Source organism: Geodermatophilus sp. URMC 62, from assembly GCF_052931475.1.
This window is the reverse complement of sequence record NZ_JBRFHY010000001.1, coordinates 5,203,968-5,434,653: the sequence shown is the minus strand read 5'-3', so window position 1 is coordinate 5,434,653 and position 230,686 is coordinate 5,203,968. Positions and strand designations below refer to the sequence as shown.

At 75.8% G+C, this 230,686-nt stretch carries 217 protein-coding genes, 5 tRNA genes and 1 riboswitch (2 of these 223 only partly in view); of the genes, 160 read left to right on the top strand and 62 right to left on the bottom strand.

The window, feature by feature from the left end:
- A protein-coding gene (locus ACU616_RS26045) for an AMP-dependent synthetase/ligase (RefSeq protein ID WP_446761291.1) crosses the window boundary here: on the bottom strand, positions 1–1,660 show its 5' portion. Its footprint begins 131 nt before the window's first position; the window shows 1,660 of its 1,791 coding nt (coding positions 1–1,660); its start codon is at positions 1,658–1,660; its stop codon lies beyond the left edge, outside the window.
- Between the two features lie 150 nt (positions 1,661–1,810).
- Between ACU616_RS26045 and ACU616_RS26040 the strand changes: the two genes are divergently transcribed.
- From ACU616_RS26040 to ACU616_RS26025, 4 genes are read left to right on the top strand one after another with little or no spacing between them, the layout of a single operon-like run.
- Positions 1,811–2,242 carry an SRPBCC family protein gene (locus ACU616_RS26040; RefSeq protein ID WP_446761290.1) on the top strand — a complete coding sequence of 144 codons (432 nt, stop codon included), beginning with the start codon at positions 1,811–1,813 and terminating at the stop codon, positions 2,240–2,242.
- A 6-nt stretch (positions 2,243–2,248) separates the two neighbouring features.
- Positions 2,249–3,406, top strand: a complete 1,158-nt coding sequence (locus ACU616_RS26035; protein ID WP_446761289.1) for an ion transporter — start codon at positions 2,249–2,251, stop codon at positions 3,404–3,406.
- Positions 3,403–3,789, top strand: a complete 387-nt coding sequence (locus ACU616_RS26030; protein WP_446761288.1) for a hypothetical protein — start codon at positions 3,403–3,405, stop codon at positions 3,787–3,789. Before ACU616_RS26035 ends, ACU616_RS26030 begins: the two co-directional genes overlap by 4 nt.
- Positions 3,790–4,788: an ROK family glucokinase gene (locus tag ACU616_RS26025; protein ID WP_446761287.1), complete on the top strand. Its 999-nt coding sequence runs from the start codon at positions 3,790–3,792 to the stop codon at positions 4,786–4,788.
- A gap of 50 nt (positions 4,789–4,838) precedes the next feature.
- Here the strand turns inward: ACU616_RS26025 and ACU616_RS26020 are convergent, their stop codons facing one another.
- On the bottom strand, positions 4,839–5,534 hold the full coding sequence (locus ACU616_RS26020; protein WP_446761286.1) for a hypothetical protein: 696 nt from the start codon (positions 5,532–5,534) through the stop codon (positions 4,839–4,841).
- 168 nt (positions 5,535–5,702) lie between these two features.
- Here ACU616_RS26020 and ACU616_RS26015 point away from each other — a divergent pair, with 168 nt between their 5' ends.
- Together ACU616_RS26015 and ACU616_RS26010 are read left to right on the top strand one after the other, a co-directional pair.
- A complete protein-coding gene (locus ACU616_RS26015; protein ID WP_446761285.1) occupies positions 5,703–6,467 on the top strand; it encodes a lysophospholipid acyltransferase family protein in 765 nt (254 codons plus the stop codon).
- A gap of 94 nt (positions 6,468–6,561) precedes the next feature.
- Positions 6,562–7,050: a polyadenylate-specific 3'-exoribonuclease AS gene (locus ACU616_RS26010; RefSeq protein WP_446761284.1), complete on the top strand. Its 489-nt coding sequence runs from the start codon at positions 6,562–6,564 to the stop codon at positions 7,048–7,050.
- Positions 7,051–7,189: 139 nt separating this feature from the next.
- Here the strand turns inward: ACU616_RS26010 and ACU616_RS26005 are convergent, their stop codons facing one another.
- Entirely contained in the window at positions 7,190–8,071 is an 882-nt protein-coding gene (locus ACU616_RS26005) for an SDR family oxidoreductase (RefSeq protein ID WP_446761283.1), read from the bottom strand.
- 85 nt (positions 8,072–8,156) lie between these two features.
- On the opposite strand from ACU616_RS26005, the gene ACU616_RS26000 reads away from it, so the two are divergent.
- Genes ACU616_RS26000 through ACU616_RS25990 form a run of 3 tightly spaced genes read left to right on the top strand, consistent with a single transcriptional unit; the run spans position 8,157 to position 11,536 of the window.
- Complete coding sequence (locus ACU616_RS26000; RefSeq protein ID WP_446761282.1) at positions 8,157–9,179, top strand: ATP-dependent 6-phosphofructokinase; 1,023 nt, start codon at positions 8,157–8,159, stop codon at positions 9,177–9,179.
- 22 nt (positions 9,180–9,201) lie between these two features.
- Positions 9,202–10,533 carry a class II 3-deoxy-7-phosphoheptulonate synthase gene (locus ACU616_RS25995; protein WP_446761281.1) on the top strand — a complete coding sequence of 444 codons (1,332 nt, stop codon included), beginning with the start codon at positions 9,202–9,204 and terminating at the stop codon, positions 10,531–10,533.
- Positions 10,526–11,536, top strand: a complete 1,011-nt coding sequence (locus tag ACU616_RS25990; protein WP_446761280.1) for a threonine aldolase family protein — start codon at positions 10,526–10,528, stop codon at positions 11,534–11,536. Before ACU616_RS25995 ends, ACU616_RS25990 begins: the two co-directional genes overlap by 8 nt.
- A gap of 106 nt (positions 11,537–11,642) precedes the next feature.
- On the opposite strand, the gene ACU616_RS25985 is transcribed toward ACU616_RS25990, so the two are convergent.
- From ACU616_RS25985 to ACU616_RS25970, 4 genes are all read right to left on the bottom strand, one after another.
- The gene (locus ACU616_RS25985; RefSeq protein WP_446761279.1) at positions 11,643–12,794 is read right to left on the bottom strand and encodes a S8 family peptidase; all 1,152 of its coding nucleotides are present in this window, start codon (positions 12,792–12,794) and stop codon (positions 11,643–11,645) included.
- A 131-nt stretch (positions 12,795–12,925) separates the two neighbouring features.
- Entirely contained in the window at positions 12,926–13,810 is an 885-nt protein-coding gene (locus ACU616_RS25980; protein WP_446761278.1) for a deoxyribonuclease IV, read from the bottom strand.
- Complete coding sequence (gene pknB / locus ACU616_RS25975; RefSeq protein WP_446761277.1) at positions 13,807–15,804, bottom strand: Stk1 family PASTA domain-containing Ser/Thr kinase; 1,998 nt, start codon at positions 15,802–15,804, stop codon at positions 13,807–13,809. The genes ACU616_RS25980 and pknB overlap by 4 nt, the downstream gene beginning before the upstream one ends.
- A 204-nt stretch (positions 15,805–16,008) precedes the next feature.
- Positions 16,009–17,466, bottom strand: coding sequence for a glycine hydroxymethyltransferase (locus ACU616_RS25970; RefSeq protein WP_446761276.1), 1,458 nt, complete (start codon positions 17,464–17,466; stop codon positions 16,009–16,011).
- A gap of 26 nt (positions 17,467–17,492) precedes the next feature.
- Positions 17,493–17,576, bottom strand: a riboswitch (ZMP/ZTP riboswitch).
- Between the two features lie 52 nt (positions 17,577–17,628).
- Between ACU616_RS25970 and ACU616_RS25965 the strand changes: the two genes are divergently transcribed.
- Complete coding sequence (locus ACU616_RS25965) at positions 17,629–17,979, top strand: Rv2175c family DNA-binding protein (protein ID WP_446761275.1); 351 nt, start codon at positions 17,629–17,631, stop codon at positions 17,977–17,979.
- Positions 17,980–18,040: 61 nt separating this feature from the next.
- On the opposite strand, the gene ACU616_RS25960 is transcribed toward ACU616_RS25965, so the two are convergent.
- From ACU616_RS25960 to ACU616_RS25950, 3 genes are read right to left on the bottom strand one after another with little or no spacing between them, the layout of a single operon-like run.
- Positions 18,041–18,964 (bottom strand): phytoene/squalene synthase family protein, encoded by a 924-nt coding sequence (locus ACU616_RS25960; protein WP_446761274.1) that lies wholly within the window; start codon positions 18,962–18,964, stop codon positions 18,041–18,043.
- A complete protein-coding gene (gene crtI, locus ACU616_RS25955; RefSeq protein ID WP_446761273.1) occupies positions 18,961–20,451 on the bottom strand; it encodes a phytoene desaturase family protein in 1,491 nt (496 codons plus the stop codon). Before crtI ends, ACU616_RS25960 begins: the two co-directional genes overlap by 4 nt.
- 2 nt (positions 20,452–20,453) lie before the next feature.
- Positions 20,454–21,587 carry a polyprenyl synthetase family protein gene (locus ACU616_RS25950; RefSeq protein ID WP_446761272.1) on the bottom strand — a complete coding sequence of 378 codons (1,134 nt, stop codon included), beginning with the start codon at positions 21,585–21,587 and terminating at the stop codon, positions 20,454–20,456.
- Between the two features lie 169 nt (positions 21,588–21,756).
- On the opposite strand from ACU616_RS25950, the gene metF reads away from it, so the two are divergent.
- Entirely contained in the window at positions 21,757–22,689 is a 933-nt protein-coding gene (gene metF / locus ACU616_RS25945; RefSeq protein WP_446761271.1) for a methylenetetrahydrofolate reductase [NAD(P)H], read from the top strand.
- On the opposite strand, the gene ACU616_RS25940 is transcribed toward metF, so the two are convergent.
- From ACU616_RS25940 to ACU616_RS25930, 3 genes are all read right to left on the bottom strand, one after another.
- On the bottom strand, positions 22,686–23,693 hold the full coding sequence (locus ACU616_RS25940; RefSeq protein ID WP_446761270.1) for a hypothetical protein: 1,008 nt from the start codon (positions 23,691–23,693) through the stop codon (positions 22,686–22,688). The two genes, metF and ACU616_RS25940, sit on opposite strands and share 4 nt — an antisense overlap.
- A 26-nt stretch (positions 23,694–23,719) precedes the next feature.
- Positions 23,720–24,616, bottom strand: coding sequence for a hypothetical protein (locus tag ACU616_RS25935; protein WP_446761269.1), 897 nt, complete (start codon positions 24,614–24,616; stop codon positions 23,720–23,722).
- Positions 24,617–24,954: 338 nt separating this feature from the next.
- A complete protein-coding gene (locus ACU616_RS25930; RefSeq protein WP_446761268.1) occupies positions 24,955–25,596 on the bottom strand; it encodes a hypothetical protein in 642 nt (213 codons plus the stop codon).
- A 43-nt stretch (positions 25,597–25,639) separates the two neighbouring features.
- On the opposite strand from ACU616_RS25930, the gene ACU616_RS25925 reads away from it, so the two are divergent.
- From ACU616_RS25925 to ACU616_RS25915, 3 genes are read left to right on the top strand one after another with little or no spacing between them, the layout of a single operon-like run.
- Positions 25,640–26,743 carry a transcriptional regulator gene (locus ACU616_RS25925; RefSeq protein WP_446761267.1) on the top strand — a complete coding sequence of 368 codons (1,104 nt, stop codon included), beginning with the start codon at positions 25,640–25,642 and terminating at the stop codon, positions 26,741–26,743.
- Positions 26,740–27,657 carry an ABC transporter ATP-binding protein gene (locus tag ACU616_RS25920; RefSeq protein WP_446761266.1) on the top strand — a complete coding sequence of 306 codons (918 nt, stop codon included), beginning with the start codon at positions 26,740–26,742 and terminating at the stop codon, positions 27,655–27,657. Before ACU616_RS25925 ends, ACU616_RS25920 begins: the two co-directional genes overlap by 4 nt.
- On the top strand, positions 27,654–28,466 hold the full coding sequence (locus tag ACU616_RS25915) for an ABC transporter permease (RefSeq protein ID WP_446761265.1): 813 nt from the start codon (positions 27,654–27,656) through the stop codon (positions 28,464–28,466). The genes ACU616_RS25920 and ACU616_RS25915 overlap by 4 nt, the downstream gene beginning before the upstream one ends.
- A 45-nt stretch (positions 28,467–28,511) precedes the next feature.
- Here ACU616_RS25915 and ACU616_RS25910 read toward each other — a convergent pair whose 3' ends face one another.
- The gene (locus ACU616_RS25910) at positions 28,512–29,378 is read right to left on the bottom strand and encodes an ArsR/SmtB family transcription factor (protein ID WP_446761264.1); all 867 of its coding nucleotides are present in this window, start codon (positions 29,376–29,378) and stop codon (positions 28,512–28,514) included.
- 160 nt (positions 29,379–29,538) lie between these two features.
- Positions 29,539–30,357 (bottom strand): lipase family alpha/beta hydrolase, encoded by an 819-nt coding sequence (locus ACU616_RS25905; RefSeq protein ID WP_446761263.1) that lies wholly within the window; start codon positions 30,355–30,357, stop codon positions 29,539–29,541.
- Positions 30,358–30,425: 68 nt separating this feature from the next.
- Between ACU616_RS25905 and ACU616_RS25900 the strand changes: the two genes are divergently transcribed.
- Both ACU616_RS25900 and ACU616_RS25895 read left to right on the top strand, forming a co-directional pair.
- Positions 30,426–31,109, top strand: coding sequence for a CDP-alcohol phosphatidyltransferase family protein (locus ACU616_RS25900; protein WP_446761262.1), 684 nt, complete (start codon positions 30,426–30,428; stop codon positions 31,107–31,109).
- Between the two features lie 80 nt (positions 31,110–31,189).
- Positions 31,190–32,167 (top strand): carbohydrate kinase family protein, encoded by a 978-nt coding sequence (locus ACU616_RS25895; protein ID WP_446761261.1) that lies wholly within the window; start codon positions 31,190–31,192, stop codon positions 32,165–32,167.
- Positions 32,168–32,226: 59 nt separating this feature from the next.
- Here the strand turns inward: ACU616_RS25895 and ACU616_RS25890 are convergent, their stop codons facing one another.
- Genes ACU616_RS25890 through ACU616_RS25865 form a run of 6 tightly spaced genes read right to left on the bottom strand, consistent with a single transcriptional unit; the run spans position 32,227 to position 37,672 of the window.
- A complete protein-coding gene (locus ACU616_RS25890) occupies positions 32,227–32,895 on the bottom strand; it encodes a flavin reductase family protein (protein ID WP_446761260.1) in 669 nt (222 codons plus the stop codon).
- Positions 32,896–32,913: 18 nt separating this feature from the next.
- Complete coding sequence (locus ACU616_RS25885; protein WP_446761259.1) at positions 32,914–34,014, bottom strand: glycosyltransferase; 1,101 nt, start codon at positions 34,012–34,014, stop codon at positions 32,914–32,916.
- Positions 34,011–34,829: a carotenoid biosynthesis protein gene (locus ACU616_RS25880; protein ID WP_446761258.1), complete on the bottom strand. Its 819-nt coding sequence runs from the start codon at positions 34,827–34,829 to the stop codon at positions 34,011–34,013. Before ACU616_RS25880 ends, ACU616_RS25885 begins: the two co-directional genes overlap by 4 nt.
- 7 nt (positions 34,830–34,836) lie before the next feature.
- The gene (locus ACU616_RS25875) at positions 34,837–36,477 is read right to left on the bottom strand and encodes a phytoene desaturase family protein (protein ID WP_446761257.1); all 1,641 of its coding nucleotides are present in this window, start codon (positions 36,475–36,477) and stop codon (positions 34,837–34,839) included.
- A 2-nt stretch (positions 36,478–36,479) separates the two neighbouring features.
- Positions 36,480–37,070 (bottom strand): GNAT family N-acetyltransferase, encoded by a 591-nt coding sequence (locus ACU616_RS25870; protein WP_446761256.1) that lies wholly within the window; start codon positions 37,068–37,070, stop codon positions 36,480–36,482.
- Between the two features lie 14 nt (positions 37,071–37,084).
- Positions 37,085–37,672 carry a YbaK/EbsC family protein gene (locus ACU616_RS25865; RefSeq protein ID WP_446761255.1) on the bottom strand — a complete coding sequence of 196 codons (588 nt, stop codon included), beginning with the start codon at positions 37,670–37,672 and terminating at the stop codon, positions 37,085–37,087.
- 239 nt (positions 37,673–37,911) lie between these two features.
- Between ACU616_RS25865 and ACU616_RS25860 the strand changes: the two genes are divergently transcribed.
- From ACU616_RS25860 to ACU616_RS25835, 6 genes are all read left to right on the top strand, one after another.
- Positions 37,912–38,238, top strand: coding sequence for a DUF6504 family protein (locus ACU616_RS25860; RefSeq protein WP_446761254.1), 327 nt, complete (start codon positions 37,912–37,914; stop codon positions 38,236–38,238).
- Positions 38,238–38,717 (top strand): SAV_6107 family HEPN domain-containing protein, encoded by a 480-nt coding sequence (locus ACU616_RS25855; protein WP_446761253.1) that lies wholly within the window; start codon positions 38,238–38,240, stop codon positions 38,715–38,717. Before ACU616_RS25860 ends, ACU616_RS25855 begins: the two co-directional genes overlap by 1 nt.
- A complete protein-coding gene (locus ACU616_RS25850) occupies positions 38,714–42,619 on the top strand; it encodes a DNA polymerase III subunit alpha (RefSeq protein ID WP_446761252.1) in 3,906 nt (1,301 codons plus the stop codon). The genes ACU616_RS25855 and ACU616_RS25850 overlap by 4 nt, the downstream gene beginning before the upstream one ends.
- A 219-nt stretch (positions 42,620–42,838) precedes the next feature.
- Positions 42,839–43,318: a VOC family protein gene (locus tag ACU616_RS25845; protein WP_446761251.1), complete on the top strand. Its 480-nt coding sequence runs from the start codon at positions 42,839–42,841 to the stop codon at positions 43,316–43,318.
- A gap of 66 nt (positions 43,319–43,384) precedes the next feature.
- Positions 43,385–44,134, top strand: coding sequence for a class I SAM-dependent methyltransferase (locus ACU616_RS25840; RefSeq protein WP_446761250.1), 750 nt, complete (start codon positions 43,385–43,387; stop codon positions 44,132–44,134).
- Between the two features lie 44 nt (positions 44,135–44,178).
- Positions 44,179–45,372, top strand: a complete 1,194-nt coding sequence (locus ACU616_RS25835; RefSeq protein WP_446761249.1) for an alkaline phosphatase family protein — start codon at positions 44,179–44,181, stop codon at positions 45,370–45,372.
- On the opposite strand, the gene ACU616_RS25830 is transcribed toward ACU616_RS25835, so the two are convergent.
- From ACU616_RS25830 to ACU616_RS25820, 3 genes are all read right to left on the bottom strand, one after another.
- On the bottom strand, positions 45,369–46,316 hold the full coding sequence (locus ACU616_RS25830) for a sucrase ferredoxin (protein WP_446761248.1): 948 nt from the start codon (positions 46,314–46,316) through the stop codon (positions 45,369–45,371). The genes ACU616_RS25835 and ACU616_RS25830 overlap by 4 nt on opposite strands.
- Before the next feature lie 19 nt (positions 46,317–46,335).
- Positions 46,336–47,457: a cupin domain-containing protein gene (locus ACU616_RS25825; RefSeq protein WP_446761247.1), complete on the bottom strand. Its 1,122-nt coding sequence runs from the start codon at positions 47,455–47,457 to the stop codon at positions 46,336–46,338.
- 314 nt (positions 47,458–47,771) lie between these two features.
- A complete protein-coding gene (locus tag ACU616_RS25820) occupies positions 47,772–48,122 on the bottom strand; it encodes a BatC protein (RefSeq protein WP_446761246.1) in 351 nt (116 codons plus the stop codon).
- A gap of 242 nt (positions 48,123–48,364) precedes the next feature.
- On the opposite strand from ACU616_RS25820, the gene dinB reads away from it, so the two are divergent.
- Positions 48,365–49,555 (top strand): DNA polymerase IV, encoded by a 1,191-nt coding sequence (gene dinB, locus ACU616_RS25815; RefSeq protein ID WP_446761245.1) that lies wholly within the window; start codon positions 48,365–48,367, stop codon positions 49,553–49,555.
- Positions 49,556–49,661: 106 nt separating this feature from the next.
- On the top strand, positions 49,662–50,090 hold the full coding sequence (locus ACU616_RS25810) for a DUF3040 domain-containing protein (protein WP_446761244.1): 429 nt from the start codon (positions 49,662–49,664) through the stop codon (positions 50,088–50,090).
- A 192-nt stretch (positions 50,091–50,282) separates the two neighbouring features.
- Here the strand turns inward: ACU616_RS25810 and ACU616_RS25805 are convergent, their stop codons facing one another.
- The 3 genes from ACU616_RS25805 to ACU616_RS25795 are packed head-to-tail and all read right to left on the bottom strand — an operon-like array spanning position 50,283 to position 55,113.
- Positions 50,283–52,727, bottom strand: a complete 2,445-nt coding sequence (locus ACU616_RS25805) for a transglutaminaseTgpA domain-containing protein (RefSeq protein WP_446761243.1) — start codon at positions 52,725–52,727, stop codon at positions 50,283–50,285.
- Positions 52,724–54,121, bottom strand: coding sequence for a DUF58 domain-containing protein (locus ACU616_RS25800; RefSeq protein WP_446761242.1), 1,398 nt, complete (start codon positions 54,119–54,121; stop codon positions 52,724–52,726). Before ACU616_RS25800 ends, ACU616_RS25805 begins: the two co-directional genes overlap by 4 nt.
- A 5-nt stretch (positions 54,122–54,126) precedes the next feature.
- Positions 54,127–55,113 (bottom strand): AAA family ATPase, encoded by a 987-nt coding sequence (locus ACU616_RS25795; protein ID WP_446761241.1) that lies wholly within the window; start codon positions 55,111–55,113, stop codon positions 54,127–54,129.
- Positions 55,114–55,426: 313 nt separating this feature from the next.
- Here ACU616_RS25795 and mraZ point away from each other — a divergent pair, with 313 nt between their 5' ends.
- The 18 genes from mraZ (at position 55,427) to ACU616_RS25705 (ending at position 75,389) form a co-directional block, all read left to right on the top strand.
- Positions 55,427–55,861, top strand: a complete 435-nt coding sequence (gene mraZ, locus ACU616_RS25790) for a division/cell wall cluster transcriptional repressor MraZ (protein ID WP_446761240.1) — start codon at positions 55,427–55,429, stop codon at positions 55,859–55,861.
- 407 nt (positions 55,862–56,268) lie between these two features.
- Positions 56,269–57,327 carry a 16S rRNA (cytosine(1402)-N(4))-methyltransferase RsmH gene (rsmH, locus tag ACU616_RS25785; protein WP_446761239.1) on the top strand — a complete coding sequence of 353 codons (1,059 nt, stop codon included), beginning with the start codon at positions 56,269–56,271 and terminating at the stop codon, positions 57,325–57,327.
- The gene (locus tag ACU616_RS25780) at positions 57,324–57,917 is read left to right on the top strand and encodes a hypothetical protein (RefSeq protein WP_446761238.1); all 594 of its coding nucleotides are present in this window, start codon (positions 57,324–57,326) and stop codon (positions 57,915–57,917) included. Before rsmH ends, ACU616_RS25780 begins: the two co-directional genes overlap by 4 nt.
- A gap of 14 nt (positions 57,918–57,931) precedes the next feature.
- A complete protein-coding gene (locus tag ACU616_RS25775) occupies positions 57,932–59,968 on the top strand; it encodes a peptidoglycan D,D-transpeptidase FtsI family protein (protein ID WP_446761237.1) in 2,037 nt (678 codons plus the stop codon).
- A gap of 119 nt (positions 59,969–60,087) precedes the next feature.
- Positions 60,088–61,647, top strand: a complete 1,560-nt coding sequence (locus tag ACU616_RS25770; protein ID WP_446761236.1) for a UDP-N-acetylmuramoyl-L-alanyl-D-glutamate--2,6-diaminopimelate ligase — start codon at positions 60,088–60,090, stop codon at positions 61,645–61,647.
- Positions 61,644–63,044 (top strand): UDP-N-acetylmuramoyl-tripeptide--D-alanyl-D-alanine ligase, encoded by a 1,401-nt coding sequence (locus ACU616_RS25765; protein ID WP_446761235.1) that lies wholly within the window; start codon positions 61,644–61,646, stop codon positions 63,042–63,044. The genes ACU616_RS25770 and ACU616_RS25765 overlap by 4 nt, the downstream gene beginning before the upstream one ends.
- Complete coding sequence (gene mraY / locus ACU616_RS25760; RefSeq protein WP_446761234.1) at positions 63,041–64,120, top strand: phospho-N-acetylmuramoyl-pentapeptide-transferase; 1,080 nt, start codon at positions 63,041–63,043, stop codon at positions 64,118–64,120. Before ACU616_RS25765 ends, mraY begins: the two co-directional genes overlap by 4 nt.
- A gap of 203 nt (positions 64,121–64,323) precedes the next feature.
- Entirely contained in the window at positions 64,324–65,727 is a 1,404-nt protein-coding gene (gene ftsW, locus ACU616_RS25755; protein WP_446761233.1) for a putative lipid II flippase FtsW, read from the top strand.
- Positions 65,724–66,833, top strand: coding sequence for an undecaprenyldiphospho-muramoylpentapeptide beta-N-acetylglucosaminyltransferase (gene murG / locus ACU616_RS25750; protein ID WP_446761232.1), 1,110 nt, complete (start codon positions 65,724–65,726; stop codon positions 66,831–66,833). The genes ftsW and murG overlap by 4 nt, the downstream gene beginning before the upstream one ends.
- Complete coding sequence (gene murC / locus ACU616_RS25745) at positions 66,823–68,313, top strand: UDP-N-acetylmuramate--L-alanine ligase (RefSeq protein WP_446761231.1); 1,491 nt, start codon at positions 66,823–66,825, stop codon at positions 68,311–68,313. Before murG ends, murC begins: the two co-directional genes overlap by 11 nt.
- The gene (locus ACU616_RS25740) at positions 68,310–69,098 is read left to right on the top strand and encodes a cell division protein FtsQ/DivIB (protein WP_446761230.1); all 789 of its coding nucleotides are present in this window, start codon (positions 68,310–68,312) and stop codon (positions 69,096–69,098) included. Before murC ends, ACU616_RS25740 begins: the two co-directional genes overlap by 4 nt.
- Before the next feature lie 431 nt (positions 69,099–69,529).
- Positions 69,530–70,786 (top strand): cell division protein FtsZ, encoded by a 1,257-nt coding sequence (gene ftsZ, locus ACU616_RS25735; protein WP_446761229.1) that lies wholly within the window; start codon positions 69,530–69,532, stop codon positions 70,784–70,786.
- A gap of 136 nt (positions 70,787–70,922) precedes the next feature.
- Positions 70,923–71,681 carry a peptidoglycan editing factor PgeF gene (pgeF, locus tag ACU616_RS25730; protein ID WP_446761228.1) on the top strand — a complete coding sequence of 253 codons (759 nt, stop codon included), beginning with the start codon at positions 70,923–70,925 and terminating at the stop codon, positions 71,679–71,681.
- Between the two features lie 45 nt (positions 71,682–71,726).
- The gene (locus ACU616_RS25725) at positions 71,727–72,473 is read left to right on the top strand and encodes a YggS family pyridoxal phosphate-dependent enzyme (protein WP_446761227.1); all 747 of its coding nucleotides are present in this window, start codon (positions 71,727–71,729) and stop codon (positions 72,471–72,473) included.
- On the top strand, positions 72,473–73,423 hold the full coding sequence (locus ACU616_RS25720; protein ID WP_446761226.1) for a cell division protein SepF: 951 nt from the start codon (positions 72,473–72,475) through the stop codon (positions 73,421–73,423). Before ACU616_RS25725 ends, ACU616_RS25720 begins: the two co-directional genes overlap by 1 nt.
- A gap of 64 nt (positions 73,424–73,487) precedes the next feature.
- A complete protein-coding gene (locus ACU616_RS25715; RefSeq protein ID WP_446761225.1) occupies positions 73,488–73,784 on the top strand; it encodes a YggT family protein in 297 nt (98 codons plus the stop codon).
- Positions 73,785–73,857: 73 nt separating this feature from the next.
- Complete coding sequence (locus ACU616_RS25710) at positions 73,858–74,574, top strand: DivIVA domain-containing protein (protein ID WP_446761224.1); 717 nt, start codon at positions 73,858–73,860, stop codon at positions 74,572–74,574.
- 104 nt (positions 74,575–74,678) lie between these two features.
- Positions 74,679–75,389: a hypothetical protein gene (locus ACU616_RS25705; protein ID WP_446761223.1), complete on the top strand. Its 711-nt coding sequence runs from the start codon at positions 74,679–74,681 to the stop codon at positions 75,387–75,389.
- Positions 75,390–75,504: 115 nt separating this feature from the next.
- Here ACU616_RS25705 and ileS read toward each other — a convergent pair whose 3' ends face one another.
- On the bottom strand, positions 75,505–78,684 hold the full coding sequence (gene ileS / locus ACU616_RS25700) for an isoleucine--tRNA ligase (protein WP_446761222.1): 3,180 nt from the start codon (positions 78,682–78,684) through the stop codon (positions 75,505–75,507).
- Positions 78,685–78,771: 87 nt separating this feature from the next.
- On the opposite strand from ileS, the gene ACU616_RS25695 reads away from it, so the two are divergent.
- Positions 78,772–80,283 carry a potassium/proton antiporter gene (locus tag ACU616_RS25695; protein ID WP_446761221.1) on the top strand — a complete coding sequence of 504 codons (1,512 nt, stop codon included), beginning with the start codon at positions 78,772–78,774 and terminating at the stop codon, positions 80,281–80,283.
- 204 nt (positions 80,284–80,487) lie between these two features.
- On the opposite strand, the gene mqo is transcribed toward ACU616_RS25695, so the two are convergent.
- Entirely contained in the window at positions 80,488–81,981 is a 1,494-nt protein-coding gene (mqo, locus tag ACU616_RS25690) for a malate dehydrogenase (quinone) (RefSeq protein ID WP_446761220.1), read from the bottom strand.
- Positions 81,982–82,062: 81 nt separating this feature from the next.
- Between mqo and lspA the strand changes: the two genes are divergently transcribed.
- The 7 genes from lspA to ACU616_RS25655 all read left to right on the top strand — a co-directional run bounded on the left by lspA (position 82,063) and on the right by ACU616_RS25655 (position 90,594).
- Positions 82,063–82,830 (top strand): signal peptidase II, encoded by a 768-nt coding sequence (gene lspA, locus ACU616_RS25685; RefSeq protein ID WP_446761219.1) that lies wholly within the window; start codon positions 82,063–82,065, stop codon positions 82,828–82,830.
- Positions 82,831–82,848: 18 nt separating this feature from the next.
- Positions 82,849–83,793, top strand: a complete 945-nt coding sequence (locus ACU616_RS25680; protein ID WP_446761218.1) for an RluA family pseudouridine synthase — start codon at positions 82,849–82,851, stop codon at positions 83,791–83,793.
- A gap of 34 nt (positions 83,794–83,827) precedes the next feature.
- Positions 83,828–84,649 (top strand): CPBP family intramembrane glutamic endopeptidase, encoded by an 822-nt coding sequence (locus tag ACU616_RS25675; RefSeq protein ID WP_446761217.1) that lies wholly within the window; start codon positions 83,828–83,830, stop codon positions 84,647–84,649.
- The gene (locus tag ACU616_RS25670) at positions 84,646–85,128 is read left to right on the top strand and encodes a GNAT family N-acetyltransferase (RefSeq protein ID WP_446761216.1); all 483 of its coding nucleotides are present in this window, start codon (positions 84,646–84,648) and stop codon (positions 85,126–85,128) included. The genes ACU616_RS25675 and ACU616_RS25670 overlap by 4 nt, the downstream gene beginning before the upstream one ends.
- A 154-nt stretch (positions 85,129–85,282) precedes the next feature.
- A complete protein-coding gene (dnaE, locus tag ACU616_RS25665) occupies positions 85,283–88,858 on the top strand; it encodes a DNA polymerase III subunit alpha (RefSeq protein ID WP_446761215.1) in 3,576 nt (1,191 codons plus the stop codon).
- A 34-nt stretch (positions 88,859–88,892) separates the two neighbouring features.
- Entirely contained in the window at positions 88,893–89,507 is a 615-nt protein-coding gene (locus tag ACU616_RS25660; RefSeq protein WP_446761214.1) for a hypothetical protein, read from the top strand.
- A gap of 172 nt (positions 89,508–89,679) precedes the next feature.
- Positions 89,680–90,594: an IS982 family transposase gene (locus ACU616_RS25655; RefSeq protein WP_446761213.1), complete on the top strand. Its 915-nt coding sequence runs from the start codon at positions 89,680–89,682 to the stop codon at positions 90,592–90,594.
- Between the two features lie 18 nt (positions 90,595–90,612).
- On the opposite strand, the gene ACU616_RS25650 is transcribed toward ACU616_RS25655, so the two are convergent.
- Positions 90,613–91,461 carry an LON peptidase substrate-binding domain-containing protein gene (locus tag ACU616_RS25650; protein ID WP_446761212.1) on the bottom strand — a complete coding sequence of 283 codons (849 nt, stop codon included), beginning with the start codon at positions 91,459–91,461 and terminating at the stop codon, positions 90,613–90,615.
- A gap of 100 nt (positions 91,462–91,561) precedes the next feature.
- Between ACU616_RS25650 and hisD the strand changes: the two genes are divergently transcribed.
- From hisD to ACU616_RS25625, 5 genes are read left to right on the top strand one after another with little or no spacing between them, the layout of a single operon-like run.
- The gene (hisD, locus tag ACU616_RS25645) at positions 91,562–92,866 is read left to right on the top strand and encodes a histidinol dehydrogenase (RefSeq protein WP_446761211.1); all 1,305 of its coding nucleotides are present in this window, start codon (positions 91,562–91,564) and stop codon (positions 92,864–92,866) included.
- Entirely contained in the window at positions 92,863–93,999 is a 1,137-nt protein-coding gene (locus ACU616_RS25640; protein ID WP_446761210.1) for a histidinol-phosphate transaminase, read from the top strand. The genes hisD and ACU616_RS25640 overlap by 4 nt, the downstream gene beginning before the upstream one ends.
- Before the next feature lie 5 nt (positions 94,000–94,004).
- Positions 94,005–94,601, top strand: coding sequence for an imidazoleglycerol-phosphate dehydratase HisB (gene hisB / locus ACU616_RS25635; RefSeq protein WP_446761209.1), 597 nt, complete (start codon positions 94,005–94,007; stop codon positions 94,599–94,601).
- A 27-nt stretch (positions 94,602–94,628) separates the two neighbouring features.
- Entirely contained in the window at positions 94,629–94,805 is a 177-nt protein-coding gene (locus ACU616_RS25630; protein ID WP_446761208.1) for a hypothetical protein, read from the top strand.
- The gene (locus ACU616_RS25625) at positions 94,802–95,374 is read left to right on the top strand and encodes a nucleotidyltransferase family protein (protein ID WP_446761207.1); all 573 of its coding nucleotides are present in this window, start codon (positions 94,802–94,804) and stop codon (positions 95,372–95,374) included. The genes ACU616_RS25630 and ACU616_RS25625 overlap by 4 nt, the downstream gene beginning before the upstream one ends.
- A gap of 7 nt (positions 95,375–95,381) precedes the next feature.
- Here the strand turns inward: ACU616_RS25625 and ACU616_RS25620 are convergent, their stop codons facing one another.
- Positions 95,382–96,467 carry a diguanylate cyclase gene (locus ACU616_RS25620; RefSeq protein ID WP_446761206.1) on the bottom strand — a complete coding sequence of 362 codons (1,086 nt, stop codon included), beginning with the start codon at positions 96,465–96,467 and terminating at the stop codon, positions 95,382–95,384.
- Between the two features lie 178 nt (positions 96,468–96,645).
- Between ACU616_RS25620 and hisH the strand changes: the two genes are divergently transcribed.
- Positions 96,646–97,284, top strand: a complete 639-nt coding sequence (gene hisH, locus ACU616_RS25615; RefSeq protein WP_446761205.1) for an imidazole glycerol phosphate synthase subunit HisH — start codon at positions 96,646–96,648, stop codon at positions 97,282–97,284.
- Between the two features lie 22 nt (positions 97,285–97,306).
- Here hisH and ACU616_RS25610 read toward each other — a convergent pair whose 3' ends face one another.
- A complete protein-coding gene (locus tag ACU616_RS25610; protein WP_446761204.1) occupies positions 97,307–98,341 on the bottom strand; it encodes a molybdopterin-dependent oxidoreductase in 1,035 nt (344 codons plus the stop codon).
- A gap of 63 nt (positions 98,342–98,404) precedes the next feature.
- Here ACU616_RS25610 and ACU616_RS25605 point away from each other — a divergent pair, with 63 nt between their 5' ends.
- A complete protein-coding gene (locus tag ACU616_RS25605) occupies positions 98,405–100,711 on the top strand; it encodes a M20/M25/M40 family metallo-hydrolase (RefSeq protein ID WP_446761203.1) in 2,307 nt (768 codons plus the stop codon).
- A gap of 318 nt (positions 100,712–101,029) precedes the next feature.
- The gene (locus tag ACU616_RS25600; protein ID WP_446761202.1) at positions 101,030–101,683 is read left to right on the top strand and encodes a DUF4352 domain-containing protein; all 654 of its coding nucleotides are present in this window, start codon (positions 101,030–101,032) and stop codon (positions 101,681–101,683) included.
- Here ACU616_RS25600 and ACU616_RS25595 read toward each other — a convergent pair.
- Complete coding sequence (locus ACU616_RS25595; protein ID WP_446761201.1) at positions 101,670–102,059, bottom strand: hypothetical protein; 390 nt, start codon at positions 102,057–102,059, stop codon at positions 101,670–101,672. The two genes, ACU616_RS25600 and ACU616_RS25595, sit on opposite strands and share 14 nt — an antisense overlap.
- Positions 102,060–102,240: 181 nt before the next feature.
- Between ACU616_RS25595 and ACU616_RS25590 the strand changes: the two genes are divergently transcribed.
- From ACU616_RS25590 to ACU616_RS25575, 4 genes are all read left to right on the top strand, one after another.
- A complete protein-coding gene (locus tag ACU616_RS25590; RefSeq protein WP_446761200.1) occupies positions 102,241–103,758 on the top strand; it encodes a DUF222 domain-containing protein in 1,518 nt (505 codons plus the stop codon).
- Between the two features lie 95 nt (positions 103,759–103,853).
- Positions 103,854–104,240, top strand: coding sequence for a hypothetical protein (locus tag ACU616_RS25585; RefSeq protein WP_446761199.1), 387 nt, complete (start codon positions 103,854–103,856; stop codon positions 104,238–104,240).
- Positions 104,230–105,744 (top strand): sensor histidine kinase, encoded by a 1,515-nt coding sequence (locus ACU616_RS25580; RefSeq protein WP_446761198.1) that lies wholly within the window; start codon positions 104,230–104,232, stop codon positions 105,742–105,744. Before ACU616_RS25585 ends, ACU616_RS25580 begins: the two co-directional genes overlap by 11 nt.
- Positions 105,741–106,403, top strand: coding sequence for a response regulator transcription factor (locus ACU616_RS25575; protein WP_446761197.1), 663 nt, complete (start codon positions 105,741–105,743; stop codon positions 106,401–106,403). Before ACU616_RS25580 ends, ACU616_RS25575 begins: the two co-directional genes overlap by 4 nt.
- Positions 106,404–106,428: 25 nt before the next feature.
- On the opposite strand, the gene ACU616_RS25570 is transcribed toward ACU616_RS25575, so the two are convergent.
- Both ACU616_RS25570 and ACU616_RS25565 read right to left on the bottom strand, forming a co-directional pair.
- Positions 106,429–107,184, bottom strand: coding sequence for an SDR family NAD(P)-dependent oxidoreductase (locus tag ACU616_RS25570; protein WP_446761196.1), 756 nt, complete (start codon positions 107,182–107,184; stop codon positions 106,429–106,431).
- A gap of 10 nt (positions 107,185–107,194) precedes the next feature.
- Positions 107,195–107,818, bottom strand: coding sequence for a nitroreductase family protein (locus tag ACU616_RS25565; protein ID WP_446761195.1), 624 nt, complete (start codon positions 107,816–107,818; stop codon positions 107,195–107,197).
- Positions 107,819–107,878: 60 nt separating this feature from the next.
- On the opposite strand from ACU616_RS25565, the gene priA reads away from it, so the two are divergent.
- The 3 genes from priA to hisF are packed head-to-tail and all read left to right on the top strand — an operon-like array spanning position 107,879 to position 109,787.
- Positions 107,879–108,613 (top strand): bifunctional 1-(5-phosphoribosyl)-5-((5-phosphoribosylamino)methylideneamino)imidazole-4-carboxamide isomerase/phosphoribosylanthranilate isomerase PriA, encoded by a 735-nt coding sequence (priA, locus tag ACU616_RS25560; RefSeq protein WP_446761194.1) that lies wholly within the window; start codon positions 107,879–107,881, stop codon positions 108,611–108,613.
- Positions 108,610–108,996 (top strand): RidA family protein, encoded by a 387-nt coding sequence (locus tag ACU616_RS25555; RefSeq protein ID WP_446761193.1) that lies wholly within the window; start codon positions 108,610–108,612, stop codon positions 108,994–108,996. The genes priA and ACU616_RS25555 overlap by 4 nt, the downstream gene beginning before the upstream one ends.
- Entirely contained in the window at positions 108,993–109,787 is a 795-nt protein-coding gene (gene hisF, locus ACU616_RS25550; RefSeq protein ID WP_446761192.1) for an imidazole glycerol phosphate synthase subunit HisF, read from the top strand. The genes ACU616_RS25555 and hisF overlap by 4 nt, the downstream gene beginning before the upstream one ends.
- A gap of 10 nt (positions 109,788–109,797) precedes the next feature.
- Here the strand turns inward: hisF and ACU616_RS25545 are convergent, their stop codons facing one another.
- Entirely contained in the window at positions 109,798–109,923 is a 126-nt protein-coding gene (locus tag ACU616_RS25545) for a hypothetical protein (protein WP_446761191.1), read from the bottom strand.
- A gap of 21 nt (positions 109,924–109,944) precedes the next feature.
- Positions 109,945–110,586 carry a TIGR03085 family metal-binding protein gene (locus ACU616_RS25540; RefSeq protein ID WP_446761190.1) on the bottom strand — a complete coding sequence of 214 codons (642 nt, stop codon included), beginning with the start codon at positions 110,584–110,586 and terminating at the stop codon, positions 109,945–109,947.
- Between the two features lie 132 nt (positions 110,587–110,718).
- Here ACU616_RS25540 and ACU616_RS25535 point away from each other — a divergent pair, with 132 nt between their 5' ends.
- From ACU616_RS25535 to ACU616_RS25445, 19 genes are all read left to right on the top strand, one after another.
- The gene (locus ACU616_RS25535; RefSeq protein WP_446761189.1) at positions 110,719–112,491 is read left to right on the top strand and encodes an ABC transporter ATP-binding protein; all 1,773 of its coding nucleotides are present in this window, start codon (positions 110,719–110,721) and stop codon (positions 112,489–112,491) included.
- The gene (locus ACU616_RS25530) at positions 112,488–114,299 is read left to right on the top strand and encodes an ABC transporter ATP-binding protein (protein ID WP_446761188.1); all 1,812 of its coding nucleotides are present in this window, start codon (positions 112,488–112,490) and stop codon (positions 114,297–114,299) included. Before ACU616_RS25535 ends, ACU616_RS25530 begins: the two co-directional genes overlap by 4 nt.
- Positions 114,300–114,383: 84 nt before the next feature.
- The gene (locus ACU616_RS25525) at positions 114,384–114,833 is read left to right on the top strand and encodes a hypothetical protein (protein ID WP_446761187.1); all 450 of its coding nucleotides are present in this window, start codon (positions 114,384–114,386) and stop codon (positions 114,831–114,833) included.
- A gap of 111 nt (positions 114,834–114,944) precedes the next feature.
- Positions 114,945–115,475 (top strand): hypothetical protein, encoded by a 531-nt coding sequence (locus ACU616_RS25520; protein WP_446761186.1) that lies wholly within the window; start codon positions 114,945–114,947, stop codon positions 115,473–115,475.
- Positions 115,476–115,563: 88 nt separating this feature from the next.
- Positions 115,564–117,216 carry an FAD-binding dehydrogenase gene (locus ACU616_RS25515; RefSeq protein ID WP_446761185.1) on the top strand — a complete coding sequence of 551 codons (1,653 nt, stop codon included), beginning with the start codon at positions 115,564–115,566 and terminating at the stop codon, positions 117,214–117,216.
- On the top strand, positions 117,213–117,941 hold the full coding sequence (locus ACU616_RS25510) for a hypothetical protein (RefSeq protein ID WP_446761184.1): 729 nt from the start codon (positions 117,213–117,215) through the stop codon (positions 117,939–117,941). The genes ACU616_RS25515 and ACU616_RS25510 overlap by 4 nt, the downstream gene beginning before the upstream one ends.
- A gap of 65 nt (positions 117,942–118,006) precedes the next feature.
- Positions 118,007–118,381, top strand: a complete 375-nt coding sequence (hisI, locus tag ACU616_RS25505; RefSeq protein ID WP_446761183.1) for a phosphoribosyl-AMP cyclohydrolase — start codon at positions 118,007–118,009, stop codon at positions 118,379–118,381.
- Complete coding sequence (locus tag ACU616_RS25500; RefSeq protein ID WP_446761182.1) at positions 118,368–119,876, top strand: anthranilate synthase component I; 1,509 nt, start codon at positions 118,368–118,370, stop codon at positions 119,874–119,876. The genes hisI and ACU616_RS25500 overlap by 14 nt, the downstream gene beginning before the upstream one ends.
- The gene (locus ACU616_RS25495) at positions 119,873–120,523 is read left to right on the top strand and encodes a Trp biosynthesis-associated membrane protein (RefSeq protein WP_446761181.1); all 651 of its coding nucleotides are present in this window, start codon (positions 119,873–119,875) and stop codon (positions 120,521–120,523) included. The genes ACU616_RS25500 and ACU616_RS25495 overlap by 4 nt, the downstream gene beginning before the upstream one ends.
- Before the next feature lie 90 nt (positions 120,524–120,613).
- The gene (trpC, locus tag ACU616_RS25490) at positions 120,614–121,423 is read left to right on the top strand and encodes an indole-3-glycerol phosphate synthase TrpC (protein WP_446761180.1); all 810 of its coding nucleotides are present in this window, start codon (positions 120,614–120,616) and stop codon (positions 121,421–121,423) included.
- A gap of 186 nt (positions 121,424–121,609) precedes the next feature.
- Positions 121,610–121,846, top strand: a complete 237-nt coding sequence (locus tag ACU616_RS25485; protein WP_446761179.1) for a hypothetical protein — start codon at positions 121,610–121,612, stop codon at positions 121,844–121,846.
- Positions 121,847–121,848: 2 nt separating this feature from the next.
- Positions 121,849–122,229, top strand: a complete 381-nt coding sequence (locus ACU616_RS25480; RefSeq protein WP_446761178.1) for a type II toxin-antitoxin system VapC family toxin — start codon at positions 121,849–121,851, stop codon at positions 122,227–122,229.
- 214 nt (positions 122,230–122,443) lie between these two features.
- The gene (gene trpB, locus ACU616_RS25475; protein ID WP_446761177.1) at positions 122,444–123,793 is read left to right on the top strand and encodes a tryptophan synthase subunit beta; all 1,350 of its coding nucleotides are present in this window, start codon (positions 122,444–122,446) and stop codon (positions 123,791–123,793) included.
- Positions 123,790–124,593: a tryptophan synthase subunit alpha gene (gene trpA, locus ACU616_RS25470; RefSeq protein WP_446761176.1), complete on the top strand. Its 804-nt coding sequence runs from the start codon at positions 123,790–123,792 to the stop codon at positions 124,591–124,593. Before trpB ends, trpA begins: the two co-directional genes overlap by 4 nt.
- Positions 124,590–125,576, top strand: coding sequence for a prolipoprotein diacylglyceryl transferase (lgt, locus tag ACU616_RS25465; protein ID WP_446761175.1), 987 nt, complete (start codon positions 124,590–124,592; stop codon positions 125,574–125,576). The genes trpA and lgt overlap by 4 nt, the downstream gene beginning before the upstream one ends.
- 333 nt (positions 125,577–125,909) lie before the next feature.
- Positions 125,910–130,589: a glutamate synthase large subunit gene (gene gltB, locus ACU616_RS25460; protein ID WP_446761174.1), complete on the top strand. Its 4,680-nt coding sequence runs from the start codon at positions 125,910–125,912 to the stop codon at positions 130,587–130,589.
- Positions 130,582–132,069 (top strand): glutamate synthase subunit beta, encoded by a 1,488-nt coding sequence (locus ACU616_RS25455; RefSeq protein WP_446761173.1) that lies wholly within the window; start codon positions 130,582–130,584, stop codon positions 132,067–132,069. Before gltB ends, ACU616_RS25455 begins: the two co-directional genes overlap by 8 nt.
- A gap of 79 nt (positions 132,070–132,148) precedes the next feature.
- The gene (pyk, locus tag ACU616_RS25450) at positions 132,149–133,564 is read left to right on the top strand and encodes a pyruvate kinase (RefSeq protein ID WP_446761172.1); all 1,416 of its coding nucleotides are present in this window, start codon (positions 132,149–132,151) and stop codon (positions 133,562–133,564) included.
- On the top strand, positions 133,561–134,436 hold the full coding sequence (locus ACU616_RS25445; protein WP_446761171.1) for an acyl-CoA thioesterase: 876 nt from the start codon (positions 133,561–133,563) through the stop codon (positions 134,434–134,436). The genes pyk and ACU616_RS25445 overlap by 4 nt, the downstream gene beginning before the upstream one ends.
- On the opposite strand, the gene ACU616_RS25440 is transcribed toward ACU616_RS25445, so the two are convergent.
- Entirely contained in the window at positions 134,414–136,081 is a 1,668-nt protein-coding gene (locus ACU616_RS25440; RefSeq protein ID WP_446761170.1) for an aminotransferase class I/II-fold pyridoxal phosphate-dependent enzyme, read from the bottom strand. The two genes, ACU616_RS25445 and ACU616_RS25440, sit on opposite strands and share 23 nt — an antisense overlap.
- A gap of 279 nt (positions 136,082–136,360) precedes the next feature.
- A tRNA-Leu gene (locus tag ACU616_RS25435) sits at positions 136,361–136,434 on the bottom strand.
- Between the two features lie 79 nt (positions 136,435–136,513).
- On the opposite strand from ACU616_RS25435, the gene ACU616_RS25430 reads away from it, so the two are divergent.
- Together ACU616_RS25430 and ACU616_RS25425 are read left to right on the top strand one after the other, a co-directional pair.
- On the top strand, positions 136,514–137,119 hold the full coding sequence (locus tag ACU616_RS25430; protein WP_446761169.1) for an ANTAR domain-containing response regulator: 606 nt from the start codon (positions 136,514–136,516) through the stop codon (positions 137,117–137,119).
- Between the two features lie 159 nt (positions 137,120–137,278).
- On the top strand, positions 137,279–138,619 hold the full coding sequence (locus ACU616_RS25425) for an ABC transporter substrate-binding protein (RefSeq protein WP_446761168.1): 1,341 nt from the start codon (positions 137,279–137,281) through the stop codon (positions 138,617–138,619).
- Positions 138,620–139,017: 398 nt separating this feature from the next.
- On the opposite strand, the gene ACU616_RS25420 is transcribed toward ACU616_RS25425, so the two are convergent.
- Genes ACU616_RS25420 through ACU616_RS25405 form a run of 4 tightly spaced genes read right to left on the bottom strand, consistent with a single transcriptional unit; the run spans position 139,018 to position 143,241 of the window.
- Positions 139,018–139,875, bottom strand: coding sequence for an ABC transporter ATP-binding protein (locus ACU616_RS25420; RefSeq protein ID WP_446761167.1), 858 nt, complete (start codon positions 139,873–139,875; stop codon positions 139,018–139,020).
- On the bottom strand, positions 139,872–140,912 hold the full coding sequence (locus tag ACU616_RS25415; RefSeq protein ID WP_446761166.1) for an ABC transporter ATP-binding protein: 1,041 nt from the start codon (positions 140,910–140,912) through the stop codon (positions 139,872–139,874). The genes ACU616_RS25420 and ACU616_RS25415 overlap by 4 nt, the downstream gene beginning before the upstream one ends.
- Positions 140,902–141,900, bottom strand: a complete 999-nt coding sequence (locus tag ACU616_RS25410) for a branched-chain amino acid ABC transporter permease (protein WP_446761165.1) — start codon at positions 141,898–141,900, stop codon at positions 140,902–140,904. The genes ACU616_RS25415 and ACU616_RS25410 overlap by 11 nt, the downstream gene beginning before the upstream one ends.
- Before the next feature lie 3 nt (positions 141,901–141,903).
- A complete protein-coding gene (locus tag ACU616_RS25405; RefSeq protein ID WP_446761164.1) occupies positions 141,904–143,241 on the bottom strand; it encodes a branched-chain amino acid ABC transporter permease in 1,338 nt (445 codons plus the stop codon).
- Between the two features lie 191 nt (positions 143,242–143,432).
- Here ACU616_RS25405 and ACU616_RS25400 point away from each other — a divergent pair, with 191 nt between their 5' ends.
- Complete coding sequence (locus tag ACU616_RS25400) at positions 143,433–144,077, top strand: GNAT family N-acetyltransferase (RefSeq protein WP_446761163.1); 645 nt, start codon at positions 143,433–143,435, stop codon at positions 144,075–144,077.
- 61 nt (positions 144,078–144,138) lie between these two features.
- Here ACU616_RS25400 and ACU616_RS25395 read toward each other — a convergent pair whose 3' ends face one another.
- Entirely contained in the window at positions 144,139–144,543 is a 405-nt protein-coding gene (locus tag ACU616_RS25395) for a PaaI family thioesterase (RefSeq protein WP_446761162.1), read from the bottom strand.
- A 112-nt stretch (positions 144,544–144,655) separates the two neighbouring features.
- Between ACU616_RS25395 and polA the strand changes: the two genes are divergently transcribed.
- Positions 144,656–147,409 (top strand): DNA polymerase I, encoded by a 2,754-nt coding sequence (gene polA / locus ACU616_RS25390; RefSeq protein ID WP_446761161.1) that lies wholly within the window; start codon positions 144,656–144,658, stop codon positions 147,407–147,409.
- Positions 147,410–147,554: 145 nt separating this feature from the next.
- Here the strand turns inward: polA and ACU616_RS25385 are convergent, their stop codons facing one another.
- Positions 147,555–148,400: a class I SAM-dependent methyltransferase gene (locus ACU616_RS25385; protein ID WP_446761160.1), complete on the bottom strand. Its 846-nt coding sequence runs from the start codon at positions 148,398–148,400 to the stop codon at positions 147,555–147,557.
- Positions 148,401–148,613: 213 nt separating this feature from the next.
- Between ACU616_RS25385 and rpsA the strand changes: the two genes are divergently transcribed.
- A complete protein-coding gene (gene rpsA, locus ACU616_RS25380; protein ID WP_446761159.1) occupies positions 148,614–150,077 on the top strand; it encodes a 30S ribosomal protein S1 in 1,464 nt (487 codons plus the stop codon).
- Between the two features lie 199 nt (positions 150,078–150,276).
- On the opposite strand, the gene ACU616_RS25375 is transcribed toward rpsA, so the two are convergent.
- Positions 150,277–150,546 carry a hypothetical protein gene (locus ACU616_RS25375; RefSeq protein WP_446761158.1) on the bottom strand — a complete coding sequence of 90 codons (270 nt, stop codon included), beginning with the start codon at positions 150,544–150,546 and terminating at the stop codon, positions 150,277–150,279.
- A 154-nt stretch (positions 150,547–150,700) separates the two neighbouring features.
- Here ACU616_RS25375 and coaE point away from each other — a divergent pair, with 154 nt between their 5' ends.
- A complete protein-coding gene (gene coaE, locus ACU616_RS25370) occupies positions 150,701–151,327 on the top strand; it encodes a dephospho-CoA kinase (RefSeq protein WP_446761157.1) in 627 nt (208 codons plus the stop codon).
- 51 nt (positions 151,328–151,378) lie between these two features.
- Here the strand turns inward: coaE and ACU616_RS25365 are convergent.
- The 4 genes from ACU616_RS25365 to ACU616_RS25350 all read right to left on the bottom strand — a co-directional run bounded on the left by ACU616_RS25365 (position 151,379) and on the right by ACU616_RS25350 (position 152,197).
- A tRNA-Val gene (locus tag ACU616_RS25365) sits at positions 151,379–151,450 on the bottom strand.
- 43 nt (positions 151,451–151,493) lie between these two features.
- Positions 151,494–151,564 (bottom strand) — tRNA-Cys (locus ACU616_RS25360).
- Positions 151,565–151,607: 43 nt separating this feature from the next.
- A tRNA-Gly gene (locus tag ACU616_RS25355) sits at positions 151,608–151,680 on the bottom strand.
- A 67-nt stretch (positions 151,681–151,747) separates the two neighbouring features.
- Positions 151,748–152,197: an SsgA family sporulation/cell division regulator gene (locus ACU616_RS25350; RefSeq protein WP_446761156.1), complete on the bottom strand. Its 450-nt coding sequence runs from the start codon at positions 152,195–152,197 to the stop codon at positions 151,748–151,750.
- A 198-nt stretch (positions 152,198–152,395) separates the two neighbouring features.
- Between ACU616_RS25350 and ACU616_RS25345 the strand changes: the two genes are divergently transcribed.
- From ACU616_RS25345 to ACU616_RS25330, 4 genes are all read left to right on the top strand, one after another.
- Complete coding sequence (locus tag ACU616_RS25345) at positions 152,396–152,986, top strand: sigma-70 family RNA polymerase sigma factor (protein WP_446761155.1); 591 nt, start codon at positions 152,396–152,398, stop codon at positions 152,984–152,986.
- Positions 152,983–153,897, top strand: a complete 915-nt coding sequence (locus ACU616_RS25340) for an anti-sigma factor domain-containing protein (RefSeq protein ID WP_446761154.1) — start codon at positions 152,983–152,985, stop codon at positions 153,895–153,897. The genes ACU616_RS25345 and ACU616_RS25340 overlap by 4 nt, the downstream gene beginning before the upstream one ends.
- A gap of 14 nt (positions 153,898–153,911) precedes the next feature.
- Positions 153,912–154,373, top strand: a complete 462-nt coding sequence (locus ACU616_RS25335; protein WP_446761153.1) for a TIGR02611 family protein — start codon at positions 153,912–153,914, stop codon at positions 154,371–154,373.
- A 26-nt stretch (positions 154,374–154,399) separates the two neighbouring features.
- Positions 154,400–154,471: transfer RNA gene (locus ACU616_RS25330), tRNA-Val, on the top strand.
- A gap of 50 nt (positions 154,472–154,521) precedes the next feature.
- Here ACU616_RS25330 and ACU616_RS25325 read toward each other — a convergent pair.
- On the bottom strand, positions 154,522–155,070 hold the full coding sequence (locus ACU616_RS25325; protein ID WP_446761152.1) for a dihydrofolate reductase family protein: 549 nt from the start codon (positions 155,068–155,070) through the stop codon (positions 154,522–154,524).
- Positions 155,071–155,268: 198 nt separating this feature from the next.
- On the opposite strand from ACU616_RS25325, the gene ACU616_RS25320 reads away from it, so the two are divergent.
- From ACU616_RS25320 to ACU616_RS25220, 21 genes are all read left to right on the top strand, one after another.
- Positions 155,269–155,481, top strand: coding sequence for a hypothetical protein (locus ACU616_RS25320; RefSeq protein ID WP_446761151.1), 213 nt, complete (start codon positions 155,269–155,271; stop codon positions 155,479–155,481).
- 55 nt (positions 155,482–155,536) lie between these two features.
- Entirely contained in the window at positions 155,537–155,839 is a 303-nt protein-coding gene (locus ACU616_RS25315; protein WP_446761150.1) for a DUF1905 domain-containing protein, read from the top strand.
- An 83-nt stretch (positions 155,840–155,922) separates the two neighbouring features.
- Positions 155,923–156,303: an HNH endonuclease gene (locus ACU616_RS25310; protein WP_446761149.1), complete on the top strand. Its 381-nt coding sequence runs from the start codon at positions 155,923–155,925 to the stop codon at positions 156,301–156,303.
- Positions 156,304–156,355: 52 nt separating this feature from the next.
- Positions 156,356–156,907 (top strand): MOSC N-terminal beta barrel domain-containing protein, encoded by a 552-nt coding sequence (locus ACU616_RS25305; protein ID WP_446761148.1) that lies wholly within the window; start codon positions 156,356–156,358, stop codon positions 156,905–156,907.
- Between the two features lie 101 nt (positions 156,908–157,008).
- Complete coding sequence (gene thrS, locus ACU616_RS25300) at positions 157,009–159,066, top strand: threonine--tRNA ligase (RefSeq protein WP_446761147.1); 2,058 nt, start codon at positions 157,009–157,011, stop codon at positions 159,064–159,066.
- Between the two features lie 14 nt (positions 159,067–159,080).
- A complete protein-coding gene (locus ACU616_RS25295; protein WP_446761146.1) occupies positions 159,081–159,641 on the top strand; it encodes an HIT family protein in 561 nt (186 codons plus the stop codon).
- Positions 159,641–160,276 carry a phosphatidylinositol phosphate synthase gene (gene pgsA, locus ACU616_RS25290; protein WP_446761145.1) on the top strand — a complete coding sequence of 212 codons (636 nt, stop codon included), beginning with the start codon at positions 159,641–159,643 and terminating at the stop codon, positions 160,274–160,276. The genes ACU616_RS25295 and pgsA overlap by 1 nt, the downstream gene beginning before the upstream one ends.
- Complete coding sequence (locus ACU616_RS25285; protein WP_446761144.1) at positions 160,273–161,250, top strand: phosphatidylinositol mannoside acyltransferase; 978 nt, start codon at positions 160,273–160,275, stop codon at positions 161,248–161,250. Before pgsA ends, ACU616_RS25285 begins: the two co-directional genes overlap by 4 nt.
- Complete coding sequence (locus tag ACU616_RS25280) at positions 161,250–162,482, top strand: glycosyltransferase family 4 protein (protein ID WP_446761143.1); 1,233 nt, start codon at positions 161,250–161,252, stop codon at positions 162,480–162,482. Before ACU616_RS25285 ends, ACU616_RS25280 begins: the two co-directional genes overlap by 1 nt.
- 11 nt (positions 162,483–162,493) lie before the next feature.
- On the top strand, positions 162,494–163,030 hold the full coding sequence (locus ACU616_RS25275) for a hypothetical protein (RefSeq protein WP_446761142.1): 537 nt from the start codon (positions 162,494–162,496) through the stop codon (positions 163,028–163,030).
- A gap of 65 nt (positions 163,031–163,095) precedes the next feature.
- Positions 163,096–164,019: a pyridoxal 5'-phosphate synthase lyase subunit PdxS gene (gene pdxS, locus ACU616_RS25270; RefSeq protein ID WP_446761141.1), complete on the top strand. Its 924-nt coding sequence runs from the start codon at positions 163,096–163,098 to the stop codon at positions 164,017–164,019.
- Complete coding sequence (pdxT, locus tag ACU616_RS25265; RefSeq protein ID WP_446761140.1) at positions 164,016–164,690, top strand: pyridoxal 5'-phosphate synthase glutaminase subunit PdxT; 675 nt, start codon at positions 164,016–164,018, stop codon at positions 164,688–164,690. The genes pdxS and pdxT overlap by 4 nt, the downstream gene beginning before the upstream one ends.
- A complete protein-coding gene (locus ACU616_RS25260; protein WP_446761139.1) occupies positions 164,687–165,439 on the top strand; it encodes a YebC/PmpR family DNA-binding transcriptional regulator in 753 nt (250 codons plus the stop codon). Before pdxT ends, ACU616_RS25260 begins: the two co-directional genes overlap by 4 nt.
- A 158-nt stretch (positions 165,440–165,597) precedes the next feature.
- A complete protein-coding gene (gene ruvC, locus ACU616_RS25255; protein ID WP_446761138.1) occupies positions 165,598–166,179 on the top strand; it encodes a crossover junction endodeoxyribonuclease RuvC in 582 nt (193 codons plus the stop codon).
- Entirely contained in the window at positions 166,176–166,820 is a 645-nt protein-coding gene (ruvA, locus tag ACU616_RS25250; RefSeq protein ID WP_446761137.1) for a Holliday junction branch migration protein RuvA, read from the top strand. Before ruvC ends, ruvA begins: the two co-directional genes overlap by 4 nt.
- The gene (gene ruvB / locus ACU616_RS25245) at positions 166,817–167,941 is read left to right on the top strand and encodes a Holliday junction branch migration DNA helicase RuvB (protein WP_446761136.1); all 1,125 of its coding nucleotides are present in this window, start codon (positions 166,817–166,819) and stop codon (positions 167,939–167,941) included. Before ruvA ends, ruvB begins: the two co-directional genes overlap by 4 nt.
- 174 nt (positions 167,942–168,115) lie before the next feature.
- Positions 168,116–168,481: a preprotein translocase subunit YajC gene (gene yajC / locus ACU616_RS25240; RefSeq protein ID WP_446761135.1), complete on the top strand. Its 366-nt coding sequence runs from the start codon at positions 168,116–168,118 to the stop codon at positions 168,479–168,481.
- An 11-nt stretch (positions 168,482–168,492) separates the two neighbouring features.
- Complete coding sequence (gene secD, locus ACU616_RS25235; RefSeq protein ID WP_446761134.1) at positions 168,493–170,226, top strand: protein translocase subunit SecD; 1,734 nt, start codon at positions 168,493–168,495, stop codon at positions 170,224–170,226.
- Positions 170,223–171,656, top strand: coding sequence for a protein translocase subunit SecF (gene secF / locus ACU616_RS25230; RefSeq protein ID WP_446761133.1), 1,434 nt, complete (start codon positions 170,223–170,225; stop codon positions 171,654–171,656). Before secD ends, secF begins: the two co-directional genes overlap by 4 nt.
- Positions 171,653–172,249, top strand: coding sequence for an adenine phosphoribosyltransferase (locus tag ACU616_RS25225; RefSeq protein WP_446761132.1), 597 nt, complete (start codon positions 171,653–171,655; stop codon positions 172,247–172,249). Before secF ends, ACU616_RS25225 begins: the two co-directional genes overlap by 4 nt.
- A gap of 78 nt (positions 172,250–172,327) precedes the next feature.
- Positions 172,328–174,760 carry a RelA/SpoT family protein gene (locus ACU616_RS25220; RefSeq protein WP_446761131.1) on the top strand — a complete coding sequence of 811 codons (2,433 nt, stop codon included), beginning with the start codon at positions 172,328–172,330 and terminating at the stop codon, positions 174,758–174,760.
- A gap of 107 nt (positions 174,761–174,867) precedes the next feature.
- Here the strand turns inward: ACU616_RS25220 and ACU616_RS25215 are convergent, their stop codons facing one another.
- The 5 genes from ACU616_RS25215 to ACU616_RS25195 are packed head-to-tail and all read right to left on the bottom strand — an operon-like array spanning position 174,868 to position 177,379.
- Complete coding sequence (locus ACU616_RS25215) at positions 174,868–175,200, bottom strand: hypothetical protein (protein ID WP_446761130.1); 333 nt, start codon at positions 175,198–175,200, stop codon at positions 174,868–174,870.
- Positions 175,201–175,246: 46 nt separating this feature from the next.
- Complete coding sequence (locus tag ACU616_RS25210; RefSeq protein ID WP_446761129.1) at positions 175,247–175,894, bottom strand: class I SAM-dependent methyltransferase; 648 nt, start codon at positions 175,892–175,894, stop codon at positions 175,247–175,249.
- On the bottom strand, positions 175,891–176,331 hold the full coding sequence (locus tag ACU616_RS25205) for a peptidylprolyl isomerase (protein WP_446761128.1): 441 nt from the start codon (positions 176,329–176,331) through the stop codon (positions 175,891–175,893). The genes ACU616_RS25210 and ACU616_RS25205 overlap by 4 nt, the downstream gene beginning before the upstream one ends.
- 29 nt (positions 176,332–176,360) lie before the next feature.
- Positions 176,361–176,546, bottom strand: coding sequence for a hypothetical protein (locus ACU616_RS25200; RefSeq protein WP_446761127.1), 186 nt, complete (start codon positions 176,544–176,546; stop codon positions 176,361–176,363).
- Positions 176,543–177,379 carry a peptidylprolyl isomerase gene (locus tag ACU616_RS25195; RefSeq protein ID WP_446761126.1) on the bottom strand — a complete coding sequence of 279 codons (837 nt, stop codon included), beginning with the start codon at positions 177,377–177,379 and terminating at the stop codon, positions 176,543–176,545. The genes ACU616_RS25200 and ACU616_RS25195 overlap by 4 nt, the downstream gene beginning before the upstream one ends.
- A gap of 170 nt (positions 177,380–177,549) precedes the next feature.
- On the opposite strand from ACU616_RS25195, the gene ACU616_RS25190 reads away from it, so the two are divergent.
- The 4 genes from ACU616_RS25190 to aspS are packed head-to-tail and all read left to right on the top strand — an operon-like array spanning position 177,550 to position 182,294.
- On the top strand, positions 177,550–178,233 hold the full coding sequence (locus ACU616_RS25190) for an MBL fold metallo-hydrolase (RefSeq protein WP_446761125.1): 684 nt from the start codon (positions 177,550–177,552) through the stop codon (positions 178,231–178,233).
- Positions 178,230–179,510 carry a histidine--tRNA ligase gene (gene hisS, locus ACU616_RS25185; RefSeq protein WP_446761124.1) on the top strand — a complete coding sequence of 427 codons (1,281 nt, stop codon included), beginning with the start codon at positions 178,230–178,232 and terminating at the stop codon, positions 179,508–179,510. The genes ACU616_RS25190 and hisS overlap by 4 nt, the downstream gene beginning before the upstream one ends.
- Before the next feature lie 35 nt (positions 179,511–179,545).
- Complete coding sequence (locus tag ACU616_RS25180; protein WP_446761123.1) at positions 179,546–180,490, top strand: aldo/keto reductase; 945 nt, start codon at positions 179,546–179,548, stop codon at positions 180,488–180,490.
- 28 nt (positions 180,491–180,518) lie between these two features.
- Positions 180,519–182,294 carry an aspartate--tRNA ligase gene (gene aspS, locus ACU616_RS25175; protein WP_446761122.1) on the top strand — a complete coding sequence of 592 codons (1,776 nt, stop codon included), beginning with the start codon at positions 180,519–180,521 and terminating at the stop codon, positions 182,292–182,294.
- Between the two features lie 89 nt (positions 182,295–182,383).
- Here aspS and ACU616_RS25170 read toward each other — a convergent pair whose 3' ends face one another.
- Both ACU616_RS25170 and ACU616_RS25165 read right to left on the bottom strand, forming a co-directional pair.
- Complete coding sequence (locus tag ACU616_RS25170; protein ID WP_446761121.1) at positions 182,384–183,253, bottom strand: hypothetical protein; 870 nt, start codon at positions 183,251–183,253, stop codon at positions 182,384–182,386.
- 165 nt (positions 183,254–183,418) lie between these two features.
- Positions 183,419–184,273 carry an aldo/keto reductase gene (locus ACU616_RS25165; RefSeq protein WP_446761120.1) on the bottom strand — a complete coding sequence of 285 codons (855 nt, stop codon included), beginning with the start codon at positions 184,271–184,273 and terminating at the stop codon, positions 183,419–183,421.
- A gap of 36 nt (positions 184,274–184,309) precedes the next feature.
- On the opposite strand from ACU616_RS25165, the gene ACU616_RS25160 reads away from it, so the two are divergent.
- The 15 genes from ACU616_RS25160 to nusB all read left to right on the top strand — a co-directional run bounded on the left by ACU616_RS25160 (position 184,310) and on the right by nusB (position 198,901).
- A complete protein-coding gene (locus ACU616_RS25160) occupies positions 184,310–185,644 on the top strand; it encodes a replication-associated recombination protein A (RefSeq protein WP_446761119.1) in 1,335 nt (444 codons plus the stop codon).
- 89 nt (positions 185,645–185,733) lie between these two features.
- Entirely contained in the window at positions 185,734–186,159 is a 426-nt protein-coding gene (locus ACU616_RS25155) for a DUF948 domain-containing protein (RefSeq protein WP_446761118.1), read from the top strand.
- Positions 186,159–186,455: a hypothetical protein gene (locus ACU616_RS25150; protein ID WP_446761117.1), complete on the top strand. Its 297-nt coding sequence runs from the start codon at positions 186,159–186,161 to the stop codon at positions 186,453–186,455. Before ACU616_RS25155 ends, ACU616_RS25150 begins: the two co-directional genes overlap by 1 nt.
- Positions 186,456–186,516: 61 nt before the next feature.
- Positions 186,517–189,210 carry an alanine--tRNA ligase gene (gene alaS / locus ACU616_RS25145; RefSeq protein ID WP_446761116.1) on the top strand — a complete coding sequence of 898 codons (2,694 nt, stop codon included), beginning with the start codon at positions 186,517–186,519 and terminating at the stop codon, positions 189,208–189,210.
- A 5-nt stretch (positions 189,211–189,215) separates the two neighbouring features.
- Positions 189,216–189,875, top strand: a complete 660-nt coding sequence (gene ruvX / locus ACU616_RS25140) for a Holliday junction resolvase RuvX (protein ID WP_446761115.1) — start codon at positions 189,216–189,218, stop codon at positions 189,873–189,875.
- 73 nt (positions 189,876–189,948) lie between these two features.
- A complete protein-coding gene (gene mltG / locus ACU616_RS25135) occupies positions 189,949–191,928 on the top strand; it encodes an endolytic transglycosylase MltG (protein ID WP_446761114.1) in 1,980 nt (659 codons plus the stop codon).
- Positions 191,921–192,787, top strand: a complete 867-nt coding sequence (locus ACU616_RS25130; RefSeq protein ID WP_446761113.1) for a shikimate dehydrogenase — start codon at positions 191,921–191,923, stop codon at positions 192,785–192,787. Before mltG ends, ACU616_RS25130 begins: the two co-directional genes overlap by 8 nt.
- Positions 192,784–193,449 (top strand): prepilin peptidase, encoded by a 666-nt coding sequence (locus ACU616_RS25125; protein ID WP_446761112.1) that lies wholly within the window; start codon positions 192,784–192,786, stop codon positions 193,447–193,449. Before ACU616_RS25130 ends, ACU616_RS25125 begins: the two co-directional genes overlap by 4 nt.
- Before the next feature lie 170 nt (positions 193,450–193,619).
- Positions 193,620–194,798: a chorismate synthase gene (gene aroC, locus ACU616_RS25120; RefSeq protein ID WP_446761111.1), complete on the top strand. Its 1,179-nt coding sequence runs from the start codon at positions 193,620–193,622 to the stop codon at positions 194,796–194,798.
- Entirely contained in the window at positions 194,795–195,328 is a 534-nt protein-coding gene (locus tag ACU616_RS25115) for a shikimate kinase (RefSeq protein ID WP_446761110.1), read from the top strand. The genes aroC and ACU616_RS25115 overlap by 4 nt, the downstream gene beginning before the upstream one ends.
- Positions 195,325–196,383 carry a 3-dehydroquinate synthase gene (gene aroB / locus ACU616_RS25110; protein ID WP_446761109.1) on the top strand — a complete coding sequence of 353 codons (1,059 nt, stop codon included), beginning with the start codon at positions 195,325–195,327 and terminating at the stop codon, positions 196,381–196,383. The genes ACU616_RS25115 and aroB overlap by 4 nt, the downstream gene beginning before the upstream one ends.
- Positions 196,380–196,814, top strand: a complete 435-nt coding sequence (aroQ, locus tag ACU616_RS25105) for a type II 3-dehydroquinate dehydratase (RefSeq protein ID WP_446761108.1) — start codon at positions 196,380–196,382, stop codon at positions 196,812–196,814. Before aroB ends, aroQ begins: the two co-directional genes overlap by 4 nt.
- A complete protein-coding gene (locus ACU616_RS25100; RefSeq protein ID WP_446761107.1) occupies positions 196,811–197,911 on the top strand; it encodes a M24 family metallopeptidase in 1,101 nt (366 codons plus the stop codon). The genes aroQ and ACU616_RS25100 overlap by 4 nt, the downstream gene beginning before the upstream one ends.
- Positions 197,912–198,472 (top strand): elongation factor P, encoded by a 561-nt coding sequence (gene efp / locus ACU616_RS25095; RefSeq protein ID WP_446761106.1) that lies wholly within the window; start codon positions 197,912–197,914, stop codon positions 198,470–198,472.
- A 21-nt stretch (positions 198,473–198,493) separates the two neighbouring features.
- Positions 198,494–198,901 carry a transcription antitermination factor NusB gene (nusB, locus tag ACU616_RS25090; protein ID WP_446761105.1) on the top strand — a complete coding sequence of 136 codons (408 nt, stop codon included), beginning with the start codon at positions 198,494–198,496 and terminating at the stop codon, positions 198,899–198,901.
- A 33-nt stretch (positions 198,902–198,934) separates the two neighbouring features.
- Here the strand turns inward: nusB and ACU616_RS25085 are convergent, their stop codons facing one another.
- On the bottom strand, positions 198,935–199,327 hold the full coding sequence (locus tag ACU616_RS25085; protein WP_446761104.1) for a hypothetical protein: 393 nt from the start codon (positions 199,325–199,327) through the stop codon (positions 198,935–198,937).
- A 167-nt stretch (positions 199,328–199,494) separates the two neighbouring features.
- Positions 199,495–200,343, bottom strand: coding sequence for a glutaminyl-peptide cyclotransferase (locus ACU616_RS25080; RefSeq protein ID WP_446761103.1), 849 nt, complete (start codon positions 200,341–200,343; stop codon positions 199,495–199,497).
- Positions 200,344–200,779: 436 nt separating this feature from the next.
- Here ACU616_RS25080 and ACU616_RS25075 point away from each other — a divergent pair, with 436 nt between their 5' ends.
- From ACU616_RS25075 to ACU616_RS25050, 6 genes are all read left to right on the top strand, one after another.
- Positions 200,780–200,965 carry a hypothetical protein gene (locus ACU616_RS25075; RefSeq protein WP_446761102.1) on the top strand — a complete coding sequence of 62 codons (186 nt, stop codon included), beginning with the start codon at positions 200,780–200,782 and terminating at the stop codon, positions 200,963–200,965.
- A gap of 378 nt (positions 200,966–201,343) precedes the next feature.
- Entirely contained in the window at positions 201,344–201,532 is a 189-nt protein-coding gene (locus tag ACU616_RS25070; RefSeq protein WP_446761101.1) for a hypothetical protein, read from the top strand.
- 415 nt (positions 201,533–201,947) lie between these two features.
- A complete protein-coding gene (locus ACU616_RS25065; RefSeq protein WP_446761100.1) occupies positions 201,948–202,148 on the top strand; it encodes a hypothetical protein in 201 nt (66 codons plus the stop codon).
- A 114-nt stretch (positions 202,149–202,262) separates the two neighbouring features.
- The gene (locus tag ACU616_RS25060) at positions 202,263–204,971 is read left to right on the top strand and encodes a hypothetical protein (protein ID WP_446761099.1); all 2,709 of its coding nucleotides are present in this window, start codon (positions 202,263–202,265) and stop codon (positions 204,969–204,971) included.
- Between the two features lie 244 nt (positions 204,972–205,215).
- Positions 205,216–205,869 carry an ATP-binding protein gene (locus ACU616_RS25055; protein WP_446761098.1) on the top strand — a complete coding sequence of 218 codons (654 nt, stop codon included), beginning with the start codon at positions 205,216–205,218 and terminating at the stop codon, positions 205,867–205,869.
- A 35-nt stretch (positions 205,870–205,904) separates the two neighbouring features.
- On the top strand, positions 205,905–207,731 hold the full coding sequence (locus ACU616_RS25050; RefSeq protein ID WP_446761531.1) for a LuxR C-terminal-related transcriptional regulator: 1,827 nt from the start codon (positions 205,905–205,907) through the stop codon (positions 207,729–207,731).
- A gap of 24 nt (positions 207,732–207,755) precedes the next feature.
- Here the strand turns inward: ACU616_RS25050 and ACU616_RS25045 are convergent, their stop codons facing one another.
- Together ACU616_RS25045 and bldD are read right to left on the bottom strand one after the other, a co-directional pair.
- Positions 207,756–207,905 (bottom strand): hypothetical protein, encoded by a 150-nt coding sequence (locus ACU616_RS25045; protein ID WP_446761097.1) that lies wholly within the window; start codon positions 207,903–207,905, stop codon positions 207,756–207,758.
- 336 nt (positions 207,906–208,241) lie between these two features.
- Positions 208,242–208,781, bottom strand: a complete 540-nt coding sequence (bldD, locus tag ACU616_RS25040) for a transcriptional regulator BldD (RefSeq protein ID WP_446761096.1) — start codon at positions 208,779–208,781, stop codon at positions 208,242–208,244.
- Positions 208,782–209,008: 227 nt separating this feature from the next.
- On the opposite strand from bldD, the gene pyrR reads away from it, so the two are divergent.
- The 20 genes from pyrR to ribD all read left to right on the top strand — a co-directional run.
- The gene (gene pyrR, locus ACU616_RS25035) at positions 209,009–209,584 is read left to right on the top strand and encodes a bifunctional pyr operon transcriptional regulator/uracil phosphoribosyltransferase PyrR (RefSeq protein ID WP_446761095.1); all 576 of its coding nucleotides are present in this window, start codon (positions 209,009–209,011) and stop codon (positions 209,582–209,584) included.
- Positions 209,581–210,501, top strand: a complete 921-nt coding sequence (locus tag ACU616_RS25030) for an aspartate carbamoyltransferase catalytic subunit (protein WP_446761094.1) — start codon at positions 209,581–209,583, stop codon at positions 210,499–210,501. Before pyrR ends, ACU616_RS25030 begins: the two co-directional genes overlap by 4 nt.
- On the top strand, positions 210,498–211,784 hold the full coding sequence (locus ACU616_RS25025; RefSeq protein ID WP_446761093.1) for a dihydroorotase: 1,287 nt from the start codon (positions 210,498–210,500) through the stop codon (positions 211,782–211,784). The genes ACU616_RS25030 and ACU616_RS25025 overlap by 4 nt, the downstream gene beginning before the upstream one ends.
- A 97-nt stretch (positions 211,785–211,881) precedes the next feature.
- Complete coding sequence (carA, locus tag ACU616_RS25020; RefSeq protein WP_446761092.1) at positions 211,882–213,048, top strand: glutamine-hydrolyzing carbamoyl-phosphate synthase small subunit; 1,167 nt, start codon at positions 211,882–211,884, stop codon at positions 213,046–213,048.
- Positions 213,048–216,353: a carbamoyl-phosphate synthase large subunit gene (gene carB / locus ACU616_RS25015; RefSeq protein ID WP_446761091.1), complete on the top strand. Its 3,306-nt coding sequence runs from the start codon at positions 213,048–213,050 to the stop codon at positions 216,351–216,353. Before carA ends, carB begins: the two co-directional genes overlap by 1 nt.
- Complete coding sequence (locus ACU616_RS25010) at positions 216,350–217,681, top strand: dihydroorotate oxidase (RefSeq protein ID WP_446761090.1); 1,332 nt, start codon at positions 216,350–216,352, stop codon at positions 217,679–217,681. The genes carB and ACU616_RS25010 overlap by 4 nt, the downstream gene beginning before the upstream one ends.
- A complete protein-coding gene (gene pyrF / locus ACU616_RS25005) occupies positions 217,678–218,556 on the top strand; it encodes an orotidine-5'-phosphate decarboxylase (RefSeq protein ID WP_446761089.1) in 879 nt (292 codons plus the stop codon). Before ACU616_RS25010 ends, pyrF begins: the two co-directional genes overlap by 4 nt.
- 394 nt (positions 218,557–218,950) lie before the next feature.
- On the top strand, positions 218,951–219,307 hold the full coding sequence (mihF, locus tag ACU616_RS25000) for an integration host factor, actinobacterial type (protein ID WP_204690438.1): 357 nt from the start codon (positions 218,951–218,953) through the stop codon (positions 219,305–219,307).
- A 49-nt stretch (positions 219,308–219,356) separates the two neighbouring features.
- On the top strand, positions 219,357–219,962 hold the full coding sequence (gene gmk, locus ACU616_RS24995) for a guanylate kinase (RefSeq protein ID WP_446761088.1): 606 nt from the start codon (positions 219,357–219,359) through the stop codon (positions 219,960–219,962).
- 51 nt (positions 219,963–220,013) lie between these two features.
- Positions 220,014–220,277, top strand: a complete 264-nt coding sequence (rpoZ, locus tag ACU616_RS24990; protein ID WP_012949163.1) for a DNA-directed RNA polymerase subunit omega — start codon at positions 220,014–220,016, stop codon at positions 220,275–220,277.
- A gap of 128 nt (positions 220,278–220,405) precedes the next feature.
- The gene (gene coaBC / locus ACU616_RS24985; protein WP_446761087.1) at positions 220,406–221,620 is read left to right on the top strand and encodes a bifunctional phosphopantothenoylcysteine decarboxylase/phosphopantothenate--cysteine ligase CoaBC; all 1,215 of its coding nucleotides are present in this window, start codon (positions 220,406–220,408) and stop codon (positions 221,618–221,620) included.
- 120 nt (positions 221,621–221,740) lie between these two features.
- The gene (gene metK / locus ACU616_RS24980) at positions 221,741–222,937 is read left to right on the top strand and encodes a methionine adenosyltransferase (RefSeq protein WP_446761086.1); all 1,197 of its coding nucleotides are present in this window, start codon (positions 221,741–221,743) and stop codon (positions 222,935–222,937) included.
- A gap of 119 nt (positions 222,938–223,056) precedes the next feature.
- Positions 223,057–223,437 (top strand): hypothetical protein, encoded by a 381-nt coding sequence (locus ACU616_RS24975; protein WP_446761085.1) that lies wholly within the window; start codon positions 223,057–223,059, stop codon positions 223,435–223,437.
- On the top strand, positions 223,434–224,072 hold the full coding sequence (locus tag ACU616_RS24970) for a hypothetical protein (protein ID WP_446761084.1): 639 nt from the start codon (positions 223,434–223,436) through the stop codon (positions 224,070–224,072). The genes ACU616_RS24975 and ACU616_RS24970 overlap by 4 nt, the downstream gene beginning before the upstream one ends.
- A 41-nt stretch (positions 224,073–224,113) precedes the next feature.
- Positions 224,114–226,105 carry a primosomal protein N' gene (locus ACU616_RS24965; RefSeq protein ID WP_446761083.1) on the top strand — a complete coding sequence of 664 codons (1,992 nt, stop codon included), beginning with the start codon at positions 224,114–224,116 and terminating at the stop codon, positions 226,103–226,105.
- Positions 226,106–226,195: 90 nt separating this feature from the next.
- On the top strand, positions 226,196–226,729 hold the full coding sequence (gene def / locus ACU616_RS24960) for a peptide deformylase (protein WP_446761082.1): 534 nt from the start codon (positions 226,196–226,198) through the stop codon (positions 226,727–226,729).
- A complete protein-coding gene (gene fmt / locus ACU616_RS24955; RefSeq protein ID WP_446761081.1) occupies positions 226,678–227,655 on the top strand; it encodes a methionyl-tRNA formyltransferase in 978 nt (325 codons plus the stop codon). Before def ends, fmt begins: the two co-directional genes overlap by 52 nt.
- Positions 227,652–229,046, top strand: a complete 1,395-nt coding sequence (locus ACU616_RS24950; RefSeq protein ID WP_446761080.1) for an RsmB/NOP family class I SAM-dependent RNA methyltransferase — start codon at positions 227,652–227,654, stop codon at positions 229,044–229,046. The genes fmt and ACU616_RS24950 overlap by 4 nt, the downstream gene beginning before the upstream one ends.
- A gap of 139 nt (positions 229,047–229,185) precedes the next feature.
- Positions 229,186–229,860, top strand: a complete 675-nt coding sequence (gene rpe, locus ACU616_RS24945) for a ribulose-phosphate 3-epimerase (RefSeq protein WP_446761079.1) — start codon at positions 229,186–229,188, stop codon at positions 229,858–229,860.
- Positions 229,860–230,686 carry the 5' portion of a bifunctional diaminohydroxyphosphoribosylaminopyrimidine deaminase/5-amino-6-(5-phosphoribosylamino)uracil reductase RibD gene (gene ribD / locus ACU616_RS24940; protein WP_446761078.1) on the top strand. Its footprint extends 232 nt past the window's final position, so only the first 827 of its 1,059 coding nucleotides appear in the window; its start codon is at positions 229,860–229,862; the stop codon falls past the right edge of the window. The genes rpe and ribD overlap by 1 nt, the downstream gene beginning before the upstream one ends.

The window sequence follows — 230,686 nt, the reverse complement described above, 5'->3', positions numbered from 1 at the left end:
CCTCGGCGTGGGAGACGGCCTTGTTGGCCTCGGCGACGGCGGCGTCCAGCTCGGCGTGCAGGCCCGGGTCGTCGACCAGCTCGGCGACGGGCGTGTCGGCCGGCCTGCCCGTGGCCTCCAGCCACTGCGGCAGGGCCTCGGCGTCGAGCGTGACCAGCGCCGCGATGAAGGGCCGCTGGTCGCCGACGACGATGCACTGGCTGACCAGCCGGTGCGCGCGCAGCCGGTCCTCCAGGACGGCGGGGGCGACGTTCTTGCCGCCGGCGGTCACCAGGATCTCCTTCTTGCGCCCGGTGATCCGGATGAAGCCGTCGGTGTCGATCTCGCCGAGGTCTCCGGTGTGGAACCAGCCCTCGCCGTCGACGGCCTCGGCGGTGGCCTGCGCGTTGGCCCAGTAGCCGCGCATGACGACGCCGCCGCGCAGCAGGATCTCGCCGTCGTCGGCGATGCGGGCGGCGACGCCGGGCAGCGGGCGGCCGACGGTGCCGATGCGCAGGGCGCCGTCGTGGTTGACCGACGCGGCCGCCGTGGTCTCGGTGAGGCCGTAGCCCTCGAACACGGTGACGCCGACACCCCGGAAGAAGTGGCCCAGCCGCTCGCCGAGCGGCGCGCCGCCGGAGATCGCGCCGGCGCACCGCCCGCCGAGCGCGGCCCGCAGCCGGCCGTAGACGAGCCGGTCGAACAGCGCGTGCTGTGCGCGCAGGGCCAGGCCGGGTCCGCCGGTGTCCTGGGCGCGGGACCAGTCGACGGCCACCTGGGCGGCCCGGTCGAAGATCCTCCCCTTGCCCTCGGCGTCGGCCCTGGCCTTCGCGGAGTTGTAGACCTTCTCGAACACCCGCGGGACGGCGAGGACGAACGTCGGCCGGAACGCGCCGAGGTCCTCCAGCAGGTTCTTCACGTCCGGGGTGTGGCCGGTGACGGTGCGGGTCCGGACCGCGCCGACCTGCAGGACGCGGGCGAGCACGTGCGCCAGCGGGATGAACAGCAGCAGCGAGCCGTCCTCCCCGAGGTAGCGGTCGAGCAGGGTGATCCCGTTGTCGATCTCGAACAGGAAGTTGCCGTGGGTCAGCTCGCAGCCCTTGGGCCGGCCGGTGGTGCCGGAGGTGTAGATGAGCGTGGCCAGGCTGTCGGCGCCGAGCGTCGCCCGCCGGGCGGCGAGCTCGCTGTCGGGCACGTCGGCGCCGGCGGCGGTGAGCGTGCCGACCGCGTCGTCCTCGATGACGTAGAGCGGGCCGAGGTCGGGGGCCTGGTCGCGCACCGAGTCGACGGCGGCGGCGTGCTCGGCCCGCTCCACGACCGCGGCCGTGGCGCCGGAGTCGGCGAGGATCCAGGCGACCTGGTCGGGGCTGGAGGTCTCGTAGACGGGGACGGTGACCGCGCCGGCGGTCCAGATGGCGAAGTCGAGGACGGGCCACTCGTAGCGGGTCTTGGCCTGCAGGGCGACCCGGTCACCGGCCTGCACACCGGCCGCGACGAGCCCCTTGGCGACGCCGGCGACCTGCTCGCCGAACTCCCGCCACGTGACGTCCTCCCACCGGCCGTCGCGCTGGACGCGCAGACCGACCTCGTCGCCGTGCTCGGCGACGTTGTCGGCCAGCATGTCGGTGAGTGCCTGGCCGGGGGCCACCTCGGTGATCGCGGGGACGCTGTACTCGCGCACGCCTCGTCCTTCCTCCCCGCTCGGCCGGGGCGCCGGTGCCGCCGGTCCGTGCGGGACACGTCCCGCCGAATCTACCGGGGCGTCCCTACCGGCGAGTAGCGACCGAACGGGCGGACCTGCGGCCCGACGGGCAGCGGTTAGCCTCTCCGCATGGCCGAGCAGTCCACCCAGTCGATCGTCGTCTCGGCTCCGCCGACCGACGTCATGGCGGTGATCGCCGACTTCCCGGCCTATCCGCAGTGGGTGCAGGCGGCCAAGACCGTCGAGGTGCTCGAGACCGGCCCCGAGGGGCGGGCCCGGCGGGTGCGCTTCGTCATCGACGCCACCGTCCTCAGCGACGACTACGTCCTCGACTACACGTGGGACGACGACCGGCAGGTCTCCTGGACCCTGGTCAGCAGCAGGCTGATGAAGCGCCAGGACGGCTCCTACACGCTGCGCGAGGCCGGCGGTGGCACCGAGGTGACCTACCGGCTGACCGTCGACATGGCGATCCCGATGATCGGGCTGCTCAAGCGCCGGGCGGAGAAGGTCGTCCTCGACACCGCGCTCAAGGAGCTCAAGAAGCGCGTCGAGGGCTGAGCCGGCGTGCCGATCCTGCTGTTCACCGGTCCCGGCGGAGCCGGCACCACGACCCTCGCCGCGGCCGCCGCCGTGCGCGCCGCCCGCGCCGGGCGCCGCGCCGTGCTCGTCACCCGGCAGGACCCGCCGTCCGGGACGGCGGCGCAGCCGGGCCTCGACGTCGTCCGGCCCGGTCCGCAGGACGGGCTGGAGGCGCTGTGGGCCGGCTGGGCCGCCGAGCTCGCGGCCGCCGTCCCCGACCTCGTCCTGCCGCCGGCCACGTCGGTGGTGCCGGTGCCCGGCGCCGGTGAGCTCGCGCTGCTCGCGGCCCTCGGCCGCGTCGCCGGGGGCGGGAGCCCGGCCGACCTCGTCGTCCTCGACGCCGGGCCACTGGAGGCGGCGGCGGGGCTGGTCGCTCTGCCCGGCGCGCTGCGCTGGTGGCTGGAGCAGGCGGTGCCCACCCGGGTGCGGGTGCTGGGCGCCGTCCGGTCCGCCGCCGTCCGTGCCGGCACGCTGCGCCGCGGCGCGGCCGACGTCGCCCTCGGCGCGGTGTCGGCGCTGGAGGCGCTGCTGGACCGACTGACCCTGACCGACCCCGCGCGGACCGCCGTCTGGCTGGTGGCCCCGCCGCGGCCGGCCGCCGTCACGGCCGTGCGCACCGCGACGACGGCGCTCGCCGTGCACGGCCAGCGCCCCGTCGGCGTCCTGGCCCGCGTCCTCCCCGGGGGCGGGGCCGGGCCGTGGTGGGCTGCGCGGGCCGCTGACCAGGAGGCGGCGCTGGACGCGCTCGCCGGCGTCGCCCCGCTGCGGACGGTGCCCGAGTCGGCGCGGGCCCCCGAGGACGCCGACGCGCTGGCCGCGCTGCTGGAGGACCTGCCCGGCCCGGCCGGGACCGCCGCGTCCCTGGCGCCCGAGCGCGTCGACGGCGGCTGGCGGCTGGCCCTGCCGCTGCCCTTCGCCGAGCGGGCGGAGGTGGCGCTGACCCGCTGGGCGGACGACCTGGTGGTGACCGCGGCCGGCACCCGCCGCTCGATCCGCCTGGACCCGCTGCTGCGCCGGTGCGTGGTGACCTCGGGCAGCCTCGCCGACCCGGGTACCGCCGCGGCGCGACTGGACGTGGGGTTCGCGGCGGACCCGCAGCTGTGGCCGGCCGACCTGCTGGCGGCCGAGGGGAGGACGCGGTGAGCGAGGGAACCGACTGGCTCGACCAGGCGCGGCGGCTCGTGGCCGGTCTGGGGCAGACCTGGACCGAGGCCTGGGCCGAGGTGCGGACCGAGGCCCGCGAGGGGAGCGGCGCCGGGCAGGGCGGCCACGTGCCCGGCGGCGACTGCCGCTGGTGCCCGGTCTGCCAGCTGGCCGTCGTGGCCCGCCGGCCGGAGGTGTCCGCGGCACTGGCCGACGTCCTCACGACCGCCGCTGCCGCGCTGCGGGCCGTCGCCGACGCGGAACCGGACCCGGGACCGGGGGCGCCGACGGGGCCGGACGCCGGTCAGGACCGCGGTCCGGGTGCCGACACCCCGGCCGCGGCGCCGCCGGCCGCGCCCGTCCAGCACATCGAGATCGGCTGAGTGGCCACCGGTAGCGACCCCGCCGGGCTGCCCGCCCTCGGGGTCGACATCGGCGGGACCAAGGTGGCCGGTGGCGTCGTCGCGCCCGACGGCACCGTGCTCGCCACCGCCCGCCGGTCCACCCCGACCACCTCGGTGGTCGAGACCGAGGCCGCCATCGCCGAGGTGGTGGCCGAGCTCGCCGACGGGCACGGCGGGCCGATGGCCGCGGTGGGCGTCGGCGCGGCGGGGTGGTTCGACCGCACCGGGGACGTCGTGCTGTTCAGCCCCCACCTGGCGTGGCGGCACAGCTCGCTGCGGCGCGACCTCGTCACGCGGCTGCAGCGGCCGGTATGGGTGGGCAACGACGCCGACGCCGCGGCCTGGGCCGAGTACCGCTTCGGCGCGGCCCGCGGTGCCGAGCTCGCGCTGTGCGTCACGCTCGGCACGGGGATCGGTGGCGGCATCGTGGCCGGTGGGCGGCTGCAGCGCGGCGCGCACGGCGTCGCGGGGGAGTGGGGCCACATGCGCGTGGTCCCCGACGGCCGGCTGTGCCCGTGCGGCAACCGCGGCTGCTGGGAGCAGTACGCCAGCGGCAGCGCCCTCGCCACCACCGCCCGCGAGGTGGCCACCCGGTCACCGGCCGCGGCGGCCCGGCTGCTCGACCGGGTCGACGGCGACGCCGCCCGCCTCACCGGTGAGGACGTCGCCCGGGCCGCGGCCGAGGGCGACCCGGTCGCGCTGAGCCTGGTCAGCGACGTCGGGGAGTGGCTCGGGCAGGGCATCGCCGACCTGGCCGCGGTCCTCGACCCCGACGTCGTGGTCATCGGGGGCGGGGTCAGCGTGCTGGGGGAGATGGTGCTGCGGCCCGCGCGCGAGCGCCTCGACCGGGCGCTGCCCGGCCGGGGCTTCCGGCCGGGCCCGCGGGTCGTGGGTGCCGTGCTCGGGGCCCAGGCCGGCCTGGTCGGCGCCGCGGACCTGGCGCGCGCCGCGGCCTGCGCCGGGCGCGACGGCAGCTGACGCAGGCGCCCTCGGCCGGCCGGGGAGCGCGGCCGGGAACGGTCCTCACATCAGACGACGGCGCCGTCGTCGCCGTCGTCGGTGGACCGCTCGCGCATCCGCGAGAGGAACAGCCCCGCGCTGCCCACCAGGGCGGCGACGCCGAGCACCAGGCCCGTGTCGGTCGTCAGGCCCAGGACCCCCGGCGCGCCGACCAGCACCGCGCCGGCGGCGGCGAGCAGGACCGCGTACAGCGTCGAGGGGGAGGGCAGCGGCACCGGGGGCGGTGGCGGGGGCTCGTAGTGCTCCTCGCCGGCCGGTTCCTCCTCCGGCGCCGCGGCCGCGGCGGGGGCCGGTGTCGGCGTCTCGACGACGGTGCGTCCGTGCTCGGCCTCGTACGCCGCGACGATGCGCGCCCACTCGGCGTCCTCGTCGAGGTCCCGGCGGACGGTGCGCCGCTCGGCCGCCGGGCCGCGCACCGCCTCGGCCGGGGCGTGCTCGTCGGCGTGCCGGTCGACCAGGGACCGGCCCTCGCCCACCCGCGCCCGGTCGACGAAGAGCCGGTCGGCCGGCGGGCTGGGGAGGGACACGCTGCGGGTGTAGGGCTCGACGTCGGCGGCCGGCTCCAGGTAGGCGGCGATCCCGGCCTCGCGCAGCACGTCGAGCAGGTGCTCGCCCACCCGGGGGTCGACGTCGCGCAGCGGTGACCACAGCGCGGCGTCCAGGCCGTTGTCGCGGCGGCCCCGGCCGCGCCGCGGGCCGGTCACGAACGCGTCCCGGTGGCGGGCAGCCGCCGCCCGGTCGGCCGGTCTCCAGCCACGGTGGTCCTCCTCGGCGTCCGGCGGCGGTGCCGCCCGGCGGGCTGGGGAAACGCGCCCGGGTCCGATTGTCGGCTGGGCACCCGGCTCCCTAGTCTGGCAGTTCCACAGGGAGGCGTGTTGTTCTACTGGTTCCTCAAGTACGTGGCGATCGGCCCGGTCGCGAAGCTGGTCTTCCGGCCCCGGGCGGAGGGCCGTGAGCACGTGCCGGCGACCGGCGCGGCGATCCTCGCGGGCAACCACCTGTCGGCGGCCGACTGGGTCTTCATGCCGCTGTCGCTGCGGCGCCGGGTCACCTTCCTCGCCAAGGCCGAGTACTTCACCGGGACCGGCGTCACGGGCCTCCTGCGGCGGGCCTTCTTCACCGGCGCCGGGCAGGTGCCGATCGACCGCTCCAGCGCCACCGCCGCCGAGGGCGCCATCCGCACCGGCATCGAGATGCTGCGCCAGGGCCGGCTGCTGGGCATCTACCCGGAGGGCACGCGCTCGCCGGACGGCCGGCTGTTCCGCGGGAAGACCGGCGTGGCGCGGATGGCGCTGGAGACCGGCGTCCCGGTCGTCCCGCTGGCGATGACCTACACCCCGCGCCGCGGGCCGCTCGGGCGCCGGCTGTTCCGGGTCTCGGTGCGCTTCGGCGAGCCGCTCGACTTCTCCCGCTACGAGGGCCTGGCCGGGGACCGCTACGTCGAGCGGTCGATCACCGACGAGATCATGTACGAGATCATGACGCTGTCGGGCCAGGAGTACGTCGACGTCTACGGCGCGACGGTGAAGAAGACCATGGACGCCACCGGGGCCAGCGCCGCCGACGTCGTCGGCCGGCTGCAGCCCCCGGCCGACGAGGCCGGGGACCGCCGTCCCCCGGAGTCACTGGCCGGCTGAGGAAGGGCCCCGTCCTCCTCGTTCCTCGCGAGCTCGGTGCGGGACCCTGCAGGGGGCCGTTCCAGCACGTCACGAGGCACCTACGGTGGGCCGCGTGCGGCGGTACTTCTACGACACCGAGTTCATCGAGGACGGTACGACGATCGACCTCGTCTCCATCGGCGTCGTCGACGAGACCGGCCGGGAGTTCTACGCGGTCAGCACCGAGTTCGACGAGCGGCGGGCCATCCCGTGGGTGCGCCGCAACGTGCTCGACCAGCTGCCGCCGCCGGCCGACCGGGCGTGGCGCAGCCGGCAGCGCATCCGCGACGACCTGCTGGCCTTCCTCACCGGTCCCGGCGAGGAGGTGGAGCTGTGGGCGTGGTTCGCCGCCTACGACCACGTGGCGCTGGCCCAGCTGTGGGGGCCGATGACCGCGCTGCCCCGGGCGGTGCCCCGGTTCACCCGTGAGCTGCGGCAGCGGTGGGACGACGTCGGCCGGCCCGGGCTGCCGCCCAAGCCGGCGGGCACGCACGACGCGCTGGTCGACGCGCGGTACAACCTCGCGCGGTGGCGGGTGATGGAGGCCGTCCGGGACCGCTGAGCGGCGGTCCCGGACGGCCTCCGGATCGTGGCTGCACCGGTTGTCTGCGGACTCCCCGGGCCCGATCGGACCGGCACGGCACGGATCGGCCCGGCGGAGCCGCCGGGCGGGACGGCGCGACGCCCTCCCCCGAGGGGGATCAGCCGACCAGCGGCGCCCAGTCCTCCGGGTGCGCCCGGAGGTGCTCGGCCACCGTGCGGGCGCGGTGCCCGGTCAGCCGCGGCACCGCGTCGGTCACGGCCGCCATCTCGCCGGCGGCGATGGCCAGGTAGCTGCTCACCCAGCCCTCGACCTCCCAGTCGGGGTGCCCGGACGGGCGGCGGGTGGCCCACGCCTCCTCGACGCTCTGCTGCCGGTACTGGGCCGGCAGCCCGGTGACCTCGGTGAGGACGGCGGCGGCCTCGGTCAGGGACAGCGCCGCGGGGCCGGTGACGTCCAGCGCCCGTCCGTCGAGGTCGCCGGAGTCGTCGAGCAGGACGGCGGCGGCGACGTCGGCCAGGTCGTCGCGGGAGACGAAGGACGCCCGTCCGTCGCCGGCCGGGGCGGCGATCACCGCGCGGCCGTCCTCGACGGTGGCGAGGAAGGGCACGAAGTCGGCGTACATGCCGTGTCGCAGGGCGGTCCACCGGGCGCCGGTGGCCGCGATCGCCCGCTCGGTGGCCGCGTGGTGGCGGGCCAGGGTGAAGACGGCGTCGTCGGCGGCGCCGGTGAAGGAGGTGTAGACGATCCGCGACACCCCGGCGTCCGCGGCGGCGGAGACGGCGGTGAGGTGCTGCTGCACGCGGTCCTCGGCCTCGGCCGCGGAGACGAGGTAGAGCGTGTGCACGCCGTCCAGCGCCGCGGCCAGGCCGGCCCGGTCGCGGTAGCCGCCGGGGTTCTCCACGACCTCCGAGCCGGGGAGGAACCGGGCGCGGCCGGCGTCGCGCACCACCAGCCGCAGGTCGACGTCGGCCCCCGCGCCGGCCACCCGCTCGGCCACCCTGCGCCCCAGCACGCCGGTGGCCCCCGTGACGGCGATCACCCGGTGCACGCGACGCGTTCCTCCACCTGCGGCATCATGACGCCGACCAACGACCCAACAGACCGGGATCTTCCTGGAGGCAGCCATGCGGATCGGCATCCTGACCGGCGGAGGTGACTGCCCCGGCCTCAACGCCGTCATCCGCGCCGTCGTCCGCAGGAGCACCGAGTGCGGGGACGAGGTGGTCGGCTTCCGCGACGGGTGGCGCGGCGTCCTCGAGGACGACGCCGTCCTCCTCGACCTCGCCGCCGTCCGCGGACTGCTGCCGCGGGGCGGCACCGTGCTGGGGACCTCGCGCACCAACCCCTACGCGCTCGAGGGTGGTCCCGACCGGGTGCGGGCCACCCTGGCCCGACGCGGCATCGACGCGCTCGTGCCGGTGGGGGGCGAGGACACCCTCGGCGTCGCGGCCCGGCTGGCCGACGGCGGCCTGCGGGTGGTGGGCGTGCCCAAGACGATCGACAACGACCTCGACGCCACCGACTACACGTTCGGGTTCGACACCGCCGTCGGCGTCGCGATGGAGGCCATCGACCGGCTGCACACCACCGGCGACAGCCACCACCGCACGCTCGTGGTCGAGGTGATGGGCCGGCACGCCGGGTGGATCGCGCTGCACGCGGGGATGGCCGGCGGCGCGAACGTCGTGCTGATCCCCGAGCGCCCGTTCGACGTCGACGCGGTGGTGGCGCACTGCCTGCACCGCTTCGAGTCCGGCTACTCGCCGATCGTCGTCGTCTCCGAGGGCGCCCGGCCCGCCGACGGCGACCTGGTCACCTCCACCGGCCAGACCGACGCCTTCGGGCACGTCCGGCTCGGCGGCGTCGGCGCCGCGCTGGCCGCCGTCCTGGAGGAGCGCACCGGTCGGGAGGCGCGCGCGGTCGTGCTCGGGCACGTCCAGCGCGGGGGCACGCCCTCGGCCTTCGACCGGGTGCTGGCCACCCGCTTCGGCCTGGCCGCCGTCGAGGCGGTCCGCGCCGGGCAGTCGGGGGTCATGGTGGCGCTGCGGGGCACCGACGTCGTCCCGGTCCCGATCGCCGAGGCCACCGCCCGGCTGAAGCTCGTCCCCGTGGAGCGGTACGCGGAGGCGGAGGTCTTCTTCGGCTGAGGGCCCCCCGTACCCTCGGGGCGTGAACGATCCCGCGCAGCCGACCCCCGGTCTCGACCGGTGGCGGGAGCTCCCCGCCGCCCAGCAGCCGAGCTGGCCCGACCGCGGCGCCCTCGACGCCGTCCTGTCCACGCTGTCGAGCGTGCCGCCCATCGTGGCGCCCAGCGAGGTCGACGAGCTGCGCGGGCGGCTGGCCGAGGTCGCGCAGGGCAGGGCCTTCCTGCTGCAGGGCGGCGACTGCGCCGAGACCTTCGACCTCAACACCGAGCCGCACCTGCAGAGCACCACCCGCACGCTGCTGCAGATGGCCGTCGTCCTCACCTACGGCGCGAGCGTGCCGGTGGTCAAGGTCGGCCGGGTGGCCGGGCAGTACGCCAAGCCGCGCTCGTCGGACACCGACGCCCTGGGCCTGCCCTCCTACCGCGGCGACATGGTCAACTCGCTGGAGCCGGTGCTCGACAAGCGCATCCCCGACCCCAACCGGCTGGTGCGCGCCTACGCCAACTCCGCGGCGGCGATGAACATGATCCGCGCCTACGCCCGCGGCGGGCTGGCCGACCTGCACGCCGTCCACGACTGGAACAAGGACTTCGTCGCCAACTCCCCGGCCGGCGTCCGCTACGAGGTCATCGCCCGCGAGATCGACCGCGCGCTGGCGTTCATGAAGGCCTGCGGCGTCGACGACACCGCGCTGCGCGGCGTCGAGCTCTACAACAGCCACGAGGCGCTGATCCTCGACTACGAGCAGGCGCTGCTGCGGGTGCACGAGGGCCGGCCCTACGCCTCCTCGGCGCACTTCGTCTGGATCGGCGAGCGCACCCGCCAGCTCGACGGCGCGCACGTGGAGTTCATGTCGCGGATCGCCAACCCCATCGGCGTCAAGATCGGGCCCTCCACCACCCCGGAGCAGGCCTCCGAGCTCGTCGAGCGGCTCGACCCCGACGGCGTCCCCGGCCGGCTCACCCTGATCAGCCGGATGGGCAACGGGAAGATCCGCGACGTCCTGCCCGGCATCGTGGAGAAGGTCACCGCCGGCGGCCACCGGGTCGTGTGGCAGTGCGACCCGATGCACGGCAACACGCACGAGTCGCCGACCGGCTACAAGACCCGCCACTTCGACCGCGTCGTCGACGAGGTCCTCGGCTTCTTCGACGTCCACCGGGCGCTGGGCACCTGGCCCGGCGGCATCCACGTCGAGCTGACCGGCGAGGACGTCACCGAGTGCCTCGGCGGGGCCATGGAGATCAGCGACGCCGACCTCGACAGCCGGTACGAGACCGCCTGCGACCCGCGGCTGAACACCGGGCAGTCCCTGGAGCTGGCGTTCCTCGTCGCGGAGATGCTGCGTGGCTGACGTGATCGACCTGCGGTCGGACACCGTCACCCGGCCGACGCCGGGCGTGCGCCGGGCCATGGCCGAGGCCGAGGTGGGCGACGACGTCTACGGCGAGGACCCGTCGATCCGGGCGCTGGAGGAGCGGGTCGCCGACCTGTTCGGCCACGAGGCCGCGCTGTTCGTGCCCTCGGGGACGATGGGCAACCAGATCGGCATGCGGCTGGTCTGCGAGCCCGGCCAGGAGGTGCTCTGCGACGCCGAGGCGCACGTGGTCACCTACGAGATGGGTGCCGCGGCCGCCGTCTTCGGCATCTCCACCCGCACCGTCGTGTCCGACGGCGGGCTGCTCGACGCCGACGCGCTCCTCGCGCAGGTCCGGCCGAGCGACGACTGGCACCTGACCGCGACCGCCGCCGTCGCCGTGGAGAACACGCACAACCGCGGCGGTGGCCGGGTGCAGCCCCTCGGCCAGCTGCAGCGGCTGTGGGACGCCTCCCGGGAACGCGGGTTCGCCGTGCACCTCGACGGCGCGCGGATCTGGAACGCCGCGGCCGCCTCCGGCGAGGACCTGGCCACCTACGGCCGGCTGGCCGACACCGCGTCGGTGTGCCTGTCCAAGGGCCTGGGTGCGCCGGTCGGCTCGGTCCTGGTGGCCTCCGCCGAGCGGATCGCCGCCGGCCGGCTGTGGCGCAAGCGGCTCGGCGGCGGCATGCGTCAGGCCGGCGTGCTGGCGGCGGCCGGGCTGTACGCCCTCGAGCACCACCTGCCGCGGCTGGCCGAGGACCACGAGCACGCCCAGGTGCTGGCCAAGCGGCTCGGCGTCGACCCGGCCACGGTGGAGACCAACATGGTCGTGCTCGACGACGTCGCCGCGCCCGTCGTCGCCGAGGCCGCCAAGGCACGGGGCGTGCTGGTGTCGCAGGTGAGCGCACACCGGATCCGGCTGGTCACCTCCCTCGAGGTGGACCGGGCCGCGGTCGACCGCGCCGGCGACGTCCTGGCGGCTCTGCTCGACCGCTAGGCCGTACACGCCGCCCGGCTGCGGCTGCTGCACGGCGACGGTGTGCGCTGGTGGGCAGTGCGGTCCGCGAGGACCGTGCACCAGCACGCACCGTCGCCCGCGGGGATCAGTACGTGCTGTGCAGCAGCAGGTCCGGCGTGTTCGCGGGCTCGCCGGTGATCCGGCCCGCGGTCGCGCCGCCGGTGACGGCCGCCGCGACGGTCGCCGGGGAGGCCGTCGGGGCGCCCTGCAGGTGGAGGGCGGCGACGCCGGCCACGTGCGGGGTGGCCATCGAGGTCCCGCTGATGGTGTTGGTCGCCGTGTTGCTCGTGTACCAGGCGCTGGTGATGCCGACGCCGGGCGCGTACAGGTCGACGCAGGCCCCGTGGTTGGTGAAGGAGGCCGAGGCGTCGGCCCGGTCGCTCGCGGCCACGGTGAGCGCCGCCGGCACGTCCGCCGGGGAGCTGGTGCACGCGTTGACGCCGTCGTTGCCGGCGGCGACGGCGTAGGTGACCCCGTCGGCGATCGAGGCCTTGACCGCGTTGTCGATGGCCGTGCTCAGGCCGCCGCCCAGGCTCATGTTGGCCACGGCCGGGGCGCCGGCGGCGTGGTCGCGGGTCACCCAGTCGATGCCGGCGACCACGCCCGAGGTGGTGCCGCTGCCGGTGCAGCCCAGCACCCGGACGGGCACCAGCGTGACGTCCTTCGCCACCCCGTAGGTGGTCCCGCCGATGGTGCCGGCGACGTGGGTGCCGTGGCCGTTGCAGTCCTCGGTGGTGTTCTTGCCGCCGACCGCGTTGTAGCCGGCCCGGACGCTGTTCGCGACCTCGGTGTGGGTCGAGCGGATCCCGGTGTCGATGACGTAGGCGGTCACCCCGGCGCCGGTGGCGGTGGCGGAGTACGTGGTGCTGAGAGGCAGGTCGGGCTGGTCGATGCGGTCGAGGCCCCAGGTGGCACCGGACTGCGTGGCCTCGGTGGCGAACACCTGGTCGCGCTCGACGGCGACGACTCCGGGGAGGGCCGACAGCCGCGGTGCGGCGGCCTCGGGCAGGTCCACGGCGAAGCCGGTGAGCGCCGCGGTGTAGACGTGCCGGACCTCGCCGCCGAGGCCGCGGGCCCGCTCGGCGGCCCGTGCCGGGAGGGTGGAGCGGTCGACGGTCACGACGTAGGTGGCGCGGGGTCCGTCGGCGGGTGCGGCGGAGGCGGGGCCGGCGGTGAGGCCGAGGCCGACGGTCGCCAGCGCGACGACGCCGACGGCCAGGGGGCGACGAGTGGGCAAGGACGGCTCCTCGGAGGGACGCTCCGCGGCCGGACGACCGCGGTGGGGTGCGAGCCAACGCGGCGTCAGAGCTCACCTCAAGTGAACGCGCGGAGCCGCAGGGTCACGACCGCGTATCGGCTCCGGGGGGATCAGGCGGCGGAGGGGACCTCGGAGGCGCGGCGGCCGTCGCGCAGCGCGCACAGCAGCGCGATGTCGCGGGCGTGGCCGCCGTCGGCGCTCGGCGTCTCCACGACCACCGGCACCCCGGCCACCGCCGGGTGGGCCAGCAGCTCGGCGAACGCGCCGGCCCCGATGGTGCCCTCGCCGATGGTGGTGTGCCGGTCGCGCCGGGAGCCGCGCTCGTCCAGGGAGTCGTTGGCGTGCACCAGCCCGAGCCGGCCGGGACCCACGGCGGCCTCGAGGGCGTCCAGGGTCGCCGTCGTCCCGCCGGGGGTGGCCAGGTCGTGCCCGGCGGCCCAGGCGTGGCAGGTGTCGAGGCAGACGCCGACCCTCGGGTGCATGTCGAGTGCCGCGAGGTAGGGGCCGAGGTCCTCCACGGTGGCCGCCAGCGACCGGCCACCGCCGGCGGTCGGCTCGACGAGCAGCCGCGGGCCGTCGTCGGGCAGGGCGTCGAGCACCGGCAGCAGCCGCTCGCGCAGCTGCCGCAGCGCCGCCTCGTAGCGGTCCTCGTCGACGGCGGACCCCGCGTGGACGACGACGCCGTGGACGCCGAGCTGCACGCCGCGGGCGAGGTCGGCGGCGATGGTCTCGACGGAGCGGTCGACGGTGGCCGGGGTGGGGGAGCCGACGTTGACCAGGAACGGCGTGTGCACGAAGGCCGGCACGCCGCGCTCGGCCAGCCCCTCGACGAAGGCGGCGTCCTGGCGGGGGTCACCGGCGCTGCGCCGCCAGCCGCGCGGGTTGCCGACGAAGACCTGCACCGCCCGCGCGCCGATCTCGTCGGTGTGGCGCAGCCCGCTGGTGGCCAGGCCACCGGCCACCTGGACGTGCGCGCCGATGGGGGAGGCGCTCACCCGAAGCTCAGCAGCAGGCTGACCTCGGTGCGGATGTCGACGACGGTGCCCGCGCCCGGGCTCTGCCGGTACACGCGGTCGCCGGTGATGAAGGTCGAGGTGCTGTAGGTGAGGCCGGCGGACTCCAGCGCCGCGGCCGCCTCGCGGGCGCTCATGCCGGTCACGTCCGGCACGGTGACCTGCGGCAGGCCGACCGAGACCTGGATGGTCACCTCGCTGCCGAAGGGCGCCTTCTGCCCCGGCGTGGGGCTCACGGCCATGACCTGGCCGGTGCCGACGTCGCCGCTGCGGCCCTCGGTGCGGGTGACGGTGAACCCCTGGGCCTCGAGGTTGTCCCGCGCGGCGTCCGGGCTCTGCCCGACCACGTCGGGCACCTGGACCGGGGCGCGGCCCCGGCTGACGACCACGGTGACCGGCTGGTCGCGGCGCAGCGCGGTGCCGGCCTCGGGGTCGAACCCGCTCACCGACCCGGCCGGGACGTCCTCGTCGTAGGCCTGCTGCACGGTGACCTGCGCGGGCACGTTCTCGGCGAGCCAGGCCTGCACCTCCTCCAGCGGCCGGCCGACCAGCTCGGGGTCGACGGTGAACCGCTCGGGCCCCTTGGACACGACCAGCTCGACGTCGCTGCCGCGGATGGCCTCACCGCCGTCGGGGTCGGCGGAGATGACGGTGCCCTCCGCGACGCTCTCGCTGAACTGGTCGTCGGCGAAGACCGGGTCCAGCCCCGCGCCCTGCAGCAGGTCGACGGCGGCCGCGCGGTCGGCGCCCTCCAGCGAGGGCACCGTCGTCCAGCGGCCCGAGCCCTGCCACCAGCCGATCGCGCCGACGGTGACGGCGAGCAGCAGCACGACGGCCACCGCCAGCCGGGCGCGGCGCCGCCGGACGTGCTGCGGGACGCCGGGCCGCTTCGGCGCCAGGCCCGGGCGGCGTCCGGCGACGTCGGTGGTGGGGCCGGTGCCCGTGCCGGGCAGCATGCTGGTGCCGCGCCCGCGCGAGGACCGGCCCGCGCCGAGCACCTCGGTGCCGGGGTCGCCGCCCGGGCCGGGGTCGCTCGGGTGCCGCGGGCGGGTGGGCCGGTTGGTCGGCCGGATCGTGTCGGGGCCGGCGGAGCTGCGGCCGGTGGGCACCGGCACGCGGGCCAGGCCCAGGTCGGAGCGCACGTCCTCGAGGTCGGCGAGGAAGGCGCCGGCGTCGAGCGGCCGGACGGCGGGCTCGCGGCGTGTGGTGCGCGTGACCAGCTCGTCGACCTGCCACGGCACGCCGGGCACCTCCGCCGACGGCGCGGGGACGTCGTGGTGCACGTGCTGGTAGGCCACCGCGAGCGGGGTGTCGCCGCCGTAGGGCGGGTGCCCGGTGAGCACCTCGAACAGCACCAGGCCGGCGGCGTACACGTCGCTGCGGGCGTCGGCGCGGGCCCGCTCCAGTTGCTCGGGGGAGAGGTAGGCGACCGTGCCGATGAGCACGCCGCCGGTGTGGCTGGTCTGCCCGGTGCCGGTGAGCGCGCGGGCCAGGCCGAAGTCGGCGACCTTGACCGTGCCGTCGTGGCCGATGAGCACGTTCTCGGGCTTGACGTCGCGGTGGACGATGCCGGCGCGGTGGGCGGCGGTCAGCCCGGCGAGCACCGGCTCCAGGACGGCGAAGGCCTCGGCGACGGTGAGCCGGCCGCGGGCCTGCAGCAGGTCGCGCAGCGTGCGGCCGCGGACCAGCTCCATGACCAGGAAGACCAGGCCCTGGTCGCTGCCCTGGTCGCTGACCGACACGACGTTGGGGTGGCTGAGCATCGCCGCGGCCCGCGCCTCGCGGGTGAACCGGTCGACGAACGTCGGGTCGTGGGCCAGGTGCTCGGCCATCACCTTGACCGCGACCGTGCGGTGCAGGCGCAGGTCGGTGGCCGCGTACACGGTGGACATCCCGCCACGCGCCAGCCGCTCCTCGAGGCGGTAGCGCCCCTCGAGGACCAGGCCGACCACGGGGTCGGTCACGGCGGTGTCCACGGAGCCGAGTGTAGGAAGCGCAGGCCCGCGCGCCGACCCGTACACGCGGGCCGCCCAGACCCCGCCCAGACCCCTCGCACCCTCCCGTCACACCGGTCACGGGAGGACGGCGACGATCAGGGAACCTGATCGTGGAGCGTCCTCCCTCACCGTGGGACGTGAGGGAGGACGCACGATGATCAGGTCACCTGATCATCGCGGCGGTCACGCGAGGTCGAGGCCCGGGTAGAGCGGGTGGGCGGCCACGAGCTCGGCGGCCGCGGCGCGGGTCTTGTCGGCCAGGCCGCCGTCGACGACGTACTTCGCCTTGGACGTCGACCCGTCCCGCGTCGTCGCGGGGCTGGTGTTCGACAGCACCTCGACGATGAGCTCGGCGGTGCGGTCGAACTCGGCGGCGCCGAAGCCGCGGGTGGTCAGCGCCGGGGTGCCCAGCCGGACGCCGGAGGTGTACCAGGCGCCGTTGGGGTCGGCCGGGATCGCGTTGCGGTTGGTGACGATGCCGGCGTCCAGCAGCGCGGACTCCGCCTGCCGGCCGGTCAGCCCGAAGCCGGAGACGTCGAGCAGCACGATGTGGTTCTCGGTGCCGCCGGTGACCAGCCGTGCGCCGCGACGGGAGAGTCCCTCGGCCAGGGAGACGGCGTTGTCGACGACGGCCTGCGCGTACGTGGCGAACTGCGGACGGCGCGCCTCGGCGAAGGCGACCGCCTTGGCGGCCATGACGTGCGGCAGCGGCCCGCCGAGCACCATCGGGCAGCCGCGGTCGACGGCGTCGGCGTACTCCGGCTGGCTGAGCACGAACCCACCGCGGGGGCCGCGCAGCGACTTGTGGCTGGTGCTGGTGACGACGTGCGCGTGCGGGACCGGGTCGAAGTCGCCGGTGAAGACCTTCCCGGCGACCAGGCCGGCGAAGTGGCTCATGTCGACGACGAGCGTGGCGCCCACCTCGTCGGCGATCTCCCGCATCCGCGCGAAGTCGACCTTGCGCGGGTAGGCGGAGTAGCCGGCCATCAGGACCAGCGGGCGGAACTCGCGGGCGCGGGCGGCGACGGCGTCGTAGTCGAGCAGCCCGCTCTCCGGGTCGGTGCCGTAGGAGGACTGGGCGAACATCTTGCCGCTGATGTTCGGGCGGAAGCCGTGGGTGAGGTGGCCGCCGGCGTCCAGGCTCATGCCGAGCATCCGCTGGTCGCCGAGCGCGTGCCGCAGCGTCGCCCAGTCCTCGTCGGTGAGCTCGTTGACGTGCCGGACGCCGGCCTGCTCCAGCGCCGGGGCCTCCACCCGCTGGGCCAGCACGGCCCAGAAGGCGACGAGGTTGGCGTCGATGCCCGAGTGCGGCTGCACGTAGGCGTGCGGGGCGCCGAACAGCTCGCGGGCGTGCTCGGCGGCCAGCGCCTCGACGGTGTCGACGTTCTGGCAGCCGGCGTAGAAGCGGTGCCCGACGGTGCCCTCGGCGTACTTGTCGCTGAACCAGTTGCCCATGGTCAGCAGCACCGCGGGGCTGGCGTAGTTCTCGCTGGCGATGAGCTTGAGCGAGTCGCGCTGGTCGGCCAGCTCGGCGCCGATGGCGTCGGCGACGCGGGGCTCGACCTCGGCGATCACCTGCAGCGCGCTGCGGTAGGCGGTCGAGGCGGCGGCGCCGTCGAAGGAGGGGGTCACGTCGGTCATGGGTGGGCTCCTGCGCGGTCGGTGGTCGGCTCTGCCCAGGCGCCCGGCGGGGGAGTGCAGGCCGCTCCCCGGTGGTGCCCCACCTCGATGCGCCAGTCACGGCCCGCGCCGATCCTAGCCCGCTCCGGCAGGCATCCCGGCGGTCGACCTAGGCTCGGATCCATGGACGCCGACGTCACCAGCGACGCCATGCAGACCCTCACGCCCGCCGAGGTGGCCGCGGCCCTCGGGGTGTCGCCGAACAAGGTCCGGCAGCTCGTCCGCGAGCGCAAGCTCCTCGCCGTCCCGGGCAGCGGCAACAGCCGCATCCCGGCCGACTTCCTGCAGGACGGCGCCGTCCTGCGGCACCTGCCCGGGCTGATCACCGTGCTCCGGGACGGCGGGTTCAGCGACGCCGAGGTCTTCGAGTGGCTGTTCCGCGCCGACGAGTCGCTGCCCGGCACGCCGGTCGAGGCGCTGCGCAACGACCGGCACACCGAGGTCACCCGCCGCGCCCAGGCCCTCGCCTTCTGACCCCCCGGAGGCACGGGAGGCGATCCGCACGTCCCGGGCCCCGGGACGTGCGTTCAGCTCCCTATGCCAGGCGGGTACGGAGGCGCACCGCCTGGGCGCTGGCCAGGCGGCGGGCGAAGATGCCCAGCCGGCGTGGCTTGGACACCGTCACCCGCCGGTCGAGCACCCGGTAGTCGGCGCGCTCGATCTCGGTGAGGATGCCGCCGTAGAGCGCGCTCGCCGCGCGCACGCAGTCGCGGGACTCCGGCGCCAGCATCGGCGTCCCCGGCTCGGCGTCGTCGTAGCGGCGCCGCACGATCGCGACCATCTCCTGCATGAGCGCGCGGAACCGGGCGTCGTACCGCTTCTCCTGCAGCTGCTCGCGGGTGACGCCGTGCGCGGCCATCACGTCGGCGGGCAGGTAAACCCGGCCGCGGTCGGCGTCCTCGGCGACGTCGCGCAGGAAGTTGGTCAGCTGGAACGCCTCGCCCAGCGCGATCGCGTGCGGCGCGGCCTCCTCGCGGGCGACACCGGGCGCGGTGCCGAGCACGGGGAGCACCTGCAGCCCGATCACCGACGCCGAGCCCCACATGTACCGGTCCAGCGCCGCCATGTCGGCGTAGCCGGTGACGGTGAGGTCGCTGGTCATCGCGGCGAGGAAGTCGACGAGGTGCTCGACCGGGATCCGGTACCGGCGGTAGGTGTGCACCGTGGCCAGCCGCACCGGGTCGTCGGACCAGCCGGCCTCCAGCTCGGCGAGCAGCGCCCGCGACCAGTCGGCCAGGTCGGCCTCGGGGTCGGCGCCGGGGTGGTCGACCAGGTCGTCGGCGGTGCGCGCGGCGGCGTAGAGCGCGTGGACCGCCGGACGGCGGTCGGCGGTGAGCAGCCGGGTGGCCAGGTGGTAGCTCTTGCCGTGCTCGGCGTTGACCGCCGCGCAGTACCGGTAGGCGGCGTCGAGCCGCTCCTGGCGCTGCGCCTGCGTCAGCGGCCGCTCGGTCGCCGTCACCGCCGGGGACCCGTGATCCGCTCGGCGGCCAGCCGGCCGCTGATGACCACCATCGGCACGCCGACGCCGGGCTGCACCGACGAGCCGGCCAGCACGACGTTCTCCGGGCCGCGGCGGGGCAGCGTCGGCGTCCGGAACGGGCCGGTCTGGCCGAAGGTGTGCGCCAGGCCGAAGGGCGTGCCGGCGGCCATGCCCTGCCGGGCCCAGGTCCGTGGGGTGTCCACGTGTTCCACCTCGATCGCGTCGGTCAGTCCGGTCCAGCCGCGGGCCTCCAGCGTGCGCAGCACCTCCGCGCGGTAGCGGGGCAGCAGCGTGTCCCAGTCGATGGTGGGGTTGCCGCCGCTGTGCGGGTCGAGGTTCGGCGTCGGCGCCACCACGCTGAGCACCTGCCCGCCGGCGGGGGCCAGTGACCGGTCGGTCACCGAGGGCGTGCTCACCAGCAGGCTGGGGTCGCTCATCGGCCGGCCGTCGCGGGTGAGCTCGTCGAACACCTGCCGCCAGGCCGCGCCGAAGCTGATCGTGTGGTGCGCCTGGCCGGGCAGCTCGTTCCGCACGCCGAGGTGCAGGGTCACGCAGGACGGCGAGTACACCGGCCGGCGGCGGCGCGCGAAGCCGGGCACCAGCTCCTCGGGCCGGTCGACGGTGACGACGACGGCGTCGGCGGCCAGCCGCTCGCCACCGGCCAGGCACACGCCGGTGACCCGCCGGCCGCGCAGCTCCAGCTGCTCGACGGCGGCCCCGTAGCGGAACGCCACCCCGGCGTCCTCGGCCGCGGCGGCCATCGCCCGCGGCACCGCGCCGATCCCGCCGACCGGGTGCCAGACGCCGGCGCCGATGTCGAGCTGGGCGATGACGGCGTAGGCGGCGATGGCCCGGTAGGGGCTGACCCCGGCGTAGAGCGCCTGGAAGCTGAACAGCCGCCGCAGCCGGTCGTCGGTGAAGAACCGGGCGACGTGGCTCGACAGCCGGCCGAACCCGCCGCGGCGGGCCAGCGCGACCAGCTCCGGGCCGAGCAGGTCCAACGGGGTGTCGAGGTTGCGGTCGATGAAGGTCGCCATCTGCAGCCGGTACAGCTCGGCGAGGTCGGCCAGGTAGCGGCGCAGCGCGGCGGCCTCGGCCGGGCCGGCCAGCGCCTCGACCTCGGCGGCGAACGCGTCGACGTCGGCGTGCACGTCGAGGTGGGAGCCGTCGGCGAACTGCGCCCGATAGGTGGTCTCCAGCGGCACCAGCTCGAGCCGGTCCTCCAGCCGCTCGCCGACGGCGGCCAGCGTGTCGGCCACCAGCTCCGGCGCGGTGAACACCGACGGCCCGGTGTCGAGCACGTAGCCGTCGCGGGCGACGACGCCGGCGCGGCCGCCGGGGCCGTCGCCGCGCTCGACGACGGTCACCTCGCGGCCGGCGCCGCGCAGCCGCAGCGCCGTCGCCAGGCCGGCGAGGCCGGCGCCGACGACGACGACGCGGTCGGTGGGTCCGGGGACGGTGCGCACGCTCAGGCGGTGCGCGCGGTGGCGGCGACGGCGAGCGCGTCGAGGGCGGCGCGGGCCTCCTCGGCGATCGGCGCGTCGGCGATCGCGGCGCGGGCGGTGGCGGTGCGCTCGGCGATCCGCTCCTCGACGCGGGCGCGGGCGCCGGTGTGCTCGATGAGGTCGCGCAGCGCGTCCAGCTCGTCGACGCCGCAGTCGGGGTCGCCCAGGCGCGTGCGCAGGAGCGCCCGCCCCTCCTCGTCGGCCTCCTCCTCGGCCAGCGCGATGAGCAGCGTCTGCTTGCCCTCGCGCAGGTCGTCGTCGGCGGACTTGCCGGTGACCGCCGGGTCGCCGAAGACGCCGAGGACGTCGTCGCGCAGCTGGAAGGCCTCGCCCAGCGGCAGGCCGATCGCGGTGTAGGCGTCGGCGGCGCGCGGGCCGGCGCCGGCGATCGCCGCGCCCAGCTGCAGCGGCCGCTGCACGGTGTAGCCGGCGCTCTTGTACCGGGCGACGGTGAGCGCGCCCTGGGCGCCGGGCAGGCCGCCGGCGGCGCGCAGCAGGTCGAGGTACTGCCCGGCGGTGACCTCGGTGCGCATGGTGTCCCACACCGAGCGGGCGCGGGCCAGGGCGGGGGCGCTGATGCCCGAGCGGCGCAGCAGCTCGTCGGACCACACCAGCGCGAGGTCGCCGACGAGGATGGCCGCGCCCACGCCGAAGGCGTCGCCGTCGCCGGTCAGGCCGCCGTCGCCGTGGTGGGCGGCGAACCCGACGTGGGTGGCCGGCCGGCCGCGGCGGGTCAGCGCGCCGTCCATGACGTCGTCGTGGACGAGGGCGCTGGCGTGCACGAACTCCAGGGCGGCGACGGCGCGCAGCACGGCGGCGTCGTCCTCCAGGGGGCCGGGGACGTCCTCGGTGACCCCGCGCCAGCCCCAGTAGGCGAAGGACGGGCGCAGCCGCTTGCCGCCGTCGGCCAGCGCGCACACCTCGTCGACGACCCGGGTGAGCGCCGGGTCCATCGCGGCCAGCGTGCTGCGCTGCTCTTCGAGGAACCCGGTGAGCGCGGCCGAGACCGCGCCGCGGACACGCCCCAGGTCGGCCGCCGCCAGCGACGGGGCGAGGGGGCGGACCACGGACTCGCGCTGCGCCGTCCCGTTGATCACGGGACCAGTATCGCCCCACCGAGTCGTGCGCGGCCTGCTCAGGGGGTGGGAGTGGGTGCTCAACGGGCCTCCTGCCGCTCGACTGCCGTCCCGGGTCGTCCTGCCCGGAGCGCCCGCTGCGGATGCGGGCGCGGGGGAGCGGGCGGTGTCGCACGTACCCTCGGACCCCGTGACCCCAAGCGTCCGCGAGCTGCTCGCCTCGTCGCGGCCCACCTGGTCCTTCGAGTTCTTCCCGCCGAAGACGCCCGAGGGCGAGGAGCAGCTGTGGACGGCGCTGCGGCAGCTGGAGCGGCTGCGCCCGTCGTTCGTGTCGGTCACCTACGGCGCCGGCGGCTCCACCCGCGAGGGCACCGTGGCGGTCACCGAGCGGATCGCCACCGAGACGACCATGACGCCGCTGGCGCACCTGACCGCCGTCGACCACAGCGTCGCGGAGCTGCGGCACGTGGTCAGCCGGCTGGCCGCCGCCGGGGTGCGCAACCTGCTCGCGCTGCGCGGCGACCCGCCGGGCGCCGACCCGCAGGCGGAGTGGGTCAAGCACCCCCAGGGGCTGGAGTACGCCGCCGAGCTGGTCGGGCTGATCCGCTCGATGGGCGACTTCTCCGTCGGCGTCGCCGCCTTCCCCGAGCGGCACCCGCGCTCGCCGGACTTCGACACCGACGTCGAGATGTTCGTGCGCAAGTGCCGCGCCGGCGCGGACTTCGCGATCACCCAGATGTTCTTCCGCGTCGAGGACTACCTGCGCCTGCGCGACCGGGTGGCCGCCCGCGGCTGTGACGTGCCGGTCATCGCCGGCGTCATGCCGGTCACCAACGCCCGGCAGATCAGCCGGATCGTGCAGCTGTCGGGGCAGGCCTTCCCCGAGGAGCTGGCCGCCCGCTTCGCCGAGCTCGACGGCGACTTCCCCGAGGCGCGCGCGGCGGTGCGGGCCTACGGCGTCGAGGTGGCGACGGCGATGTGCCGGCGGCTGCTCGACGAGGGCGTGCCCGGCATCCACTTCATCACCATGAACCGGTCGACGGCGACGCGTGAGGTGTTCACCAACCTCACCGACGCCGGGACCGGGACGTCGGTGCCCTCGACGCTGGCCGCCACCTCCTAGCGACCCGACAGCAGGGCTCCCCAGCGGAACCGTGCTCCCGGGGCGTAGGCGGCGTCCGGAGGGATCACCAGCCCGTCGCGACCGAGTTGGTCGAGCGTCCTGACCGGTATCGACCTCTGGCGCATGCTGGCGGAGAAGACGTCCAGCACGTGCTCGTACGCGGCGAGCGGCCGGTCGCCCGTGTGGAACGCGTACCACCACTGACCGTTCAGGTACTTCGGCAGGTCGTCTGCGAGTGAGGTGGGGTCGAGCCCGGTGGCGCCGGCCACCGCGTCGGCGATGCCCAGCGTCTCGATGGCGTGGTGGAGGACCTGCCGCGCCGACATGCCGGGCAGCACGCGCCTGCTGGCGGCTACCGCGGAGAAGGCGATGGGGGAGTCGAGCTCCGGGGAGATCCACACGCGCTCGTTGGCGACGTACGCCAGAGGCGTCACCGGACCGTCGACACCCTCGACCCGGACCCCGGGGACGGCGGCCAGTGAGTACATGCCGGAGGTGAGGCCCTCGCTGTCGTGCATCGCCCGGAGCTGGTCGTCGTCGAGCAGGAGCACGAACACGTCCACGGTGGTGTCCCGGACACGGTCACGCGCCAGCAGCAGTTCCCCGTACAGGTAGCCCTGCCCGTGCAGCCCGCAGGCGACCACGTCAGCCCCTGCCAACCTCCCCCTCAGGGCGGGTACGGGGCCGCCGGCGCCGTAGTTCCGCAGCTTGACGTGCACCGTCGCGGGGTTGCGATTGGCTCCGTAGGCGACCACCGGCGTGCGCGTCGAGAGGTCGCACGCCCCGTCCGCCCGCAGCACGTCCGCCACGGGGCGCCGACCACCCGTGGCGACGTGGTGGGTCGAGGACGAGCCGTCGACCACCAGCGGGAGCACGTGGTCGTCACGCAGGAGGTACGAGAAGGCCGGGCAGTCCCCCGGATAGCTCTGGGGGAAGAGCCGGGCCGGTCGCCATGACGCCACCGGGACCTCGCCGGGGAACTCCAGGTCCGCCTCGTCCCGCACTGACACCACCCGCCCCGCTCCGTGCGTCAGGACGTGCCCGCTCGCGTACCTGCGGGGTCACGGGGAGCGGTCGCGCCGGCTGCAGGCTGCCAGTCCCACCGCAGCCGGTACTTCGCCCGGTGCGGCAGGGGTTCGGCGTCGTCCCGGAACACCCGCCAGTACAGACACTGACCGTCATCGAGTATGACGGGGCGGTTGTCCTCCACGCGCGCCCAGTGCTCACGAACGGTGTTCTCCTCGCCGACGGCGCTGACGCACGGATAGGACGGTGAGAACAGGACGACGAACGTCAAGGACACGGTCGATCGGTCGATGTGCGTCTCGAACGACTCGTGGTCCGCCTGGTCGAACGCCCCCCGGTAGACGATCTCGTTCGTCACTCGTGCCACGTGGTCCACGGACAGGGAGTCGAGGTCCACACCGAGCCCGTGGCACTTCGCCTCGAGTCCCTTCTTCAGCGGGGAGTGGGGTTGCAGTTCGTCCCACTTCCACACGTGGTGCTTGCTCGTCACGCCCTCGAAGTCGCCGCTCGTGGCGTAGCAGAACACCACACCGTTCCCCGAGGCCCTCTCCCGCACGATCAGGTGCGAGTCCGTGAGGACTGCGCGGCCCCCGCCGTCGCGCCCGCTCACGTCCGGGGCGTCGCGGAGGTCGAGCACCTTGAGCACGTCCAGGGCCGAGAAGGAGTCCTTCTCGGCGATGCCTCGGACATCGAGGTCGTTCCCCTTGATCTTGCTGCGTCGGAGATCGTCCCGCTTCTTTCCCTGGTACCTGGCCGTGATGTAGGCCGACGCGAGTGTGGCGAGCGCTCCGAGGGCGCCAACGCCGATGGTGACCCAGTCCGGATCGGGCGCCTCCTCGTTGGCGGCCGCGACGAGTGTCACCGCGCCGATCAGCGTGTCGATCAGGCCCTCGACCCCCATGCGGAGTCCCCCCTACGGATGTGCCCCGTTCGAGCAGGCGCCGCACCGGGCCCCTGGGTGACGTGTCGCCGCCAGGTGGCAGGAGCGGCGGATCCTGCTCCGATGGAGGGCTGCTCGGACCGTCCTGATACCGGACGGGTACGACGTCAGTGGGTCACGTCACCACGGCGTCACGAGGACCACCGGCGGCCCGACCCACCCGCGCCGTCGAGGGGCTCGGCAGCCAGCGCGTCCCCGCCCTGCGCACCGACCGGCGCGACCGAGTCCTGCCGGCACCACCGCCGCTGCGGCCGGACGCACCCGACCGTGCTCGCCCGCCGCGGCCGCCCGGACGGTCTCTAGACGGTCACCGGGCCACCGGTCTCCAGCAGCTCCGTGGTGCGCCGGGCGGCCTTGCGCAGCGCCTCCCGCTCGGCGGCGTAGCCGCCCAGGACGCCGACCAGCGGCAGGTTGGCCAGCGCGCGGGCGCCGAGCCGGCCCTTGGGACGGGCGTCGAGGGCCTCGTCGATGCGGCCGAGCAGCCGCGCGGCCCGCCAGACGGTGCGCGCGGCACCACCCAGCCCCGCCCGCTCGTCGCGGGCGCCGAGCGCGGCCTCGGTGTAGGTACCGCGAACCCGCTCGAGCAGCGGGCGCACCCGCTCGGCCGGCAGGTCACGGGCGAGCAGCACCCGGGCCAGCAGCGACACCCGCTCGGCCGGGTCGGTGACGCCGTGCTCGCCGGCCACCCCCAGCACGACCAGCGACTGCACCGCCGTCCCCACCGTGTTCTGCAGCGGCAGGACGTCGGCGAGCCGCCCGACCAGCCGCGGCAGACCGCTCGCGACCGCGGCCACGCGGGACGCCCGGTCGGCCCACCAGGCGTCGCGGTCGGCGGGCGGCAGCTCCGGCGGGCGGCCCAGCCGCTGCACGAGGGGACCGGTCAGCCGGTCCAGCCGGCGCAGGACGTCAACGACGACGGCGTCGCTCAGGGGAGGGGCCATGGGAGCGGGCTACCCGTGGCGGGGCGCTCGTACCGTGGCGCGCATGTCGGGACACGGGCGCGCCCGCCGGTGGGCGGTCGTCGTCGCGCTGCTCGCCGTCCTGGCCGCGCTGCCGGCGGTGGTCGGCGCGCTGCCCGCCGACGACGCCGACCTGTCCGCACCCGACCTGCGCGACGCCGTCCTGGCCAGCGCCGGCGTCGGCTTCTCCGGCTACGCCGTGTCGGCCGGCGGGCTGAGCCTGCCGGTCAGCGACCAGCTGCCCGCCGTCGCGGACCTGCTCAGCGACCGCGCCACGATGCGGGTGTGGTGGCGGGGGCCCGACGAGCACCGGGTGGACGTCGTCAGCGCCGCGGGGGAGACCGGCGTGCACGTCGACCCCGCCGGCACCTGGTCCTGGGAGTACGAGTCGGCCACCGCCCGCCGCAGCGACCCGGCTGCGCTGGCGCTGCCGGCCCCGCCCGACCTGGTGCCCGCCGCGCTCGGCCGCCGGCTGCTGTCGGAGGCCACCGACGACGAGCTCACGCGGATCGGCGCCCGCCGGGTGACCGGCCGCGACGCGCTGGGCCTGCGGCTGGTGCCGGCCGCCCCCGCGGCGTCGGTGGCGCGCGTCGACGTCTGGGCCGACGCCGCGACCGGTCTGCCGCTGGCCGTGGAGGTGGTCGCCGACGGCGCGGCCGTGCCCGCGCTTGGCACCCGCTTCCTCGACCTGGACCTGGGTGCCCCGCCGGCCGCCGTCGTCGCCTTCACCCCGCCGGCCGGCGCGCGGGTGCTGCCCGGCGAGGACACCGGGGGCCTGCTGCGCGAAGCCGCCGACCGGGAGCTGTCCCCGGTCCGGCTCCCCGCCGAGCTGGCCGGCCTCCCCCGGCGCGAGGTGGCCGGGGCCCCGGCCACGGTGGGCCTCTACGGCAGCGGCGTGACCCTGCTGGCGGTCGCCCCGCTGCCCGGCCGCCTCGCCGCGGGCCTGCGCTCGACGCTGGCCGCAGCGCCGGACGCGGTCCGCGACGGGTCCAGCACCCGCATCGCCGCCGGCCCGCTCGGGCTGGTGCTGGTCGAGCCCCCGCGCAGCGGCGCCTACCTGCTCGTCGGCACGGTCACCCTCGACGCCCTCGCCCACGCCGCGGGGGCCCTGACCGGGGCGCCGTCGTGACCTCGGTGATCGTCACCCGCGGGCTGGTCAAGCAGTTCGGCCGGGTGCGCGCGGTCGACGGCATCGACCTCGACGTCCGCGCCGGCGATGTCTACGGCTTCCTCGGCGCCAACGGCTCGGGCAAGACGACGACGGTGCGCGTGCTGCTCGGCCTGGTGCTGCCCACCCGCGGCGAGGTCGAGCTGCTCGGCGGGCCGATGCCGCGGGCCGGCCGGCGGGTGCTGCCCCGGGTGGGTGCGCTGATCGAGGGCCCGGCGCACCACCGGCACCTCTCCGGGGCGGCCAACCTGGCGCTGCTGGACGCCGCCGGCCCCGGCGGGTCCCGCCGCACCCGGCGGCGGCGGATCGCCGAGGTGCTCGACCAGGTGGGCCTCGGCGGGGTCGGCCGCCGTCCGGTCGGCGCCTACTCGCTCGGCATGCGCCAGCGGCTGGGCCTGGCCGGCGCGCTGCTGCGCCGGCCGGAGCTGCTCGTCCTCGACGAGCCGACCAACGGCCTGGACCCGCAGGGCATCCACGAGATCCGCGAGCTGCTGCTCGAGCTGCACCGCGCGGGGACGACGGTGTTCCTGTCCAGCCACCTGCTGGCCGAGGTCGAGCAGCTGTGCACCCGGGTGGGCGTGCTCGACCGCGGCCGGCTGGTGCTGCAGGAGGACATGGCCCGGCTCACCGCCCCGACCGGCGCCACCGTCGTCGACACCCCGGCGCCCGAGCGGGTGCGGGCGCTCCTGGACGGGCGGGTGCTCGCCGCCGACGGCGGCCGCCTCGTCGTCCGCGGGGCCGACCCGGCCGAGGTGAACGCGCTGCTGGTGGGCGCGGGGGTGCCGGTGACCGGGCTGGCGCTGCAGCGGCCAACGCTGGAGGAGGTCGTGCTGGCCGCCGCCGGCACCAGCGCCGACCGGGTGGAGCGGTCGTGATCGGCGTCGAGCTGCGCAAGACCTTCGGCCGGCCGCGGACGTGGACGACCATCGCCGTCCTCAACGCGCTGCCGGTGCTGGTGGCCGTGCTGCTGCGGCTCACCGACCTCGCGCCGCGGCCGGGCGAGGGGCCGCCGTTCCTGTCGGCGGTGCTCACCAACGGCGCGCTGTACCCGCTGGCCGCCCTGGCGATCGTGCTGCCGCTGTTCCTGCCGATCGCCGTCGCGGTGGTCAGCGGGGACGCCGTCGCCGGGGAGGCCCAGGCCGGCACGCTGCGCTACCTGCTGGCCCGACCGGCCGGGCGCACCCGGCTGCTGGTGGCCAAGCTGGTCGCGGTGCTGGCGTTCGTCGTCGTGACCGTCGTGGTCGTCGCCGCGGTCGGCTACCTGGTCGGCCAGCTGCTGTTCGACGCGCAGCCGGTCGCGGGCGGGACGTCGGTGTCGGGCACCTCCCTGACGGCCGAGGAGCTGGCCGGGCGGACGCTGCTGGCCATCGGCTACGTCGCGGTGTCGATGCTCGGCGTCGCGGCCTTCGGGCTGTTCTTCTCCACGCTCACCGACTCGCCGCTGGCCGCCGCGCTCGGCGCGCTCGCGGTGCTGGTGACCTCCTCGCTGCTGTTCACCCTGGACGCCGCCTCGCCGATCGCGCCCTACCTGCCCACCCGCTACTGGCTGGCCTTCGTCGACCTGTTCCGCGACCCGATCCTGTGGCGCGACGTCGTCCGCGGGCTGGCGCTGCAGGGCGTCTACGTGGGCGTACTGCTCACCGCGGCGTGGGCGAACTTCACCACCAAGGACATCACCAGCTGACCGTCCGCGCCGCCGGTCGCCGGCCGAGGAGGGCCACGTCGCCGGTCACGCCCGCACCGGCATGTCCCAGGGGGCCTGCGGCAGCACCTCGCCAGTCTCCAGCAGCGACTTGAGGTTGGCGAGGACCGCCGGCCAGCCGTGCGAGATCTCGCGCAGCGCCGTGGCGTCGGCCAGGTTCTCGTGGGTCACGGTGAGCCGGACGATGCCGCCCTGCTCCTCGAGGAGGAAGGTCACCACCGAGTCGCCGCCCGGCGGCCGGTCGCCGTCGGCCGCGCCGAAGGTCATGACCAGCCGCCGCGGCGGATCGCTCTCCAGCACCCGGCCGCCGGCGTCGGCCGCGCCGGACCCGTCGGTGCGCCGGTGCTCCCACCGGCTGCCGGGCTGCCAGTCCGAGACGTTGGCGTGGCCCCAGTAGCGGGCGGTCAGGTCGGCGTCGGTGAGGGCCTGCCAGACCTGCTCGGCGTCGGCGCGGACGTAGGTGACGTAGACGTAGGTGGGGACCGGTCCTGCCACGGCGTGCTCTGTCATGGCGTGCCCTGTCATGGCGTGCCCTGTCATGGCGTGCCTTGTCATGGCGTGCCCTGTCATGGCGTGCTCCTCTGCTGCGTCGCGGATGGCGGCCAGCGCCTGCAGGCGCGGCCGGTCGAACACCGAGATCCAGCGCTCGCCGATCTCGGAGACGGCGGCCGGGTTGAGGAAGTGGAGCCGTTCGCGGCCGCGGCGGACGACGGTGACCAGGCCGGCCCGGACGAGGACGTCGAGGTGCTGGGTGGCCGACTGCCGGGCCATGCCGGTGCGGGCGCAGAGCTCGCCCAGCGTCTGCCCGTCCTGCTCGCGCAGCCGGTCGAGGAACAGCCGGCGGGTGCGGTCGGCGAGCGCCTTGAACACCGCGTCGGGGTCCGGTGGAGCCACGAGCAGCATCGTGCAGGCATTTGCCTGCATGTGTCAACGGGCGCCGTCGTCGTCCTCCCGCACGGCAGCGCGTCCTCCCGTACCGCAGCGCGTCCTCCCGCACCGCCCACCGTGGGGGAGGACGCGCGACGATCAGGTTCCCTGATCATCGCGCGGCAGGTCAGCCGCCGAGGCGGGCGCAGTCGGCGGGCCCGAGCTCAACCGGGGCGCCCGGCGCCAGCTCGGCCAGCACGATCGCCTGCACCAGCGGGGCGCGCGGGAGGTCGCCGTGGGCCACTCGCGCCGAGGGGCACACCGACTGGACCTCGAGGTTCAGCGCGCCGTCGAGGCGGGCGGAGTCCGGCGGGGTCACCGTCTGGTCCTGCGCCGTCCAGACGGACACCCAGGTCGGCCCGGCCGGCGTCTCGTCCCCGGCGTTGAGGTCGGTTAGCAGGGGGCTGTCGGTCGCCAGCTGCCGGCACGCCTCGGGGCACTGGCCGGGCAGGACGTCGCCGGCGAGGTCGGCCAGGGTGGTGCCGTGGTGCGGCGCGCCGAGGGTGAGCACGCGCCGGGCGACGTCGGCCCCGCCGTCGGCGGCCCACAGCCGCGCCACCACCCCGCCGGCGGAGAACCCCACGACGTCGACGCTGCCGGCGCCGGTGCGCTCCCGTGCCGCCTCGACCGCGGCGTCCAGGGCGGCGGCCGAGGCGGTGAGGTCGCCGGTGCCGCCGCCGGGGACGTCGACCACCGTGGCGTCGCGCCCCTCGGCGGCCAGCCGGTCGGCCAGCGGCGTCAGCAGCCGGCCGTTGCCGCCGTAGCCGGGCACCAGCAGCACGGGCCCGGGCTCGTCCTGCGAGACCGGCGCGGCCGGCCCGCCCGGTGCCGGGCCGTCCGCGCGGCCGGCCAGGACCAGCGCCGTCGCGGCGACGGCGGCGACGACCACCAGCGCGAGCAGCGCGAGCAGCAGCCTGCGGCGAGCAGGGGACAGGCCGGCGAGCACCGTTCCACTCTCCCCGCTCTCGCCCCGGGGCGGCCGGGCTGGTGGACTGCGCCGGTGGGAGCCCGGCCGTGCTGAGCCGCGAGGAGTACCTCGCCGAGTGGTCGCGCTGGCACGGCGGCACCGACCCGGCGGACAGCCGGCTGGTGCACGGCTGGCTGTCGCTGGCCTACGCGCTGGCCCGGTCGGTGGCGTGGCTGCCGCCGCTGGCCGCCACCCTGCTGGGCCTGCTGGTGGCGCTGGCCGCGATCGGCCCGGCGGCCGCCCGCGGCGCGTGGCTGGTCGCGGCGGGACTGCTGGTCGGGCTGTCGGGGCTGCTGGACTCCCTCGACGGGGCCCTGGCGCTCGCCGGCGGCCGGGCCTCGCGGCGCGGGTACGTCCTCGACTCCGCGGTCGACCGGCTCACCGAGGCCGCCTACGCGCTCGCCCTCTGGGTCGCCGGGGCGCCCGGCTGGCTGGCCGCGCTGTTCGGGGCGCTGTGCTGGCTGCCCGACTACCTGCGCGCCCGCGCCGGTCAGGCGGGCGTGGCCGAGACCGGGTCGATCTCGGTGTGGGAGCGGCCCACCCGGGTGGTGATGACCGCGCTCACCCTGGGCGGGGCGGGGATCGTCGCCGCCACCGGGCTGGGGGAGCTCGCCGGCGTCCCCGACGCCCCCGCCGGCGTGGTGACCGCCGGTGCCGCCGTGGGCGCCGTCCTCGGGGGAGTGGGCACCGCCCAGCTGGGGTTCTCGCTGCGCCGGGCGCTCGGGGAGTGAGCGACGCCGGGGCGCGCACCGGCCCCGCCGCCTTCTAGGGTTGCCCTGCTCGCGTCCCCGCCTGCTCCCGAGGAGCCCTCGTGCCCGTCGTCGTCACCGGCTCCATCGCCACCGACCACCTGATGACCTTCCCGGGCCGGTTCACCGACCAGTTCGTCGAGGGGCAGATGGAGAACGTGTCCCTGTCCTTCCTCGTCGACGACCTCATCCAGCACCGCGGGGGCGCCGGGGCAAACATGGCCTACGGGCTGGGGCTGCTCGGTCTGGCCCCGGTGCTGGTCGGCTCGGTGGGTAGCGACTTCGCCGACTACGACGCCTGGCTGACCCGCCACGGCGTCGACACCCGGGACGTGCGCTGGTCGGAGCTCAAGCACACCGCCCGCTTCGTGTGCACCACCGACGCGGTCAACAACCAGATCGCGTCGTTCTACTCGGGGGCGATGAGCGAGGCCGGCCAGATCGAGCTGGCGCCGGTGTGCGCGCGCGTCGGCGCCCCCGACCTGGTGGTCATCGGCCCCAACGACCCCACGGCGATGGTGCGGCACACCCGAGAGTGCCGGGAGCGCGGCTACGCCTTCGCCGCCGACCCCAGCCAGCAGCTGGCCTGGGCCGACGGAGCGATGATCCGCGACCTGGTCGACGGCGCCGACCTGCTGTTCACCAACGAGTACGAGTCGGCACTGCTCATGCAGAAGACCGGCTGGGACGGCGGCGAGATCCTCGCCCGCGTCGGCACCTGGGTCACCACGCGGGCGGCCAACGGCGTGCTGGTGCGCGCGGCGGGGGCCGACCCGATCGAGGTCATCGCCGTCCCCGAGACCAAGCCGGTGGAGCCGACCGGCGGCGGCGACGCGCTGCGGGCCGGGTTCATCGCCGGCCGCACGTGGGGGCTGGGCCTGGAGCGGGCCACCCAGCTCGGCTCGGCGGTGGCCACCGAGGCCGTCGAGGTGGTCGGGACGCAGGAGTACGAACTGCGCCGCGAGCCCTTCCTCGAGCGCTTCGCCGAGGCCTTCGGCGACGAGGCCGCCGCCGAGGTCGCCGCGCACCTGCCGGCCTGACCTGCGAGGCGGAGAGGCGATCCCCGCGTCCGCGGTGCCCCGGACGCGGGGATCGCCTGCTATGCCTCGTTGCGGACCTGCGCGCCGATCGAGGGGTCCTCCGCCCACGCCCGGTAGGGGATGCGCGGGATGGTCAGCACCTCGCCGATCGTCGACCACTCGTTGCCGCCGAGGCGGGCCAGCGGGCGCAGCTCCTCGATGCGCGGCCGGCCGTCGCGGACGGCGCTCTCCCAGACGCTGATCCACTCCACCCGCCCGAAGACGACGGTGCTGTCACCCAGCCGCAGCGTGGAGTGCAGCGTGCACTCGATGCTCACCGGCGACTGCGCCACGCGCATGGCGGCGACCCGCTCGCCGGGCTCGAGCCGGACGCCGGCCTGCTCGGCCTCGCTCTGGTCGGGCGGGAAGTCGGTGCCCGTGGCGTTGGCCTGCTCGAACAAGGGCTCCGGGACGAGGTTGACGGTGAAGTCGCCGGTGGCCTCGACGTTGTTCAGCGAGTCCTTGCGGCCCACCGAGGTGAACTGCACGATCGGCGGCTGCACACAGGCGACCGTGTAGAAGGAGTGCGGTGCCAGGTTGTGCACGCCCTCGGCCGAGCGGCTGCACACCCACGCGATCGGCCGGGGGACGACGACGGAGTTGACCACCCGGTAGATGTCGCGCGGGGCCATCGCCACGGGGTCGAACGCCGTGCGGGGGCGGGAGTCGGGGGAGCCGGCCGAGGTCACGCCCCATCCTGGCCCGTGTCAGACCACGGCGCGCCCGCGCCAGGTGAGGGTACCCCGCCGGTGGCCGGCCACCGACCCCACCAGCAGCGCGTCGAGGGCCAGCAGCGACACCGGGTGGGCCAGGGCGTCGGGCCAGACCCGCCCGCCGGTGACCGCAGCAGCCACCGCCCGCCCGGCCACCCCGGCCAGCCAGCCGGCCAGCCCGGCGCGGGAGCCGCGCAGCGCGGCCAGCGGCGGCACCACCCCAACGGCGGTGAGCACCGCGGCCGCGGCCAGCCCGGCGGCCGGCGACCCGCCGACGGAGGCCCACAGCGACTTGCCGTACCCCTCGCGCATCGCCGCCCAGCCGTCGTACATCCGGCACTGCGCGAGGGTGGTGCCGGCGGCGGGGACGGCCCGCCCGCCCGCGCGCTTCACCGCACGGGCCAGCGCGACGTCCTCGACCACCTCGTCGCGCACCGCCGCGTGCCCGCGGGCGCGCAGGTAGCCGCGGCGGGTCAGCGCGAGGAACTGGCCGTTGGCCGCGGTCAGCGACGGCCGCGGGGAGCGCTCGGCCACTCGCAGCGGCAGCGTGGTCAGCCACAGCCACGGCGACAGCGGCTGCACCAGCCGCTCGGCCGCGGTGCCGGCCACCGGACGCGGCCAGGGCGAGACCAGGTCCAGGCCGTGCGCGTCGAGCAGCCACACCGCGGCGGCCACCGCGTCGGGGGCCAGGCGGACGTCGGCGTCGACGAAGACGAGGTACCCGTCGTCCTGCGCCGTCCGCGCGCCCACCCAGCACGCGTGCGGCTTGCCCAGCCAGCCCGCCGGCGGGGGTGGGGCGGTGACCAGCCGCACCCGGGGGTCGGCGACGGACCGGACGACGTCGGCGGTGCCGTCGGTGGAGCCGTCGTCGACGACGACCACCCGCAGCCGCGGCACGCCGCGCGAGGCCAGGACCGCGGCCAGGCAGCCGCCCACCTGCGCCGCCTCGTCCCGCACCGGGACGACGACGGTGACCGGCCGGGCGACCTCGGGCGGGTCGGCCGGCGCGCGGCGCAGCAGGCCGGCGTTGACCGCGGCGTGCGCCGCGCCGGCGACCGCCAGGCCGGACAGCACCCGGACGACCGGGCCGCTCACCGGCGGCGGGCCTGCACCGCGAGCACCGCCAGCACGACCGCCGTCAGCGCCGCCCCCCAGGCCGCCGAGCCCGGCAGGCCGAGCCAGACGGCGTGGGCCAGCGCGCCGCCGGCCACCATCCAGGCGATGACCAGCAGCGGTGCGGCGTCGACGACGTCGGTGCGCCGCCCGCCGGGCCGCGCGGTGCGGGCGACGGCGAGGTCGAGCAGCGTCATGAGCACCAGCCCGGCCAGCAGCCACCCCGCCAGGTTGGTCAGCGGCACGGTGTCGATGCCGGGGAGCCCGGGCCGCGGCTGCGCCCAGGTCCAGTAGCCGGCCTGCACGAGCTGCGGGTCGAGGACGACGTCCCACCCGGCGAACACCGCCGCGGCGACGACGACCCGCGCGGCACGCCGTCGCCCGGGCCGGACCCGGCGGGTGAGCACGGCCGCGAGGACCCGGCTCGGCCAGGCCATCATCAGCCAGGCGAGCGGCACGAGGAACGGGACGCCGAGCAGCGTGGGCCCCAGCGCGCCGCTGTAGCCGTAGGGCCCGTAGGGGAACCCGGTGGCCAGCCCGACCGCCTCGAAGACGACCGCGGTGACCGCCACCAGCGCGAGCAGCGCCACCCCGGTCCGTGCGCCGTGGGCCGCGGCCGCCGACGTCACCGACACCGCCGACCCCAGCAGCACGATGGTCCAGGAGACGGCGTCGCGGCCGCCCCCGTCGGTGAGCGGGTAGGCGATGGCGGCCAGCACGAGCGCCACGGCGAGGACCAGCGGCAGCCGCGCGGCCGGTGCCGGCGCCCACCGCGCCGCCGCCGTCGCCGAGGTCACCGGGTGCTCACCGCGAGCGGGCCGCGCGGACCGCCCGGCCCGCCGCGGCGCGTGCCCGGGCCAGCGGGCGCCGGTCGGCGAGCACCGCGCGCGCCGCCGTCCGGCCGGAGTTGCCCGACACCCCGCCGCCGGGGTGGGTGGAGGCACCGGCCAGGTAGAGACCGGCGAGGCCGGGCACCCGGTAGCCCGCCAGCGCCGGCGTCGGCCGGAAGGCGAACATGCTGGCCAGCCCCATCTCCACGTGCATGACGTTGCCACGCAGCAGCGACAGTTCCCGTTCCAGCAGCAGCGGCGTCTGCACGTACACCCGCTGCACCGAGTCGGCGAAGCCGGGCGCGAAGCGGTCGACGGCGTCGACCAGCCGTCTCGCCTCGGCCTCGGCGAGGTCGTCCCAGTCGCCGCCGCCGGCGAGGGCGTAGGGGTACCACTGCCCCCACACGGTGACCACGTGCTGCCCGGGCGGGGCGAGGCTGTCGTCGCTGGCGGAGAACGACATCGCCAGCGGCACCGGCTCGCGCGGCAGCCGGCCGGCCAGCCAGTCGCCGTGCGCGGCGGCCAGCTGCGCCCGGTCGGTGCACAGCAGCTGCAGGCCCTGCGCCGACACGGCCGGGTCGACGCCGGGGTAGGCCGGCAGGGCGTCGGTGAGGCAGCGCAGCACCAGCCCGAAGCCGTTGCCCACCGGCGGCGCGGCGTCGGCCAGCGCGGGCGGGGCGGACTCCCCGGCGAGGTCGCGGGTGGCCAGCACGTGGCAGGCGGCGACGACGACCGGGGCGGTGAGCCGCCGTCCGGAGACCGTCTCGACGCCGGTGACCTGCCCGTCCTCGACCAGCAGCCGCGCGGCGCCGTCGCCGAGGACGACCCGCCCGCCGTCGGACTCCAGCCGGCGGCGCAGCGCCGCGGTCAGCCCGCCCGAGCCACCCACCGGGTGCCCCGGCGGGACGTCGTGCAGCAGGGCGACCCAGGCGACCATCGCCGCGGTGCCCGGCTCGCTCATCGGCGGCCCGGACTGGGCGCCGAACCAGGCCAGCGCCGCCTTGAGCCGCTCGCTGGCGAACCAGCGGTCGAGCAGCGCGTCGCCGGAGCCGAGGAAGTCCACGGCGAGGTCGCCGCCGGGCGTGCGCGGGGCGTCGCCGGTGGGCGCCCCGAGCGGCCAGAACGCGCGGGCCAGCCCGAGCGGCGTGGGGCGGCGGCCGAAGGAGTCGACGACGGCGCGGCTGCGCGGCCCCCAGACGCCGACGAACCGGCGGTAGGCGGCCGCGTCGTCCTCGCCGCAGGCGGCGGCGATCGAGGCGCACGTGGCGTCGAGGTCGACGGAGAAGACCAGCGGCCGGCCGTCGGGACCGGGGTCGCCGGGGACCGGCGCGGGCGCGAACCCCCACGGGTCGCAGTCGAGGTAGCGCAGCCCGGCTGCTGCGAGGTCGAGCTCCTCGACGACGCCGCTGTGCCGGACGATGACGTGCGCGCTCGAGCCGCGGTCGACCCGGACGCCCGGCCAGCGCTCCACCGTGGACACCGCCCCGCCGAGGACGTCGTCGCGCTCGACCACCTCGACGGCGAGCCCCGCGCGGGCCAGGTAGCAGGCGGCGACCAGCCCGTTGTGCCCCGCGCCGACGACGACGGCGTCGACGGCCCGGTCCGGCTCCCGCACGCTCAGGAGCCGGGGACCGGCCGCAGGGGCAGCCGGGCGCCGAGGATGGCGAAGGGGCGGGAGTCGCCGGGGAAGTGGTGTCCGCGGGCGAGGTCGACGAACCCGTCGGCGTGGTACAGCCGGAAGGCCTTGGTGTCGGCGTCGGGCGTGGACAGCAGCGCGGCCGGCGCCGGGACGCCCTCGACCAGCGCGTGCAGCAGCCGGCGGCCCAGCCCGCGGCTCTGCGCCTGGGGGTGGACGTGCAGCTCGCACACCTCGAAGGCGCCGGGCAGCCAGCGCTTGGCGGTGCGCCGGTCCAGCGCCGCGCGCACCTGGTCGTGCCACCACTGCCCGGGGGCGACGAGGTAGCCGTACCCGAAGCCGACGAGCTGCTCGCCGGACGGCGCGTCCGTGGTGGGTGCGGCCGCGAAGGCGCCGACGGCGCGGAACCCCGGGCGCTCGGTGTGCTGGACGGCGTAGCCGTAGCGGCCGGCCACCACCGAGGCGTCGTAGCCCATCGCCTCGCCGTAGATGGACAGCGCCTCGTGCATGTGGTCGCGCAGCCAGCCGACGGGGAGCTCGGTCACCCGCGTCGCGGGTGTCGTGCCGGTCACGGTTCTCTCCTCGCTCACGGAGCCACCGCGACGGCGGGGCCGGGGGTGGTCTCGGTGCGGGTGGTCTCGGTGGCCACGAGCCCGGTGCTCCCGGCGTCCTCCGCCCGGGCGGCCTGGGTCGGGCCGTCGCCGACCTCGGCGGCGGTGCCGGCGGTCAGCCGCAGCAGCTCGTCGTAGGTGGTGGGGAACACCGCGGACGGGTGCCCGGCCGCGGCCCAGACGCGCTCGTGGCGGGCCAGCTCGACGTCGACCAGCGTGCCGATCGGCGCAGGGTGCCCGAGGGGGGACACCCCGCCGATGGGCTGGCCGGTGTGCTCGCGGACGAAGTCGGCCGAGGCGCGCGCGACCCGGGGGACGCCCAGCAGCGCGGCGACCCTGGCGACGTCGACCCGGTGGGCACCGCTGGTGAGCACCAGCAGCGGCGCGCCGCCGACGTCGAACACCAGGCTGTTGGCGATCGCCCCCACGGGGACGCCCAGCGCCGCGGCGGCCTCGGCGGCGGTGTGGGCGCCGGACGGGAGCTCGTGGACCCGCCCGCCGGCGCCCGCCTCGGCGAGGAGGTCGGCGAACACGGCCACCCGGGGGTGGGTGGGGCGGCTCATGGGGCCGATCCTGCCACCGCTGTCGGTGCCTCGCCGTACCGTCCCGCGCGCACGGAGGGGCGCGGAGGGGGAGGCGGCGGGGCGGTCCTCCTCCCGGGCGGGTCCGGCTTGACGCGACGGGCGGGGTCGGGTGTACTCGACTTGTTCGAACACGCGTTCGAACGGTCGTCACCGCTCTCGGGACCTTCCCCGCCCGGGGCGGTGGCGACCGATCAGGGGCACGGGGTGGGGAGTCGGGCATGAGCCGGGTGCTGGGTGAGGTCGGCGAGCGGGTCGGCGAGGAGGTGCTGGTCGAGCGGGGTCCGCTCGGCCCCGCGCAGTTCTGGCGCGGCCAGGGGCGCTACGTCGTCGGCGAGCTGCTCGACTCGTGGGTGGAGACCGCGCCCTGGTGGCAGCGGCCCGCCGGCATCCCCGGCGGCGCCTCGGCCGACCTGGTCGCGGCCCGCGAGGTCTTCCGGGTGGAGGCGGTGCGGGCCGGGCGGTCGCGGATGAGCTTCGCCGGCGTCTACGACCTGTCCTGGGACGCCGCCGACAACCGGTGGTCGCTCGTGCGGGTGCACGACTGATGGGCGCCGCGCACGCCATGGCCGACCAGCTGCCGCTCCCCCCGCCGCTGCCGGCGGCCGCGGCGCAGCTGCTCGGCCAGGCCACCCGGGCGCTGGGCGAGGCCGCCCGCGCCACCGACGCGCGCGATCGCTACGCCACCGCCCACCTGGGTGCGCTGCGGGCGGCTGCCGCGGTGCTCGCCGCCCGCACCCGGCCGGAGGGTGGCCGTCGCCGGCCGCGCAGTGCCTGGGTGCTGCTCGGTCAGGTCGCTCCCGAGCTGGGGGAGTGGGCCACCTTCTTCGCCGCCGGCGCGGGCAAGCGGGCCGCCGCCGAGGCCGGGTTGTCCCGCGCGGTGACCGAGCGGGAGGCCGACGACCTGGTCCGTGACGTCGGCTCCTTCCTCGCCGTGGTCGAGGACCTGCTCGCGGGCACGCCCGAGCCCGCTCCGCGACCCCGCGTGGTCGGGGGCACCGCCCACCGTCCCGCGCGCGGGCGGTGACCGGGGACCCCTTCGTCCACCTGCACGTCGCCTCCGGGTACTCCCTGCGGTACGGGGCCAACCACCCCGTCGACCTGGTGGCGCGCGCCGCCGAGCACGGCATGACGGCGCTGGCGCTGACCGATCGTGACGGCCTCTACGGCGCGGTGAAGTTCGCGCTGGCCTGCCGCTCGGCGGGGCTGCGGCCGCTGTTCGGGGTCGACCTCGCGGTCGCCCCGTCGGTGGACACGGCCGTGCCGCCGGCCCGGGCGCACGTGCTGGGTGAGGACGACGAGCTGTCCGCGCGCAGGGCGGGCCGCCCGGGCGCGGCGGGACGGAGTGCGGCGGGACCTGGTGCGGCGGGGCGTGGCGCGGCGGGACGGAGCGCGGCGGGACGGAGCGCGGCGGGGCAGGGTGCTCCTGCGGGGTCCCCGGCCCGGCGCAGCCCGGTGCGCGGTGGGGCGAGCGTCGACCCGCGGCTGCCGCGGGTCACCTTCCTCGCCCGCGACGGCGCCGGCTGGCGGTCGCTGTGCCGGCTGACCAGCGCCACCCACCTGCGCGGCACCCGCGGCGAGCCGGTGGCCTCCCTGGCGATGGCCGCCGAGCACACCCCCGGGCTGGTCGCGGTGCTCGGGCCGGACTCGCCGGTGGGCCGGGCGCTCGCGGCCGGGCGCGCCGACGTCGCCGCCGCCCGGCTGTCCGCGTGGCGCTCGGTGTTCGGCCCCGGCTCGCTGGTGGTCGAGCTGGTGCACCACCGCGGCCAGGGCGACCGCTCCCGCGCGCAGCGGCTCCTGCGCTTCGCCACCGAGGAGGGCGTGCCGGTGGTGCTCACCAACGCCGTCCGGTACGTCGACGCCCTCGACGCGCCCACCGCCGACGTCCTCGACGCCTCCCGGCGGCTGGTCGCCCTCGACACCCGGCACGTCGACCGTCGCACCGCCGAGGGGTACCTGAAGTCGGGCAAGGAGATGGCCGAGGTCGCCGCGGACCTCACGGGCCCCGACCGCGACGCCGCGCTGCGGCTGCTCGAGCGCACCGCCCGGCTGGCCGAGCAGTGCGCCGTCGACGTCACCGGCGACCTGGGCGTGGGCTCGGTGCGCTACCCCGAGCTCGACGTGGTCACCGCGCCCGGCGAGCGGGGGATGAGCCCCTCGCAGGTGCTGCGCGCCCGCTGCGAGGCGGGGCTGGGCCGGCGCGGGACGGCACCGACGGAGCAGGTGCGGCGGCGGCTGGACGACGAGCTCGCCGTCATCGACTCCCTCGGCTACCCGTCCTACTTCCTCACCGTGGCCGACGTGGTCGACCTCATCAGGAGCCTGCGGGTGCGCGCCGCCGCCCGGGGGTCGGGTGCCGGCAGCCTGGTCACCTACCTGCTGGGCATCTCCGACGTCGACCCGATCCGCTACGGCCTGCTGATGGAGCGGTTCCTCTCCCCGCTGCGCCACCAGCTGCCCGACGTCGACATCGACGTGGAGTCCGCCCGGCGGATGGAGGTCTACGACGCCGTCATCGACCGCTTCGGCGCCCACCGGGTCAGCTGCATCTCGATGATGGACACCTACCGGGTGCGGCACGCCATCCGCGACGTCGGCGCCGCGCTCGGCCTGCCGCCGGCCGAGGTCGACGCCGTCGCCAAGGCGTTCCCGCACGTCCGGGCCGACCAGGTGCACGCGGCGCTGCGCGACCTGCCGGAGCTGCGGGCCAGCCGGCTGGGCTCGCGGCGTGGCGGCGGCACCGGCGACCTCGACCTGCTCTTCGACCTCGTCGCCCGGCTCGACGGGCTGCCCCGGCACATCGCGCTGCACCCGTGCGGGGTGCTGCTGTCCGACGCCACGCTGCTCGACCGCACGCCGGTGGAGAGCAGCTACCTCGGCTACCCGATGAGCCAGTTCGACAAGGACGACGTCGAGGAGCTCGGGCTGCTCAAGCTCGACCTGCTGGGCATCCGGATGCAGTCGGCGATCGCGCACGCCCTCGACGAGGTGGCCCGGGTCGACGGCGAGACCGTCGACGTCGACGCGATCCCGCGCGACGACCCGACGACCTTCGAGCTGATCCGCAGCACCCGGACCCTCGGCATGTTCCAGATCGAGTCGCCGGGGCAGCGCGAGCTGGTCGGCAAGTTCGGGCCCGAGACGTTCGAGGACATCGTCGTCGACATCTCGCTGTTCCGGCCGGGCCCGGTCAAGAGCGACATGGTGACGCCGTTCCTGCTGGCCCGGAACGGCTGGCGCGACCCGGTCTACCCGCACCCCGACCTCGAGCCGTTCCTGCGCGAGACCGCCGGCGTCGTGGTCTTCCACGAGCAGGTGCTGCAGATCGTGGCGCGGATGACGGGCTGTGACCTGGCCCAGGCCGACGAGGCGCGGCGGGCGCTGGGCGACCGGGAGCTGCACCCGGAGGTGCGGGCCTGGTTCGTGCCCGAGGCGCTGCGGCACTACCCGGTCGAGGTGGTCGAGAGGGTGTGGGAGGTGCTGGTCGCCTTCGGCTCGTTCGGCTTCTGCAAGGCCCACGCCGCGGCGTTCGCGCTGCCCACCTACCAGTCGGCGTGGCTCAAGACCCACCACCCGGCGGCCTTCCTGGCCGGGGTGCTCACCCACGACCCGGGCATGTACCCCAAGCGGCTGATCCTCGACGACGCCCGCAACTTCGGCGTCCGGGTGCTGGGCCTCGACGTCAACACCTCGGCCGGCAGCTACCGGGTGGAGCGGCTGGCCGCGGCCGACCGGCGGACCGACTGGCGGCGGCCGGAGTGGATGCCGGCGGCCATGCCCGACCCCTCCGGCTACGGCATCCGGCTGGCGCTCTCCGACGTCAAGGGCATCTCCGACGACGAGGTGGCGCGGGTCGTCGCCGGGCAGCCGTACCGGTCGCTCGCCGACTTCTGGGCGCGGGCGGCGGTGTCGCGTTCGGTGGTCGAGCGGCTGGTGCTGGCCGGTGGGTTCGACTCCCTCTACGGCTTCGGGGTGCGCGACCGGGAGGCCGGCCGGCCCACCCGCGCCCGCGGGTCGGTGACCCGCCGCGACCTGCTGCTGCAGATCAGCGAGCTCGACCGGTGGAGCCGCAGCGGGGCGCGGGCCGGCTCGGTGGGGCAGCTCAGCCTCGACCTGCTCGGCCTCGAGCTGCCCGGTGACGACACCCGTGACGAGGGTGGCCCGGACCAGGCCGGTGACGAGGGCGGCCCGGGCGAGGGCGGTGAGGAGGGCGGTCCGGAGACGACGCTGTCCTGGGGCACGGGGTCGGGGCTGCCCGAGTTCACCGACGCCGAGCTGGTGCGCGCCGAGCTGGAGGTGCTCGGGCTGGACGCCAGCCGGCACGTCGTCGACTTCTACCGGCCCTTCCTCGCAGCATTGGGCGCGGTGCCGGCCGGCGAGCTGCTCGGCAGCCGCAGCGGCGCCGAGGTGCTGGTCGCCGGGGTCAAGGTGGCCACGCAGACGCCGCCGATCCGGTCGGGGCGCCGGGTGGTGTTCGTGACCCTCGACGACGGCACCGGCTGCACCGACTCGACCTTCTTCGAGGACGTGCAAGGCCCCTACGCCGGGACGGTGTTCCACTCCTGGCTGCTGGTGATCCGCGGGGTGCTGCGGCGCACCGGTCCGCGCGGGGTGTCGATCCGGGCGACCGGGGCGTGGGAGCTGCCGGCGCTGCACGAGGCGTGGGAGACCGGCGGCCCGGCCGCGGTGGCCGAGCACATGGCCGCGCCGGGGGAGTACACCGAGCAGGCCATCGCCGGGGCGGCGGCCTCGCACGGTGCCCGGCCGGTGGTGGTCCGGCCGGTGCTCGTGCACCCCACCGGCTTCCGGATGTCGCCCTACGCCGACGTCAAGCCGGCCGGGGACGACGCCGCGACCGCCGCCCGCCGCGCCGCGGCCGCCGCGCCCCGCAAGCTGTGGCACTCCAGCCCCGGCAGCTCCGGCCACTGACGTGCCGGCCCCGCTGCCCCCGCCGTCTCGGCGCTCACGGGGCCGCGGGGGGCGACACGCCGGTCGCCGTCGGGGTGCCGCCGCTGCCGCGCCGTGATCGGCCCGCCCGGGCGCGGGCGACCGCCGGACGGCGTCCCGGAGGCCGATGACTCCGGCCGCGCCGCGCGGTCTACTCCTCGACGCCGGCACCACGCCGGCCCCGGAGGAGGAGCACCAGCCATGCCGAAGCAGATCCCGTGCCTGTGGTTCGACGGCCGCGCCGAGGAGGCCGCGGAGCACTACACGTCGGTCTTCCCGAACTCCTCGATCACCCAGGTCACCCGCTACGGCCCCGACATGCCGATGCCCGAGGGCACCGCCATGACCGTGAGCTTCACCCTCGACGGGCACGACTACGTCGGCCTCAACGGCGGCCCGGAGTTCACCTTCACCGAGGCGATCTCCTTCCAGATCATGTGCGCCGACCAGGACGAGGTCGACCACTACTGGTCACGGCTGACCGACGGCGGCGAGGAGAGCCAGTGCGGCTGGCTCAAGGACCGCTTCGGCGTCTCCTGGCAGGTGATCCCCGTCGAGCTGTTCACCCTGGTCGGCGACCCCGACCCCGGCCGGGCCCAGCGCGCCACCCAGGCGATGCTGCGGATGCGCAAGATCGTCGTCGAGGACCTGCGCGAGGCCGCCGACCGCGTCCCGGCCTGATCGGCCCCTCGGCAGGGCCCGGCGTGCGCCCGGTGGGTCCGCCCACCCGCCAGTAGGGTCGGCGGGGTGAGCGCCCCCGCCCCGTCCACCGGCGAGCAGCTGCCCGTCCGGACCGCCGCGGTGTGGGCCGCGCTCGACCCGCTCGTCGGCGCCGGCGGCACGCTGCGGGTGCTCGACGTCGGCGGCGGCAGCGGTGTCTTCGCCGTCCCGCTCGCCCGCCTCGGCCACCAGGTCACCGTGGTCGACCCCAGCGCCGACGCCCTGGCCACCCTCCGGCGGCGCGCACAGACCGCCGGTGTCGGCGACCGCGTCCGCGGCCTGCAGGGCGACGGCGACCTGCTGCACGAGCTGCCCCTCGACGACCACGCGGGGGACGACGGGTACGACCTCGCCCTCTGCCACTCGGTGCTCGAGGTCGTCGACGACCCCTCGGCCACCCTCCGCGAGATCACCCGCGCGCTGCGCCCCGGCGGCCAGGTGAGCATCGCCACCGCCAACCGTGCCGGCGCCGTCCTCGCCCGCGCCCTCGGCGGGCACCCCAAGGAGGCCCTCGCGCTGCTCGAGGACCGCGACCCCGCCCCCGGCCGCACCCGCCCGGCCCGCCGCCGCTTCGGCCCCGACGACCTGCTCGCCCTCGTCACCGACGCCGGCCTGCAGCCGGGCCCCTGGCGCGGGGTCGCCGTCGTCACCGACCTGCTCGACGCCGCCTCCGGCGCCGACCCCGAGGCCGTCCGCCGCCTCGAGCTCGCGCTGGCCGGCACCTCGCCCTACCGCGACGTCGCCACGGGCCTGCATGTGCTGGCGACCCGCCCCTGATGTCGAGTCCGAGTCGGCCTCGTCCCGGGGGCCGCCCTGAGCTCGTGAAGGGTGGGGAGGACGGGGTCCGTCCGCTGCCACCCGGCCTCACCCGCCCCGCCTACGGCGCGGCCACCCTCGCCGACGTCCTGCCCGGCGTGGCCGCGGCCCTCGGCGTCCCCGTCGACCGCGGCGACCTGCCGCCCGACCCGCTCGGTCTCACCGCGGCCCTGGCCGGCGCCCGCCGGGTCGCGGTCCTGCTCGTCGACGGGCTCGGCGCGCACCTGCTGCGCGCGCACGCCGCGCTCGCCCCGGTGCTCGCCGGCCTGGCCACCCCCGCCGGCGACCTGGCCGCCCCCTGCCCGAGCACCACCCCGGTCAGCCTCACCACCCTGGGCACCGGCGTCCCCCCGGGCGGGCACGGCGTCCTGGGTTTCGTCACCGCCGTCCCCGGCGAGGACCGCACCCTCAACCACGTGCAGTGGGCCGACGACCCCGACCCCGCGGTGTGGCAGGCCCGGCCGACGGTCTTCGAGCAGCTCGCCGCGGCCGGCGTCCCGGTCACCGCCGTCGCGCCCTACGCCTACCGCGGCTCGGGCCTGAGCACGGCGGCCTACCGCGGCGCCGGCTACTCGGGCACAGTCGGCGCCGGCGACCTGGCCGCGGTGGTCCTGCAGTCCCTGGCCGCGGCGCCGGCCGGCCTGGTCTACGGCTACACGCCCGAGCTCGACCTGACCGGGCACGTCCGCGGGCTGGACTCCCAGAGCTGGCGGCTGCAGCTCGCGCTGGTCGACCGGCTGGTGGAGCAGGTGGTCGCCGGCCTGCCCGACGACGCCGCCCTGCTGGTGACCGCCGACCACGGCATGCTCGACGTCCCCCCGCACACCCGCGTCGACCTCGACGAGGAGCCCGTGCTCCTCGACGGCGTCGCCCTGCTGGCCGGCGAGCCCCGCGCCCGCTACGTGCACGCCGTCCCCGGCGCGGCCGGCGACGTCCTCGACGCCTGGCGCGGCGTCCTCGGTGACCGCGCCTGGGTCACCAGCCGCGAGGAGGCGGTGGCCAGCGGCGTCTTCGGCCCCGTCGACGGCGGGCTGGCCGCCCGCATCGGCGACGTCGTCGCGCTGGCCCGCGGCCCGTGGGCGATGACCGCCGGCACCACCGAGCCCGGCCCCAGCCGGCTGGTCGGCTACCACGGCTCGCTCACCGACGCCGAGCTGGCGATCCCCCTGCTGCTCGCCCGCGGGCCCGGCCTGCACTAGCCGGCCGGCGACACCGACAGGGCCGTCCAGGTCCGGGAGTGCGCCGGGTGCAGCGCCCGGCAGGTCAGCTGCGCCGCCTCCTCGGAGGGCCGGCTCTCCACGCGGACGACGACGTCGCCGTCCGGGCCGGCCAGCACCACCTCGAAGCGCTCGACACCGGCGGCCTCCTCGGCGGCGGACCCGGGCAGCTTGCGGGAGGAGCGCAGGGGCAGGTCGTCGACCCCGAGCAGCCCGAGCTCCGCGCGCGCGGCCGCCTGCGCCGCCTGCGCCGGCATGGGCAGCCCCGACCGGCCGCGCAGCCACGGCAGCGCCACCTGGCCGCGCGCGTGGGCGGCGACGAGGTCGGCACCGTCGCCGGACACCTGCCCGTAGGCGAACCCGTGCGGCAGCACGAGCACGTTGCCCGCGAACCGGCAGCCGCCGAGGTGGCTGCACTCCCACACGTCGGCCGGGCCGGGGGCGGGCAGCGCGCGGGCCAGCGGCCGGCCGCGCAGCGCGCAGCAGGCGTCGTGCTGGCCGTGCGTGCACACCAGGTAGGTGGGGCGCTGCGTCCGCTCGCCCACCGACCCGTCCCACGGGGCGTCGAGCAGGTCGGCGTCGCCGTCGCGCACCGACCACCACAGCCCCTCGGAGCCCGGCCGGGCGTCGACGTAGGCCCAGCGGCGGCCGGAGTCGGCCAGGCGGTCGCCGGGGCGGCGGACCAGCAGCACCCGCACGCCCTCGGCCCGGGCGCGGGCGGTCAGGCCGGCGGCCACCCCCCGGTCGAACCGGGACTGGGTCAGCGCGTCGCGCCCCCACGGCCCCGGCTGCTCGATGAGCAGCCAGCGCTGCGCCGGCCCGGCCGTGCCCGCGGGGGAGTCGCCCCGCGCCTCGGCGGTCACCGAGCAGCGGGTCGGGTCGATCCGGCCGCGGGGGGAGGGAGCGGCGGCCGTCGGGGCGCTCACCCGGAGCTGGGCTGCGGGCTCACGACCCGGTCCCGAGGGCGTCGGCACGCTCCCCATCGTCCCCGCCGGCGTCCGGCGCGGGGGCACCGGGACCGTGCGGGCCCGGCTCCGGGGCGGTGGCGGGGACGCCGTCGACGGCCCCGCCGGTCCGGGCGGCGTCGGCCCCGCCGGGGAGGGCGGCGTCGGCCACCACCGCGATCGACTCGGTGACCAGCCGCCGGGCGAGGACGAGCCGGTCGTCGGCGTCGAGCCCGGGCAGGTCGGCGACCTTGAGCTCCCCGGCGGCCAGCAGTTCGGCCAGCGCGGGCCGGGTGGCGGCGGGGAACTGGTGCCGGCGCCGCCCACCGAGCAGGACGACCCGGTCGTCCCCGGCCCGGCCGTCGGAGGCGGGGCGCAGGCTGCAGCGCAGCCGGCGGCGCAGCCGCAGCACGGTGTCGGGCGTGAGGGCCGCGGCCGCGGTCGCCTGGGCCAGCGGCGCGACCGGCTCGGGGCGCACCTGGTCCCACGTGCGCGCCCGCAGCCGGTCGGCCACCTCGTCGGGGTCGATCCGGTCCAGCCAGTCCCGCAGCGCGGCGAGGACCGTGGTGACGTCCTCGCGCACGGTCGCCGGGTCGGCGAGGTCCAGGCCCACCGGCAGCGAGCGGCGCAGCTCGCGGTCGTCGGCGGCCAGCGCCCGCACCAGATCCAGCGCCGACTCCGCGGCCGCCCAGCGGGTGACCGGGTGCACCCCGATGGTCAGGTGCGCGCTGGTCTGCCCGAGCGCCACCGCCGAGTGCAGGTAGCCGCGGGGCAGGTAGAGGGCGTCGCCGGGGCGCAGGACGGCGTCGATCACCGGCTCGCGTTCCGCGGCGGCGGCGACGTCGGCCGCGCGGTCGTTCCACGGCTGGGTGCGCAGCGGGTCGGGCAGCACCGGCTCGTGGATGCGCCAGTGCTTCTCGCCGGCCACCTGCAGCACGAACACGTCGTGGACGTCGTAGTGCGGGCTGAACCCGCGCGAGGACGGCGGGGTGACGTAGGCGTTGACCTGCGTCGGGTGCCCCAGGTCGGCGGCGAGGGAGTCGGCGAACTCGATCAGCGGCGGCCAGAGCCGGTGCAGGCCCTGCAGGACGACGGTGCTGCCGTCGGCGAACAGCCGCAGCACGGCGTCGGAGGAGACCTGGTCGGCGACCTCGGCACCGGCGCCCCCGGAGGTGGTGAACCGCTTCGGGTCGACGACGGCGCCGTCCTTGGCGATGCGGAGGAACGGGGTGCGCAGGCCGCGACGGGACAGCAGCTCGTCGACGTCGGCCAGGGTCAGCAGGTCGGCGAAGGACTCACCGGTGTCCTCGGCGCGGGCGAGCAGGGGGCGGCGGGACCAGTGCCGCTCGGCGAAGACCTCCGGGTCGAGGTGCGTGCACCGGCGCAGGGCCGGGCGGAGGTCGCCTCCGCCCGGCCCCGTGCCTGTCGGGTCCTGGCTCAGGCCGAACCGTCCGCGCCACCGTCGGCACCGCCGTCGGCGCCGCCGTCCGAACCGCCACCGGCCGCACCGCCGTCGGCCGGGCCGTGACCGGCGCCGCCGTCCGCGCCGCCGTCCGCGCCGCCGTCCGCACCGCCGTCGGCACCGCCGTCGGCGCCACCGTCCGCACCACCGTCGGCCGGGCCGTGACCGGCGCCGCCGTCGGCGCCACCGTCCGCGCCGCCGTCGTGGCCCGCGCCGCCGTCGGCACCGCCGTCGGCACCGCCGTCGTGCTGGCCTGGCGTGCCCTCGCCGGCACCGCTGTCGGCCGGGCCCTCCGTGCTGGTCATGTCGTCGTCGTCGAGCGCCATCGGGCTCCTCCGGGATCCGGGTCGGGACCGTCCGCCGGCCGGCGGTCGGTCGCGTCCCACCTAACCCGTTCCGCGCCTCGCCACACATGGCCCGACCAGCCGTTTCCCGACACGCGACGACACTCCGGACGAGGGCGCACCCCGCCCGGACGGGCCGCTACCCTCCTCGCGTCGGTGCGAACAGGTGTTCGAGGGGAGGGGTGTCCGTGGCGCCGTCGCGGGGGCGGGCGGAGGGGTGCACCGTGCTGCACGTCGACATGGACGCCTTCTTCGCCAGCGTCGAGGTGCGCCGGCACCCCGAGCTGGCCGGCACGCCGGTGATCGTGGGCGGGGCCGGCAACCGCGGGGTGGTCACCTCGGCGACCTACGAGGCGCGGGCGTACGGGGTGCACGCCGCCATGCCCACCGCCCGGGCGCTGCGGCTGTGCCCCACCGCCACCGTGCTGCCCGGCGACGTGGCGCTCTACGCCGAGGTCTCCCGGTCGGTCATGGCGCTGTTCCGCTCGATCACCCCGCTGGTGGAGCCGCTGAGCCTGGACGAGGCGTTCCTCGACGTCTCCGGGGCCGGCCGCCGGCTCGGTGACGCCGCGGAGATCGGCGAGTACCTGCGCGCCCGGGTCTACGACGAGCAGGGCATCACCTGCTCGGTCGGCGTGGCCGGCACCAAGTTCGTGGCCAAGCTCGCCTCCACCCGCGCCAAGCCCGACGGGCTGCTCGTCGTCCGCCCGGCCGAGGTCATCGACTTCCTGCACCCGCTGCCGGTCGGCGCGCTGTGGGGCGTCGGCGCGAAGACCGAGGAGGTGCTGCTGCGGCTGGGGCTGCGGACGGTGGGCGACCTCGCGCACGTGCCCGCGCGCACCCTGCAGCGGGCGGTGGGGCAGGCCGCGGGCAGCCACCTGCACGAGCTGGCGTGGGGCCGCGACCCGCGCCGGGTGGTCCCCGACGAGCCGGAGCGGTCGGCCGGCCACGAGGAGACCTTCGGCACGGACGTCGACGACCCCGCCGTCGTCCACCAGGAGCTGCTGCGGCTGGCCGAGCGGACGGCGGGCCGGCTGCGCGCGGGCGGCTGGCTGGCCCGGACGGTGAGCGTCAAGGTCCGGTTCGCCGACTTCACGACGATCACCCGCAGCCGCACCCTCGGCGTCCCCACCGACGTCGGGCAGGAGCTGTACGAGACCGCTCGCGCCCTCTTCGACGCCCTCGGCCTGGACCGCGCCCGGATCCGGCTGGTCGGGGTGCGGGCCGAGCGGCTGGTGCCGGCCGGGTCGGCGCCCCGCCAGCTCGAGCTCGGCGCCCGCCAGCACGGCCGCCGCGACGCCGAGATCGCCGCCGACCGGGCGGCCCGCCGGTTCGGTGCCGGCGCCGTCCGCCCGGCCACGCTGCTGCGCCGCGACGGCGACCGGCGGGTGCGCGACGGCCACCCCCGGGAGTGATCGTGAGGACCCGGCAGCGGTCTCCCGGCGGGTCGCCACGCACTCGCCTTTCGCACCCCGCAATCGGCTCGTATCCTCGGTGTCACCCCCGGGTAGACACCCGGGGGTGTCCGGCTCCGCCCACATGGAGGTCTCGGTGCCGCTCTCCGAGCACGAGCAGCGACTGCTGGAGCAGATCGAGCGCGCCCTCGTCGACGACGATCCCAAGTTCGCCTCCTCCGTCCGCACGGGTGACCGCAGGCTCAAGGCCCGGCGGAAGCTGCAACTCGGTGCGCTGCTGGTGCTGGTGGGTCTGGCCGTCCTCGTCGGAGGCGCTGTCGCCCCGTCCGTCCCGCTGGGGGTGCTCGGCTTCCTGGTGATGTTCGGCGGTGCCGCCCTCGGCGTCCTCAACTACCGCTCCGCCACCGGCGCCGTCGAGACCGGCCCGGCCGGCCAGCGCGGCGGGAGCACGGCGCGCGGCCGCGGGGGCCGGCCCCGTCGTCAGCCGCTGAAGAACCGCCTCGAGGAGCGCTTCCGCCGCCGCTACGACCAGTAGCCCGCCTCGGACCCGCAGCCCCACCTCCAGCGCCGACGGCCGCCGTCCCCTCCGGGACGGCGGCCGTCGGCGTTCCCGGGGTCCCCGCCGGCCGCGCGCGGGCGGCGAGGGTGCGCTCGCCGGACGCACCGGTCTCCTCCCTGCCCCCGGGACGGCCGGACGCCGCCGCGGGCGACGGGGTCCTCCTCCGGGTCAGGCGGGCCGGCGGCGGCGCGGGAGCCGGGAGGTGACCGCGGCGGAGACGGCGTCGCCCAGCGAGGCCGGCCACAGCAGGGCCCGCAGCCGGACCCGCAGCGGCACCGCCGCCGCCAGCCCCCGCCGGGCGGTGCCCAGCGCCGCGGGAAGCGCCGGGTCGCCGGCCGCGCCCGGGCGGCCGTAGCTGGCCGCCTCCTCGGCGCGGGCCAGCCGCTCGACCGCGTCGCCGGCGCCCTGGCCACCGGCCCGGTGCGCGCCGCTGCCCCCGGGCGACCCGAGCGTGCGGCCCAGCGACGCGGCCTGCTGCCGCGGGGTGTGCGCCGGGTCCCAGGGCAGGCCGAGGTCGCGGGCGGTGGCGGCCAGCTCGTCCCACAGCGCGGCCGGGTCCCCGTCGGCCAGCCGGCGCCGCCGCTGCAGCGCGCGGGCGGCGGCGGGGGCGGCCAGCAGCGCGCCCAGCCCGAGCAGGACGCCGGCGGCCACCAGCACCGGGCGGGCCGCCGAGGTGTCCCGGGCGGCGGCCCGGCCCTGCGGCGCGGCGTCGGGCGCCCGGTCGACCTGCGGGACGGGGACGATCGGCGCCGGGGTCGGTGCGGTCGGCACGTCGGTCGGGCGCTCGAGGACCTCCTGGTCGGCCGGCCGCGGCGCCCAGGGCAGCTCGACGGCCCGCTCGGTGTCGATCGGTGTCGGGTCGAACGGGACCCAGCCCAGGTCGTCGAACCAGACCTCCACCCAGGCGTGCGCGTCGTCGCTGGTCACCAGCCGCCCGCCGCCGGGCTGCACGCGGCCGGGCGTGTAGCCCAGGGCGACCCGGGCGGGGATCCCGGCGGCGCGGACCATCGCGGCCATCGCGCCGGCGTACTGCTCGCAGTAGCCCTGCTTGAGGCGCAGGAAGTCGGCGAGGTCGTCGCCGCCGGTGCCCGGCGCGGTGGAGAGGCTGTAGACGAAGCCGTTCTCCCGGGAGAACGAGTCGTGGATGGCGCGCACCGCGTCGTACGGCGTGGCCGCCCCGGCGGTGAGCGTGGCCACCAGGTCGGTGACGCTCGGGTCCAGGACCGGCAGGGCGGTGTCGCGCTCGAGCACCGGGTCGCCCGCCGGCAGCGGTGCCGACGCGCGCAGCTCCTCCTCGGTGGGCTGTGGCTCGACGGCGGTGACGCGGTAGCTGCGGCCGGCGGTGGTGACGTCGCGGCCGAAGACCGTGCCGGTGGCCGGGTCGAACCGCCACGCCCCGGGGTCGTCGATGGCCACCGACAGGGGGGAGGCGAGCACCGGCAGGAACCGGTCGTCGTGGCCGACGGCGGTGATCGTCGCCTCCACCACCCGTCCCTCGCGGTGGCCCGGCAGCGGTGCGAGGTCCTCGCGCTGGGCCACCGACGCCTCGCCGTCGAGGTTGCCGACCGTCCAGCCGTCCTCGGCGTCGTAGACGTCGAGCGTCACCACCCGCAGGTAGCCCGGCTCCAGGACCGAGCTGTCCACGCGCAGCAGGTCGATCGGCTCGGGCAGCGTCAGCTGGCCCTGCAGCGCCGCGGCCGGGTCGAGCGCGGTGCCGGTGGACCCGCCGCCCCCACCCGGGCCGAAGCCGGCGGCCAGCCGGCCCTCGGGCAGCGTCGGGACGAGGCTGCCGAGCACGACCGCGGCCACGAGCGCCAGCGCGGCGGTGCCGGTGGCGGCGAGCGTCCCCGCGCCGCGGCGCGTCCCGGTCCCCCCGGAGCGGGCGGCCAGCCGCCGGGACTGGTCGGTCCACAGCAGCAGCGCCAGCCCGGCCGCCGGGGCGGCCAGCGCGGGCAGCCCCACGCTGCCGGTCACCGTGCTGACCGGCACGCAGAACAGGACCAGCAGGCCCAGCCCGGCCAGCGCCGGCTGCCGGCCGCCGACGGCGACCAGGTCGACGGTCACCGCGACCAGGCCCACGAGCAGCACGGTGAGCGCGAGCAGCCCGGTGAGCGGCAGGGCCGGCGTCGACTGCTCGCGGATCTCGGCGGAGCCGTCGAGCAGCACCGTGCCGAGGGCGTCGAGGGAGGCGGGCGTGGGCAGCCAGCCGCCGAGGGCCCGGCCGGGGGCGAACTGCGCGGTCATCAGGCAGGTCAGCAGCGCCAGCTGGCCGAGCGGGACGAGGGGGACCGCGGCGGCGGCGACCCGGGACGGCACCGCGCGGCCCCCGGAGGCCCAGTCCCACAGCGCCGTCCCCGCCGCGCGCAGCACGAGCCCCCCGGCGGCGACGACGGCGACGGCCGACAGCGCTGGCAGCACCCAGGCGGGGCGGACGAAGACCGGCAGCAGCGAGCAGGCGCCCAGGGCGGTCGCCACCGCGGCGGCCAGCGCGGTGCCGCCCTCGCGGCGCAGCGTGTCCGGCGGTCGCGGGCCGGGCGGCGGCGCGACGGCCGGCGCGACGGCGGCCGGTGCGGGCGCGCCGGTGCGGACCGGCGGCGGAGCGAGCGTCGTCACGCCGGCACCCCCTGCGCGCTGCGCGTCCCCGACCCGCGGGTGTGCGCCAGCTCGGTCCACACGGCCTCCACCGTGCGGTCGGCGGAGGCGACGACGACCTGCCAGCCGGCGCCGCGCAGCAGCGACGCCGACCGCTCCAGCTGGCCGGAGAGCGTCCCGCGCGCGGACGCCGACAGCGCCCGCCGGCCGCGGCCGGCCTCGGCCCAGCTGCCCACGTCGAGCAGGACGGCGACGTCGGAGGCCGGGCCCGAGCGGGTCGCGACCAGCTCGGCGAGGTCCTCGGGGCCGACGGCACCGAGCAGCGCCACCACCGGGCCGTCACCGGCCACCCGGCCGAGCAGCTCCACCGCCGGGCCCAGGCGCGTGCCGCGGGAGGGCGCCAGCCCGGCCAGCCGGTCGAGCAGCTCGCCGGGACCCAGGCCGCCGCGGCCGTGGCCGCCGTGCCCGTCGGTCGGGTCCAGCTCCCCGGCGTCGGTGACCACCCGCAGCTCCGCGCCGCGGCGGGCCAGGTGCGTGCCGATGCTCGCCGCGGCCTCCACCAGCCACTCGAGGCTGTCCGGCGGCGGCGCCGGGTCGCCGGGCGGCCCCGGGACGGCGGTCCCGGCGGCCGCGCCGGGCACGGCGGCCCGGCTGAGCAGGTGGGCGCGGGCGCGGGTGTCCAGCAGCAGCGCCGCCTGGGCGCGCCACGGCCGCTCCTCCATCCGCACCATGAGCTCGCCGGTCCGGGCGGTGGCCCGCCAGTGCACCTTGCGCAGGTCGTCGCCGTGCCGGTACGCGCGGGTGCTGACGTCGTCCTCCCCGTGCACCGCGAGGGAGCGGCGGGCGCCGTCGCCGCCCCCGCCGTGCCCGCCGCCCGGGCCGCCCGGACCCAGCGGCCGCACCCGGGGCACCACGAGCAGGGGGGCGTCGTCGGTGCCGCTGCTGGTGCGCTGCACCAGCCCGAAGGGGTCGACCAGCCGCAGCCGCAGCGGACCGAGCCGGAAGCGGCCGCGGCGCCTGCCGTGCACGCGGTAGCGCAGCGCAGCGGTGCCGCCGCCGGCCAGCCGCGCGACGACGAAGCGGGGGGAGCGGCCGAGCTCGGCGGGCAGCGCCTCGGTCAGCAGCCACAGCCGGCCGGCGCGCCGCTCGGGATTGGTGACCTCGAGCAGCACCTCCGCGTCCTCCCCGCGCGGCACCCGCGCCGGTGCCACGGTGCGGCGGGCGGCGACACGGGCGCGCTGCCGGGCCACGGCCAGCGCCGACAGCAGCGGCAGGGCCAGCACGAAGACGGCGAGCTGGACCAGCGGCTGCTCACCGAGCAGCGCGCCGAGCCCCAGGAGCGTGGCCCCGGCGGCCACCAGGCAGCGGCCGCGCAGGGTGAGCGACGTCAGCGCGGTCCGCAGCGGGCCGGTCACGGGGCTCAGCGCCCCCGCAGGACGGGGACGGAGGACAGCAGCCCGGCCACCACCTGCTCGGGCGTGCGCCGGGCGGCGGCCGCGTCGGCGGTCAGCAGCAGGCGGTGGGCGAGCACCGGCGTGGCCATCGCCTGGACGTCGTCGGGCAGGACGTGGTCGCGGCCGGCCAGCGCGGCGGCGGCGCGGGCGGTGCGCAGCAGCTGCAGACCCGCCCGCGGCGAGGCGCCCAGGCGCAGCTCGGGGGAGCGGCGGCTGGCCTCCACCAGGGCGACGACGTAGCGGCGGACGGCGTCGGAGACGTGCAGCCCCTGCACCGCCTCGACCATCGCGCGCACCGCGGCGGCGTCGGCGACCGGGCCCAGCGTGGCCAGCGGGTCGGTGGTGCCGCGGTCGTCGAGCATGGCGACCTCGGCCTCCCGGTCGGGGTAGCCCATCGAGACCCGGGCGGTGAAGCGGTCGCGCTGGGCCTCGGGGAGGGGATAGGTGCCCTCCATCTCCACCGGGTTCTGCGTGGCGACGACGAGGAAGGGCCGGGCGAGCTCGTAGCTGACGCCGTCGACGGTGACCTGCCGCTCCTCCATGCACTCCAGCAACGCCGACTGCGTCTTGGGCGAGGCGCGGTTGATCTCGTCGGCGACGACGACGTTGGCGAAGACCGCGCCCGGCTTGAACTCGAAGGCGCGGCTCTCCTGGTCGTAGACCGACACGCCGGTCACGTCGCTGGGGAGCAGGTCGGGGGTGAACTGGATGCGGCGCACGCTGGCGTCGATCGACGCGGCGAGGGCCTTGGCCAGCGTCGTCTTGCCCACCCCGGGGACGTCCTCGACGAGCAGGTGGCCCTCGGCCAGCAGCACGACCAGCGCCAGGTGCACGACGCCGGGCTTGCCCTGGACGACGCGGGAGACGTTGGCCGCGATGCGCGCGCCCTCCGTGGCGACGTCGACCGGGGGTCCGGCCCTCCCGTCCGCCGCCGCACGCATGGTGTCGGTCACCCGGCCCACGGTACGTGGCACGCGGCCCCTCGGGAGGGCTCCGCGGACCCGCTCCCGACCCCACCGCGGGCCTACCTCACGGCGCCGGCGGCCTCCCCGACCCCACCGGCCGCCCCACCCGGCCCCACCCCGTTCCCCGGGTGCGCCGCCCCGCCCCTGACCTGCACGGCAGGCGGTGGGAGCCGTCGGTCACGACATGGTGTCGAGTGGTGTTCGGTGGGGCGTAGTGGGTTAGGGTGTGGCGCGGTGGGGAGCCAGGGCCCGTCCCGGGTCCGCGGACGGACACAGGAGGACCGATGCGGGAGGTGATCCGGTGTTCGTCGGGAGCTACACGCTGCGTCTCGACGAGAAGGGCCGGGTCGCGCTCCCGGTCCGCTTCCGCGAGCAGGTGGCCGACGGCATGGTGATCAAGAAGGGCCAGGAGCGCTGCATCTACGGCCTCACCATGGGCCGGGTCGCCGAGCAGAGCCGCGCCGCCGCGTCGATGGCTCCCGCCGACACCGCCGAGGCCCGCATGCGGGCGCGCATGAGCTTCGGCTCGATGGTCGAGGTCGAGCCGGACAAGACCGGCCGCATCACCATCCCGGCGAACCTTCGGCAGTACGCCCACCTCGACCGGGACGTGGTCGTGGTCGGCGTCGACACGCGTTTCGAGATCTGGGACCAGGCCACGTGGGACACCTACGTGGAGGAGCAGGAGGCGGCCTTCGCCGCCATGGAGAGCGAGGGGATGCCCACGCTGTCCTGATCCCGTCCCGCCGGTCGCCCCGACCGCCGCGCACCCCGACTGCGAGCCGTCTTCCCCGCGGCTCGACCGGGTGCGGCCCGAACCGCCTTCCCCGCGGCTCGGTCCTGGCGCGAGGCGGCGCACCCGCGCCGCCGGTCGGACCGGCCACCGGCACCGGGCACCCCCGCCCCTCGCGGTCCTCCTGACGCACTTCCCCGGCGCCAGGCGGAGCCGCGGGGGGTGGGGGTCCCACCCCATCCCGGTCCCGGCTGCGCCCCGCCGGTGACGGCTCCCCTCCCGACGCGCCCGTCCACCGCGCCCCACCCGTCGCGCGGCACGCCCGCCGAGCTCCCCCTGCCGACCCGCTGCCCGCGCCACCATGGGGACGCCCTCCCCGCGCGGGGAGCCCGATCCCGAGGAGAGCGACGATGGACAGCCCCGAGGCCCTGCGGCCGCCGGCGCAGGACTCGGCGCGGTCGGGTTCGGCGCAGGGCTCGGCGCGGTCGGGTTCGGCGCAGGACTCGGCGCGGTCGGGGCCCGTGCACGTGCCCGTCCTCCTCTCCCGGGTCACCGAGCTGCTCGGCCCGGCCTGCGCCGCCGACGGCGCCGTGCTCCTCGACGCCACCCTGGGCCTGGCCGGCCACGCACTGGCCCTCCTCGACGCCCACCCCGGCCTGCGCCTGGTGGGCCTGGACCGCGACCCCGAGGCCCGCGCCGAGGCCGCCGCCCGCATCGCCGCCGCCGGCCACGCCGACCGCGCCACCCTCGTGCCGGCCGTGTTCGACGAGCTGTCCGGCGTGCTCGACCGCCTGGGCCTGGCCGAGGTGTCGGCGGTGCTGTTCGACCTCGGTGTCTCCTCGCTGCAGCTGGACCGCCCCGAGCGCGGCTTCAGCTACGCCGGCGACGGGCCCCTGGACATGCGGATGGACCCCGGCGCGCCCCGCAGCGCCGCCGACGTCGTCAACACCTACCCGGCCGCCGACCTCGCCCGGGTGCTGCGCGTGTACGGCGAGGAGCGCTTCGCCTCCCGGATCGCGGCCGCCATCGTCCGGGAGCGGGCCCGGGCGCCGTTCACGCACACGGAGCGGCTGGCCCACCTGGTGCGCGACTCGATCCCCGCGGCCACCCGCCGCACCGGCGGCCACCCCGCCAAGCGGACGTTCCAGGCGCTGCGCATCGAGGTCAACGACGAGCTCGGCGCCCTGCAGCGGGCGCTGCCGGCGGCGCTGGACGCGCTCGCCGTCGGCGGCCGCATCGCCGTCATCACCTTCCACTCCCTCGAGGACCGGATCGTGAAGCAGACCCTCGCCGCCGGCGCCACCGACCGCACGCCGCCGGAGCTGCCCGTCCGGCTGCCCGAGTACGGGCCGGTCCTGCGGCTGCTCACCCGCGGCGGCGAGGCGCCGTCGGAGGCCGAGGTGGCCGCCAACCCGCGCGCCGCCTCGGCGCGGGTCCGGGCGGCCGAGCGCACCCGGCGGGCCGCGTGAGCGCCGCCGCCCGCGCGCCGCGCGACACCGCGCCCGGCGCCGCACGCGACGCCGCCCCCGCGGCGGAGCGCACCGTCCACGCCGTCCCGTCCCGGCCCGTGCGGGCGCTGCCCGCACGCCCCCTGCGCGCGGTCCCGTCCCGGCCGGTCCGCACCCGCACGACCGGGCCCGCGCCGCGCGTCGGGTCCGCCCCCGCGCTGCGGCTGATCACCGGCGGGGACGCCGGGCGGGCACGGCGGACGGCGGACGGCCGGCGCCGGGCGCCGTTCGTGCTGCTGGTCGTCGCGCTGCTCGTGGTCACGACGCTGAGCCTGCTCGTGCTCAACACCACGATCGCGGTGAACTCCCTCAAGGCCAGCGACCTGCGCTCCGCCAACGCGGAGAAGGCCGAGGACGTGCAGCGGCTCGAGCAGCAGGTGGTCGACGGCAGCACCCCCGTCCGGCTCGCCGCGGCCGCCGTCGCCGCCGGCCTGGTGCCCGCGGGCACGGTGGGTCACCTCGTCGTCGCCCCCGACGGCAGCGCGACGCTGCGCGGCACCCCGGAGCCCGCGCCGGCGCCGGGACCGCCCGCCCCGGGGACCGGGGGCTGAGCGGAGGTGTCCCGATGACGCTGCCTCCCCGCGGCCCCGAACCCGGCCGCCGCACCGCTCCGCGCGCCGTCGGGCGCGGTGCCCGCCCGGGCGCTCCGCTGCGGCCCGGTGCGCCGCTGCGCCCGGCCGCGCCCCGCGCCGCCGCCCCGCGCGGCGGTGATCCCCGCGGCGGTGACCCCCGCGGCGGTGATCCCCGCGGCGGTGCCTCCCGCGGCGGCGGCCCCTACGGCGGCCCGCCCCGCTCCGGGGCCTTCGCGCCGCGTCGCGCCCCGGGCAGCCGGCGGGGCGGGCGGCCGCTGACCTCGGGTCCGCGCCGACTGTGGTGGGGCCTGGTGCTCGTCGTCGTCCCGCTGCTGGTGATCACCGGCAAGCTCGTGCTGCTGCAGGGCGTCGACGGCGCCGACTACGCCTACGCCGCCGAGCAGGACCGGCTGGCGAGCTACCCGATCGCGGCCCTGCGCGGGGCGATCGTCGACCACGACGGCAACCCCCTCGCCTACACCGTCGAGGCCTCCCGGGTGGTCGCCGACCCCACCGTCGTCGACGACCCCGAGCGCACCGCCCTGGCGTTGACCGCCCTGCTCGACGTGCCGGTCGACGAGCTCACCGACCAGCTGAGCGAGGCCGGCCGCTACGTCGTCCTCGCCCGGCAGGTGCCGCCGGAGACCACCGACGCCATCGACGAGCTCGGCCTGGCCGGCGTCTCCTTCGAGGACGACCCGGTGCGGCTGTACCCGGCCGGCACCGTCGCCGGGCAGGTCGTCGGCTTCGTGGGCCGCGACGGCGAGGGCCTCGGCGGCGTCGAGCTGCGCTTCCAGGACACCCTGGCCGGCACCGACGGGCAGCGGCGGGTCGAGGTCGGCAGCGGCGGGCACCCGATCCCCTCGGGCATCGACGAGTCCACCCCGGCCACCGACGGCAGCACCGTCGAGCTCACCGTCGACCAGGACGTCCAGTTCACGATGGAGCAGCGGCTGGCGCAGGCCTGCGCCGACGGCGCCACCACCCGCGCCTCGGCGGTCGTGCTCGACGTGCACACCGGCGAGGTGGTCGCCATGGGCTCCTGCCCGGGCTACGACCCCGCCCAGGCCGGCAGCACCGACCCGGAACTGCTGGGCAACCCGGTGGTCTCCGACGTCTTCGAGCCCGGGTCGGTGATGAAGGCGGTCACCATGGCCGCCGCCGTCCAGGAGGGCAAGGCCACCCCCGACACGGTGCTGAACGTGAACGGCCACATCCAGGCCGGCGACGTCGTCGTCACCGACGCGCACGACCACGCGCCGGTCGACTGGACGGTGACCGGCATCCTCGCCAAGTCCAGCAACGTCGGCACGATCATGCTGGCCCGCGAGGTCGGCGACGAGACGCTCGAGCGGTACCTGCGGGCCTTCGGCGTGGGGGAGCAGACCGGCATCGAGCTGCCCGGCGAGAGCGCCGGCATCCTCGAGGGCTCCGCGGACTGGACCGAGAGCCGCGCGGCCAACGTGCCCATCGGCCAGGGCGTGTCGGTGACGACGCTGCAGATGGCCTCGGTCTACCAGGCCATCGCCAACGGCGGGGTCCGCATCCCGCCGCGGCTGGTCGAGTCGGTCACCGCCCCCGACGGGACGACGTCGACCCCCGACGCCCCCGAGGCCAGCCGCGTGATCAGCGAGGACACCGCCGACGACCTCGCCTACATGCTCGAGGCCGTCGTCGGCCCGGGCGGCACCGCGCCGCTGGGGCAGGTCGACGGCTACCGGGTGGCCGGCAAGACCGGCACGGCGCAGCGGGCCAACCCCGAGTGCGGCTGCTACGACGGCGGTGGCTACGTCACGACCTTCGTCGGGTTCGCCCCGGCCGACGACCCGCAGTACGTGGTCGCCGTCGACCTCGAGCGGCCCACGAGCTCCGCCGAGGGCGGCCAGGTCGCCGCGCCGGTGTTCGCCGACGTCATGCGCTACGTGCTCACCCACGAGGCGGTGGTGCCCTCCGGCACCGAGCGGCCGGACTTCGCGCTGACCGGCGAGCAGCTCGCCGCGGCCGGCCGCACCCCACCGGCGGGGAACTGAACGAAGGACCTCCCCGCCCCTGCGGTGGGCCGCCGCGGACCCCCGCAGCGGGCCGGGGCGGACGCCGCGCCAGCGCGGGTGCGCGGAACGCGACCGGCCCGCCGGTAGATTGGCCCGACGTGAGCCCGACCGGACCCGGGTCGGTGCCCCGGCCAGCGGGGAACCACCCGCTCGCCCTCCGCGCGCTGGCCGACCTCGTCGGCGCCCCCGTGCAGGGCGACCCCGCCACCGCCGTCCGCGGCGTCACCCTCGCCTCCACCGAGGTGCGCCCCGGTGACCTCTACGCGGCGCTGCCCGGCGCCCGCACCCACGGCGCCCGCTTCGCCGCCGACGCCGCCGCCCGCGGCGCCGTCGCCGTCCTCACCGACCCGGCCGGGCGCGAGCAGGCGGCGGCCACCGGGCTGCCGGTCTGCGTGACCGGCGACCCCCGCGGCGTCCTCGGCGCCGTCGCCGCCCGCGTCTACGGCGAGCCCGCCGCCCGGCTGCCGGTCATCGGGATCACCGGCACCAACGGCAAGACGACGACGGCCTACCTGGTCGAGGCCGGCCTCGCCGCCGCCGGGCGCGCCACCGGCCTGATCGGCACCGTGCAGACCCGCACCCGCGCGCGGGGGACCGAGACCGCCTTCCCCAGCGTGCGGACCACCCCGGAGGCGCCGGTCCTGCACGCGCTGCTGGCGACGATGGCCGAGTCCGGCGTCGACGGCGTGGTCATGGAGGTCTCCAGCCACGCGCTGGTGCAGGGGCGGGTCGGCGGGGTGCCCTTCGCCGCGGCCGGCTTCACCAACCTCAGCCAGGACCACCTCGACTTCCACGGCACCCTCGAGGACTACTTCCGGGCCAAGGCGCTGCTCTTCGACGGCCGCGCCGCCCGCGAGGTCGTCGTCGTCGACGACGAGCACGGCCGGCGCCTCGCCGGGATGCGCGGCGGGCACGCGGTCACCGCGTCGGCGGAGGGCGCCCCGGCGGACTGGACGGCGACCGACGTCACCCAGACCCCCGACGGCGGCTCGGCCTTCACCCTGACCGGTCCCGGCGGCACCTGGCCGGCGCGGGTGCGGCTGCCCGGGCGCTTCAACGTCACCAACGCCGTCCTCGCCGCCGCGCTGCTCGACGCGGTGGGCGTGCCGGTCGACGCCGCGCTCGAGGGCATCGCCGCCACCGTCGTCCCGGGCCGCATGGAGCCGGTCGACGCCGGCCAGCCGTTCACCGCCGTCGTCGACTACGCACACACCCCCGACGCCGTCGCCACCGCCCTCGCCGCGCTGCGCGGCGCCACCCGGGGCAGGCTGATCACCGTGCTCGGCTGTGGCGGTGACCGTGACCCCGGCAAGCGACCGGCGATGGGGGCCGCCGCGGCGGCCGGCAGCGACCTGCTCGTCGTCACCGACGACAACCCGCGCTCGGAGGACCCGGCGGCCATCCGCGCCGCGATGCTCTCCGGGGTGCCGGCCGACCGGCGCGGCAGCGTCGAGGAGGTCGGCGACCGCCGGGCGGCGATCGCCCGCGCGGTGGCGCTGGCCCGGCCCGGCGACACGGTCCTGGTCGCGGGCAAGGGACACGAGACCGGTCAGGAGGTCGCCGGCACCGTGACGCCGTTCGACGACCGCGCCGTACTGCGCGAGGTCATCAGCGGGGTCGTCGCCGGGCCGGCGCGCGCCGGGGCGGCCCGCCGGTGATCGCCCTCTCCCTCGCCGAGGTCGCCCGGGCCGTCGGCGCCGCGGTCCCCGACGGCGCCGAGGTCACCGTGACCGGCGTGACGCTCGACTCGCGCACCGCCGCCGCCGGCGACCTGTTCGTCGCCGTCGCCGGCGAGCGCGTCGACGGGCACGACCACCTCGACGACGCGGCGGCGGCCGGGGCGGTCGCCGCCCTGACCACCCGTCCCGGTGGCCCGCTGCCGGCACTGGTGGTCGAGGACACCGTCGTCGCCCTCGGCCGGCTCGCCGGGCTCGTGCACGGGCGGCTGGCCGCCGCCGGGCTCCTGACGGTGGGCATCACCGGCTCCTCGGGCAAGACCTCGACCAAGGACCTGCTCGGCCAGGTGCTGACCGCCGCCGGGCCCACGGTCAGCCCGCCCGGCTCCTACAACAACGACATCGGCCTGCCGCTCACCGTGCTGTCGGCCGACGCGGACACCCGGTACCTGGTGCTGGAGATGGGCGCCCGGGGCCTGGGCCACATCGCCCGGCTGTGCGCGGTGGCCCGGCCCGACGTCGGCGTGGTGCTCAACGTCGGCTCGGCGCACCTCGGCGAGTTCGGCTCGGCCGACGTCATCGCGCAGGCCAAGGGCGAGCTGGTCGAGGCGCTGCCGGAGTCGGGCACCGCCGTCCTCAACGCCGACGACCCGCGGGTGGCCGCCATGGCGCCGCGCACCCGCGCCCGGGTGGTCACCACCGGCCGCTCGCCCGGCGCCGACGTCCGGGCCGACGACGTGACGCTCGACGACGCCGCGCGCGCCCGGTTCACCCTCGTCGCCGGCGGCGAGCGGCACCCGGTGGCGCTGCGGGTGGTGGGGGAGCACCAGGTGGCCAACGCCCTGTCCGCCGCCGCCGCGGCGATCGCCGCCGGCGTGGGCCCCGACGCCGTCGCGGCCGCGCTCTCGGCGGCCGAGCCGCGCAGCCGCTGGCGCATGGAGGTCACCCGCCGCCCCGACGGCGTCACGGTGGTCAACGACGCCTACAACGCCAACCCCGAGTCGATGCGCGCCGCCCTCGCCGCCCTCGCGGGGATGCCCGCCGCCCACCGGGTCGCCGTCCTGGGCGGCATGGCCGAGCTCGGTCCCGGCGCCACCGGCGAGCACGAGCGGCTCGGCCGCGACGCCGTCGCCGCCGGGGTGGACCTGCTCGTGGCCGTCGGACCCGACGCGGCGGGGATGGTGACGGGTGCCCGCGCCGCCGGTGCCCGCGACGGGCAGGGCGCGACCGGCGCCGTGTCCGTGCCCGACCGGGCGGCCGCCCGCGAACTGCTGTCGGAGGTGCTGGTGCCCGGTGACGTCGTGCTGGTGAAGGCCAGCCGGTCCCACGGGCTGGAGCTGCTCGCCGCCGACCTGCTCACCGCCGGGGCAGGCGCGTGAAGTCCGTCCTCGTCGCCGCGTCCCTCGGGCTGATCATCTCGATCCTGTGCACGCCGCTGGCCGTGCGCGCCTTCCGGCGCCGCGGCTTCGGCCAGGAGATCCGCGACGACGGCCCCGAGTCGCACCTGTCGAAGAAGGGCACGCCCACCATGGGCGGCACCGTCATCGTCGGGGCGACCGTCGGCGGCTACCTGATCGCCCACCTGTTCCTCATCGGCCAGCCCGGCCGCGGGGTCACCGCCACCGGCCTGCTGCTGCTGTTCCTCATGGTGGGGCTGGGCACCGTCGGCTTCCTCGACGACTACCTCAAGATCCGCCACCGGCGCAGCCTGGGCCTCAACAAGACGGCGAAGCTGGTCGGCCAGCTGGTCGTCGGGCTGACCTTCGCCGTCCTGGGGCTGAACTTCCCCGACGAGGGCGGGATCACGCCGGCGTCGGACTTCGTCTCCTACGTCCGCGACATCGCGCCGCTGGGCCTCGGGGCGATCGGCTTCGTGGTCCTGGCCTACCTGTTCATCGCCGGGTTCTCCAACGCCGTCAACCTCACCGACGGCCTCGACGGGCTGGCGGCGGGCTGCTCGGCGATGGTGTTCGGCGCCTACGTCGTCATGAGCTTCTGGCAGTTCACCCACGACTGCGTCGCCGCCGCGGTCGACGGCTGCTACCAGGTGCGCGACCCGCTCGACGTCACCCTGGTCGCCGCCGCGGCCATGGGCGCCTGCCTGGGCTTCCTGTGGTGGAACACCAGCCCGGCGCGGATCTTCATGGGCGACACCGGCTCGCTGGCCCTCGGTGGCCTCATGGCCGGCATCGCGATCGTCACCCGCACCGAGCTGCTGCTCGTCGTCCTCGGCGGCCTGTTCGTCGCCGTCACGCTGTCGGTGGTCATCCAGGTGGCGTTCTTCCGGGCCACCCGGCGCCGGGTGTTCCGCATGGCGCCCCTGCACCACCACTTCGAGCTGGCCGGGTGGGCGGAGAACACGGTGATCGTGCGGTTCTGGCTCGTCACCGGCATGGCCGTGGCCTTCGGCCTGGGGCTGTTCTACGCCGACTGGCTCTCCGTCACCGGTCTGTGAGCGGCCCTCCCCGCGTCCGCCCGGCGCGACACGCCCCGCCGCTGACCCGACGGGGCGGCGACAGCGGTCACGATGACGGGATGGACAGCCGGACCGCTCCGTCCCGAGGCGGCACCCGACGCACGCCCGGGCGGGCGTCGTCGCGATCGGGGGAGCCGGGCGCGGGTGCGGGGCCGTCGAGACCGGCCTGGATCGACGGCCCGATGACCAGCTGCCACCTGGTCATCGGCGCGGCCGGCCTGCTGCTGGCCATCGGGCTGGTCATGGTCTTCTCCGCGTCGGCCATCGAGGCGGCCCTGGACGACGAGCCGGTGTGGCGGCCCGGCCTGGACCAGCTGGTCTTCGCCGCGCTCGGCCTGGTCGCGCTCGTCGTCGCGGTGCGGCTGCCGGTCGGGCTGGTCCGGCGCTGGTCGTTCGCGGCGCTGGTCGTCGTCACCGTCCTGCTGGTCGCCGTCCTCGTGCCCGGCGTCGGCACCGCCTACAACGGCTCGCGGGCCTGGATCGACCTCGGGTTCACCGACTTCCAGCCCTCCGAGCTGTCCAAGCTCGTCGTCGCCCTGTGGGGCGCCCACGTGCTCGCCACGCGCAGCCGGCACCTGACGGTCAGGACGCTGCTGCTCCCGCTGCTGCCGGTGTTCGCCCTGCTGTGCGGGCTGCTCATGAGCGAGCCCGACTTCGGCGCGGTCGTCAGCCTCCTGCTCGTGGTCGTGGGCCTGCTGTGGGCCGGCGGCCTGCCCGGGCGGCTGTGGGGGATCGGGATCGCGCTCGCGGCCACCCTCGGCGTGCTGCTCGTGGGCACCTCGGAGTACCGGATGGAGCGGATCACCTCCTTCCTGCACCCCTTCGACGACCCGACCAACACCGGGTTCCAGGCCATCCGCGGCTTCTACGCCCTGGCCACCGGCGGCCTGTGGGGCGTGGGCCTGGGCAACAGCGCCATGAAGTGGAACCTGCTGCCCGAGGCCGAGTCGGACTACATCTTCGCGATCATCGGCGAGGAGCTCGGCTTCCTCGGCTGCCTGGTCGTGGTCACCCTCTACGCGGTGCTGGCCTACGCCGGCTTCCGCATCGCCCGGCGCTCGGCCGACCCGTTCATCCGCCTGGCCAGCGTGGCGATCACCCTCTGGCTGGTCGGGCAGGCCGCCATGAACATGGGCTACGTCGTCGGCCTGCTCCCGGTCACCGGGGTCACGCTGCCGCTGGTCTCGGCCGGTGGCACCTCGCTGGTGCTCACCCTCTTCATCGTGGGGATCCTCATCCGCTTCGCCCGCTCCGAGCCCGAGGCCATCGAGCACGCGCGCCGCGCCGAGCGGGGCCGGCTGGCCCGCTGGCTGCTGCCGGTGCCCGCGCACGCCGTCGACCCGGTCCGGCCCCGCCGGGAGCGCGCCGGCTCGCGCGGGGTGGCGCGCGCCGGGTCGCGGCTGGCCGCGCAGCTGGACCCGCAGCCGGCCCGCTCGGGCCCGCTGCCCCGCCGCCCGGTCGAGGCCCACCCCGTCCGCCGGCCCGCCGACGGGCCGCGGCCCGACCGGCGCGGCGCACCGTCGGCCGGCCGGCGTCCCGAGCGGGTCCCCGCCCGCCCGGCCGACCGCCCGGGGCGGTCCCGGTGACCGCCGCGCGGCCGGCCGGCGTCGTCCTGGCCGGCGGCGGCACCGGGGGGCACATCGAGCCGATGCTGGCGCTGGCCGACGCGCTGCGCCGCCGCGACCCGGCCCTGCGGATCACCTGCCTGGGCACCGCCCGCGGCATGGAGACCCGGCTGGTGCCCGCGCGCGGCTACGACCTGCGGCTCATCCCGCCGGTGCCGCTGCCGCGCCGGCCCACGCTGGACCTGCTGCGCGTCCCCGGCCGGGTGCGCCGGTCGGTCGCCGAGACCCGCGCGCTGCTCGACGAGGTCGGCGCCGACGTCGTCGTCGGGTTCGGCGGCTACGTCGCGCTGCCGGCCTACCTGGCCGCGCGCCGGGCGGGGGTGCCGGTCGTCGTCCACGAGCAGAACGCCCTGCCGGGCCTGGCCAACCGGGTCGGCGCCCGGCTGGCCGCCCGGGTGGCGGTGACCGTGCCGGGCACGCCGCTGCACCGCGGCGAGCACGTCGGGATGCCGCTGCGCTCGGCGATCACCACCCTCGACCGCGCCGCCCGCCGGGCCGAGGCCCGGGCCACCTTCGGCCTGGACGCCGACCGGCCCACGCTGCTGGTCTTCGGCGGCTCGCAGGGCGCGGCCTCGCTGAACCGGGCCGCGGTGGCCGCGGCCGACGCGCTGACCGCCGCCGGGATCCAGGTGCTGCACGCCCGGGGACCCAAGAACACCGACGTGACGGTGCCGCCCCGCCCGGCCGGGTCCGCGCCCTACGTGGTCGTCGACTACCTCGAGCGCATGGACCTCGCCTACGCCGCTGCCGACCTGGCGCTGTGCCGGTCGGGGGCGGTGACGGTCGCGGAGCTGTCGGCGGTCGGGCTGCCCGCGGCCTTCGTGCCGCTGCCCATCGGCAACGGTGAGCAGCGGCGCAACGCGCTGCCGGTCGTGGAGGCCGGCGGCGGGTTCCTGGTCGACGACGCCGACCTGTCCGCCACCTGGATCGCGGCGACGCTGGTGCCCCTGCTCACCGACCCCGCTGCGCTGTCCGGGTACGCCGCCCACGCCGCCGCGGCCGGGGTCCCCGACGCCGACGAGCGGCTGGCCGACATCGTCCTGGAGGTGGCAGCCGGTGACCGCTGACGCGACCGCCGCGTGGACCGCGCCGGTGCCCGCGCTGGAGGAGCTCGGCGCGGTGCACTTCATCGGCATCGGCGGCGCCGGCATGAGCGGCATCGCCCGCATCCTGCTGGCCCGCGGGGTGACCGTCTCCGGCAGCGACCGGCGCGACACCCCCACCCTGCTCGCGCTGCGCGCCCTGGGCGCCCGCGTCGCGCTCGGGCACGACGCGGGCAACCTCGGCGACGCGGACTCGGTGGTGGTCTCCTCGGCCATCCGCGAGGACAACCCCGAGCTCGCCGGGGCCCGCGCCCGAGGCCTGCGGGTCCTGCCGCGCGCGGTGGCGCTCGCCGCGGTGATGGCCGGGCGCCGCAGCGTCGCCGTCGCCGGCACCCACGGCAAGACCTCGACCACCTCGATGCTCACCGTCGCGGTGCAGGCCTGCGGCGTCGACCCGTCGTTCGCCATCGGCGGCGACCTCAACGAGTCGGGCAGCAACGCGCACGCGGGGGAGGGCGACGTCTTCGTCGCCGAGGCCGACGAGAGCGACCGCTCCTTCCTGCTGCTCGCGCCGTACGGGGCGATCGTGACCAACGTCGAGGCCGACCACCTGGACAACTACGGCGACCTGGCCGCCGTGGAGGCCGCCTTCGACCGGTTCCTCGGCACGGTGGCGCCGGAGGGCTTCGTCGTCCTCTGCGCCGACGACCCGGGCTCCGCGCGGCTGCGCGGCGTCCCCACCCCCGCGCGGGTGCGCACCTACGGCACCGACGCCGGCGCCGACCTGCGGCTGGCCGACCTCGACGTCGGCCGCGAGGCGACCAGCTGGACCGCCGTCCTGGACGGCACCGAGATCGGGCGGGTCCGCATCCGGGTGCCCGGGGAGCACATGGCCCGCAACAGCGCCGCGGCGCTGCTGGCCGGCCTCGAGCTCGGCCTGCCCGCCGAGGGGCTGGTCGCCGGGCTCGAGCGCTTCGGCGGGGTGCACCGCCGCTTCGAGCTCAAGGGCACCGCCGCGGGCGTGCGCGTCTACGACGACTACGCCCATCACCCGACCGAGGTGACCGCCCAGCTGCGCGCCGCCCGCGCGGTGGCGGGGGAGGGCCGCGTCGTGGTGGCCTTCCAGCCCCACCTCTACAGCCGGACCCGCGAGTTCGCGGCCGCCTTCGGCGAGGCGCTGGGCCTGGCCGACGAGGTCGTGGTCATGGACGTCTACGGCGCCCGCGAGGACCCCGTGCCCGGGGTGACCGGTGCGATGGTCGCCGACGCCGTCCCGCTGCCCGGCGACCGGGTGCACTTCGAGCCCTCGTGGTCGGCGGCCGCCCCGGCGCTGGCCTCCCGCGCCCGCCCCGGCGACCTGGTGATCACCATGGGCGCCGGCAACGTGTCGATGGTGGGGCCGGAGGTGCTCGCCGTCCTGACCGGCGGTGTGACCGGCGGTGTGACCGGCGGCGGTGCGACGGCAGGCGGCACCGGGGGCGGCGGCGCGGACGCCGCGCGGTGAGCCGCTCCGGTCTGACGACCGCCGACCGGGAGCGCGGCGTCCCGGCCGAGGTTGCCCGGCCGGCCCGCCGCCGGAAGCGGCCCGACACCCCGGCCCAGCGCCGCCGGCGCCGGGTCCTGCGCGCGGCCCTGGCCCTCGCCGTGGTGGTCGCCGCCTGGTGGGCCCTCTGGTACAGCCCGCTGCTGGCCGTGCGGACGGTCCGGGTCGACGGCGCCGCGACGCTGACCCCCGACCAGGTGCGCACCGCCGCCGGGGTCCCCGCGGGCACGCCGCTGTTGCGCGTCGACGTCGACGCGGCCGCGGCCCGCGTGGCCCGGCTGCCGCAGGTGGCCGACGTCGAGGTCACCCGCGGCTGGCCGCGCAGCGTCGTCGTCACCGTGGTCGAGCGGCGGCCGGTCGCCGTCGTCGAGCGGGCCGGCACCCGCGCGCTGGTCGACGCCGACGGCGTGCTCTTCGACACCGTCACCGGCGAGCCGCCGGCCGGCGTCGTCCCCCTCGACGTGGCCACCCCCGGCGCCGACGACCCGGCCACCCGCGCGGCGCTCGGCGCGCTGCTCTCGCTGCCGCGCGAGGTCCGCACCGAGGTGACCGGCGCGCGGGCGAGCGGCGCCGAGGACGTGACGCTGACCCTGACCGACGGCAGGACCGTCGTGTGGGGCGGACCCGAGGAGGCCGCGGACAAGGCCGCCGCGCTGGTCGCCCTGCTCGGCCAGGTGGCCTCCGGTGCGCTGGACCCGGCCGCGACGATCGACGTCAGCGCGCCCGGCGCCGTCGTCCTCCGGTAGCCGGCGGCCGGACCCGCGCCACCCCGGAGCCGGACGCCGACCCGGCGCACCACCGTCGTCCCTGTACGAGGGACGGCGCTCGCCCTCCGTGTCCTCCTGCGCGCGCACCGCTGTGACGGCGCCGCCGGCCGACACGCCCACCGCCGCGACACGCCCGACACGGGAAACGAGTTGTGCGGTTCCCGCCGCCGACCGCCGGAGCGGGTCTCGACCCCGACCTGAGGTTCCGGGCGGGCGGGTCGTCACCGACGGTGGTGCAGATGTGACCAGCGGGTCGCCGGGGATCGGTGAGGTCCGGCTCCTGCGACACGCCGGGCCGGGGAGGGTGCTTGTAGGCCCCATGAACGCCCACCTAACTTCGTGCGCGTCGACCCAGTTGACATAACTATAAGGCTTTACCTGAGGATGAGGGTCGAGGTCGGGAGTCCCACATGACACCTCCGCACAACTACCTCGCGGTCATCAAGGTCGTCGGCATCGGCGGCGGCGGTGTGAACGCGGTCAACCGGATGATCGAGGTCGGTCTGAAGGGGGTGGAGTTCATCGCCATCAACACCGACGCGCAGGCGCTGTTGATGAGCGACGCCGACGTCAAGCTCGACGTCGGCCGGGAGCTGACCCGCGGCCTCGGCGCCGGCGCCCAGCCCGACGTCGGCCGGCAGGCCGCCGAGGACCACCGCGAGGAGATCGAGGAGGTGCTCAAGGGCGCCGACATGGTCTTCGTGACCGCCGGCGAGGGTGGCGGCACCGGCACCGGCGGCGCGCCGGTGGTGGCCTCGATCGCCCGCAAGCTCGGCGCGCTGACCATCGGTGTGGTCACCCGGCCCTTCTCCTTCGAGGGCAAGCGCCGCGCCGTGCAGGCCGAGTCGGGGATCGAGGAGCTGCGCAACGAGTGCGACACGCTCATCGTCATCCCCAACGACCGGCTGCTGCAGCTGGGCGACCGCAACGTCAGCGTCATGGACGCCTTCCGCACCGCCGACCAGGTGCTGCTCTCCGGTGTCCAGGGCATCACCGACCTGATCACCACCCCCGGCCTGATCAACCTGGACTTCGCCGACGTCAAGTCGGTCATGTCCGGCGCCGGGTCGGCGCTCATGGGCATCGGCAGCGCGCGCGGCGACAACCGCGCGCTGCTGGCCGCCGAGCAGGCCATCGCCAGCCCGCTGCTGGAGGCCTCGATGGAAGGTGCCCACGGCGTCCTGCTGTCGATCTCCGGTGGCTCCGACCTCGGCCTGTTCGAGATCAACGAGGCCGCCTCGCTGGTGTCGGACGCCGCGCACGCCGACGCCAACATCATCTTCGGTGCGGTCATCGACGACGCCCTCGGTGACGAGGTGCGGGTGACCGTCATCGCCGCCGGCTTCGACGGCGGACGTCCCTCGGCGCGCAAGGACGGCGGCGTCGCCGCGGTCCCCGCCGCCCCGGCGACCCCGCCGCCGGCCCTGCCCCGGGTCAGCCCGCCGCCGGCCGCCCCGCGGGCCACCGGTGAGCGGCTGGTCGGCCAGGTGCCCCCGGCACCGGTCGCGCCGGCGCCGGCCCGCCCGGCTCCGCAGGCCGGCGGGGGCATCACCGTGCCGCCGCTGCCGCCGGTCCAGAACGCGGCCCCCGCCGCCGCGGGGCGCCGTCCGCTGGGCAACGAGGACTTCGAGGAGGAGCTCGACATCCCGGAGTTCCTCCGTCAGTGAAAGGACCCCCTCGCCCCCCACGCCTCGCTCCGCTCGGCGCGGGCCCCTGCGAGGGGGCCGTTCCAGCACGTCACCTGCTCGTGGCGCGCCCCTGCGAGGGGGCCGACCGCGTGACCTCCCGCTCCCGGGGCGCGCGGTGAGCCCGACCCCGGCCGCCCCGCCGGCGGTGCGCCCGCGACGGGTGGTCACCGACCGGCGGGGCGGCCGCTCGCGTCCGCCCTACGACACGTTCGACCTCGGCGACCACGTCGGCGACGACCCCGCCGACGTCGCCGCCAACCGCGCCCGGCTCGCCCGCGAGCTCGCCGTGCCCGGCGACCGGCTGGTGTGGATGCAGCAGGTGCACGGCACCGGCGTCGCCGTCGTCGACGGCCCGGTCGAGGCCCCGCTGCCGGCGACCGACGCCCTCGTCACCCGCACACCCGGCCTGGTGCTGTGCGTCCTGGTCGCCGACTGCGTGCCGGTGCTCCTGGCCGACCCCGTGGCCGGGGTGGTCGCCGCCGTCCACGCCGGCCGGGAGGGCGTGCGGCAGGGCGTCGTCCCCGCCACCCTCGCGGCCATGGCCCGGCTGGGCAGCCGCCCGGCCGACACCACCGCGCTGCTCGGTCCGGCCGTCTGCGGCGCCTGCTACGAGGTGCCGCGGGCGATGCAGGCCGAGGTCGCCCGCGTGGCGCCCGCGGCCGCCGTGCGCACCCGCACGGGGACACCGGGGCTGGACCTGCGCGCCGGGCTCGCCGAGCTGATGACCCGCGCCGGCCTGGCCCAGGTCGTGCACGACCCGCGCTGCACCGTCGAGGACCGCCGGCTGTTCAGCCACCGCCGCGACGGCGTCACCGGGCGCCAGGCCGGCGTCACCTGGCTCGGCTGCCCCCTCCCCACGACCACGGCGCCGTGACCACCCGGCACCCCGCCGCGATGGTGCGCGCGCCATGATCGCGGGGTGACCTCCCCGGCCGACCGGCTCCGCGCCGTCCGGAACCGCATCGCCGCGGCCGCGCGGGCCGCCGGGCGCGACCCGTCGTCGGTCGCGCTGCTGGCGGTGAGCAAGACCTGGCCGGCCGACGACGTCCGCGCCCTGGCCGCGCTCGGGCAGACGGCGTTTGGGGAGAACCGCGCCCAGGAGCTCATCACCAAGGCGGCCGCGCTCGCCGACCTGCCCCTCGAGTGGCACTTCGTCGGCCAGCTGCAGCGCAACAAGGCCGCCGCCGTCGCCCGCACCGGCGCCGTCGTCCACTCCGTCGACCGGCTGCCGCTGGCGCGGGCGCTGTCCCGGACGGGGGAGGAGGCCGGCCGCCCGGTCGACGTCTTCCTCCAGGTCGACCTCGGCGGCGCGGCGGGGGAGCTGGCCGAGCGGGGCGGCGCCGCGCCCGCCGACGTCCCCGGCCTCGCCGACGACGTCGCCGTGCTCCCCGGGGTGCGGCTGCGCGGGCTCATGGCGGTCGCGCCGCGCGGAGAGGAACCCGCGCCCGCCTTCGCGCGCCTCGCCGCACTCTCCCAGCGGCTGCGTGCCGACCACCCCGAGGCAGCGGACCTGTCGGCCGGCATGAGCGGCGACCTCGAGGAGGCGATCGCGGCCGGCGCCACGCTCGTGCGTGTCGGAACCGCGCTCTTCGGCTCCCGGCCTCTAGCCTCGCCCCGAGTCACACCAGTCACAGGAGCCCCACCGGGGGCACCGGAGGAGGTCTGATGGCCGGGGCCATGCGGAAGATGGGCATCTACCTCGGGCTCGTCGAGGACGACGACGCGCGCGCCTACGGGCGCTACGACGCCCGTCAGGCCGACCCGGCCGGGCACTACGAGGCCGACCGGTACGACGCGGACCGCTTCGACGGTGACCGGTACGACGGCGACCGGTACGACGAACGGCGCTCCGACCGCTACGAGGGCCGGTACGAGGGGCGCTACGAGGACCGCTACGCCTCCGAGCCGCACGGCTCCTTCGACTCCTACGGCGGCGAGTACGACCGCTACGACGACCGGCGCGACGACCGGCGCTACGACGACGAGCGCGCCGACCCGGTGCGCGGCGGCGAGCGCGGCACCGGGCGCGGCATCGAGCTCGCGCCCGACCCCGAGCCGGTCGCGCTGCGCCGCGGCGGGGCCACCCGCCTGGGCCTGGCCCAGCCACCCGCCTCCGGCGCCGGCACCGCGGGCACCTCCGCCCCGGTGGCCGCCGGACCCTCCCGGCTGGGCGCCGTCGGCGGCGGCCTGGGCGGGGGCGTCGCCGGCGGTCTCGGCGGGGGTGTTGCCGGGGGTGTCGGTGGTGGCGCCGGTGTCGCGAGCGCCGCGGCCGCGGGCCTGGCCGCCCGCGAGCAGGTCGCCGTCGCGCCGGAGCCGGCGCCCGCCCCGGTGCGGGAGCCCTACCGGATCACCACGCTGCACCCCAAGACGTACAACGAGGCCCGCGCCATCGGCGAGGCGTTCCGGGACGGCAGCCCGGTCATCATGAACCTCACCGAGCTCGACCACGCCGACGCGCGACGGCTCGTCGACTTCGCTGCAGGCCTCATCTTCGGCCTGCGCGGTAGCATCGAGCCGGTCACGGCCAAGGTGTTCCTGCTCAGTCCGCAGGACGTCGACGTGACGGCCGAGGACAAGGCCAAGATCCGCGAGGGCGGGTTCTTCGACCAGTCCTGAGGTCGTCCGGCCGGGGCAGACAGGCTGGCACGGCACCGCGGGTGCCCCGGGACGAGCGAGGACAGTGACTCTCTTCTGGCAGATCGTGTCATCGATCCTGCTCGTCTTCCTCATCCTGTTGTTCGCGCGCTTCGTCGTGGACTGGGTGATGGTGCTGGCGCGCAGCTGGCGCCCGTCCGGGCTGGTGGCCGCAGGTCTCGAGGTCGTCTACGCGACGACCGACCCGCCGCTCAAGGCGATCCGGAAGGTGATCCCACCGTTGAACCTGGGGTCCATCAGGCTGGACCTCGCGTTTATGGTGCTCCTGATCGCCGTCTACATCCTCCGGGGCATCACCCGGTCGCTGGCCATCGCCGCGTGACCCACGGTCCGCACGAGGGACCGAGCGCTGCCCCGACCGACCCCCACCCGCCGTCCCACCCGAGGTGAGCCCCTTGCCACTCACGCCAGCCGACGTGCACAACGTCGTCTTCAAGAAGCCGCCGATCGGGAAGCGTGGCTATGACGAGGACGAGGTCGACGCGTTCCTCGACGTGGTGGAGGCCGAGCTCGCCCGGCTGATCGAGGAGAACAACGAGCTGCGCGCGGGCTCGAGCACCGGCCGGGTCACCGCCCAGCCCGTCGCCGCCGAGCCGGCCCCGGCGCCCGCGCCGCCGCCGCAGCCCGCCATCCGCGAGGACGACACCACCCGTGCCTCGCGCATGCTGGCGCTGGCGTCGGAGACCGCCGACCGCTACGTCAACGAGGCCAAGGCCCAGGCCGACCAGATGGTCGCCTCGGCCAAGACCAACAGCGATCGGATGCTCACCGAGGCGCGCGCGAAGAGCGAGCAGCTGGTCAGCGAGGCGAAGATGCGCGCCGACTCGATGATCAACGACGCCCGTACCCGCGCCGACGCGATGGAGCGCGAGGCCCGTGCCAAGGCCGCGGCCCTCGACCAGGACGCCGAGCGCCGGCACCGCGAGGTGATGGGCCCCCTGGAGGAGAAGCGCGCCGGCCTCGAGCGCAAGATCGAGGAGCTGCGGACCTTCGAGCGCGAGTACCGCACCCGCTTCCGCTCCTACCTCGAGTCGCACCTGCGCGACCTCGACAGCCGCGGCTCCGCCGAGCCGTCGTCGGCCAGCCGGCAGAACCAGCACGCCCCGGCCTGACCTCCCCGATCGGCGTCGCAGGGCCCCCGGACACCTCGTCCGGGGGCCCTGCTGCGTCCCGGCAGCGCGCGCCCGGCCGCCGGGGCCGCGGTTAGAGTCGCCGCGTGGTCGTGGTCGCCGGTCTCCTCGTGCTCGCGGGCCTCGCCCTCTTCGTCACCGGGATCCTGACCGACGTCACCGCCTGGTACTGGGCCTGCGTGGGTGTGTGCGGCATCGCCGCGGTGCTGCTGGTCATCGCCCGTCTCCGGACGACGGACCACGACCGGACACCCGTCCCCTCCGACCTGCCGCGCGAGCACGGCCCGACGACGACCGGCCCGACGACCGGTGCGACGAGGGCCGGTGTGACGGAGGCCGGCCCGACCGGGTGGCAGGACGCGGCGCCACCGGCAGGGGTCCCGGAGGCGACGGCGCCGGGCGCGGAGCCACCGGCCCGCAGCCGGCACGGCCGGCACGAGGCCCCCGACGAGGACGGGCCGACGGCGGCTCCGCCGGTCCGGGGGCCGGGCACCGCGCCGTCCCCCGCAGCGGCCGCGGCGCCGGTACCGGCCCACGACCCCGCTGCTGACCCGGCCGAGGAGGACGTGGAGGTCACCGACCTGCTGCTGGTGGTCGACCTGGCCGACGAGGTCCTCGTCGTCGACGAGCACCCGCGCTACCACCTCGCCGACTGCCGCTGGCTGGCCGGCCGCGCGACCGTCCGGCTGCCGGTGGGCGAGGCACGCAGCGACGGGTTCACCCCCTGTGCGGTGTGTGGTCCCGACCGGCACCTCGCCGCGGTGGAGCGCGCCCGCCGGGCCGCCCGCAGGGGCTGACCCGCCCGTCGCGATGATCAGGTGACCTGATCGTGCAGCGTCCTACCCGACGGTGGGACGTGAGGGAGGACGCGCTGGGACCAGGTCACCTGATCATCGCGCGGGGCTGCCGTGATCAGGCGCGGGTGATCGTGAAGCGCAGGCCGCCGGGCCCCTCGAACACCGCGCCGTCCTCGGCCCTGTCCTCCTCCACCGTGGTCTCCCGCACCGTGGTCTCCCGCACCGTGGTCGCCAGCACCTCGCGGGCCAGCTGGTCGGCGTTCTCCTGCAGCGCCGTCCGCATCGGCTCCTCCGCGGCCCACGACAGGCCGATCCGGTCGCTGACCTCCAGGCCGCTGCTCTTGCGCGCCTCCTGCACCAGCCGCACCGCCTCGCGGAACAGCCCGGCCCGCTCCAGCTCCGGCGTGAGCTCCAGGTCCAGGGCCACGGTCAGGCCGCCGCCGCTGGCCACGGTCCACCCCTCGCGCGGGGTCTCGGTGACCACCAGGTCGCCGTCCTCGAGGGGCACCGTGGCGCCGTCGACCTCCACCGACGCCGTCCCGGCGCGGTAGGCCGCGACCAGCGCGGGCGCGTCGGCCGCGGCGACGGCCCCCGCCACTGCCTGCACCTGCCCGCCCAGCCGCCGGCCGACGGCGCGGAAGTCGACCTTGACGCTGACGTCGACCAGGTCGCCGCCCACCGCCGAGAGGTCGGCCAGCTCGGCGACGTTGAGCTCGTCGGCCACCTCGGCCACCAGGTCGCGGGGCAGCGCGGCGAACCCGGGCGCGGCGACGACGGCGCGCCCCAGCGGCTGCCGGGTGCGCACCCTCGCCGACGTCCGCGCCGAGCGGCCCAGCTCGACCAGCCGGCGGACCAGGTCGACCTGCGCCACCAGCTGCGGGTCGCGGGCGGCCTCGTCGACGGCGGGCCAGGACGCCAGGTGCACCGAGTCGGGCGCGTCGGCCAGCCCCGGCGCGACCACCGTCGTCCAGACCTCGTCGGTGACGAACGGGACGAAGGGGGCCATGAGCCGGGTCAGCCCGTCGAGCACCTCGTGCAGCGTGCCCAGCGCCGCCGGGTCGCCGTCCCAGAAGCGGCGCCGGGAGCGGCGCACGTACCAGTTGGACAGGTCGTCGACGAACTGCGCGAGCAGCCGCCCGGCGCCCTGGGTGTCGAAGGCCTCCAGCGCGTCGGTGACGCCCTCGGTCACCGCGGCCAGCTGCGCCAGCGCCCAGCGGTCCAGCAGCGGCCGCTCGGCGCGCGGCGGCGGCGGCGTCGCGGCGGGGTCCCAGTCGTTGGTGGCGGCGTAGAGGGTGAGGAAGCTGGCGGTGTTCCAGTAGGTCAGCAGGACCTTGCGGACCACCTCCGACAGCGTCTCGTGCCCCACCCGGCGCGCCGACCACGGCGAGCCGCCGGCGAGCATGAACCAGCGGACGGCGTCGGCGCCGTGCCGGTCCATGAGCGGGATGGGCTCGAGGATGTTGCCCAGGTGCTTGCTCATCTTGCGGCCGTCCTCGGCGAGGATGTGGCCCAGACACAGCACGTTCTCGTAGGAGCTCCTGCCGAACACCAGCGTGCCGACGGCCATGAGCGTGTAGAACCAGCCGCGGGTCTGGTCGATCGCCTCGCAGATGAACTGCGCGGGATAGGCGGCCTCGAACTGCTCCCGGTTGCGGTGCGGGGCGCCCCACTGGGCGAAGGGCATCGAGCCCGAGTCGTACCAGGCGTCGATCACCGGCCGCACCCGCCGGTAGGTGCCCTCCTCCCCGGGGCGGGTGAAGGTCACCTCGTCGATGAAGGGCCGGTGCGGGTCGAGGTCGGACAGGTCGCGGCCGGTCAGCTCCGAGAGCTCGGCCAGCGAGCCGACCGCCACCATCCGGGACGGGTCGGCGTCGTTGCGCCAGATGGGCAGCGGGGTGCCCCAGTACCGGTCACGGGACAGCGCCCAGTCGACGTTGTTGTTCAGCCAGTCGCCGTAGCGGCCCCACTGGATGGTCTCGGGGTGCCAGTGGGTCTTCTCGTTCTCGGCGAGCAGCTGGTCCTTGACCGCGCTGGTGCGGATGTACCAGGACGGCTGCGCGTAGTACATGAGCGGCGTGTGGCAGCGCCAGCAGTGCGGGTAGCTGTGCTCGTAGCGCTGCTCGCGCCACAGGACGCCGCGCTGCTGCAGGTCGACGACGAGGGCGTCGTCGGCGGCCTTGAAGAAGTGCCCACCCACCAGCGGGACCTCGGGCAGGAAGTGGCCGGAGGCGTCGATCGGGTTGACCACCGGCAGGCCGTAGGAGCGGCAGACGGCGAGGTCGTCGGCGCCGAAGGCGGGGGACTGGTGCACCAGCCCGGTGCCGTCGTCGGTGGTGACGTAGTCGGCCAGGACGACGAAGTGGGCGTCCTCCCCCTCGGGGAAGTCGACCAGCTCGAACGGGCGCCGGTAGTGCACCCGCTCCCAGTCGCTGCCGGGGGTGCGGGCCAGCACCTCGACGTCGTCGAGGTCGCCGAAGACGGCGCCCAGCAGCGGCTCGGCGACGACCAGGGTGTCCGCCCCGCGCCTCGCCACCACGTAGGTCACGTCGGGGTTGACCGCGACGGCGGTGTTGCTGGGCAGCGTCCACGGCGTCGTCGTCCAGACCAGCAGGTCGGCCGTCCCCGCCCACGGCCCGTCGGTGACCGGCAGCCGGACGTACACCGAGGGGTCGGTGATCGACTCGTAGCCCTGGGCGACCTCGTGGTCGGACAGCCCGGTGCCGCAGCGCGGGCAGTAGGGGGCGACGCGGTGGTCCTCGACGAGCAGGCCCTCGTCGAAGACCTGCTTGAGCGACCACCAGACGCTCTCGATGTAGTGCGGGTCCATCGTCCAGTAGGCGGTGGACATGTCGACCCAGTAGCCCATGCGGCGGGTGAGGTCGCTGAAGGCGTCGACGTGCCGCATGACCGACTCACGGCAGCGGGCGTTGAACTCCGCGATGCCGTAGCGCTCGATGTCGGGCTTGCCGGCGAACCCGAGCTCCTGCTCGACGGCGATCTCCACCGGCAGGCCGTGGCAGTCCCAGCCGGCGCGGCGGGGCACGTGCCAGCCCTGCATCGTCTTGAAGCGCGGGAAGACGTCCTTGAAGGCGCGCGCCTCGATGTGGTGGGTCCCGGGGCGGCCGTTGGCGGTGGGCGGACCCTCGTAGAACACCCACTGCGGCCGGCCCTCGGTCGCGGCCAGGGACCGGGCGAACACGCCGCGGTCCTCCCAGCGCCGCAGCACGTCCTGCTCGATCGCGGGCAGGTCGACCTGGGGCGGCAGCGCACGGAAGGGAGAGCTCACGCACGCCATTGTCCCCGAGGCGTCGAGCGCCTCCGGGCGCCGGGGCGAGGGCCCGGCGACGGGGGTACGGGAGGATGCGCCCATGGGCGCGGCGCGGTGAACACCACGGTCACCGTCGCCCTCGCGGTCGGGGCGCTCGTCGTCCTGGTCTCGGCCGTCGCGTTGCGGCTGGCCGACCGGCTGGGCCTGCCCAGCCTGCTGCTCTACCTGGCCCTGGGCGTCGCGCTGGGGGAGAGCGGAGCGGGCATCGAGTTCGAGGACGTCGCGCTCACCCAGACCCTCGGGGTCGCCGCGCTGGTCGTCATCCTCGCCGAGGGCGGCCTGACCACCCGCTGGAACGACGTCCGCCGGGCGATCGGCCCCGGACTGGCGCTGTCGACGATCGGCGTCGTGGTGAGCGTGGTGACGACGGCGGCCGTCGGGGTGTGGCTGCTGGACCTGGCCTGGCCCCTCGCGCTGCTGCTCGGGGCCGTCGTCAGCTCGACCGACGCGGCCGCGGTGTTCGCCTCGCTGCGCCGGCTGCCGCTGCCGCGCCGGATGGCCGCCGCCCTGGAGGCCGAGAGCGGCCTCAACGACGCGCCGGTGATCCTGCTGGTCGTCGCCCTGTCCGACACCCTCACCGGCGAGAGGACCCACGCCTGGTGGGTGACCGCGCTCGAGGTGGTCGCCGAACTCGCCGGCGGGGCGGTCATCGGCGTCGCGCTGGGCGCCGGCGGGGCGTGGCTGCTGCGCCGCTCGGCGCTGCCGCTGTCGGGCTTCTACCCGCTGGCCACCCTGGCGCTGTGCGTGCTCGCCTTCGCCTCGGCGTCGCTGGCGCACACGTCGGGCTTCGTCGCGGTCTACCTGTGCGGGCTCGTCCTGGGGAACGCGGCACTGCCGCACCGGGCGGCGTCCATCGGTTTCGCCGAGGGGATGGCGTCGCTGGCCCAGATCGGGTTGTTCGTGCTGCTGGGACTGCTGGTCTCGCCGGGCCGGCTGCCCGAGGCGATCGGTCCGGCGCTGCTGGTCGGCGGAGCGCTGCTGCTGGTGGCGCGGCCGCTGTCGGTGGCCGCCAGCCTGGTGTGGTTCCGCATGCCGTGGGCGCAGCAGGTGTTCATCTCGTGGGCCGGGCTGCGCGGCGCGGTGCCGATCGTGCTGGCCACCTTCCCGCTCACCGCCGACGTGCCCGACGCCGCCCTGGTCTTCGACACCGTGTTCGTGCTGGTCGTCGTCTTCACCCTGATCCAGGGCTGGTCGCTGCCCTGGGTGGCCCGGCGGCTGGGCATCGCGACGCCGCTGACCCCGCGCGACGTCGAGGTGGAGTCCGCGCCGCTGGAGGAGCTCGACGCCGAGCTGATGCAGATGCGGGTGCCCGCGGGTTCCCGGCTGCACGGCGTCTACCTGCCCGAGCTGCGGCTGCCCGAGGACGCCGCGGTGGTGCTCATCGTCCGCGACGGCCGCTCGTTCGTCCCCGACCACACCACCCGGCTGATGCGCGGCGACCAGGCGCTGCTGGTGTCGGCCCGCCGCTCCCGGCCCGAGGCCGAGCGGCGGCTCCGGGCGGTCAGCCGCGCCGGCCGGCTGGCCACCTGGCGCGGCGAGCAGGGCACCGCCACCGAGGTCGACTGAGGAAGGACCCCCTCGCCCCCCACCGCTCGCGAGCTCGCGGCGGGGCCCTGCGAGGGGGCCGTGGCGACGACCCGTGAGCAGCCCTTCCGGCGGCACGCCGACGGCGCGCCCCGAGCAGGAGGGCCGTGGCGACGACACGGCAGTGGCCCCCTCCGGCGGGGCGGAGGGGGCCACTGGCGTGCGGTCGTCCGGGGTGCCCCGGCGTCAGCCGTTGAGCTCGAGGGTCTGCATCGTCTCCTCGCGGACGGCGGCCAGCAGGGCCGGGTCGGCGGAGAGGTCGCGGCCGTAGGAGGGGATGGCCTCCTCCAGCGCGCTCCGGCGGGCGGCGACCCGGTCGGGGAAGCAGCGCTCGACGAGCGTGAGCATCGCCGACACGGCGGTCGAGGCACCCGGGGAGGCGCCGAGCAGCCCCGCGATGGAACCGTCGGAGCCGACGACGAGCTCGGTGCCGAACTGCAGCACGCCCCTGCCGGTCGTCGGGTCCTGCTTGATGACCTGCACCCGCTGACCGGCGGCGATCATCTCCCAGTCGGCCTGCTCGGCGCGGGGCACGAACGCGGTCAGCGTGCGGTGCCGGGCGCCGCGCGACTGGAGCAGCTCGGTGACCAGGTACCTCGTCAGGGCCAGCTCGGTGCGGGCGACGCCGAGCATCGAGCCGAGGTTGTTCGGCTTGACGCTGAGGGGCAGGTCGAAGATCGAGCCGGCCTTGAGGAACTTCGGCGAGAAGCCGGCGTAGGGGCCGAACAGCAGCGAGTACTCGCCGTCGACCAGGCGCAGGTCCAGGTGCGGCACCGACATCGGCGGGGCGCCCACGGCGGCCTGGCCGTAGACCTTGGCCTGGTGCTGGGCGACCAGCTCGGGGGAGCGGGTGCGGAGGAACAGGCCGCTGACCGGGAAGCCGCCGAAGCCGCGGATCTCGGGGATCGCGGCCCGCTGCAGCAGCGGCAGCGCCCCGCCGCCGGCGCCGACGAAGACGAAGCGGGTGCGCACCGAGCGCTCCTCGCCGGTCCGCCGGTCGGTGACGGTGACCCGCCAGCGGCCGTCGTCGAGCCGCTCGAGGCCGGTGACCCGCTGGGAGGTGTGCACCTGCACACCGCGGGCCTCGCCCTGGGCGAGCAGCAGCCGGGTGAGCGTGCCGAAGTTGACGTCGGTTCCGGCGACCGAGCGGGTCGCGGCGACGGCCTGGGCGGGGTCGCGGCCGTCCATCACCAGGGGTACCCAGCCGGCGAGCTCGCCCGGGTCGTCGGTGTACTCCAGGCCGGCGAACAGCGGCTCCGCCGACAGCGCGGCGTGCCGGTTGCGCATGTAGGTGCGCCCGTCCTGACCGGTGACGAAGCTGACGTGCGGCACCGGGGTGATGAAGTCCTTGGGCGAGCCGGTCAGGCCGGTGCGCACCAGGTGCGACCAGAACTGGCGCGAGACCTGGAACTGCTCGTTGATCGTGCGGGCCTTGGTCGTGTCCACCCGGCCGTCGGGCCCGGCGGGGGTGTAGTTGAGCTCGCAGAGCGCGGCGTGGCCGGTGCCGGCGTTGTTCCACGCGTCCGAGCTCTCCCCGGCGACGTCGGCCGCGGACTCGAAGACGGTGACGCTCCACTCGGGGGCGAGGACACCGAGCAGCGACGCCAGGGTCGCGCTCATGATGCCGCCGCCGACGAGCACCACGTCGGGGTCGGTGGCTGAACCGATGTCGGTGGACACGACTGCCTTCCTGCCGTGGAGGTGTTCTCCTCCTGACAATCGGCCGACCGGGCGGTGAACACGCACTCCGAGCGGTGTGAGATGCCCCCGTTCCGGTATGACCTTCCTCACCCGCCACTCGAGTGGCGGGGACGGCGGCCCTCTGGCAGGTGCGTCACGGGGGAGGATGGCCGGTCGCGGCTATCGTCGGGGCGAGCCCGCACCAGCCCCGATCGCCAGGAGTCCGCGCTGACCGACCAGCCCGAGCAGGCCCGCGCCGCGACGCCGGGGGACGCGCCTCCCGGGGACGAGGCGCCGGCCCGCCGTCCCCGCACCCGGCTGCTGCTCCTGCTCGCCGCGCTGGTGTTCCTCGCCGACCTGGGCACCAAGCTGCTCGTCGTCGCCACGATCGACCGCGGCGAGGACGTCCGCGTGCTCGGCGGGCTGCTGTACCTGACCCACGCCCGCAACACCGGCGCGGCGTTCTCCTTCGCCGAGGGCTTCACCGTGGTCTTCACCCTGATCGCCGTGGCCGTCGCGGTGGTGATCGTGCGGACGGCGCGGCGGCTGGCCTCGCTGGGCTGGGCGGTGTCGCTGGGACTGGTGCTCGGCGGTGCCCTGGGCAACCTGGCCGACCGGGTGTTCCGCGAGCCGGGGTTCCTGCGCGGCGGTGTCGTCGACTTCCTCTCCGTCTTCGCGCCCGACGGCGAGGTCTACCCGATCTTCAACCTGGCCGACTCGGCGATCGTGTGCGGCGGCCTGCTCGGCGCGGTCCTCGCGCTGCGCGGCATCGAGTTCGACGGCAGCCGCGGCCGCGACCGTGACGCGGACGGCCACGGGGACGGCAGTGGCGCCGTCTCCCGCGGCTGACCGCGGCCACCTGGGACGATGGCGGGCGTGACCTCTCCCGGCCTGCACCGCGCACTGCCGGTGCCCGACGGCCTGGAGGGCCAGCGGGTCGACCAGGCGCTGACCCGGCTGTTCGGGCTGTCGCGGGCGGTGGCCGCCGAGCTGGCCGACGCCGACAAGGTGTGGGTCGACGGCCGGGCCCGCGGCAAGGGCGACCGGCTCTCCGGCGGCAGCTGGCTGGAGGTCGAGCTGCCGCCGCCGCCCGGCGAGCCGCCCGCGCCCGAGCCGGTGCCGGGCCTGACGGTCGTCCACGACGACGACGACGTCGTGGTCGTCGACAAGCCGGTGGGCGTCGCCGCCCACCCCAGCCCCGGCTGGGACGGCCCGACCGTCGTCGGCGGGCTGGCCGCGGCCGGCTACCGCGTCGCCACCTCCGGCGCTCCCGAGCGGCAGGGGGTGGTGCACCGGCTGGACGCGGCGACGACGGGGCTGATGGTCGTGGCCAAGAGCGAGCGGGCCTACAGCGTGCTCAAGGCGGCGTTCAAGGAGCGGACGGTCGACAAGGGCTACCACGCGCTCGTGCAGGGCCACCCCGACCCGTCCCGCGGCACCATCGACGCACCGATCGACCGGCACCCCCGGCACGACTGGAGGTTCGCCGTGGTCAGCGGTGGGCGGCCGTCGGTGACGCACTACGAGGTCCTCGAGGCCTTCCCCGCGGCCAGCCTGGTCGACATCCACCTGGAGACCGGGCGCACCCACCAGATCCGCGTGCACTTCTCGGCGATGCGCCACCCCTGCGTCGGCGACACGACCTACGGCGCGGACCCGACGCTGGCCGCGCGGCTCGGCGTCGACCGCCAGTGGCTGCACGCGGTCCGGCTCGGCTTCGCCCACCCGGCCGACGGGCGCTGGGTGGAGTTCACCAGCGCCTACCCGCCCGACCTCGCCGGCGCCCTGGCGATCCTGCGCGCCGAGTCCTGAGGCCGTGCTCCCCTAGACCGTGCTGCCGTAGACCGTGACCGAGCTGCCCGCCTCCCTCGCCGCCTTCGGGCCGGCGACGCTCTCGGTCGTCGTCGTGGCCGTCTACCTCGTGCTGGGCGAGCCCGTCGTCGGGCACGTGCTGCACCGCCGGTTCGAGGGCCGGCTGCGCGCCGACCCGCAGGCCCGGCGCTCGTTCTACCGGCGGCTGCTGGTGCTCGAGTGGGGGCTGGCGGTGCTCGCCGCCGTGCTGTGGCTGGCCTCGCCCGGCGTGGACGCCGCCGCCGTCGGGCTGGCCTGGCCCTCCGGCTGGCCCGGCCCGGTCACGGGGACGGCGGCCGTGCTGGTGCTGGTGCTCTCGCTGGTCTCGGTGCGGGCCCTGCGCGGCGGTGCGCTGGCGGGGGCGGCGGCGCCCCGCCGGCCGGGGTCCGCCGCGCCGGCCCACGGGCGGCACGCCGAGCCCGAGGGGCACGCCACGCTGGCGCTGCTGCCCCGCACGCCCGCGGAGCGCCGGCTGTTCAGCGTCGTCGGCGTGACCGCCGGCGTGTGCGAGGAGTGGCTCTACCGGGGGTTCTTCCTCGCCGTGGTGGCCGCGGTCGGCGGGGGCCTGCCGGTGCCGGTTCTCGTGCTCGCCGGGGCGGTCGCCTTCGGCCTGGCCCACGCCTACCAGGGCCTGCACGGCGTCGTGCTCACCGGTGTCCTCGGCGGGGTGTTCGCGGCGCTGTACCTCGACACCGGGTCGCTGCTGCTGCCGGTGCTGCTGCACGCCGCGGTGGACCTGCGGTTCCTCCTCGTGCCGGCGTCGGCGCTGCCCGAGGTGCTCCCCGCCCCGCGGCCGGCCGGGGGAGCGGCCGCGTGACCCGTCCCGCCGCGCGGGTGGCCACCGCCGCCGACTGGCCGGAGGTCGTGGCGCTGCGCACCCGCGTCTTCGTCGAGGAGCAGGGCGTGCCGCCGGAGGTCGAGCAGGACGCCGCCGACGCCACCGCCGTCCACGCGGTCGGCCGGGACGACCGGGGGCGGGTGGTCGCCACGGGGCGGCTGCTCGAGCGCGGCGGGCGGGCGGTGATCGGCCGGATGGCGGTCGAGGCGGACGCCCGGGGAGGCGGCCACGGGGCCGCGGTGCTGGCCGAGCTGCACCGGCAGGCGGTGCTGCGCGGGCTGACCGAGGTCGAGCTGCACGCGCAGGTGACCGCCCGCGGCTTCTACGAGCGGGCCGGCTACACCGCCGTGGGCGGTGAGTACACCGAGGCCGGCATCCGGCACGTCACCATGCGGCGCCGGCTGGAACGACCCGTGTCCCGGCCCGCCGAGACACGTCCTGTCAGACCCTCGGCGTAGACACTCGCCAGTGCGAGGATCGCAAGGGCCGGCCCGGGCCCGCGTCGGTTCCTCGCACCGAGGAGCACCGCACCGCCCCGGTCTTCCCCGCCGGTCGCCCGCCGGAGCACCCACCGGCCGGGCCAGCACGACCTGTGAGGAGCGCCGCACCGCCGTGAGCAGTCCGACCCGAGGCTCAGGGACCGACTCGTTCGTGCACCTGCACGTGCACACCGAGTACTCGATGCTCGACGGGGCGGCCAAGCTGCCCGAGGTCACGAAGGCCGCCGCCGAGTACGGCATGCCGGCCCTGGCGATGACCGACCACGGCAACGTCTTCGGCGCCTACGACTTCTACAAGCAGGCCAACGCCGCCGGCGTGAAGCCGATCATCGGCATGGAGGGCTACTACACGCCCGGCTCGCGCTTCGACCGCGCGCCCTTCGACTTCGGCGACAACCTCATCGACGAGGACGGCGAGGGCGGCTCCTCGCGCGGCAAGGCGGCCTACACGCACATGACGCTGCTGGCGCGCACCACCGAGGGGATGCACAACCTCTTCCGCATCTCCTCCATGGCCAGCCTCGAGGGCCAGTACCGCAAGCCGCGCTTCGACCGCGACCTGCTCGAGCGCCACGGCACGGGGCTGATCGCCACCACCGGCTGCCCGTCGGGTGAGGTCAACATGTGGCTGCGCGCGGGCAAGGTCGACCGCGCCCGCCAGGCCGCCGCGGACTTCCAGGACATCTTCGGGAAGGAGAACTTCTACGCCGAGCTGATGGACCACGGCCTGTCCATCGAGCAGAGGACCCGCCCGGCGCTGATGGAGATCGCCAAGGACCTCGGCATCCCGCTGCTGGCCACCAACGACCTGCACTACACGCACCGCGACGACGCCGAGGCCCACGACGCCCTGCTGTGCATCCAGACCGGGTCGCGGCTGAACGAGACCAACCGCTTCAAGTTCAACGGCGACGGCTACTACCTCAAGAGCGCCGCGGAGATGCGCGCGCTGTTCACCGGTGACCTGGCCGCGGCCTGCGACAACACGCTGCTGGTCGCCGAGCAGTGCGAGGTCAGCTTCACCGAGGGCGCCGACCTCATGCCGCGCTTCCCGCTCCCGCCGGGGGAGGACGAGACCTCCTGGTTCGTCAAGGAGGTCGAGCGCGGCCTGCACAAGCGGTACCCGAACGGCATCCCCGCCCACGTGCGCAAGCAGGCCGACTACGAGGTCGGGATCATCACCCAGATGGGCTTCCCGGGGTACTTCCTCGTGGTCGCCGACTTCATCAACTGGGCCAAGGACAACGGCATCCGCGTGGGTCCCGGCCGCGGCTCGGCGGCGGGCTCGCTGGCCGCCTACGCGATGGGCATCACCGACCTCGACCCGCTGGCGCACGGGCTGATCTTCGAGCGGTTCCTCAACCCCGAGCGCGTCTCCATGCCCGACGTCGACATCGACTTCGACGACCGCCGCCGCGGCGAGGTCATCCAGTACGTCTCGCAGAAGTACGGCGAGGAGCGGGTCAGCCAGATCGTCACCTACGGCACCATCAAGGCCAAGGCCGCGATCAAGGACGCCGCCCGCGTGCTCGACCGCCCCTACTCGGTGGGCGACGAGCTGACCAAGCTGATGCCCCCGGACGTGATGGGCAAGGGCATCCCGCTGTCGGGGGTGTTCGACCCCGCCCACCCCCGCTACAAGGAGGCCGCGGAGTTCCGTGCCCGCTACGAGTCCGACCCCGGCGCGGCCGAGGTCGTCGACCAGGCGCGCAAGCTCGAGGGCCTCAAGCGGCAGTGGGGCGTGCACGCCGCCGGGGTCATCATCGGCCGCTACCCGTTGATCGACTCGATCCCGATCATGCGGCGCGAGGCCGACGGCGCGATCATCACGCAGTTCGACTACCCGACCTGCGAGACGCTCGGCCTGCTGAAGATGGACTTCCTGGGCCTGCGCAACCTCACCGTCATCGACGACGCGCTGCGCAACATCGTCGCGAACGGCAAGGACCCGATCGACCTCGACGAGATCAGCAAGGACCTCACCGACCCGGCCACCTACGCGCTGCTGGCCCGCGGTGACACCCTCGGCGTCTTCCAGTTCGACGGCGGGCCGATGCGCTCCCTGCTGCGGCTGATGCGCCCGGACAACTTCGAGGACATCTCCGCCGTCGGCGCGCTCTACCGGCCCGGCCCGATGGGCGCGAACTCGCACACCAACTACGCGCTGCGCAAGAACGGCCAGCAGGAGATCACGCCGATCCACCCCGAGCTGGCCGAGCCGCTCGAGGAGATCCTCGGCACGACCTACGGCCTGATCGTCTACCAGGAGCAGGTCATGGCGATCGCGCAGAAGGTCGCCGGGTACTCCCTCGGCAAGGCCGACCTGCTGCGCCGCGCGATGGGCAAGAAGAAGAAGTCGGTCCTCGACGCGGAGTTCGTCGGCTTCGAGGCGGGCATGAAGGAGCGCGGCTACTCCGCCGCGGCGGTCAAGACGCTGTGGGACATCCTCGTCCCCTTCGCCGACTACGCGTTCAACAAGGCCCACTCGGCCGCCTACGGCCTGGTGTCCTACTGGACCGCCTACCTCAAGGCCAACTACCCGGCCGAGTACATGGCCGGCCTGCTCACCAGCGTCGGCGACGACAAGGACCGCCGCCCGATCTACCTGGCCGAGTGCCGGCGGATGGGCATCAAGGTGCTCCCGCCGGACGTCAACGAGTCGGCCTGGGACTTCACCGCCGTCGGCACCGACATCCGCTTCGGCCTGGCCTCGGTCCGCAACGTCGGGCACAACGTCGTCGACTCGATCCGCCGGGCCCGCGAGGAGAAGGGGGCCTTCAAGGACTTCGCCGACTTCATGCGCAAGATCGACACGGTCGCGTGCAACAAGAAGGTCATCGAGTCCCTGGCCAAGGCCGGGGCGTTCGACTCCCTAGGCCACTCGCGGCAGGGCATCGTCGCGGTGCACGCCCAGGCCGTCGACTCCGCGATGGCGCTCAAGCGCAAGGAGGCCGAGGGCCAGTTCGACCTGTTCGGCAGCTTCGGCGAGGGCGGGGGAGGGGACGACCCGTTCGGCGGGGCGCTGGACGTCGTCGTCCCGACGGCGGACTGGTCGAAGTCCGAGCGGCTGGTGTTCGAGCGCGACATGCTCGGCCTCTACGTCTCCGACCACCCGCTGCACGGCGTCGAGCACGTGCTCGCGGCGAACGCCGACACCCCGATCGCCGAGATCAACGCCGGCGGGGTGGAGGACGGCGCGAACGTGACGATCGCCGGCATCCTCACGGCGGTCTCCCCGCGCACGAACAAGCAGGGCGCGCCCTGGGCCATCGCCACGCTGGAGGACCTCGAGTCCGGCATCGAGGTGCTCTTCTTCCCGAAGACGTGGGCGGAGGTGTCGGAGAAGATCGTCCGCGACCAGATCGTCGCGGTGAAGGGGCGGATCAGCCGGCGCGACGACCAGCCCTCGCTGTTCGGCTCCGAGGTGACCATCCCCGAGCTCAGCGAGGGCCCCCGCGGGCCGGTGCTGGTGTCGATGGCGGCCGCCCGGTGCACCCCGCCGGTGGTGGAGCGGCTGCGCGAGGTCCTCGGCAGCCACCCCGGGACCACCGAGGTGCAGCTGAAGCTGATCAACGGCGGCCGGGAGACGGTGCTGCGCCTGGACCAGGGGCTGCGGGTGCGCCCGAGCACCGCGCTGATGGGCGACATCAAGGCGCTGCTGGGCCCCACCAGCGTCGCCCTGCTCTGAGCGCGCGGCCGACCGGACGGGTTCACTGGGCGTCGTGAGCAGCTCCTCCCCGGTCCCCGGCAGCCCGGCGGCGCCCGGGCGCCCGGTCGTCCCCGGCGCTCCGGTCGTGCCCGCGGTCGCCGCGGCGGTCCGCCCGGCCGGCTGGCGGGCGCTGCCCGAGCTGCGGTCGGACCTGCGCGGTGCCGTCGTCTGGGCCGGCCTGCTCGGCCTGTCCGGCCTGGCGGTGGGCCTGGTGTGGGTCTGGCTCGCCCCGCGCGCGCGGTTCGAGGTGGTCGACGGCGGCGCGGTCCCCCTGGGCCGCCCGTCGGCCGAGCTGCTGGTCGCCGACGACGCCGTCCTCGTGCTCCTGCTCGCCGGTCTCGGCCTGCTCGCCGGGGCCGGGGCATGGGCGGTGCGCCGGCGCCGGGGCGTGACGTGGATGGTCGCCACCGCGCTCGGCACCGGCGTCGCCGGTGTGCTGGCCTGGCAGCTGGGCGAGGCGCTGGCGCCCGGGCCCACCGCCGCGCAGCTCCGCGACGTCGGCGCGCGGGTGACCACCGGGCTGGAGCTGTCCTCACCCCCGGCGCTGGCCGTGGGCCCCTTCGTCGCGCTGCTGGTCTACGTCGTCGTGGCGCTCTTCGCCGCCTCGGACGACCTCGGCCGCGGGTGACGTGCGGGCACGGCCCCTCCGCAGAGCCCGGCCGCGAGCCTGCGAACGGTGGGGCAGGGGGTCCTCCGACTAGATGACTGATTCCAAGGGGTTCGGGCTGAAACCGGTGTGATCACGGGCGAGGGTGTTCAGGCTTGGCGTTGCTAACCCAACGTCGAGCCGGGAGGCCCTCGTGGACGCCGACCTGGACACCCTCGCCACGGCACTGTATGCCCGCACCGATGACCTGCTGAAGGCCGCGCCGCAGCGGCTCCCGTGGCGCCCGGCGGTGGGCATCGCTCCCCGGCTCAGCGATGCCGAGCTGGTGACCCTGGCGGTGTTGCAGGCGCTGCTGGGGTTCACCAGCGAGGCCCGCTGGCTGCGGTTCGCCGGCCAGCAGCTGCGCCCGCTGTTTCCCTACCTGCCGCACCAGCCCGGCTACAACAAGCGGCTGCGCCGCCTCGCCGGCACCGTGATCTGGCTGATCCGGGCCCTGGCGACCGACACCAGCCTGTGGGCCGATGACGTGTGGGTCATCGACTCCACGCCGATCGAATGCGCCCGCTCCCGGGAAGCGGTCCGCCGCTCGGAGCTGGCCGGCTGGGCCGAGTACGGCTACTGCGCCAGCCACACCCGCTACTTCTGGGGGCTGCGGCTGCACCTGATCGCCACCCTGCACGGACTGCCGGTCGCCTTCGCCCTCTCCGGCGCCACAGCCGACGAACGCCAGGTGCTGCTCGACCTGCTCGGCGCCGACCCCGCCCTCGTCTCGAGCCATCCCGGACAGATCCTCATCACCGACAAGCACGACTACGGCCGCCGCTTCGAAGCCGAGCTGGCCGACGCCGGGCTGAGGCTGCTGCGCCGCCCCCGCCGCGGAGAACCCGACCGGCCCGGCGCATCGGTGTTCAAACCGCTGCGCCAGACCATCGAGTCGGTCTTCGACACCCTCAAAGGCCAGCTCGACCTCGAACTGCACGGCGGCCACACCCCAGCCGGCGTCCTGATCCGGGTGCTGCAGCGCCTGCTGGCCCTGACCGCGGTCATCTGGCACAACGACCACACCGGCCAATCCGTCCGCAGATCGCTACTCGCCTACGACCACTGACCCCTTGGAATCAGTCATCTAGTTCAGGGCGAGCGGCCCGGCGAAGTGGTGCAGCGGTGCGGGCACCGCGCCGACGGCCTCCAGCAGCGTCAGCTCGCGGCGCAGCAGCCGGGTCTCGGCCACCAGCCGGCGCCGGGTCGCCGACTCGGCCAGCAGCGCCTGCCGGTCCTCGGTGGTGAGCAGCGCGGCCGAGGCCACGAGCCAGGACAGGGCGCGCGGGTCGTCGGCCACCGCCCGCAGCAGCCCGGCGGCGCCGGTCGGGTCCTCGCCGTCCCCGGCCAGCTCGGCCGCCGCCTCGCTCGCCTCGTCCTGCGCCAGGCCGGCCTGCAGCCCGGCGACGGCGGTGACGTAGCGGGAGAACAGGTTGCCGACCCCGCGCTGCAGCACGCCGAGCGAGCCGCTGGCCACCTCCTCCACCAGCCCCTCGTCCAGGCCCGACCCGCCGGCCGCGGGGGAGCCCAGGACCTGCTCCTGGTCCCCGGCGGCCTCCTCGGCGGCCTCCTCCTCGCTCAGCCAGTCGACCTCGGCGCGCAGGTAGGGCGGGTCCTCGCCGACGACGACGTCGAGCAGCCGGAAGCGGTCCCCGCCGACGGTGACGACCTGGAACCCGCCGTCGGGCTGGGGCCGCACCGTCTGCAGCACCGCGCTGCAGCCGACGTCGTAGAGCGCCTCGGCCGGGGCTACCCGCTCGACCTCCCAGCCCTGGCGGATCGCGACCACGCCGAAGAAGCGCCGGCCGCTGCCCTCCGGCAGGGCCTGCAGGTCGCGCACCAGCGCCCGGTAGCGGGGCTCGAACACGTGCAGCGGCAGGACGATCCCGGGGAACAGCGGCGACCCGAGCGGGAACAGCGGGATGAGGTCGCCCACGTCGGCGAGCCTACGGGCGGGCGCTGGCGGCAGCCCGCTCCGCCGTCCCGACTACCCTCGGAGACCGCCGCCCCACGCCCGTGACCCCCGGAGGCTCCCCGTGCTCGCCCGCATCGACCTGCGCGGTTCCGCGCTGCCCGGGGTCCGCGACCTGGCCGGCCTGCTGCCCCGCGCCGCCACCGACATCGACTCGGTCCTCGCCACCGTCCGCCCGCTGTGCGAGGACGTCCGCATCCGCGGCGCCCAGGCGGTCCGGGAGATCACCGCCCGCCTCGACGGCGTCGACGCCGAGGACTTCACCGTCCCCCCCGCGGCGCTGCAGGCCGCCCTCGACGGCCTGGACCCGGCCGTGCGCGCCGCCCTGGAGGAGTCGATCGCCCGGGTGCGCCGGGTGCACGCCGACCAGGCCCGCACCGACGTCACCACGCAGGTCGTCCGCGGCGGCACGGTCACCGAGCGCTGGCTGCCGGTGCGCCGCGTGGGTCTCTACGTGCCCGGCGGGCTGGCGCCGCTGCTGTCGAGCGTGGTCATGAACGTCGTCCCGGCGCAGATCGCCGGGGTCGAGTCGATCGCGGTCGCCTCCCCGCCGCAGCGGGACAACGGCGGCCTGCCCGACCCCGGCGTCCTGGCCGCGTGCGCGCTGCTCGGCGTTCGCGAGGTGCACGCGGTCGGCGGGGCGCAGGCCATCGCCGTCTTCGGCTACGGCGCGGGCTCCTGCGAGCCGGTCGACCTGGTCACCGGTCCCGGCAACGTCTACGTCACCGCGGCCAAGCGGCTGCTGCGCGGCCTGATCGGCATCGACTCCGAGGCCGGCCCCACCGAGGTCGCGATCCTCGCCGACGACACCGCCGACCCGGTGCACGTCGCCGCCGACCTGATCAGCCAGGCCGAACACGACCCGCTGGCCGGCGCGGTCCTGGTGACCACGAGTGAGGCGCTGGCCGACGCCGTCGTCGACCTCGTGCCCGCCCAGGTCGCGGCCACCAAGCACTCCGACCGGATCACCAGGGCGCTCGACGGCAGCCAGTCGGGCGTCGTCCTGGTCGACGACCTCGACGCCGGCCTCGCGGTGGTCGACGCCTACGCCGCCGAGCACCTGGAGATCCAGACCCGCGACGCGCGCGCGGTGGCCATGCGGGTGCGCAACGCCGGCGCGGTGTTCGTCGGCGCGTGGTCGCCGGTGTCGCTGGGTGACTACATCGCCGGGTCCAACCACGTGCTGCCCACCGGCGGCTGCGCGCGGCACTCCAGCGGGTTGAGCGTGCAGACGTTCCTGCGCGGCATCCACGTCGTCGAGTACGACGAGCAGGCGCTGGCCGAGGTGGCCGAGCACGTCGACGCCCTGGCCCACGCCGAGGACCTGCCCGCGCACGCGGCCGCCGTCCGGGCCCGGCAGACGCCGTGACGACCACCCCCGGGACGTCGATCGACGAGCTCCCACTGCGGCCGGAGCTGCGCGGCCGCACGCCCTACGGCGCCCCGCAGCTGCAGGTGCGCCACCGGCTCAACACCAACGAGAACCCGCACCCGCTGCCCGCCGAGCTGCTGGCCACCCTCGGCGAGGCGCTCGGCCACGCGGCGGTGGAGCTCAACCGCTACCCCGACCGCGACGCGACCGCGCTGCGCGCCGACCTGGCCGCCTACCTCTCCCGCGGCGGGGAGCGCATCGAGCCGGCGCAGGTGTGGGCGGCCAACGGCAGCAACGAGGTGCTCCAGCAGCTGCTGCAGGCCTTCGGCGGCGCCGGGCGGACGGCGCTGGGCTTCACCCCGTCCTACTCGATGCACCCGATCCTCTCCGCGGGCACCGGCACCCCATGGGTCGACGGGCACCGGCGCGAGGACTTCACGATCGACGCCGCGCAGGCGGTCGCCCAGGTGCGCGAGGTCCGCCCGGACGTCGTCTTCGTGACCAGCCCGAACAACCCCACCGGCACCGCGGTGGCGCTGGAGACGATCGAGCAGCTCCACGACGCCAGCTCGTACGGCCACGGGCGCGCCGGCATGGTCGTGGTGGACGAGGCCTACGCGGAGTTCGCCCGCGCCGGCACGCCGTCGGCGCTGACCCTGCTGCCCGGCCGGCCCCGGCTGGTCGTGAGCCGCACGATGAGCAAGGCCTTCGGCATGGCGGGGCTGCGGCTGGGCTACCTGGCCGCCGATCCCGCCGTCGTCGAGGCGGTGCAGCTGGTCCGGCTGCCCTACCACCTGTCCTCCCTCACCCAGGCCGCCGCGCGGGCCGCGCTGGCGCACACCGACGCGCTGCTGGCCAGCGTCGATGCGGTCAAGGACCAGCGCGACCGGATCGTCGCGGCGCTGCCGGGGATGGGCCTGACCAGCGTGCCCAGCGACGCGAACTTCGTGCTCTTCGGCCGGTTCGCCGACTCCTCCGCCGCGTGGCGGGCGCTGCTGGAGAACGACGTCCTCGTCCGCGACAACGGCCTGCCCGGCTGGCTGCGGGTCACCGCCGGCACGCCCGCGGAGACCGACGCGTTCCTCACCGCCCTCGCCGCGATCGCCCCCGACCACCGCCTGGGAGACTGAGACCCATGAGCCGTACTGCACGCGTCGAGCGGGCGACCAGCGAGACCAAGCTCGTCGTCGAGGTCGACCTCGACGGCACCGGGAAGAGCTCGATCAGCACCGGTGTCGGCTTCTACGACCACATGCTCACCGCGCTGTCGAAGCACAGCGGCATCGACCTCACCGTGCAGGCCGACGGTGACCTGCACATCGACGCGCACCACACCGTCGAGGACGTCGCCATCGCGCTCGGCCAGGCCTTCGCCGAGGCGCTCGGGGACAAGCGCGGCATCACCCGCTACGGCGACGCCACGATCCCCATGGACGAGGTGCTCGTGCAGGCCGCCGTCGACCTCTCGGGCCGGCCGTACCTCGTGCACGCCGAGCCCGAGACGATGACGCCGACGATCGGGCCGGACTACCCCACGTCGCTGACCAGGCACGTGCTCGAGTCCTTCGCGTTCAACGCGCGGATCACCCTGCACGTGCGGGTGCTCGACGCCGGCCGTGACGCCCACCACATCGTCGAGGGCCAGTTCAAGGCGCTGGCCCGCGCGCTGCGCACCGCTGTCGCGATCGACCCGCGGGTCGCCGACGTCCCGTCCACCAAGGGCGCGCTGTAGCTCCGTGGCCTCCCTCCGGTTCCTCGCATGAGCTTCGGCGCCGTCCTCGTCGTCGTCGGCGGTTTCCTGCTGGGCGGGGCGTGGAGCATTTGGAAGGCCGACCACGACACCAAGGGCCGCACCGGCCCGCAGATCGCCTTCGCCGCCATCCTGCTGGTGGCGGCGCTGCTGGCGACGGCGTCGGGGATCCTGCGCCTGGTGTGAGCGAGGACCGCTTCCTCGAACTGGTCCTCGCCGACCCGACCGTGGCCGCGGTGCTGGACCGGGCGCCGTCCCTCGGCGTCGGCGACTGGTGGCTCACCGCCGGCGTGCTGTTCCAGACCGTGTGGAACGCCCTCACCGGGCGCCCTCCCGGCACCGGGATCCGCGACGCCGACCTCTTCTACTGGGACGACGACCCCTCCTGGGACGCCGAGGACGCCGTCATCCGCCGCGGCGCGGAGCTGTTCGCCGGCCTGCCGGTGCCGGTCGAGATCCGCAACCAGGCGCGGGTGCACCTCTGGTACGCCGGCCACTTCGGCACGACCGCGCCCGCGCCGTTCCGCGACTGCCGGGACGCGGTCGACGCCTTCGCCGCGGTCTGCTGCGCGGTCGCCGTGACGGTCGGCGACGACGGCCCGCGGCTGTACGCGCCGTACGGCCTCGACGACCTGGTCGGCCTGGTCGTGCGCCCCAACCCGCGCAGCCCCGCGCCGCGCGCGGTCCACGAGGCCAAGGCCGCCCGCTGGCAGGCGGTGTGGCCCGAGCTGACCGTCCTGCCCTGGGCCCGCTGAGCGCGGGTCAGGAGGCGGGGACCGGCACCGCGGCGTCCGCGACGACCTCGTCGGTGGTGTCGTCGGCGGTCACCACGCGGTCACGGCCGCCGCGCTTGGCGCGGTAGGCCGCCGCGTCGGCAGCGGCCTGCAGGGCGGTCGCGTCGGGGACGGTGGCCGTGGCCACGCCGACGCTGAGGGTCGCGCCGAGCGCGGCGTCGTCGGCGCGGACCCGCGCACGCAGCCGTTCGGCGATGGCGGCGGCCTCCGGCAGCGCGGTGTCGGGCAGCAGCAGCGCGAACTCGTCGCCGCCGAGGCGGCCGGCGACGTCGCCGGGGCGGGTCAGGTCGGTGAGGGCGGCGCCCACCAGCTGCAGGACGCCGTCGCCGGCGGGGTGGCCGAAGGTGTCGTTGACGGTCTTGAAGGAGTCGACGTCGACGATGAGCAGGCTGACCGGGGAGTCGGCCGCGGCCCGGCGCACGTGGTCGCCGAGCCGCTCGTGGAAGGCGCGGTGGTTGAGCGTGCCGGTGAGCCCGTCGCGGCGGGCCAGCGCGGCGATCTCCTGCGCGTAGGCCGCGGTGCGCTCGTAGGCGCGGACGTGGTTCGCCGAGGCGAAGGCGCAGGTGCCGGTGGCCACGGACAGCGCCAGCACGCCGACGATCAGGTCCGACGGGCGCAGGCTGCCGTCGACCAGCCCCATCGTCAGGTAGCCGGCGACGATGGTCGTCCCCGCCAGCGCCACCCCGATCGGCGGGTAGGCCAGCGCGGCGTGCGCCAGCAGGACGAACAGGAACAGCACGTAGGGGCTCGTCGTCCCCCCGTCCAGCAGGCACAACACGATCACCACCGCGATGCCGGCGGCCTCCCAGGTGTCGTAGAACAGCCGCCCGCGCGGGTGGCGCACCAGTCGCTCGACCGGCAGCAGGAGCAGCAGCGGCGCCGGGACGGCGACCGCCAGGGCGAGGGGCACGATCACGGCGGCGTTGGGCACGCCGACGGTGATCCAGGTGCGCAGGAGCACGATGGCGGGCAACACCACGCACAGAACGACACCGCCGATCGTGTGCCGGCGCCAGAAGGCGACGCGCTCCTCGTCCTGTGCCAGTGGTCGCATGCCCGGGACATCGCCCGGTCGCCGGGGCGCCTTGAGCCGGGCCGTCCGGCTCTCACCCCCGGGGGTGACCGCGTCCCCGGGACGCGCCGGGACGCGACCGGAGGGGGCCGGAAACACCGCCGGAGGGCGGCCGGGAACACCGCCGGGGGAGCCGGCGCTGCTCGGTACCGTGGCAGCCGTGAAGAAGAGGGTGACGGTCCTCGACTACGGGTCGGGGAACCTCCGCTCCGCCGAGCGGGCGCTGGCCCGGGTCGGCGCCGACGTCACCGTGACCGCCGACCGCGACGCCGCGCTGGACGCCGACGGTCTCGTCGTCCCCGGCGTCGGCGCCTTCGCGCACTGCATGCGGGAGCTGCGCGCCGTCGACGGGCCGCGCACTATCGGCCGACGGCTGGCCGGCGGGCGCCCGGTGCTGGGCATCTGCGTGGGCATGCAGGTCCTGTTCGAGCGCGGCGTGGAGCACGGCCACGACGCCGAGGGCTGCGGCGAGTGGCCCGGCACGGTGGAGCAGCTCGAGGCGCCGGTGCTGCCGCACATGGGCTGGAACACCGTCTCGGCACCCGCGGACACGGTGCTGTTCGCCGGGCTGGCCGACGAGCGCTTCTACTTCGTGCACTCCTACGGCGTGCGCGAGTTCACCCTCGGCCAGGACGGCCCGCCCAGCCGCCTGGCGCCGCCGAAGGTGACCTGGGCCGAGCACGGCGACCGGTTCGTGGCCGGGGTGGAGAACGGCGCGTTGTCGGCCACCCAGTTCCACCCGGAGAAGAGCGGCGACGCCGGCGCCCAGCTGCTGACCAACTGGCTCGCCACGCTCTGAGCCACTGCAGGGGGGCTCTGAGCTACTGCAGGGGGACGGGCGGCTGCAGCCACCACGGCCCGTCGACCACCTCCACCCGGCGCACCCACTTCACCCACCAGAAGCCCCGCCGGCCCGGCGCCACCAGCCGCACCGGCGCCCCGTGCCCGGCCGACAGCGGCCGTCCCGCGCAGTGCGTGGCCAGCAGCAGCGACGAGGCGTCGGCCAGGGGCAGCCGCCGCCGGTAGCCGGTGACGCTGACGACGTCGAGGCTGCCGCCCTCGGGCAGCCGCGTCCCGGCCAGCAGGCGGTCCAGCCGCACCCCGCGCCACTCCTGCTCGGCGTACCAGCCGCCGGTGCAGTCCAGAACGGCGGTCACGGTGTCGCCGCGGTCGAGCCCGGCGGCGCGCAGCCGCGTGGTGCGGCCGCCGGCGACCACCTCGAGGACGTCGTCCCCGCCGTCGGGCACCGCGTCGGTGAACCACTGGGTGACCGGCATGGCGGCCGGCTCGCCGCTGCCGCGCTCGTGCGAGCCGGTCCCGCGCCGCCGTCCACCCGGTGCCCCCGTGAGGCGCAGGCCGCCCTCCACCGCGCCCCAGAGCGCGGCCGCGCCCACCGCCAGCCCCCCGGCGCGCAGCAGCGCCCGCCGGGAGACGTCGGTCCGACGGAGCCGCTGCCGGCTGCCGACGGCGTGCACGACCAGCAGCGCGCCGGTGCCGACGCCGGCGGCCACGTGCACCTGCAGCAGGCCGACGCCGCCCACCGTGGCACCCGTCGCGCTGTGCACGACCCCGGTGACCACGGTGAGCGCCAGGAGGGCGGCCAGCGCCCAGGCGGCGACGGGGTCGCGACGGCCGGCCGTGCGCGCCCGCGACCGCCGGACGACGACGGTCTTCCACGGTCCGAGCAGCAGCAGGCCCAGCCCCGCGGCCCCGTGCACGGCGGTGACCAGCCGCGAGGGCAGCGGCGTGCCGACGCCGAAGGCCAGCACCCCGGTGCCGCCGGCGAGCAGCAGGAGGGCGAGCAGGCCGAGGTTGGTCCGGCGCCCGGCGCGGCGGGGGAGCGGAACGGCCGGCATCCCCGGAGTGTCCTCCCGCCGCACCTAGGGTGACCCGGTCCCGGCCCGGTCGAGGAGGACCCGTTGCCCGCATCGCGCCCGCCCGCCCCGGCCCGGGGTCTGCTCGCACCGCTGGCCGCGCTGGTGCTGCTGGCCGGGCTCGCGGTGGGGAGCGTGCTGGCCCTGCAGCCGCCGGCGCCGGCGCCGGCCGACGCCCCGGCGACGTCCTTCAGCGCCGAGCGGGCCTTCGCGCACGTGGAGGACGTCGCCGCGGAGACGCACGTGACCGGCAGCGAGGCGCACGCCCGCGTCGTCGACCGGCTGGTCGCCGGCCTGACCGGCCTGGGGCTCGACACCCGCGTGCAGAACGCCGTCGGCACGTGGCAGTCCTCGCCCGGGGGAGCCGAGATGGCGCGGGTGCGCAACGTCGTCGCCGTCCTGCCGGGTACCGAGTCCACCGGGCGGCTGTTCCTCGTCGCGCACACCGACTCGGTGGAGACCGGCCCGGGCGCCAGCGACGACGCCGCCGGGGTGGCCACCCTGCTGGAGACGGTGCGCGCCCTCCGGGAGGGCGAGCCGCTGCGCAACGAGGTCGTCGTGGTGCTCACCGACGCCGAGGAGGCGTGCCTGTGCGGCGCCGAGGCGTTCGCGGCCAGTCACCCGCTGGCCCCGCAGGGCGGCGTCGTGCTCAACCTGGAGGCCCGCGGCACCGCCGGGCCGCCGATCACGTTCGAGACGTCACGGGGCAACGCCGGCCTGGCCGAGCGGTACGCCGCCGCGGTGCCGCACCCGGTGGCCACCAGCTTCGCCGTCGAGGTCTACCGGGCGCTGCCCAACGACACCGACTTCAGCGTGCTGCTCGCCCGCGGCTTCACCGGCCTCAACACCGCCTTCATCGACGGCAACGCCGCCTACCACACCCCGCAGGACACCCCGTCGCGGCTGGACCGGGGCACCCTGCAGGCGTTGGGGGACAACACGCTGGCCCTGACCCGGGAGCTCGGCGAGGCCGACCTGACCGACCTCGCCCGGCCCGGGGACGCCGACGCCACCTACTTCCCGGTGCTGTCGGGGCTGGCGCGCTACCCCGGGTGGCTGGTGTGGCCGCTGGCCGGTGCGGCGGTGCTCGGCGTCGCCCTGCTGGCGGTCGTGGACCGGCGGCGCGGGTCGCCGCTGTCACGGACCCTGCTCGGGATCCTGGCGGCGGTCGTGCCGCTGGTGCTGGCACCGCTGGCGGTGGTCGGGCTGTGGCGGCTGCTCGTGCTGGTGCGGCCGGGCTACGCGGGGGTGCTCGACCCCTGGCGGCCGGGCTTCCTCCGGCTGGCGGCCGTGGCCGTCGTCCTCGCGGTGGTCCTGGCCTGGCACGCGCTGCTGCGGCGGCGGGTCGGGCCCGCGGGGCTGCGGACGGGAGCGCTCGCGCTGCTGGCGGTGCTCGCCGTCGTCCTGGCGGCGCTGGCGCCGGGTGGGTCCTACCTGGCGGCGCTGCCGGCGCTGGCGGGGGTGCTGGCCGGGCTGCTGCCGGAGCGGCTGCGGCTCGCGGGCGGGCTGGTGGCCGGGGCGGTCGCCGTCGTCGTGCTGGCACCCACCGTGGCGCTGTTCCTCCCGGCGCTCGGGCTGGCCGGCGGTGCCGCGCCGGCGGCGGTGGCGACCCTGCTCGGGCTGGCGCTGCTGCCGGTGGTCGAGGAGCTGTTCACGCCGCCGTCCGTGCCGGGAGGGCGGCGGTCGGTCGCGGTGCCCGCGGTCGCGGGAGCGCTGGCGGTGGCGCTGACCGCCGTGGGGCTCGCCGTCGACCGGTTCGACCAGCAGCACCCGGTGCCCAGCCAGCTGGTCTACGCGCTGGAGGCCGACACCGGCGAGGCGTGGTGGGCGAGCACCGAGGCCGACCCCGGCGAGTACACGGCCCGGTACGTGGACGGCCGCCGGGAGCTGCCGCACGACTACCCGTACCTCGCCGGCCGCCCGGTCGCCGCCGGGCCGGCGGAGGTGGCCGGTCTGCCGGCCTCGACGGTGCAGGTGCTCGACGACCGCACCGCCGAGGGGCGCCGGACGGTGACCGTGCGGGTGACGCCGCAGCGCGACGTGCGGCTGGTCGTGCTCGACCTCCGCACCGACGGCGGGTCGGTGGTGGGTGCGCGGGTCGAGGCGCGGGACGTGCCCGACGACGCCTTCGGGGAGGACCGGCTGTGGCTGACCTTCCACGCGCCGCCGCGCCAGGGCGTCGAGGCGACGTTCACCGTCGAGGGCGGCGGGCCACTGACCCTGCGGGTGGTCGACGGCAGCGACGGGCTGTCCGGGCTGCCGGGCTTCGAGCCGCGGCCGGCGGGCGTCGACGCGGCCGGCACGCACAGCTCCGACCTGGTGGTCGTGGGCGCGACGACGGATCTCGGGTGATGCTCGGCCCGTCCTGCCGATCGGTGCGCTGCCGACTGCTGTTGGTTTCCTCGAGCGGCGTACTCGGGGACGCGCAGGACTTCCGGCCCGGCGGCTGACCCCCTCGGGTCGACCGCTCGACGGGTGGTGATCGTGGCCGCACGCCCTGGCAACACGTGCCATCCCGTACACGGGACGTTGTCGGAAGCGGTTCGTGACCTGAGAGGTCCTGCAATGCACTCTGACGGAACATCCAGTCAGGCCGCGGATGATCTGCTGGGCAGCGGGCTCGCACGATCGAAATCCGCGCCGAGCGAATTCATCGACGGAGGATCCTCCATGTCTCAGCCCACTCTCCCTCCTCCGCCTCCTCAGTTCGCGGACCCCAGGAGTGCGAAGGCCCAGGCCAAGGCCGAGAAGGCATACCGCAAGGCCAGCCGGCCCTTCTACAAGAAGAAGCGCTTCATCCTTCTCGCGGTCATCGCTCTCGTCGTCATCATCGTCATCGCCACCAGTGGCGGCAGTGACAGCGGTTCGTCCTCGTCGTCGTCTGACGGAGGCTCGTCCTCGACCGGAGGTGGCCCGTCGGAGAACGCAGTAGGCCTCAACCAGGCCGTTCAGGACGGCAAGTTCGAGTTCACCGTCACCGGCGTGGACTGCTCCAAGAACACCCTCGGAGCCGACCCCGTGTCCACCCAGGCGGCCGGTGTCTTCTGCCTCGTCGACGTGAGCGTGGCGAACATCGGCAACGAGGCCCAGACCCTCGACTCGACCAGCCAGTACGGCTACGACGCCGCGGGCAAGAAGTACTCCACGGACACCGAGGCCGCGTTCTACCTGCAGAACGCTGGCGACACGCTGTTCGAGCAGTTGAACCCTGGTACGTCCGTGGACGGTGTGCTGGTCTTCGACGTGCCTGCCGGAACGCAGCTGACCACGCTGGAGCTGCACGACTCGATGTTCTCCGGGGGTGTGACGGTCAACCTCGGCTGACAGCTCGAACGACGTACGCAGCCCCCGCCCCGGTCAGCCGGGGCGGGGGCTTCGTCATCCCGATCCGCCTTCTCGCGAGGCCAGCCAGGGACAGGATGGTCTGGTGGGTTCCGAGGAGCCGCCTCGAGGGATTCGAGGAGTGGCGTACCCGAGCCCGCCTGGCGACCCCCTGACCGATGCGGACCAGCACCGCCGGAGCGCACAGCCGCTCGACGTACGGGCGCTCCTGCTCGGCGAGCGACCCGAGCCGGCCGAGCGCGGCCTCGGCAGCCCGCATCAGGCCGGTGTCGGCTGGACCGAGCCGGCGGCCGGCGAGGACGGTCTGGACGCAGTGGGCCACGCCGGCGTCCAGGACGATGAGGTCGAGGCCGTCCACGTCGGCGTCCCGGAGGCGGGCGGGAACGGGTTGCGCCGGTGCTCCTCACACGGCGCGACTGGCGCGACGGTCCGGACGGCGTGGGACGAGCGTGCCAGTCGGCGGTCGCGGATCTGTGGACAGCCTCCTGACCGGGGGATTCGTCGAGCGGCACTCGCGTTGATCGAATACGATCGAACACGTGTACGAATACGCTGCAGTCCACTCCGACGGGACGGTGCGGTCCCTCGGCTGCTGCGCCGACGACGGCACCCCGGTGTCCCGCGAGGAGCTGCCTGCGGCGATCGGGCCGCTGCCGTCCACCGACGAGTTCATGGCGCGGATGTGCCCGCCAGGCAGCGCCGAGCGCGCCGCCTTGCCCGACCACTGGGTGGCCCGGCTCCTCCAGCTCGCAGAGCGCCGGGCCGCGGCACTGGCCGCCGAGCGGGTGGAGCTGGTGAGCCAGTTGGCCGACCAGCGCTCGGCCGACGGCGGCCGCCCGGTACCCGAGGTGATGGACGTCAGCGAGTGGCTGCCCTGCGAGCTCGCGCTGGTCCACCCGTACGGCGAACGACGCGCGAGCCGCGTCATCCGCACGGCGCTGGCCCTGACGTCGCGCTTCCCGGCGACGCTGCGCCTGCTGGCCCGGGGCGACATCGACGAAGCGCGCGCCGAGGCGGTCGTCGACCTGCTCGAGCCGCTCGAGGACGACCTGGCCGCCCGGGTCGAGGCCCAGGTGCTGCTGCGGGCCGGGGAGCAGACGCCGACCGACCTGAGGGCGAGCATCCGCCGCTGCATCGACCGGATGGACCCCGAGTCCCGGGAGCGGCGGCACCGTCAGGCCCGAGCCGATGCGGACGTGCGCTGGTGGGCCACCGAGGACGGGATGGCCCGCCTGGCCACCGATCTCCCGCTCGCAGCCGCGGCCGCCTGCGGGAAGGCCGTCGACGGCCTGGCCCGGCAGCTGCGGGCCGACGGCGACGAGCACCCGATCGGCCAGCTGCGTGCCGAGGTGTTCCAGGACCTGGTGCTGCGCCCGTGGCTCGCGCACCCCGGGATCGCCGTCTCCCTGGTCGTGCACGCGAACCTGTCCACGCTGCAGGGCGGGGACGAGCCGGCCGAGGTCGACGGCCACCCGGTGAGCGCCGCGGAGTGCCGGGAGCTGCTCGCCCAGGTGGGGGCGCTGGAGCTGCACCGGCCCGACGGCGGCACGCTGGCGTTCGCGCTGCACGACCACACCGGCGAGCTGGTGACGGCCGTGACCCCGCGTGCGCTGCACCGCGGAGCCCGAGGGACGGGGCTCCGGCGCCCGCCACCGGCCCGTCGGTACCGGCCCACGCGGAGGCAGCGCCGGGTGACGCACGTCCGCGACCGGCGTTGCCGGCACCCGCACTGCACCCGGCCGGTGGGCCGGGTCGACGCCGACCACGTCGTGCCCTGGCCGCGGGGTCACACCGACTGCGACAACCTCTGCTGCCTGTGCCGCAGGCACCACCGGCTCAAGACCCACGCCCGCGGCTGGCGCTTCCGGCTGCTGCCCGGTGGACGGCTCGAGGTGACCACGCCCTCCGGGATCACCCGGGTCACCGACCCGCCACGGGTGCTGCCCGACACCCCAGCGACCGCGACGGCGCCGCGCCCCGGCGGCGGACCGTCCCCCGGGGGCGATCCGCCGCCGGGGGACGACGCGCTGCCGGACGTCACCTGCTGCCCCTTCTGAGCAGTGCGGTGCCGGAAGCGGGGTGGCCGCGTCCGTGAGAGCCCTCTCATGCGGATCTCACGGGTCCGTCACCGGCGCGGCCGAGGCTCGGCGGCGTGCGCTCCCGTCCGCTGCTCGCCGTGCTCGCCGGACTGGCCGCCGTGCTGCTCGCCGGCGCGACGACCTGGGCGCTGCTGGGCGGCTCCGGCAGCGGCGGTGCGGGGCGGGCGCCGGTCCCGCCGCCGATCGACGTCCCGTCCCACGACGCGCCCGCCGACACCCCGGCCGACGGTCCCGCCGCTCCTCCGGCCGACACCGGTGCGCCCGCGCCCGCGCCCGCGCCGCAGCCCACCGACGTCGTCCCCCCACCGCCGCTGCCGGGCGACGACGACAGCGACGACGACAGCGATGACGACAGCGACGACGATGGTGACCACGATGGCGGCGATGACGACGGGCCCGCGAACACCGCCGCCGACGGCGTCGGCGGCGGTGCCGACTGAGCAGCCGCCGCCGGCCGGACGGCGCGGCCGCGCCCGGCGACGGCTCGCGCCTCGCGCCGCCCGCACGCGGATCATCGGCTGGGTCCTGCTCCTCGTCCTGCTCGCGCTCGCGATCGTCACGCTGGTCACCTGGCGGCTGCTCGTGCGTGCCACGGACGAGCGCATGGACGTCGCGCTGCAGGCCGAGGTCGGCGAGTTCCGGCGGATCATCGAGGGCGACGTCGACCCCCGCACCGGGCAGCCGTTCGCCGGCGTCGCCGACGTCCTGCAGACGATGATCACCTACAACCTCGCCCGGCCGAACGAGGAGTTCCTCGGCTACGTCGACGGGGAGTACCGCTTCCAGAGCCGCATCGAGGCGCCCGTGCTGCTCAGCGAGGACGCCGCGTTCACCGCACTCGTCGGCTCGGTCGAGGACACCACGTGGGGCCGCTACGCCAGCGCGGCGGGGGAGGTGCGCTACCTCGCCGTGCCGGTGACGCTGGACGGCGATCCCTCCCGCGGGGTGGCCGTGGTCGCCTACTTCGCCGACCAGGAGCGCCAGGCCGCCGACGACACCGCGACGCTCATGCTCGGCGTCGGCGCGGTGACCCTGCTGCTGGCCGCGGCCGGCGCGTGGGTGGTCGCCGGGCGGGTCCTGGCGCCGGTCCGGGCCGTCGCCGCCACCGCCCAGGGCATCACCGAGACCGACCTGTCAGGGCGCATCCCGGTGGCCGACCGGCCGCACGACGAGCTCACCGACCTGGCCGCCGCGGTCAACGCGATGCTCGACCGGGTCGAGGGCGGGGTGGCCGCCCAGCGGCGGTTCCTCGACGACGCCGGACACGAGCTGCGCACGCCGATCACCATCGTCCGCGGGCACCTGGAGGTGCTCGACCCGGCCGACCCGGACGACGTCCGGCAGACCGTCGCCCTCGTCGACGACGAGCTCGAGCGGATGAACCGCATGGTCTCCGAGCTCCTGCTGCTGGCCCGCGCCGAGCAGCCGCAGTTCGTCCGCCCGCAGCCGGTCGACGTCGCCGAGCTGACCGCCGAGGTCTTCGGCAAGGTGCGCCGGCTCGGCGACCGCGACTGGCGGCTGGACGACGTCGCCCGGGCCGACCTCCTGCTCGACCCGCAGCGCCTCACCCAGGCCGTGGTCGCGCTGGCCGACAACGCCGTCCGCCACACCGGGCCCGGCGGCCGCGTCGTCCTCGGCAGCCGGCTGACCGGCGGGCAGCTGCTCGTCCGGGTCCAGGACGACGGCCCGGGCATCCCCGAGTCCGACCAGACCCGCGTGTTCGAGCGCTTCGCCCGCGGCAGCTCCGGCGCCCGGCGCGGGGACGGCGCCGGGCTGGGCCTGTCCATCGTGCAGGCCATCGCCGCCGCGCACGGTGGCCGCGTCGAGCTGCGCAGCCGCCCCGGCGAGGGCGCGACGTTCACCCTCGTCCTGCCCGCCCGCCCGGCGCCGCCCCCCGCCCGGGACGCGACCGAGGTGGCGGCGACCGAGGGAGGAGCCCGGTGAGCCGGGTGCTGATCGCCGAGGACGAGCCGCGCATCGCCGCGTTCCTCGAGAAGGGGCTGCGGGCGCACGGCTTCACCACCGCCGTGGTCGGCGACGGGCTCACCGCTCTCGACCGCGCCCGCAGCGGCGAGTTCGACCTGGTCCTCCTCGACCTCGGGCTGCCCCGCCTCGACGGCTTCGCCGTCCTCCGCACCCTGCGTGCCGAGCGCTGCGACGTGCCGGTCATCGTGCTGACCGCCCGCGACGGCGTCCAGGACACCGTGGCCGGCCTCGAGGGCGGCGCGGACGACTACGTGCCCAAGCCCTTCCGCTTCGAGGAGCTGCTCGCGCGGGTGCGGCTGCGGCTGGCCGGTGCCCGCCAGACCGAGGTCACCGTGCTCACCGTCGGCGACCTCTCCCTGGACCTGCGCACCCGCCGGGCCAGCGTCCGCGGCCGCACCGTCGACCTCTCGGCCCGCGAGTTCGCCCTCGCCGAGACCTTCCTGCGCCACCCCGGGCAGGTGCTGGCCCGCGAGCAGCTGCTCAGCCGCGTCTGGGGCTACGACTTCGACCCGGGCTCCAACGTCGTCGACGTCTACGTCCGGTACCTGCGCAGGAAGCTCGGCGCCGACCGCATCGAGACGGTGCGCGGCATGGGCTACCGGCTGCCCGCCGGCTGAGCGACTCCGGGCCGTCCGGCGCGGCTCAGCTGCGCAGGTAGGAGGCCCCGTTCACGTCCACGATCGTCCCCGTGCTGAACCGCGCCTCCGGCGATGCCAGCCACACCACCGCCGAGGCCACCTCCTCCGGCCGGGCGACCCGACCCAGCGGCGACTGCGCGCGCACGGCGTCCCCACCGGGACCGTCGAGCGTCTCCCGCGCCATCTCGGTCTGCACGAAGCCCGGCGCCACGCAGGTCACCGAGATCCCCAGCGGCGCCAGCGCGAGCGCCATCGACTGGGCGAAGGCGTTCATCCCCGCCTTGGACGCGCCGTAGGCGGGGTTCTGCGGCTCCCCGCGGAAGGCCCCGCGGCTGGACACGTTCACCACCGCACCCCCGCCGGCGGCCCGCAGGTGCGGAACCGCGCGGAAGGTGGCGTTCGCTGCCCCGACCAGGTTCACCGCGAGCGTCCGCGCCCAGACCTCCTGCCACTCCGCGTAGGAGGCGGTCAGCGGGGGCGAGGCCACGAAGACGCCGGCGTTGTTGACCAGCACGTCCAGCCCGCCGAGGGCGTCGGCGGCGGAGTCGACCATCGCGCCGACCGAGTCGGCGTCGGCCACGTCGGCCTGCACCAGCACGTGGCCGGACCCGGGCAGCTCGGCGAGGACGGCCTCGGCGCGCTCCCGGGAGGCGCCCCAGTGCACGGCCACCCGGTCCCCGCGCTCGGCGAAGGCCCGGGCGATCGCGCGGCCGATGCCGCGGGAGCCGCCGGTGACGAGGACGGCGCGCGAGGAGGTCACGGGCGGGCAGTCAACCAGGCGCTCCCCAGCGTCCGCGGTGGACGACCTCGTCAAGCCCGCGCCGGCCGCGGCGCAGGGACGGCGAGCGCCGGTCGCCCCCACCCGGGTAGCCGACGGACACGACGCCGACCGGCCGGTGCGACGGCGGGACGCCGAAGGCCGCCCGGAAGGCGTCCAGGCGCTCGGCCGGGATGCCGAACAGGCAGGCGCCCAGGCCCTCGTCGACGGCGGTCAGCAGGATCATGAGTGCCGCCATGCCGGCGTCGACGTCCCAGTACGGGACCGGCCAGCGGGCGGCGACGCTGGCGGGGTCGCGGTCGGTCCAGCCCTTGTCCGGTTCGGCGTAGCGGTCGAGGTAGGCGTCCTTGGACGACAGCGGCACCACCAGCAACGGGGCCCGGCGCATCCGGGTCAGCCACCCGTCCGGGGCACCGTCGCCGGCGGTCGCCGACCAGAACAGCTCCCGCTCCTCGGCCGACTCCAGCACCAGGAACGCCCAGCCCTGGGTGAAGCCGGCCGACGGCGCCCGCGTGGCGTGGTCGAGCAGCCGCTCCACCACCTCGGGCGGCACCGGCCGGTCCGGGTCGTAGTCGCGCACCATGCGGCGCCTGCGGACGACGTCGGCGAACTCCACGGACCGCAGCCTGCCCCGGGTGGGGCACGACACAGCGACCCGGTCCCTAGGCTGGTCGCCGTGCCGACCCTGCAGCTGCTCCCCGCCGTCGACGTCGCCGACGGCCAGGCCGTCCGACTCGTCCAGGGGGAGGCCGGCAGTGAGACCTCCTACGGCGACCCGCTCGACGCGGCCCTGCAGTGGCAGCGCGACGGCGCCGAGTGGGTGCACCTGGTCGACCTCGACGCCGCCTTCGGCCGCGGCAGCAACCGCGAGCTGCTGGCCCGCGTCGTCGGCGAGCTCGACGTCGACGTCGAGCTCTCCGGCGGCATCCGCGACGACGAGACCCTCACCGCGGCCCTGGCCACCGGCTGCCGGCGGGTCAACCTCGGCACCGCGGCACTGGAGTCGCCCGAGTGGTGCGCCCGCGCGATCGCCGAGCACGGCGACCGGATCGCCGTCGGCCTCGACGTCCGCGGCACCCGGCTGGCCGCCCGCGGCTGGACCCGCGAGGGCGGCGAGCTCTACGAGACCCTCGCCCGCCTCGACGCCGAGGGCTGCGCCCGCTACGTGGTCACCGACATCACCAAGGACGGCACCCTGCGCGGGCCCAACCTCGAGCTGCTGCGCGAGGTCTGCGCCGCCACCCCGCGCCCGGTGGTCGCCTCCGGCGGCGTGAGCTCGCTCGACGACGTCCGCGCGCTGGCCGGGCTGACCACGGTCGGCGTCGAGGGCGCCATCGTCGGCAAGGCCCTCTACGCCGGCGCCTTCACCCTGCCCGAGGCGCTGGCGGTCACCCGCGAGGCGTCGTCGTGACCGTGCGGCGGATCGGCTCCGGCGGGCCGTGGGAGGACGTCGTCGGCTACAGCCGGGTCGTCGCCGCGGGGGACTCCGCGTGGGTCAGCGGCTGCACCGCCACCGTCGACGGCGAGGTCGTGCACCCCGGCGACGCCGGCGCGCAGGCCCGCGTCGCCTTCGGCGTGCTGGTCGAGGCGCTCGACTCGGCCGGGTTCACCCCCGCCGACGTCGTCCGCACCCGCATGTACGTCACCGACACCTCCCGCTGGGAGGAGGTGGGCCGCGTGCACGGCGAGGTGTTCGGCGCCGTCCGGCCGGCCACCGCCATGATCGGCGTCGCCTCGCTGCTGCACCCCGACATGCTGGTCGAGGTCGAGGCCGACGCGGTGCGGGTCCGATGAGCCTGGCCGTCCGCGTCATCCCGTGCCTGGACGTCGACGCCGGCCGGGTGGTCAAGGGCGTCAACTTCGTCGGCCTGCGCGACGCCGGCGACCCGGTGGAGATGGCCCGCGTCTACGACGCCGAGGGCGCCGACGAGCTCACCTTCCTCGACATCACCGCCAGCTCCGGTGACCGCGAGACGACCTACGACGTCGTCCGCCGCACCGCCGAGAGCGTGTTCATCCCGCTCACCGTCGGCGGCGGCGTGCGCAGCCCCGACGACGTCGACCGGCTGCTGCGGGCCGGCGCGGACAAGGTCGCGGTGAACACCGCCGCCGTCGCCCGGCCGGAGCTGATCAGCGAGATCGCCGACCGCTTCGGCAACCAGGTGCTCGTGCTCTCCCTCGACGCCCGCCGCGTGCGCGACGGCGCGACCACCGACTCCGGCTTCGAGATCACCACCCACGGCGGGCGCCGGGGCACCGGGCGCGACGCCGTCGAGTGGGTGGTGCAGGCCGCCGCGCTCGGCGTGGGCGAGGTGCTGCTCAACTCCATGGACGCCGACGGCACCCGCGCCGGCTTCGACACCGAGCTCATCCGCGCCGTCCGCCGGGAGGTGGGCGTGCCGGTGATCGCCAGCGGGGGAGCGGGGGCCGTCGAGCACTTCCCGCCCGCGGTCGAGGCCGGCGCCGACGCGGTGCTCGCCGCCAGCGTCTTCCACTTCGGCGCGCTGCGCATCGGCGAGGTGAAGGCCGCGCTCGCCGCCGCCGGCGTCCCCGTCCGGCACGAGCGGGACACCCCGTTGCGCTGAGCGGAGCCCCTCAGGTGGTGCCGCGGCCAGGGCGCGCCGCGTGGCGTGTCGCTGCCCGGGCGAGCGCGACCACGGCGCCGACGATCGTGGCCACCGCCGCGAGGTCGACCGGCAGCTGCCCCAGCGGGTGGGCCACGGCGCGGCCCCGGTCCCCACATCAGGTGGCCGGCGCGCCGCCCCGCACGACCACCCGGGCGACGTCGCGGCGGCCGCTGGCCCAGAGCAGCACCTCCAGCGGCTCACCCTCGACCGTGGTGGGGGAGGACCCCGCGCGGATCCGCCTCGGCGGCCCCGGGACGTCGCTGCGCTGCAGCACCAGCCCGCCGGGGAACCCCGACGCGGCGCGGCGCGCGAAGAACGACGCGGCACCCCACAGCTGGTCGGCGTCGGCCAGGGTCAGGTGCCGCGGCTCCCAGCCGGGCTGCGCCCGGCGGGCGTCCTCGTGGTGGACGGCGAACTCGACCCCGTTGACGAGGTCGCCGAGCCCCGGCCACCCCATCGGCAGCCACCGGGGCGGCCCCTGCCGCACCCGCGCCACGAGCTCGGGGTACGGCGTCGAGGTGCGCAGCCGGTCCTCGACGCGGGCGGAGTGCGCGTGCAGCGGCTGCCCGACCGGCGTCGTCTCCAGGACGTAGCCAGGTCCCGCGTCCGGCCGCCGGTCGCGCGTGACCAGGTGGGCGGCCAGGTGCGCCGTCGTCCAGCCCTCGCAGCAGGTGGGCGCGTCCGGGCCGAGCTCGTCGAGCAGGTCGGCGAGGGCCGCCCGCTCGCGCGCGGCGAGGGGGCGGGAAGAAGGAGTCACCCCCGCGGGTTACCGACGGAGCCCCGCCCGGAAACCGTCGCGGACCAGAACCCACGCGCCCCCCGGCCGCCAGGTGGTTAGCCTGACCGACGAGCGGTGCACCGCCGTCGCCGCACCACCCCGAGGAGATCCGTGCCCCGCCGAGACGCCGTGGTCCGGCGCGGACTGCGCCACGTCGGCCTCTCCGTCCGCGAGCAGCCGGGCATGTTCACCCTCGCGGTGCTCGCCAGCAGCCTCTACGGCGCGATGACCGTGGCCAGCGCCTACGTGATCGGCGGGATCACCGACCGGGTGGTGCTGCCGGCCTTCGCCGACGGCGACACGACGGCGGGGGCGCTCACCCTGGCCGTCGCCGTCGTCCTCGGGGTCGCCGTCCTGAAGATCCTCGGCATCCTCGGCCGGCGGCTGTTCGCCGGGATCATGGCCTACCGGCTGCAGGCCGACTACCGGCGCCGGGTCACCGGCCAGTACCTGCGGCTGCCGCTGTCCTGGCACCAGCGCCACCCCACCGGTCAGCTGCTGAGCAACGCCAACTCCGACGTCGAGGCCGCCTGGTTCTTCGTCTCGCCGCTGCCCTTCGCCTGCGGCGCCCTGGTCATGATCGCGATCACCGTCGTCGCGCTGCTGGTCACCGACCCGCTGCTCGCGGTCGTCGGCCTGGTCGTGTTCCCGCTGGTCTTCACCGTCAACGTCGTCTACTCCCAGGTGATGAGCCCGCGGATGCAGCGGGCCCAGCAGCTGCGCGCCGAGGTCAGCGAGATCGCCCACGAGAGCTTCGACGCCGGCCTGGTGGTCAAGACCTTGGGCCGGGAGGACGTCGAGAGCGCCCGCTTCACCGAGCGGGCGCAGGAGCTGCGGGACGGCCTGGTCGCCGTCGGCCGGGTGCGCGGCCTGTTCGACCCGATGATGGAGGCGCTGCCCAACCTGGGCACGCTCGCGGTGCTGCTGGTCGGCGCCGGCCGGGTGGCCTCGGGCGGCACCGACCCCGGCGCCCTGGTCAGCACCGCCTACCTCTTCACCCTGCTCGCGCTGCCCATCCGCGCGATCGGCTGGGTGCTCGCCGACCTCCCGCGCGCGCTGGCCGGCTTCGACCGGGTCACCCCGGTCCTCGACGCCACCGGGGAGACGCCGCACGGCCCGGAGACGGCGGCCGGCAGCACCGGCGGGGCCGGACTGGGCCTGCGCGCGGTCGACCACGTCTTCGACGGCTCGACCCGGGCGACGCTGTCCGGGGTCACCTTCGACGTCGCCGCCGGCAGCACGGTCGCCGTCGTCGGGCCGACCGGCTCGGGCAAGTCCACGCTGGCCGGGCTGCTGGTGCGGCTGGTCGACCCCGCGAGCGGCGAGGTGCTGCTCGACGGGGTCGACGTGCGCCGGCTGCGCGAGGGCGAGGTCAGCGCTCAGGCCGCCTTCGTCCCCCAGGGCACGTTCCTCTTCGACGACACCGTCCGCGGCAACGTGACCCTCGGCGGCGACTTCCCCGACGAGGAGGTCCGCGCCGCGCTGCGGGTCGCCGCCGCCGAGGACTTCGTCGACCGCCTGCCCGAGGGCCTCGACACCCGCGTCGGGGAGCGCGGCGCCACCCTGTCGGGCGGGCAGCGGCAGCGCGTCGCCCTGGCCCGCGCCGTCGTCCGCCGGCCCCGGCTGCTGGTCCTCGACGACGCCACCAGCGCCGTCGACCCCGCCGTCGAGGCGCGCATCCTCGACGCGCTGCGCTCGGCGGAGCGGCCCTCCACCGTGGTCGTCGTCGCCTACCGGCAGGCCACCATCGCGCTGGCCGACGAGGTGGTCTGGCTCGAGGACGGCCGGGTCACCGCCCGCGGCAGCCACGACGAGCTGCTCGCCACCGTCCCCGGCTACGCCGCGCTGGTGCGCGCCTACTCCGAGGCGGAGGTGGCGGCGTGAGCGGGCAGCCCCGCGAGGGCGCCGTCGCCACCCTGCGCCGCGGCCTGCACGCCATGCCCGAGTTCCGCCGCGGGCTGCCGGCCACCTTCGCCCTCGCCCTGGTGGCCACGGCCGGCCGCGTGGTCGTGCCGATCGCCGTCCAGCAGGTCATCGACCGCGGCCTGCTCGGCCCCGGCGGTCCCGACCTGGGCCTGGTGCGCACGCTCGTGCTCGTCTGCGCCGCGGTCGTGCTGCTCACCGGCGTCGCGGTGTACCGGATGAACGTCCGGCTCTTCCGCACCACCGAGACGGCGCTGGCCGGGCTGCGCTCGCGCGCCTTCCGGCACGTGCACGACCTGTCGGTGCTGCACCAGCAGGGCCAGCGCCGCGGCTCGCTGGTCTCCCGGGTCACCAGCGACGTCGACCAGCTGTCGACCTTCATGCAGTGGGGCGGCGTCCTGGGCGTCGTCAGCCTGGGCCAGCTGGTCGTGGCCACCGTGGTCATGTTCGTCTACTCCTGGCAGCTGACCCTGCTCGTGCTCGCCTGCTTCGTGCCGCTCGCGGTGGCGGTGCGCTTCTTCGCCCGCCGGCTGGCCGTCGTCTACGGCGTGGTCCGCGAGCGGGTCGGCGACGTGCTGGCCGCGGTCTCGGAGTCCGTCGTCGGCGCGCCGACGGTGCGGGCCTACGGCATCCGCGAGCGGACGGCGGCCCGCCTCGACCGCGCCATCGACCGGCACTACCGCGCCCAGGTCGACGCGCAGAAGGTCACCGCCGCGGTGTTCGTCAGCGGCGAGTTCGTGGCCGCGGTGGCCAACGCCGCCGTCGTCGTGGTCGGCGTCCTGCTGGGGCTGGCCGGCCACGTCACCGCCGGCACGCTGGTGGCCTTCCTCTTCCTCGTCACGCTGTTCGTCGCGCCGGTGCAGACCGCCAGCGAGGTGCTCAACGAGGCGCAGAACGCCCTCGCCGGGTTCCGCCGGGTGCTCGACGTCCTCGACACCGAGCCCGACGTCCGCGACCCCGCGGCCACCGGCGCCGCCCGCGACCTGCCGCCCGGGCCGCTCGGCGTGCGGCTCGAGCACGTCGGCTTCCGCTACGCGCCCGGCGCCCGCCCGGCCCTGGAGGACGTCGACCTGACCCTGGCGCCGCGCCGCCGCGTGGCCGTCGTCGGCGAGACCGGGTCGGGCAAGACGACGTTCGCCAAGCTGGTCACCCGGCTGATGGACCCCACCGAGGGACGCGTGCTGCTCGGCTCGGACGCCACCGGCTGGGTGCCGCTGACCGAGGTCGCGTTCTCCTCGCTGCGCCGCCGGGTCGGGATGGTGCCGCAGGACGGCTTCCTGTTCGACGCCACCGTCGCCGACAACGTCCGCTACGGCCGGCCCGACCTGACCGACGAGCAGGTCGCCGCGGCGTTCGAGGAGCTGGGCCTGGGCGACTGGGTGCGCGGCCTGGCCGACGGCGTCGCCACCTCGGTCGGCCAGCGCGGCGAGTCGATGTCGGCCGGCGAGCGGCAGCTGGTCGCCATCGCCCGCGCGCACGTCGCCGCCCCCGACCTGCTGGTGCTCGACGAGGCCACCAGCGCCGTCGACCCGGCCACCGAGCGGCGGCTCACCCACGCCCTCGAGCGGCTCACCGAGGGCCGGACGACGCTGACCATCGCGCACCGGCTCTCGACCGCCGAGCGCGCCGACGAGGTGCTCGTCGTCGACGCCGGCCGCGTGGTGCAGCGCGGCACGCACGCCGAGCTGGTCGACGTCGTCGGCCCCTACGCCCGTCTGCACGCGTCCTGGCGGCGCTCCTCGGCCGGGGAGCCCGAGCGGGTCGCCTGAGGCGCCGGGACGGCCCTCCTGCCGGGGCCCGTGGCGGGCCCGCGAGCCGGAGCGCAGGAGGGTCCGTCACCTAGGCTGCCGGGCGTGACGAGGCCGTCCCCGCTGCCGTTCCCGACGCCGTCCCGGATCCCCGGCCTGGCGATCGCCGCCGCCGCGGTCGGCGCCCTCGGCGTGCTCCCGCTCGCGCTCGTCGCCGTCCTGGCCTTCGCGCTGGGCGGGGTGCAGGGCGACAGCTCCGGTGGCCGGGACTGGTGGACCTTCGCCCTGCTGCTCCTGCCACTGCTGCAGCTGTTCGGCGTCTCCTGGCTGGTGGTCCGCCGGGGCCGGTGGCCGCTGGTCCTCAGCGCCGCGGCCGCGCTGGCCTTCGCCGGGCTGGTCCTCGGGACGGCCGCCTCCGTCGGCCAGGACGTGGGGGCCGGGCCGCTCCTCGTGGCCGTCTGCCCGGTGATCGCCGCAGGATTGGCGTTCAGCCCCCAGGTGGGCGCCTGGCTGGCCGGGCACCCCCGCCGGGTGCGGGGCGAGCGGACCGCCTGACCCGCGCCGCACCCGCTGACCCGCGCCCGGTTGAGCGGCCCCCGTGCAGGGTCCCGCCACGAGCGTGCGAGTGGCGGGGGGCAACGGGGTCCTTCTCCTACGCTGCCGGCCATGCCGTCGTCGCACCCGCGCCGGACGACGACCCGCCGCTCACCGCGGGCGGCGGTGTCCTCCGGCAGCCGCCGCACCACCCCGCCGGCACCGCCCGGGCGCCCGCTCACCGCGCCGTTCACGGCGGTCTTCGGCCTGCTCGTGGCCGTCGAGGCCGTCGTCCTCGCCTGGCTGCTCGAGCCGCCCGGGCCCGGCTGGCAGGTCGACCGCCTCGTCGCCGGCGCGCTCGCCCTGGCGGTCGTGGCCCTCACCGGCGCCGTCCTGGTGCTGCTCGGCCGCGGCCGGGGATGGCTGGTCCTCGCGCTGGCCGCCGCGGTCACCGCCCTGCTGGTGCTCGCGGCCACCGTGCTGTTCGCCGCCGGCCTGGCCAGCGGCGAGCTGGCCGGCTGGGCGCTGCTCCTGCTGCCCGCCCCGCTCGGTGCGCTGGTGCTGTCGGGAAGCCGCCCGATCCGGGACTGGACGCGGCCCGGGCGGGGGACACCGCGGCGCCGACCGGCCGGGACGGGCCGTGCGAGGTCTCCCGGCCGCTAGCGTGCGGCAGGTGACCGAGCCCGCGAGGTCACGCGTGAGCAGGGCACCACCGAGCACACCGGCGCCGGGCGCCGGCGAGGAGAACTGCGTGACCGACACAGACGTCGTCGTGGTGGGGTCCGGCCTGGCCGGGCTGGTGGCCACCGCCGAGCTGGCCGACGCCGGCCGGCGGGTGGTCCTGCTCGAGCAGGAGCCGGAGGCGTCCTTCGGCGGGCAGGCGTGGTGGTCGTTCGGAGGCCTGTTCCTCGTCGACTCGCCCGAGCAGCGCCGGCTGCGGGTCCGCGACTCCCTGGAGCTGGCGCGCCAGGACTGGTTCGGCACCGCCGCCTTCGACCGCGACGAGGACCACTGGCCGCGCCGGTGGGCCGAGGCCTACCTGGACTTCGCCGCGGGGGAGAAGCGCGCCTGGCTGCGCGAGCAGGGCGTCGGGTTCTTCCCCGTCGTGGGGTGGGCCGAGCGCGGCGGCTACACCGCCACCGGGCACGGCAACTCGGTGCCGCGCTTCCACATCGTCTGGGGCACCGGACCGGGCATCGTCGAACCGTTCGCCCGCCGGGTGCGCGCCGCCGTCGACCGCGGGCTGGTCGACCTGCGCTTCCGCCACCGGGTCACCGGGCTCGTCGTCACCGGCGGCGCGGTCACCGGCGTCCGCGGGACGGTGCTGGCGCCCAGCGACGCCGCCCGCGGCGAGGCCAGCTCCCGCGAGGAGCGGGCGCCGTTCGAGATCGCCGCGCAGGCCGTCGTCGTCACCTCCGGCGGCATCGGCGGCAACCACGAGCTGGTCCGCCGCAACTGGCCGGCCCGGCTGGGCCCCGCACCGCGCCGGCTGCTCTCCGGCGTCCCCGCGCACGTCGACGGGCTGATGCTCGAGGCCACCGAGGCCGCCGGCGCGCACGTGGTCAACCGCGACCGGATGTGGCACTACACCGAGGGCATCGCCAACCACTCGCCGGTCTGGGCGCGGCACGGCATCCGCATCCTGCCGGGGCCCTCCTCGCTGTGGCTCGACGCCGCCGGCAACCGGCTGCCGGTGCCGCTGTTCCCCGGCTTCGACACCCTCGGCACGCTGGCCCACATCGGGTCGACCGGCCACGAGCACACCTGGTTCGTCGCCACCAGGAAGATCGTCGAGAAGGAGTTCGCGCTCTCGGGGTCGGAGCAGAACCCCGACCTGACCGGCAGGGACCTCAGACTGCTGCTGAACCGGGTCAGGGCCGGGGTGTCCGGGCCGGTGCAGGCCTTCCTCGACCGCGGCGAGGACTTCGTGACGGCGACGACGCTGCCCGAGCTCGTGGCCGGGATGAACCGGGTCACCGGCGGCGCCCCGGAGGTGGCGCTGGAGACTGTCGAGCGGGAGGTGCTCGCCCGCGACCGCGAGGTGGCCAACGCCTTCACCAAGGACCTGCAGCTGACCGCCGTCCGCGGCGCGCGCAGCTACCTCGGCGACAAGCTCATCCGGGTCGCCCCGCCGCACCGGCTGCTCGACCCGGAGGCCGGCCCGCTGATCGCCGTCCGGCTCACCCTGCTCACCCGCAAGACCCTGGGCGGCCTGGAGACCGACCTCTCCGGCCGCGTGCTGCGGCCCGGCGGCGAGGTCTTCGACGGGCTGTACGCCGCCGGTGAGGTGGCCGGCTTCGGCGGGGGCGGCATGCACGGCTACCGGTCGCTGGAGGGCACCTTCCTCGGCGGCTGCCTGTTCTCCGGCCGCGTCGCCGGCCGGGCGCTGGCGGCGGCGCTGTGACGCCCGGCGGCGCCGGGGGCAGCCCCTGGTCGGACCCGGCGCGCCAGACCGACCCGCTCGCGTACGCCGGGCCCCCGGTCACCGCGCCGGCGCCGTGGCCGGGGCACGGCGTGCCCGGCCACGGCGTGCCCGGGTACGGCGTCCCCGGGTGGGGCGTCCCCGGGTACGGCTCGCCCTGGTACGGCGCGCCGGGCCACGACGTCCCGGTCTGGGGGCCGCCGGTGCCCTCCCGGCCCCGCCGGCCCGGTCCGGTCGTGGCCGCCGCGGTCCTGGCGTTCGCGCAGGCCGGCGTCGTGGCCGTCGCGTCGGCCTACGTGCTGCTGCTGGCCAGCACCTTCGGCTTCCTGGCGACCGTGCCCGGTGCGACCGACGCGGAAGAGGCGGGCGCGCTCGTCACCGAGGCCACCGTGCTGACCGTCGTCCAGCTGCTCGCGGCGATCGCGCTCGTGGTCGGCGGCGTCCTGGTCCTCAACCGGCCCGGCCGGTCGTCCTGGCTGACCCTGCTGGCCGGCTTCGCGGCGCAGCTCGCGCTCGCCCTCTACTGGCTGGTGCGGCTGCTCACCCTCGGCGGTCTGGTCGACGGCGCCGTCGGCTCCGACCCGGCCGGGGTCCTCGTCGTCGGGGTGCTGTTCTTCGCCGCCGCGCCCGCGGTGGGCGCCGGCCTGCTGCTCCTCGGCGCGGTCCGGCGCTGGGCCGCCGGCGGCGACGCCGCGGACCCCCGCTGACGCCGGCGGGGGCGGCCCGGGGCCGCTGACCGGGACCGTCGCGGTCCGGTGGGACGATCGGGGGCATGTCCGCCGTCCCCGCCGCCGAGTCCGCCCTGGACCCCGCGGTCGCCGCCGCGCTGCGCCGCGACCCCGCCGGGCTGGTCGCCGCCGTCGTCCAGCAGCACGACACCGGTGAGGTGCTCATGGTCGCCTGGATGGACGACGAGGCGCTGCGCCGCACGCTGACCACCGGCCGGGCCACCTACTGGTCGCGCAGCCGCGGCGAGTACTGGGTGAAGGGGGAGACCTCCGGTCACCGCCAGTGGGTCCGCGACGTGCGCCTGGACTGCGACGGCGACGCGCTGCTGGTGCTCGTCGACCAGGAGGGGCCGGCCTGCCACACCGGCGAGCGCAGCTGCTTCCACCGGCCGCTGGAGGCCTCCCGTGCGGCTCGGTGAGACCTCGCCCTCGCGGGAGGAGTGCGCCGCGCTCGACCAGCCCGTGGTGCCGGTGACCCGGCGGCTGCTGGCCGACGGCGAGACCGCCGTCGGCGTCTACCGCAAGCTCGCCGGCAACCGGCCCGGCACGGTGCTGCTGGAGTCGGCCGAGCAGGGCAAGCGGTGGTCGCGCTACAGCTTCGTCGGCGTCCGCGCCGCCGGCGTCCTCACCGAGCGCGACGGCGCCACCGTCTGGCTCGGCGACCCGCTGCCCGGGCTGACCGACGAGCTGCCCGCCGACCCGCTCGCCGCCGTCCGCACGCTGGCCCGCCGGTTGCGCTCGCCGCGCCGGCCCGACCTGCCCCGGCTCACCGGCGGCCTGGTCGGCTACCTCGGCTACGACGTCGTGCGGCGGCTCGAGCGGCTGCCGGACACGGCCACCGACGACCTCGGCATGCCCGAGCTCGCCCTCATGCTGGTCACCGACCTGGCCGTGCTCGACCACACCGACGGCACGGTGCTGCTCATCGCCAACGCCCTCGCCGGCTCCGGCGACCGCGGTGCCGCCTGGGACGACGCCGTCGCCCGGCTCGACGCCATGGCCGCCGACCTGACCGAGGCCGTGCCGCCGGGCGTGGCCACGTTCACCCCCGCCGAGCCCCCGCCGGTGCGCAGCACCATGGCGCCGGGGGCCTTCGAGGCCGGGGTGGAGACCGTCCGCGAGCACATCCGCGCCGGCGACGCGTTCCAGGTCGTGCTCGCCCAGCGCTTCGAGACCCGGACCGGTGTGGAGGCCCTGGACCTCTACCGGGTGCTGCGGGCGACCAACCCCTCGCCGTACATGTACCTGCTGCGCTTCGCCGGCCGGGAGTCGCCGTTCGACGTCGTCGGGTCCTCGCCGGAGGCGCTGGTGACGGTCACCGGGGACCAGGCCGTGGTGCACCCGCCGGCCGGCACCCGCCCGCGCGGGGCCACCGAGGAGGAGGACCTGCGGCTGGCCGAGGGCCTGCTTGCCGACCCCAAGGAGCGCGCCGAGCACGTGATGCTCGTCGACCTGGCCCGCAACGACCTCGGCCGGGTGTGCGTGCCGGGCACGGTCGAGGTCCCCGACTTCATGCGGGTCGAGTACTACAGCCACGTCATGCACCTGGTCTCCACGGTGTCCGGCGAGGTCGCCCCCGGCCGCGACGCGCTCGACGTCTTCGACGCGACCTTCCCCGCCGGCACCGTCTCCGGCGCCCCCAAGCCGCGGGCGATGGAGATCATCGAGTCGCTCGAGCCCACCCGCCGGGCCCTGTACGCGGGCACCGTCGGCTACCTCGACGCGAGTGGCGACATGGACATGGCCATCGCCATCCGCACCGCCGTCCTGCACCGGGGCCGGGCCTACGTGCAGGCCGGCGCCGGCGTGGTCGCCGACAGCGACCCCGCCACCGAGGAGGCCGAGACCCGGCACAAGGCGCGGGCGGTGCTCTCGGCGATCGCGACCGCGGAGGGCATGCGGGAGGTCCGGTGAGCGCGGTCCGCCGGGAGCTGGGGGCCGCCGTCGCCGGGTGCGCGCTGGCCGGCGGGCTCGCGCTGTCGGCCGGCGGGCAGACGTGGGCGAGGGTCACCGTCACCCGCCCCGCACCGCTGCCGCCGGTCGGCGAGGCGCTCACCGGGGCCACCGTCGCGCCGCTCGTGGCGGCCTGCGGTCTGGTGCTGCTGGCCGCCGCGGTCGCCGTCCTCGCCGTCCGCGGTGCCGGCCGGGCCGCCGTCGGGGCGCTGGTGGTGGCCTCCGGGCTGGTGCTCGGCTGGTCGGCGGTCCGGTCGCTCGTCTCCGGCCCGGGGCCCGGGCCGCTCGCGCCGGGGGAGACGGCCGCGGTCGACGTCGCCGCCGGCTGGCCGGTGCTGTGCCTGATCGCCGCCGTCCTCGCCGCGGCTGCCGGGCTGCTGGTCGTCGTCCGCGGACGGCGGTGGCCCGGCATGGGACGCCGCTACGAGCGGACCCCGGGCGCCGCCGCTGCGGCCCCGGCCCGCGCCCGCACCGACGAGGACCGGGCGCTGGACGCCTGGCGGGCCCTGGACCGCGGCGACGACCCGACCGACGACCCGACCGACGACCCGACCGACGGCTCCGGCGACGACGACCCGGCGACCAGGGCGCCCGGCCGCTCCTTCTAGAGTGGGTCCACCGGTCCGGCGGCCTCCAGGCCGGCCTCGACCACTACCCGGTCCCGCCCGGGACGAACCGACCAGCAGCGAGGAGGCGGAGTGACCGTCCTCGACGAGATCGTCGCCGGCGTCCGCGAGGACGTCGCGGCGCGCGAGGTGGCCACCCCGCTGGCCGAGGTGCGGGCCGCCGCCCGCGACGCCCGGCCGGCGCTGGACGCCCTGGCGGCCCTGCGCGAGCCGGGCGTCGGCGTCATCGCCGAGGTCAAGCGGCGCAGCCCCAGCAAGGGCGACCTTGCCGACATCCCCGACCCCGCGGTGCTCGCCGCCCAGTACGCCGCCGGGGGCGCCCGGGTCATCAGCGTGCTCACCGAGCGCCGCCGCTTCGGCGGCTCGCACGCCGACCTGGCCGCCGTCCGCGCCGCCGTCGACGTCCCGGTGCTGTGCAAGGACTTCGTGGTCAGCAGCTACCAGGTGCACGAGGCCCGCGCGCACGGTGCCGACGTCGTCCTGCTCATCGTCGCCGCCCTCGAGCAGAACGTGCTGACCGGCCTGCTCGAGCGGGTCGAGTCCCTGGGCATGACCGCGCTGGTCGAGGTGCACACCGAGGCCGAGGCCGACCGCGCGCTGGCGGCCGGGGCCTCGGTCATCGGCGTCAACGCCCGCGACCTCACCACCCTCGCCGTCGACCGCTCCACCTTCGAGCGGATCGCCCCCGGCCTGCCCTCGGAGGTCGTGAAGGTCGCCGAGTCCGGCGTCCGCGGCCCGCACGACCTCATCGCCTACGCCGGTGCTGGCGCCGACGCGGTGCTCGTCGGCGAGGGCCTGGTCACCGCCGGGGACGCCCGCCAGGCCGTCGCCGACCTGGTCACCGCCGGCTCGCACCCGGCCACCCCGCGCACCACCCGCTGACGAGGGGCCCTCCTGCCCCCACCGCTCGCACGCTCGCGGCGGGCCCCTGCCGGAGGGCCACGACCGCCACGGGACCGGGGTCGACGGCGCATCCCGAGCGCCGGGAGCCCGTCTCCCGCATCGGTGATGCACCGCATCGGCTGGTGATGCACTGGGCGGGTGCCGACGACTCGTCCCCGTCACGTCGTGACGGAGTCCGATGACCTGAGGACGGCCCTCGACGCCGCCGCGGTCCGCTGGCCCGGCCTCAGTCGGTCCCAGGTGCTCGTGCAGCTCGCCCTGGAGGGTCACCGCGTCGGTGAAGCCGCGCACCGGCTGCGGCGGGAGGAGCGGCTGGCTGCCATCGAGCGGCACGGTGGGGCGCTCACCGGCGCGTTCGGCCCGGGCTACCTCGACCAGCTCCGGAACGAGTGGCCGAGGTGATGGTGCTGGACACGAGTGTCCTCATCGCGTTCCTCGACGGCGGTGACGCCCACCACGACGCGGCGTGGGCCTTGCTCGCGGCGCACGTCGACGACGACCTCGCCGTCCACCCCCTGGACCTGGCGGAGACGCTCGTCGGCCCTGCGCGCCAGGGGCGGGTGGACATCGTCCTCCGGGCGCTGCGCGACCTCGAGGTGACCGCGCTGTCCTTCCCGGCGGACTCGGCACTCCGCCTCGCTGAGCTCCGCGCGCACACGAACCTGAGGACGCCCGACTGCTGTGTCCTGCTCGCCGCCGAGCAGGTCGGGGCGACGGTGGCGAGCTTCGACGGCCGGCTCAACGCCGCCGCCCGGCACCGAGGACTCGCCGCCCTCCCGCACTGAGGCGTGACGGCGGCCTCGACCTGGGTGCCGCGCTCGGCCAGCACCGCCCAGACGCCGGCGTGCCCGCCCGACCTGCGGAAGGCCCGCAGCACGGCCTGACCGGCGGGTCCGGTCCCGCCGCCGACGGTGGGGGAGGTCGCACCCGTCCGGGTCCGCGCACGACCCGCCGACCCCTCCGCCACCTGCGCGCCCGCCTGCGAGGGACACTGGGCGCATGACGACCAGTGCCGTGCACCCTCCCGAGCAGCGACTCGAGTCGGCGCACCCCGCCTGGCCCGACGCCACCGGCCACTTCGGCGTCTTCGGCGGGCGCTTCGTCCCCGAGGCGCTGATCGCGGCGCTCGACGACCTCACCGAGGCGTTCGAGGCCATGCGGGTCGACCCGGCCTTCGTCGAGGAGTTCGCCGCGCTGCAGCGCGACTACACCGGCCGGCCCAGTCCGGTCACCGAGGTGCCCCGCTTCGCCGAGCACTGCGGCGGGGCGCGGGTGCTGCTCAAGCGCGAGGACCTCAACCACACCGGATCACACAAGATCAACAACGTGCTCGGCCAGGCGCTGCTGACCCGCCGCATCGGCAAGCAGCGGGTCATCGCCGAGACCGGCGCCGGCCAGCACGGCGTCGCCACCGCCACCGCCGCGGCCCTGCTGGGCCTGTCGTGCACCGTCTACATGGGCGAGGAGGACACCCGCCGCCAGGCGCTCAACGTCGCCCGCATGCGGCTGCTCGGTGCCGAGGTGGTCCCGGTGACCACCGGCTCGCGCACCCTCAAGGACGCCATCAACGAGGCCTTCCGCGACTGGGTGACCAACGTCGAGACGACGAACTACGTGTTCGGCACCGTCGCCGGCCCGCACCCCTTCCCGCTCATGGTCCGCGAGTTCCAGCGGGTCATCGGCGACGAGGCCCGCGCCCAGGTCCTCGAGCGGGAGGGCCGGCTGCCCGACGCCGTCCTGGCCTGCGTGGGCGGCGGGTCCAACGCGATCGGGATCTTCACCGCCTTCGTCCCCGACGAGGGCGTGCGGCTGCTGGGCCTGGAGGCCGCCGGCGACGGCGTCGAGACCGGCCGGCACGCGGCCACGATCACCGGCGGCTCGCCGGGCGTGCTGCACGGCGCCCGCTCCTACCTGCTGCAGGACGACAACGGCCAGACCATCGAGTCGCACTCGATCAGTGCCGGCCTGGACTACCCGGGCGTGGGCCCCGAGCACTCCCACCTGCACGACACCGGCCGCGCCGAGTACCGCCCGGTCACCGACGCCGAGGCCATGGAGGCCTTCGCGCTGCTGTCGCGCACCGAGGGGATCATCCCGGCCATCGAGTCCGCGCACGCCCTGGCCGGCGCGATGCGGCTGGGCCGCGAGCTGGGCCCGGACGCCCTGCTGCTGGTGAACCTCTCCGGGCGCGGGGACAAGGACGTCGAGACGGCGTCGCGCTGGTTCGGGCTCGGCGACCGCACCGAGGTCGACCCCGGCCCGGGCATGGACACCGACCAGCGGCCCACCGAGGGCGCGGTCAGCAACGACGAGGCCGTGTCCGGCCAGGACGCGGGGGAGTCGGCGTGAGCGCGCTCGAGGACCGGATCGCACAGGCACGGGCCGAGGGGCGGGCCGCGCTGATCGGCTACCTGCCGGTCGGCTACCCCGACGTACCGCGCTCGATCGAGGCCATGGTCGCGCTGGTCGAGGGCGGGGCGGACGCCGTGGAGATCGGCGTCCCGTACTCCGACCCCGGGATGGAGGGCCCGGTCATCCAGGAGGCGATGGACGTCGCCGTCCGGGCCGGCGTGGGGCTGTCCGACGTGTTCGGTGCGGTCCGCGCGATCGCCGACGCGGGGGCGGTGCCCGTGGTCATGAGCTACTGGAACCCCATCGAGCACTACGGCGTCGACCGGTTCGCCGACGACCTGGCCGCCGCCGGGGGTGCCGGCGCGATCACCCCCGACCTGATCCCCGACGAGGCCGGGCCCTGGCTGGCCGCCACCGACCGCACCGGCCTCGACCGGGTCTTCCTGGTCGCGCCGTCGTCCACCGACGCCCGGCTGGCCGCCACCGTCGCCGCCTGCCGCGGCTTCGTGTACGCCGCCTCCACGATGGGCGTCACCGGCGTCCGGGCCGCGGTGAGTGACGCGGCCGAGCGGCTGGTCACCCGCACCCGCGCCGTGGCCGGCGAGCTGCCGGTGTGCGTGGGCCTGGGCGTCTCGACCGGCGACCAGGCCGCCGAGGTGGCCGGCTTCGCCGACGGCGTGATCGTCGGCTCGGCCTACGTCCGGCAGGTGCTCGACGGCCACGGCCCGGAGGGCACCCGCGCGCTGTCGGCCGAGCTGGCCGAGGGCGTCCGCCGCCGCGCGGGCGTGACGGCGTGAGCGCGCTCGCGGTCATCCCCAGCCCCACCCAGGGGGTCTGGGAGCTCGGCCCCTTCCCGATCCGGGCCTACGCGCTGTGCATCATCGCCGGGATCGTGGCCGCCTGCTGGATCGCCGAGAAACGCTGGGTGGCCCGCGGCGGCCGGCCCGGTGAGGTGCTCGACATCGCCGTCTGGGCGGTGCCCTTCGGCATCCTCGGCGGCCGGCTGTACCACGTGGTCACGACGCCGCAGCCCTACTTCGGCGAGGGCGGCGACCCGCTGCGGGCCTTCGCCATCTGGGAGGGCGGCCTGGGCATCTGGGGGGCCATCGCCCTCGGGGGCGTCGGTGCGTGGATCGCCTGCCGCCGCCGCGGCATCCCGCTGCCGGCCTTCGGTGACGCCATCGCCCCCGGCCTGCTCGTCGCCCAGGCGATCGGCCGGCTGGGCAACTGGTTCAACAACGAGCTCTACGGCGGCCCGACCGACCTGCCGTGGGCGCTGCGGATCCACGAGTGGGACGGCGGGCGCGCCGTCATCGGGGCCGACGGGCAGCCGGTGGTGCTCGGCACCTTCCACCCGACGTTCCTCTACGAGCTGCTGTGGAACCTGGCCGCCGCGGCCGTCGTCGTCTGGGCCGACCGGCGCTTCCGGCTCTCCCACGGCCGCGCGTTCGCCCTCTACGTCGCGCTGTACTGCGCCGGCCGCCTGTGGATCGAGCTGCTGCGCATCGACCCGGCCAACACCTTCTTCGGCATCCGGCTCAACGTCTTCACCGCCGTCGTGGTGGGCCTGCTCGCCGTCGCCTACCTCGTCTGGCAGCGCGGCCGCCCGCGCGAGGTGATCCACCCGGAGGACCGGGAGGCCGGCGGCGCTGCCGGACGTGACGACGACGACACCCCGGTGCGGGCCGGCGACCCCGCGGACGAGGTCCCGACCAGCGCGGACGCCCCCGCCGCCCGGCGGGCCGGTGACCGTTCTCACGACACGCCCGGGACGGCCTGACCGGACGCGCCGCACACGTCGTCCGGGCGGGTCGGCCGGCCGTCCCGGCTGTGTACCCTTCCTCCAGACCCCCAGTGATCCTGGTGGGTCGCACGTGTCGGACCGGGCCAGCGCTGCCCCGCGGACGACGACCCCGCGGCACCACCCGTGGGGCCGCTGACCCCAGCCGGCCCGGGCACACCGTGCTCCAGCCGGTCGCGGCTCGACCGCAGTCCTGCGTCTGCACCCCCCCGCCGTACCTCCCCGCTCCGCCCCCTTGACCACCGGCCGGGCTCCGCGCCCCCACGCCGCCCTCCCCGGAGGACGGCGCGGCAGCCGACGACGGGAGTGATCATGCTCGGGTCTCCCACCCCCGCCCCCCAGGCCGCGCGCACCCCCTCCGCGCCCACCTCGGCCGTCCCCTTCTCCGCGGTGCCGCCCGCCAGCGGTCTCTACGACCCGGCGAACGACTCCGACGCCTGCGGTGTCGCCTTCGTGGCCGACGCCCGGGGCCGCCGCTCGCGGAAGATCGTCGCCGCCGGGCTGACCGCGCTGCACAACCTCGACCACCGCGGGGCCGCCGGTTCCGAGCCCAACTCCGGTGACGGCGCGGGCATCCTCACCCAGGTCCCCGACGAGCTGCTGCGAGCCAGCGTCGACTTCGACCTGCCCCCGGTCGGCGAGTACTCCGTCGGCATCGCCTTCCTGCCCGTCGACGAGACGGAGCGGGCGGACCGCCGGGCCGACGTCGCCCGCATCGCCGCCGAGGAGGGCCTGACCGTCCTCGGCTGGCGTGACGTGCCGGTCGACCCCGACGGCGCCGACCTCGGCCCCACCGCCCGCGCGGTCATGCCGCACTTCGCCCAGGTGTTCGTCGCCGAGACCATGGGCGCCCGCGCCGACGCCGCCGCGTTCGGCGGCCCGCGTGTGTGCAACGGCGTCACCCGGCTGGAGCGGCGCTCCTTCGTGCTGCGCAAGCGCGCCGAGCGCGAGGCCCGCGAGGCCGGCAGCTCCCTCTACGTCGTCTCGCTGTCGTGCCGGACGCTGACCTACAAGGGCATGCTGACCACCGACCAGCTGCCGGCGTTCTTCCCCGACCTGCGCGACGAGCGCTACCAGTCGGCCATCGCCCTGGTGCACAGCCGGTTCTCCACCAACACCTTCCCGAGCTGGCCGCTGGCCCACCCGTTCCGGTTCATCGCCCACAACGGCGAGATCAACACGATCAAGGGCAACCGCAACCGGATGCGCGCCCGCGAGGCCAAGCTCGAGACCGAGCTGTTCGACGGCCCCGCCGGCCCGGCCGCCGAGCTCGGCCTGGAGCGGATCTTCCCGGTCACCGCCAGCGACTTCAGCGACTCGGCCACCTTCGACGAGGTCCTCGAGCTGCTGCACCTGTCGGGCCGCTCGCTGCCGCACGCGGTGCTCATGATGATCCCGGAGGCGTGGGAGAACCACGACGAGATGGACCCGGCCCGCCGGGCCTTCTACCGGTTCCACTCCTCGATCATGGAGCCCTGGGACGGGCCGGCCTGCGTGGCCTTCACCGACGGCACCGTCATCGGCGCCGTCCTCGACCGCAACGGCCTGCGCCCGGGCCGCTGGTGGCGGACGCGCGACGACCTCGTCGTCCTGGCCAGCGAGGCCGGCGTCCTGGAGATCCCGGCCGGCGACGTCGTGGCGAAGGGCCGGCTGCAGCCGGGCCGGATGTTCCTCGTCGACACCACCTCCGGGCGGATCGTCTCCGACGAGGAGGTCAAGGGCGCCCTGGCCGGGGAGCACCCCTACGACGACTGGCTGCACGCCGGCCTGGTGCACCTGCCGCAGCTGCCCGAGCGGCGGCGGGCGCGGCCCAGCCACGAGTCGGTCGTGCGCCGGCAGCTGCTGTTCGGCTACACCGAGGAGGACCTGCGCGTCCTGCTCACCCCGATGGCCTCCAGCGGCGCCGAGCCGATCGGCTCCATGGGCACCGACACCCCGATCGCGGCGCTGTCGGACCGCTCCCGGCTGCTCTACGACTACTTCGGGCAGCTGTTCGCGCAGGTGACCAACCCCCCGCTGGACGCCATCCGCGAGGAGCTGGTGACCAGCCTGGGCCGCACCTTCGGCCCCGAGCAGAACCTGCTGCGGGCCACCCCGGCGTCCTGCCGCCAGGTGTTCCTGCCCTACCCGGTCATCGACAACGACGAGCTGGCCAAGATCCTGCACATCGACGACGACGGCGACCTGCCCGGCTTCGCCGCCGTCCGGATCACCGGCCACTTCGACGTCACCGGCGGCGGCCCGGCGCTGGTGCAGGCCGTCGAGGAGCTGCGGACCAAGGTCAGCAAGGCCATCGCGGCCGGCGCCCGGGTCATCGTGCTCTCCGACCGCGACTGCGACGAGAAGCGCGCGCCGATCCCGTCGCTGCTGATGACCGCCGCGGTCCACCACCACCTGGTGCGCGAGCGGACCCGCATGGAGGTCGGCCTCGTCGTCGAGTCCGGCGACTGCCGCGAGGTGCACCACGTCGCGCTGCTGCTCGGCTACGGCGCGGCCGCGGTCAACCCCTACCTGGCCTTCGAGTCGATCGAGGACCTCATCCGCGACGGCTCGCTCACCGGCGTCCAGGCGGCGCAGGCCGTGCGCAACGTGGTGAAGGCGCTGGGCAAGGGCGTCCTCAAGGTCATGAGCAAGATGGGCATCAGCACCGTCGGCTCGTACACGATGGCGCAGATCTTCGAGGCGGTCGGCCTGTCGAAGGAGGTCGTCGACGAGTACTTCACCGGCACCTCCGCGCCCCTGGGCGGGGTGGGCGTCGACGTGCTCGCCGAGGAGGTCGCCATGCGGCACCGGCGCGCCTACCCGGAGAACCCGACCGAGCGGGCGCACCGCCGGCTGGAGACCGGTGGGGAGTACCAGTGGCGCCGCGAGGGGGAGGTGCACCTGTTCAACCCCGAGACGGTGTTCCTGCTCCAGCACTCCACCCGCTCGCGGCAGTACGAGGTCTTCGAGCGCTACACGAAGACGGTCGACCAGCTGTCGGAGGACGCGGCCACCCTGCGCGGCCTGTTCTCGATCCGGCAGGGTGTGCGGCCGCCGGTGCCGCTGGAGGAGGTCGAGCCGGCCGGCGAGATCGTCAAGCGGTTCCAGACCGGCGCGATGAGCTACGGCTCCATCTCCCAGGAGGCGCACGAGACCCTCGCCATCGCCATGAACCGCCTCGGCGGGCGGTCCAACACCGGCGAGGGCGGCGAGGACCCCGACCGGTTCGTGCCCGACCCCAACGGCGACCTGCGCCGCTCGGCGATCAAGCAGGTGGCCAGCGGCCGCTTCGGCGTGACCAGCGACTACCTGGTCAACTCCGACGACATCCAGATCAAGATGGCGCAGGGCGCCAAGCCCGGCGAGGGCGGCCAGCTGCCCGGCGGCAAGGTGTACCCGTGGGTGGCCCGCACCCGGCACTCGACGCCGGGCGTCGGCCTGATCAGCCCGCCGCCGCACCACGACATCTACTCGATCGAGGACCTCAAGCAGCTCATCCACGACCTGAAGAACGCCAACGACCAGGCGCGGGTCAACGTCAAGCTGGTCGCCGAGGTCGGCGTCGGCACGGTCGCGGCCGGGGTCAGCAAGGCCCACGCCGACGTGGTGCTCATCTCCGGGCACGACGGCGGCACCGGCGCCGCCCCGCTGACCTCGCTCAAGCACGCCGGCTCGCCGTGGGAGCTCGGCCTGGCCGAGACGCAGCAGACGCTGCTGGCCAACGGCCTGCGCGACCGGATCGTCGTGCAGGTCGACGGGCAGATGAAGACCGGCCGCGACGTGATCGTGGCGATGCTGCTCGGTGCGGAGGAGTACGGCTTCGCCACCGCTCCGCTGGTGGTCTCGGGCTGCATCATGATGCGGGTCTGCCACCTCGACACCTGCCCGGTCGGCGTCGCCACCCAGAACCCGGAGCTGCGCAAGCGGTTCACCGGGCGGCCGGAGTTCGTGGTCACCTTCTTCGAGTTCCTCGCCGAGCAGGTGCGCGCGTACCTCGCCGAGCTGGGCTTCCGCAGCGTCGAGGAGGCCGTCGGCCACGTCGAGCTGCTCGACACCCGCGAGGCGGTCGACCACTGGAAGGCCCGCGGGCTGGACCTGTCGAAGATGCTCGCGCTGCCCGAGCTGCCCGAGGGCACCCCGCGGCACGCCGTCCGCACCCAGGACCACGGCCTCGACGTCGCGCTGGACCAGACGCTGATCCAGCTGTGCGAGGGCGCGCTGCTCGACGCGCGGCCGGTGAGCCTGGAGCTGCCGGTGCGCAACGTCAACCGCACCGTCGGCACGATGCTCGGCTCGATGGTCACCCGCCGCTTCGGCGGCGAGGGCCTGCCCGACGGCACGATCGACCTGACCTTCACCGGGTCGGCCGGCCAGTCCTTCGGCGCCTTCGTGCCGCGCGGGATCACCATGCGGCTGTTCGGCGACGCCAACGACTACGTCGGCAAGGGCCTCTCCGGCGGGCGGATCGTCGTGCGGCCGGCGCGGGAGGCGACCTTCCCCGCCGAGGACAACGTCATCGCCGGCAACGTCATCGGCTACGGCGCCACCGGCGGGGAGGTCTTCCTGCGCGGGCGGGTCGGCGAGCGCTTCTGCGTCCGCAACTCCGGCGCCCTGGCCGTCGTCGAGGGCGTCGGCGACCACGCGCTGGAGTACATGACCGGCGGGCGCGCGGTGATCCTGGGGCCCACCGGCCGCAACGTGGCGGCGGGCATGTCCGGCGGCATCGGCTACGTCCTCGACCTGGCCCGGCACCGGGTCAACGGCGAGATGGTCGACATCGAGCCGCTGGACGGGGAGTCCGCGCAGTGGCTGCGGGAGGTGCTGGTCCGGTACCAGGCCGAGACCGAGTCCCCCGTGGCCGCGGCGCTGCTGGCCGACTGGGGCCGCTGGTCCGAGCAGTTCAGCGTGATCATGCCGCGCGACTACCGACGCGCGCTGGAGGCCCGGCGCGCCGCCGAGGCCGCCGGGACCGATGTCGACCGAGCAGTGATGGAGGCCGCACGTGGCTGACTCCACGGGGTTCCTGAAGTACGAGCGGGCGATGCCGCCGCGGCGGCCCGTCGACGTCCGCATCCTGGACTGGAAGGACGTCTACCTCTCCCGGCAGAGCGGTGAGGACGCCGTCTACCCGGTGACGGCGCTGCGCCAGCAGGCCGCCCGGTGCATGGACTGCGGCATCCCCTTCTGCCACCACGGGTGCCCGCTGGGCAACCTCATCCCGGAGTGGAACGACCTGGCCCGCCGCGACGACTGGCGCGAGGCGATCGAGCGCCTGCACGCGACCAACAACTTCCCGGAGTTCACCGGGAAGCTGTGCCCCGCCCCGTGCGAGGGCGCCTGCGTGCTGAACCTGCAGGACTCCCCGGTCACGATCAAGCAGATCGAGTGGGAGATCATCGACCAGGCCTTCGAGCGCGGCCACGTCGGTCCGCAGGCCCCGGCCGAGCGGACCGGCAAGAAGGTCGCCGTCGTCGGGTCGGGCCCGGCCGGGCTGGCCGCCGCCCAGCAGCTGACCCGCGCCGGCCACGACGTCACCGTCTACGAGCGGGCTGACCGGGTCGGCGGGCTGCTGCGCTACGGCATCCCCGAGTTCAAGATGGAGAAGGCCGTCCTCGACCGGCGGCTGGACCAGATGCGCGCCGAGGGCACCCGCTTCGTCACCGGCGTCGAGGTCGGCGGCAGCGGCGAGGCCGACCTGTCCGCCGAGCAGCTGCGCGCGGAGCACGACGCCGTCGTCCTGGCCGCCGGCGCCACCGTCGGCCGCGACCTGCCCGCGCCCGGGCGGGAGCTGGCGGGCATCCACCTGGCCATGGAGTTCCTGCCCTTCGGCAACCGGCAGGCGCTCGGCGAGCTCGACGACCCGCCGATCTCCGCGAAGGGCAAGGACGTCGTCATCATCGGTGGCGGTGACACCGGCGCGGACTGCCTGGGGACCTCGCACCGGCAGGGCGCCCGCTCGGTGACCCAGCTGGAGATCATGCCGGCACCGCCGGACACGCGGGCGGAGGGCAACCCCTGGCCCACCTACCCGATGATCATGCGGATCTCCTCGGCCCACGAGGAGGGCGGCGAGCGGCTGTACTCGGTCAACACCGAGCGCTTCCTCGGCGACGACGAGGGCCACGTGCGCGCGCTGGTCATCCACGAGGTCGAGCGGGTCGACGGCCGCTTCCAGAAGGTCGAGGGCACCGAGCGGGAGCTGCCGGCCCAGCTGGTGCTGCTGGCCATGGGCTTCACCGGCGCCCAGCGCGAGGGCCTGGTGGAGACCCTCGGCCTGGAGCTCGACGCCCGCGGCAACGTCGCCCGCGACGGGGAGTTCATGTCGACCGTGCCGGGCGTGTTCGTCGCCGGTGACGTCGGTCGCGGACAGTCGCTCATCGTCTGGGCGATCGCCGAGGGCCGCGCCGCCGCCGGCGCCGCCGACACGTGGCTGACCGGCAGCTCCATGCTGCCGCGCCCGGTCACCCCGACGGCGGTCGCGCTCCGCTGACGGTCCCCCCGGCCCCCGACCACTCGCGGACCCGCGCGTGGTCGGGGGGCGGGAGGGACCTTCTACTAGCGTCTACGACATGAGCCGTCGCGCGAAGATCGTCTGCACCCTGGGCCCGGCCACGAGCTCCCTCGAGCAGATCACCGCCCTCGTCGAGTCGGGGATGGACGTCGCCCGGCTCAACTTCAGCCACGGCTCGCACGCCGACCACGAGGCCGCCTACCTCAAGGTGCGCCAGGCGTCGGACAGGACCGGTCACGCCGTCGCCGTCCTGGCCGACCTGCAGGGCCCCAAGATCCGCCTCGGCACCTTCGCCGACGGGCCGGTCACCTGGGACACCGGCAGCCGGGTCTGCATCACCGTCGACGACGTCCAGGGCACCGCCGAGCGCGTCTCCACGACCTACAAGGGCCTGGCCGCCGACGCCCGCGTCGGCGACCGCCTGCTGGTCGACGACGGCAAGCTGGCGCTGTCGGTGGTCTCCGTCGACGGCCCGGACGTGTGGTGCCTGGTCGTCGAGGGCGGCCAGGTCTCCAACAACAAGGGCCTGTCCCTGCCCGGCGTGGCAGTGAGCGTCCCGGCGCTGTCGGAGAAGGACGAGGAGGACCTGCGCTTCGCCCTGCACCTGTCGGTGGACTTCATCGCGCTGTCGTTCGTCCGCTCGCCGGCCGACGCCGAGCTGGTGCGCGACATCATGCGCCAGGAGGACATCTCGGTCCCGGTCATCGCCAAGCTGGAGAAGCCCGAGGCGGTGGAGAACCTCGAGGCCATCGTCGAGGCCTTCGACGGGATCATGGTCGCCCGCGGCGACCTCGGCGTGGAGCTGGCGCTGGAGACGGTGCCGCTGGTGCAGAAGCGCGCCGTCCAGGCCGCCCGCGAGCGCAACAAGCCGGTCATCGTGGCCACCCAGATGCTCGAGTCGATGATCGAGAACTCCCGCCCGACCCGCGCCGAGGCCTCCGACGTCGCCAACGCCGTCCTCGACGGCGCCGACGCGGTGATGCTCTCCGGGGAGACGTCGGTGGGCCGTTACGCGATCGGCGCGGTGCGCACGATGGAGCGGATCATCGACGCGGTCGAGAGCGACGAGGCGTGGGTGCCCGACCTGCACCGCAAGTCGCGCTCCCGCTCGGGGGCGATCGTGCGCGCGGCCCGCGACATCGCCGAGGCGATGGACGTCAAGGCGCTCGCGACGTTCACGCAGACCGGCGACAGCGCCCGCCGGTTGGCCGCGCTGCACCCGCGGCAGCCGCTGCTGGCCTTCACCGTCGACGGGCGGGTCCGCAGCCAGCTGGCGCTGTCCTGGGGCGTGGAGACCTTCCTCGTGCCCTCCGTGCAGCACACCGACGACATGGTCCGCCAGGTCGACTTCTCGCTGCTGTCCATCGGCCGGCTCCGGGAGGGCGACCGCGTCGTCGTCGTGGCCGGCAGCCCGCCGAACACCCCCGGGTCGACGAACCTGATCCGCGTGCACGAGGTCGGGACCGACTCGTGAGCGGCGGCGGGTCCCAGGCCGCCGCCCTCATGACCGTCCTCGACCTCGAGGAGCGCGAGACCGACGTCTTCGTCGGCCAGACGCCCACCACCCGGCTGCAGCGGATCTTCGGCGGCCAGGTGGCCGGGCAGGCGCTCATGGCCGCCGGGCGGACGGTGGGGAGCGGGCGGGGCGTGCACTCGCTGCACTCCTACTTCCTGCGGCCCGGCGACCCGCACGAGGAGCTGCGCTACACCGTCGAGCGCATCCGGGACGGCCGGTCCTTCTCCTCCCGCCGCGTCATCGCCTGCCAGCGGCGCCGCGGGGAGGACGTCGCGGTCTTCGCGCTGACGGCGGACTTCCACGCCGGCGAGCAGGCCGTCGTGGCGCACGCCCGGCCGATGCCCGACGTCCCGCGGCCCGACGAGCTGCCCTCACTGGCCGAGTACGCGGCCGGGCACGGCGAGCTCGCCTCACCGGCGCTGGAGATCAGCCGGGCGGTGGAGCAGCGCCCGCTGGCCGACCCCTTCGCGCCCGAGCCCAAGGCCCTGCCGCGCACCCAGAGCCACGCCTGGTTCCGCGTCGCCGGCCGGCTGCCCGACGACGCCGCCGTGCACGCCGCCGCCCTGACCTTCGTCACCGACCTCACGCTGCTCTCGGCCGGGCTGGCGCGCATCGGCGGCGGCTGGGGCGGCCGCTACGTCGGCGCGAGCCTCGACCACGCCGTGTGGTTCCACGCGCCGGTGCGCGCCGACGAGTGGTTCCTCTACGAGACCGACAGCCCGGCCGCCTCGGCCGGGCGGGCGCTGTGCTTCGGCAGCATCTGGTCCGCCGACGGCACCCACGTGGCCACCGTCGCGCAGGAGGGGCTCATCCGGACACTGGGGGAGTGACGGCGGCGGGCTCGCCCGCCGGTGCCCCGGCCTCCTCGCGGCCGGCCTCCTCTGGTCCCGCCTCCGCGCTGCGCGTGCCCGCGTCGGTGGCCGCGGCGGCCTCGGCCCGGCGCTCTGCCTCGGCTCGGCGCTCTGCCTCGGCTCGGCGCTCCGCCTCGGCCCGTGCCCGCTCGGCGGCCTGCTCGGCGAAGTCGTCGGCCAGCCAGTCGTGACCCCCGCACAGCAGCGCCCAGGCGCGCTCGACGTGCGCCCGCGTCGTCGTCGGGGCGCCGACGGCCACCCGCAGCACCACCTGCCCGCGGACCGTGGTGTGGGTCAGGAAGACCTCCCCGCCGTCGTTGAGCCGCTCCAGCAGCGTCATGGTGGCCACGTCGGCGTCGACGTCGGCCGGCCAGCGCGGCCGCAGGCACACCAGCGACAGCGGGTGCGACGCGACGACGTCGAAGCGGTCGTCGGCGTCGGCCCAGCCGGCCAGCTCCTGCGCCAGCGCCACGCCGGACCGCACGTGCGCCCGCAGCCCCTCCGCGCCGTACCAGCGCAGCACCGCCCACAGCTTGAGCGCCCGGAACCGGCGGCCCAGCTCGATCTGCCAGTCGCGGTAGTCGACGACGGCGCCGGCGTCCGTGGCGGCGTTGCGCAGGTACTCCGGCAGGATCGCCAGCGCCCCGGTGAGCGCGGCCCGGTCGGCGACCCAGAACAGGGTGGCGTCGAAGCCGGTGAGCAGCCACTTGTGCGCGTCGGTGGTGTAGCTGTCGGCCTCGTCCACGCCGGCCTGCAGCGGCCGCAGCTCCGGCGCCACGGCGCTCACCCCGGCGTAGGCGGCGTCCACGTGCAGCCACGCGCCGTACCGGCGGCAGATCGGCCCCAGCTCGGCCAGCGGGTCCACGGCGGTGGTCGACGTCGTCCCGACGGTGGCGCAGACGAGCACCGGGCGCAGACCGCGGGCGGTGTCGCGCTCCAGCCGCGCGGCCAGGGCCGCCGGGCGCATCGCCAGGTCGCCGTCGACCTCCACCAGTCGGACGGCGTCGGTGCCGAGCCCGGCGATCCGCACCGCCTTCTCCATCGACGAGTGCGTCTCGGAGGAGACGTAGACCGTGTACTCGTCGGGCAGCACGCCGTGCCGGACGGTGGCCCCGCCGCTGGCCCGGTGCAGCGCGGCGAGCAGTGCCACCAGGTTGGCCCCGGAGCTGGAGTCCTGGACGACGCCGCCGCCGCTGCCGGTGGACCGGAACGCCGCCGGCAGGCCCAGCAGGTCGGCCAGCCAGTCGAGGACGTGCTGCTCGAGCTCAGTGGCCGCCGGGCTGGTCACCCACGACATGCCCTGCACGCCGAGGCCCGCGGAGAGCAGGTCGCCGAGCACGGAGGGTCCGGAGGTGTTGGCCGGGAAGTAGGCGAGGAAGCCGGGGTGCTGCCAGTGGGTGATCCCCGGCAGGACGACGCGCTCGAGGTCGGCCAGGACCGCGGAGAACGGCTCGCCGTGCTCGGGTGCCGACGGCGGGAGGGCGGCCCGCACGTCGCCGGGCGAGACCCTCGACCGGACTGGGAAGGACTCCAGCCGCGACCAGTAGTCGGCGATCCAGTCGACCACCTCGTGACCGTGCTGCCGGAACTGCTCGGGGGTCATGTGGGGCACGGGCTCGCTCACCCCGCCACCGTATGCGGTGCCCCCGGCGGCCCTCGGGACGAGGACGCCGGGACGGACGCCGTCCTGCGGGGTGGTGCGAGGAGCGGGGCCCGGAGGGTCCCCGAGGAGGACTCGACTGCACGGCTCCACGGTGGCCGGGGACGGCTCGTGGCCGCGGTGCGGTCCGACGAGCGGGGCCCGGAGGGTCCCCGAGGAGGACTCGACTGCACGGCTCCACGGTGGCCGGGGACGGCTCGTGGCCGCGGTGCGGTCCGGAGGACCGCGATGAGCAGAGCAGGGTGCCCCCGGTGCGACTCGAACGCACACTGCGCGGGTTTTGAGTCCGCTCCCTCTGCCGATTGGGGTACGGGGGCCCGGTGCCGCGACCGAGGTCACGGCGGGTGCAGCCTAGCCGGGCAGCCAAGACGCCCCGTCGTCGCTAGGCTCCCCGCCGTGAGCAGCGAGCCGACCCGGGTCCTCATCGCCGAGGACGAGGCGCTGATCCGCCTCGACCTCAAGGAGATGCTGGAGGAGGAGGGGTACGTCGTCGTGGCCGAGGCCGGCGACGGCCAGACCGCCGTCGACCGCGCCCGCGAGCTGACACCCGACCTGGTCATCCTCGACATCCAGATGCCCGTCCTCGACGGGCTGGCGGCCGCCGAGCAGATCGCCTCGACCCGGATCGCGCCGGTCATCGTGCTGACCGCCTTCAGCCAGCGCGAGCTGGTCGAGCGGGCCCGGGACGCCGGCGCGATGGCCTACCTGGTCAAGCCGTTCTCCAAGAACGACCTCGTCCCGGCCATCGAGGTCGCCCGCGCCCGGTTCACCGAGATCTCCGCCCTCGACGGCGAGGTGCGCTCCCTCGAGGAGCGCCTGGAGGCGCGCAAGGTCGTCGAGAAGGCCAAGGGCGTCCTGATGAGCCAGCAGGGCATGACCGAGGCCGAGGCCTTCCGCTTCATCCAGCGCACCGCCATGAACGAGCGCACGTCGATGAAGGCGCTCGCCGAGCGGATCCTGGCCCCCGACACGCCGGTCCCGGCGGACGGTGCACCCTCCTGAGCGACGGCGTCACCCCACCGGATAACGCCAGATCACGACACCGTATCGGTGTCCTCCCGGCCGGCTCGATCTCCCAGCACAGCAGTTAGGTTCGGCGGGCTGACGGGGCGGGCGCTCCCGCCTGCCCCGTACCGACGTACGACAACTGGGAGTTGCTGGATGCGCACGCGTACCTACGCCCGCAGCATCGCCGTCACCTCGGCTGCGCTCGTCGCCCTGACCGCCTGTGGTGGCGGCGGCGACGACGGTGGCAGCGGTTCGGGCGGCGACGCCTCGGGTGGCGGCGAGAAGCAGGTCAACGTCTACGGCACCGACGGCAACACGGGGTCCCCCCTCGGGGAGGACTTCGAGGAGCAGGGTGCCCTCGCCGGGATGAAGGGCACGCTGCCCCTCACCGAGCTGGCCGGCGACTTCACCGACCGGCTGCTGACGGTCGACCCCAACCTGGGCAACACCTTCAACTACGCCGGTGAGACCTACGACGCCGTCGTCCTCACCGCACTGGCCGCGCAACTGGCCGGCACCAACGACGCCAACGTCTTCAAGGCCTACGTCAACGGTGTCACCACCGGCGGCGAGAAGTGCGACTCGTTCCAGGCCTGCATCGACATCGTCAACGCCGGGGGCAACCCCGACTACGACGGCGTCAGCGGCCCGCTGGCCTTCGTGGACGCCGGGGAGCCGGCCGCGGCGAGCTTCGGCATCCAGCAGTTCGGCGACGACAACAAGATCGACGACTCGGCCACCCGGTACGTGCTGGCCGGCGACGAGGCCAACGCCACCACCGACGAGGGCCCGGCCCCGGCGGCTCCCGGCACCACCGGCGAGCAGCTGGTCATCGGCACCCTGCTGCCGCTGACCGGTGACCTCGCCTTCCTCGGCCCCCCGGAGGTCGCCGGCGCCAAGCTGGCCGTGCAGGAGGTCAACGCCGCCGGCGGCGTCCTCGGCCAGGACGTCCGCCTGGAGGAGGGTGACTCGGGCGACGCCACCACCGACACCGCGACGCAGACCGTCGACCGCCTGCTGCAGGCCGGCGTCAATGCCATCGTCGGCGCCGCGTCCTCGACGGTGAGCCTCAACGTGATCGACCGGATCACGTCGGCCGGCGTCATGCAGATCAGCCCGGCCAACACGTCGGACCAGTTCACCGACTACGCCGACAACGGCCTGTACTTCCGCACCGCCCCGCCGGACGTCCTGCAGGCGCGTGCCCTGGCCGACCTGATCGCGGAGGACGGCAACAACACCGTGGGCATCCTGGCCCGCAACGACGCCTACGGCACCGGTCTCGCGGAGAACACCCGCAACAACCTGCTGTCCGGCGGTCTGTCCGAGGACCAGGTCGTGAGCGTCATCTACGACCCGAACGCCGCGAACTTCGACTCCGAGGTCCAGCAGATGGTGGACCTCAACCCCGACGGCATCGTCGTCATCGGGTTCGAGGAGTCCTCGCGGATCATCCAGGGGCTCAACGAGAACGGCATCGGCCCGCAGCGCTGAGCTCGCGGGGCGCTGTGACCGCACAGCGCTGATGTGGTCCTCTCCCTCCGGCCGCGGCCGGTACCCCTCACGGGGTGCCGGGCCGCTGTCGTGCGGTCGGCGCTGCAGCCGCTGCCCCTCGGGCGCCCGGCCGGCCGGTCACGGTGGTCGAAGCCCGGGGTGGCTCTCGTCAGGCGGGCGGGAGCGGCGTGCGCCAGCACGCGGGAGAACCCGCCGGCGGTCAGCGCCCGGCAGGAGTCCACGCCGTTCGTGCCACCGGCGGAGGCGCGCAGCAGGAGGACCCCGGTGCCCGCTGCGCCTCGCAGGCCCGGGCGGAGGGCCCCTGCGCCGGGGCCAGGACCGAGGAGGCCGGCGCCCCCGGGGTGGGGACGCCGGCCTCCTCGGCGGCGTTCAGGGGCTCACTGCGCCTTGGCGAGGGTCCCCAGGTAGAGCTCGATGACCTTGGGATCGGTCATCAGCGAGCGGCCGGTGTCGGTGTAGGCGTTGCGGCCCTGGTCGAGCACGTAGCCGCGGTCGCAGATCTGCAGGCAGCGCCGGGCGTTCTGCTCGACCATGATGATCGAGACCCCGGTGGCGTTGATCCGCCGGCAGCGGATGAACACCTCGTCCTGGTAGGCGGGCGACAGGCCCGCGGACGGCTCGTCGAGCAGGAGCACCGACGGGTCCATCATCAGCGCCCGGCCCATGGCGACCATCTGCCGCTCGCCGCCCGAGAGCGAGCCGGCCTTGCCCTTGCGCCGCTCGCCGAGCAGCGGGAACAGGTCGACGACGTAGTCGAAGCGCTCCTTGAACGTCTTCGACCGCAGGTAGACCCCCATCTGCATGTTCTCCTCGATGGTGAGCGAGGGGAACACGTTGTTGTTCTGCGGCACGTAACCCACGCCCAGGGACACCAGCCGGTGCGCCGGGGCCGAGGTGATGTCCTCGCCGCGCAGCGTCACGTTCCCGGACCGGACGGGGATCAGCCCGAACAGGGTCTTGAGCAGCGTCGACTTGCCGGCCCCGTTGGGGCCGATGATGCCGACGAGCTCGCCCTCCTGCAGGTAGAAGTCGCAGCCGCGCAGGATGTTGACGCCGGGCACGTACCCCGCGACCAGGTCGTCGGCGCGCACCAGGGCGCCCTCGGCCAGCCGCAGGTGCTCCTCGCGGGTGGCGGCCTTCTCCGCGGGGGAGAGCTCGGTGGCGCCGGCGGCGGCCTCGTCGGCGCGGGTGACGTCCTCGCCGGACTCGTCGACCTCGAACAGCGGCTCGCTCATCGGCCGGCCCCCCCGGGAGTGTCGGAGCCGAGGACCCGGCCGCCCCCGTGCTCCTCGGCGGCGATCTGCTGCTCGGCCTGCGCGAGCACCCGGTCCTCCTCCTCGACGGTCAGCGGCGCGTCGTGGTGGGCGCCGAGGTAGGCGTCGACGACGGCCTGGTTCTGGCTGATGGACTCGGGCGGCCCCTCGGCGATCACCCGGCCGGCGGCCATGACGACCACCCAGTCGCTGATGTCGCGGACGACGTCCATGTCGTGCTCGACGAAGATCACCGTCATGCCCTCCTCGCGGAGGTCCTTGACGTGCCCGAGCAGGCTCTGGGTGAGCGCGGGGTTCACCCCGGCCATCGGCTCGTCGAGCATGACCACCTGCGGGTCGCTCATCAGCGCCCGCGCCATCTCCAGCAGCTTGCGCTGGCCACCGGAGAGGGTGCCGGCGAACTCGTCCTTCTTGGCGTCGAGCTTGAACCGCCGCAGCAGGTCCATCGCCTTGTCGGTGTTCGCCGTCTCCTGCCTGCGCCAGGTCCCCGGGACCAGGGCCCGCAGGAAGCTCTCGCCCTTCTGCCCCTGCGCGCCGAGCAGCATGTTCTGCAGGACGGTGAGCCGGGACAGCGCCTTGGTCAGCTGGAAGGTGCGCACGACGCCGAGCCGGGCGACCTGGTGCGGCGCGAGCTTGCCCAGCGAGCGGCCGTCGAAGCTCCACGTGCCGGTGTCGGGCTGGTCGAACCCGGTGAGCAGGTTGAACAGCGTCGTCTTGCCGGCGCCGTTGGGCCCGATCAGGCCGGTGATGCCGCCGCGCTGGACCTCCAGGTGGTCGACCGACACCGCGGTCAGGCCACCGAAGGTGCGGGTGACGTTCTCGACGACGACCACCGGGTCGGGCTTGGCGACGCCGACCTCCCACGGGATGTCGCGCAGCGCCGCCTGCGCCAGCCGCTGCGGGGTGCGGCCGGCGGCGGGCGAGCCCTGCTGCCGGGAGGCCGCCGTCGCGCCGGTGGCCTGGTCGCCGCCGGCCGGGCCGGTGTTCTCAGCGGGCATCGAGCATCACCTCTCGTCGGTCGCCGAAGATGCCCTGCGGCCGGAAGACGAGCAGCAGCATCAGGCCCAGCCCCACCAGGACGAACCGGATCTGCGCCACGTCGGTGGCCGACAGCAACCCCTCCGGGATGACGCCGTTGTCGATCAGTGCCCGCAGACCGGTGTCGGCGAACTGGATGACGAACAGCAGGATGACCGCGCCCGCCACCGGGCCGAGCACGCGCGCGGCCCCGCCGAGGATGAGCACGGTGTAGGCCAGGAACGTGTTGGCGTTCTGGAACTGGTCGGGGTTGGCAGCGCCGGTGGCCACCACGTAAACCATGCCACCGAGGGCGCCCATCACGCCGCCGAGCACCAGCGACTGCATCTTGTAGAGGTAGACGTTCTTGCCCAGCGCGCGGACGGCGTCCTCGTCCTCGCGGATGGCCTTGAGCACCCGGCCCCACGGGCTGCGCATGAGCAGCCACACGAGCAGGCACAGCAGCGCGACGAGGACCCAGCCGACGAGGGCCACCCACAGCTCCCCGCCGCTCCAGCGGGTGCCGAGGACGGGGTAGCGCCGGCTGGTGTCCCACGGGGCCAGCGAGATGAAGTCGCCGTTGAAGCCGGCCAGGCCGCGGGTGCCGCCGGTGACGGGGCTGGCCGACACCGACCGGAAGAGCAACCGCAGCCCCTCGGCCGCGGCGATGGTCGCGATGGCCAGGTAGTCCGTCCGCAGCCGCAGGGTCGGCAGACCGAGCAGCAGCGCGAGGAAGACCGCGGCGGCCAGGCCGACGACGACACCGACCCAGAAGTTCAGGCCCCACTGGGTCACCGAGATCGCGATGCCGAAGCCGCCGAGCAGGGCGAAGCCGATCTGGCCGAAGTTCAGCAGGCCCGTGTAGCCGAAGTGGACGTTGAGGCCGATGGCCAGCAGCGCGAAGAACACCGCCTGGAAGCCGAGCGCCGACTTGCCCGCGACGGCCAGTGCGTTGAGGAGGTCGCCCATGGCTCAGCCGATCCGTGCGCGGCTGCCCAGGATCCCCTGGGGCCGGATGACGAGGATGACGATGAGCAGCACCAGCCCGCCGACGTACTTGACGTCGCTCGGGATGACCAGCGTCGACATCTGGACGAAGACGCCGACGATGACGCTGCCCACCAGGGCGCCGTAGGCGGTGCCGAGGCCGCCGAGGGTGACGCCGGCGAACATCAGCAGCAGCAGCTGGAAGCCCATGTCCCAGCGGACCTGGTCGGACAGGCCGAGCAGGACGCCGCCGAGCGCGGCCAGCGCCCCGCCCATCATCCAGACGACCAGGATGACGCGGTTGACGTTGATGCCGGAGGACGCGGCGAGGTCCCGGTTGTCGGCCACCGCCCGCATCGCCTTGCCGATCTTGGTGCGCTGCAGCATGAGCGCGACCAGCACCAGGACCGCGATCGAGATGACGATCGAGATCAGCGACTGGTTGGTCAGGCGGAAGAGCCCGTAGTCGACCGCCCGGGAGGTGCCCAGGCCGGAGTACGGGTTGGAGAACCCGCCGTAGACGATCTGGATGAGGTAGCGCAGCAGCAGCGACAGGCCGATCGAGACGACCAGCGCGGCCACCAGGCCGGTGCCGCGGCGGCGCAGCGGGCGCCACAGGCCGAGCTCGTTGAGCGCGCCGAACGCCGCGCCGCCGATCATCGCGATGATCGCCGCCGGGATGATCGGCACACCGAGTCCGGTGTTGACCCACCAGGCGAACAGGGCGCCGATGGTGACCAGCTCCCCGTGGGCGAAGTTGGTCAGGCCGGTGGTACCGAAGATCAGCGACAGTCCGACCGCGCACATCGCGATGAGCAGGCCGAAGCGCAGGCCGTCGACGAGCAGCTGGATGGCCTCCACGTTGCCGCCGCCCGAGCCCTGGGTGCCGTCGTCCAGGCCGAACTGGACCGGCTGGCGGCGACCGGGGTCGACGGTGACGGTGCGGCTGTCCTCACCGGTGATGACGACGCCGTCGGGCAGCGAGTCGGCGTCGATGCTGACGGTGTACTGGCCGGGGCCGGGGACCTCGACGGCGAACCGGCCGTCCTCGTCGGTCTCGACGCTGTCGACCTCGTCGCCGGCGGCGGTGGTGACCGTGACCTCGATGCCCTCGATCGGACCGCTGCGGCCGGTCTGCAGGGTGCCCACGACCGTCTCGCCCTGGGCGCTCGCGGTGCCGGGTACCAGCACGGCCAGGCCGGTCGCGGCGACGAGGACCAGCAGGATGCGCAGCAGCACCCCGTGGGCGGCCGTCCCGGGGCCGGAGCGGACCGTGCTCCCGGCGGCCCCGGTCCGCCCGGAGCGGGCTGACGGGTGCGTCACACAACCTCCCAGGTCGTGGCAGTGGAGCCCGGACGGTAACCCAGGCGTGTCGCGTCGCCGTTCCCCGTCGCCGAGCTGTGACCGAAGAGCGACACGCCCGTGTGGTCACTCCCGTCCCACGACCGGCGCGTCTGCCCGGTCCCGGGGCGGCGCGGGTGCAGTCTCCTCCCACCGTCCAGGGGAGGACTCCCGTGTCAGGAACCGGTCAGCGGTCCCGCGTGGTGACGCGCACGGCGCGTCCCGACGACCTGCCCGCCGTCCTCGCGCTGGTGCGCCAGCACCGCGTCGAGGCGCACGCCGAGGGGGTCCTCACCGGGCAGACACCCGGCGCCGCGGCCGCCGCGGGGTTCCGCCGGCTGCTGGCCGACCCCGGTCACCGGGTCGTCCTCGCGGTCCTCCCGGGAGCGTGCGCGCCCCACCCCGGCGCGGGCTCCGCCGGCGAGGTGGTCGTCGGGCTGGCCGTCCTGGGGCTCGACCCGCTGTCGGCGCTGCTCGGCGTCCCGCAGGTCACCGTGGACAACCTCGTCGTCCACCGCGACCACCGGCGCCGCGGCGCGGGGGCCGCGCTGCTGGCCGCGGCCGCGGATCACGCCGAGAGCGTGGGCGCCGACCACGTCGTGGCCGCCGTCGGCGGGCACGAGGCCGAGCGGCAGCGCTTCTTCGCCCGCATGGGCTTCGCGCCGCTCACCACCCGCCGGATCGTCCCCCGCGAGACGCTCGTCCGGTCGCTGGCCGTCTGGCAGCGCGGGGGCGTCCCGGTGCCGCGCCGCCCGGTGCCGCGCCGTCGCCCCCTGCCGCGGGTGCTGCCGGGCCTCGAGGCGGCCGCGGAGGCCTAGCCGCCCTGCTGCAGGGGCCCGCCGCGAGCCCGCGGGTGGTGGGGGACAGCAGGATCCTTCCTCAGCCGGGCGAGATGACGCAGGTGAGGCGGGCGCTGGCGGTGGTCCGCCCCTGGTCGTCGGAGACCTCGATGACGAAGGTCGACAGGGTCCGGCCGCGGCGCACCGGCGTGCAGACGGCGGTGACGGAGCCCGTCGTGGCCGCCCGCAGGTAGCTGGCGTTGAGCTCGACGCCCACGACCCGCCGTCCGGGGCCGGCGCCGATGACCGCCGCCCACGAGCCGAGTGACTCCACGAGCGCGCAGGTGGCCCCGCCGTGCAGCAGACCGTAGGGCTGCTCGTTGCCCGCCACGGGCATGGTCGCGACCAGCCGGTCGGGGGAGTAGTCGACGATCTCGATCCCGAGCTTGTCGTCGAGCGGGCTGCGCGGCGCGTCCGACAGCCAGTCCGGGAGAGAGGTCGTCACGCCCGGCACGGTAACGACCGCCGGCAGTGACCTCCGGCGCGGCCCCGCAGGGAGTCCCGGCCCGGGCTCGCGGGGGTCGGCGGGCACCCGGGTCCTTCTAGGATCGGCGGCGATGTCCGCTCCGGTGACCGCCACAGAGTCCGCCAGCACCGCGCCCGCCGCCCCGCCGACCCCCGGGACGCGGCCGCGGCTGCTGCTCCTCGACGGGCACTCGCTGGCCTACCGCGCCTTCTTCGCCCTGCCGGTGGAGAACTTCTCCACGACGACGGGCCAGCCGACCAACGCCGTCTACGGCTTCACGTCGATGCTGATCAACGTGCTGCGCGACGAGCAGCCCACGCACCTGGCGGTGGCCTTCGACGTCGGCCGCAAGACCTTCCGCAGCGAGATCTACACGGAGTACAAGGCCAACCGCACCGAGAGCCCGACCGACTTCCGCGGCCAGGTCAGCCTCATCCAGGAGGTGCTGGGGGCGCTGCACGTCCCGGTGATCACCGCCGAGGGCTTCGAGGCCGACGACGTCATCGCCACGCTCACCGTGCAGGCCGTGGAGCAGGGCATGGACGTGCTCATCTGCACCGGCGACCGCGACGCTCTGCAGCTGGTGAGCGAGCACGTCACCGTGCTGTACCCGCGCAAGGGCGTCTCGGACCTGACCCGGTTCACGCCGGAGGAGGTCGAGGCCAAGTACGGGCTGACGCCGCGGCAGTACCCCGACTTCGCCGCGCTCCGGGGCGACCCCAGCGACAACCTGCCCAGCATCCCGAGCGTCGGGGAGAAGACCGCGGCCAAGTGGGTGCGCGAGTACGGCTCCCTCGACGAGCTCGTCGACCGGGTCGACACGGTGAAGGGCAAGGTCGGGGAGAAGCTGCGCGAGCACCTGTCCTCGGTGCTGCAGAACCGCCGGCTGACCGAGCTGGACCGCTCGGTGGCCCTCGAGGTCGGCCCGCAGGACCTCGCCGTGCGCCCCTGGGACCGCAACGAGGTGCACACCCTCTTCGACAACCTGCAGTTCCGGGTGCTGCGCGACCGGCTGTTCGCCACGCTGAGCAGCGCCGAGCCCGAGGTGGAGGGCGGCTTCGAGGTCACCGCCGACGACGTGCCGGCCGGCGGGCTGTCGGCCTGGCTCGACGCGCACGCCCGTACGGGGCGCACCGGCGTCGTCCTCCGCGGCAGCTGGGGGCGGGGGACGGGCGAGCTGACCGGCCTGGCGCTGGCCGCCGGCGACGACCACGCCGTCTTCGTCGACGTCGGCCCCGACCTCGACGCCGACGACGAGCGGGCGCTGGCCGACTGGCTGGCCGACCCGGGCGCCGAGAAGGTGGCGCACGACGTCAAGGGCCCGCTGCTGGCGGTGTGGGCGCGCGGCTGGGACCTGCAGGGCCTGGTGAGCGACACCGCGCTGGCCGCCTACCTGGCCACGCCGGGGCAGCGCTCGTTCGACCTCGGCGACCTGTCGGTGCGCTACCTCAAGCGCGCGCTCGAGGACGCCGCCGAGCCCGAGTCCCAGATGACCCTCGATGGGCTGGGGCCGAGCGAGGCCGACCTCGCCGCCGAGGCCGCGCACGTCGACGTCGTCAAGGCCGTCGCGGTCAACGACCTCTCCGACGCCCTGGAGCAGGTGCTCGGCCAGAAGGGCGGCGACCACCTGCTCGAGGGGATGGAGCTGCCGCTGACCCGCGTGCTGGCGCGGATGGAGCAGCGCGGCATCGCCGTCGACGTGGACCTGCTCACCGAGCTGCAGCGCGAGTTCGCCGAGGGGGTGGCCGCCGCGGCCGCCGAGGCCTACGCCGTCATCGGCAGGGAGATCAACCTCGGCTCGCCCAAGCAGCTGCAGGCGGTGCTGTTCGACGAGCTCGGACTCCCCAAGACCAAGAAGATCAAGTCCGGGTACACCACCGACGCCGACGCGCTGACCAGCCTGCTGGCCTCGACCGGGCACCCGTTCCTCGAGCACCTGCTGCGCCACCGCGACGTGACCCGGCTGCGCACCGTCATCGACGGGCTCATCCCGATGGTCGACGACGGCGGCCGCATCCACACGACGTTCCAGCAGACCATCGCGGCCACCGGTCGGCTCTCCTCGATCGACCCGAACCTGCAGAACATCCCGATCCGCTCGGCCGAGGGGCGGCGGATCCGGCAGGCGTTCGTCGTCGGCCCCGGCCACGAGTCGCTGATGACGGCCGACTACAGCCAGATCGAGATGCGGATCATGGCCCACCTCTCCGGCGACGAGGGCCTCATCGAGGCGTTCACCTCGGGGGAGGACCTGCACTCCTTCGTCGCGTCGCGGGCCTACGGGATCCCCATCGGGGACGTCGACCCCGAGATGCGCCGCCGGATCAAGGCGATGAGCTACGGCCTGGCCTACGGGCTGTCGGCCTACGGCCTGGCCCAGCAGCTGCGGATCTCCCCGGAGGAGGCGCGCGAGCAGATGCACGCCTACTTCGAGCGCTTCGGCGGGATCCGCGAGTACCTCGACGGCGTCGTCGACCACGCCCGGCAGACCGGCTACACCGAGACGACGCTCGGCCGCCGCCGCTACCTGCCCGACCTCACCAGCGACAACCACCAGCGGCGGCAGATGGCCGAGCGGATGGCGCTCAACGCCCCGATCCAGGGGTCGGCCGCCGACGTCATCAAGGTGGCGATGCTCGGTGTCGAGCGCGCGATCGCAGCCGAGGGCCTGTCCTCGCGGATGCTGCTGCAGGTGCACGACGAGCTGGTGCTCGAGGTGGCGCCGGGGGAGCGGGAGGCCCTCGAGGCGCTGGTGCGCCGGGAGATGTCCGGCGCCGCGCAGCTCTCGGTCCCGCTCGAGGTCTCCGTCGGCAGCGGCCGCAGCTGGGACGCCGCCGCGCACTGAGCCACCGGCGCGCCCCGGACGTCGCGGGCCGCGCCGCCCGGAGCGCGACGGTGTGCGGGCCCGCGGCGTGGTCGCCGTCCGGTTGCGCGGCGCCCGGGCTGCCGACCGCCAGCTCGCCGTCCCGGGCCGAGCCTGGGCCTCGACCTCAGGTCGAGGGCCGGTGGGCGACCAGGACCAGCGTGCCCGGGACCAGGGCGCCGCGGGCCGGCGACCACTGGCCCCACTCCTGGGTGCGGCCCGGCGTCCACTCGGGCTCGACCAGGTCGTCGAGCACCAGCCCGGCGCCGACGACGGCGCGCACCCAGTCGCCGACCGTGCGGTGGTGCTCGACGTAGACCGTGCGCCCCTCGCCGTCGGTCTCGACGTAGGGCCGGCGGTCGAAGTAGGAGGAGACGACGCGGAGGTCGTCGGGGTCGGGGGAGTCGGGCAGCGGCCAGCGGAAGGGGTGGTTGACCGACGCGGCGAAGCGCCCGCCCGGCCGCAGCACCCGCGCCACCTCGGCCAGCGCCCCCTCGACGTCGGCGACGAACGGCAGCCCCCCGAACGCCGAGCAGACGACGTCGACCGAGGCGTCGGCCAGCGGCAGCGCGCCGGCGTCGGCCTGCAGCAGGGGGACCTCGACCCCGGTGGCGCGGCCGAGGTCCGCCGCCCGGGCGAGCATCCCGCCGGACACGTCGAGGGCGACGACGTCGGCGCCGGCCCGCCGCAGCCAGCGCGCGCAGGGCGCCGAACCGCAGCCGACCTCCAGCACCCGCCGCCCGGTGACGTCGCCGAGCAGGTGCGCGTCGGCCTCGCGCAGCCCCTCGGGGCACCACAGGAAGTCGACGTCGCCGAGGTCGGCGCCGTGCTCGGCGAGGTAGGCCGGCGCCGCGGCGTCCCACCAGCCGCGGTTGGCCCGCACCGACTCGGCCGCGCCGGCGCTGCGGCGCTCGACGCCGCCGGCGGCGGGGTAGCCGTCGGGGCCCAGGGGGAGGGCGGTCGGACGGATCATGACACGCCGATCGTGACACGCCGCGGGGAACCGGGCGGAGGTCGCCACCCAGGTGGACCCGCACGCGCCCGCGTCCGTACCATGGGGGAGCGCCAGAGGTCTGTCAGTGCTGTACCCGCAAGGGATCGGCGCGCGCCGGCTCTCCCCGCTCCCGCGGTCACCCGGCCGCGGTACCCCGTCCCTACGCACCCCCCGTCCGGAGCACTCGACCACATGACCTCCACCCAGGTCCGTCCTGACAGCACCCCCCAGATCGCGGTGAACGACATCGGCACCGCCGAGGACTTCCTCGCCGCGATCGACCAGACGATCAAGTACTTCAACGACGGCGACATCGTCGAAGGCGTCATCGTCAAGGTCGACCGGGACGAGGTGCTGCTGGACATCGGCTACAAGACCGAGGGCGTCATCCCCTCGCGCGAGCTGTCCATCAAGCACGACGTCGACCCCAACGAGGTCGTCAAGGTCGGCGACGAGGTGGAAGCCCTCGTCCTCCAGAAGGAGGACAAGGAAGGCCGCCTGATCCTGTCCAAGAAGCGCGCCCAGTACGAGCGCGCCTGGGGCACGATCGAGGCGAAGAAGGAAGCCGACGAGGTCGTCACCGGCACCGTCATCGAGGTCGTCAAGGGTGGCCTCATCCTCGACATCGGCCTGCGCGGGTTCCTCCCCGCCTCCCTGGTCGAGATGCGCCGCGTCCGCGACCTGCAGCCCTACGTGGGCCGCGAGCTCGAGGCGAAGATCATCGAGCTGGACAAGAACCGCAACAACGTCGTCCTGTCCCGCCGGCAGTGGCTGGAGCAGACGCAGTCCGAGGTCCGCAGCGAGTTCCTCAACAAGCTCGCCCGCGGCCAGGTCCGCACCGGCGTCGTCTCCTCGATCGTCAACTTCGGCGCGTTCGTCGACCTGGGCGGCGTGGACGGCCTCGTGCACGTGTCCGAGCTGTCCTGGAAGCACATCGACCACCCCTCCGAGGTCGTCGAGGTGGGCCAGGAGGTCACCGTCGAGGTCCTCGACGTCGACCTCGACCGCGAGCGGGTCTCCCTGTCGCTGAAGGCGACGCAGGAGGACCCGTGGCGTCAGTTCGCCCGCACGCACCAGATCGGCCAGGTCGTGCCCGGCAAGGTCACCAAGCTGGTGCCCTTCGGCGCGTTCGTCCGGGTCGACGAGGGCATCGAGGGCCTGGTGCACATCTCCGAGCTGGCCGAGCGCCACGTGGAGATCCCCGAGCAGGTCGTGCAGGTCGGCGACGAGATCCTGGTCAAGGTCATCGACATCGACCTCGACCGGCGCCGCATCTCGCTGTCGCTCAAGCAGGCCAACGAGGGCGTCGTCGGCGACGAGGAGCAGTTCGACCCCGCCGCCTACGGCATGTCCGCGACCTACGACGAGCAGGGCAACTACATCTACCCCGAGGGCTTCGACCCGGAGACCGGGGAGTGGCTCGAGGGCTACGACGAGGCCCGCGAGACGTGGGAGCGGCAGTACGCCGAGGCCCAGGCCCGCTTCGAGGCGCACCGCAAGCAGATCGCGGCGGCCCGCGAGGCCGACGCCGAGGCCGCGGCCGGGGGCAACTACTCCTCCGGTGGCGACACGGCCAGCACCGACACCTCCGGTGGCACGCTGGCCAGCGACGAGGCGCTCGCCGCGCTGCGGGCCAAGCTCGCCGGCGGGGAGTGACCGGCTGACCGCCTGCTGACGGTCTGACCGCACGACAGAGGCCCAGGACCCGCGGAGGGTCCTGGGCCTCTGTCGTGTCCCCGGCCGCGCCGCGCGACGCGGCGGCGGGGGACGGCCCGTCCGGCTTCCCCGACCGGACGGGCGGGCTCGCCCTCCTGCGTGAGCAGGAGGTGGCCCTCCTGCACGAGCAGGAGGGTCCTCAGAGGCTGAGGATGATCGCGAAGGCCGACCGCGGGCGGCCACCGGCCGCGGCCAGGGCCTGCCAGGTGTGGCGGCCGGCGGGAGCGGCGTCGAGCAGCCAGCGGAGGAAGGCGTTGCGGCGCGACGGCGTGGCCCCGCGCATCGCCAGCCGCTCCCGGACGGCGGGCAGGTCGGTCACCCGGACGCCACCCGTGCGCTCGATCCGGTGCCGGCCCGCGGCGCGGGGGCCGGCGACGACCGACGGGGTGGCGGTGCGGGTCTGCGACATCGGTGTGCCTGCCTCTCTCGGCTGCTGTCCGGCGGGGGATCGCCGTGGCGGACGTTATGAGCTGTGACTGGTGTGACTGCTGCGACGCGCCGGACGGGGCGGACGGGCGTTACCCGTCCGTGACCGGCGACCGGGTGCTGGCTACCGTCCGTGCATGCTGAGGATCGGGTTGACCGGCGGGATCGGGTCGGGCAAGAGCACGGTGGCCGCGCTGCTCGCGGCCCGCGGCGCGGTGGTCGTCGACGCCGACCGCATCGCCCGCGAGGTCGTCGAGCCCGGCACCTCCGGGCTCGCCGCCGTCGTCGGCGCCTTCGGTCCGGGCGTGCTCGCCGACGACGGCTCGCTGGACCGGGCCGCGCTCGCCGCCATCGTCTTCGCCGACCCCGAGGCCCGCGCGCGGCTGGACGGCATCGTGCACCCCCTCGTGCGGGCGCGGGCGCGGGAGGTCATCGACCGGGCGGCGCCGGACGCCGTCGTCGTCCAGGACGTGCCGCTGCTGGTCGAGACCGGCCAGGCCGGCATCCACGACCTGGTGCTCGTCGTGGAGACGGACCTGGAGACGCGGGTGGCCCGGCTGCTGCAGCGGGGCCTGTCCGAGGAGGACGCCCGTGCCCGGATCGCGGCGCAGGCCACCGACGAGCAGCGCCGGGCGGTGGCCGACGTCGTCCTGGACAACAGCGGTGGGCCGGAGGCACTGGCCGAGCAGGTGGACCGGTTCTGGGCCGAGCGCGTCCTGCCGCGGACCGGGGGCGCGGCCGGTGCGGTCCCCGGCGGCGCCTGACCGCGGAACGGAGCAGGGCCCCGGGTCGACGACCTGGGGCCCTGCTGGGGGTGGGCGATACTGGGTTCGAACCAGTGACCTCTACCGTGTCAAGGTAGCGCTCTACCACTGAGCCAATCGCCCGGATCCGATCTGCCGACCGGCCCGCTCCACCGGCGCGGAGGCGAGGTGGAGACGGGATTTGAACCCGTGTAGACGGCTTTGCAGGCCGTTGCCTCGCCTCTCGGCCACTCCACCGCACACACGGGCGCCGGTCTCGCGACCAGCGCCCGAGGTCCCGAGCGGACGACGGGATTCGAACCCGCGACCCTCACCTTGGCAAGGTGATGCTCTACCAACTGAGCCACGTCCGCGCTGCTGTCGTACGGGGAGAACCATACCCGACCCCGGCAGAGGGATCCCACAGGGGGTCCCGGGAGGTCAGCGGGCTCCCGGGTCGGCGCCACCGTTGGACAGCAGGGCCGCCAGCTGCTCGTCGACGTCGAGGGCGGCCGTCTCCTGGCCGGGAGGCACCAGCGCCTCGGTCTGCAGGAGGAAGGCCGCGACCGTCGCCCGCGACAGCTCGAACAGCGCCTCGCCCGAGGGTGCGCGCAGGTGCAGGTAGAGGACGTCGCCGCTGGTGCGCGCCGGCCACAGCCGCACGTCGCCGTCCCCGGCGGGGCGCTCGAGGCCGGCGGTCAGCAGCTCGCGGGCCAGCAGCCAGGTGATGCCGTCGTCGGCGGACCCCGCGGTGTCCCCGAAGCCGATGCTGACCGCGAAGGGGTCGCGGACCTCGTAGGAGAGGACGGCGGGGACCTCGGTCCAGGTCGTGGGACCGACCAGGTGCATCGTCAGGGGGACGGCGTGCCCGCGGGAAGCTCGGTGGGCCATGACGGGTAGAACGACCGGCGGGGCCGGATGTTGCGTGCTGCTCTCCCCGGGCGTGTCGCCCGGACGGGTGGTGCCCGGCGGCTCCGCCGCAGCGTGGTGAACCGCGCCGGGCCCGGTGCGCGAAGGCGACGTGTGACGATGGGAGCCGTGACGCGTCCGGCACGACGTCCGGAGGGGGACTCCGGAGACGCGGACCTCGTGGCCCGCGTGCGCGCCGGCGACCGGGGTGCCGTCGACGACCTCTACGACCGGTTCCGGCGGCCGGCCTTCGCCCTCGCCCGCCGCATCCTGGCCGACGACACCCTGGCCGAGGACGTCGTCCAGGACGTGTTCCTCAGCGTGTGGCGCGACCCGCACGCCTACGACCGCGCGCGCGGCAGCTTCTCCTCGTGGCTGATGGCGATGGTGCACCACAAGGCGGTCGACGCGGTCCGCCGCGAGGAGTCCCACCGGCGCCGCCGGTCCCGCGCCGAGGACGACCTGGCGCTCACCGCCCCGACCAGCGGGCACGACGTCGAGGACGAGGCGTGGAGCCGCGTGGTCTCCGAGCGGGTGCGCACCGCGCTGGGGGCGCTGCCCGACGCCCAGCGCGAGGCCCTGACGCTGGCCTACTACGGCGGCTACACCCAGCGGGAGGTCGCCGCCCTCACCCGGGCACCGCTGGGCACGGTGAAGACGCGCATGCTCGCCGGCATGCGCCGCCTCAAGGAGGAGCTCGGCACGGTGGCCGGTGCCACGGCCGGGGGCGCGCTCAGCGGCCCCACGGCAGTCGACGGAGGCGCGCGGTGAGCGCGGCCCCCGGGTCCCACGAGCCCTTCGACGAACTCGCCGTCGGCTGGGCGCTGCACGCGCTCGAGCCGGAGGACGAGGCCGTCTTCGGCGCCCACCTGCCGCAGTGCCCCCGCTGCGCGCGCACGGTCGCCGAGACCTCGGAGGTGATGTCCGCCCTGGCGTCCGACCTCCCGCCGGCCGAGCCCTCCCCGGACCTGCGCGACCGGCTGCGGGCCGCCGTCGAGCGCACCGAGCAGCTGCCGCCGCCGGCCGGGGCCGGCTCCCAGGACCCCGCCGCGGGCCCGGCGCGGGCCCCGCTGCCGGCCGGGCCGGCCGTCCCCGCGCCGCCCGGCCCGCCCGGCGGACGACGGCGCACCGACCGTCCCGCGCCCACCGGCTCCACCGCCTACCGGTCACCGGCCGAGGAGGTCGGGCGGTCGGCGTGGCGGCGGGTACTGCCCAACGCGCTGGTGGCCGCCGCGGTGGCGGCGATCCTGGCGCTGGGCACCTGGAACGTCGTCCTCGGGTCCGCCCGCGACGAGGCGCAGGCCGTCGCCGCCGAGCAGGCCGAGGTGATGGAGGCGCTGCTGCAGCCGGGCCGGGCGACCATCGCCCCGGTGTCCGACACCGACGGCCACTCGGTGGCCACGGTCGTGGCCCGCGACGGCCAGGTGCAGGTCGTCACGCACGGCCTGCGGGTCAACGACAGGAGCGACAGCACGTACGTGGTGTGGGGCGTGCCGGAGGGGGACACCGCCGTGGCGCTCGGCACCTTCGACGTCGTGTCCGCACGAACCGACCTCCGGACCGTAGGCTCCGCATCGACCGGTCTCGACGACTTCGAGACGTACGCGATCAGCATCGAGCCCGGTCGTCGGGCTCCGTCGGCTCCGACGGACGTGGTGGCGAACGGGCAGGTGACCAGCTGAGCGGACAGGACACCGTGCCGCCGCCCCCGCGGGGGCGGCCGGCCGCGGAGCAGCGGCGGGAGCGGGGCGCGCAGGACGGGCACAGCCTCCGGGAGCGGGTCGCCGGGAGCCAGTGGCGCAGGCGGGTGGCCGCCCGCAGGTCGCTGGACTCCTTCTACCGGATCGGCGTCGGCATCGTCGGCGCGCTGGTGGTGGCCGTCGGCCTGGTCACCATCCCGCTGCCCGGGCCGGGGTGGCTCACGGTGATCGCGGGGCTGTTCGTGCTGGGCACCGAGTTCACCTGGGCCGAGCGGCTGCTGGAGTTCACCAAGCGCAACGTCCGGGCCTGGACCGACTGGCTCGGCCGCCAGCCGGTCTGGGTGCGGCTGGGCGTCGGAGCACTGACGGCGGCGTTCGTCTACGGGGTGCTGGTCGTCACCCTGCACCTGGCCGGGGTGCCGGGGTGGGTGCCGGGGTGGGTGCCCCTGTGGCGGTGACCGTCTGGCATCATGGACGCCGCAGCGGGCGATTGGCTCAGTGGTAGAGCGCTTCGTTCACACCGAAGAGGTCACTGGTTCGAACCCAGTATCGCCCACGCGCACGAGAGGGCCGGACTCCCCGAGGGGGTCCGGCCCTCTCGCCGTCTCAGGCCGGACCGTAGGTCAGGTGTGCCACCCCGTTGCTCAGCGCCTCGACGCCGAGCAGCGACAACTTCTGCGAGGTGCCCTCGGGGAACAGCCGGATGCCGGTGCCCACGGCCAGCGGGTAGACGTAGAGGTGCAGCTCGTCGAGCAGGCCGTCGGCGACCAGCGCCCGCACGAGGGTGGCGCTGCCGCTGACGTAGAGGTCGCCGGACTCGCGCTCCTTGAGCTCCCGGATCCGGTCGGCGTCGTAGCCGCCGAGTACCTCGGAGTTGCGCCACACCGACCCCGCGTCGGTGAGCGTCGAGGAGACGACGTACTTGGTCGTGTCGTTGAAGAACGGCGCGCCCGGGTCGTCCTCCACGGTCCGGGTGGACCAGGCCGGGGCGAACATCTCGAAGGTCGTGCGCCCGAGCAGGATCCCGGACGAGGCGGCGGTCATGGCCCCGATGGAGGCGGAGAGGTCGTCGGGGAAGCCGTAGTCGACCGTCCACATCGGGACGTCGACGACGCCGTCGACGGTGGTGAACTCGTGCACCTTGATCGCGCCCATGGTGTGCTCCTCGCTGCTGGCCCGGCCGCTCGTCCCGGCCGGGGTGGTCGGTGTCGTCGGGGAGACCCTGGCCGACGCGGTTTCTCATCGGTACCGGGCGCGCCGTCCTGCCGGCAGCCGCCGTGGCCGGCGCCGGACAGGGGCGTCGGTCCTGACGGCGCCACCGCCCTGCGCGCCGACGACCGGCTGGCCGGCCGGGTGCTCGACCGACTGCTGGCGCGGGTGCACGAGGACGAGACGACGCCGGACCCGCCCGGCGACGAGCACGGCCGGTACGCGTACCCGCCCGGGGTGAGCCCGGGGCGCGCGCAGTTCCGCCGCTCCGTGCGCCGCCGCCGGCAGACCGCCCGCCCGGCCGTGGTGCTGCCGCGCCGGTACCGCGTCGCCGGCCGCCGTCCCCGGGACCGATGAGTCCCGGCCGCCCCGCCGGTCCGCCCTGCTGGCAGCCCGTCCCGGAGGAGGACCCATGAGCACCGACCGCCCGTCCGCGCAGCCCGGCGCGCTCGACGCCGAGTTCACCGCGTCCCTGGTGCAGAGCCCCGGCGAGGGCGGCTGGACCTACGTGCTGATGCCCGGGTCCGCCGAGTACTTCGGCACCCGCGGCCTGGTCAAGGTCCGCGGGACGGTCGACGGCGTGCCGTTCCGCAGCTCGTTCATGGCCCTCGGTGACGGGACGCACAAGCTGCCGGTGAAGGCCGACCTGCGCCGAGCCATCGGCAAGGCCGCGGGCGACCAGGTCACCGTCCGGCTGGAGGAGCGGCTGACCTGACGTCACTGCCGCCGTCCGCCCCGCCGTCCGCCCCCGCCGTCCGCCCCGCCGTCTGCCCCCGGATCGGGCGCACCATGGGGGAGATGGCACTGGACAGGGCCGCGCGCCTGGAGGCGGCCGTGGAACGGGACGGCGGCACCTGCATCTGGTGCGGCCGCACGCTCTCCGGGCAGGTGACCCCGACGACCGAGCACGTCGTCCCCCGGGTCAAGGGCGGCCCGTCGTGGCTGGAGAACGAGGTCGCGGCCTGCAGCCGCTGCAACGGCGCGCGCGGGCACACCGCGCCGGTCGAGTGGCTCGAGGAGTGCCTGCGGCGCGGCTGGCCGGCCGACGAGGAGCGGCTGGGCCGGGTCCTCGCCGGGCTCGCCGAGGCGATCGCCGTCCGCGGCGGCCAGCGGCGGGCCCGGCCCTACCTCGACGCGCAGCTGCGCCGGCTGCGCCGCCGCAGCGGGCAGGCAGCCTGAGCGCGGCCGGTCACCGGGGTGCGGTCGCTGCAGCCGCCGTACCGTGGCCGCCGTGAGCGCGGGCACGGTGGTGGCGGTCTCGGTCTACCCGGTGCGCGGCTGCGCGGGGACGGCGCTGTCGCGGGCCGAGGTCGGCCCGGCCGGCCTGGCCGGCGACCGCGCGTGGGCGGTCGTCACCGGGTCCGGGCGCCGGCTGCGCGGCAAGGACGCGCCCGCGCTGGCCACGGTCCCCGCCACCGGTGACCCCGACGCCGACGCGGCCGCCGTCACCGCCGCGCTCGGCGAGCCCGTGCGCCTCGAGCCGCTGGACACCCGGCCCGACGGCGGGGCGGCGGTGCACCTGGTCTCCCGCCAGGCGCTCGACCGCGCCGCGGCGGGCATCCTGCCGGCCGGCTGCGGCGCGGAGGACCCGCGCGCCAACCTGCTGCTCGACCTGCCCGGCGACCCGCCCGACGAGCTGGAGCGCGGCTGGGTGGGCCGGCGGCTGTTCCTAGGCTCGACCGTGCTGGAGGTCACCCGTCTGCCCCGGCACTGCCTCGGCGTCTACGCCGAGGTGGTGCAGCCGGGCACGGTCGCCGTCGGCGACGACGTCGTCCCGGCGTAGTCGGGTCTCCGGGCCGGGGGCGGGCGCTCGATACGCTGACCGGTGCCCGCCCGGTCCGGACGGACGCCGACCCGCACCCCGAGCGACCCCCAGGAGACCCCGTGTCCGCCGCGCCCACCCCCGCCGCCACCGCCCCGATCCGGGTGCCGGCCGGGACCACGGCCGAGCAGGCGCTCAAGGGCGCGGGGGTCGCGCTCAAGGGCCCCGACGGCGCCGTCGTCGTCCGTGACCTGGCCACCGGCGACCTGCGCGACCTCGCCTGGAGCCCCGCGGCCGACGCCGACGTCGAGCCGGTGCCGGCCGCCAGCCCCGAGGGCCGCGCGGTCATCCGGCACTCGACCGCGCACGTGCTCGCGCAGGCGGTGCAGGACCTGTTCCCCGGTACCCGCCTGGGCATCGGCCCGCCGGTCGAGAACGGCTTCTACTACGACTTCGACCCCGAGAAGCCCTTCACCCCGGAGGACCTGCAGGCGCTGGAGAAGCGCATGCAGCAGATCGTCAAGGCCGGCCAGCGCTTCTCCCGCCGCGAGATCGCCGACGACGACGCCCGCGCCGAGCTCGCGCACGAGCCCTACAAGCTCGAGCTGATCGGGCTCAAGGGCGGTGCCGACGACACCGAGGGCGCTGACGTCGAGGTCGGCGGCGCGCAGCTGACCATGTACGACAACCTCGACGCCCGCACCGGCGAGCGGGTGTGGACCGACCTGTGCCGCGGCCCGCACCTGCCGCGCACCTCGGGCATCCCGGCGTTCAGCCTGACCCGGTCGGCGGCGGCCTACTGGCGGGGCAGCGAGAAGAACCCGCAGCTGCAGCGCGTGTACGGCACCGCGTGGGAGAGCCGCGAGGCGCACAAGGCCCACCTGGAGCAGGTGGCCGAGGCCGAGCGCCGCGACCACCGCCGGCTGGGTGCCGAGCTGGACCTGTTCAGCTTCCCCGACGAGATCGGCTCGGGCCTGGCGGTGTTCCACCCCAAGGGCGGCGTCGTCCGCCGCGAGCTGGAGGCCTACAGCCGGCAGCGGCACGAGGAGGCCGGGTACTCCTTCGTCAACACCCCGCACATCACCAAGGGCCGGCTGTTCGAGATCTCCGGCCACCTCGACTGGTACGCCGAGGGCATGTACCCGCCCATGCAGCTCGACGAGGAGCGCGACGCCGACGGCGCCGTGCGCCGGCAGGGGCAGGACTACTACCTCAAGCCGATGAACTGCCCGATGCACAACCTGGTGTTCGGGTCGCGCGGCCGGTCCTACCGGGAGCTGCCGCTGCGGCTGTTCGAGTTCGGCACCGTCTACCGGTACGAGAAGTCCGGCGTGATCCACGGGCTGACCCGCGCCCGCGGCTTCACCCAGGACGACGCGCACATCTACTGCACCCCCGAGCAGATGCCCGGGGAGCTGCGCGGCCTGCTGGACTTCGTGCTCGGCCTGCTCGCCGACTACGGCCTGTCCGACTTCTACCTGGAGCTCTCGACCCGGAACCCGGACAAGTCGGTCGGCTCCGACGAGAGCTGGGAGGTGGCCACCGAGGCGCTGCGCCGGGCGGCGCTGGACTCCGGCCTCGAGCTGGTGCCCGACCCGGGCGGCGCGGCGTTCTACGGCCCGAAGATCTCCGTGCAGGCGCGCGACGCGATCGGCCGCAGCTGGCAGATGTCGACCATCCAGGTCGACTTCAACCTGCCGGAGCGCTTCGGCCTGGAGTACACCGCCGCCGACGGGTCGCGGCAGCGGCCGGTCATGCTGCACCGCGCCCTGTTCGGCTCGATCGAGCGCTTCTTCGCCGTCCTCACCGAGCACTACGCGGGCGCGTTCCCGGCGTGGCTGGCGCCGGTGCAGGTGGTCGGCATCCCGGTCACCGACGACCAGGTCGGCTACCTGACCGACGTGGCGCTGCGGCTGCGGGAGCGCGGCATCCGGGTCGAGGTCGACGACTCCGACGACCGCATGCAGAAGAAGATCCGCACCGCCGCCAAGCAGAAGGTGCCCTTCGTGCTCATCGCCGGGGCCACCGACGCCGAGGCCGGTGCGGTCTCCTTCCGCTTCCGCGACGGCAGCCAGCGCAACGGGGTGCCGGTGGAGCAGGCCGTCGACGCCGTCGCCGCGTGGGTGGCCGCCCGCCACAACGCCGACCCCACCGCCGAGAGCCCGTTGGGGCCGGCGTGAGCACCGGCCCGGAGGTGAGCTTCTCGGTCCCCGTCTCCAGCGACGACGGCGGCCCGGCGGCCGTCTTCGAGCACCTGTGGACGCCGTACCGGATGGCCTACATCCGCGGGTCGGGCAAGCCGACCGGCGAGCACGACTGCCCGTTCTGCCTCATCCCGGCCATGACCGACGAGGACGGGCTGGTCGTCGCCCGGGGCGAGACCGTCTTCGCCGTCCTCAACCTCTACCCGTACAACGCCGGACACCTCATGGTGGTCCCGTACCGGCACGTGCCCGACTACACCGACCTCACCGACGCCGAGGTCGCCGAGCTGGGCGCGTTCACGCAGACGGCGATGCGGGTGGTGCGGCAGGTGACCGGCGCGCACGGCTTCAACATCGGGATGAACCAGGGGGCGGTGGCCGGCGCCGGCATCGCCGACCACCTGCACCAGCACGCGGTGCCGCGCTGGGGCGGCGACACCAACTTCATGCCGGTCATCGGCCTGACGCGGGTATTGCCGCAGGTGCTGGCCGAGACCCGCGCGCTGCTGGCCCAGAGCTGGCCGGCGGCCGCCGCGCCGCGGGGGGCCTGATGCTGGGCTCGGGTGCCCGCGCCGCCGTCGGCCGGTTCTGGGCGCCGGTGGTCACCCGGCTGGCCCGGGCCGGGGTGACCCCGGACATGGTCACCCTCACCGGCACCCTCGGCGCGATCGCCGGCGCGGTGCTGCTCGTCGCGCACGGGCAGCTGTTCTGGGGCGCGTTCACCGTCACGGTCTTCGTGCTGCTCGACATGCTCGACGGCGCCCTCGCCCGCGCCCGCGGCGGCGGCTCGGCGTTCGGCGCGGTGCTGGACTCCACCTGCGACCGGGCCGTCGACGCCGCCGTCTTCGGTGGTCTGGTGTGGTGGTACACCGGCGACGGCGGGAACCGGCTGCTCGCCCTGCTCGCCCTCGTCGGGCTCGTCCTCGGCGTGCTGACCAGCTACACCAAGGCCCGCGCCGAGGGTGTCGGCATCCCCTGCGACGTCGGGCTGGTGGAGCGCACCGAGCGGCTGATCCTGGTGCTCGCCGGCACGGGTCTGACCGGCCTCGGCCTGCCCTACGCCGTCGACGTCGGCCTGTGGCTGCTCGTCGTCGGCGGGGCGGTGACGGTGGTGCAGCGGGTGGTCGCCGTCCACCGCGGTGCCCGGGGGAAGGCGGCGCCGGCGGCGTCGACGCCGGCGCGGTGAGCGGCGAGCGCGCCGGCACCACCGCCCCCGGCCGTGCCGGTGCCCGGGTCGCCGCCCGGGTCGCCGACCGGCTCACCGACCTCGGGTACGCGGCCGGCTGGCAGGCCGTGCAGCGGCTGCCCGAGCCGCTGGCGCGCGGCGCCTTCGACGCCGGCGGCCGGTGGGCGGCCGGCCGCGACGGCCGCGGCGTGCGCCAGCTGCGGGCCAACCTGCGGGTGGCCACCGGGGGGCGGCTCGCCGACGACGAGCTCGCCGAGCTCACCGTCCGCGCGCTGCGCTCCTACGCCCGCTACTGGCAGGAGGCCTTCCGCCTGCCGCGGCTGCCCCGCCGGCGGATCGTGGCCGAGACCGTCAGCTCCGGCGTCGAGCACTTCGAGCGGGCGCGGGAGGAGGGCCGCGGCGTCGTCGTCGCCCTGCCGCACAGCGGCAACTGGGACGCCGCGGGGGTGTGGCTCGTCGACTGGCTCGGCGGGCCGTTCACGACCGTCGCCGAACGGCTGCGACCGGAGTCGCTCTACCGGCGGTTCCTGGAGTACCGGGAGTCCCTCGGCATCCGGGTGCTGCCGCTGACCGGGGGAGAGCAACCGAGCTCCGCCGTCCTCCGGGAGGAGCTGGCCGGCGGGGGTTTCACCTGCCTGGTCGCCGACCGCGACCTCGGGCCCGGCGGCGTCCCGGTGGAGCTGTTCGGCCGGCCGACGACGATGCCCGCCGGCCCCGCGCTGCTGGCCGCCCGGACCGGGGCCGCCCTGCACCCGGCGATCTGCCGCTTCACCGACCGCGGCTGGGAGTTCGCCGTCCGGCCCGAGGTGCGCGTCGACGGGCCGGGCCGGCTGCGCGACCGGGTCGCCGCGGGCACGCAGGGCGTCGCCGACGCCTTCACCCGCGACCTCGCCGTCCGCCCCGAGGACTGGCACGTGCCGGGCCGGGTCTGGGCCGACGTGCCGCCCGACCCGCCGACGGGGAGGCGCGGCTGATGCGGATCGGCCTGGTCTGCCCCTACCAGTGGGACGTCCCCGGCGGCGTCCAGTACCACGTGCGCGACCTCGCCGAGACGCTGCGCGGCCTGGGCCACCACGTGGAGGTGCTCACCCCGGCCGAGCACGAGGAGTCGCTCACCGACCCCTGGATCACCTTCGCCGGGCGCACCGTCCCCATCCCCTACAACGGCTCGATGGCCAGCGTCCAGTTCGGGCCGGTGTCGGCCACCCGGGTCCGCCGCTGGCTGCGCGAGGGGCACTTCGACGTCGTCCACGTGCACGACCCGGCGCCGCCGTCGATCGGCCTGCTCGTCTGCATGATCGCCACCGGGCCGATCGTGGCCACCTTCCACGCCGCCACGGTGCGCTCGAAGTGGCTGGCCGCCTGGGGGCCGGTCGTGCGCCCCTGGCTGGAGAAGATCTCCGGGCGGATCGCCGTGTCCGACTTCGCCCGCCGGGTGCAGGTCGAGCACCTGGGCGGCGACGCGGTGATCGTCCCCAACGGCGTCCACGTCGCCCCCTTCGCCGAGGGGCCCTGCCTGCCCGGCACCGCCCGCGGCGTCGACGGGCCGACCATCGGGTTCCTCGGCCGCTACGACGAGCCGCGCAAGGGCCTGCCGGTGCTGCTGGAGGCCATGCGGACCGTCGTCCGCGAGCACCCCGGCGCGCGGCTGCTGGTCGCCGGCCGCGGTGACCCCGACGCGCTGCACGAGGCCGTGGCCGAGAACCTGCGGCCGCACGTCGCGCTGCTCGGGGAGGTCTCCGAGACCGACAAGGCCGCGTTCCTGCGCTCGGTCGACGTCTACTGCGCGCCCAACCTGCTGGGCGAGTCCTTCGGTGTGGTCCTCATCGAGGCGATGGCCGCCGGCGCGCCGATCGTGGCCAGCGACCTCGACGCCTTCGCCCGGGTGCTCGAGGACGGCACGGCCGGCGTGCTCGTCCGCCGGGGCGACAGCGGCGCGCTGGCGCGGGCGCTGTCGGACCTGCTCGCCGACCCCGCCCGCCGGGCCGCCCTGTCGGCCACCGGACGGGAGGTGGCCGCCGGCTACGACTGGCAGGTGGTGGCGCGCCGGGTGCTCGCCGTCTACGAGACCGTCGTCCTGCCCGGCTCCGGCGCGGTCACCGCCGCCGACGAGGAGGGGGAGGAGCTGCCCGCCGCGACCGGCACGGCGGGCGGTGTCGACGACGCGGGAGCGTGGCCGTCCCTGCTGCGGAGGGTCCGCCGCTAGCGTGGTCGGCCGTGACGCCCGAGGCCTGGTTGCTCCTCCTCGCGGGCGTCGTCGTCCTCCTGCTGGCCTGGACGGCGTGGACGCTGACCCGCCTGCGCCGCCTGGAGGGGCGCGTGGCGCGGGCCTGGACGGTCCTCGACACCCGGCTGCGGCAGCGCGCCGCCCTCGCCGCCGACCTGGCCGCCGAGCACTCCGCCGTCCTGGGGGAGGACCGCACCGCCCGGCTGAAGACGGCGGCCTACGAGGCCCGCGAGCTGCCGGCCGGTGACCGCGAGCTCGCCGAGAACACCCTCGGCCGGGAGCTGCGCGCCCTCCCGGCCGACCTCACCGGCCTCCCGCCGGCGCTGCTGGGCGGGCTCGCCGAGGCCGAGGACCGCATCGCCCTGGCGCGCCGCTTCTACAACGACGCCGTCCGCGACACGCACCTGCTGCGCGAGCGCCGGCTGCCCCGGCTGCTGCGGCTGCACGGCGACCGGCCGCTGCCGCGGTTCTTCGACGTCGAGGACGGACTGGACGCCGTGACCAGCGGCACGTCGGCGGCCCGCTGACCCGACCTACGATGGTCGCGGTCGTGGGCCGTCCGGCCCGGGTCCCCCCTCTCCTGGAGCAGCCCGTGTCCTCGCACGCCGACGTCCCGACCGACCCGACCGCCGCGCCGGCGACCGGCACCGACCGCGTCAAGCGCGGCCTGGCCGAGCAGCTCAAGGGCGGCGTGATCATGGACGTCGTCACTCCGGAGCAGGCGCGGATCGCCGAGGACGCGGGCGCGGTCGCGGTCATGGCGCTGGAGCGGGTGCCCGCCGACATCCGCGCGCAGGGCGGCATCGCCCGCATGAGCGACCCCGACATGGTCCAGGGGATCATCGACGCGGTTTCGATCCCGGTGATGGCCAAGGCCCGCATCGGCCACTTCGTCGAGGCGCAGGTGCTGCAGAGCCTGGGCGTGGACTACGTCGACGAGTCCGAGGTCCTCACCCCGGCCGACGAGGCCCACCACATCGCCAAGCGCGACTTCACCGTGCCCTTCGTCTGCGGCGCCACCGACCTGGGCGAGGCGCTGCGCCGGATCGACGAGGGCGCGGCCATGATCCGGTCCAAGGGCGAGGCCGGCACCGGCAACGTCGTCGAGGCCACCCGGCACATGCGGGCCCTGCGCGCCGGCATCCGGCGGCTGGCCACCCTCGACGAGACCGAGCTGTACGTCGCGGCCAAGGAGCTGCGCGCCCCGCACGACCTGGTGGTCGAGGTGGCCCGCGCCGGGAAGCTGCCCGTCGTGCTGTTCACCGCCGGCGGCATCGCCACCCCGGCCGACGCGGCGATGATGATGCAGCTCGGGGCCGAGGGCGTGTTCGTGGGCTCGGGCATCTTCAAGTCCGGCGACCCGGCGCAGCGCGCGGCGGCGATCGTGCAGGCCACCACCTTCTTCGACGACCCGGCCGTGATCACCAAGGTGTCCCGCGGCCTGGGCGAGCCGATGGTCGGGATCAACGTGGCGACGCTGCCCGAGACCGAGCGCTTCGCCACCCGCGGCTGGTGAGCGGGCCGCGCATCGGCGTCCTGTCGCTGCAGGGCGACGTCCGCGAGCACCTCGCCGTCCTCACCGGCCTGGGCGCCGAGGCGGTGCTGGTCCGGCGTCCCGAGGAGCTGGCCGCCGTCGACGGGCTGGTCCTGCCGGGCGGGGAGTCGACGACGATGACCAAGCTCGCCGTCCGCACCGGCCTGCTCGAGCCGCTGCGCGACGCCGTCCGCGGCGGGCTGCCGGCCTACGGCACCTGCGCGGGTCTGGTGCTGCTGGCCGACCGGCTGCTCGACGCCCCGCCGGACCAGCCCACCCTGGGCGGCCTCGACGTCACCGTGCGGCGCAACGCCTTCGGCCGGCAGGCCGACTCCTTCGAGTCGCGGATCGCGCTCGACGGCGTGCCCGGCGGACCGCTGTCGGCGGTCTTCATCCGCGCGCCGTGGGTCGAGGAGACGGGGCCCGGGGTGCAGGTCCTCGGGCGGGTCGTGGGCGGAGCGGCCGACGGTAGGATCGTCGCGGTGCGCCAGGGCGACGTCGTGGCCACCAGCTTCCACCCCGAGCTGACCGGGGACACCCGGGTCCACGGGCTCTTCGTGGAGATCGTGCGGCGCGCGGCCGCGGTCGGCGGGGCGGTGGCTGTCCCCAGTGGCGCCGGCGCCGGTGCCCCCCACCCCGGAGGAGATCAGTGAGCGGCCATTCCAAGTGGGCGACGACCAAGCACAAGAAGGCCGGGATCGACGCCAAGCGCGGCAAGCTGTTCGCCAAGCTGATCAAGAACATCGAGGTCGCGGCCCGCACCGGCGGCGGTGACCCGGCCGGCAACCCGACGCTCTACGACGCCATCCAGAAGGCGAAGAAGAGCTCGGTGCCCAACGACAACATCGACCGCGCGGTCAAGCGCGGCTCCGGCGCCGAGGCCGGCGGCGTCGACTACCAGGGCATCACCTACGAGGGCTACGCCGCCGGCGGCGTCGCGGTCCTCGTCGAGTGCCTCACCGACAACAAGAACCGCTCGGCCATGGAGGTCCGCACTGCCATGACCCGCAACGGCGGGTCCATGGCCGACCCGGGGTCGGTGTCCTACCTCTTCTCCCGCAAGGGCGTCGTCGTGGTGCCCGCGACCGACGGCGTGGACGAGGACACCGTGCTCATGGCCGTCCTCGACGCCGGTGCCGAGGAGGTGCGCGACCTCGGCGACACCCTCGAGGTGGTCTGCGAGCCGGGCGACCTCGTCGCCGTCCGCTCCGCGCTGCAGGACGCTGGCATCGACTACGACTCCGCCGAGATCGGCTTCGTGCCGAGCGTCACCGTCGAGCTCGACGAGGAGGGCGCCGGCAAGGTGTTCCGCCTCATCGACGCCCTCGAGGACTGCGACGACGTGCAGAACGTCTACGCCAACTACGACGTCCCCGACGAGGTCCTCGCCAACGTCGGCTGATGGAAGGACCCCCTCGCCCCCACGCCTCGCTCCGCTCGGCGCGGGCCCCTGCGAGGGGGCCGTTCCAGCACCGCACCGGGCGGGCGTGTCGCACCCGATCGTCGGCCGCGACGGTTAGCCTCGGTCGAACACCAGTTCGGCCGGGGGGAGACGCGTCCGTGGGAGGCAGCGCCATGCGGGTGCTCGGCATCGACCCGGGGCTGACCCGGTGCGGGTGGGGCGTGGTCGACGGCCGCCCCGGCGCCCGCCCGGCCGTCGTCGGGGTGGGGGTCATCCGCAGCTCCGCCGAGCTCGACCTGGAGCTGCGGCTGCTGGAGCTGCACACCCAGGTGACGGCGCTGCTGCGCGAGCACCGGCCCGACGTCGTGGCCATCGAGCGCGTCTTCACGCAGAACAACAAGGGCACCGCCACCGGCACCGCGCAGGCGGCCGGGGTCGCGGCGCTGGCCGCGGCGCAGACCGACCGGCCGGTCGCCTGGCACACGCCCAGTGAGGTCAAGGCGGCCATCTCCGGCAACGGCCGCGCGGACAAGGAGCAGGTCACCCTCATGGTCACCCGGGTGCTGGGCCTGTCGGCCGCCCCCAGGCCGGCCGACGCCGCCGACGCCCTGGCGCTGGCGGTCTGCCACGTCTGGCGCGGCCCGGCCCAGGAGCGGCTGCGGGTCGCCGCGATCGCCGGCGGGATCGGCGCGCCGGTCCGCTCGACGACGCTGCCGCGCTGGACGGGGGTGAGCCGGTGATCGCGTCGGTGAGCGGCCGGGTGGCCGCGGTCTCGCCGGACGGCGCGGTGGTCGAGGTCGGCGGGATCGGCCTGTCGGTGCAGTGCACGCCCGGCACCATCGCCCGGCTGGCCGTGGGCCAGGACGCGCGGCTGGCCACGAGCCTCGTCGTCCGCGAGGACTCCCTGACCCTCTACGGCTTCGCCGACGACGACGAGCGCCAGCTGTTCGAGCTGCTGCAGACGGCCAACGGCGTCGGCCCGCGGCTGGCCCAGGCGGTGCTGGCCATCCACCCGCCGCGGGAGGTCCGCCGCGCGGTGTCGATGGCCGACGTCAAGGCGCTGATGCAGGTGCCCGGCATCGGCAAGAAGGGCGCCGAGCGGCTGATCCTGGAGCTGCGCGACCGGCTGGGGACCACGACGGCGGACACCCAGCTCGACGGCCCGGCCGCGCTGCCCGCCGGGGCCGGCCCGCTCACCCCGGTGACGCCGTGGCGTGACCAGCTCGCCGCGGCGCTGATCGGGCTGGGCTGGAGCAGCCGGGAGGCCGACACCGCGATCACGGCGCTGACGCCGGTGGCCGACGAGCAGCTCACCGCCACCGGGCGGGTCGACGTCGCGCTGCTGCTGCGTCAGGCCCTGCAGCTGCTGGGCAGGTCATGAGCACGCCGTTCGACCGGGCGCTGACCGGGGAGGTGGACGACGGCCCGGGCCGGGAGTTCGGCGTCTCGCCGCAGGCCGGTGACGAGGAGCGGGTGGTCGAGTCGGCGCTGCGGCCGCACTCGCTGCACGACTTCATCGGCCAGCCCAAGGTGGCCCGCCAGCTCGCGCTGGTGCTCGAGGGCGCCAAACGCCGCGGCCGCCCGCCGGACCACGTGCTGCTGTCGGGTCCGCCCGGACTGGGCAAGACCAGCCTCGCGCTGATCATCGGCTCGGAGCTGGGCACCGCGGTGAAGATCACCAGCGGCCCGGCGATCGAGCGCTCCGGTGACCTGGCCGCGATGCTGTCCAACCTCGGCCCCGGTGACGTGCTGTTCATCGACGAGATCCACCGCATCGCCCGGCCGGCCGAGGAGCTGCTGTACATGGCGATGGAGGACTTCCGGGTCGACGTCGTCGTCGGCAAGGGGCCCGGGGCCACCGCCATCCCGCTGGAGATCAACCCCTTCACCCTGGTCGGCGCGACCACCCGGGCGGGCCTGCTTACCGGGCCGCTGCGCGACCGGTTCGGCTTCGTCGGGCAGATGGAGTTCTACGAGCCGGCCGAGCTGCAGCAGGTGCTCGCGCGCAGCGCCGAGCTGCTCGGCGTCGAGCTCACCGACGACGGGTCGGCGGAGATCGCCAGCCGCTCCCGCGGCACGCCGCGCATCGCCAACCGGCTGCTGCGCCGGGTGCGCGACTACGCCGAGGTGGAGGCCGACGGCCGGGTCACCCGCGCCGTCGCCCGCGCCGCGCTGGCGCTCTACGACGTCGACGACCTCGGCCTGGACCGGCTCGACCGGGAGGTGCTCGAGGCACTGGTCGCCCGCTTCTCCGGGGGGCCGGTGGGCGTGAGCACCCTCGCCGTCGCGGTGGGGGAGGAGCCGCACACCGTCGAGGAGGTGTGCGAGCCGTTCCTCGTGCGGGCCGGCCTGCTGGCGCGCACCCCGCGGGGGCGGGTGGCCACCGAGGCCGCGTGGCGGCACCTCGGCCGGCCGGTGCCGCGCGGCGGGATCCCCCTCGGCGGTGTCACAGCAGTCCCGCGCGACCCGGGTTCGTCGTCGGAACCGTTGTTCGACGCCTAGACTCGTCCGCGCTGGCGCGCAACTCGACCCCCCGCCGGGTCGACCCGGTCCCGGCCGCGCGACCGTGTGTCGGCGGCCGGTCTCCGTGCGTGCCATGACCGACGTACCCGAGCGGTCCCGACCCGGACCGCACCCACCGCGTGCACATGAGCGCGGTAGAGAGGCACTCCCGTCGTGGAACTGTTCCCCCTGCTCCTGCTGGTGTTGGCGTTCGTGGCGCTGATCGTGCTGCCGGCGCGGGCCCGCAAGCGCCAGCAGAACCAGACGCAGTCGGCCCTCGCCGTCGGCGCGCCGGTGACGATGGCCGGCGGCGTCTACGCCACGGTCGCCGGTCTCGACGACCCGGCCACCGTCCAGGTCGAGATCGCCCCGGGCGTCGTGGTGACCTACGCGCGCCAGGCCGTCGTCCAGGTGCGGCAGCCGGCGGTGACCGGCCCGGCCGTGGACCCGGTGGTGGACCCCGTCGTCGACCCCGTGGCCGACGACCTGCCGGCCCGGGACGAGCGCCCCGGTGACGGCCCCTCCGGCAAGACCCTCTGACCGGAGGACCCGTGGCCAACCGCGCCCTGCCGGCGCGCCGCTACTTCGGCGCGCTGGTGCTGATCATCGCCGTCATGTACGGCCTGGTCTTCTTCACCGGCACCGACCGGACGCCGCAGCTGGGGCTGGACCTGCGCGGCGGCACCACCGTCACCCTCACCGCCCGCACCCCCGACGGCCAGGCGCCGGCCCCCGAGGACCTCGAGCTGGCCCGCCAGATCATCGAGCAGCGGGTCAACGGCCTCGGCGTGGCCGAGGCCGAGGTGGTCACCGAGGGCGACTCGAACATCGTCATCTCGGTGCCCGGTGACAACGGCGAGCAGGCGCGGGAGCTGGGTCAGACCGCCCAGCTGCGGTTCCGGCCGGTCATCGGCGGTCCCGAGCCGGCCGCGCCGGCGGAGGCCGGCGACAGCGCCGCCCCGAGCGAGAGCGCCGGCGCGAGCGGCAGCGCGGCGCCCACGGACGCGGCGACGCCGTCGGATCCCGCCGCGGCCACCGACTCCGCCGCGCCCACCGACTCCGCCGCGGCCACCGACTCCGCCGCGGCCACCGACTCCGCCGCGCCCACCGACGGCGCGGGCGCGACGCCCTCCGACGGCGCCGTGGCCGACCCGGCCATCCCCGACCCCGACGCCCCGCCGGTGACCCAGGAGCAGGCCGCCGCCGCGTACGCGACGCTGACCTGCTCGCCGGAGGAGGCCGCCGGCGCGGTCGACCGCTCCGAGGACTACGTGGCCGCGTGCAGCGAGGACGGCAGCGTCAAGTACCTGCTCGGCCCGGCGATCCTCGAGGGCACCGACATCACCGACGCCAGCGCCGGCACGCAGCAGACCACCGGTGAGTGGGTCGTGCTGCTGGACTTCAACTCCACCGGCCGGGCCACCTGGGCGGAGTACACGGCCGCCAACATCGGCAACAACGTCGCCTTCACCCTCGACGGCCGGGTGGTCTCCGCGCCCAGCATCACCACCGCCATCAACGGCCAGACGACGATCACCGGCTCGTTCACCCAGCAGAGCGCCGAGGAGCTGGCCAACCAGCTGCGCTACGGCGCGCTGCCGCTGACGTTCACCCAGGCCACCGCGCAGTCGATCTCCACCGAGCTCGGCGCCGAGCAGCTGCGGGCGGGCCTCATCGCCGGCGCCATCGGCGTCGCCCTGGTCTTCGTCTACGCCTTGGTCTACTACCGGCTGCTCGGCCTGGTGATGATCGCCAGCCTGTTCCTCTCGGCGGTGGTCGTCTACGCCAGCCTGGTGCTGCTGGGCCGCCAGATCGGGTTCACGCTCAGCCTCGCCGGGATCGCCGGGTTCATCGTGTCGATCGGCATCACGGCCGACTCGTTCGTCGTCTACTTCGAGCGGCTCAAGGACGAGGTCCGGGAGGGCCGCACGCTGCGGTCGGCGGTGCCGCGCGCCTGGGTGCGCGCCCGCCGCACGATCCTGTCGGCCGACGCGGTCAGCTTCCTGGCCGCGGCGATCCTCTACTGGCTGGCCATCGGTGACGTGAAGGGCTTCGCGTTCACCCTCGGCCTGTCCACGGTGCTCGACCTGATCGTCGTCTTCCTCTTCACCCACCCGCTGATGGCCGTGCTGGCCCGCTACCGGGCCTTCGGGCAGAGCCGCTTCTCCGGCCTGGGCCGGGTCGACCGGTCCCGCCGTGCCGGCGGGCCGGTCCCCGCCGCCGGGCGCGAGCTCGTCGGCGCCGGCAGCGGCGCCCGCGCGTCCCAGGACAGGAGCCAGGCATGAGCCGCGAGCAGGACCGCGGGCAGGACCATGGGCGCGCCGACGGCGTGCCCCCGGGCACCGAGGCCGACGAGGCCCGCGCCGCCACCGCCGCGGCCACCGAGGACGCCGCCGCGGCCGCCGACGACGAGGCGCTGGTCGACGCGGGCCTGCCCGCCGACGGCGAGCCCGGCGCGGTCCGCCGTCCGCGCCGCCGGGCGTCGCTGGCCCACCGGCTCTACAACGGCGAGGCGGGTCTGGACGTCGTCGGCCGCAGTCGGCTGATCTACAAGGTCACCGCGGTCGTCGTGCTGGTCTGCATCGCCTCGATGGTGTTCCGCGGGTTCAACTTCGGCATCGACTTCGAGGGCGGCAACAGCTTCCGGCTGCCCGCGACCAGCGCCCAGCTCGAGCAGGTGCGCGCCGCGGCCTCCGACGCCGGGGCCGACGTCGCCTCGGCGCAGGTGGTCGGCGGCGACACCGTGCTGCTGCGCACCGGCGCCCTGGACAACGACGGCGAGCGGGCCGTCGTCCAGGCCGTCGCCGACGCCGCCGGGATCGACCCCGACGAGGTGAGCCCCGACGCGGTCAGCGCCCAGTGGGGGCAGGACATCACCGACCAGGCGCTGCTCGCGCTGGCGGTGTTCCTCGTCGCCGTCGTCGCGTTCCTCGCCATCCGGTTCCAGCCGAAGATGGCCATCGGGGCGATCCTCGCGCTGCTGCACGACCTGCTCGTCACCGCCGGTGTGTACTCGCTGGTCGGGTTCGAGGTCACGCCCTCGACGGTCATCGGCCTGCTGACCATCCTCGGGTTCTCGCTCTACGACACCGTCGTCGTCTTCGACAAGGTCGACGAGAACACCCGCGGCCTGTCCTCCGGCGCGCGCATGACCTGGGGCGAGGCGGCCAACCTCGCGGTCAACCAGACGCTGATGCGCTCGATCAACACCTCGGTGATCGCGCTGCTGCCGGTCGCCGGGCTGCTGTTCGTCGGCGCCGGCCTGCTCGGCGTCGGCACGCTCAAGGACCTCGCCCTCGTGCTGTTCGTCGGCCTGGCCGCCGGCGCCTACTCCTCCATCTTCCTGGCCACGCCGATCGTGGCCGACCTCAAGGAGCGCGAGCCCGAGCAGGTCGCGCTGCGCCGCCGCGTGCTGGCCCGCCGCTCGGCGGCCGCCCGGCAGGGCACCCGCGCCGTCGCCGGGCCGGTCGCCAGCGCCCGCCGCAACCGCGGCGCCGCCCGCGGCGGGGTCGCCCTGGCCGAGCGGGACCCCGCCGACCGGGACCCGGGCGCGCTGGGCCCGGCGCAGGCCGACCTCGTCGTCGAGTCGCCGTCCTCCGTGGGCCCCGAGCCGGCCCGCGGCCCCCGCGCGCACGGTGCCAGCGCGGCACCGCGGCCCGGGCAGCGCCCGCAGCGGCCCGGCGGCCGCTCCGGCAGCACCAAGAAGCGCCGGTGAGCGTCCCCGAGGCGCTGCAGCCGCTCGACGAGCTCATCGCGAGCCACGCGGTCGACGTCCCCGACTTCCCGGTCCCGGGCGTGCTGTTCCGCGACCTGACGCCGGTCTTCGCCGACGGGCCGGCGTTCCGCCGCATGGTCGAGGGCCTGGCCGCGCCGCAGCTGGCCGACCCCCGGGTGGCCGCGGTGGCGCACACCGACGACGGCGGCCCGTCCGATCCCGGCTTCGACGTCGTGGTCGGCGTCGAGGCCCGCGGCTTCCTGCTGGCCGCGGCCGTGGCGCTGCACACCGGCGTCGGCGTCGTCCCGGTGCGCAAGGCCGGCAAGCTGCCGCGGGAGCGGGTGAGCGCCGAGTACGCGCTCGAGTACGGCACGGCCACCGTTGAGATGCACACCGACTCCCTGCGGCCGGGGCAGCGGGTGCTGCTGGTCGACGACGTCCTCGCCACCGGTGGCACGCTCGGCGCCGCGCTCGCCCTGGTCGAGGAGCTGGGCGCGGTCGTCACGGCGGTGTCGGTGGTCATCGAGCTGGCCGAGCTCGGCGGGCGCCAGCGGATCGCACCGCACGCCGTGCACGCCCTCTGGACCACCTGAGGGGGACGTCCGGCCCCGCAGGCCCGGTCCCGGCTAGCATGGTGGGGGTCGTTCCTCCTCAACAGCGCAGGAGTAGCCGTGCCCCCGGATGCGCCGGTCACCAACGTGGCTGGCGCGCGGCCCGAGGAGCCGGCCGGCTCGCAGCCCGACCAGCGCGCGCCGCTCCCGAGCCGGCCGCTGGTCCGCCGTCCCGACGACGTCGACAGCGAGCCGCCCACCGAGGGTGAGGGCGGGTCGCCGCGCCCGCGCCGCGTCCGGGACCGGCTGGCCCGCCGGATCGTCGCCGGGCAGCGCGGCAGCCTGGTCCGCCCGGTGCTGGAGCCGCTGGCCTCCCTGCACCGGCAGAGCCACCCCAAGGCCGACCTGGCGCTGCTGCAGCGGGCCTACGACGTGGCCGAGGCCGCGCACGCCACCCAGAAGCGCAAGAGCGGCGACCCCTACATCACCCACCCGCTGGCCGTGGCCACCGTCCTGGCCGGGCTGGGGATGGACACCACGACGCTGGTCGCCGCGCTGCTGCACGACACCGTCGAGGACACCGGCAAGACCCTGGAGGCCATCAGCGCCGACTTCGGCCCCGAGGTCGCCCACCTCGTCGACGGCGTCACCAAGATCGACAAGGTGAAGCTGGGTGACGCCGCCCAGGCCGAGACGATCCGCAAGATGATCGTGGCCATGGCCCGCGACCCGCGGGTGCTGGTCATCAAGCTCGCCGACCGGCTGCACAACATGCGCACGCTGCGCTTCCTCCCGCCGGAGAAGCAGGAGAAGAAGGCGCGCGAGACGCTGGAGATCCTCGCCCCGCTGGCCCACCGCCTGGGCATGAACACCATCAAGTGGGAGCTCGAGGACCTCGCCTTCGCCACGCTCTACCCCAAGCGCTACGACGAGATCGTGCGGCTGGTCGCCGAGCGGGCGCCCTCGCGCGACACCTACCTCGCCGAGGTCACCGCCGCGGTCACCGAGCAGCTCAAGGCCGCCGGCATCGAGGCGGTCGTCACCGGCCGGCCCAAGCACTACTACTCGATCTACCAGAAGATGATCGTCCGCGGCCGGGACTTCACCGACATCTGGGACCTCGTCGGCATCCGCATCCTGGTCGACACCGTCCGCGACTGCTACGCGGCGCTGGGCATCATGCACGCCCACTGGCAGCCGGTGCCGGGGCGGTTCAAGGACTTCGTCGCGATGCCCAAGTTCAACATGTACCAGTCGCTGCACACGACGGTGATCGGCCCGCAGGGCAAGCCGGTCGAGCTGCAGATCCGCACGCACGACATGCACCGCACCGCCGAGTTCGGCATCGCCGCGCACTGGAAGTACAAGGAGAAGGCGCGGGCGGGCGGGCGGCCCGGCCCCGGCGAGCTCGGCGCGGCGAAGGTCGGCACGCCCGACGACATGCTGTGGCTGCGCCAGCTGCTGGACTGGCAGCGCGAGGCGCAGGAGCCCGGCGAGTTCCTCGAGACGCTGCGCTACGACCTCGGCCCGCAGGAGGTCTTCGTCTTCACGCCCAAGGGCGACGTGATCAGCCTGCCCGGCGAGTCGACGCCGGTCGACTTCGCCTACGCGGTGCACACCGAGGTCGGGCACCGCTGCATCGGCGCGCGGGTCAACGGCGCCCTGGTGAGCCTGGACAGCAAGCTCAGCAACGGCGACGTCGTGGAGATCTTCACCTCCCGCTCGCCGACGGCCGGCCCGTCGAAGGACTGGCTCGGCTTCGTGGGGTCCTCGCGGGCACGCACCAAGATCCGGCAGTGGTTCACCAAGGAGCGCCGCGACGACGCGGTGGAGGCCGGCAAGGAGGCCCTGACCCGGGCCATGCGCAAGTCCGGCCTGCCGCTGCAGCGGCTGCTCGGCGGCGAGGCCCTGGTGACCCTGGCCAAGGACCTGCGCTACGCCGACGTCACCGCGCTCTACGCCGCGGTGGGGGAGAACCAGATCTCGGCCTCCTCGATCGTCGAGAAGCTGATCACCGCGCTGGGTGGCGCCGAGGGCGCGGCCGAGGACATCGCCGAGACGACCATCCCCATGCGCCGGACGGTGCACCGGCGCACGGCCAGCGGCGACCCGGGCATCGTCGTCCACGGGATGGGCGACGTCTGGGCCAAGCTCGCCAAGTGCTGCACCCCGGTGCCCGGCGACGAGATCCTCGGCTTCGTCACCCGCGGCGGAGGGGTGAGCGTGCACCGCACCGACTGCACCAACGCCGGCGACCTGCAGCGCAAGCCCGAGCGGCTGGTCGAGGTCGAGTGGGCCAGCCAGCCCGGGTCGGTGTTCCTCGTCGCGATCCAGGTCGAGGCGCTCGACCGGCACCGGCTGCTCTCCGACGTCACCCGGGCGCTGGCCGACGAGCGGGTCAACATCCTCTCGGCGTCGGTGCAGACCAGCCGCGACCGGGTGGCGGTCAGCCGGTTCACCTTCGAGCTGGCCGACCCGGCCCACCTCGGCGCGGTGCTGCAGACGGTCCGCAACGTCGAGGGCGTCTTCGACGTCGAGCGCGTCACCGCCTGAGCCGCGTCGCGATGATCAGGTGACCTGATCGTGCGGCGTCCTCCCTCACCGTGGGACGTGAGGGAGGACGCTCTGGGATCAGGTTCCCTGATCGTGGCGCGGCCCGGTCAGCGGACGTCCCGGCGGGCGCCAGGCGGCAGGACCAGCTCGACGCGGGCCGGCAGGTCGGGCCGGCCCAGCGCCTGCCGGGCGTGCGCGACGGCGCCGTGGACGACGCGGTGGTGCAGCTCGCCGGCGTCGACCCGGCCGTCGAGGGTGACGGTGAGCGTGAGCAGCGGCGCCGTCCTGGCGCCGGAGAGCCCCGCGCGGGCGCGGGTGACGCCGCGGTGGCCCTCGACCTCGTCCGCCACCGCACCGGTGACCGCGGTGGCGTCGAGGTCGGTGTACCCCCGCTCGGCGTCGCGGGACAGCGGCAGCCCGCCCACCCGGTCCGAGCGCACCTGGGCCAGCAGCCACCACAGGCACAGCAGCGCCAGCCCTGAGCCCTCAGCGCGCCGTGGCCACCACCGCCCAGAGGGGGTCGCCGGCCCCGGGCGTCGTGCGCAGCGCGACGTCGGGCTCGCCGAAGCGGCCGGTGCGCCGGACCAGCTCGGCGACGATCGCGCCGTGCTGGACGTCGTCGGTGAGCAGCCAGCCGCGCACGGCCTTGGTCGGGAAGCAGCGGTTGGAGAAGGTGACCGCCAGGGTCCCGCCCGGCCGCAGCACGCGTCCGACCTCGGCGAGGACCTCGATCGGCCGGGTGAGGTAGTCGATCGACACGCAGCAGACGGCGGCGTCGACGTCGTCGTCGGGCAGCGGCACCCGGGGGTCGGCGTTGAGGTCGTGCACCACCCGCTCGGTGGCCGCGGGGTTGGCCGCGAGTTCCTCGGCGTTCATGCCGAGGACCACCAGCTCGGCCGGCGGCGTCCGGAAGTGCGAGACCCACGACGACATGAGGTCCAGCACCCGGCGCGGCGCGGGCGCCGATCCGTCGATGCCCAGCTCGGCGTAGAGGTCGCCGACCGCGGCGATCGCGGCGTCGTCGATGTGGGTGACCAGGCGCTGGGGTGCGTAGAAGAGCCCGTCGGGGGTCTCGTCGGCGCGGGCGAAGAAGCCGGAGGGGAAGCCGGCGTACGGATCGGGTCGGGCGGTCACCGCCACGAGTCTGCCCCGGCCCCGCGGGCCCCACCGGGTACGGCGGGGCCCGGTGGGGCGGCGTCTCCGCCGGCCGGCGTCACCGCCGTGACCGTCACCGGGACGGTCGGTGCGCCGCCGCCGGGGCTCGGGTCGAGCGAGCCGTCGTTGCCGTTGGCCGCGGCGGCGTCGAGGACGGCCAGCCCGGCGTCGTCCACGGTGCCGACGACGGTGTGGTCCGGCGGCAGCGCGCTGTCGCCCCGGACGAGGAAGAACTGGCTGCCGTCGAGGCCCCGCCCGCTGTCGGCCACGGCCACCGTGCCGCGCCCGCAGGTCTCCGAGCCGTCGACGTCGGTGGGGAACGCGTAGGTGGGCCCGCCCCGCTCCGGTGCCGGTGGGGTCGCCGCACTGCAGCACCCGCGGCCCCTCGGTACGGCCGGGGTGCCCTCGGCGGGCACCTCCGCCGGCGGCGGGGGACCTCGACGGCCTACGGGTTGCCCGAGCGCACGCCCACCCGGTCGCAGGTCGTCGTCGACACCCCGCCGGCCGCGCCGCCCGGGGCGCCGCCGGTACCGCCGGGGACCGACGACGCCGACCCGGTCACGCTGCCCGAGCAGGCGGTGAGCGCCGGCAGCGCGCCGGCCGGCCCGGTGCCCGCCCGCGCCGGCCTCACGGGACGACGGTCATCGAGGTGATGGTCACCGGGGTGGCGGGCGCCCCGTCGGTCGACCCGTCGGCCACCCCGGCCGCGGCGATCGTGTCGAGGACGGCCAGCCCGGGTTCGTCGATGGTGCCGAAGACCGTGTAGTTCGGGTTGCCCTGCAGGCTGTCGCCGTAGACCAGGAAGAACTGGCTGCCGTCCGTGCCCTGCCCGCTGTTCGCCATGGCGATCACGCCCCGCGGGTAGGTCTCCGTACCGGTGACCTGGGTGGGGAAGCTGTAGCCGGGACCGCCGGTGCCCTGCCCCGAGGGGTCGCCGCACTGCAGGACCTGCAGACCGGGGCTGGTGGTCAGCCGGTGGCACGGGGTGTCGTCGAAGAAGCCCTGCTCCGACAGCGACACGAAACTCGCCGTGGCGCACGCCGCAGACCCCGCTCGGTCGAGGGTGAGCCCGATCGCGCCGGCGCTCGTGGTCATCGTCTCGGTCACCGTGCCCTCGGCCGGCAGGTCACCGGACGGTGCATCCACGGCGACGCCCGAGCTGCCCTGGGCGTCGTAGGTGTAGGTGCAGGGTCCGGCCGTGGTGGTCTGCCCGGCCCGCTCGGCCCCCGGGCCCGCCGACGGTGCCGACGAGCTGCTGCTGGTGGCGGCGGCCTCGGCGCCCGGGTCGTCGTCACCTCCCAGGCCGGCGACCAGGGCCACCGCCCCGGCCACGAGCACGACGGCGACGACGGTCACCACGACGAGCAGGTTGCGGCGGCGCTTGCGGGCGAGCTCCGCGCGGCGCTCGAGCTGGCGCTGCAGACGGCGCTGCGCGGCCACCCGGCGCTGCTTGTTGGTCGGCACGGGTCGGACACTCCTCAGGGGAACGGCTGCTCGGCGGGGCGTCGGCCGCTGCGGCTCCCGCGCCGCGTCGCGCGGTGCCCCGCTGCTCGGCCGCGAGTGTAGGTGCGCTCCCTGAGCGGACCCGGTCGCCGGACCGGAGGGCCGCGAGATCACCCGCGTAACCTGCACGGGTGCTCATCCGCTCGTTCCCGGCCGGCGCCTTCGGCACCAACTGCTACGCCGTCGCCTCCGGGCCGCGCGCGGAGTGCGTCGTCGTCGACCCGGGCATGGACGCCGTCGAGCCGCTCGCCCGCCTGCTGGCCGAGGACGGGCTCAAGCCGGTCGCGGTGGTGCTCACCCACGGCCACCTCGACCACACGTTCTCCGTGCTGCCGGTCTGCGACGGCTACGACATCCCGGCCTACCTGCACCCAGCCGACTCCGGGATGCTGGCCGACCCGGTCCGCTGGCACGGGCCGCAGCTGGCGCCGCTGATCACCGGGCTGCGCCTGCCCGACCCCGCGGAGGTCCGCCGGCTCGACGACGGCGCGGTGCTGTCGCTGGCCGGGGTGGAGCTGACCGTGCGGCACGCGCCCGGGCACACCCAGGGCTCGGTGGTGTTCTCCCTCGACCTGGGGGAGGCCCCCGGGCTGCTGGCCGGCGACGTGCTGTTCGCCGGCTCGGTCGGCCGGGTAGACCTGCCCGGCGGCTCGTGGGAGTCGATGCTCACCTCGCTGCGCGACGTCGTCCTGCCGCTGGACGACGCGACGGTCGTGCTGCCCGGCCACGGCCCGTCGACCACGATCGGCCGCGAGCGGGCCACCAACCCCTACCTGGCCGAGGCCGCCTCCGCTCCGGGGGCGCGCGGCCTGTGAGCACCCACCTGAGCGCGCCGAAGGGGACCTTCGACGTCCTGCCGCCGGAGTCGGCCCGCTTCCTCGCCGTCCGCGACACGCTCACCGCACCGCTGCGGCGGGCCGGCTACGGCTACGTCGAGACGCCGGTGTTCGAGGAGACCGCCGTCTTCTCCCGCGGGGTGGGGGAGTCCACCGACGTCGTGACCAAGGAGATGTACACCTTCGCCGACCGTGGCGGCCGGTCGCTGACGCTGCGCCCGGAGCTCACCGCCGGGCTGATGCGCGCGTTCATCGAGCACCGGCTGCACACCGGCGCGCTGCCGGTGAAGCTGTGGACGGTCGGCTCGGCGTTCCGCTACGAGCGCCCGCAGGCCGGCCGCTACCGGCACTTCACCCAGGTCGACATGGAGGCCCTCGGCGTCGACGACCCGGCGCTGGACGCCGAGGTGGTGGCGCTGGGCGTGCAGGGCTTCCGCGACCTGGGGCTGACCGACTTCGAGCTGCTGCTCACCTCGCTGGGCGACGCGACCTGCCGGCCGCAGTACCGCGAGCTGCTGGTCGCCTACCTGGACAAGCTCGACCTCGACGAGGAGACCCGGCGGCGCGCGGAGATCAACCCGCTGCGGGTGCTCGACGACAAGCGCCCCGAGGTGCAGGCCCAGCTCGACGAGGCGCCGCTGATGGTCGACCACCTCTCGGACTCCACCCGGGCGCACTACGACGCCGTCCGCCAGCACCTCACCGACCTCGGCGTGAGCTGGACCGAGGCGCCCCGGCTAGTGCGCGGCCTGGACTACTACACGAAGACGACGTTCGAGTTCGTCCACTTCGGGCTCGGCGCGCAGTCGGCGATCGGCGGCGGCGGCCGCTACGACGGGCTGTCGGCGGCGCTCGGCGGACCGGACGTGAGCGGCATCGGCTACGCCGTCGGCGTCGACCGGACGCTGCTGGCGGTGCAGGCCGAGGGGCTCGACGTCGCGGCGTCGACCGGGGTGCGGGCGTTCGTCGTCCCGCTCGGCGCGGAGGCCAAGCGGCTGGCGGTCCGGCTGGTGGGGGAGCTGCGCGCGGCCGGGGTGCCCGCCGACACCGTGTACGGCGACCTCCGGCTCAAGGGCGCCATGAAGGCCGCCGACCGGTCGGGCGCCTCGCACGCGGTCGTGATCGGCGAGCGGGACCTGGCCGAGGGCGTCGGCCAGCTCAAGGACCTGCGCACGGGGGAGCAGCGCGCCGTCCCCGTGGGGGAGCTGCTCGAGGCGCTGACGACGGCGGTTTCTCAGGGAGTGGTGACTGCGTGATGGAGACCCGGCCCCTCGGACGGACCGGCGCGGACGTGTCCGTGGTCGGCCTGGGCACCTGGCAGCTGGGCGGCGACTGGGGGGACGTCGACGAGGACACCGCCGGCGAGGTCCTCGACGCCGCGCTCGACGCCGGCGTCACCCTGCTCGACACCGCCGACGTGTACGGCGACGGGCGCAGCGAGGAGCGCATCCGCAAGGCGCTGGCCGCCCGGTCCGACCGCCCGTTCGTGGCCACCAAGGCCGGCCGGCGCGCCGACCCGTTCGAGGCCGCGTCCTTCACGCCGGAGGACCTGCGGGCCTGGGTCGACCGGTCGCGGCGCAACCTCGGGGTCGACACCCTCGACCTCGTGCAGCTGCACTGCCCGCCGACCGCGGTCTACTCCGACCAGCGGGTCTACGACGCCCTCGACTCCATCGTCGAGGACGGCGCGATCGCGGCCTACGGCGTCTCGGTGGAGACCGTCGCCGAGGGCCTCACCGCGCTCGAGCACCCGGGCGTGGCGACGGTCCAGGTGATCCTCAACGTGTTCCGCCGCAAGCCGTTGGAGGAGCTGCTGCCCACCGCGGCCGCCCGTGGCGTCGGGATCCTGGCGCGGGTGCCGCTGGCCAGCGGCCTGCTGTCGGGCCGGTACGACGAGTCGACGACGTTCGCCGCCGACGACCACCGGAACTTCAACCGGCACGGCGAGGCCTTCGACGTCGGCGAGACCTTCGCGGGCGTGCCCTACGAGGTCGGCGTCGCCGCCGCGCGCGAGTTCACCGCGATCTGCGGCGACCGGACGCCGGCCCAGGTGGCGCTGCGCTGGGTGGTCCAGCAGCCCGGCGTCACCTGCGTCATCCCCGGCGCCCGCTCGGTGGAGCAGGCGCGGTCCAACGCCGCGGCCGCCGACCTCCCGCCGCTGACCGACGCCGAGCTCGCCGACCTCGAGCGCCTCTACGACGAGCGCATCCGCGCCCACGTGCACGACCGCTGGTGACCCGCCTCCTCCCCTGAAAGGCCCCCACGTGCTCCGCACCCACGACGCCGGCACGCTGCGCGCGTCCGACGCCGGTTCCACCGTCACCCTCGCCGGCTGGGTGGCCCGCCGGCGCGACCACGGCGGCGTCGTCTTCGTCGACCTGCGCGACGCGTCGGGCTACGTCCAGGTCGTCGTCCGCGAGGAGGAGGCGCACGCCCTCCGCAACGAGTTCTGCGTGCAGGTGACCGGCGAGGTCCGGCAGCGGCCGGCCGGCAACGAGAACCCGGAGCTGCCCACCGGCGAGGTCGAGGTGGCCGCGAGCGAGCTGACGGTGCTGTCGGCCGCCGCGCCGCTGCCGTTCCCGATCGAGACCGACCAGGCCGCCAGCGACGACGTCCGCTACCGGTACCGCTACCTCGACCTGCGCCGCCAGGGGCCGGCCCGGGTGCTGCGGCTGCGCAGCGAGGTCAACCGGGTGGCCCGCGGCGTCATGGCGCAGCACGGGTTCGTCGAGGTGGAGACGCCGACGCTCACCCGCTCGACCCCCGAGGGCGCCCGCGACTTCGTCGTCCCCGTCCGGCTGCAGCCGGGCAAGTGGTACGCGCTGCCGCAGTCGCCGCAGCTGTTCAAGCAGCTGCTGATGATCGGCGGGCTGGAGCGCTACTACCAGATCGCCCGCTGCTTCCGCGACGAGGACTTCCGCGCCGACCGGCAGCCGGAGTTCACCCAGCTGGACTTCGAGATGAGCTTCGCCGACCGCGACGACGTGCTGGCGATCGCCGAGGACGTCGTCCGGACGCTGTGGCGGGAGCTGGCCTCCCACGAGGTGCCCGAGATCCCGCGGATGACCTACCGCGAGGCGATGGACCGGTTCGGGTCCGACAAGCCCGACCTGCGCTTCGGCATCGAGCTCACCGAGCTGACCTCCTACTTCGCCGACACGCCCTTCCGGGTGTTCCAGGCGCCCTACGTCGGGGCGGTGGTCATGCCCGGCGGCGGCTCGCAGCCGCGGCGGGCCTTCGACGCCTGGCAGGACTGGGCGCGCTCCCGCGGCTACCGCGGGCTGGCCTACGTCACCGTCGCCGAGGACGGCACCCTCGGCGGGCCGGTGGCGAAGAACATCTCCGACACCGAGCGGGCGGGCCTGGTCTCCGCCGTCGGCGCCTCCCCGGGCGACTGCGTGTTCTTCGCCGCCGGGCCGCGCCGGTCGTCGCAGGAGCTGCTGGGCGCGGCCCGCAACGAGATCGCCCGGCGGCTGGAGCTCGTCGCGCCCGGGTCGTGGTCGTTCCTGTTCGTCGTCGACTTCCCGATGTTCGAGCAGACCGAGGACGGCGACTGGACCTTCATGCACCACCCGTTCACCTCACCCACCCCCGAGTGGCGGGAGCGCTTCCCCGAGGACCGGGGGGCGGCGCTGTCCGACGCCTACGACATGGTGATCAACGGCAACGAGGTGCTCAGCGGCTCGGTCCGCATCCACGACGCGGCGCTGCAGGAGCGGGTGTTCGAGACGCTGGGCATGTCGCGCGAGGAGGCCCGGGAGCGGTTCGGGTTCTTCCTCGAGGCGTTCGCCTACGGCCCGCCGCCGCACGCCGGGGCCGCGCTGGGGTGGGACCGGCTGACCGCGCTGCTGGCCGGGGTCGACTCGATCCGCGAGGTCATCTCGTTCCCCAAGACCGGCGCCGGCTACGACCCGCTGACCGGTGCCCCGACACCGATCACCGAGGCACAGCGCAAGGAGGCCGGGATCGACGCGGTGGCCGAGGAGCCGCCGCTGCCCGGCGAGCCCGGCGCCCCGGGCCCGACCGACCCCACCGGCTGAGTCCGGCTCCCGATCCGCCCGGGTGAGCAGTTGCGGTCGCCCTTCGCGGAGTGTCGCCGCGTGTCGGCGACCGCAACTGCTCGGTCGGGTCACCAGACCGCCCCGCGGCTGCGCAGCGCCCGGGTCGCCCGGTCGACGACGACCTCCGGCCGGCGGAGGTGGTCGGCGCCGTAGCGGATGGTGAGCCAACCGTCGGCGGCCATCAGCGAGTAGCGGTCGACGTCCCGGCCGAACTGCCCGGGGTCCGCGTGCTGGCGTCCCTCGTACTCGACGGCCACCCGCCACTGCGGCCAGCCGAGGTCGCTGTGCGCGACCACCCGGCCGGACGCGCTCTCGATCTCCACCTGAGGTCGAGGGTGGGGGAGGCCGGCCTGGATGAGCACGCAGCGGACCACGCTCTCGGGCCGTGACATCGCCAGCGGGGACAGCAGCGGCGCCCACTCCCGCGCCCGGACGACGCCGCGCAGGCCGTCCGCCCGCGCGAGACGCCCGGCCAGCGAGCCCCCGTCGAGGTGCCCGGTTCGGTACAGGGCATCGCCGACCGCGACGAGCTCGGGTGGGTCCAGGACGGCCGCGAGGTCGAGCCACGTCTGTGGGCCGCTGGTGACCGGGAGACCGCGGTGCCCGGTCGCGTCCTCGGCCAGGAGGTCGCGCACGTGCACCCGGAGTCGGCGACGGCGTGGGCGGTAGGTGCCCGGCGGCACGCTGACCTCGAGCGGCCAGCCGTGCGGCACGGGCGCGCCGAGGAGCGCCGCAGCGGTCCAGTGCGACACGACGGCGCCGGCGGGCAGGACGGGGAGGACGGCGGAGCACGCGGCGTGCAGGGACAGCGGGACGGCGCGGAAGACGTAGGCGCCGCGGCTGACCCGCACGCCGTCGTCCCGTCGCTGTGCGCGGGTCAGCCCGGCGTCCCGGGCGTGCTGCCAGGTGTAGGTGGGTCGCAGTTCGGAGTCGGCCACGCCGCGACCGTCGCGCCGACGGAGGCCGTGGCGGACCTCTCAGCCGGACCGGTGGACGGCCGAGCCGGCTGTGGACGGCGGCCGAGTGAGCAGTCGAGGTGGCTGACGGCGGCGTGTCCGCGCGTGTCGGCGACCGCAACTGCGCACTCGGGAGGGAACCGGACCTCAGGCGGAGTCCAGGCGGGCGAGCTGGTCGGGGGTCAGCTGCAGGTCCGCGGCGGCGGCGGAGTCCTGGATCGAGGCCGGCCGCGAGGCTCCGGGGATCGGGACGACGACGTCGGCCTGCGCCAGGTGCCAGGCCAGCGTCACCCGGTACACCGACACGCCCACCTCCGCGGCCACCTCGGCGAAGGCGGGCGCGGTCGCGTCCAGGGACCCGGCCGCGGTCACCCCGCCGAAGGGGCTCCACGGGAGGAACGCCAGCCCGTGCGCCGCGCAGTGGGCGACCTCGTCGGCGGAGAACCGCCAGCCCGGCGAGAACTGGTTCTGCACGGCCGCCAGCGCCGGCCCGACGATCGACCGGGCGACGTCGATCTGCGCGACGTCGGCGTTGGAGACGCCGACCATCTGCACCAGGCCGTCGTCGGCGAGCTGCCGCAGCGCCCCCATCGACTCCTCCCACGGCGTGTCCGGGTCGGGCCGGTGGAACTGGTAGAGCCCGATCGCGTCCACCCCGAGGCGCCGCAGCGAGGCCTCGCAGGCCCGCCGCAGGTAGCTGGGCGACCCGTCGAGGAGCCAGTCGGTGCCCCGCCGCGTGTGCCCGCCCTTGGTCGCCACCAGCACGTCGGTGGCGCCGTGGGAGGCCAGCGCCTCGGCCACGAGCGACTCGTTGTGCCCGAACTCCGACTCGTCGGCGGCGTAGGCGTCGGCGGTGTCGACGAGCGTCACGCCGGCGTCGAGCGCGGCGAGGATCGTGGCGATCGCGTCCTCGCGGGACGGGCGGTCGGTCTTGGTGGACAGGGGCATCGCCCCGAGCCCGATGGCGCTGACGGTCCGGTCTCCGATGCGTCGCTGCTGCACGGGAGGTGTCGTGCCCCGGAGGTAGCGTCGCTACCCGTGACCTCCCTGTTCGACGAGCCGGCGGACGCGGGCGGCGCGACCGTCGACCCGGGCGCGCCCCTGGCGGTGCGGATGCGGCCGCGCTCGCTCGACGAGGTCGTCGGCCAGTCGCACCTGCTCGGCCCCCGCGCGCCGCTGCGCCGCCTGGTCGAGGCCGACGAGCCGATGTCGCTGGTCCTCTACGGCCCGCCCGGCACGGGCAAGACGACGCTCGCGCACGTCATCTCGCTGGCCACCAGGCGGCAGTTCGTGCAGCTGTCGGCCCTCGACGCCGGCGTCAAGGAGGTCCGCGCGGTCATCACGAGCGCCAAGCGCGAGCTGACCTACGCCGGCCGCCGCACCGTGCTGTTCATCGACGAGGTCCACCGGTTCTCCAAGACCCAGCAGGACTCGCTGCTGTCGGCCGTCGAGGACCGGATCGTCAGCCTCATCGCCGCCACCACCGAGAACCCGTTCTTCTCCGTCGTCAGCCCGCTGCTCAGCCGCAGCCTGGTGCTCGCGCTGCAGCCGCTGTCCGACGACGACGTCCGCACGCTGCTGCGGCGGGCGCTCACCAGCGACCGCGGCCTCGACGGCGCGGTCACGCTGAGCGCCGACGCCGAGGAGCACCTGGTCCGGGTGGCCGGCGGAGACGGGCGCAAGGCGCTCACCGCTCTGGAGTCGGGCGCCGGCGCGGCGCAGGCGGCGGGTGCGGGCGAGATCGACCTGGCGACCCTGGAGACGGCGGTCGCGCAGGCCGCGGTCCGCTACGACCGGCAGGGCGACGCGCACTACGACGTCGCCAGCGCGCTGATCAAGTCGATCCGCGGCAGTGACGTCGACGCCGCGCTGCACTACCTCGCGCGGATGGTGGTGGCGGGGGAGGACCCGCGCTTCATCGCCCGCCGGCTGGTCATCTCCGCCAGCGAGGACATCGGCATGGCCGACCCGACGGCGCTGCAGACGGCGGTCGCGGCGGCCGACGCGGTCGCCTTCATCGGCATGCCCGAGGGCCACTTCCCGCTGGCCCAGGCCGTCGTCCACCTGGCCACGGCACCCAAGTCCAACGCCGTCACCGTGGCGATGGGCGAGTCGGTCGCCGACGTGCGGGCGGGGTTGGCCGGGCCGGTGCCGCCGGGGCTGCGCGACGCCCACTACGCGGGCGCGAGGAAGCTCGGCCACGGGGGGACCTACGTCTACCCGCACGCCCACCCCGACGGCGTGGTGCCGCAGCAGTACCCGCCGGACGCCCTGGTGGGGAAGGACTACTACCGGCCCACGAGCCGCGGCGCCGAGGCGACGATCGGGGCGCGGCTGGCCAAGCTGCGCGCGATCGTCCGCCGCGTCCGCTGACCGCCGAGGGCCGCGACTACTGTGACCACGCCGGCCGCGACGTCCCGCGCCGGCCGCCGAACCAGCCGACGAGCAAGAGGAGACGCCGCGTGTCCGCAGGAGAGTGGGCCGGACTGATCGCCGCCCTGGCGCTGGTGCTGCTGGTGGTGCTGCTCGCCGTTCCGCTGCTCAAGCTGGGACGCACGCTCGACGAGGCGACGCTGACCATCCGGCAGGCCCGCGAGCAGAGCGGCCCGATCCTCAGCCAGGCCCAGACGACGGTTGCCCACGTCAACAGCAACCTCGAGCGGGTCGACGACATCACCGGCAACGCGGCCAACGTGTCGAGCAACGTCGCGGCGCTGACCAGCGTCGTCGCCGCCACCGTGGGCAGCCCGCTGATCAAGGTCGCCGCGTTCAGCTACGGCGTGCGCAGCGCCACGAAGAAGCGGCGTGAGGGCCAGGCGATCGCCGAGGCCGCCGCGCGCGACAAGGCCGACCGCCGCGAGCGCCGTGCCGCCCGGCGGGCCGCCTGATGCGCCGGCTGTTCTGGCTGGCCATGGGCGTGACCATCGGCGCCCTGCTCGTCCGCAAGCTGTCCCGGGCCGCCGAGCGCATGACGCCGGCCGGGATCGGCGCCTCGATCGCCGACGGCCTGCGCGAGCTCGCCGACGCGATCGGCGACTTCGGCGCCGACGTGCGCGCCGCGGCGGCGATGCGCGAGCAGGAGCTGCGCAGCGGCACCGGCCTCGACGCGCCGCTGCCCGAGCGCGACCAGGTCCAGCTGCCCGGACGGCTGCCCGGTCGCGGGGCACACGCCGCCGACCGCTGACCTCCCGGCGGCGGCGCGCCCGGCGCGCCGCCGCCACCCCTCGCAGGAGAACCGAGCCCAGATGCAGACCGCCGAGATCCGCCGCCGCTTCCTGCAGCACTTCGAGCAGCGCGGCCACACCGTCGTCCCCAGCGCCTCCCTGGTGTCGCCGGACCCCTCGCTGCTGTTCACCGTCGCCGGCATGGTGCCGTTCATCCCGTACCTGACCGGCCGCGAGCCGGCCCCGTTCCCGCGGGCCACCAGCGTGCAGAAGTGCGTGCGCACCCTCGACATCGAGGAGGTGGGCAAGACCACCCGCCACGGCACGTTCTTCCAGATGAACGGCAACTTCTCCTTCGGCGACTACTTCAAGGAGGGCGCCATCCAGCACGCCTGGGAGCTGGTGACCGGCTCCGTGGCCGACGGCGGGCTGGGCTTCGACCCCGACCGCATCTGGGTGACCGTCTACCTCGACGACGACGAGGCCGCCGACGCCTGGCACCGCATCGCCGGGCTGCCGGTCGAGCGGATCCAGCGGCTGGGCAAGAAGGACAACTACTGGCACACCGGCGCCGACGGCCCGGGCGGCCCCTGCTCGGAGATCTACTTCGACCGCGGCCCGGAGTTCGGCCCCGACGGCGGCCCGCTGGTCGACACCGCCGGCGACCGGTTCCTGGAGATCTGGAACCTCGTCTTCATGCAGTACGAGCTCACCGACGTCCGGAGCAAGGAGGACTTCCGGGTCGTCGGGGAGCTGCCGAAGAAGAACATCGACACCGGCATGGGGATGGAGCGGGTCGCCTTCCTGCTCCAGGGCGTCGACAACCTGTACGAGATCGACGAGGTCGCGCCGGTGCTGCGCCGCGGCGCCGAGCTCGCCGGCGTGACCTACGGCAAGGACCACGACGCCGACGTCCGGCTGCGCGTGGTGGCCGACCACGTCCGCAGCGGCCTGATGCTCATCGGCGACGGCGTCACGCCGGGCAACGAGGGCCGCGGGTACATCCTGCGCCGCCTGCTGCGCCGCGCGGTCCGCTCGATGCGGCTGCTCGGCGTCGACACCGCCACCCTGCCCGAGCTGCTGCCGGTCTCCCGCGACGCGATGAGCGGCAGCTACCCCGAGCTGGCCACCGACTTCGAGCGGATCGCCGCGGTCGCCTACGCCGAGGAGGAGGCGTTCCGGCGCACCCTCTCCTCGGGCACGGCGCTGTTCGACACCGCCGTCCGTGAGGCCAAGGCCGCCGGCACCCCGGCGCTGTCGGGCGAGCAGGCGTTCTCCCTGCACGACACCTACGGCTTCCCCATCGACGTCACCCTGGAGATGGCCGCCGAGCAGGGCGTGAGCGTCGACGAGGCCGGCTTCCGCGCGCTCATGCAGCAGCAGCGCGACCGGGCCCGCGCCGACGCCCGCGCCAAGCGCACCGGGTCGGTCGACGTCCTGGCCTACCGCCGGCTGCTCGCCGAGCACGGCCCGACCGACTGGCGCGCCTACGACACCCTGCGCACCGACTCGCGCGTGCTGGGGCTGGTCACCGAGCTCGACGGGGAGGACGGCGGGCCCGCCGGGGCTGGGGCCGGCCCCGGCGAGGTCGTGCGCGTGGTGCTCGACCGCACGCCCTTCTACGCCGAGTCCGGCGGCCAGGTCGCCGACGCCGGCACGCTGACCTGGGACGGCGGTCGCGCCGAGGTCCTCGACGTCCAGCGGCCGGTCAAGGGGCTGGTCGTCCACCAGGTGCGCGTCCTCGAGGGCGCGCTGGCCGGCGGCGCCGAGCTCACCGCCGAGGTCGACCGGGAGTGGCGGCTGTCGGCGTGCCAGGCGCACTCGGGCACCCACGTCGTGCACGCGGCGCTGCGCCAGGTGCTCGGCCCGCAGGCGCTGCAGTCGGGCTCCTACAACCGGCCCGGCTACCTGCGGCTGGACTTCGCCTGGCAGGGCGCCCTGAGCACGCAGCAGCGCGCCGACATCGAGGACGTCGCCAACGCGGCGGTCCGCGCCGACCACCGGGTCCGCGCCGACTACATGACGCTGCCCGAGGCCCAGGCGATCGGCGCGCTCGCGCTGTTCGGCGAGACCTACGGCGAGCAGGTGCGCGTCGTCGAGATCGGCGGCCCGTGGTCGCGCGAGCTCTGCGGTGGCACGCACGTGGCCGGCAGCGCCCAGATCGGCACGCTGGCGCTCACCGGCGAGTCCTCGGTCGGCTCGGGGTCCCGCCGCGTGGAGGCCGTCGTCGGGCTGGAGGGCTTCCGCTACCTCGCCCGCGAACGCGACCTCGTCCGCCAGCTCGGCGAGCTGCTCAAGTCCCCGACCGACGGCCTGCTCGACCGGGTGGGCGGCATCCTGTCCCGACTGCGCGACGCCGACCGCGAGATCGCCGAGCTGCGCGCCCAGCAGACCCAGGCGGCGGCGGGCTCGCTGGCCGGGCAGGCGCACGACGTCGGCGGGGTCGCCGTCGTCACGGCGTCGCCGCCCGGGCTGTCCGGGGGCGACCTGCGCACCCTCGCGCTCGACGTCCGCGGGCGTCTCGGCGACCGCCCGGGTGTTGTCTTGCTCGCCTCGGAGTCCGGGGGCAAGGTGGCTCTCGTCGCGGCGCTCAACCCCGCCGCCCAGGAGCGCGGCCTGTCGGCCAACGACGTGCTGCGTGCCGCGGCCGCCCCGGTCGGAGGCCGGGGCGGTGGCAAGGCCGACGTCGCCCAGGGCGGCGGGACGGACCCGGGCGGCATCCCCGCCGCCCTCCAGGCCGGTGAACAGGCGGTCGCGACCGCCGCAGGGAGGTGACCGGAGTGCCCGAGCAGCGCCCCGACGAGACCGGCGACATGGGCGAGCGGCGCGTGCAGGGCCGCCCCGCGGTGCCGCCGTCCCGCCCGCGACGGACCCCGCCGCAGCAGCCGGTGCACCACCCCACCGAGGCGATCGACCTGCGCGCGGGCTTTCCGCCCGTGTCGCACGAGACCACCGAGATCGACCTGTCCCAGGGGCTCCCGGCCGGCCTGCCGCTCCCGCCCCGCCGCACCCGCCAGGGCCGCCGGCTGGGCCTGGACGTCGGCACGGTGCGCATCGGCGTCGCGCTGTCGGACCCCACCGGCACGCTGGCCAGCCCGCTGGAGACCGTCGAGCGCCGCCGCGACGGCGGTGACCTCGAGCAGATCGCGGCGCTCGTGGTGGAGCACGAGGTGACAGAGGTGATCGTGGGGGAGCCGAGGCACCTCTCGGGTGCGTCGGGCGCCTCGGCCCGCGAGGCCCGTGCCTACTCTCGGGCACTCGCCGGGCGCATCGGCAGCGTGCCCGTGCACCTCGTCGACGAGAGGCTCTCCACCGTGACCGCAGCCAGTTCCCTGCGCGCGAACGGGCTCGACAGCCGCGCCCAGCGTCCCGTGATCGACCAGGCCGCCGCCGTGGTCATCCTCCAGGCCTATCTCGACGCCCAGCGGGGGCGCTCGTGACCGAGATGGCGAGGTCACACAGGCGTGCAGCACCGGCGGGCACGTGCCTGCCGAGCGCCAGCGAGGTGGGCGCGTGACCGGTCCGGTGCCGCCGTCGGGGCGGGGCCGGCACGCGGGGCCCGATCCCCTCGGCGGCACCGGCAGCCCGTGGGGCGCCGTGGACCGCGGCCGCGCGGCCGGCCTCCCCCCGACGTCGCGGCCGCCGGTCGGCCCGGTGCCCGCCTATCCCGGTCGCCCCGCCCGCGGCGCCGGCCTCCTCGACCGCCCGCCGGGCGCTCCCACGCTGAGCGGCCGGCACGCCGCTCCCGGCGACGACCGCACCGGCCCCCTGCCCGGCAGCAGGCAGCCCACCCCGCCCGCGGCCGGGCTCCCGCCCCGCCCGCCGGGCGCCTGGTCGCGGCTGCAGCGCCCCCCGGCGACCGCGGCCGACACCGCGGCCGACACCCGGCACATCGAGGCCGTCGACGTGCCCACCGAGGCGCACCCGGCCGTCGACCCGCGCCACCACGTTGCCGACACCGCCCACTGGGACGTCCACGGGGACGACACCCCCTGGGACGGCCACCACGACGACCACCACGACGACCACCGCGACGACCACCGCGACGGCGCTCCCTGGGACGACCACCACGACGACGAGGACGCCACCGGCGGCCTGGAGGTCCTCGGTCCCGGGCGCCGCGACGAGGGCCGCCGCGGCCGGCGCGCCCGCCGGGCGGCCGCGGCTCCGGCCGGCCACGCGGACCACCACCACCACGACGACGACCACCACGACGACCACCACGACGACCACCACGACGACCACCACGACGACCACCACGACGACGACCACCACGACGACGACCACCACGACGACGACCACCACGACGACGACCACCACGACGACGACCACCACGACGACGACCACCACGACGACGACCACCACGACGACGACCACCTCGTCCTCGGTGGTCACGACGACGACCACCACGACGTCACCGGGCGCCGTGGGCGCTCCGGCCGCCGCCGGCGCGGCCCGCTGACCAACCTGCTGGCGCTGGTCGTCCTGGCCGGCCTGGTCGCCGGCATCGTCTTCGGCGGCAGGGCGCTCATCGGCCTGGTCAACCCCGAGGCCGAGGACTACGCCGGCACCGGAACCGGCACCGTCGAGGTGCGGGTCGACGGCGGCGACACCCTCAGCGACATCGCCCGCACCCTCGTCGACCAGGGCGTCATCGCCTCGGCCGACCCCTTCGTCGACGCCGCCGAGGCCGACCCTGACTCCATGGGCATCCAGCCCGGCGTCTACTCCCTGCGCTCGCAGATGAGCGGCCAGGCCGCGCTGGACCTGCTGCTCGACCCCGCCAGCCGGCTGGTCTCGCGGGTCACCGTCCCCGAGGGCTTCACCGTCGCGGCCACGCTGCAGCGCGTCGCCGAGGCCACCGGCCTGCCGATCGAGGACCTGCAGACGGCCGCCGCCGACCCCGCCGCCCTCGGTCTGCCGGCCTACGCCGACGGCCAGCTCGAGGGCTTCCTCTTCCCGGCCACCTACGACGTCGAACCCGACGACACCGCCGCCGACGTGCTGCGCGGCATGGTCGCCCGCTTCACCGAGGTCGCCACCGACCTGCAGCTCGAGCAGCGGGCCGCCGCCTCCGGCCGCTCGGTGTACGACATCGTCACGGTCGCCTCGATGGTGCAGTCCGAGACCCGCCTGGACCAGGAGCGGCCCGACGTCGCCCAGGTGGTCTACAACCGGCTGGCCCAGGGCATCCCGCTCGGCATCGACGCCACACTGGCCTACGGCCTGCAGAAGAACGGCAACGACCTCACCGTCACCGACCTGCAGACCGACAGCCCGTACAACACCCGCACCCGGGCCGGGCTGCCGCCGACGCCGATCAGCTCGCCGGGCGAGGCGAGCCTCGAGGCGGCGCTGTCCCCGACCACCGGCGGGCTCCTGTACTACGTCTTGGCCTCCGAGGACGGCCGGCACTTCTTCACCGGCGACTACGCGGAGTTCCAGGCCGCGCGGCAGGCCTGCGCCGACGCCGGCCTCGGGTGCGGTGGCTGACCGGCCCGTGCTCGCCCCGGACGCCGCCGGCCGGGCGGCGCCCGCACCGGCACCGCCGGGCCGGGCGGCCGTCCTCGGCCGCCCGGTCGCGCACTCGCTGTCGCCGCTGCTGCACCGGGCGGCCTACGCCGCGCTCGGCCTGACCGGCTGGACCTACGACGCGCTCGACCTCGGGCCCGAGGACCTGCCCGTCCTGCTGGCCGGCCTCGGCCCCGAGTGGCGCGGCTTCTCGGTGACCATGCCGTGCAAGCAGGCGGCGGTGGCGGTCGCCGACACCGTCGAGCCGCTGCCCCGGCTGCTGGGCGCCGCCAACACCCTCGTGCCCACCGGTACGGGCTGGCGGGCGGAGAACACCGACGTCCACGGCGTCGGCATGGCGCTGCAGACCGGCGGGGTCCAGCGGGTCGCGCACGCCGCGATCATCGGTGCCGGCGGGACGGCGGCCGCCGCGGCCGTGGCCCTGGCCGAGCTCGGTGCCGAGCGCGTCGACGTCCTCGTCCGGGCGCCCGACCGCGCCGCCGACACCGTCCGGGTGCTCGGCGCGCTCGGGGTCGCCGCCGACGTCCGGCCGCTGTCCCCGGGCGCGGTCGAGGCCCCCGTCGTCGTCAGCACGGTGCCGATCGGCGCCCATCCCGACCTCGCGGCGCTCGGCTGGCGGCGGGGGCAGACGCTGCTCGACGTCCTCTACGCCCCCTGGCCCACACCCCTGGCCGGGCGGGCCGACGCGGAGGGCGCGGCCGTCATCAGCGGCATCGAGGTGCTGTTCTGGCAGGCCACCGTCCAGGTCGAGCTGATGACCGGGCAGCCCGCGCCGCTCGGGGAGATGCGCGCCGCCCTGGACGCCCACCTCGCCGGGTGAGCGACGTCGCCCCCCGCGGCCTGCTGCTCGCGCTCGCCGTGACGGCCGCCGTCCTGGCCGGACCCCCGCTCGCCCGGGCCGCCGTCCGGCTGGCCGCCCGCGACGACGCTGCCCGCCCCTCGCCCGCCCGGGTGCTCTCGAGCAGCGCCCTGCTGGCGGTGCTGCTGTGCGGCGCGGTGCTGCTCACCGGCGCCCGGCCGGCCACCCTCGCGCTCGCGTGGGCCGCCGGCGCCGCCGTCGTCCTCGCGCAGGTCGACCTCGCCGTCCACCGGCTGCCCGACCGCGTGACCCTGCCCGCCGCCGCCGTCTGCGCCGCCGCGCTGCTCGCCGACGCCGCCCTCCTGGGCACCTGGCCGGCACTGCTGCGCGCCGTGTTCGCCGCGGCCGCCGCGGGCGGGATCGCCCTGGCGGCCGCGCTGGCCGCCCCGGCGGGGCTCGGGCTCGGCGACGTCAAGCTGCTCGCGCTGCTCGGGCTGGTGCTCGGCTGGGCCGGCTGGGGGGTGCTGTTGGCCGGGGTCCTCCTCGGCCTGCTCGCCGGCGCCGCGGTCTCATTGCTGCTGGTGGCCACCCGCCGGGCCGGCTGGCGCACCGCGCTGCCGTTCGGCCCGCCGCTGCTGCTCGGTGCCGTCCTCGCCCTGGCCCTCGGGGGCCCGCTCGCCTGACGCTCCCCGCGCGATGATCAGGGAACCTGATCGTGGAGCGTCCTCCCTGACCGTGGAGCGTCCTCCCTGACCGTGGAACGTGAGGGAGGACGCGCGATGATCAGGGGACCTGATCGTGGCGGCCCCCGCCGTCGGAGGTGGCCGGGTGCGCGGCTGGCAGAATGCCGGGCATGTTGCGCTGGCTGACCGCCGGTGAGTCGCACGGCCAGCAGCTCACCGCCATCCTCGAGGGCCTCCCCGCCGGCGTGCAGGTGCAGACCGCCGACCTCGACGTCGACCTCGCCCGCCGCCGGCTGGGCCACGGCCGCGGCGCCCGCATGTCCTTCGAGCAGGACGCCGTCACCCTCACCGGCGGCGTCCGCCACGGGGTCACCCAGGGCGGCCCGATCGCGGTGCAGGTCGGCAACACCGAGTGGCCCAAGTGGCAGACGGTCATGGCCGCCGACCCGGTCGACCCGCAAGCGCTCGCCGGGCAGGCCCGCAACGCGCCGCTGACCCGCCCCCGCCCCGGCCACGCCGACCTGGCCGGCATGCAGAAGTACGGCTTCGACGACGCCCGCCCGGTGCTGGAGCGCGCCAGCGCCCGCGAGACCGCCGCCCGCGTCGCCCTCGGCGCGATCGCCAAGGCGTTCCTCCGCCAGGCGCTCGGCGTCGAGGTGGTCAGCCACGTCGTCGGCATCGGCCCGGTCACCGTCCCCGACGGCGTGCTGCCCGGCCCGCAGGACAACCCGCGCATCGATGAGGACCCGGTCCGCTGCGCCGACCCGACCACCAGCGAGGTCATGGTCGCCGAGGTCGACGACGCCCGGAAGAACGGCGACACCCTCGGCGGCGTCGTCGAGGTCGTCGTGCACGGCCTGCCCCCGGGCCTGGGCAGCCACGTGCACTGGGACCGCCGGCTGGACTCCCGCCTGGCCGCCGCGCTCATGGGTGTGCAGTCGGTCAAGGCCGTCGAGGTCGGCGACGGGCTGGAGACCGCCCGCCGCCGGGGCTCGGTCGCCCACGACGAGATCGTCAGCGAGGACGGCCGGCTGCGCCGGGTCACCGACCGCGCCGGCGGCATCGAGGGCGGCATGACCAACGGCGAGGTGCTGCGCGTGCGGGCGGCGATGAAGCCGATCTCCACCGTGCCGCGGGCGCTGGCCACCGTCGACGTCGCCACCGGTGACGCCGCGGTCGCCATCAACCAGCGCAGCGACGCATGCGCCGTGCCGCGCGGGTCGGTGGTGATGGAGGCGATGGTGGCGCTCACCCTCGCCGACGCCGCGCTGGAGAAGTTCGGCGGCGATTCGGTGGCCGAGACCCGCCGCAACGCGCGGGCCTACCTCGACGCCCTGCCGTACCGGTGACCGCGCCGCTGCTGGTCCTCGTCGGCCCGCCGGCCTCGGGCAAGACCACGGTCGGGACGGCGGTCGCCGCCGCGCTGACCCGCCCGTTCCGCGACACCGACACCGACGTGGAGGCCGAGGCCGGCACCACCGTCGCCGACCTGTTCGTCTCCTACGGCGAACCGCACTTCCGCGCGATGGAGGAGCGGGCCGTGGCCCGGGCGCTCGCCGAGCACCCCGGCGTGCTGGCCCTGGGCGGCGGGGCGGTGCTCAGCGCGGCCAGCCGCGCGTTGCTGGTCGGCTACGGCCGCGCCGGCGGGACCGTCGTCCACCTCGACGTCGACCTGGCCTCGGCGGTCCGGCGGGCGGGCCTGGCCCGTGACCGCCCGGTCCTGGGGGTCAACCCGCGGGCGATGCTGCGCACCCTGCTCGAGCAGCGCGCGCCGCTCTACGCCGAGGTGGCCACGGTGGTGGTGACCACCGGCGGCCGCGACCCGCAGGACGTCGTCGCCGAGGTGCTGGCCGCGCTGCCCGCCGGAGCCGACCGGTGAGGCAGGTGACCGTCGCGGGGGAGGACCCGTACGACGTCGTCATCGGCCCCGGGGCCCAGGCACGGCTGGGGCTGCTGCTGGCCGGCACGCCCCGGGCCGCCGTCGTGCACGCCAGGCCGCTGGCCGCGCTCGCCGGGGCCGCGGTCGAGACGCTGCAGACCGCCGGGGTGGCCGCCGAGGCCGTCGTCGTCCCCGACGGGGAGGCGGCCAAGACCGCCGCGGTGGCCGCCGGGGTCTGGGACGAGCTCGGCCGGCTGGGGCTGACCCGCTCCGACGCCGTGATCGGCGTGGGCGGGGGAGCGGTCACCGACCTCGCCGGCTTCGTCGCCGCCACCTGGCTGCGGGGCGTGCGCGTCGTCCAGGTGCCCACCAGCGTGCTGGGCATGGTCGACGCCGCCGTCGGCGGGAAGACCGGCATCAACACCGCCGCCGGCAAGAACCTGGTCGGCGCCTTCCACCCGCCGGCCGGCGTGCTCGCCGACACCGACGCCCTCGCCGGCCTGTCCGAGGCGGAGTTCCGGTCGGGGATGGCCGAGGTGGTCAAGTGCGGTCTCATCGCCGACGCGACGATCCTCGACCTGCTCACCGCCGACCCGACCGGCCGCCGCGACACCGAGGAGCTCATCGAGCGCGCGGTGCGGGTGAAGGCCGACGCCGTCGGGCAGGACCTCCACGACACCGGCGTGCGCGAGTTCCTCAACTACGGGCACACGCTCGGGCACGCCATCGAGCGGGTCGAGGACTTCGGCTGGCGGCACGGCGAGGCGGTCGCCGTCGGGCTGGTGTTCGCCGCCGAGCTCGCCGGGCAGGCCGGGCTGCTGACCCGCGCCGAGGTCGACCGGCACCGCGACCTCGTCGCCGCGATGGGGCTGCCCACCCGGTACGCCGGTGACTGGGCGGCGCTGCAGGCGGTCATGCGGGTGGACAAGAAGGCCCGCGGCGCGACGCTGCGGTTCGTCGTCCTCGACGGCCTCGGCAACCCCCGCATCCTCGCCGACCCCGACCAGGCCTGGCTCGACGCGGCGTGGGCCGCAGTCTCGGAGGACCCCTCGTGACCGTCCAGGTGCTCAACGGCGCCAACCTCGGCCGGCTCGGCTCCCGGGAGCCGGAGAAGTACGGGACGACGACGTACGCGCAGCTCGTCGCGCGCGTCGAGGAGGTCGCTGGCGAGCTGGGCTTGGACGTGCAGGTCCGGCAGACCGACGAGGAGGGCGAGCTGGTCCGCTGGGTGCACGCCGCGGCCGACGCCGGCGACCCCGTCGTGGTCAACCCCGCCGGCTGGTCGCACACCTCGGTCGTGCTGCGCGACGCGCTGGCGATGCTGACCGCCCCGCTGGTCGAGGTGCACATCAGCAACATCCACCGGCGCGAGGAGTTCCGGCACCACTCCTACGTGTCCGGCGTCGCCGACGGCGTCATCGCCGGGCTCGGCGTGCAGGGCTACGAGCTGGCGCTGCGCTGGCTCGCCGCGCGGGGGGTCTCGTGAGGACAGCGGAGCGCCGCGAGCGGCTGCGGGCGACGGCGACCGAGCGGGGCCTGGACGCCGTCCTGGTCACCAACCTGCTCAACGTCCGCTACCTGACCGGGTTCACCGGCTCCAACGGCGCGCTGCTGCTGCGCGCCGACGGATCCGACCTCTTCGGCACCGACGGCCGCTACACCACCCAGGCCGGCACCCAGGTGCCCGACGTCGAGCTGCTCGTCGACCGCGCCACGGTGCCCGCCCTCGCGCAGGAGGCGGTGCGCGGCGGCGCCGGGCGCATCGGCTTCGAGAGCCACGAGGTCACCGTCGACGGCCTCGCGCAGCTGCAGCGGGTGCTCGCCGACGCCGCGGCCGGCGGCACCGTGCCGGAGCTGGTCAGCGTGCGGCGGGCCGTGGAGGCGCTGCGCGCGGTCAAGGACGACGGCGAGGTCGAGGCGCTGCGCCGCGCGTGCGCCGTCGCCGACCGGGCGCTGGCCGAGCTGGCCGCCGAGGGCGCCCTGCGGCCGGGGCGCACCGAGCTGCAGGTCGGCCGCGAGCTCGACGCCCGGATGCTCGCCCTGGGGGCGGAGGCGCCGTCGTTCGAGACGATCGTGGCGGCCGGCGCGAACTCGGCGATCCCGCACCACCGGCCCGACGCGACCGAGCTGCGCGCCGGCGACCTGCTCAAGCTCGACTTCGGCGCCACCGTCGACGGCTACCACTCCGACATGACCCGCACCGTCGTCCTCGGGCACGCCGCCGACTGGCAGCGCGAGGTCTACGAGCTGGTGGCCGCCGCGCAGGCGGCCGGGCGGGCGGCGCTGGCCGTCGGCACCGACGTCGTCGCCGTCGACGCGGCCTCCCGCGACGTCATTACCGCCGCCGGGCACGGCGAGCACTTCTCCCACGGCCTCGGGCACGGCGTGGGCCTGGAGATCCACGAGGCGCCGGGCATCGGCCCGTCGGGCGCGGGTACCCTGGCCGCCGGCATGGCCGTCACCGTGGAGCCGGGGGTGTACCTCCCCGGCCACGGCGGTGTCCGGATCGAGGACACGCTCGTCGTCACGGCGGACGCGCCCGAGTTGTTGACCCTCACGAGCAAGGAACTGCTGGTCCTCTAGATGGCTACCACCAACGACCTCAAGAACGGCATGGTCCTCAACCTCGACGGCCAGCTGTGGTCCGTCACCGAGTTCCAGCACGTCAAGCCCGGCAAGGGCGGCGCGTTCGTCCGGACGACGCTGAAGAACGTGCTCTCGGGCAAGGTCGTGGACCGGACCTTCAACGCCGGCACCAAGGTCGAGACCGCCACGGTCGACAAGCGGAACATGACGTACCTGTACAAGGACGGCACCGACTTCGTCTTCATGGACGGCGAGACCTTCGACCAGATCCACGTCCCCGGACAGACCGTGGGCTCCGGCGCGGACTACCTGCTGGAGAACACCGAGGCCGTCGTCGCCGTCCACGAGGGGACGCCGCTCTACGTCGAGCTGCCGGTGACCCTGGAGCTCGTCGTGGAGCACACCGACCCGGGCCTGCAGGGCGACCGCTCCACCGGCGGCACGAAGCCGGCCACCCTGGAGACCGGCGCGCAGATCCAGGTGCCGCTGTTCGTCAACACCGGCGACAAGCTCAAGGTCGACACCCGCGACGGCCGCTACCTCGGCCGCGCCAACTGACGCACCTCCGGTCCTCCTGACGTGGCCGCCCGCACCAAGGCGCGCAAGCGCGCCGTCGACGTCCTCTACGAGGCCGACCTGCGGGGTGCCGACGCGGTCGAGCTGCTCCGCGAGCGCGTCGCCGACCCGTCCCCGCCCGTCCCCGACCACGCCGTCCGGCTGGTCGAGGGGGTGGCCGCGCACGCCGACCGCATCGACGAGCTGATCAGCCGGCACGCCTCGGGCTGGTCGCTGCAGCGGCTCCCCGACGTCGACCGCGCGATCCTGCGCATGGCGGTCTTCGAGCTGCTGTGGGCCGACGACGTCCCCGACGCCGTCGTCATCGACGAGGCCGTGGAGCTGGCCAAGGCGCTGTCGACCGACGAGTCGCCGGCCTACGTCAACGGCGTGCTCGGTGCCATCCTCGACGCCGAGGTCCCCACCGGCTGAGCCGGCCGGGGCCGCACCCGACGCCGCGCGGCCTCAACCGCGGGTGACCGTGAACACCACCCGGTCGCCGGCGACCTCCGTGCAGGACAGCGCGAGCGCACCCGCGGTGGTGCTCTGCCCCGCCGTGCAGGTGACGTCCTGGTCCCCGACCCGCAGGACAGCCCGGTCGCCGTCGATCGAGACGAAGTCGATCGTCGTCCCGAGGACGTGGGCCCGGGCGCCGCTGCCGCCCAGCGTCACCGTGCAGGAGTCCCCGGAACAGGACACGAGGCTCACCGACCCCGAGCCGCCCCCCACGGCCGCGCTGACGCCGAGGGAGTCCAGGAACCCGGACAGCGGACCGGCAGGACCGGCGGGGCCGCTGCCGGAGAACGAGGCGCACACGAGCAGCAGCGCCGAGAGCAGGACGGGGGGCCGACTGTCCACGGGGGCCTCCGGGCGGTCGCGGGGTGGTCGTCGGGATCCGTCATCCCAGCACGTCCCGACGCCGGAGGGTGCGGTCCGCGCAGCGGTCCCGTGGTCCCTGCCCGCACCTCCGTGGTGCGGCGCGGGGGCGTCCGTGGTGCCGCGCCCGGCCGTGCGGGGTGACCGGGCTACTCCTCCACGAGCCGGACGCGGAACGAGGAGGGCCACAGCTTGCCGGTGAGCAGGTACTCGCCGTCGCCCAGCGCGGCGATGCCGTTGAGGACCGCGTTGGCGTCCGTGCGTCGCTCGGGGGCGAGCAGTCCAGCCGCGTCGACGAGCGCGGTCACCCGCCCGCTCGACGGGTCGATGCGGACGATCACGTCGAACTGCCACACGTTCGCCCAGACCTGGCCGTCGACGCACTCCAGCTCGTTGAGCTGGGTCACCGGCTCGTCGTCGAACGTGACGGCGACCGAGCCCGTCTCGGCGAAGCTGTCCGGGTCGTGGAAGTGCAGCCGGTCGGTTCCGTCGCTGCGCACCAGGCGCGTGCCGTCGGAGCACAGGCCCCAGCCCTCGCCCTCCAGCGGCACCTGCCGGCGGAGGGTGAGGGTGGCGCGGTCCCACTCGAGCACCACGCCGTCCTGCCAGGTCAGCTGCCAGATGCGGTCGCCGACCACCGTGATGCCCTCGCCGAACAGCTCGCCGGGGAGCGGGGCGGACCGCCGGACCTCGCCCGTGGCCGGGTCGACCTCGCGCAGCTGGGACCTCCCCTCGAGCCCGGTGCCCTCGTAGAGGGTGTCCTCGTGCAGCTCGAGGCCCTGGGTGAAGGCCGACGGGTCGTGCGGCACCTCGGCGAGCACCTCCGGCCGCAGCACCGGCACCGGCTGGTCGGGGTCGGTGACGGCGGCGTCCGGGGCCCGCGCCGACCGCCCGTAGACCGAGAGGTCCGCGCTCTCCCGTGACGCACAGGCGGGCAGCAGCGCGACGGGCAGGGCGACGACGGCACCGAGGGCCCGGCGGCGGATGCCACGGTTCATCGAGCGGTCACGATCCGTTCGGGTCGGTCGATCGGGTCGGTGGGCCCCGGGTCTCCGGGTCGCCGGGGGTGTGCCGACGGCGTGGGCCGGCGCACCCGGCCGGCGACCCGGGACGGATCGGGGGCCGCAGAGACTACGACCCGGACGGCGGATCCGGGAGGGAGGATCCCGCTGGATTCGTGCCTCCTCCCCGCCCTAGGTACCGCGCGATCCCGGCACCGTGGTGGACGGCGGCCGGGACCGGGATGCGGGCCGGCCGAGATCGGTGGTGGCCACCGATGCCACCTTCCGGAGCGCGGCCCGAGACTTCCGCCTGCCGATCCCGGACCGCGGCCGGGCCCGGCAGTCCACGGGGCGATCGGGGAGGTTCGGCGGCGACACCGCAGTCCTGATCCCGGCAGGCCTCATCCCCAGAACCGACACCTGAGGAGATCCCATGTTCGAGGACCAGACCGTCGAGCTGCTGCCCGAGCGCACCACGATGCAGTTCTTCGCGGCACAGAACTTCAACACCGCCGTCGCCGCCGCCGTGAACGCCGGCAACATCAACGTGGGCGGCGACCAGGCCAACATCGCGGCTGCCCTCTCGCTCGCCGGCAGCAACGTCTTCGTCGGTGGCTGAGGTCTGAGCCTCCCGCCGAGGGTGTGATGCGAGGCCCGGCCTGTGCCGGGCCAGGGAGGGGCGGCCGGTCTCCGGCCGCCCCTCTTCTCGTGCCGGGGACTCGCCCGGCGCTCGGTGGACCCGTCCGTGCCGGACGGCCTCCCTCCGTGGAGCGGTCGTGGACAGCCGTGGCGCGCACGCCGGAGGGTGGGGGACGGACCGGGCCGGATACGTGTCCTCCCCGGATGCCGGCGCCCGTGCCGCCCTCCGAGACTCCCTCCGCCGACTTCGGACCGCGGCCGGGGCCGGCAGTCCACGAGGCGCGGGGGACGTCCGGTCGTCACGGCCTGACACGACTCCCGGAGAATGCCACTCCGTACCGATCCCGAGGGAGATCCCATGTCCGAGCTCTTCGCCGACGAGCAGGTCGAGCTGCTGCCGGAGCGCACGACGATGCAGGTGTTCGCGCAAAACGGCAACACCGCGACCGCGGTGGCCGCCAACGTGCTCAACGTCAACATCGGCGGCAACCAGCTCAACGCCGCTGTGGCCGCGGCTGCGGCGGGCAGCAACTTCTACTTCGGCTGAGACCCGGGCGTCCTGCCGATGGAGTAGCGAGGCCCGGCTGCGTGCCGGGTCGGGAGGGGCGGCCGGTTCCCGGCCGCCCCTCTTCGCGTTCCCACCCCCAGCGGCCACCCGCTCGTCACCGGCTACGTGGTCCCAGGGACGGGCGCGTGGTCGGCGGCTCCGTGCCGGGCCCGCCCCGTACGTGCACGACGTCGTGCAGCTGGTGGTCGCGGCGGCGGGAGTCGGTGCCCGGAGGGGAACAGATACGTGCAGGACGCTGATGCCGCCGGTCCTGCGGCGGCTGCAGACTTCCGCGCGCCGACCCCGGACCGCGGCCGGGACCGGCACTCCACGGGGCGAGCAGGAGGGTCCGGCGGCACCACTGCGGTCCTGCTCCTGGCGGACTCCACCCAGTACCGATCCTGAAGGAGACACCATGTCCGAGACCCTCGAGCTCTTCGCCGACGAGCAGGTCGAGCTGCTGCCGGAGCGCACCACCATGCAGGCCGGCTTCTTCCAGAACGGCAACCTCTCCATCGCCGTCGCGGTGAACGCCGGCAACATCAACTTCGGCGGCAACCAGCTCAACGCCGCCGTCGCCGCGGCACTCGCCGGCAGCAACGTCGCCCTCGGCTGAGGGCAGCACGGACGCGGCGGCTGCTGAGGCACCCGTCGTGACCAGGGAGGGGCGGTCGATCCCGGCCGCCCCTCCCCGTGTCCGGATCGGCCGACGAGGGACGGAGACGCGAACGTGACGCAGAGCGAGGTCCTCGACCGTCCGTCGCCGGGTGCGCCGCCACGGCTGGCCCCGGGCACGGAGCTGCTCGGCGAGTACCAGGACACCGCCTACGAGGACCCCCGGTTCATCATCCGCCGGGTCGACGGGCAGGTCATGCAGGTACCCCGTCTGCTCTACCGGCTGGCCGGGTCCCTCGACGGCCGGCACGCCGAGCAGGTCGCGGCCGACCTCAGCGCCGAGCTCGACCGGGAGCTGACCGCCGACCAGGTGACCTTCCTGGTCGAGCAGCGGCTCCGGCCCGCCGGGATCGTCGCTCCCGACCCCGCCGACGTCGGCGAGGCCGGGGTCCCGGCTCCGCAGGCGCCGGTCCGCGCGGACCCGCTGCTCGCCCTGCGCCACCGCGCCGGTGTGATCCCGGCCTCGGTCACCTGGCGCATCGCGGGGTTCTTCCGGCCGCTGTTCACCCGGCCGGTGTGGCTGGCACTCGTCACCGCGTTCCTCGCCGTCGACGTGTGGATCGTCGCCCAGGGCGACGTCCTCGGCCGGATGGAGTCCGCCGTCGTCGACGTGGCCCGGCAGCCGGGGCTCATCCTCGCCCTCCTCGGCCTCACGGTGGTCTTCACCGCCTTCCACGAGTGCGGCCACGTGACCGCCTGCCGCTACGGCGGCGCCCACCCCGGCGAGGTCGGCGTCGGTCTCTACCTCGTCTGGCCGGCGTTCTACAGCAGGGTCACCGACAGCTACCGCCTCGACCGGGTCGGGCGGCTGCGGACCGACCTGGGCGGCGTCTACTTCAACACCATCGCCATGCTGGCGCTGGGCCTGTGCTACCTGGGCACGGGCGAGCCGTGGCTGATCATCGCGCTGGTCACCATGCACACGCAGACGGCCTGGCAGTTCCTGCCCAACCTGCGGATGGACGGCTACTACATCCTCGCCGACCTCGTGGGGGTCCCCGAGCTGTTCGGTTTCGTGGGCCCGGCGGTGCGGAGCCTGCTCCCGCGGCGTCCCCCGCACCCGCTGCTGCGCCGGCTCCGGCCGGGGGCACGCCGGGTGATCCTGCTCTGGGTCGCGCTGATCGTCCCGACCCTGTTCGCCTGGCTGGTCGCCGTCCTCGTCGCCGTGCCACAGTTGCTCCCTGCTGCCTGGCAGGCGTCGCTCGAGTACGTCCGGCACCTCGACGCCGACGCCCGGAGCGGGGACGTCCTGGCCACCACGCTGGGCGTCCTGCAGCTCTTCCTGCTGGCCCTGCCGTGGATCGGCCTCGTGCTCGTCGTGTGGTCGCTGGCCTCCCTGGTCGTCCGGCGGCCCGTCGCCCTGGTCGCCGGCACCTCCGCCGTCCGCTGGGCCGGACGGGTCGGCGCGGCCCACCGGGCGGCCGCCCGCCGGGTCCTCGCGGCCGTCGGGCTGTCGGGCCTCGGCGTCCTCCTGCTCCTGCGGGTGGCCTCCGTGGCCTGGTCGCACCCGGCCACCGCGGCGGAGCTCCGGCTGGTGGACGGCGCGTGGGCGGCTCTGCACGGCGTGGACGGCGCCACCGCGGGCTCCAGCGAGCGGCTGCTGGGCCTGCAGGTGGCCGGCTACGCCTGGCTGACCGGTGCCTTCGGGCGGCACGACACCCTGCTGGCCGGGGCCCGCGAGGTGGCGGTCGTGGCCTCCGTCGTCCTGGTGGTGGTCCTCCTCGTGGTCGCCCGGTCGCGGGGGGTGCGTCCGCTCGCGGTGGCCCTGCTCCTGCTGGGCGTGCTGGTCACGGGGCCGGCGGTCACCGTGCTCGCCACGGTCGGGAGCGGGCTCGTCGGGACGGCCTGGGCCGCCGTGGGCGTCCTCACCCTCATCCGCTCGCGTCGTCCGGTCATGGGGGCGCTCGGGATCGCCGCCGTCGCGGTGGGCGTGGCGACCGAGCCCCTGGTCGCCGTCCCGCTGGCCGTGGGCGTCGGGCTCCTCCTCGCCGGGGCGGCCGAACCGGGCCGGTCGCCGGCGCGGCACACGATCGGCCCCCGACACGCCGCCCACGGCCCGGCCCAGGGGGACACCCGGTCGTGGCTGGGGGTCCTGCTCGTCCTGCCGATCGCCGCGCTGGTGGCCACCGTGCCGGGCGGTCCGGCAGACCTCCCCCTCGACGGCCCCGAGCGCGCCGTGCTCCTGCTGCTCGCGGCTGTGGCCGTCGGCGTCGGCCTCTCCTCCCGCGACCTCCGTCCCGTAGCGGCGGCGGCCGGGGCGGCCGCCGTGCTGGCGGCGGTGCCCTGGCGGGGTGCCGGCCCGGCGCTGCCGGTGGTCGTGGTCGCCGTGGTCCTGCTCGGCGTGCTGGTCGCCGCCGCGTGGACCGGGAGCCCCTCGGCGGGGCGGCCGCACCCGCTGCTCCGGGGCGCCGTCGTCCTGTCCGCGCTCGTCGTGGTGGGCACCGGAGCGCTCTTCCTGCCGGTGTCCGGGCAGACGCCGCCGCACCGGCAGCTCGCCGCCTGGATCGAGGGGCCGGCGTCCGCCGGCGGCACCGTGGCGGTGCCGGCCGGGCTGTGGGGCGACCTCCTCCGCGACGGGGTCCCAGCCGATCGGCTGGCCCGGGCCGGGTCAGGGTCGACGGTGGTGGCGGACTGGACGGTGACGGTCGGCGGCTCGACCGCCGTCGCGCCTCCGGTGGCCGCCTTCGGCGGGGGCCCCGCCGGCCTGGCGGTCAGCGCCGGGACGGCAGCCGGAGGATCCGGGTCCGGTCCGTCGGTGGACTGAACGCCAGGATTCGATCACCAAGAGTGACGACCTGACCGTGAGACGTCCGTGAACCGGTCCATTGCGACTCGGTATGGCCGAGTGTCGATTGTGTAACGGAGTCGTGACTAAGGTCGTCCGCGCGAGATCCGTACCAGTAGCTCGGGGGAGCGGCTGTGGCTGATGAGCTCAGGCCGGGAGCGGTGGAACGACGGACGGGACGCGGGTGGCCGTGGTCCGTCCCCGATCGCGCGCGTCCCGTGTGATGGACACGGCGACGCGCTGGCCCCTCGTGGGCCGGGAGGCCGAACTCCGCGCGGTGAAAGCCGCGCTCACCGCCAGGCCGCAGCGCAGCCTGGTCATAACCGGTGCCGCGGGAGTGGGACGGTCCCGGCTGGCGCGGGAGGCGCTGGTCGCCGCCGCGCAGCAGGGCCACCCGACGGCGTGGGCCGTGGCCACCGGTGCCGCGGCGCTCGTGCCGCTGGGCGCGCTGGCCCACCTGCTGCCCGCGGTGGACGACGGGGCCACCGGTCTGGCCCTGCTGCAGCGGGCGACGGCGGCCATCGCCGGGGACGGGACCGGTCCGACCCCGGTCCTCGGGGTCGACGACGCCCACCTGCTCGACCAGATGTCGGTGACCCTGCTGCACCAGCTCGCCGCGAGCAGTGCCGTCACCCTGGTCCTGACGGTCCGCACGGACGCGGAGCAGCCGGACCCGTCCGCCCCGCTGTGGAAGGACGGGTTGGCCGACCGGGTCCAGCTCGAGCCTTGCGCCGCACCCAACTCGTCCGCCTGGTCGACCTGGTGCTCGACGGGGACGTCGACGCCCGGACCGGTCAGCGGCTCTGGCTGCTCAGCCGCGGGAACCCGCTGTTCCTCCGGGAGCTCCTGGAGGACGGCCTGCGCAGCGGTCGGCTGAGGGACCACGAGGGGTCCTGGCGCTGGCCGGACGTCATGGTGCCCTCCCAGCGGTTGTGCGAGATCGTGCTGGCCCAGCTCGGCCGGCTGGACGCCGCGGAGTGGCGGGTGCTGGAGGTCCTCGCCACCGCCGAACCGCTGCCGGCCGGCGACGTGGAGGCACTGAGCAGCCCCGAGGCCCTCGCCCGGCTCGAGCGCCTCGGCGTCGTCGTCGACCACGCCGGGGGGACGCCGGGTCTCGTCCGCGCCGCGCACCCGCTGTACACGGAGGTCGTCCGGAGCCGCGCACCGGAGGCGGTGCTCCGGCTCGTCCGGCGCGAGCTCCTCGCCGGCCCGGGGGACGACCGGTCCCCGGCACTGGCCGCGGCCCGGCGCCTGGCGCTGCTCGACGGGAGCGACCCGGCCCCGGACGCCGGACGGCTCACCGAGGCCGCACGGAGCGCGGCCGCGGCGCTCGACCTGGCGTGCGTCCTCGGCCGGGTCGACGACGCGCAGGCCGTCCTCGACCGGGAGGTCCCGGCGGCCCGTCCGGGCCCGGGCCGCTCGCTGCTCGCGGCGACCGCGGCGGTCCTCGCCTTCCACGGCGGCGACCCGACGGGAGCGGTGCACCAGGCGACGGCCGTGCGCTCCACCGCCCCGGCGGGCGGACCGGCCTGGCAGCTCGCGACCGCCGCGGCCGCCCTGGGCCACGCCGTCACCGGGGCTCCGCGGTCGGCGCTGGCGATGGTCGCCGAGGGACGGGCCGGACTCGCGTGGCCGGACGGGCGGGTCCTGCCCGCCTTCGTGCACCTGGCATTGGCGCAGGCCGAGGTCATGGCGCTGCGGCTCAGCGGCCGGGCGCGTGAGCTCGAGGCCCGCGCGGCCGAGCTGCACCGGTGCACCCTGGCCGGCCCTGAGTGGTACGGGGACGCCGTCGCCGCCCTGCACTGCGGCTGGGCCGCCCTCGTCGCCGGACGGGTGCGGGTGGCGGTCCGCAGGCTCGTGGACGCGCAGGCGGGCCTGCGCCGGGCCGACCCGCTGGGCCTCCTGCCGCTCTGCCGCTCCCACCTCGCGATGGCGCGGGCGCTCCTCGGCGACGTCGACGGCGCCCAGCAGCTCGTCGCCGAACTCGACGACCCCGAGCGCGCCGTGCTCCCCGCCTACGTCCCCTTCGTCCTCTTCGCGCGCGCCGTGGTGGCCGGGGTCCAGGGACACCCCGCCGAGGCCGCCCGACTCAGCCGCGAGGCCGCCCGCGAGGCCGCCGAGCAGGGGCAGGTGACGACCGAGGCCGTCGTGCTGCACACCACCTTCCGCTTCGGGCGCCCCCTGCACGCGGCCGACCGGCTCGCGGTCCTCGCCCGGCGTTGTGAGTCGGCCTACGTGCGCGACCTCGCCGACCACGTGGTGGCGATCACGGCCGAGGACGGCGACGAGCTCGACGGGATCAGCCGCCGCTTCGAGGAGGCCGGCCTGGTGCTCAACGCCGCCGACGCCGCCGCAGAGGCGGCGGCCGCCCACGAGCACCAGGGCGCGCGGCGGTCGGCGGCCACCGCCCTGGCGCGAGGCGTCACGCTGGCACGCGCCTGCGGGCTGGCGGACAGCCAGTCCCTGCAGGCGCTGCTGCCCCCGTCCCTGACCGCGCGGGAGGAGGAGGTGGCCCGGCTGGCCAGCCGGGGCCTGAGCAACGTGCAGATCGCGGACCGGCTGGTCGTCTCGGTGCGCACCGTGGAGGCGCACCTCTCCCACATCTACGGCAAGCTCGGCATCACCGGCCGGGCCGAGCTCTCCGACGCGCTGGTGGTCCCAGGACCACGCAACGCCCCCACCCACAGCGGTCTGGCGGAGTGGGTGCTGCCCGGCCGGAGACTGTCCGCGCGGCGCTGAGCGCCGGCCCGTGTCGTCGGGTCCTCAGCCCCGGTGGCCGGCCCCGGCGGCGGCCAGCATCGCGGCCATCCGCGCGCTGGACTGCTGCCGGTGCACCCGGCGCAGCGCGGCCCGGCGGCGGGCGGCGAGCAGCAGGTCACGGTCGGGCAGGACGACCGGTGGGGTCGTGCTCATGGGGTGCTCCTCGCATCAGGCACCGTGGGACTCGGTGCGGACCGGACGCTAGGAGGACCCTCTGACAGTTCGCGGTCGCGCGGGCGCGCACCGTGACCCGTTCACCGCCGACCCGGAGGCTTCCGTGCACACGCCGTGGACGCAGGCGCCCGCCGTCCGCAGGAGGTGCACTGGCCGCGGGTTCCCGAGCGCGGTGGCGACGCTCCCGCCGCGTGACCCGTCCGGGGACGGCACCGCTGGGAGCAGGGGATCGACGGGAGAGCAGCGAGGCCGGCACCGGCGGTGCCGGTGCGGGCCTCGTCCGGGCCCCGCCGCGAGCCGGCGCGGGAGCCGTCGTCAGCGGGGGGAACGGCGGCGGTCGCCCCAGCCCTCGTCGTCGTCGTCCATGCCGGCGGCGGCGCCGTCCATGCCGGGGTTGAGCACGCCCCACTCGATGAGCCGGGTGGTGAGCTCGTCGGGGCTCATGTCGTAGATGATCGCCAGCGACTTGAGGTCCTCGGCGCGGATGGAGAGGACCTTGCCGTTGTAGTCGTGGCGCTGCGCCTGGATGGTCGAGGCGTAGCGGGCCAGGGGGCCGGCCTCGTCGGCGGGCAGCGAGCCCAGCGACTCGAGGTTCAGCACGATCTTCGTCGTCGACGTCACGGCCGACGACGGCCGCGGGTCGGGCAGCAGCTCCGACACCGGTACGCCGTAGAACACGGCCAGCTCGGAGAGCCGCTGGACGGTCACGGCGCGGTCGCCGCGCTCGTAGGAGCCGACGACCACGGCCTTCCAGCGTCCGTGCGACTTGTCCTCCACCCCCTGTAGGGACAGCCCCTGCTGGTTCCGGATTGCGCGAAGTCGGGCACCGAGGGCCCGCGAGTAGTCGGTGCTCATGCGTGTCCGCTCACTGTCCGTCGTCGTGTTGGCCGAATCGTCGTCACGCAGCGTACTGGCTCGTCCAGGGTGGCGACAGCGTCTCCCTCGATCGGGCTTCCCTCCACTGCCGCGCCCACCTGCGGCTACGACGCGCGACGACGGTCACACGAGTGGGTGCAGTACCGTCGGCACCGGTCCACCCACTCCTTTAACGACCCGTCCCGTGAGGCGGGGAAGGAGGCCTGATGGCCGGCTCGACCGAGCCTGCCCCGAGCCAGTCGGCTCCGGGCACCCTGCTCGCCCCCGCCGACGTCGCCCGCGTCGTCGACCGCATGGCGCACCAGCTCATCGAGAAGGCCGGCGACGCCCTGGCCGACCTGGTGCTCGTGGGCATCCCCACCCGCGGCGCCCCGCTCGCCTGGCGCCTGGCCGCCCGCGTCGCGGCCTTCAGCGGCACCGAGGTCGACACCGGCACCGTCGACATCACCCTCTACCGCGACGACCTGCGGCTGCGCGGCGTCCGGGCGCTGGAGGACACCGTGCTCCCGCCGGCGGGCATCGACGGGCGCCTCGTCGTCCTCGTCGACGACGTGCTGTTCTCCGGCCGGTCGGTGCGCGCGGCCCTCGACGCGCTGCGCGACCTCGGCCGGCCCCGGGCGGTGCAGCTGGCCGTCCTCGTCGACCGCGGGCACCGCGAGCTGCCGATCCGCGCCGACTACGTGGGCAAGAACGTGCCCACCTCGCGGGCGCAGAAGGTGCGCGTGCACCTGGCCGAGGTCGACGGCACCGACGAGGTGCTGGTGACGGAGGAGGACCGGTGAAGCGGCACCTGCTGGAGGCCGCCGACCTCGACCGCGCCGACGCCACGCTGGTCCTCGACACCGCCGCGCAGATCGACCAGGCGCTGGCCGGCCGCGAGGTCAAGAAGCTGCCCACCCTGCGCGGGCGCACGGTGGTCAACCTCTTCTACGAGGACTCCACCCGCACCCGCATCTCCTTCGAGCTGGCGGCCAAGCGGCTGTCCGCCGACGTCATCAACTTCTCCGCCAAGGGCAGCAGCGTCTCCAAGGGCGAGAGCCTCAAGGACACCGCGCTCACCCTGGAGGCGATGGGCAGCGACGCGATCGTCGTCCGCCACTCCGCCAGCGGCGCCCCGCACCGGCTGGCGACCTGGGTGCGGGGCAGCGTGGTCAACGCCGGCGACGGCACCCACGAGCACCCCACCCAGGCGCTGCTGGACGCCTACACGATCCGGCGGCGGCTGGGCCGGCTCGACGGCGTCCGGGTGGCGATCGTCGGCGACGTCCTGCACAGCCGGGTCGCCCGCTCCAACGTGTGGCTGCTGACCACGCTGGGCGCGGAGGTCACGCTGGTGGCCCCGCCGACGCTGCTGCCGGTCGGCGTGGGCTCCTGGCCGGTGCAGGTCAGCTACGACCTCGACGCCGTGCTGCCCAAGGCCGACGTGGTGATGGTGCTGCGGGTCCAGTTGGAGCGGATGAACGCCTCGTTCTTCCCCAGCGCCCGCGAGTACAGCCGCCGCTACGGCCTCGACGCGCTCCGGCTGGCCGCGCTGGGCGACGACGCGATCGTCATGCACCCCGGCCCGATGAACCGCGGCATGGAGATCGCCGCCGACGTCGCCGACTCGGTCCGCTCGACGATCGTCGAGCAGGTCGCCAACGGCGTCTCCGTCCGCATGGCCGTGCTGTACCTGCTCCTGGGAGGGGCGTCGTCGTGACCACGCTGATCAAGGGGGCGCGCGTCCTCGGCGGCGGGCCCGCCGACCTGCTCCTGGAGGACGGCCGGGTCGCCGCGGTCGGGCAGGGCCTGGGCGCTCCCGGCGCCGACGCCGTCGACGCCGACGGGTTGGTCGCCCTGCCCGGCCTGGTCGACCTGCACACCCACCTGCGCGAGCCCGGCCGCGAGGACGCTGAGACCGTGGAGACCGGCAGCCGGGCCGCGGCGCTGGGCGGGTACACCGCCGTCCACGCGATGGCCAACACCGATCCGGTCGCCGACACCGCCGGCGTCGTCGAGCAGGTGTGGCGGCTGGGCCAGCAGGCCGGGCTGGTCGACGTCGTCCCGGTGGGTGCGGTGACCGTCGGGCTGCGCGGCGAGCGGCTGGCCGAGCTCGGCGCGATGGCCGACTCCGCCGCCCGCGTGCGGGTCTTCTCCGACGACGGGCACTGCGTCGCCGACCCCGCGCTCATGCGCCGCGCGCTGGAGTACGTCAAGGCCTTCGACGGCGTCGTCGCCCAGCACGCCGAGGAGCCGCGGCTGACCGCCGGCGCGCAGATGAACGAGGGCGACCTCTCCGCGCGGCTCGGGCTGGCCGGGTGGCCGGCCGCCGCCGAGGAGGCGGTCATCGCCCGCGACGTGCTGCTGGCCCAGCACGTGGGCGCGCGGCTGCACGTCTGCCACGTCTCCACCGCCGGGTCGGTCGAGATCATCCGGTGGGCCAAGTCGCGCGGCGTGCAGGTGACCGCCGAGGTCACCCCGCACCACCTGCTGCTCACCGAGGCCTGCGCGGAGAGCTACGACCCGGTGTTCAAGGTCAACCCGCCGCTCCGGACGGACGCCGACGTCGAGGCCCTCCGCGCCGGGCTGGCCGACGGCACCATCGACGCCGTCGCCACCGACCACGCGCCGCACGCGGTCGAGGACAAGGAGACCGAGTGGGCGCAGGCCCGGCCCGGGATGCTCGGGCTGGAGCAGGCGCTCTCGGTCGTGCTCGAGACGCTGGTGGAGCCGGGCCTGCTCGACTGGGCCGGCATCGCCGACCGGATGTCGGTGCGCCCGGCGGCCATCGGCCGCCTGACCGGACACGGGCGCCCGCTGGCGCCCGGTGAGCCGGCGAACCTGCTGCTGCTCGACCCCGCGGCCCGGGCTCCCGTCGAGCCGGCCGCGCTGGCCAGCCGCAGCCGCAACAGCCCCTTTGCCGGCCGGGAGCTCCCCGGCCGGGTGGTCGCCACGTTCCTGTGGGGGACGGCGACCGTTCTGGACGGGAAGGCAGTGCGTTGACGCGACAGCTCCTCGGCGGCGAGATCTGCACACTCGTCGCCTTCACAGCCCCGAAGGCGACGAGTGTGCAGATCTCGCGCCCCAGGGGGACGCTCCGGTGACCGACGCGATCCTCGTGCTGGAGGACGGGCGGACGTTCCGCGGCGAGGCCTACGGACAGGTCGGGACGACGGTCGGCGAGGCGGTGTTCGCCACCGGCATGACCGGCTACCAGGAGACGCTCACCGACCCCAGCTACGCCGGCCAGATCGTCACCATGACCGCGCCGCACATCGGCAACACCGGCGTCAACGGCGAGGACGACGAGAGCCGCCGCATGTGGGTGGCCGGCTTCGTCGTCCGCGACCCCGCCCGCCGCCCGGCCAACTGGCGGGCCACCGGCAGCCTGGACGACGAGCTGCGCGCGCAGGGCGTGGTGGGCATCAGCGGCATCGACACCCGGGCCCTGACCCGCCACCTGCGCGAGCGCGGGGCCATGCGCGCCGGCATCAGCAGCGAGACCACCGACGCCGACGCCCTGCTGACCCGGGTGCGGGCCGCCGAGGGCATGGTCGGCGCCGACCTCGCGCCGCAGGTGAGCACCGCCGAGCCCTACGTCGTCCCCGCGGTGGGGGAGCGGCGGTTCACCATCGCCGCGCTCGACCTCGGCATCAAGACCGCCACCCCGCGCCACCTGGCCGCGCTCGGTGTCGAGACCCACGTGCTGCCCGCCACCGCGACCGCGGCCGACCTGCTCGCGCACGGCCCCGACGGCGTGTTCCTGTCCAACGGCCCCGGCGACCCGGCCGCGGCCGACTACGCCGTCGCCGCGGTGCGCGGCGTGCTCGACGCCGGCCGGCCGCTGTTCGGCATCTGCTTCGGCAACCAGGTCCTCGGCCGCGCGCTGGGGCTGGGCACCTACAAGTTGCGCTTCGGCCACCGCGGGCTCAACCAGCCGGTGCTCGACCGGGTCAGCGGCACCGTCCGGGTGACCAGCCACAACCACGGCTTCGCCGTCGACGCGCCGCTGGACCGGCCCACCGACACCCCCCACGGCCGGGTCGAGGTCAGCCACGTCGGCCTCAACGACGACGTCGTCGAGGGGCTGCGGCTGCTCGACGCCCCGGCGTTCAGCGTCCAGTTCCACCCCGAGTCGGCGGCCGGCCCGCACGACGCCGCGCCGCTCTTCCAGCGCTTCGTCGACCTCATGGACGCCCACACCGACGACGGAGGAGCGGTCAGCCCGGCGCCGCAGGTCCAGCACAGCACCGGGGAGAAGGCCTGATGCCCAAGCGCACCGACATCTCGCACGTCCTGGTCATCGGCTCCGGGCCGATCCTCATCGGCCAGGCCGCGGAGTTCGACTACTCGGGCACGCAGGCCTGCCGCGTGCTGCGCGCCGAGGGGCTGCGGGTCAGCCTGGTCAACAGCAACCCGGCGACGATCATGACCGACCCCGAGGTCGCCGACGCCACCTACGTCGAGCCGCTGACGCCGGAGTTCGTCGAGCGGGTGATCGCCAAGGAGCGCCCCGACGCGCTGCTGGCCACCCTGGGCGGGCAGACGGCCCTCAACATCGCCATCGGCCTCTACGAGAACGGCACGCTGGAGCGCTACGGCGTCCGGCTCATCGGCGCCGACGTCGACGCGATCAACCGCGGCGAGGACCGGCAGCTGTTCAAGGACATCGTGCGCTCGATCGGCGCCGACGCCCCCCGCTCGCGGGTGTGCGGCAGCGTCGAGGAGGCCCTGGAGACGGCGGGAGAGGTCGGCTACCCCGTCGTCATCCGGCCGAGCTTCACGATGGGCGGCCTGGGCTCGGGCTTCGCCACCGACGAGGCGATGCTGCGCCGGATGGCGTCGGCCGGCCTGGCCGACTCCCCGGTGCACACCGTGCTGATCGAGGAGTCGGTGCTCGGCTGGAAGGAGTACGAGCTCGAGCTCATGCGCGACCGCAGCGACAACGTGGTCGTCATCTGCTCGATCGAGAACGTCGACGCGATGGGCGTGCACACCGGCGACTCGGTGACCGTCGCCCCGGCGATGACCCTCACCGACGTCGAGTACCAGCGGATGCGCGACGTCGGCATCGCGGTGCTGCGCGAGGTCGGCGTCGACACCGGCGGCTGCAACATCCAGTTCGCCGTCAACCCGGCCGACGGGCGCCTGGTCGTCATCGAGATGAACCCCCGGGTGTCGCGGTCCAGCGCGCTGGCCTCGAAGGCCACCGGCTTCCCGATCGCCAAGATCGCCGCGAAGCTGGCCATCGGCTACACGCTCGACGAGATCACCAACGACATCACCGGCGTCACCCCGGCCAGCTTCGAGCCGGCGCTGGACTACGTCGTGGTGAAGATCCCGCGGTTCGCGTTCGAGAAGTTCCCCGGCGCCGACCCGCGGCTGACCACGACGATGAAGAGCGTCGGGGAGGTCATGGCGCTGGGCCGCAACTTCCCCGAGGCGCTCGGCAAGGCCATGCGGTCGACCGAGACGAAGGTGGCCGGCTTCTGGACCGGCCCGGAGGACGGGTCCAGCGCCGAGGAGCTGCTGGAGGCGCTGCGGACGCCGGTCGACGGCCGGCTGTACACCGCCGAGCGGGCGCTGGCCGCCGGGGCCACCGTCGAGCAGGTCGCCGAGGCCAGCGGCTTCGACCCGTGGTTCGTCGACCAGATCGCCCTGGTGCGCGAGGTCGGCGAGGCCGTGCGCGCGGCCCCGGCGCTGACCCCGGAGCTGCTGCGCCACGCCAAGCGGCACGGCCTGTCCGACCGGCAGGTGGCGGCGCTGCGCCCGGAGCTGTCGGGGGAGGACGGCGTCCGGCTGCTGCGGCACCGGCTGGGCATCCGGCCGGTGTACAAGACCGTCGACACCTGCGCCGCGGAGTTCGCCGCCCGCACGCCGTACCACTACTCCTCCTACGACGAGGAGACCGAGGTCGAGCCGCGGGAGAAGCCGGCCGTGCTCATCCTCGGGTCGGGGCCCAACCGCATCGGGCAGGGCATCGAGTTCGACTACTCCTGCGTGCACGCGGTCATGGCGCTGCAGGACGCCGGCTACGAGGCGGTGATGGTCAACTGCAACCCCGAGACCGTCTCCACCGACTACGACACCGCCGACCGGCTCTACTTCGAGCCGCTGACCTTCGAGGACGTCCTCGAGGTCGTCGAGGCCGAGCGCGCCGCCGGGCCGGTGGCGGGGGTCATCTGCACGCTGGGCGGGCAGACGCCGCTGGGGCTGGCGCAGCGGCTCAAGGACGCCGGGGTCCCGGTGCTCGGCACCTCGCCGGAGGCCATCGACGACGCCGAGCACCGCGGCGCGTTCTCCCGGGTGCTCGCCGACACCGGCCTCACCGCCCCGAAGCACGGCACCGCCACCACCTTCGCCGAGGCGCGGGAGATCGCCGCCGGCATCGGCTATCCGGTGCTCGTGCGGCCCTCCTACGTGCTCGGCGGGCGGGGCATGGAGATCGTCTACGAGGAGGCCTCGCTGGAGGCCTACATCGCCAAGGCCACCGACGTCAGCCCCGAGCACCCCGTGCTGGTCGACCGGTTCCTCGAGGACGCCGTCGAGATCGACGTCGACGCGCTCTACGACGGCGCCGAGCTCTACCTGGGCGGGGTCATGGAGCACATCGAGGAGGCCGGCATCCACTCCGGCGACTCGGCGTGCGCGCTGCCGCCGATCACCCTCGGCTCGGCGGACCTGGCGCAGATCCGCACCGCCACCGAGGCGCTCGCCGCCCGCATCGGCGTGCGCGGGCTGATCAACGTCCAGTACGCGATCAAGGACGACGTCCTGCACGTCATCGAGGCCAACCCGCGGGCGTCGCGGACGGTGCCGTTCGTGTCGAAGGCGACCGCCGTCCAGCTGGCCAAGGCCGCCGCCCGGATCGCGGTCGGGGAGACCGTCGCCGACCTGCGCGCCGCCGGCGTCCTGCCCGCGTCCGGCGACGGCACCGACCTGCCCGAGGACGCGCCGATCGCGGTGAAGGAGGCGGTGCTGCCCTTCCACCGCTTCCGCACCGTCGAGGGCCACGGCGTCGACACGGTGCTGTCGCCGGAGATGAAGTCGACCGGTGAGGTCATGGGCCTCGACGTCGGTTTCGGCACCGCGTTCGCCAAGTCGCAGGCCGCCGCCTACGGCTCCCTGCCCACCGAGGGCACGGTGTTCGTCTCGCTGGCCAACCGCGACAAGCGGGCCGCGGTCTTCCCGGTCAAGCGGCTGGCCGACCTCGGGTTCCGGGTGCTGGCGACCGCGGGCACCGCGCAGGTGCTGCGCCGCAACGGCGTCGAGTGCGAGGTCGTCGGCAAGTACAGCGAGGGCCCGGGCAACTGCGTCGAGCGGATCCTGGCCGGCGACGTCGACATCGTCGTCAACACGCCGTTCGGCTCCCCGGGCAACAGCGGGCCGCGGCTGGACGGCTACGAGATCCGCACGGCCGCGGTGAGCGCCGGCATCCCGTGCATCACCACGGTGCAGGGGATGGCCGCGGCGGTGCAGGGCGTGGAGGCGCTGCGCCGCGGCGACCTCGGCGTCCGCAGCCTGCAGGAGGTCCACGCCGGTCTGGGGGCCACGCCGGCGCCGCGCGCATGACCGCGCTGTCCCGGGTGCGGGACGAGCTGGTCGCGCGCGGGCTGCTCGACGGGCTCCCCGCCGCCTTCCTCGCCGGGGTCACCCGGTTCGCGACGCCGCCGGCCGCGGAGCTGCACGCCCTGCGGGGGGACGCCGAGGGCCTCGCGGCCCGGCTGGCGGCGGGGGAGGCCGGTGACGCCGACCTGCCGCTGCTCACCCGGGTGGCGTTCTTCGCCGGCCACGGCGGGGTGCTGGCCGGCTGCGGGGTGCGGACGCCGTCCTACGACCTGCTCGGCTCCTACCGCGACAACCTGCGGACGCCGATCGGCCCGCGGCTGCCGGAGCGGCCGCGGGCCGGCGACCGCCGCTGGCGCGTCCTCGGCCGCGACGTCGGCTTCCCGATCGGCGTGCCGGCGTGCGTGCTGAACGGCGGTGAGGAGTGGGTCCGCCACCACGCCCGCAACGGGTTCAGCGTGCTCACCTACAAGACCGTCCGCAGCCGCGCGCACGAGCCGAACGCGCAGCCGAACTGGACCTTCGCGCCGCGCCCACCGGGGGAGACCGTCGTCTCGGACCCCTGGGACTGGGTCGCGCCCGGCGACCCGGGCGTCAGCACGGTCAACTCCTTCGGCGTCCCGTCACCGGCGCCGGAGGAGTGGATGCCCGACGTGGAGCGGTCGCTGGCCGCCGTCGACGACGACCAGCTGCTGCTGGTCAGCGTCATGGGGTCCGGCGACGGCACCGACCTGGTCGACGACTTCGCCACCGTGGCGCGGCTGGCGCAGGAGGCCGGTGCGGAGGTGGTCGAGCTGAACCTGTCCTGTCCGAACACGCTGAGCAGCTCCCCGGACGGGGTGGAGCCGCCGCTGTGCCTCGACGCCGACGCCACGCTCGCCGTGGTCGAGGGCGTGCGCCGCGCGCTGGACGACCGCACCGGCCTGGTCGCCAAGATCTCCTGGCTCGACGAGCCGCGCCTGGCGGCGCTCGTGCCCCGGCTCGCGGCGCTCGTCGACGGTGTCGCGGGCATCAACACCGTGGGCAGCCGCGTGGTGCGCAGCGACGGCCAGCCGACGTTCCCCGGCCGCGCGGTGGCCGGGCTGTCGGGCGCGGCCGTGCGCGGCGCCGCGCTCGACCTCACCCGCCGGCTGGTGGCGCTGCGGGAGGACGGCGGGCACTCCTTCGACGTGCTGGCGATGGGCGGGGTCACCGACGCCGCCTCCTTCGCGGCGCTGCACGAGGCGGGCGCGGACGCCGTCCAGTCGGCCTCGGGCGCCTTCGCCGACCCCTTCCTCGCCCGCGACTGCGTGGACGCGCTGGGCGGCACCCTGCCCCGGGCGGTGGCGCGGTGACCGCCCCCTTCGGGCAGCGGCTCGCCGACGCCGTCGCCGCCCGCGGGCCGCTGTGCGTCGGGATCGACCCGCACGCTCCGCTGCTCGAGCGCTGGGGACTGCCCGACGGCCCCGAGGGGCTGGCCCGCTTCACCGACGCCGTCGTCGACGCGCTCGCCGGCCAGGTCGCCATGCTCAAGCCGCAGAGCGCCTTCTACGAGCGGCACGGCTCGCGCGGGCTGGCGGTGCTCGAGGACGCCGTCGCCCGGGCCCGCGCCGCCGGTGCGCTCGTGCTGCTCGACGCCAAGCGTGGCGACATCGGCTCGACGATGGACGCCTACGCCGACGTGCTCCGCCCGGAGCACCCGCTCGCCGTCGACGCGCTGACCGTCAGCCCCTACCTCGGGCCCGGCTCGCTGCAGCCGGCCGTCGACACCGCCCGGCTGACCGGTGGCGGGCTGTTCGTGCTGGCCCGGACCTCCAACCCCGACGCCGGCGCGCTGCAGTCCGCGGTGGCGGGGGAGCGGTCGGTGGCGCAGGTCGTCGTCGACGCGGTGCGGGGCTGGAACACCCCGGGCTGGGTGGTCGGTGACCCGCTGCCCGACGTCGGCGCCGTGCGGGACCTGGCCGGCCGCTGGGGCGCCACGACGGGCAGCTTCGGCGTCGTCGTCGGGGCGACCCTGCCCGAGCTCGACGTCGACCTCGACGGGCTCGGCGGCCCGGTGCTCGCACCCGGACTCGGCGCCCAGGGCGGCTCGCCGGCCGACCTGCGGCGGCTGTTCGGCCGGGACCACGCCGTTGTCCCCACCGTCTCCCGCGACGTGCTCGCCGCCGGGCCCGACCCGGCCGCGCTGCGCGCCGCCGCCGCCCGCTGGGCGGAGGAGCTGGCGGCGTGAGGCGCGTGGTGCCGTGGGCGGTGGGCCGCCGGTCCGGACGGCGGCCGGCCGGGAGCCGACCGCTCCGTCGCGGAACGTCCGCGGAACGTCCGCGGAGCCCTGCACGGCGTGTCGTGCGGAACGGTCGCGGCGTGTCGCAACCCTCAGTTTACGAATCGTGTGCGTTCCGGATGCGCTCTGACCTGCGTTCTTCACGGAGGGTCACCGCACTGGTGTACCCACGGTGAGACGGTGTGCGGGCGGTGATCGCAGACGCCCGGGCGCAGGGGGCGTGACCTGCGGATTCCCGGTTACTAGGTTGATCGCCGGGGCTCGAGACCACGGGCGCCGGAGTCCTCGACACAGCACGCAGACGCCGGGGCACCACCCCGACGACGACACGATCGGACGCACCATGCCCCTTCCTGACCTGTCCCCCGAACAACGCGCCGCCGCCCTGGAGAAGGCCGCCGCCGCGCGGAAGGCGCGTGCCGAGCTCCGCGAGCGGCTCAAGAGCAAGGGCACCACGGTCGGTGACGTCCTCCGCCAGGGCGAGACCGACGAGGTGATCGGCAAGATGCGGGTCTCCGCGGTCCTGGAGAGCCTGCCCGGCGTCGGCAAGGCGCGTGCTGCGAAGATCATGGAGCGGCTCGAGATCTCCCCGACCCGCCGGGTGCGCGGCCTGGGTGCCAACCAGCGCCGGGCGCTCGAGTCGGAGTTCGGTGGCGAGCAGGTCGTCGCCGAGCAGGTGCCCGCCGACTCGACCGCCTGAGCCCCGAGGCCCGCACGACGACGCCGGCAGGACGGACGAGGACGACGCGTTGCCCAGTGCTCCCCAGCCCCCCGCTCCGGCGCGCCTGACGGTGCTCTCCGGCCCCTCGGGGGTCGGCAAGGGCACCGTCGTCGCCGAGGTCCGCCGCCGGTACCCCGAGGTGTGGGTGTCGGTGTCGGTCACCACCCGGGCCCGCCGGGCCGGCGAGGTGGACGGGGTGCACTACTCCTTCCTCACCGACGCCGAGTTCGACCGGCTGGTCGCCGAGGACGGGCTGCTGGAGTGGGCCGAGTACGCCGGCAACCGCTACGGCACGCCGGCCGCCCCGGTGCGCGAGCGACTCGCCACCGGGGCGCCGGCGCTGCTGGAGATCGAGCTGCAGGGCGCCCGGCAGGTGCGCGCCCGCGAACCGCGGGCCCAGCTGGTCTTCCTGGCCCCGCCGTCGTGGGCCGAGCTGCAGAGCCGGCTGGCCGGCCGCGGCTCCGAGCCGCCGGCGGTGCAGCAGCGCCGGCTGGCCATCGCCCAGGCCGAGCTCGACGCGGCGGGGGAGTTCGACGCCGTGGTCGTCAACGACGACGTCACCCGGGCCGCCGACGAGTTGGTAGGCTTGCTGACTGCGCCGTCGTCCGGTAGGGCGGTCGGCGCCTCCGAGTGACCGGCCGCCGAGGCCGCACCCCGCCGAACCAACCGAGGAGCACGCCCGCCCGTGTCCGGAGTCGCACCCGCCCCCGAGGGCATCACCAACCCGCCGATCGACGAGCTGCTCGAGCGCACCAGCAGCAAGTACGGCCTGGTCATCTTCGCCGCCAAGCGCGCGCGGCAGATCAACGCCTACTACAGCCAGCTGTCGGAGGGCCTGCTCGAGTACGTCGGCCCGCTGGTCGACACCGCGCCCCAGGAGAAGCCCCTCTCCATCGCGCTGCGCGAGATCAACGAGGGCCTGCTCACCCACACCGCCGGCGAGAACTGACGAAGGACCCCCTTGCCGCCCGCCACTCGCAGGCTCGCGGCGGGACCCTGCAAGGGGGCCACACCTGGACCGATGAGGAGGCACCCGGCAGTCGCCGGGTGCCTTGTCGCGTCTGGAGGATGGTGCGCATGAGCCGGATCGTGCTGGGGGTCGCCGGGGGCGTGGCCGCCTACAAGGCCGCGCTGCTGCTGCGCGCGCTCACCGAGGCCGGGCACGACGTGCGCGTCGTCCCCACGCCCGGCGCCCTGAACTTCGTCGGCGCGGCCACCTTCGAGGCGCTGTCGGGGCACCCGGTCACCACCGACGTGTGGTCCGACGTGCCCGAGGTGGCCCACGTGCGCATCGGGCAGACCGCCGACCTCGTCGTCGTCGCCCCGGCCACCGCCGACCTGCTCGCCCGCGCCGCCGCCGGGCGCGCCGACGACCTGCTCACCGCCACGCTGCTCACCGCGCACTGCCCGGTCGTGTTCGTGCCGGCCATGCACACCGAGATGTGGCTGCACCCGGCCACCCGGGACAACGTGGCCACGCTGCGCCGCCGCGGCTCGATCGTGCTGCCGCCGGCGGTCGGCCGGCTGACCGGTCCCGACTCCGGGCCGGGGCGGCTGCCCGAGCCCGCCGACGTCGCCGCCCTGGCCCAGGTCGCTTTGACCGCCGGGGCCGGCGTCCTGCGCGCCGACCTCACCGGCCGGCGGGTGGTGGTCAGCGCCGGCGGTACCCGCGAGCCGCTGGACCCGGTCCGCTACCTCGGCAACCGCTCGTCGGGGAAGCAGGGCTGGGCGCTGGCCCGGGTCGCCGCCGCCCGCGGCGCCGAGGTCGTGCTGGTGGCGGCCAACGTCGACCTGCCCGCGCCGTTCGGCGTGCGCGTCGTGCCGGTCGGGACCGCGGAGGAGCTGCGGAGCGCGGTGCTCGCCGAGGCCCCGGACGCCGACGTCGTGGTCATGGCCGCCGCGGTCGCCGACTTCCGGCCGGCCGCGGTCGCGGCCACCAAGCTGAAGAAGAAGGACGACCCCGGCCAGGTCCCGGAGGTGTCGCTGGTGCGCAACCCCGACGTGCTCGCCGAGTTGGTCACCAAGCGCACGCCCGGACAACTGGTGGTCGGCTTCGCCGCCGAGACCGGCGACGAGAGCGGTGACGTGCTCAGCCACGCCCGCGCCAAGCTGGCCCGCAAGGGCTGCGACCTGCTCGTGGTCAACGACGTCTCCGGCGGCGGGGTGTTCGGCCGGCCCGACAACGCCGCAGTCGTGCTGGCCGCCGACGGCAGCGCCACCGACGTGCCGCGCGGCAGCAAGGACGCCGTCGCCGCGGCCGTGTGGGAGACCGTGCTGCCGCGGCTGGCCTGAGCCACCGCCCGCCCCGGCCCCCGTGCCCTGCCGAGCGGCGGGACACGCCGGTAACGTCATCGCTCGGCCGGGCGGGCAGCCCTCGGCCCCGACCTCAGTCACCGACGCAGGGAGAACCGAGTGCCACGCCGCCTCTTCACGTCCGAGTCGGTGACCGAGGGCCACCCGGACAAGATCGCCGATCAGATCAGCGACGCGATCCTCGACCAGATGCTCGGTCAGGACCCGCGCAGCCGGGTCGCCGTCGAGACGATGATCACCACCGGTCAGGTGCACATCGCCGGCGAGGTCACCACCGCCGGCTACGTCGACATCGCCGACGTCGTCCGCCGGACGATCCTCGGCATCGGCTACGACTCCTCCCGCAAGGGCTTCGACGGCGCCTCCTGCGGGGTCAGCGTCTCGATCGGCGCCCAGTCGCCCGACATCGCCCAGGGCGTCGACACCGGCTACGAGGCGCGCACCGCCGGCTCCGCCGAGGACGAGATCGAGCGGCAGGGCGCCGGCGACCAGGGCCTGATGTTCGGCTACGCCACCGACGAGACCCCCGAGCTCATGCCGCTGCCGATCGCGCTGGCCCACCGGCTGGCCCGCCGGCTCTCGGCGGTCCGCAAGGACGGCTCGGTGCCCTACCTGCGGCCCGACGGCAAGACCCAGGTCACCGTCGTCTACGAGGACGACCGCCCGGTCGGCGTCGACACCGTGGTCGTCTCCTCCCAGCACGCCGAGGACATCTCCATCGAGCAGCTGCTGACCCCGGACGTCGAGGAGCTGGTGGTCGAGCCCGAGCTCGCCGCGCTCGGCCTGCCCACCACCGGCCACCGGCTGCTGGTCAACCCGACCGGCAAGTTCGTCATCGGCGGTCCGATGGGCGACGCCGGCCTGACCGGCCGCAAGATCATCGTCGACACCTACGGCGGCATGGCCCGCCACGGCGGCGGCGCGTTCTCCGGCAAGGACCCCTCGAAGGTCGACCGGTCGGGTGCCTACGCCATGCGCTGGGTGGCCAAGAACGTCGTCGCCGCGGGGCTGGCCCGCCGCTGCGAGGTGCAGGTCGCCTACGCGATCGGCGCCGCGCACCCGGTGGGCCTGTTCGTCGACTCGCACGGCACCGGCACCGTGGCCGACGACGTCCTGGAGAAGGCGGTCACCACGGTGTTCGACCTGCGCCCGGGCGCGATCGTGCGCGACCTGGACCTGCTGCGGCCGATCTACGCGCCGACCGCCGCCTACGGCCACTTCGGCCGCACCGACGTCGAGCTGCCGTGGGAGCGCACCGACCGCGTCGAGGCGCTGCGCTCCGCCGTCGGGGCCTGAGCACGCCTCGTCGGGGAAGGTGCGATCGGGGCGCGCCCCGGGGTGGCGGCAGGCGGCTGTCCACCGAGGGCTTCAACAGGCCGTTGACAACGGTCCGTTGAGGCCCGAGCCTGGTCGTCATGGCTCCTCCCGACGACGACCAGGCCCGCGCGGCGCACGAGGCCGACGCCCGGACCCGACTCCTCGACGCGGGCGCGTCCGCGCTCCCGCGGCCGCCGTGGCTGCGGGGCGCGCAGCCGCCGGCCGCGGCCGAGCTCGTCCGGTTCGCCCTGTGGCGCGCCGCCGGTGACGGCCTGGACGACGACGCGGTGCTGGCCGCGATCGCCCTGCTGCCCGCCGTCCGCGCGGAGGTCGACCAGCTCGAGGCCGGGCTGCTGCTGACCGCCCGCGCGTCCGGGCTGTCCTGGCAGCGCATCGCAGCAGCGCTCGGACTGGCCTCGCCGCAGGCGGCGCAGCAGCGCTTCGACCGGGTGAGCGGCCGCGTGGACGGACGCGCGTGATCCCGCACGCGTCCGAGCTCGAGGACCTCGCCCTGCACGGCGTGCGGGTGCTCGGCTTCCCGACGACGGCGCGCGTCGCCGGCCGCTTCGGGCTCGACCGGGACGCCGTCGAGGAGATGCTGCTCGACGCCGAGGCGTGCGGCTGGGTGCAGCGGCTGTCCTTCGGCGGCAGCTCGGGCTGGTCGCTCACCGACGCGGGCCGGGCCGAGGGCGAGCGCCGGCTGGCCGCCGAGCTCGACGCGCTGGGCGCCCGCGACGTGGTCGCCGACGTGCACGCCCGCTTCCGGCCGCTCAACCGCCGCTTCGGCGCGGCGTGCACCGACTGGCAGCTGCGGCCCACCCGCCTCGACCCCCTGGCGTCCAACGACCACACCGACTGGCGCTGGGACGAGCGCGTGCTGCGGACGCTGCGGTCGGTCGGGGACGGGTTCACCGGCCTCTGCGGCGAGCTCAGCGGCCGGCTGGCCCGCTTCGGCGGGTACGCCGGGCTCTACGCCGCCGCGCTGCGCCGGGTGGACGCCGGCGAGCGCGGCTGGGTCGACGGGCACGACCGCGACTCGCTGCACCTCGTGTGGATCCAGTTCCACGAGGACCTGCTGGCCACGCTGGGCGTCGAGCGCGGCACCGACCCCTGAGCCGCGGGTCCTGTCACCGCGGCTCGGTAGCGTCCTCCCACGTGCCAGACGACCCCGCCGTGCCCGCGCCGCAGGGAGCGCCGCGGGTCGCCCGGGTCGTCGTCGACGTGCCGCTGGCCCATCTCGACCGCCCGTTCGACTACGCCGTCCCCGACGAGCTGGCCGGCCAGGTGCGGGCCGGCTGCCGGGTGCGGGTCCGCTTCGCCGGGCAGCTGGTCGACGGGTTCGTCCTCGAGCTCACCGACGTCAGCGAGTCCGGCCGCAGGCTCGCCCCGCTGGCGAAGCTGGTGTCGCCCGAGCCGGTGCTCACCCCGGAGGTCGCCGAGCTGGCCCGCTCGGTGGCGCAGCGCTGGGGCGGCACGCTGACCGACGTCCTGCGGCTGGCCGTCCCGCCGCGCCGCGCTGCCGCGGAGAAGCGCCCGCCGGCCGACCCGCCGCCACCGCCGGAGCCGCCCGACCCGGCCGGCTTCGCCCGCTACCCCACCGGGCCGGCGCTGCTGACCGCGGTGGCCGAGGGCCGGCCCGCCCGCGCGGTGTGGACGGCGCTGCCCGGCGAGGACTGGCCGGCCCGGCTCGCCGAGCTGTGCCGGGCGGCGCTCTCCGGCGGGCGGGGCGCGCTCGTGGTGGTCCCCGACGGCCGCGACCTCGACCGGCTGGAGGCGGCGGCCACCGCACGGCTGCCGCAGGGGTCGTTCGTCGTCCTGCGTGCCGACGCCGCCCCCGACGCACGGTACCGGCGCTTCCTCGACGCCGCCCGCGGCAGCGCGCGGGTCGTGCTCGGCACGCGGGCCGCGGTGTTCGCGCCGGTCGCCGACCTCGGCCTGGTGGCCGTCTGGGACGACGGCGACGACCTGCACGCCGAGCCCCGCGCCCCGTACGCGCACGCCCGCGACGTGCTCCTCCACCGGGCGCACCTGGCCTCCTGCGCCGCCGTCGTCGCGGCCACCGCGCGCACCGCCGAGGCGCAGCTGCTGGTCGAGAACGGCTGGGCGCACGAGCTGGTCGCCGACCGCGCCACCCTGCGCGCGGCGTCCCCGCGGGTGCAGGCCCTCGGCGAGGACCACGAGCTCGCCCGCGACCCGGCCGCGCGCACCGCCCGGCTGCCCAGCCTCGCCCACCGGGTGGCGCGCGCGGCGCTGGCCGAGAGCACCCCGGTGCTCGTGCAGGTGCCGCGGGCCGGCTACGCGCCGGGGCTGTCCTGCGACCGCTGCCGGGCGCCGGCCCGCTGCGCCGTCTGCTCCGGACCGCTCGGCATCGCACCGACCCCCGGGCCGGGCGGCTCGCGCGTGCCCGCCTGCCGCTGGTGCGCCCGCCCGGCGGCCACCTTCGACTGCCCGCACTGCCACGGCACGAAGCTGCGGGCCTCCGTGGTCGGGGCGTCGCGGACGGCCGAGGAGCTGGGCCGGGCGTTCCCCGGCGCGCCGGTGCGGGTGTCGGGGCGCGGGTCCGGTGTGCTGCCCTCGGTGCCCGCCGGGCCGGCGCTGGTGGTGGCCACGCCGGGCGCCGAGCCGGTGGCCGAGGGCGGGTACGGCGCGGCGCTGCTGCTCGACTCCTGGGCGCTGCTGGGCCGCGCCGACCTGCGCGCGGGGGAGGAGACCCTGCGGCGCTGGATGAACGCGGCCACGCTGGTGCGCCCGCACGGGTCGGTCGTCGTCGCCGCCGACGCCGCGCACCCCGTCGTCCAGGCGCTGGTCCGGTGGGACCCGGGCTGGCTGGCCGAGCGCGAGCTGGCCGACCGGCGTGCCCTCGGCTTCCCGCCGGCCACCCGGATGGCCGCGCTGTCGGGCTCGCCGCCGGCGCTGGCCGAGTTCCTGCAGGCCGCCCGGCTGCCGCCCGACGCCGACCTGCTGGGCCCGGTGCCCGAGCTCCCGCGGCCCGGCCAGGAGGGTGAGCGGGAGCGCTACCTGGTGCGGGTGCCGCGCGGCGCGGGCGCGGCGCTGGCCGCCGCCCTGGCCGAGGTGCAGGGCGTGCGCAGCGCGCGGAAGGCCGCCGAGCACGTGCGCGTCCAGCTCGACCCGTTGGAGCTGGTCTGAGACCGGCCGTCCCGGTGGCCCCTCGGCAGGGGCCCGGCGCGAGCTCGCGAGTGGCGGGGGGCCGAGGGGTCCTTCTTCTACGATCGACTCGTGAGCGTCACCCCCATCCGGCTGCTGGGCGACCCGGTCCTGCACCGGCCCGCGGCTCCCGTCGTCGACTTCGACGCGGAGCTGCGCCGGCTGGTCACCGACCTGACCGAGACCATGCACGCCGCCGGCGGCGCCGGGCTGGCCGCGCCGCAGATCGGCGTGGGCCTGCGCGTGTTCACCTGGTACGTCGACGGGGAGGTCGGCCACCTGGTCAACCCGTCGGTCGACCTGGTCGGGGAGGAGACCGAGGAGGCGCCCGAGGGGTGCCTGTCGATCCCCGGTTACCGCTTCGACTGCCGCCGTCACCTGCACGTGGTCGCCACCGGCTGGAACCAGCACGGCGACCCGGTGCGGGTCGAGGGCTCGCACCTGCTGGCCCGCGCGGTGCAGCACGAGGTCGACCACCTCGACGGCGTGGTGTTCGTCGACCGGCTCGACCCGAAGGCCCGCGCGGCCGCGCTGGCGGCGCTGGCCGAGGCGGAGTGGAAGGACATGGCCGCCTGGGTCCCGCGCGTGGAGGTGAGCCCCCACTGAGGCTCCTGTTCGCCGGGACGCCGGAGCCCGCCGTCCCCTCGCTGGAGGCGCTGCTGGCCTCCGACCACGAGGTCGTCGCCGTCCTCACCCGCCCCGACGCCCGCTCCGGCCGCGGCCGGAGGGTGAGCCGCTCCCCGGTGGCCGAGCGCGCCGACGCCGCCGGTCTGCCGGTGCTCACCCCCCGCTCGCCGCGCGAGCCGGAGTTCCTGGCGCAGCTGGCCGACCTCGCCGTCGACTGCGCGCCGGTGGTCGCCTACGGCGCGCTGGTGCCGCCCGCGGCGCTGGACGTGCCCGCGCACGGCTGGGTCAACCTGCACTTCTCGCTGCTGCCGGCCTGGCGCGGCGCCGCCCCGGTGCAGCACGCGCTCATGGCCGGCGACGAGGTCACCGGCGCGTGCACGTTCCGGCTCGAGCAGGGCCTGGACACCGGGCCGGTCTACGGCGTGGTCACGGAGCCGATCGGCCCGCGCGACACCGCCGGCGACCTGCTCGGCCGGCTCGCCGTCAGCGGCGCCCGGCTGCTCGTGGCCACCCTCGACGGCATCGCCGCCGGCGGCCTCGTGCCCCAGCCCCAGCCGGCCGAGGGGGTCAGCCTGGCGCCGCGGATCGAGACCGCCGACGCGCGGGTCGACTGGGCGCTGCCGGCGCACGTCGTCGACCGGCGCGTCCGCGGCGTGACGCCGGTGCCGGGCGCGTGGACGACGTGGCGCGGCGACCGGCTGCGGCTGGGCCCGGTCGAGCCGCTGCAGGGGCCCCCGGAGCTGCCGCCCGGCGAGGTGGCGGTGCGGCCGGACGGCGTCGTCGTCGGCACCGGCCGGGGCGCGGTGCGCCTCGGCGAGGTGCAGCCCGCCGGCAAGCGCCTGCTGCCCGCGGCCGACTGGGCGCGCGGCGCCCGCCCGGCGCCCGGCGAGCGGCTCGGCGCGTGAGCGGCCCGCCCCGGCGCCCCGCCGCGCCCCGTGGGGGACGGCGCGACCGCCGTCCGCCCCGCCGCGCACCCCTCGACGGGGCCCGGCTGACCGCCTACGACGTCCTCGACGGCGTCTCCGCGCGGGAGGCCTACGCCAACCTGCTGCTGCCGCAGCTGCTGCGCGAGCGCGACCTCGAGCCGCGCGACGCGGCCTTCGTCACCCAGCTCGCCTACGGGGCGCTGCGGGCGCAGGGCACGCTCGACGCCGTCCTCGCCCGGCTGGTCGACCGGCCGCTGAGCGACCTCGACCGGCGGGTCCTCGACCTGCTCCGCCTGGGCACCTACCAGCTGCTCGACCTGCGGGTGCCCGCGCACGCCGCCGTCGCCACGACCGTCGACCTCACCCGCGCCGTCGTCGGGACCGGCGCCTCGGGTCTGGTCAACGCCGTCCTGCGCAAGGTGGCCACCGGCGGCGACCGCGCCGCGTGGCTCGAGCAGCTGGGCGCCGAGGGCGACCGGCGCCTCGCGCTGGCCACCGACCACCCGGAGTGGATCGTGGCGGCCTGGCGCGAGGCCCTGGGGGGCGACGAGGAGCTCGAGGCCGCCCTGCTGGCCGACGACGCCGCGCCGGAGGTGCACCTGGTGGCCCGCCGGGTGACCCGGGAGGCACTGGCCGAGGAGTCGGGCGGGACGCCGGGGCCGTGGTCGCCGTACGCCGTGCGGCTGGGCGGCGGCGACCCCGGCCGCATCCGGTCCGTGCGCGAGGGCGCCGCCGCGGTGCAGGACGAGGGCAGCCAGCTCGCCGCGCTGCTGCTCGCCCGGGTGCCGCTGGAGGGCCCGGACGCGCGCTGGCTCGACGTCTGCGCCGGCCCCGGTGGCAAGGCGGGCCTGCTGGCCGCCGTCCGCCCGGCCGGGGTGCACCTGACCGCCGCCGACCGGGCGCCGCACCGCGCCGAGCTGGTCCGCGGGGTGCTGGCCGGGGAGGACGACGTCGAGGTGCTCGTCGCCGACGGCCGCGAGCCGCCGTGGGCCCCGGGCTCCTTCGACCGGGTGCTGCTCGACGCGCCGTGCACCGGGCTGGGCGCGCTGCGCCGCCGTCCCGAGGTGCGCTGGCGGCGCGGCCCCGGGGACGTCGGCCCGCTGGCGCAGCTGCAGACGGCGCTGCTGGACGCCGCACTGACCTCCGTGCGGCCTGGCGGGGTGGTCGCCTACGTGACCTGCTCGCCGCACGTGGCGGAGACGGTCGCGGTCGCCGACGCCGCGGCCGCCCGCGACGACGTCGACGTGCTGCCGGTGGCCCCGCTGCTCGAGGGCGTGCCCGCGGTGCAGCGGGGGCCGTACGGGCAGCTGTGGCCGCACCGGCACGGCACCGACGCGATGTTCACGGCCCTGCTGCGCCGCACCCGCTGAGCCCGGCTGCGACCGAGCCGGCGAGATCTGCACACTCGCGGCCATCAGCACCGCGAACGTCGCGAGTGTGCAGATCTCGCGGGTGGCGACCCGACCGCGACCGGGAGGGGTGATCGCCGCGGACCTAGACTCGGAGGTCGTGGCCCGCACCCCGATGATCGCCCCCAGCCTGCTCTCGGCGGACTTCGCCCGGCTGGCCGACGAGGTGGCGCGCGTGGCCGACGCCGACTGGCTGCACGTCGACGTCATGGACGCCCACTTCGTGCCCAACCTGACCCTGGGCCGGCCGGTGGTGGAGGCGATCCAGGCGGTCAGCCCCGTGCCGCTGGACTGCCACCTGATGATCGAGGCGCCGGAGCGCTGGGCGCCCGGCTACGCCGAGCTCGGCGCCCGCAACGTCACCGTGCACGCCGAGGCCTGCACCGGCGACCCCCGCGACGTCGCCCGCGACCTCCGCGCCGCCGGCGCCCTGGCCGGCCTGGCCATCAAGCCGGGCACGCCGCTGGAGGACTACACCGAGGTGCTGCGCGACTTCGACACCCTGCTGGTCATGACCGTCGAGCCCGGCTTCGGCGGCCAGGCGTTCATGGCCGAGGTGCTGCCCAAGGTCCGCCGGGCCCGCGAGCTGGTCGACACCGGCCACCTGCGGCTGTTCGTCGAGGTCGACGGCGGCATCAACGCCGACACGATCGAGCAGGCCGCCGCGGCCGGCGCCGACGTCTTCGTCGCCGGCTCGGCCGTCTACGGCGCCGACGACCCCGCGCGGGCCATCGCCGCGCTCCGCGCGCAGGCCGCCGCGGCGGTGCGGGGGTGATGCCCACCCCGGTCGAGTCGGCCGCCATGGCCCGGGCGCGCGAGCTCGGTGCGTCGGTCCTCGGCACCACCAGCCCGAACCCCGCCGTCGGCGCCGTCGTCCTCGACGCGGACGGCGCGGTCGTGGGGGAGGGCGCCACCTCCCCGCCCGGCGGCCCGCACGCCGAGGTGCACGCGCTGGCGCAGGCCGGCGACCGGGCGCGGGGCGGCACCGCCGTGGTCACCCTCGAGCCGTGCGCGCACACCGGCCGCACCGGGCCGTGCGCCGACGCGCTGCTGGCCGCCGGCGTCGCGCGGGTGGTCGTCGCCGTCCCCGAGCCCACCGGCCTGGCCGGGGGAGGCGCCGACCGGCTCCGGGCCGCGGGGGTCGACGTCGAGCTCGGCGTCGAGCAGGCCGCCGCCGAGGAGGGCGCCCTGGGCGCGTGGCTCACCGGGGTCCGGGAGGGGCGCCCGCAGGTGGTGTGGAAGGTCGGGGCGACCCTCGACGGGCGGGTCGCGGCCGCCGACGGCACCAGCCGCTGGATCACCGGCGAGACCGCCCGCGCCGCCGTCCACGCGCTGCGCGCCACCTGTGACGCGGTCGTCGTCGGCTCGGGCACGGCGCTGGCCGACGACCCGCAGCTCACCGTCCGCGACGCCGACGGCCGCGACGCCGCCCGCCAGCCGCTGCGCGTCGTCCACGACCGGCGCGGCCGGCTGCCGGCCACCGCGCGGGTGCTCGACGACGCCGCCCCCACCCACGTCAGCGCCGCGGCGGGCCCCGCCGAGCTGCTCGCCGAGCTGTTCGGCCGCGACGTGCGCCGGGTGCTGCTCGAGGGCGGCCCCAC

Excerpts from the sequence above, each read along its gene's own strand:
- ACU616_RS26040 (WP_446761290.1), top strand. The coding sequence starts at position 1,811 with ATGGCCGAGCAGTCCACCCAGTCGATCGTCGTCTCGGCTCCGCCGACC.
- ACU616_RS26000 (WP_446761282.1), top strand. The coding sequence starts at position 8,157 with ATGCGGATCGGCATCCTGACCGGCGGAGGTGACTGCCCCGGCCTCAAC.
- ACU616_RS25970 (WP_446761276.1), bottom strand. The coding sequence starts at position 17,466 with ATGACCGACGTGACCCCCTCCTTCGACGGCGCCGCCGCCTCGACCGCC.
- ACU616_RS25965 (WP_446761275.1), top strand. The coding sequence starts at position 17,629 with ATGGACGCCGACGTCACCAGCGACGCCATGCAGACCCTCACGCCCGCC.
- ACU616_RS25935 (WP_446761269.1), bottom strand. The coding sequence starts at position 24,616 with ATGGGGGTCGAGGGCCTGATCGACACGCTGATCGGCGCGGTGACACTC.
- ACU616_RS25930 (WP_446761268.1), bottom strand. The coding sequence starts at position 25,596 with ATGGCCCCTCCCCTGAGCGACGCCGTCGTCGTTGACGTCCTGCGCCGG.
- ACU616_RS25925 (WP_446761267.1), top strand. The coding sequence starts at position 25,640 with ATGTCGGGACACGGGCGCGCCCGCCGGTGGGCGGTCGTCGTCGCGCTG.
- ACU616_RS25865 (WP_446761255.1), bottom strand. The coding sequence starts at position 37,672 with ATGAGCCGCCCCACCCACCCCCGGGTGGCCGTGTTCGCCGACCTCCTC.
- ACU616_RS25860 (WP_446761254.1), top strand. The coding sequence starts at position 37,912 with ATGAGCCGGGTGCTGGGTGAGGTCGGCGAGCGGGTCGGCGAGGAGGTG.
- ACU616_RS25855 (WP_446761253.1), top strand. The coding sequence starts at position 38,238 with ATGGGCGCCGCGCACGCCATGGCCGACCAGCTGCCGCTCCCCCCGCCG.
- ACU616_RS25845 (WP_446761251.1), top strand. The coding sequence starts at position 42,839 with ATGCCGAAGCAGATCCCGTGCCTGTGGTTCGACGGCCGCGCCGAGGAG.
- ACU616_RS25820 (WP_446761246.1), bottom strand. The coding sequence starts at position 48,122 with ATGGCGCTCGACGACGACGACATGACCAGCACGGAGGGCCCGGCCGAC.
- rsmH (WP_446761239.1), top strand. The coding sequence starts at position 56,269 with ATGGACAGCCCCGAGGCCCTGCGGCCGCCGGCGCAGGACTCGGCGCGG.
- ACU616_RS25775 (WP_446761237.1), top strand. The coding sequence starts at position 57,932 with ATGACGCTGCCTCCCCGCGGCCCCGAACCCGGCCGCCGCACCGCTCCG.
- ftsW (WP_446761233.1), top strand. The coding sequence starts at position 64,324 with ATGACCAGCTGCCACCTGGTCATCGGCGCGGCCGGCCTGCTGCTGGCC.
- ftsZ (WP_446761229.1), top strand. The coding sequence starts at position 69,530 with ATGACACCTCCGCACAACTACCTCGCGGTCATCAAGGTCGTCGGCATC.
- ACU616_RS25720 (WP_446761226.1), top strand. The coding sequence starts at position 72,473 with ATGGCCGGGGCCATGCGGAAGATGGGCATCTACCTCGGGCTCGTCGAG.
- ileS (WP_446761222.1), bottom strand. The coding sequence starts at position 78,684 with ATGGCGTGCGTGAGCTCTCCCTTCCGTGCGCTGCCGCCCCAGGTCGAC.
- lspA (WP_446761219.1), top strand. The coding sequence starts at position 82,063 with ATGCCCCCGTTCCGGTATGACCTTCCTCACCCGCCACTCGAGTGGCGG.
- ACU616_RS25680 (WP_446761218.1), top strand. The coding sequence starts at position 82,849 with ATGGCGGGCGTGACCTCTCCCGGCCTGCACCGCGCACTGCCGGTGCCC.
- hisB (WP_446761209.1), top strand. The coding sequence starts at position 94,005 with ATGAGCCGTACTGCACGCGTCGAGCGGGCGACCAGCGAGACCAAGCTC.
- ACU616_RS25630 (WP_446761208.1), top strand. The coding sequence starts at position 94,629 with ATGAGCTTCGGCGCCGTCCTCGTCGTCGTCGGCGGTTTCCTGCTGGGC.
- ACU616_RS25620 (WP_446761206.1), bottom strand. The coding sequence starts at position 96,467 with ATGCGACCACTGGCACAGGACGAGGAGCGCGTCGCCTTCTGGCGCCGG.
- ACU616_RS25610 (WP_446761204.1), bottom strand. The coding sequence starts at position 98,341 with ATGCCGGCCGTTCCGCTCCCCCGCCGCGCCGGGCGCCGGACCAACCTC.
- ACU616_RS25600 (WP_446761202.1), top strand. The coding sequence starts at position 101,030 with ATGTCTCAGCCCACTCTCCCTCCTCCGCCTCCTCAGTTCGCGGACCCC.
- hisF (WP_446761192.1), top strand. The coding sequence starts at position 108,993 with ATGAGCCTGGCCGTCCGCGTCATCCCGTGCCTGGACGTCGACGCCGGC.
- ACU616_RS25520 (WP_446761186.1), top strand. The coding sequence starts at position 114,945 with ATGCCGTCGTCGCACCCGCGCCGGACGACGACCCGCCGCTCACCGCGG.
- hisI (WP_446761183.1), top strand. The coding sequence starts at position 118,007 with ATGTCCGCCGTCCCCGCCGCCGAGTCCGCCCTGGACCCCGCGGTCGCC.
- trpB (WP_446761177.1), top strand. The coding sequence starts at position 122,444 with ATGACGACCAGTGCCGTGCACCCTCCCGAGCAGCGACTCGAGTCGGCG.
- gltB (WP_446761174.1), top strand. The coding sequence starts at position 125,910 with ATGCTCGGGTCTCCCACCCCCGCCCCCCAGGCCGCGCGCACCCCCTCC.
- pyk (WP_446761172.1), top strand. The coding sequence starts at position 132,149 with ATGAGCCGTCGCGCGAAGATCGTCTGCACCCTGGGCCCGGCCACGAGC.
- ACU616_RS25425 (WP_446761168.1), top strand. The coding sequence starts at position 137,279 with ATGCGCACGCGTACCTACGCCCGCAGCATCGCCGTCACCTCGGCTGCG.
- ACU616_RS25420 (WP_446761167.1), bottom strand. The coding sequence starts at position 139,875 with ATGAGCGAGCCGCTGTTCGAGGTCGACGAGTCCGGCGAGGACGTCACC.
- ACU616_RS25415 (WP_446761166.1), bottom strand. The coding sequence starts at position 140,912 with ATGCCCGCTGAGAACACCGGCCCGGCCGGCGGCGACCAGGCCACCGGC.
- ACU616_RS25410 (WP_446761165.1), bottom strand. The coding sequence starts at position 141,900 with ATGGGCGACCTCCTCAACGCACTGGCCGTCGCGGGCAAGTCGGCGCTC.
- polA (WP_446761161.1), top strand. The coding sequence starts at position 144,656 with ATGTCCGCTCCGGTGACCGCCACAGAGTCCGCCAGCACCGCGCCCGCC.
- ACU616_RS25385 (WP_446761160.1), bottom strand. The coding sequence starts at position 148,400 with ATGATCCGTCCGACCGCCCTCCCCCTGGGCCCCGACGGCTACCCCGCC.
- rpsA (WP_446761159.1), top strand. The coding sequence starts at position 148,614 with ATGACCTCCACCCAGGTCCGTCCTGACAGCACCCCCCAGATCGCGGTG.
- ACU616_RS25375 (WP_446761158.1), bottom strand. The coding sequence starts at position 150,546 with ATGTCGCAGACCCGCACCGCCACCCCGTCGGTCGTCGCCGGCCCCCGC.
- coaE (WP_446761157.1), top strand. The coding sequence starts at position 150,701 with ATGCTGAGGATCGGGTTGACCGGCGGGATCGGGTCGGGCAAGAGCACG.
- ACU616_RS25350 (WP_446761156.1), bottom strand. The coding sequence starts at position 152,197 with ATGGCCCACCGAGCTTCCCGCGGGCACGCCGTCCCCCTGACGATGCAC.
- ACU616_RS25325 (WP_446761152.1), bottom strand. The coding sequence starts at position 155,070 with ATGGGCGCGATCAAGGTGCACGAGTTCACCACCGTCGACGGCGTCGTC.
- ACU616_RS25315 (WP_446761150.1), top strand. The coding sequence starts at position 155,537 with ATGAGCACCGACCGCCCGTCCGCGCAGCCCGGCGCGCTCGACGCCGAG.
- ACU616_RS25310 (WP_446761149.1), top strand. The coding sequence starts at position 155,923 with ATGGCACTGGACAGGGCCGCGCGCCTGGAGGCGGCCGTGGAACGGGAC.
- pgsA (WP_446761145.1), top strand. The coding sequence starts at position 159,641 with ATGCTGGGCTCGGGTGCCCGCGCCGCCGTCGGCCGGTTCTGGGCGCCG.
- ACU616_RS25280 (WP_446761143.1), top strand. The coding sequence starts at position 161,250 with ATGCGGATCGGCCTGGTCTGCCCCTACCAGTGGGACGTCCCCGGCGGC.
- ruvB (WP_446761136.1), top strand. The coding sequence starts at position 166,817 with ATGAGCACGCCGTTCGACCGGGCGCTGACCGGGGAGGTGGACGACGGC.
- secF (WP_446761133.1), top strand. The coding sequence starts at position 170,223 with ATGAGCCGCGAGCAGGACCGCGGGCAGGACCATGGGCGCGCCGACGGC.
- ACU616_RS25150 (WP_446761117.1), top strand. The coding sequence starts at position 186,159 with ATGCGCCGGCTGTTCTGGCTGGCCATGGGCGTGACCATCGGCGCCCTG.
- alaS (WP_446761116.1), top strand. The coding sequence starts at position 186,517 with ATGCAGACCGCCGAGATCCGCCGCCGCTTCCTGCAGCACTTCGAGCAG.
- aroC (WP_446761111.1), top strand. The coding sequence starts at position 193,620 with ATGTTGCGCTGGCTGACCGCCGGTGAGTCGCACGGCCAGCAGCTCACC.
- efp (WP_446761106.1), top strand. The coding sequence starts at position 197,912 with ATGGCTACCACCAACGACCTCAAGAACGGCATGGTCCTCAACCTCGAC.
- ACU616_RS25080 (WP_446761103.1), bottom strand. The coding sequence starts at position 200,343 with ATGAACCGTGGCATCCGCCGCCGGGCCCTCGGTGCCGTCGTCGCCCTG.
- ACU616_RS25075 (WP_446761102.1), top strand. The coding sequence starts at position 200,780 with ATGTTCGAGGACCAGACCGTCGAGCTGCTGCCCGAGCGCACCACGATG.
- ACU616_RS25070 (WP_446761101.1), top strand. The coding sequence starts at position 201,344 with ATGTCCGAGCTCTTCGCCGACGAGCAGGTCGAGCTGCTGCCGGAGCGC.
- ACU616_RS25065 (WP_446761100.1), top strand. The coding sequence starts at position 201,948 with ATGTCCGAGACCCTCGAGCTCTTCGCCGACGAGCAGGTCGAGCTGCTG.
- ACU616_RS25055 (WP_446761098.1), top strand. The coding sequence starts at position 205,216 with ATGGACACGGCGACGCGCTGGCCCCTCGTGGGCCGGGAGGCCGAACTC.
- ACU616_RS25050 (WP_446761531.1), top strand. The coding sequence starts at position 205,905 with ATGGTGCCCTCCCAGCGGTTGTGCGAGATCGTGCTGGCCCAGCTCGGC.
- ACU616_RS25045 (WP_446761097.1), bottom strand. The coding sequence starts at position 207,905 with ATGAGCACGACCCCACCGGTCGTCCTGCCCGACCGTGACCTGCTGCTC.
- bldD (WP_446761096.1), bottom strand. The coding sequence starts at position 208,781 with ATGAGCACCGACTACTCGCGGGCCCTCGGTGCCCGACTTCGCGCAATC.
- pyrR (WP_446761095.1), top strand. The coding sequence starts at position 209,009 with ATGGCCGGCTCGACCGAGCCTGCCCCGAGCCAGTCGGCTCCGGGCACC.
- carB (WP_446761091.1), top strand. The coding sequence starts at position 213,048 with ATGCCCAAGCGCACCGACATCTCGCACGTCCTGGTCATCGGCTCCGGG.
- ACU616_RS25010 (WP_446761090.1), top strand. The coding sequence starts at position 216,350 with ATGACCGCGCTGTCCCGGGTGCGGGACGAGCTGGTCGCGCGCGGGCTG.
- mihF (WP_204690438.1), top strand. The coding sequence starts at position 218,951 with ATGCCCCTTCCTGACCTGTCCCCCGAACAACGCGCCGCCGCCCTGGAG.
- coaBC (WP_446761087.1), top strand. The coding sequence starts at position 220,406 with ATGAGCCGGATCGTGCTGGGGGTCGCCGGGGGCGTGGCCGCCTACAAG.
- ACU616_RS24975 (WP_446761085.1), top strand. The coding sequence starts at position 223,057 with ATGGCTCCTCCCGACGACGACCAGGCCCGCGCGGCGCACGAGGCCGAC.